Annotated in this window: 179 protein-coding genes and 1 pseudogene (2 of these 180 only partly in view); 91 read left to right on the forward strand and 89 right to left on the reverse strand. The window is 61.2% G+C overall.

Features of this window, described 5'->3' with window-relative positions:
* The 8 genes from AD665_RS11825 to AD665_RS11860 all read left to right on the forward strand — a co-directional run.
* Nucleotides 1-250, forward strand: the 3' end of a protein-coding gene (locus tag AD665_RS11825) for an AAA family ATPase (RefSeq protein ID WP_024779683.1). The gene continues 710 nt to the left of window position 1, outside the view; 250 of the gene's 960 nt are visible here — the last part of the coding sequence; the start codon falls outside the window, past its left edge; its stop codon occupies nucleotides 248-250.
* 10 nt (nucleotides 251-260) lie between these two features.
* Complete coding sequence (locus AD665_RS11830) at nucleotides 261-1,205, forward strand: DUF58 domain-containing protein (protein ID WP_024779684.1); 945 nt, start codon at nucleotides 261-263, stop codon at nucleotides 1,203-1,205.
* A complete protein-coding gene (locus tag AD665_RS11835; protein ID WP_024779685.1) occupies nucleotides 1,202-1,696 on the forward strand; it encodes a DUF4381 domain-containing protein in 495 nt (164 codons plus the stop codon). The genes AD665_RS11830 and AD665_RS11835 overlap by 4 nt, the downstream gene beginning before the upstream one ends.
* Nucleotides 1,689-2,768, forward strand: coding sequence for a vWA domain-containing protein (locus AD665_RS11840; RefSeq protein WP_024779686.1), 1,080 nt, complete (start codon nucleotides 1,689-1,691; stop codon nucleotides 2,766-2,768). The genes AD665_RS11835 and AD665_RS11840 overlap by 8 nt, the downstream gene beginning before the upstream one ends.
* Nucleotides 2,765-4,498, forward strand: a complete 1,734-nt coding sequence (locus AD665_RS11845) for a tetratricopeptide repeat protein (protein ID WP_024779687.1) — start codon at nucleotides 2,765-2,767, stop codon at nucleotides 4,496-4,498. Before AD665_RS11840 ends, AD665_RS11845 begins: the two co-directional genes overlap by 4 nt.
* Nucleotides 4,495-6,132 carry a BatD family protein gene (locus tag AD665_RS11850; RefSeq protein WP_024779688.1) on the forward strand — a complete coding sequence of 546 codons (1,638 nt, stop codon included), beginning with the start codon at nucleotides 4,495-4,497 and terminating at the stop codon, nucleotides 6,130-6,132. The genes AD665_RS11845 and AD665_RS11850 overlap by 4 nt, the downstream gene beginning before the upstream one ends.
* Nucleotides 6,133-6,356: 224 nt before the next feature.
* Nucleotides 6,357-7,601 carry an exonuclease SbcCD subunit D C-terminal domain-containing protein gene (locus AD665_RS11855; RefSeq protein WP_053192177.1) on the forward strand — a complete coding sequence of 415 codons (1,245 nt, stop codon included), beginning with the start codon at nucleotides 6,357-6,359 and terminating at the stop codon, nucleotides 7,599-7,601.
* Complete coding sequence (locus AD665_RS11860) at nucleotides 7,598-11,239, forward strand: AAA family ATPase (RefSeq protein WP_053192179.1); 3,642 nt, start codon at nucleotides 7,598-7,600, stop codon at nucleotides 11,237-11,239. Before AD665_RS11855 ends, AD665_RS11860 begins: the two co-directional genes overlap by 4 nt.
* A 137-nt stretch (nucleotides 11,240-11,376) precedes the next feature.
* Here the strand turns inward: AD665_RS11860 and AD665_RS28010 are convergent, their stop codons facing one another.
* The 8 genes from AD665_RS28010 to gabP form a co-directional block, all read right to left on the reverse strand.
* Nucleotides 11,377-11,502 (reverse strand): hypothetical protein, encoded by a 126-nt coding sequence (locus AD665_RS28010; RefSeq protein WP_268934871.1) that lies wholly within the window; start codon nucleotides 11,500-11,502, stop codon nucleotides 11,377-11,379.
* Between the two features lie 183 nt (nucleotides 11,503-11,685).
* Complete coding sequence (locus tag AD665_RS11865; protein WP_024779691.1) at nucleotides 11,686-11,865, reverse strand: hypothetical protein; 180 nt, start codon at nucleotides 11,863-11,865, stop codon at nucleotides 11,686-11,688.
* A gap of 156 nt (nucleotides 11,866-12,021) precedes the next feature.
* A complete protein-coding gene (locus AD665_RS11870) occupies nucleotides 12,022-13,191 on the reverse strand; it encodes a lactonase family protein (protein WP_053192494.1) in 1,170 nt (389 codons plus the stop codon).
* Nucleotides 13,184-13,477, reverse strand: coding sequence for a DUF5629 family protein (locus tag AD665_RS11875; RefSeq protein WP_024779693.1), 294 nt, complete (start codon nucleotides 13,475-13,477; stop codon nucleotides 13,184-13,186). Before AD665_RS11875 ends, AD665_RS11870 begins: the two co-directional genes overlap by 8 nt.
* Nucleotides 13,478-13,695: 218 nt before the next feature.
* Complete coding sequence (locus AD665_RS11880; RefSeq protein WP_024779694.1) at nucleotides 13,696-15,045, reverse strand: TolC family outer membrane protein; 1,350 nt, start codon at nucleotides 15,043-15,045, stop codon at nucleotides 13,696-13,698.
* Nucleotides 15,046-15,047: 2 nt separating this feature from the next.
* Entirely contained in the window at nucleotides 15,048-16,418 is a 1,371-nt protein-coding gene (locus tag AD665_RS11885) for an HlyD family type I secretion periplasmic adaptor subunit (RefSeq protein ID WP_053192181.1), read from the reverse strand.
* The gene (locus AD665_RS11890; RefSeq protein WP_053192183.1) at nucleotides 16,411-18,132 is read right to left on the reverse strand and encodes a type I secretion system permease/ATPase; all 1,722 of its coding nucleotides are present in this window, start codon (nucleotides 18,130-18,132) and stop codon (nucleotides 16,411-16,413) included. Before AD665_RS11890 ends, AD665_RS11885 begins: the two co-directional genes overlap by 8 nt.
* A gap of 418 nt (nucleotides 18,133-18,550) precedes the next feature.
* Nucleotides 18,551-19,951, reverse strand: coding sequence for a GABA permease (gene gabP, locus AD665_RS11895; protein ID WP_024779697.1), 1,401 nt, complete (start codon nucleotides 19,949-19,951; stop codon nucleotides 18,551-18,553).
* Between the two features lie 301 nt (nucleotides 19,952-20,252).
* On the opposite strand from gabP, the gene AD665_RS11900 reads away from it, so the two are divergent.
* Nucleotides 20,253-20,864 carry a TetR/AcrR family transcriptional regulator gene (locus AD665_RS11900; RefSeq protein ID WP_024779698.1) on the forward strand — a complete coding sequence of 204 codons (612 nt, stop codon included), beginning with the start codon at nucleotides 20,253-20,255 and terminating at the stop codon, nucleotides 20,862-20,864.
* Between the two features lie 202 nt (nucleotides 20,865-21,066).
* Here the strand turns inward: AD665_RS11900 and AD665_RS11905 are convergent, their stop codons facing one another.
* From AD665_RS11905 to AD665_RS11930, 6 genes are all read right to left on the reverse strand, one after another.
* On the reverse strand, nucleotides 21,067-22,170 hold the full coding sequence (locus AD665_RS11905) for a polyamine ABC transporter substrate-binding protein (protein WP_024779699.1): 1,104 nt from the start codon (nucleotides 22,168-22,170) through the stop codon (nucleotides 21,067-21,069).
* A gap of 38 nt (nucleotides 22,171-22,208) precedes the next feature.
* Nucleotides 22,209-23,543, reverse strand: coding sequence for an alginate export family protein (locus AD665_RS11910; protein WP_053192185.1), 1,335 nt, complete (start codon nucleotides 23,541-23,543; stop codon nucleotides 22,209-22,211).
* A 117-nt stretch (nucleotides 23,544-23,660) separates the two neighbouring features.
* Nucleotides 23,661-24,923, reverse strand: coding sequence for a serine hydrolase domain-containing protein (locus tag AD665_RS11915; RefSeq protein WP_053192187.1), 1,263 nt, complete (start codon nucleotides 24,921-24,923; stop codon nucleotides 23,661-23,663).
* A 773-nt stretch (nucleotides 24,924-25,696) separates the two neighbouring features.
* Entirely contained in the window at nucleotides 25,697-26,341 is a 645-nt protein-coding gene (locus tag AD665_RS11920) for a response regulator transcription factor (protein ID WP_024781152.1), read from the reverse strand.
* A 44-nt stretch (nucleotides 26,342-26,385) separates the two neighbouring features.
* Nucleotides 26,386-26,994 carry a lecithin retinol acyltransferase family protein gene (locus AD665_RS11925; RefSeq protein WP_024781151.1) on the reverse strand — a complete coding sequence of 203 codons (609 nt, stop codon included), beginning with the start codon at nucleotides 26,992-26,994 and terminating at the stop codon, nucleotides 26,386-26,388.
* A 126-nt stretch (nucleotides 26,995-27,120) separates the two neighbouring features.
* Nucleotides 27,121-32,592, reverse strand: coding sequence for a trifunctional serine/threonine-protein kinase/ATP-binding protein/sensor histidine kinase (locus AD665_RS11930; RefSeq protein WP_024781150.1), 5,472 nt, complete (start codon nucleotides 32,590-32,592; stop codon nucleotides 27,121-27,123).
* 273 nt (nucleotides 32,593-32,865) lie between these two features.
* Between AD665_RS11930 and AD665_RS11935 the strand changes: the two genes are divergently transcribed.
* From AD665_RS11935 to AD665_RS11950, 4 genes are all read left to right on the forward strand, one after another.
* Complete coding sequence (locus AD665_RS11935) at nucleotides 32,866-33,255, forward strand: response regulator transcription factor (protein ID WP_024781149.1); 390 nt, start codon at nucleotides 32,866-32,868, stop codon at nucleotides 33,253-33,255.
* A 144-nt stretch (nucleotides 33,256-33,399) separates the two neighbouring features.
* On the forward strand, nucleotides 33,400-34,869 hold the full coding sequence (locus AD665_RS11940) for an efflux transporter outer membrane subunit (protein WP_024781148.1): 1,470 nt from the start codon (nucleotides 33,400-33,402) through the stop codon (nucleotides 34,867-34,869).
* Nucleotides 34,866-36,419: an MFS transporter gene (locus AD665_RS11945; RefSeq protein ID WP_024781147.1), complete on the forward strand. Its 1,554-nt coding sequence runs from the start codon at nucleotides 34,866-34,868 to the stop codon at nucleotides 36,417-36,419. Before AD665_RS11940 ends, AD665_RS11945 begins: the two co-directional genes overlap by 4 nt.
* A 6-nt stretch (nucleotides 36,420-36,425) precedes the next feature.
* Nucleotides 36,426-37,460 carry an HlyD family secretion protein gene (locus AD665_RS11950; RefSeq protein ID WP_053192189.1) on the forward strand — a complete coding sequence of 345 codons (1,035 nt, stop codon included), beginning with the start codon at nucleotides 36,426-36,428 and terminating at the stop codon, nucleotides 37,458-37,460.
* Nucleotides 37,461-37,911: 451 nt separating this feature from the next.
* On the opposite strand, the gene AD665_RS11955 is transcribed toward AD665_RS11950, so the two are convergent.
* The gene (locus AD665_RS11955; protein WP_231995037.1) at nucleotides 37,912-38,607 is read right to left on the reverse strand and encodes a tRNA (adenine(22)-N(1))-methyltransferase; all 696 of its coding nucleotides are present in this window, start codon (nucleotides 38,605-38,607) and stop codon (nucleotides 37,912-37,914) included.
* A 181-nt stretch (nucleotides 38,608-38,788) separates the two neighbouring features.
* Here AD665_RS11955 and AD665_RS11960 point away from each other — a divergent pair, with 181 nt between their 5' ends.
* Nucleotides 38,789-39,073, forward strand: a complete 285-nt coding sequence (locus AD665_RS11960; protein ID WP_024781312.1) for a hypothetical protein — start codon at nucleotides 38,789-38,791, stop codon at nucleotides 39,071-39,073.
* A gap of 322 nt (nucleotides 39,074-39,395) precedes the next feature.
* Here the strand turns inward: AD665_RS11960 and AD665_RS11965 are convergent, their stop codons facing one another.
* The 4 genes from AD665_RS11965 to AD665_RS11980 are packed head-to-tail and all read right to left on the reverse strand — an operon-like array spanning nucleotide 39,396 to nucleotide 44,510.
* Complete coding sequence (locus AD665_RS11965) at nucleotides 39,396-39,605, reverse strand: formate dehydrogenase subunit delta (protein ID WP_024781313.1); 210 nt, start codon at nucleotides 39,603-39,605, stop codon at nucleotides 39,396-39,398.
* Nucleotides 39,602-42,478: a formate dehydrogenase subunit alpha gene (fdhF, locus tag AD665_RS11970; protein ID WP_024781314.1), complete on the reverse strand. Its 2,877-nt coding sequence runs from the start codon at nucleotides 42,476-42,478 to the stop codon at nucleotides 39,602-39,604. The genes AD665_RS11965 and fdhF overlap by 4 nt, the downstream gene beginning before the upstream one ends.
* A complete protein-coding gene (locus AD665_RS11975) occupies nucleotides 42,475-44,034 on the reverse strand; it encodes a formate dehydrogenase beta subunit (protein WP_053192193.1) in 1,560 nt (519 codons plus the stop codon). Before AD665_RS11975 ends, fdhF begins: the two co-directional genes overlap by 4 nt.
* Complete coding sequence (locus tag AD665_RS11980) at nucleotides 44,028-44,510, reverse strand: formate dehydrogenase subunit gamma (protein WP_024781316.1); 483 nt, start codon at nucleotides 44,508-44,510, stop codon at nucleotides 44,028-44,030. The genes AD665_RS11975 and AD665_RS11980 overlap by 7 nt, the downstream gene beginning before the upstream one ends.
* A gap of 339 nt (nucleotides 44,511-44,849) precedes the next feature.
* Here AD665_RS11980 and AD665_RS11985 point away from each other — a divergent pair, with 339 nt between their 5' ends.
* On the forward strand, nucleotides 44,850-45,770 hold the full coding sequence (locus tag AD665_RS11985) for a hypothetical protein (RefSeq protein WP_053192195.1): 921 nt from the start codon (nucleotides 44,850-44,852) through the stop codon (nucleotides 45,768-45,770).
* 132 nt (nucleotides 45,771-45,902) lie between these two features.
* On the opposite strand, the gene AD665_RS11990 is transcribed toward AD665_RS11985, so the two are convergent.
* From AD665_RS11990 to AD665_RS12030, 9 genes are all read right to left on the reverse strand, one after another.
* The gene (locus AD665_RS11990) at nucleotides 45,903-46,421 is read right to left on the reverse strand and encodes a hypothetical protein (RefSeq protein ID WP_053192197.1); all 519 of its coding nucleotides are present in this window, start codon (nucleotides 46,419-46,421) and stop codon (nucleotides 45,903-45,905) included.
* 107 nt (nucleotides 46,422-46,528) lie between these two features.
* On the reverse strand, nucleotides 46,529-47,596 hold the full coding sequence (locus AD665_RS11995) for a hypothetical protein (protein WP_053192199.1): 1,068 nt from the start codon (nucleotides 47,594-47,596) through the stop codon (nucleotides 46,529-46,531).
* 175 nt (nucleotides 47,597-47,771) lie between these two features.
* Nucleotides 47,772-48,110 carry a response regulator gene (locus AD665_RS12000; RefSeq protein WP_231995038.1) on the reverse strand — a complete coding sequence of 113 codons (339 nt, stop codon included), beginning with the start codon at nucleotides 48,108-48,110 and terminating at the stop codon, nucleotides 47,772-47,774.
* 26 nt (nucleotides 48,111-48,136) lie between these two features.
* Nucleotides 48,137-50,311: a PAS domain-containing sensor histidine kinase gene (locus AD665_RS12005; protein WP_053192204.1), complete on the reverse strand. Its 2,175-nt coding sequence runs from the start codon at nucleotides 50,309-50,311 to the stop codon at nucleotides 48,137-48,139.
* 160 nt (nucleotides 50,312-50,471) lie between these two features.
* On the reverse strand, nucleotides 50,472-51,332 hold the full coding sequence (locus AD665_RS12010) for an amidohydrolase family protein (RefSeq protein WP_053192206.1): 861 nt from the start codon (nucleotides 51,330-51,332) through the stop codon (nucleotides 50,472-50,474).
* Nucleotides 51,325-52,611 (reverse strand): MFS transporter, encoded by a 1,287-nt coding sequence (locus AD665_RS12015; protein WP_053192208.1) that lies wholly within the window; start codon nucleotides 52,609-52,611, stop codon nucleotides 51,325-51,327. Before AD665_RS12015 ends, AD665_RS12010 begins: the two co-directional genes overlap by 8 nt.
* 134 nt (nucleotides 52,612-52,745) lie before the next feature.
* Nucleotides 52,746-53,477, reverse strand: coding sequence for a GntR family transcriptional regulator (locus AD665_RS12020; protein ID WP_053192210.1), 732 nt, complete (start codon nucleotides 53,475-53,477; stop codon nucleotides 52,746-52,748).
* A gap of 219 nt (nucleotides 53,478-53,696) precedes the next feature.
* A complete protein-coding gene (gene arsJ / locus AD665_RS12025) occupies nucleotides 53,697-54,914 on the reverse strand; it encodes an organoarsenical effux MFS transporter ArsJ (RefSeq protein WP_053192212.1) in 1,218 nt (405 codons plus the stop codon).
* Nucleotides 54,911-55,921, reverse strand: coding sequence for an ArsJ-associated glyceraldehyde-3-phosphate dehydrogenase (locus AD665_RS12030; RefSeq protein WP_024781326.1), 1,011 nt, complete (start codon nucleotides 55,919-55,921; stop codon nucleotides 54,911-54,913). The genes arsJ and AD665_RS12030 overlap by 4 nt, the downstream gene beginning before the upstream one ends.
* A gap of 590 nt (nucleotides 55,922-56,511) precedes the next feature.
* On the opposite strand from AD665_RS12030, the gene AD665_RS12035 reads away from it, so the two are divergent.
* The gene (locus AD665_RS12035) at nucleotides 56,512-58,221 is read left to right on the forward strand and encodes an amidase (RefSeq protein WP_024780955.1); all 1,710 of its coding nucleotides are present in this window, start codon (nucleotides 56,512-56,514) and stop codon (nucleotides 58,219-58,221) included.
* 54 nt (nucleotides 58,222-58,275) lie between these two features.
* Here the strand turns inward: AD665_RS12035 and treA are convergent, their stop codons facing one another.
* Together treA and AD665_RS12045 are read right to left on the reverse strand one after the other, a co-directional pair.
* Nucleotides 58,276-59,901 carry an alpha,alpha-trehalase TreA gene (gene treA, locus AD665_RS12040; protein ID WP_053192214.1) on the reverse strand — a complete coding sequence of 542 codons (1,626 nt, stop codon included), beginning with the start codon at nucleotides 59,899-59,901 and terminating at the stop codon, nucleotides 58,276-58,278.
* A 119-nt stretch (nucleotides 59,902-60,020) separates the two neighbouring features.
* Nucleotides 60,021-61,940 (reverse strand): sensor domain-containing diguanylate cyclase, encoded by a 1,920-nt coding sequence (locus AD665_RS12045; RefSeq protein WP_053192216.1) that lies wholly within the window; start codon nucleotides 61,938-61,940, stop codon nucleotides 60,021-60,023.
* 243 nt (nucleotides 61,941-62,183) lie between these two features.
* Between AD665_RS12045 and AD665_RS12050 the strand changes: the two genes are divergently transcribed.
* From AD665_RS12050 to AD665_RS12085, 7 genes are all read left to right on the forward strand, one after another.
* Nucleotides 62,184-62,954 (forward strand): substrate-binding periplasmic protein, encoded by a 771-nt coding sequence (locus tag AD665_RS12050; RefSeq protein ID WP_024780951.1) that lies wholly within the window; start codon nucleotides 62,184-62,186, stop codon nucleotides 62,952-62,954.
* 1 nt (nucleotide 62,955) lies between these two features.
* A complete protein-coding gene (locus AD665_RS12055) occupies nucleotides 62,956-64,296 on the forward strand; it encodes a GGDEF domain-containing protein (protein ID WP_053192218.1) in 1,341 nt (446 codons plus the stop codon).
* A 15-nt stretch (nucleotides 64,297-64,311) separates the two neighbouring features.
* The gene (locus AD665_RS12060) at nucleotides 64,312-65,046 is read left to right on the forward strand and encodes a hypothetical protein (RefSeq protein ID WP_053192220.1); all 735 of its coding nucleotides are present in this window, start codon (nucleotides 64,312-64,314) and stop codon (nucleotides 65,044-65,046) included.
* A gap of 223 nt (nucleotides 65,047-65,269) precedes the next feature.
* The gene (locus AD665_RS12070) at nucleotides 65,270-66,976 is read left to right on the forward strand and encodes a molecular chaperone HscC (protein WP_053192223.1); all 1,707 of its coding nucleotides are present in this window, start codon (nucleotides 65,270-65,272) and stop codon (nucleotides 66,974-66,976) included.
* The gene (locus AD665_RS12075; RefSeq protein ID WP_053192225.1) at nucleotides 66,973-68,628 is read left to right on the forward strand and encodes a J domain-containing protein; all 1,656 of its coding nucleotides are present in this window, start codon (nucleotides 66,973-66,975) and stop codon (nucleotides 68,626-68,628) included. Before AD665_RS12070 ends, AD665_RS12075 begins: the two co-directional genes overlap by 4 nt.
* Nucleotides 68,625-69,575 (forward strand): DUF3829 domain-containing protein, encoded by a 951-nt coding sequence (locus AD665_RS12080; protein ID WP_024780945.1) that lies wholly within the window; start codon nucleotides 68,625-68,627, stop codon nucleotides 69,573-69,575. Before AD665_RS12075 ends, AD665_RS12080 begins: the two co-directional genes overlap by 4 nt.
* Nucleotides 69,576-69,714: 139 nt before the next feature.
* Entirely contained in the window at nucleotides 69,715-70,584 is an 870-nt protein-coding gene (locus AD665_RS12085) for an AraC family transcriptional regulator (protein ID WP_053192227.1), read from the forward strand.
* A gap of 105 nt (nucleotides 70,585-70,689) precedes the next feature.
* Here AD665_RS12085 and AD665_RS28165 read toward each other — a convergent pair whose 3' ends face one another.
* The 4 genes from AD665_RS28165 to AD665_RS12105 all read right to left on the reverse strand — a co-directional run bounded on the left by AD665_RS28165 (nucleotide 70,690) and on the right by AD665_RS12105 (nucleotide 73,406).
* Nucleotides 70,690-71,076 (reverse strand): SMI1/KNR4 family protein, encoded by a 387-nt coding sequence (locus AD665_RS28165; protein ID WP_080996584.1) that lies wholly within the window; start codon nucleotides 71,074-71,076, stop codon nucleotides 70,690-70,692.
* Between the two features lie 88 nt (nucleotides 71,077-71,164).
* The gene (locus tag AD665_RS12095; protein ID WP_053192231.1) at nucleotides 71,165-71,800 is read right to left on the reverse strand and encodes a helix-turn-helix domain-containing protein; all 636 of its coding nucleotides are present in this window, start codon (nucleotides 71,798-71,800) and stop codon (nucleotides 71,165-71,167) included.
* Nucleotides 71,797-72,129 carry a type II toxin-antitoxin system HigB family toxin gene (locus tag AD665_RS12100; RefSeq protein WP_053192232.1) on the reverse strand — a complete coding sequence of 111 codons (333 nt, stop codon included), beginning with the start codon at nucleotides 72,127-72,129 and terminating at the stop codon, nucleotides 71,797-71,799. Before AD665_RS12100 ends, AD665_RS12095 begins: the two co-directional genes overlap by 4 nt.
* A gap of 77 nt (nucleotides 72,130-72,206) precedes the next feature.
* On the reverse strand, nucleotides 72,207-73,406 hold the full coding sequence (locus AD665_RS12105; RefSeq protein WP_053192235.1) for a XylR family transcriptional regulator: 1,200 nt from the start codon (nucleotides 73,404-73,406) through the stop codon (nucleotides 72,207-72,209).
* Nucleotides 73,407-73,558: 152 nt separating this feature from the next.
* On the opposite strand from AD665_RS12105, the gene xylA reads away from it, so the two are divergent.
* The 5 genes from xylA to AD665_RS12130 all read left to right on the forward strand — a co-directional run bounded on the left by xylA (nucleotide 73,559) and on the right by AD665_RS12130 (nucleotide 81,504).
* Complete coding sequence (xylA, locus tag AD665_RS12110; RefSeq protein ID WP_024780346.1) at nucleotides 73,559-74,875, forward strand: xylose isomerase; 1,317 nt, start codon at nucleotides 73,559-73,561, stop codon at nucleotides 74,873-74,875.
* Nucleotides 74,876-75,022: 147 nt separating this feature from the next.
* A complete protein-coding gene (gene xylF, locus AD665_RS12115) occupies nucleotides 75,023-76,024 on the forward strand; it encodes a D-xylose ABC transporter substrate-binding protein (RefSeq protein WP_024780347.1) in 1,002 nt (333 codons plus the stop codon).
* A 173-nt stretch (nucleotides 76,025-76,197) separates the two neighbouring features.
* The gene (gene xylG, locus AD665_RS12120; RefSeq protein WP_053192236.1) at nucleotides 76,198-77,754 is read left to right on the forward strand and encodes a D-xylose ABC transporter ATP-binding protein; all 1,557 of its coding nucleotides are present in this window, start codon (nucleotides 76,198-76,200) and stop codon (nucleotides 77,752-77,754) included.
* Nucleotides 77,755-78,891, forward strand: a complete 1,137-nt coding sequence (locus tag AD665_RS12125; RefSeq protein WP_024780349.1) for a sugar ABC transporter permease — start codon at nucleotides 77,755-77,757, stop codon at nucleotides 78,889-78,891.
* 306 nt (nucleotides 78,892-79,197) lie between these two features.
* A complete protein-coding gene (locus AD665_RS12130; protein ID WP_170167963.1) occupies nucleotides 79,198-81,504 on the forward strand; it encodes a putative bifunctional diguanylate cyclase/phosphodiesterase in 2,307 nt (768 codons plus the stop codon).
* A 4-nt stretch (nucleotides 81,505-81,508) separates the two neighbouring features.
* Here the strand turns inward: AD665_RS12130 and AD665_RS12135 are convergent, their stop codons facing one another.
* The 3 genes from AD665_RS12135 to AD665_RS12145 form a co-directional block, all read right to left on the reverse strand.
* On the reverse strand, nucleotides 81,509-81,946 hold the full coding sequence (locus tag AD665_RS12135; protein WP_024780351.1) for a type 2 periplasmic-binding domain-containing protein: 438 nt from the start codon (nucleotides 81,944-81,946) through the stop codon (nucleotides 81,509-81,511).
* 11 nt (nucleotides 81,947-81,957) lie between these two features.
* Nucleotides 81,958-83,196: a hypothetical protein gene (locus AD665_RS12140; protein WP_053192240.1), complete on the reverse strand. Its 1,239-nt coding sequence runs from the start codon at nucleotides 83,194-83,196 to the stop codon at nucleotides 81,958-81,960.
* A 178-nt stretch (nucleotides 83,197-83,374) separates the two neighbouring features.
* Nucleotides 83,375-85,264 (reverse strand): sensor histidine kinase, encoded by a 1,890-nt coding sequence (locus tag AD665_RS12145; protein ID WP_053192242.1) that lies wholly within the window; start codon nucleotides 85,262-85,264, stop codon nucleotides 83,375-83,377.
* A gap of 516 nt (nucleotides 85,265-85,780) precedes the next feature.
* On the opposite strand from AD665_RS12145, the gene AD665_RS12150 reads away from it, so the two are divergent.
* The gene (locus AD665_RS12150) at nucleotides 85,781-86,053 is read left to right on the forward strand and encodes a hypothetical protein (RefSeq protein WP_024780354.1); all 273 of its coding nucleotides are present in this window, start codon (nucleotides 85,781-85,783) and stop codon (nucleotides 86,051-86,053) included.
* 147 nt (nucleotides 86,054-86,200) lie between these two features.
* Here the strand turns inward: AD665_RS12150 and AD665_RS12155 are convergent, their stop codons facing one another.
* Nucleotides 86,201-86,755, reverse strand: coding sequence for a hypothetical protein (locus tag AD665_RS12155; protein ID WP_053192244.1), 555 nt, complete (start codon nucleotides 86,753-86,755; stop codon nucleotides 86,201-86,203).
* Between the two features lie 157 nt (nucleotides 86,756-86,912).
* Nucleotides 86,913-88,163 (reverse strand): IS256 family transposase, encoded by a 1,251-nt coding sequence (locus AD665_RS12160; RefSeq protein WP_053192246.1) that lies wholly within the window; start codon nucleotides 88,161-88,163, stop codon nucleotides 86,913-86,915.
* An 856-nt stretch (nucleotides 88,164-89,019) separates the two neighbouring features.
* Between AD665_RS12160 and AD665_RS12165 the strand changes: the two genes are divergently transcribed.
* The gene (locus AD665_RS12165; protein ID WP_024780824.1) at nucleotides 89,020-89,394 is read left to right on the forward strand and encodes a DUF6124 family protein; all 375 of its coding nucleotides are present in this window, start codon (nucleotides 89,020-89,022) and stop codon (nucleotides 89,392-89,394) included.
* 370 nt (nucleotides 89,395-89,764) lie between these two features.
* Here the strand turns inward: AD665_RS12165 and AD665_RS26870 are convergent.
* A protein-coding gene (locus tag AD665_RS26870) for an IS3 family transposase (RefSeq protein ID WP_155514781.1) occupies nucleotides 89,765-91,317 on the reverse strand; the annotation gives its coding sequence in 2 pieces (ribosomal slippage) (nucleotides 89,765-90,855 and nucleotides 90,855-91,317; 1,554 coding nt in all).
* A 125-nt stretch (nucleotides 91,318-91,442) separates the two neighbouring features.
* Between AD665_RS26870 and AD665_RS27375 the strand changes: the two genes are divergently transcribed.
* Both AD665_RS27375 and AD665_RS12180 read left to right on the forward strand, forming a co-directional pair.
* A complete protein-coding gene (locus AD665_RS27375; RefSeq protein WP_155514782.1) occupies nucleotides 91,443-91,628 on the forward strand; it encodes a nucleoid-structuring protein H-NS in 186 nt (61 codons plus the stop codon).
* Nucleotides 91,629-92,418: 790 nt separating this feature from the next.
* Nucleotides 92,419-92,763, forward strand: a complete 345-nt coding sequence (locus AD665_RS12180; RefSeq protein ID WP_024780894.1) for a DUF6124 family protein — start codon at nucleotides 92,419-92,421, stop codon at nucleotides 92,761-92,763.
* Between the two features lie 269 nt (nucleotides 92,764-93,032).
* Here the strand turns inward: AD665_RS12180 and AD665_RS12185 are convergent, their stop codons facing one another.
* Both AD665_RS12185 and AD665_RS12190 read right to left on the reverse strand, forming a co-directional pair.
* The gene (locus AD665_RS12185; RefSeq protein ID WP_024780895.1) at nucleotides 93,033-93,539 is read right to left on the reverse strand and encodes a L,D-transpeptidase family protein; all 507 of its coding nucleotides are present in this window, start codon (nucleotides 93,537-93,539) and stop codon (nucleotides 93,033-93,035) included.
* A gap of 38 nt (nucleotides 93,540-93,577) precedes the next feature.
* Nucleotides 93,578-94,129 carry an NUDIX hydrolase gene (locus tag AD665_RS12190; protein WP_024780896.1) on the reverse strand — a complete coding sequence of 184 codons (552 nt, stop codon included), beginning with the start codon at nucleotides 94,127-94,129 and terminating at the stop codon, nucleotides 93,578-93,580.
* Nucleotides 94,130-94,274: 145 nt separating this feature from the next.
* Here AD665_RS12190 and AD665_RS12195 point away from each other — a divergent pair, with 145 nt between their 5' ends.
* Genes AD665_RS12195 through AD665_RS12205 form a run of 3 tightly spaced genes read left to right on the forward strand, consistent with a single transcriptional unit; the run spans nucleotide 94,275 to nucleotide 95,619 of the window.
* On the forward strand, nucleotides 94,275-94,874 hold the full coding sequence (locus AD665_RS12195) for a CoA pyrophosphatase (RefSeq protein ID WP_024780897.1): 600 nt from the start codon (nucleotides 94,275-94,277) through the stop codon (nucleotides 94,872-94,874).
* 14 nt (nucleotides 94,875-94,888) lie between these two features.
* Nucleotides 94,889-95,413: a gamma carbonic anhydrase family protein gene (locus tag AD665_RS12200; RefSeq protein WP_024780898.1), complete on the forward strand. Its 525-nt coding sequence runs from the start codon at nucleotides 94,889-94,891 to the stop codon at nucleotides 95,411-95,413.
* Nucleotides 95,410-95,619 (forward strand): DUF1289 domain-containing protein, encoded by a 210-nt coding sequence (locus AD665_RS12205; RefSeq protein WP_024780899.1) that lies wholly within the window; start codon nucleotides 95,410-95,412, stop codon nucleotides 95,617-95,619. Before AD665_RS12200 ends, AD665_RS12205 begins: the two co-directional genes overlap by 4 nt.
* Before the next feature lie 52 nt (nucleotides 95,620-95,671).
* Here AD665_RS12205 and AD665_RS12210 read toward each other — a convergent pair whose 3' ends face one another.
* Together AD665_RS12210 and AD665_RS12215 are read right to left on the reverse strand one after the other, a co-directional pair.
* Nucleotides 95,672-96,304 carry a Pr6Pr family membrane protein gene (locus tag AD665_RS12210; protein WP_053192251.1) on the reverse strand — a complete coding sequence of 211 codons (633 nt, stop codon included), beginning with the start codon at nucleotides 96,302-96,304 and terminating at the stop codon, nucleotides 95,672-95,674.
* A 3-nt stretch (nucleotides 96,305-96,307) separates the two neighbouring features.
* Nucleotides 96,308-96,538, reverse strand: coding sequence for a VF530 family protein (locus AD665_RS12215; protein ID WP_024780901.1), 231 nt, complete (start codon nucleotides 96,536-96,538; stop codon nucleotides 96,308-96,310).
* A 420-nt stretch (nucleotides 96,539-96,958) separates the two neighbouring features.
* On the opposite strand from AD665_RS12215, the gene AD665_RS12220 reads away from it, so the two are divergent.
* On the forward strand, nucleotides 96,959-99,373 hold the full coding sequence (locus AD665_RS12220; RefSeq protein ID WP_024780902.1) for a glucose/quinate/shikimate family membrane-bound PQQ-dependent dehydrogenase: 2,415 nt from the start codon (nucleotides 96,959-96,961) through the stop codon (nucleotides 99,371-99,373).
* A 207-nt stretch (nucleotides 99,374-99,580) separates the two neighbouring features.
* On the opposite strand, the gene purT is transcribed toward AD665_RS12220, so the two are convergent.
* The 4 genes from purT to AD665_RS12240 form a co-directional block, all read right to left on the reverse strand.
* Nucleotides 99,581-100,762 (reverse strand): formate-dependent phosphoribosylglycinamide formyltransferase, encoded by a 1,182-nt coding sequence (gene purT, locus AD665_RS12225; protein ID WP_024780903.1) that lies wholly within the window; start codon nucleotides 100,760-100,762, stop codon nucleotides 99,581-99,583.
* Nucleotides 100,763-100,864: 102 nt separating this feature from the next.
* Entirely contained in the window at nucleotides 100,865-101,332 is a 468-nt protein-coding gene (locus AD665_RS12230) for a VUT family protein (protein WP_024780904.1), read from the reverse strand.
* A 240-nt stretch (nucleotides 101,333-101,572) separates the two neighbouring features.
* Nucleotides 101,573-102,358, reverse strand: coding sequence for a siderophore-interacting protein (locus tag AD665_RS12235; protein WP_024780905.1), 786 nt, complete (start codon nucleotides 102,356-102,358; stop codon nucleotides 101,573-101,575).
* Nucleotides 102,351-102,932 (reverse strand): PadR family transcriptional regulator, encoded by a 582-nt coding sequence (locus tag AD665_RS12240; RefSeq protein ID WP_024780906.1) that lies wholly within the window; start codon nucleotides 102,930-102,932, stop codon nucleotides 102,351-102,353. The genes AD665_RS12235 and AD665_RS12240 overlap by 8 nt, the downstream gene beginning before the upstream one ends.
* 418 nt (nucleotides 102,933-103,350) lie before the next feature.
* Here AD665_RS12240 and AD665_RS12245 point away from each other — a divergent pair, with 418 nt between their 5' ends.
* From AD665_RS12245 to AD665_RS12280, 8 genes are all read left to right on the forward strand, one after another.
* Nucleotides 103,351-103,836, forward strand: coding sequence for a CS1 type fimbrial major subunit (locus tag AD665_RS12245; RefSeq protein WP_024780907.1), 486 nt, complete (start codon nucleotides 103,351-103,353; stop codon nucleotides 103,834-103,836).
* A 116-nt stretch (nucleotides 103,837-103,952) separates the two neighbouring features.
* Nucleotides 103,953-106,487: a CS1-pili formation C-terminal domain-containing protein gene (locus tag AD665_RS12250; RefSeq protein ID WP_024780908.1), complete on the forward strand. Its 2,535-nt coding sequence runs from the start codon at nucleotides 103,953-103,955 to the stop codon at nucleotides 106,485-106,487.
* 148 nt (nucleotides 106,488-106,635) lie between these two features.
* Nucleotides 106,636-107,892 carry a hypothetical protein gene (locus AD665_RS12255; protein ID WP_024780909.1) on the forward strand — a complete coding sequence of 419 codons (1,257 nt, stop codon included), beginning with the start codon at nucleotides 106,636-106,638 and terminating at the stop codon, nucleotides 107,890-107,892.
* Nucleotides 107,893-107,938: 46 nt separating this feature from the next.
* Nucleotides 107,939-109,183 carry a hypothetical protein gene (locus tag AD665_RS12260; RefSeq protein ID WP_053192254.1) on the forward strand — a complete coding sequence of 415 codons (1,245 nt, stop codon included), beginning with the start codon at nucleotides 107,939-107,941 and terminating at the stop codon, nucleotides 109,181-109,183.
* Nucleotides 109,184-109,242: 59 nt separating this feature from the next.
* Nucleotides 109,243-109,986: a pilus assembly protein gene (locus AD665_RS12265; protein WP_024780911.1), complete on the forward strand. Its 744-nt coding sequence runs from the start codon at nucleotides 109,243-109,245 to the stop codon at nucleotides 109,984-109,986.
* Between the two features lie 45 nt (nucleotides 109,987-110,031).
* Nucleotides 110,032-110,514: a CS1 type fimbrial major subunit gene (locus AD665_RS12270; RefSeq protein WP_024780912.1), complete on the forward strand. Its 483-nt coding sequence runs from the start codon at nucleotides 110,032-110,034 to the stop codon at nucleotides 110,512-110,514.
* Between the two features lie 124 nt (nucleotides 110,515-110,638).
* Nucleotides 110,639-111,133, forward strand: coding sequence for a CS1 type fimbrial major subunit (locus AD665_RS12275; protein WP_024780913.1), 495 nt, complete (start codon nucleotides 110,639-110,641; stop codon nucleotides 111,131-111,133).
* Nucleotides 111,134-111,171: 38 nt separating this feature from the next.
* Nucleotides 111,172-111,666: a CS1 type fimbrial major subunit gene (locus AD665_RS12280; protein ID WP_024780914.1), complete on the forward strand. Its 495-nt coding sequence runs from the start codon at nucleotides 111,172-111,174 to the stop codon at nucleotides 111,664-111,666.
* A gap of 2 nt (nucleotides 111,667-111,668) precedes the next feature.
* Here the strand turns inward: AD665_RS12280 and AD665_RS12285 are convergent, their stop codons facing one another.
* Both AD665_RS12285 and AD665_RS12290 read right to left on the reverse strand, forming a co-directional pair.
* Complete coding sequence (locus tag AD665_RS12285; RefSeq protein WP_024780915.1) at nucleotides 111,669-114,794, reverse strand: transglycosylase domain-containing protein; 3,126 nt, start codon at nucleotides 114,792-114,794, stop codon at nucleotides 111,669-111,671.
* Between the two features lie 155 nt (nucleotides 114,795-114,949).
* Nucleotides 114,950-115,408 carry an REP-associated tyrosine transposase gene (locus AD665_RS12290; RefSeq protein WP_053192256.1) on the reverse strand — a complete coding sequence of 153 codons (459 nt, stop codon included), beginning with the start codon at nucleotides 115,406-115,408 and terminating at the stop codon, nucleotides 114,950-114,952.
* Between the two features lie 433 nt (nucleotides 115,409-115,841).
* On the opposite strand from AD665_RS12290, the gene AD665_RS12295 reads away from it, so the two are divergent.
* Complete coding sequence (locus tag AD665_RS12295) at nucleotides 115,842-117,263, forward strand: amino acid permease (RefSeq protein WP_024780917.1); 1,422 nt, start codon at nucleotides 115,842-115,844, stop codon at nucleotides 117,261-117,263.
* A 68-nt stretch (nucleotides 117,264-117,331) separates the two neighbouring features.
* Here the strand turns inward: AD665_RS12295 and AD665_RS28170 are convergent, their stop codons facing one another.
* The 8 genes from AD665_RS28170 to AD665_RS12335 all read right to left on the reverse strand — a co-directional run bounded on the left by AD665_RS28170 (nucleotide 117,332) and on the right by AD665_RS12335 (nucleotide 129,907).
* Nucleotides 117,332-117,628 carry a fibronectin type III-like domain-contianing protein gene (locus tag AD665_RS28170; protein ID WP_080996585.1) on the reverse strand — a complete coding sequence of 99 codons (297 nt, stop codon included), beginning with the start codon at nucleotides 117,626-117,628 and terminating at the stop codon, nucleotides 117,332-117,334.
* 370 nt (nucleotides 117,629-117,998) lie between these two features.
* Nucleotides 117,999-119,624 carry an OpgD/OpgG family glucan biosynthesis protein gene (locus tag AD665_RS12305; RefSeq protein WP_053192260.1) on the reverse strand — a complete coding sequence of 542 codons (1,626 nt, stop codon included), beginning with the start codon at nucleotides 119,622-119,624 and terminating at the stop codon, nucleotides 117,999-118,001.
* A gap of 131 nt (nucleotides 119,625-119,755) precedes the next feature.
* Entirely contained in the window at nucleotides 119,756-121,375 is a 1,620-nt protein-coding gene (locus AD665_RS12310; protein WP_053192262.1) for an FMN-binding glutamate synthase family protein, read from the reverse strand.
* Nucleotides 121,376-121,546: 171 nt separating this feature from the next.
* Complete coding sequence (locus tag AD665_RS12315) at nucleotides 121,547-122,953, reverse strand: ATP-binding protein (protein ID WP_024780921.1); 1,407 nt, start codon at nucleotides 122,951-122,953, stop codon at nucleotides 121,547-121,549.
* Complete coding sequence (locus AD665_RS12320; RefSeq protein ID WP_024780922.1) at nucleotides 122,950-124,752, reverse strand: DAHL domain-containing protein; 1,803 nt, start codon at nucleotides 124,750-124,752, stop codon at nucleotides 122,950-122,952. The genes AD665_RS12315 and AD665_RS12320 overlap by 4 nt, the downstream gene beginning before the upstream one ends.
* The gene (locus AD665_RS12325) at nucleotides 124,749-125,708 is read right to left on the reverse strand and encodes a cytochrome-c peroxidase (protein WP_053192264.1); all 960 of its coding nucleotides are present in this window, start codon (nucleotides 125,706-125,708) and stop codon (nucleotides 124,749-124,751) included. Before AD665_RS12325 ends, AD665_RS12320 begins: the two co-directional genes overlap by 4 nt.
* Before the next feature lie 36 nt (nucleotides 125,709-125,744).
* Nucleotides 125,745-127,619, reverse strand: coding sequence for a GGDEF and EAL domain-containing protein (locus tag AD665_RS12330; protein ID WP_024780924.1), 1,875 nt, complete (start codon nucleotides 127,617-127,619; stop codon nucleotides 125,745-125,747).
* The gene (locus AD665_RS12335; RefSeq protein ID WP_053192266.1) at nucleotides 127,616-129,907 is read right to left on the reverse strand and encodes a GGDEF/EAL domain-containing response regulator; all 2,292 of its coding nucleotides are present in this window, start codon (nucleotides 129,905-129,907) and stop codon (nucleotides 127,616-127,618) included. The genes AD665_RS12330 and AD665_RS12335 overlap by 4 nt, the downstream gene beginning before the upstream one ends.
* Nucleotides 129,908-130,136: 229 nt before the next feature.
* Here AD665_RS12335 and nosR point away from each other — a divergent pair, with 229 nt between their 5' ends.
* The 4 genes from nosR (at nucleotide 130,137) to AD665_RS12355 (ending at nucleotide 133,283) form a co-directional block, all read left to right on the forward strand.
* Nucleotides 130,137-131,504 (forward strand): response regulator c-di-GMP phosphodiesterase, NosR family, encoded by a 1,368-nt coding sequence (nosR, locus tag AD665_RS12340; RefSeq protein WP_024780926.1) that lies wholly within the window; start codon nucleotides 130,137-130,139, stop codon nucleotides 131,502-131,504.
* Nucleotides 131,505-131,718: 214 nt separating this feature from the next.
* Complete coding sequence (locus AD665_RS12345; protein ID WP_024780927.1) at nucleotides 131,719-132,147, forward strand: NUDIX hydrolase; 429 nt, start codon at nucleotides 131,719-131,721, stop codon at nucleotides 132,145-132,147.
* 3 nt (nucleotides 132,148-132,150) lie between these two features.
* Complete coding sequence (locus AD665_RS12350; RefSeq protein WP_053192268.1) at nucleotides 132,151-132,789, forward strand: LysE family translocator; 639 nt, start codon at nucleotides 132,151-132,153, stop codon at nucleotides 132,787-132,789.
* Nucleotides 132,786-133,283, forward strand: a complete 498-nt coding sequence (locus AD665_RS12355) for a GNAT family N-acetyltransferase (protein WP_024780929.1) — start codon at nucleotides 132,786-132,788, stop codon at nucleotides 133,281-133,283. The genes AD665_RS12350 and AD665_RS12355 overlap by 4 nt, the downstream gene beginning before the upstream one ends.
* 112 nt (nucleotides 133,284-133,395) lie before the next feature.
* Here the strand turns inward: AD665_RS12355 and metR are convergent, their stop codons facing one another.
* Nucleotides 133,396-134,313 (reverse strand): transcriptional regulator MetR, encoded by a 918-nt coding sequence (gene metR / locus AD665_RS12360; protein WP_024780930.1) that lies wholly within the window; start codon nucleotides 134,311-134,313, stop codon nucleotides 133,396-133,398.
* A 109-nt stretch (nucleotides 134,314-134,422) separates the two neighbouring features.
* Between metR and metE the strand changes: the two genes are divergently transcribed.
* Together metE and AD665_RS12370 are read left to right on the forward strand one after the other, a co-directional pair.
* The gene (gene metE, locus AD665_RS12365; RefSeq protein WP_024780931.1) at nucleotides 134,423-136,735 is read left to right on the forward strand and encodes a 5-methyltetrahydropteroyltriglutamate--homocysteine S-methyltransferase; all 2,313 of its coding nucleotides are present in this window, start codon (nucleotides 134,423-134,425) and stop codon (nucleotides 136,733-136,735) included.
* 260 nt (nucleotides 136,736-136,995) lie between these two features.
* The gene (locus AD665_RS12370; protein WP_024780932.1) at nucleotides 136,996-138,015 is read left to right on the forward strand and encodes an alpha/beta fold hydrolase; all 1,020 of its coding nucleotides are present in this window, start codon (nucleotides 136,996-136,998) and stop codon (nucleotides 138,013-138,015) included.
* A gap of 78 nt (nucleotides 138,016-138,093) precedes the next feature.
* On the opposite strand, the gene AD665_RS12375 is transcribed toward AD665_RS12370, so the two are convergent.
* Complete coding sequence (locus AD665_RS12375) at nucleotides 138,094-138,975, reverse strand: LysR substrate-binding domain-containing protein (protein WP_053192496.1); 882 nt, start codon at nucleotides 138,973-138,975, stop codon at nucleotides 138,094-138,096.
* A gap of 115 nt (nucleotides 138,976-139,090) precedes the next feature.
* Here AD665_RS12375 and AD665_RS12380 point away from each other — a divergent pair, with 115 nt between their 5' ends.
* From AD665_RS12380 to AD665_RS12405, 6 genes are all read left to right on the forward strand, one after another.
* On the forward strand, nucleotides 139,091-140,728 hold the full coding sequence (locus AD665_RS12380) for a 5-guanidino-2-oxopentanoate decarboxylase (protein ID WP_053192270.1): 1,638 nt from the start codon (nucleotides 139,091-139,093) through the stop codon (nucleotides 140,726-140,728).
* Nucleotides 140,725-142,173 carry an aldehyde dehydrogenase family protein gene (locus tag AD665_RS12385; RefSeq protein WP_053192272.1) on the forward strand — a complete coding sequence of 483 codons (1,449 nt, stop codon included), beginning with the start codon at nucleotides 140,725-140,727 and terminating at the stop codon, nucleotides 142,171-142,173. Before AD665_RS12380 ends, AD665_RS12385 begins: the two co-directional genes overlap by 4 nt.
* A 216-nt stretch (nucleotides 142,174-142,389) precedes the next feature.
* Nucleotides 142,390-143,493, forward strand: a complete 1,104-nt coding sequence (locus AD665_RS12390) for an extracellular solute-binding protein (protein ID WP_053192274.1) — start codon at nucleotides 142,390-142,392, stop codon at nucleotides 143,491-143,493.
* Nucleotides 143,494-144,063: 570 nt separating this feature from the next.
* A complete protein-coding gene (locus tag AD665_RS12395) occupies nucleotides 144,064-144,972 on the forward strand; it encodes an ABC transporter permease (protein ID WP_024780937.1) in 909 nt (302 codons plus the stop codon).
* On the forward strand, nucleotides 144,969-145,817 hold the full coding sequence (locus AD665_RS12400; protein ID WP_024780938.1) for an ABC transporter permease: 849 nt from the start codon (nucleotides 144,969-144,971) through the stop codon (nucleotides 145,815-145,817). Before AD665_RS12395 ends, AD665_RS12400 begins: the two co-directional genes overlap by 4 nt.
* A gap of 15 nt (nucleotides 145,818-145,832) precedes the next feature.
* A complete protein-coding gene (locus AD665_RS12405) occupies nucleotides 145,833-146,888 on the forward strand; it encodes an ABC transporter ATP-binding protein (RefSeq protein ID WP_053192275.1) in 1,056 nt (351 codons plus the stop codon).
* Between the two features lie 122 nt (nucleotides 146,889-147,010).
* On the opposite strand, the gene AD665_RS12410 is transcribed toward AD665_RS12405, so the two are convergent.
* Entirely contained in the window at nucleotides 147,011-147,940 is a 930-nt protein-coding gene (locus AD665_RS12410) for an AraC family transcriptional regulator (RefSeq protein ID WP_024780940.1), read from the reverse strand.
* Between the two features lie 324 nt (nucleotides 147,941-148,264).
* On the opposite strand from AD665_RS12410, the gene AD665_RS12415 reads away from it, so the two are divergent.
* Both AD665_RS12415 and AD665_RS12420 read left to right on the forward strand, forming a co-directional pair.
* A complete protein-coding gene (locus AD665_RS12415) occupies nucleotides 148,265-148,609 on the forward strand; it encodes a putative quinol monooxygenase (RefSeq protein ID WP_024780941.1) in 345 nt (114 codons plus the stop codon).
* Between the two features lie 46 nt (nucleotides 148,610-148,655).
* On the forward strand, nucleotides 148,656-148,889 hold the full coding sequence (locus tag AD665_RS12420) for a hypothetical protein (protein ID WP_024780942.1): 234 nt from the start codon (nucleotides 148,656-148,658) through the stop codon (nucleotides 148,887-148,889).
* A gap of 72 nt (nucleotides 148,890-148,961) precedes the next feature.
* On the opposite strand, the gene AD665_RS12425 is transcribed toward AD665_RS12420, so the two are convergent.
* Nucleotides 148,962-149,582 carry a flavin reductase family protein gene (locus AD665_RS12425; RefSeq protein ID WP_024780943.1) on the reverse strand — a complete coding sequence of 207 codons (621 nt, stop codon included), beginning with the start codon at nucleotides 149,580-149,582 and terminating at the stop codon, nucleotides 148,962-148,964.
* 173 nt (nucleotides 149,583-149,755) lie between these two features.
* Nucleotides 149,756-150,166: a hypothetical protein gene (locus tag AD665_RS12430; protein WP_053192278.1), complete on the reverse strand. Its 411-nt coding sequence runs from the start codon at nucleotides 150,164-150,166 to the stop codon at nucleotides 149,756-149,758.
* A 325-nt stretch (nucleotides 150,167-150,491) separates the two neighbouring features.
* On the opposite strand from AD665_RS12430, the pseudogene AD665_RS12435 reads away from it, so the two are divergent.
* Nucleotides 150,492-150,821, forward strand: a pseudogene (locus tag AD665_RS12435) (COG4705 family protein); the annotation flags it as partial.
* 121 nt (nucleotides 150,822-150,942) lie between these two features.
* Here the strand turns inward: AD665_RS12435 and AD665_RS12440 are convergent.
* The 7 genes from AD665_RS12440 to AD665_RS12470 all read right to left on the reverse strand — a co-directional run bounded on the left by AD665_RS12440 (nucleotide 150,943) and on the right by AD665_RS12470 (nucleotide 167,746).
* Nucleotides 150,943-152,262 (reverse strand): MFS transporter, encoded by a 1,320-nt coding sequence (locus AD665_RS12440; RefSeq protein ID WP_024781033.1) that lies wholly within the window; start codon nucleotides 152,260-152,262, stop codon nucleotides 150,943-150,945.
* Between the two features lie 445 nt (nucleotides 152,263-152,707).
* Nucleotides 152,708-154,042: a sigma-54-dependent transcriptional regulator gene (locus tag AD665_RS12445; protein WP_053192280.1), complete on the reverse strand. Its 1,335-nt coding sequence runs from the start codon at nucleotides 154,040-154,042 to the stop codon at nucleotides 152,708-152,710.
* Entirely contained in the window at nucleotides 154,035-155,801 is a 1,767-nt protein-coding gene (locus tag AD665_RS12450; protein ID WP_053192282.1) for a sensor histidine kinase, read from the reverse strand. The genes AD665_RS12445 and AD665_RS12450 overlap by 8 nt, the downstream gene beginning before the upstream one ends.
* 74 nt (nucleotides 155,802-155,875) lie before the next feature.
* On the reverse strand, nucleotides 155,876-158,695 hold the full coding sequence (locus AD665_RS12455; RefSeq protein ID WP_053192284.1) for an RHS repeat-associated core domain-containing protein: 2,820 nt from the start codon (nucleotides 158,693-158,695) through the stop codon (nucleotides 155,876-155,878).
* A 135-nt stretch (nucleotides 158,696-158,830) separates the two neighbouring features.
* Nucleotides 158,831-161,554 carry an RHS repeat domain-containing protein gene (locus AD665_RS12460; RefSeq protein WP_053192286.1) on the reverse strand — a complete coding sequence of 908 codons (2,724 nt, stop codon included), beginning with the start codon at nucleotides 161,552-161,554 and terminating at the stop codon, nucleotides 158,831-158,833.
* Between the two features lie 23 nt (nucleotides 161,555-161,577).
* A complete protein-coding gene (locus AD665_RS12465; RefSeq protein ID WP_053192288.1) occupies nucleotides 161,578-166,029 on the reverse strand; it encodes a SpvB/TcaC N-terminal domain-containing protein in 4,452 nt (1,483 codons plus the stop codon).
* Nucleotides 166,030-166,222: 193 nt separating this feature from the next.
* Nucleotides 166,223-167,746 (reverse strand): fumarate hydratase, encoded by a 1,524-nt coding sequence (locus AD665_RS12470; protein WP_053192290.1) that lies wholly within the window; start codon nucleotides 167,744-167,746, stop codon nucleotides 166,223-166,225.
* 483 nt (nucleotides 167,747-168,229) lie between these two features.
* Between AD665_RS12470 and AD665_RS12475 the strand changes: the two genes are divergently transcribed.
* A complete protein-coding gene (locus tag AD665_RS12475; RefSeq protein WP_024781026.1) occupies nucleotides 168,230-169,336 on the forward strand; it encodes a GGDEF domain-containing protein in 1,107 nt (368 codons plus the stop codon).
* On the forward strand, nucleotides 169,329-170,276 hold the full coding sequence (locus AD665_RS12480) for an iron-sulfur-binding ferredoxin reductase (RefSeq protein WP_053192292.1): 948 nt from the start codon (nucleotides 169,329-169,331) through the stop codon (nucleotides 170,274-170,276). Before AD665_RS12475 ends, AD665_RS12480 begins: the two co-directional genes overlap by 8 nt.
* Before the next feature lie 173 nt (nucleotides 170,277-170,449).
* On the opposite strand, the gene pyk is transcribed toward AD665_RS12480, so the two are convergent.
* On the reverse strand, nucleotides 170,450-171,901 hold the full coding sequence (gene pyk, locus AD665_RS12485) for a pyruvate kinase (RefSeq protein WP_024781024.1): 1,452 nt from the start codon (nucleotides 171,899-171,901) through the stop codon (nucleotides 170,450-170,452).
* A gap of 373 nt (nucleotides 171,902-172,274) precedes the next feature.
* Between pyk and AD665_RS12490 the strand changes: the two genes are divergently transcribed.
* Both AD665_RS12490 and AD665_RS12495 read left to right on the forward strand, forming a co-directional pair.
* Complete coding sequence (locus tag AD665_RS12490) at nucleotides 172,275-172,649, forward strand: tetratricopeptide repeat protein (protein WP_024781023.1); 375 nt, start codon at nucleotides 172,275-172,277, stop codon at nucleotides 172,647-172,649.
* Nucleotides 172,650-172,918: 269 nt separating this feature from the next.
* On the forward strand, nucleotides 172,919-173,281 hold the full coding sequence (locus tag AD665_RS12495; protein WP_053192293.1) for a PilZ domain-containing protein: 363 nt from the start codon (nucleotides 172,919-172,921) through the stop codon (nucleotides 173,279-173,281).
* A 224-nt stretch (nucleotides 173,282-173,505) separates the two neighbouring features.
* Here the strand turns inward: AD665_RS12495 and AD665_RS12500 are convergent, their stop codons facing one another.
* Complete coding sequence (locus AD665_RS12500; RefSeq protein WP_053192295.1) at nucleotides 173,506-173,874, reverse strand: DUF6124 family protein; 369 nt, start codon at nucleotides 173,872-173,874, stop codon at nucleotides 173,506-173,508.
* A gap of 455 nt (nucleotides 173,875-174,329) precedes the next feature.
* Here AD665_RS12500 and AD665_RS12505 point away from each other — a divergent pair, with 455 nt between their 5' ends.
* The 4 genes from AD665_RS12505 (at nucleotide 174,330) to AD665_RS12520 (ending at nucleotide 189,352) form a co-directional block, all read left to right on the forward strand.
* Nucleotides 174,330-177,476, forward strand: coding sequence for an Ig-like domain-containing protein (locus AD665_RS12505; protein WP_147460402.1), 3,147 nt, complete (start codon nucleotides 174,330-174,332; stop codon nucleotides 177,474-177,476).
* A 36-nt stretch (nucleotides 177,477-177,512) separates the two neighbouring features.
* A complete protein-coding gene (locus AD665_RS12510) occupies nucleotides 177,513-181,088 on the forward strand; it encodes a Tc toxin subunit A (protein WP_053192300.1) in 3,576 nt (1,191 codons plus the stop codon).
* Nucleotides 181,089-181,157: 69 nt separating this feature from the next.
* Complete coding sequence (locus tag AD665_RS12515; protein WP_053192302.1) at nucleotides 181,158-185,297, forward strand: Tc toxin subunit A-related protein; 4,140 nt, start codon at nucleotides 181,158-181,160, stop codon at nucleotides 185,295-185,297.
* Nucleotides 185,294-189,352, forward strand: coding sequence for a transthyretin-like family protein (locus AD665_RS12520; protein ID WP_147460403.1), 4,059 nt, complete (start codon nucleotides 185,294-185,296; stop codon nucleotides 189,350-189,352). Before AD665_RS12515 ends, AD665_RS12520 begins: the two co-directional genes overlap by 4 nt.
* Nucleotide 189,353: 1 nt before the next feature.
* On the opposite strand, the gene AD665_RS12525 is transcribed toward AD665_RS12520, so the two are convergent.
* The 6 genes from AD665_RS12525 to AD665_RS12550 all read right to left on the reverse strand — a co-directional run bounded on the left by AD665_RS12525 (nucleotide 189,354) and on the right by AD665_RS12550 (nucleotide 196,234).
* The gene (locus tag AD665_RS12525; protein ID WP_053192306.1) at nucleotides 189,354-190,685 is read right to left on the reverse strand and encodes a DUF58 domain-containing protein; all 1,332 of its coding nucleotides are present in this window, start codon (nucleotides 190,683-190,685) and stop codon (nucleotides 189,354-189,356) included.
* A 163-nt stretch (nucleotides 190,686-190,848) separates the two neighbouring features.
* On the reverse strand, nucleotides 190,849-191,853 hold the full coding sequence (locus AD665_RS12530; protein WP_041022935.1) for an AAA family ATPase: 1,005 nt from the start codon (nucleotides 191,851-191,853) through the stop codon (nucleotides 190,849-190,851).
* A complete protein-coding gene (locus AD665_RS12535) occupies nucleotides 191,850-193,016 on the reverse strand; it encodes a DUF4350 domain-containing protein (RefSeq protein WP_053192308.1) in 1,167 nt (388 codons plus the stop codon). The genes AD665_RS12530 and AD665_RS12535 overlap by 4 nt, the downstream gene beginning before the upstream one ends.
* Nucleotides 193,013-194,551: a DUF4129 domain-containing protein gene (locus tag AD665_RS12540; RefSeq protein WP_053192310.1), complete on the reverse strand. Its 1,539-nt coding sequence runs from the start codon at nucleotides 194,549-194,551 to the stop codon at nucleotides 193,013-193,015. Before AD665_RS12540 ends, AD665_RS12535 begins: the two co-directional genes overlap by 4 nt.
* Nucleotides 194,538-195,512 (reverse strand): stage II sporulation protein M, encoded by a 975-nt coding sequence (locus AD665_RS12545; RefSeq protein ID WP_024776495.1) that lies wholly within the window; start codon nucleotides 195,510-195,512, stop codon nucleotides 194,538-194,540. Before AD665_RS12545 ends, AD665_RS12540 begins: the two co-directional genes overlap by 14 nt.
* Complete coding sequence (locus AD665_RS12550) at nucleotides 195,509-196,234, reverse strand: RDD family protein (protein WP_053192312.1); 726 nt, start codon at nucleotides 196,232-196,234, stop codon at nucleotides 195,509-195,511. Before AD665_RS12550 ends, AD665_RS12545 begins: the two co-directional genes overlap by 4 nt.
* A 186-nt stretch (nucleotides 196,235-196,420) precedes the next feature.
* On the opposite strand from AD665_RS12550, the gene sbcB reads away from it, so the two are divergent.
* Nucleotides 196,421-197,848: an exodeoxyribonuclease I gene (gene sbcB / locus AD665_RS12555; protein ID WP_053192315.1), complete on the forward strand. Its 1,428-nt coding sequence runs from the start codon at nucleotides 196,421-196,423 to the stop codon at nucleotides 197,846-197,848.
* Nucleotides 197,849-197,940: 92 nt separating this feature from the next.
* Here the strand turns inward: sbcB and mvaT are convergent, their stop codons facing one another.
* The gene (gene mvaT / locus AD665_RS12560; protein ID WP_024776498.1) at nucleotides 197,941-198,321 is read right to left on the reverse strand and encodes a histone-like nucleoid-structuring protein MvaT; all 381 of its coding nucleotides are present in this window, start codon (nucleotides 198,319-198,321) and stop codon (nucleotides 197,941-197,943) included.
* Between the two features lie 294 nt (nucleotides 198,322-198,615).
* On the opposite strand from mvaT, the gene purU reads away from it, so the two are divergent.
* Together purU and AD665_RS27585 are read left to right on the forward strand one after the other, a co-directional pair.
* Nucleotides 198,616-199,464, forward strand: a complete 849-nt coding sequence (purU, locus tag AD665_RS12565) for a formyltetrahydrofolate deformylase (protein ID WP_024776499.1) — start codon at nucleotides 198,616-198,618, stop codon at nucleotides 199,462-199,464.
* Nucleotides 199,465-199,660: 196 nt separating this feature from the next.
* Nucleotides 199,661-199,825: a hypothetical protein gene (locus AD665_RS27585; protein ID WP_170167955.1), complete on the forward strand. Its 165-nt coding sequence runs from the start codon at nucleotides 199,661-199,663 to the stop codon at nucleotides 199,823-199,825.
* Nucleotides 199,826-199,837: 12 nt separating this feature from the next.
* Here AD665_RS27585 and gpgF read toward each other — a convergent pair whose 3' ends face one another.
* From gpgF to AD665_RS12585, 4 genes are all read right to left on the reverse strand, one after another.
* A complete protein-coding gene (gene gpgF / locus AD665_RS12570) occupies nucleotides 199,838-200,833 on the reverse strand; it encodes a glucosaminyl phosphatidylglycerol flippase (protein ID WP_024776500.1) in 996 nt (331 codons plus the stop codon).
* Nucleotides 200,830-201,597, reverse strand: a complete 768-nt coding sequence (gene gpgD / locus AD665_RS12575) for an N-acetylglucosaminyl phosphatidylglycerol deacetylase (RefSeq protein ID WP_053192317.1) — start codon at nucleotides 201,595-201,597, stop codon at nucleotides 200,830-200,832. The genes gpgF and gpgD overlap by 4 nt, the downstream gene beginning before the upstream one ends.
* 16 nt (nucleotides 201,598-201,613) lie before the next feature.
* Entirely contained in the window at nucleotides 201,614-202,735 is a 1,122-nt protein-coding gene (gene gpgS, locus AD665_RS12580; protein ID WP_024776502.1) for an N-acetylglucosaminyl phosphatidylglycerol synthase, read from the reverse strand.
* Between the two features lie 300 nt (nucleotides 202,736-203,035).
* Nucleotides 203,036-204,925: a methyl-accepting chemotaxis protein gene (locus AD665_RS12585; protein WP_024776503.1), complete on the reverse strand. Its 1,890-nt coding sequence runs from the start codon at nucleotides 204,923-204,925 to the stop codon at nucleotides 203,036-203,038.
* Between the two features lie 188 nt (nucleotides 204,926-205,113).
* On the opposite strand from AD665_RS12585, the gene AD665_RS12590 reads away from it, so the two are divergent.
* Nucleotides 205,114-206,601: a helicase HerA-like domain-containing protein gene (locus tag AD665_RS12590; RefSeq protein WP_024776504.1), complete on the forward strand. Its 1,488-nt coding sequence runs from the start codon at nucleotides 205,114-205,116 to the stop codon at nucleotides 206,599-206,601.
* Between the two features lie 134 nt (nucleotides 206,602-206,735).
* On the opposite strand, the gene AD665_RS12595 is transcribed toward AD665_RS12590, so the two are convergent.
* Nucleotides 206,736-207,191: a DUF721 domain-containing protein gene (locus AD665_RS12595; RefSeq protein ID WP_024776505.1), complete on the reverse strand. Its 456-nt coding sequence runs from the start codon at nucleotides 207,189-207,191 to the stop codon at nucleotides 206,736-206,738.
* Between the two features lie 307 nt (nucleotides 207,192-207,498).
* Here AD665_RS12595 and secA point away from each other — a divergent pair, with 307 nt between their 5' ends.
* The 4 genes from secA (at nucleotide 207,499) to AD665_RS12615 (ending at nucleotide 213,305) form a co-directional block, all read left to right on the forward strand.
* Nucleotides 207,499-210,240, forward strand: a complete 2,742-nt coding sequence (secA, locus tag AD665_RS12600; RefSeq protein ID WP_024776506.1) for a preprotein translocase subunit SecA — start codon at nucleotides 207,499-207,501, stop codon at nucleotides 210,238-210,240.
* Between the two features lie 100 nt (nucleotides 210,241-210,340).
* Complete coding sequence (gene argJ, locus AD665_RS12605; RefSeq protein ID WP_053192319.1) at nucleotides 210,341-211,558, forward strand: bifunctional glutamate N-acetyltransferase/amino-acid acetyltransferase ArgJ; 1,218 nt, start codon at nucleotides 210,341-210,343, stop codon at nucleotides 211,556-211,558.
* A gap of 173 nt (nucleotides 211,559-211,731) precedes the next feature.
* Nucleotides 211,732-212,364, forward strand: coding sequence for a glutathione S-transferase family protein (locus AD665_RS12610; RefSeq protein WP_024776508.1), 633 nt, complete (start codon nucleotides 211,732-211,734; stop codon nucleotides 212,362-212,364).
* The gene (locus AD665_RS12615) at nucleotides 212,361-213,305 is read left to right on the forward strand and encodes a Nudix family hydrolase (RefSeq protein WP_053192321.1); all 945 of its coding nucleotides are present in this window, start codon (nucleotides 212,361-212,363) and stop codon (nucleotides 213,303-213,305) included. Before AD665_RS12610 ends, AD665_RS12615 begins: the two co-directional genes overlap by 4 nt.
* 120 nt (nucleotides 213,306-213,425) lie before the next feature.
* On the opposite strand, the gene AD665_RS12620 is transcribed toward AD665_RS12615, so the two are convergent.
* The 3 genes from AD665_RS12620 to AD665_RS12630 are packed head-to-tail and all read right to left on the reverse strand — an operon-like array spanning nucleotide 213,426 to nucleotide 217,009.
* Nucleotides 213,426-214,007, reverse strand: a complete 582-nt coding sequence (locus AD665_RS12620; RefSeq protein WP_053192323.1) for a cob(I)yrinic acid a,c-diamide adenosyltransferase — start codon at nucleotides 214,005-214,007, stop codon at nucleotides 213,426-213,428.
* 2 nt (nucleotides 214,008-214,009) lie between these two features.
* Nucleotides 214,010-216,046 (reverse strand): sensor histidine kinase, encoded by a 2,037-nt coding sequence (locus AD665_RS12625; protein WP_053192325.1) that lies wholly within the window; start codon nucleotides 216,044-216,046, stop codon nucleotides 214,010-214,012.
* A gap of 45 nt (nucleotides 216,047-216,091) precedes the next feature.
* Nucleotides 216,092-217,009 carry a putative 2-dehydropantoate 2-reductase gene (locus AD665_RS12630; protein ID WP_053192498.1) on the reverse strand — a complete coding sequence of 306 codons (918 nt, stop codon included), beginning with the start codon at nucleotides 217,007-217,009 and terminating at the stop codon, nucleotides 216,092-216,094.
* A gap of 143 nt (nucleotides 217,010-217,152) precedes the next feature.
* Here AD665_RS12630 and AD665_RS12635 point away from each other — a divergent pair, with 143 nt between their 5' ends.
* Entirely contained in the window at nucleotides 217,153-217,638 is a 486-nt protein-coding gene (locus tag AD665_RS12635) for a YajQ family cyclic di-GMP-binding protein (RefSeq protein WP_024776466.1), read from the forward strand.
* 85 nt (nucleotides 217,639-217,723) lie between these two features.
* The gene (locus AD665_RS12640) at nucleotides 217,724-218,566 is read left to right on the forward strand and encodes a mechanosensitive ion channel family protein (RefSeq protein WP_053192327.1); all 843 of its coding nucleotides are present in this window, start codon (nucleotides 217,724-217,726) and stop codon (nucleotides 218,564-218,566) included.
* A 163-nt stretch (nucleotides 218,567-218,729) separates the two neighbouring features.
* On the opposite strand, the gene AD665_RS12645 is transcribed toward AD665_RS12640, so the two are convergent.
* Entirely contained in the window at nucleotides 218,730-219,992 is a 1,263-nt protein-coding gene (locus AD665_RS12645) for an OprD family porin (protein WP_024776468.1), read from the reverse strand.
* Between the two features lie 864 nt (nucleotides 219,993-220,856).
* On the opposite strand from AD665_RS12645, the gene AD665_RS12650 reads away from it, so the two are divergent.
* A complete protein-coding gene (locus AD665_RS12650) occupies nucleotides 220,857-221,282 on the forward strand; it encodes an HIT domain-containing protein (protein ID WP_024776469.1) in 426 nt (141 codons plus the stop codon).
* Between the two features lie 3 nt (nucleotides 221,283-221,285).
* Nucleotides 221,286-221,492: a SlyX family protein gene (locus AD665_RS12655; RefSeq protein ID WP_024776470.1), complete on the forward strand. Its 207-nt coding sequence runs from the start codon at nucleotides 221,286-221,288 to the stop codon at nucleotides 221,490-221,492.
* 71 nt (nucleotides 221,493-221,563) lie between these two features.
* Here AD665_RS12655 and AD665_RS28015 read toward each other — a convergent pair whose 3' ends face one another.
* On the reverse strand, nucleotides 221,564-222,169 hold the full coding sequence (locus AD665_RS28015; RefSeq protein ID WP_024776471.1) for a cold-shock protein: 606 nt from the start codon (nucleotides 222,167-222,169) through the stop codon (nucleotides 221,564-221,566).
* Between the two features lie 400 nt (nucleotides 222,170-222,569).
* On the opposite strand from AD665_RS28015, the gene AD665_RS12665 reads away from it, so the two are divergent.
* The 11 genes from AD665_RS12665 to tolR form a co-directional block, all read left to right on the forward strand.
* Nucleotides 222,570-223,043: a Dps family protein gene (locus AD665_RS12665; RefSeq protein WP_024776472.1), complete on the forward strand. Its 474-nt coding sequence runs from the start codon at nucleotides 222,570-222,572 to the stop codon at nucleotides 223,041-223,043.
* Between the two features lie 269 nt (nucleotides 223,044-223,312).
* Complete coding sequence (locus tag AD665_RS12670) at nucleotides 223,313-223,663, forward strand: ribbon-helix-helix domain-containing protein (RefSeq protein ID WP_024776473.1); 351 nt, start codon at nucleotides 223,313-223,315, stop codon at nucleotides 223,661-223,663.
* Between the two features lie 181 nt (nucleotides 223,664-223,844).
* The gene (locus tag AD665_RS12675; RefSeq protein WP_024776474.1) at nucleotides 223,845-224,066 is read left to right on the forward strand and encodes an FmdB family zinc ribbon protein; all 222 of its coding nucleotides are present in this window, start codon (nucleotides 223,845-223,847) and stop codon (nucleotides 224,064-224,066) included.
* A 75-nt stretch (nucleotides 224,067-224,141) separates the two neighbouring features.
* Entirely contained in the window at nucleotides 224,142-225,917 is a 1,776-nt protein-coding gene (gene aspS, locus AD665_RS12680; protein ID WP_053192329.1) for an aspartate--tRNA ligase, read from the forward strand.
* 118 nt (nucleotides 225,918-226,035) lie between these two features.
* Entirely contained in the window at nucleotides 226,036-226,782 is a 747-nt protein-coding gene (locus AD665_RS12685; RefSeq protein WP_024776476.1) for a YebC/PmpR family DNA-binding transcriptional regulator, read from the forward strand.
* A 144-nt stretch (nucleotides 226,783-226,926) separates the two neighbouring features.
* Entirely contained in the window at nucleotides 226,927-227,451 is a 525-nt protein-coding gene (gene ruvC / locus AD665_RS12690) for a crossover junction endodeoxyribonuclease RuvC (RefSeq protein ID WP_024776477.1), read from the forward strand.
* A 114-nt stretch (nucleotides 227,452-227,565) separates the two neighbouring features.
* Nucleotides 227,566-228,174, forward strand: coding sequence for a Holliday junction branch migration protein RuvA (ruvA, locus tag AD665_RS12695; RefSeq protein ID WP_024779454.1), 609 nt, complete (start codon nucleotides 227,566-227,568; stop codon nucleotides 228,172-228,174).
* On the forward strand, nucleotides 228,175-229,236 hold the full coding sequence (ruvB, locus tag AD665_RS12700; protein ID WP_053192332.1) for a Holliday junction branch migration DNA helicase RuvB: 1,062 nt from the start codon (nucleotides 228,175-228,177) through the stop codon (nucleotides 229,234-229,236).
* A gap of 125 nt (nucleotides 229,237-229,361) precedes the next feature.
* Nucleotides 229,362-229,829, forward strand: a complete 468-nt coding sequence (ybgC, locus tag AD665_RS12705) for a tol-pal system-associated acyl-CoA thioesterase (RefSeq protein WP_024779456.1) — start codon at nucleotides 229,362-229,364, stop codon at nucleotides 229,827-229,829.
* A complete protein-coding gene (gene tolQ / locus AD665_RS12710; RefSeq protein WP_024779457.1) occupies nucleotides 229,819-230,514 on the forward strand; it encodes a protein TolQ in 696 nt (231 codons plus the stop codon). The genes ybgC and tolQ overlap by 11 nt, the downstream gene beginning before the upstream one ends.
* Before the next feature lie 23 nt (nucleotides 230,515-230,537).
* Nucleotides 230,538-230,686 carry the 5' end (the start) of a protein TolR gene (gene tolR, locus AD665_RS12715; RefSeq protein ID WP_161796096.1) on the forward strand. Its footprint extends 304 nt past the window's final position, so only the first 149 of its 453 coding nucleotides appear in the window; the start codon lies at nucleotides 230,538-230,540; its stop codon lies beyond the right edge, outside the window.

The raw sequence follows: 230,686 nt of genomic DNA on the forward strand, positions 1-230,686 counted from the left end.
CAAGTTCGACCCGGAGCTGGCCGAATGGATCGCCTACGGCGCCAGCCCACGGGGTTCGATTGCCCTGGATCGCTGCGCCCGCGCCCACGCCTGGCTGGCCGGACGTGACTTCGTCAGCCCGGAAGACATCCAGGCCGTGCTGTTCGACGTGCTGCGCCATCGCATCATCCTGTCGTTCGAAGCGGAAGCCGCGGGCATCGATCAGGACCGGGTCGTGCAGCGGATCCTCGACGTCGTCGCTGTCGCTTGAGCATGAGGTCATGAATAACCCACTGGCGCCCACACCGGGCATCCGCGTCAGCCTTTCGGAGCTGATCGAGATGCGCCATCGCGTGCGCGAAGTGCAGTTGTTTTCGACACCGGGCCAGCGCAGCCCGTTGATCGGCCTGCATCACTCCAAGCTGCGCGGACGCGGGGTAGACTTTGACCAGGTGCGGGTCTACCAGGCCGGCGACGATGTACGCACCATCGACTGGCGCGTCACCGCCCGGACCCAGGAGCCCCATACCAAACTGTTCCATGAAGAACGGGAACGGCCGATCTTCATCATGATCGAACAGAGCCATCGCCTGTTCTTCGGCTCGGGGCAAGTATTCAAGTCGGTGCTTGCCGCCCAGGCCGCCAGCCTTATCGGCTGGGCAGCGCTGGGGCATAACGATCGGGTGGGTGGGCTGGTGTTCGGCAACAACACCCATTACGAGGTCAAGCCAAGGCGCAGTAAGCAGAGCCTGCTGCAACTGCTCAATCGCCTGGTGCGGGTCAACCAGTCGCTGCACACCGAAAGCGAGCCGGACCGCGATTCATTCGGCGTTGCCCTGCGCCGGGCCCGCGAGGTGCTGCGCCCCGGCAGCCTGGTCATTGTGATCTGCGACGAGCGTGCGCTGTCCGACAGCGCCGAGCAGCAACTGAGCCTGCTGTCCCGTCATTGCGACCTGTTGCTGCTGCCGCTGTCGGACCCGCTTGACCACGCCCTCCCCGCTGCCGGATTGCTGCGCTTCACCCAACGTGGCGCGCAGCTGGAACTCGATACCTTGAACCTCGAACTGCGCCAGGCCTATCGGGCGCAGGCCGAAGCACGCCAGGCACGCTGGGAGTGGCTGGCGCAGAAGCTGCGAATCCTGATGTTACCCCTCAGCACCCAGGGTGACATGGTCGAACAACTGCGCGACTACCTGAATCCCGGCCGGGCGGGGAAAAGCCGATGAGCAGCCTTGATCAGTTGCAGCCGCTGATAGCCCCCCCTCCCGTCGGTTTCTGGCCTCCAGCGCCCGGCTGGTGGCTGCTGCTGGTGCTGTTGCCGTTACTGGGGCTGGGCTTGTGGCAATTGCGCCGGTTCCTGCCCATCAAGCGCACCAGTGTCCGCGCCGAGCAACCTCTGGACCCGGTGCGCCTCGCCGCCCTGGCCGAACTCGCACTCCTGCCCAAACCCTATGACGGCGCGCCGGCCGGTGCCTGGCTGCAGCAACTCAACGGGCTGCTCAAGCGCCTGTGCCGCAACCACTACCCCTACAGCCAGAGCCACACCCTCAACGGGCGGAAGTGGCTGGCCTTCCTGGATAACCGTTGCCCGGCGGCCGGGCTGACCCGTTGGATGGTGCTGGTCGAAGGTGCGTACAAGCCCGAATGCAAGCTGGATGACAAGGCCATCGCCGGCCTGACCCAAGCCGTTGAAATCTGGATTCGCAAGCATGTTTGAATTCGCCTGGCCGTGGATCTTCGCCCTGTTGCCGCTGCCCTGGCTGATGCGCCTGGTGCTGCCGGCGGCCGACAGCGGCGAGTCGATGCTCAAGGTCAGCTTCCTGGAGGACCTGGAAGGCCTCGTCGGGCGTCGGGCCCGGGCCAGCCTGCCGAGCTGGCGTCAACAGGCGCCCTTCATCCTGCTCTGGCTGCTGTTGCTGATCGCCGCCGCCCGCCCGCAATGGTTGGGCGAGCCGCTGCCAATTGCCGCCAGCGGCCGTGACCTGCTGGTGGCGGTGGATGTCTCGGGTTCCATGGACTTTCCCGACATGCAGTGGAAGGACGAAGAAGTCAGCCGCCTGGCGCTGGTCCAGCACATGCTCGGGGACTTTCTCGAAAGCCGCGAAGGCGATCGGGTCGGCCTGATCCTGTTCGGCAGCCAGGCCTATCTGCAAGCGCCGCTGACATTCGATCGCCGCACGGTACGGCGCTGGCTCGACGAAGCGCGCGTCGGCATTGCCGGCAAGAACACCGCCATCGGCGACGCGATTGGGCTGGCCCTCAAACGCCTGCGCCAGCGCCCGGCCCACAGCCGCGTGCTGATCCTGGTCACCGACGGCGCCAACAACGGTGGCGAGATCGACCCGCTGACCGCCGCCCGGCTGGCTGCCGACGAAGGCGTGAAGATTTATCCCATCGGCATCGGTGCCGATCCGGAACAAAGCGGCACTGCGGGTTTTCTCGGCGTCAATCCGAGCCTGGACCTTGACGAGCCAACACTCAAGGACATCGCCCAAGCCACGGGCGGCCGCTACTTTCGCGCCCAGGATGGTGAGCAACTGCTTGCGATCAAGACCACCCTCGACCAGCTCGAACCGGTGGCCCAGCAACCGACCCAGGCGCGCCCCGCCCAGGCGCTCTATCAATGGCCGCTGGCCGTTGCGCTGCTGTTGAGCGTGTTGCTGGTGGCCCGGGAGCGCTGGCCGGACAACCCGTTGCAGCGCCTGTTCACCCAGCCCCTTTTCCAACCAGCGCACCCCACCGAATGGCGTCAACGCCTCAAACGCCTGCGTTTGCGGAGGCGTCGATGAGCGCTTTCTGGCCTCACTGGCTACGCCCCGCTTTCGTGTTGCTGCTGCCCCTGCTGGGCTGGTTGCTCTGGCAGCTGTGGCATCGGCAGAAACGGGTAGGCCGCTGGCAGATGATCCTGCCCCCGGCGTTCCATGCCGTGCTGCTCAGTGGCGGCAGCGGCCGGGAAAGCCGGCTGCCCTGGATCGCCTTGGGCCTGGGCTGGTTGCTGATGGTGCTGGCATTGCTGGGGCCAAGCTGGGCGCGGGTCGAGCAGACCAGCCAGAAACCCGCCGACCCGCTGGTGGTGGTGCTGGAACTGACGCCAGAGATGCTCGCCACCGACGTTCCACCTACACGCCTGGAGCAGTCCCGGCGCAAGCTGTTGGACCTGCTGCATAACCGCAGCGATGCGCAGACGGCGATCATTGTCTATGCCGGCAGTGCCCATACGCTGGTCCCACTGTCCGACGACCTGTCCACCAGCACCAACCTGCTCGAAGCACTGACACCTTCGATCATGCCGCAAAGTGGTCATCGCGCCGACCTGGCGATCAACAAGGCCATGGCCCTGCTGGAGCAGGGCGGGCTGGGCCATGGCCGGATCCTGTGGATCGGCTCATCGTTGAACGAGCAGGAACGCCAAGGCATTCACCTGGTGCTTGAAGGTTCCGCCACGCGTTTGTTGATGCTCGGCATCGGTACCCGGGAAGGCGCGCCGGTGGCCCAGGACGATGGTAGCTATCTCAAGGATGAGCAAGGTGCGATCCTGGTGCCGCGCCTGGACAGCCAGAGCCTCAAGTCCTTCGCCAGTGAGCTGGACGGTCGCTATCGCCCGGCGCGCCTGGACGACAGCGACCTGAAAGGCCTCGGCCTGCTGGCCGGCCCGCGCCATCTACGCAGCGACGGCCAGACCCTTCGGCTGGACACCTGGGCAGACCAGGGCTATTGGTTGCTCCTGCCGCTGTTGCTGCTGGCCGCCTGCGCCGGACGCCGGGGCTGGTTGTTCTGTCTGCCATTGCTATTTTCCTTGCCGCAGACCGGTCATGCCTTCGAATTCCAGGACCTGTGGTTGCGCCCCGACCAGCAAGGCCTGCATCTGCTGAAGCAGAAGCGCCCCGCCGAGGCCGCCGAGCACTTCGAGGACAGCCAATGGCAAGGGGTCGCCTTGTATGAAGCGGGCGCCTACGGCGAAGCCGCCCGACGTTTTGCCGAGGGCAGCGACGCCCGAGCGCATTACAATCGGGGCAACGCGTTGGCCAGAAGTGGCGAATTGGAGGCCGCGCTGGATGCGTATGAACAGGCCCTGGAATTGCAACCGGACCTGCGCCCGGCGCAAACCAACAAGGCCCTGGTGGAAAGCCTGTTGAAGGAGCAGGCTTCGCCGCCGGATGAACCCGAGCCTGCCGAAAGCGAGGAGTCGGGCCCCCCAGAGCAATCGCCAAGCGCCGGTGCGCCCCCCCAGTCTTCGCAGACCGAATCGACCCCTGCCGAAGCCGCCACGGCACTGGATGAAACCCAGGCGTCCCACAAGCCTGCGACGGGCGCCCAGGACGTACCGGGCAGCGAATTGCCCGATGAACAGACCACCACACCCCCGCTGCGCCCCGCCGCCGGCCAGCGCAACGAAGAAGAAGAGCATCAGGCGCTGGAGCAATGGTTGCGCCAGATCCCGGATAACCCGGGGGAACTGCTCAGGCGAAAATTCTGGTATGAACAGCAAAGCCATCAGGCCCAGGGAAAAACCCAATGATCCGCTTCACCGCCCAGTTCCTTGCCCTGCTGTTCTGGATGGGCGCCGCCCAGGCTGCACAGTTGACGGCCAGCGTGGATCGCAGCCGCCTCAACTCAGGGGAAACGGTGGAACTGACCCTGGAATCCAACGACGCCACGCTGTTCGGCAAGCCGGACCTGAGTTCGCTGCAGTCGTTATTCGATGTGCGCGGCACCCGCCAAGTCAACCAGTTGACCACCCTGGATGGCGAAAACCGCGCCACCACGCGCTGGATCGTAACCCTGCTGCCACGCCAGAGCGGCACCGTGATCATCCCCGCCGTGCATTTGGGCGAAGTGGCCAGCCAGCCGATAACGCTGCAAGTGATCGAAAGCGAAACCCGCAATGCGGCCGGGACCCTCGCACCGATATTCATCGAAGCCAGCCTCGACCAGAGCCATGTGTATGTGCAGGCCCAGGCGATCCTGACCCTGCGCATCTATCATTCGGTGTCGCTGTACGACGACAGCAGCCTGACGCCCCTGCACATTCCCGACGCACGTTCCGAACAGTTGGGTGAGTCCCGCACCTATGAGAAAGTCATCAACGATGTGCGCCACGGCGTGATCGAACTGCGTTACGGCATCTATCCACAGCGCAGTGGCGAACTGACGATCCCGGCCCAGACTTTCAGCGCCACCCTGGTCGAGCCCGTGGCCAAGGACGCCACATCGTCGGGGGCGAAACCCGGCCAGTTGATGCACGTCAGCTCGACGCCACTGCTGTTGACCGTCGATCCCAAGCCGGCCAGCTACCCGGCCGATGTGCCCTGGTTGCCGGCACGCAGCTTGTCCTTGAGCGAAAGCTGGAGTCCGGAACCGACCCATAGCCAGGTGGGTGATTCCCTGACCCGCAGCCTGACCCTTGAAGCCGAAGGTCTGGCCAGCGCCCAACTGCCACCGTTGCCGGCCACTGAAATCAGCGGTCTGCGGCGCTATCCCGATCAGCCGGTGCTGAGCAGCCGCAGCAGCGAACGCGGACTGGTGGGCAGCCGTGAAGACCGCGAGGCGCTGGTGCCAAACCGCAGCGGCACCATCGAGCTGCCGCCCGTTGAGGTGATCTGGTGGAACACCCGGGAAAATCACCTGGACCGCACCAGTCTTCCGGCGCGAACCCTGCAAGTGGCAAACAACCCGAGCCTGATGGTGGATACGCCAACGGGTACGCCCCAGATCGTGACCACCGTCGACAACGAAGCCTTGTGGTACTGGCAACTGAGCTCGTTCCTCCTGGCCTGCACGACACTGCTCGGCTTCGGCTTGTGGTGGCGCGCCCGCTCGCAGCCGGCGATCCTGCGCGCGGCCCAGGCCGGACCGAGCCCACGCACCTTGCTGGACGACCTCAAGCGTACCTGCCTGGCCAACGACCCCCATGCCACCCGTCAGGCACTCGACGCCTGGGCCCGTCAGCAGCCGGAAACCCTGGCCGACATGGCGGCGCGCTTCGTCCCCCTGTCCGACGCCCTGGATGGCCTCAACGGCGCGCTCTACAGCGAAACCGGCCAGCACTGGCAGGGCGAAGACCTGTGGCGCGCCATTCGGGCCATTCCCGCCGCGGAGCGCTCCCAGGACCCGTTGGGTGACAGTGGGTTGCCACCGCTCTACCCGAAATAATCCCCAGCCCTTGTGGCGAGGGGATTTATCCCCGCTGGGCTGCAAAGCAGCCCCAGAACAGGCGACTCAATCTGTCTGATACATCGAGGTGTCAGGTTTAGGGCCGCTTCGCAGCCCAACGGGGATAAATCCCCTCGCCACAGGATCGGTTGTTCCCAGTAAACTCAGCATCCTTTCAGCCGCCCTTTTTTCACGCGGCCATCACCTGTTTTCTGGAGTTTGCCTTGCGTCTGTTCCACACCTCCGACTGGCACCTGGGGCAAAATCTGCACGGCCAGGAGCGCGATTTCGAACACGCGTGCTTCCTCGAGTGGCTGCTGCGCCAGTTGGCCAGCGAAAAGCCCGATGTCCTGCTGATTGCCGGCGATATCTTCGATACCGTCAACCCGCCGGTCAAAGCCCAGGAGCGACTGTACGACTTCATCGTCAGCGCCCACGAACAACACCCCAACCTGACCATTGTGATGATCGCCGGCAACCACGATTCCGGCTCTCGGATCGAGCTACCCGCGCCGTTGATGCGACGGCTGCGTACCCACGCCCTCGGCCGGGTGTTGTGGCTGGACGACGGGCAACTGGACGTCGAACGCCTGCTGCTGCCGTTGCCCGATGCCAAGGGCAAGACCAGGGCCTGGTGCCTGGCCCTGCCGTTCCTGCGCCCCGCCGAAGTGACCGGCGCGCAACTGGGCGATGACTACCTGCGGGGCATCGGCCAGGTCCACGAATGGCTGATCGCCGCCGCCAACGGCAAGCGCAAGAAGGGCCAGGCATTGATCGCCATCAGCCATGCGCACATGGCCGGCGGTTCGGTGTCCGAGGACTCGGAGCGCAGCCTGATCATCGGCAACGCCGAAGCCCTGCCCGCCAGCCTCTTCGGCCCGAGCATCAGCTACGTCGCCCTCGGCCACTTGCACAAACCGCAAAAGGTCAACGGCGAAGAACGCATCCGCTACAGCGGCTCGCCGATTCCGCTGTCCTTCTCGGAAATCGGTTACAAGCATCAGATCCTCGACGTCACCCTGGACGGCGATACCCTGGTCAAGGTCGAGCCACGATTGATTCCCCGGGCCGTCAATCTGCAACGCCTGGGCCCGGCGCCACTGGCCGAGATCCTCGGGCAGCTCAAGGACCTCCCGGACATCGACCTGCTGGCCGACATCCAGCGGCAGCCCTGGTTGGAAGTGCGGGTGCGCCTCGACGAGCCACAACCGGACCTGCGCAATCAGGTGGAAGCCGCACTGCAAGGCAAAGCTGTGCGACTGGTGCGGATCGCCGCCGAATACGCGGGCCACGGCAGTGCCGGGAGTACCGATGACGACGCAGCCTTGATCGAACTGGATCAACTGAGCCCACAGGAACTGTTCAGCCGGGCCTGGCAGGACACCTATGGCAACGAAGTGGATGAGCAGACCCTCAAGGATTTTGCCCTGCTGCTGCAGGACGTTCAGATGGAGGGCGAGCAACCATGAAGATCCTCGCGATCCGCCTCAAGAACCTCGCCTCCCTGGCTGGCCCTTTCGACATCGACTTCACCGCCGAACCCCTGGCCAGCGCCGGCCTGTTCGCCATCACCGGCCCCACCGGCGCCGGCAAAAGCACCTTGCTCGATGCCCTGTGCCTGGCGTTGTTCGGTGCTGTGCCGCGCCTCAACCACACTGGGCGCGATGCCAAGGTGCCGGACGCCGACGGGGAAATCGCCACCGGGGACCCACGCACATTGTTGCGCCGCGGTACCGGCGATGGCTACGCCGAGGTGGATTTCCGCGGCATCGACGGGCGCCGTTATCGTGCCCGTTGGGAGGCCAATCGCGCTCGGGAAAAGGCCGGCGGCAAGTTGCAGGCCAGTCGCCAGAGCCTGCGGGACCTGGACAATGACCAACTGCTGGCAAGTCAGAAAGGCGAGTACAAGGCTCAGCTCGAAGCTGCCTTGGGCCTGAACTTCGAGCAGTTCACCCGTGCCGTGTTGTTGGCCCAAAGTGAGTTCAGCGCATTTCTCAAGGCCGATGACAACGACCGCAGCGAACTGCTGGAAAAACTCACCGACACTGCCCTGTACACCCGCCTCGGCCGCCGCGCATTCGACAAGGCCAAGCTGGCCAGGGAAAACCACAAGCATTTACAGGACCAGGCCACCGGCGTCACCCCGCTGTCCCCCGAGGCCCGGGCCGAGTTGGACACGCGCTTCAACGAAGCCCAGCAACAGCTCAAGACCCAACAGGCCCAACTCAAGCAGCTGGAGCTGCAACACACCTGGCTCAAGGACCTGCACCAATTGCAGGAAGCGCACGCCAGCGCCGCTGAACAACTGCAACAGGCCGAGGCCGACTGGAACACCCTGGCGCAAGAGCGCCTGAAACTGACCCGCCTGGAGCAACTGGCGCCCCAGCGCCATCAGTTCATCCGCCAGGCGGAACTGACCCGGCTCCTGGCGCCTCTAGCGATACAGATCCGGCAGCTAGGCCAGCAGCAGATCGACCTGAATGAACAACAGGCAGAACTGGAAAAAGCCCTGGCCGCAGCACAACAGGCACTGGCCTCAGCCCGTCAACAAAACACCGACAACGCGCCGTTGCTACGCAAGGCCTTTGAAGAGCAGAACACCCTCGCCCGCCTGATCACGGAAGCCAATCAGGGGGGCGAGCGCCAGGCGCAGGCGCAATTGGCCTGCACGGATGGCCAGCGTACCATCGACACCCTGCTCGAACAGCAGAACCAGGTGGCCGCGCGCCTGGCGCGCATCGCCACCGAGCTTGAGCAAAGCACCCACCTCGCGCCGCTGAGCGATGCCTGGAAGGCTTACCGTGATCGCCTCCAACAGTTGATGCTGATCGGCAACCGCTTGAACAAGGGCCAGGCCGAACTCGCTACGCTGGAACACAGCGCCACGCGCGCGGCCGAGGAGTTGGTAGCCCGTCGGCAAGAGCTCGAAGTGCTTTACAAGGAGGCCGGCGCCGAACCCGAAGCCGTGTCCGAACAGATCCAACTGCTCGGCACTCTGCTGCAAGACAATCGCAAGCAACAACGGGCCTTCGAAGACCTCACGCGGTTGTGGGCCAGCCAGCAAGAGCTGGACAAACGTGGCACCGAGCTTGAACAACGCCAGCAACAGGCGTTGCAGGAGCGCGACCGACTGGTGCGCGAAGGCGGCGAAGCCAAGGCCGAGCTGGCGGTTGCCGAACAGACCCTGACGGTGACCCGCGAACTGCTGGCGCGCCAACGACTGGCCCGCAGCGAAAGCGTCGAACACTTGCGCGCGCAGCTACAGGACGAGCAGCCTTGCCCTGTGTGCGGCAGCGTCGAGCATCCTTATCATCAGCCAGAAGCGCTGCTGCAAAGCCTCGGACGCCACGATGAAAACGAAGAGGCCAGCGCCCGCAGCGCCGTCGACCTGCTCAATGAAAAAGTCATCGACCTGCGTGCGCAGTACAGCGGTGTCATAGCCCAGCTCAAGGAGCTGAAACAACAGCAGGAACAGCTGGCAGCCCAGCAACAGGATCTGACCCCCAGCCTTGAAGCCCATCCGCTGTCCGCGCAACTACTGGCGCAAGATGCCGCCAGGCGCGACGCCTGGCTGGCCCAGCAGAACACCCAACTGCATCAGCGCATCAACCAGGACGAACAACGACAAGCAGCCCTTCTGACCCTGCAACAGGACGCCGCACGCCTGTCCCAACACCTGCGTAACGCTGAAACGGCGAGCCAACAGGCGTCACTGCACTTGAGCAATCAGCAACAGGAATTGGACCGGGATCGGCAACGCCTGGACGATGAGCTGAGTCACTTCAGCAGCCTGTTGCCAGCGCAGACCTTGCAAGCCCTGCGCACCGAGCCCGCCGCGACCTTCATGCAGCTCGACCAGCAGATTGCCCAACGCCTGGAGCAATTGGAACAGCAGCGTGACGAACTCAGCGAACAGCTCGAACGCCAGCAGACCCTGGAAAAGGAACGAGACCGTCAACAGACCCGCGTCCAGCAACTGGAGTCGGCGCAACAACAACTCAAGGGCCTGACCGAACAACAGCAGGCCTGCCACCAAACCCTCGCGCAACTGCTCGGCGAACATGGCAGCGCAGAACAGTGGCAGCAACAACTCGACCAGGCCCTGGAACAGGCGCGCACAACCGAAACAGCGGCCAATCAGCAACTGCACGAATTGCGCAACAGTCTGGTGCAACTGGCTACCGAACTCAAAGCCCGGCAGGAGCAGGCGCACGCCCTGGATTCTGAATACCAGGCCCTGGCCGCTGGCATCGCGCAATGGCGCACTTCCCATGCGGAACTGGACGACGCTTCCCTCGAAGCCCTGCTCGCTCTCGATGAGCAACAGGTCGGCCAGTTGCGCCAGCGATTGCTCAGCAGTGAAAAGGCCATTGAGCAGGCCCGCGTATTGCTGACCGAACGGGAACAGCGCCTGCAGAATCATCAGGCCCAGCACAACGGCAACCTGTTGCCCGAACAACTGGCCGAGGCCCTCGCCCAACTGCAACAGCAATTTTCCGCCAGCGAACAACGTTGCGCCGAGCTGCGTGCCGAACAGGCAGAAGACCAACGCCGACAGAACGCCAACCAGGCCCTGGCCCTGCAAATCGAGCAAGCCTATACCGAGTATCAGCGCTGGGCCCGGCTGGATGCGCTGATCGGTTCGGCCACTGGCGACCGCTTCCGCAAACTGGCCCAGGCCTACAACCTCGATTTGCTGGTGCACCACGCCAACGTCCAGTTGCGGCAACTGGTGCGCCGCTACCGGCTCAAGCGCGGCGGCAGCATGCTCGGGCTCCTGGTGCTGGATACGGAAATGGGCGATGAACTGCGTTCGGTGCATTCACTGTCGGGGGGCGAAACCTTCCTGGTCTCCCTTGCCCTGGCGCTGGGCCTGGCGTCGATGGCGTCCAGTACGCTGAGGATCGAGTCGCTGTTCATCGACGAAGGCTTTGGCAGCCTCGACCCCGAGTCCCTGCAACTGGCAATGGACGCCCTCGATGGCTTGCAGGCCCAGGGTCGCAAGGTCGCGGTGATCTCCCACGTGCAGGAAATGCACGAACGGATCCCGGTGCAGATTCGGGTCCAGCGTCAGGGGAATGGGTTGAGTACGGTGGAGGTCAAGTAGGACTGCTGAACACCTGTGGACCTTGTGGGAGCGAGCCTGCTCGCGATGGCGGTGGGTCAGCTTGCATCAAGGTTGACTGTACCGCCGCTATCGCGAGCAGGCTCGCTCCCACAGGATTTGTGGCTTGACTGCTTCGATCAGTCTTGAAGCAAACTCAGTAATCGCTCACGCGCCGCTTCCGGCTCGCCCGGCACGGGCTGGGCAGCCGAGACAATCGGGGTGGAATAGAGAAACAGCAGCATCATTGCCAGACGCATCGCCATGGTGTCGATCCTTATGGAAGAAAGGAGTCAATTTTTCAGCGTCAAATTTAAACACATGGCTATGTGATATTACAGTGGGTTTTTCAGAACACGCTGAAGCGCCTGATGAAAATGACGAAGCCTGCGATCTTTTCTCTCCCTGTCGAGACGAAAAGATCGCAGGCTTCAGTCGTTCCGGCGCGCTCAGTGCTGGGTCTTGTGATCCAGGGCTGCGTAGAAGTTGGCGCTCTGTTGCAGGTATTTCTCGGTGTAGCTCTGGGTACGATTCTTCTTGTCGCTGATCTCGATGCTGGCATTGGCCGGCAGCGCCACGGTGGCGGAGATGGCGGAAGCGGCGATAATGGAGAAGAGGTTCAGGTTCATGGCGGTATTCCTCGGATTCAGTTGGCTGTCTTGCCCGGTCGGGCCGTGAAGCAAACTTACGCGCCGAGGCGTCTCGTCTAGAAATGCTTTGCAATGCTAGCGAATATCAGTCCCGTTGATATAACCGCACAGGCCCCGAAAAACGGGGCCTGTGACCTATTGACGCTGGATGAACTTGACATCGCTCGGTGCATCCATCGGCAACTTCTGCACCGGCTTACCCAGCAGGCCGGTCTTTGGATCACGTTCGAACACCACGATCTGATTGCTCTTCTGATTGGCAACCAACAGGAATTTCCCGCTCGGATCGAGGCTGAACTCCCGCGGATGATCGCCTTCCACGGAGCGGCGTTGCAGTTCTTTCAGCGTGCCGGCAGCCGGGTCGATGGCAAATACCAGCACTTCGTTGCTGGTGCCACGGTTGCTGACATACAGGAACCTGCCATCCTTCGAGGCATGCAATGCCGCAGCCGCCCTCGCCGGCTGAGGCTTGCCCGCCGCCAGGTCAACCAGTTGGCGCTGGACCAGGCGACCGTCCTGGTAATCGAACACCGCCACTTTCGCGGTCATTTCCAGGGTCAGCCAGGCGTGCTTGCCATCGGCGCTGAACAGCAGGTGGCGCGGTCCGCTGCCGGGCGGCAGTTGCACGAACGCCGGGTCGGCAGCAGTCAGCGGCAGCTCGGGATTGGCCTTGGGGTCGTAGCGATAGATGAACACCTTGTCCGCCCCCAGGTCGTTGGCGAACACATATTTGCCGTCGGGCGACGACACGGCCGAATGCACATGGGCCGACATCTGCCGCTCGGGGTTGACCCGGCTTGGCTGGTGACTGCTCAACTGCACGACGGGCGCCAGCTTGCCATCGGCGCCCACGGGCAATACCGCAAGCGTACCGCCCGGATCCTCCACCACCGAATAGTTGCTGACCAGCAGATGCCGGCCATCGCCGCTGAGGCTGGAATGGGTCGGCTCATTGCCCACGGTCTGCACCTGGTTGATCAGGCTCAGTGCGTGGGTCGCCGGGTCGATGGCATAACTGCTGACCTTGCCCACCGGATCCTTCTGCCCCGGCCCATTCTCGTTGACCACGAACAGCCAGCTCATGTCCGGGGACAGGGTCAGCCACGACGGGTTGTCGGTCTTGATCACCTGCAACGGCTTGGCATCGAGCTGGCCGGTACGGCTGTCGAACTGCAGCCGGTAGACGCCCTGGCTCTGGCCCGCCGTGTAGGAGCCCACCAGCAATTGATAGCGCTCATCGGCGTTGGCGTACATGCCCATGGCACCCACGCTGCCGGCCATCAGCAATGGCCAGAGACTACGCATCTTCATGTTCGTCCTCCTCATCATGGCCACTGATCGCTTCCACACATTCCAGGTGGTGGTCGCCCGAATCGCTGGAAATGATCCAGTGCCTCGAAGCCGGGTCGAACGTCGCGGCCTGCATCTGCGCAGGCGTGAAACGCCAATGTGCGAGCGTGCGGCCATTCATGCACTCAACGTGCAACTGGTCCTGCTCGTCGAGGGAAAAATCGAATGCATGCAGCCCGTCGATGATCAGCATGTCGCAGGTTTCGAGGGCGTGCAGCAGAGTGTCGGTTACGGCAGTCATGGGAATCGGTCGGTCGCTGGGAAAGTGAGCATGATAGCTCAATGTCCGGGTTGGCCTTGGGCTATCAAGTCCGGAAGCGTGTTGCCCGGCAGATCGCTATCGCGAGCAGGCTCGCTCCCACAAGGGTTTCGGGGTGACCGCAGGACTCATGTCCACCGCCAATCCCCTGTGGGAGCCGGGCTTACCCGCGATGGCGGCGAACCTACCCACCCGGAACCTCAGAACAACCGCTGCACCTGCTCCAGCACCGCGCGGTTCATCTGGCCGGTATGGGTGTGCAGGCTGACATAGCTTTGCAGCATGTCGAGCTTGGTATTGAGCAGGTCCCGACGGGCCTGGAACACCCGCTGCTGGGCATCGAGGATGTCCACGGTGGAGCGCACGCCGCCCTGGAAGCCCTTCTCCGTCGACGTCAGCGCGCGCTGGTTGGACTCCACTGCGCGCTGCATCGCCTTGCTCTTGGCGAACCCCGCCACCACGCCCAGGTAATCGGTTTCGATGTTCTCGGCCAGTTGCTGGCGCTGCACGTCATAGTCCGACTGGGCACCGGCCAGTTGCGCTTCGGCCTTGGCCACCGAAGCACGCACCGAGCCGCCGCGATACAACGGGATATCCAGTTGCACGCCCACGTAATAAGTGTCTTGGCGCGGATCGAGTTCCTGGTACTGACGGGTTTCCCTACGGGTCAACTGAGTGGTCAGCGACAGACTCGGGTAGTGCCCGGCGCGCTGGCTGTCGGCCTGGGCCTCGGCCACCTTCACCGCCGCCAGACGGGCCGCCAGCTCGGGGCTGGCGTCACGGGCGATGGCCGTCCAGTAACGCAGATCCTGCTCCGGCGGAATCGGGCTGCCGAGGGGCAGTTCCTCACGCATCGGCTGGATGTCGTCGATGGGCACGCTGGCCCGGCCGGACAAGGCTCGCAACGCCGCCACCCGGCGAGCCTGGGCTTCAGCCTCCTGGGCCTCGACCAGATCGAGCCGCGCCTGGGCCTCATCGATATCGGTGATCGCGCCCTGGCCACCCTGGTAAAGCTTTTTGCTCTGGATGACCAATCCATTGATGGCCGCCTTCTGCTGGGCGATCAATTTGATTTCGTTCTCGGCCCGGGCCACATCGAAATACCCTTTGGCAACCCGGTCGTACAAGGTCTGGCCGGCAACATCGAACAGCTGGCTGCCCAGTTGCCCGCGAGCCTTGCCCTCTTGATAAGCCGCCCAGCGGCCCTTGTCGTAAAGCGCTTGTTGCGCCGCCAGAGTGACGCTGTTCGCCTGGTAGTCGTTGCTGTTGACGTAGCCCCTGTCATCGCCGCCGTCGGTACGTCCGCCGTAACCGTAGCGCGACGTCAGGGATACCTGTGGATACAGACCACCGCGGCCGATGGCCTCTTCGTTGCGCGAAGCGTCGAAAGCATGGGTGGCCGATTGCAGCGTCGGGTCATTGAGGCGTGAGGCATCGTACGCGGCGATCAGGCTCAGGCCACCTTCGGCGGCCCACGCTGAGCTGATCGCCACCCAACTGGTACACAGGCTCAACAACACGCGGGAGCGATAGAGGCGACGGTCAGTCATGCTCATTCCTCCTTGAAGGCAGCCAGCAAGCGTTCGCGCAAAGGTTTCATCAGGTAATTCATCAGGGTGCGTTCGCCGGTCACCACCGTGACATCGGCCAACATGCCCGGCCGTACCCACAGGCCGGCGGCCTGCAGCGAGGCGACGGTATCAGCGGGGATCTCGACCTTGGCGGAGAAGTACGGCTGGTGCGTCTGCTCGTTGATCAACTGATCCGCCGACACCGTACTGACCGTGCCCGTGACCGTCGGCGTGTCCACCCGCTGCAGCGCAGTGAAATGCACATGCACCGGCAGCCCCGGTCGCAGCTTGTTGGCCATCAGCGGCTCGAACCGCGCAGTGATCGCCATCGGCGCATCCAGGGGCACTACTTGCATCAGGGTCTGGCTGGCCTGGACGACGCCACCGACGGTGTGAATATTCAACTCCATGACCTGTCCGGTCGCCGGCGCGCGGATGGCACCATTGTCGACTTCGAACTGCAAGGCGCGGATCTGATCGGCGTAACCCGCCGCCTCGGCGGATACTTCGCTGAGCTGGGTTTCGGCATCGCGACGGAACTCCTGCTGCGCCTGCAAAGCCTTGAGCCGACTTTCGTTGATCGACTGGCGGGTCCTGCCGACATCACCAATCCCGGAGGCAATCTGACCGGCCAATTGGGCGGCGTTGCGCTCGGCCTCGAAGAGTTTGTTGCGCGGGACGTAGCCTTCACGCGCCAGGTCCCGCAGTCCCTCCAACTCCTGGCGCTGGAAGCGCATCTGTGCGTCGTAGTTGCGCTTGACCCCTTCGTAGCCGAGCAGTTGCTGCTCCAGCGCCGCCACTTCGTGCTCAATGATCTGCAAGCGGCTGCCCAACTCGGCGCGGCGGCTCAGGAACAACTGGCTCTGCAATGCCATGGCGGCCTTGACCCTTGGCTCGTCGGCACGGGCCAACAAGTCCTCCGGCCACTGGATATCGGCGCGTCCCAGGCGCTCGGCAATCAGGCGCGCCTCGATGCTGCGGTCGTTGAGCAACTTGCCCAGCGTCACGTCCAACTGCGCTTGTGCCTGCACGGTATTGAGCTGCACCAGCAATTGCCCCTGGCTGACGCGATCGCCATCGCTGACCAGCAGCTTTTCCACCACGCCGCCCACCAGCGACTGCACCGCCTTGCGCTCGCCCGCCACCACCACCGTGCCGCTGCCTACGACGCCCTGGTCCAGCGGCGCCAGGCAAGCCCAGAGCAACGCACCGCCCAACGCCAGCACCAGGAAACCCACGCCATAACGCGCCGCACTGCCGGCATCGGTATTGGCGCCGGGCAACGGGCTGACATTGCGCAGGCTCCTCCCCTGCTCGCTATACGCGTGTGGACTTGGAGTCAGATCATGCATCTTCACCAGCCTCCCTCACCGCAGCCGGTCGCGGCCCCGGCATCAGCGCCTTGAGTACCCGGTCCCGTGGACCGAATGCCTGTTGGGTCCCGTCCTTGAGCACAAGGATGTGATCGACCATCGCCAGCACGCTGGGCCGGTGGGTGATCAACACCACCGTGCTGCCCGCGGCCTTGAGCACGGCAATGGCCTGCACCAGGGCCTGCTCGCCGGCTTCATCGAGGTTGGAATTGGGTTCGTCGAGCACGATCAGCGCCGGACGCCCATAGAGCGCACGGGCCAGGCCAAGGCGTTGCTTCTGCCCGCCGGACAAGCCGAGCCCTCCGGGGCCCAGCGGCGTGTCATAACCCTTGGGAAACCTGAGGATCATTTCGTGGATACCGGCGTGACGGCTGGCGGTGATGATCTTGTCGGCATCCTGCTCGCCGAAGCGGGCGATGTTGTCGGCCACGCTGCCGTCGAACAACTCGATGTCCTGGGGCAGATACCCAAGGTGGGGGCCGAGGGCGTCGTGGGACCACTGGCTGATCTCGGCATTGTCCAGGCGTACCGATCCGCCCAAGGGAGGCCATACGCCGACCAGCGCCCTGGCGAGGGTGGATTTGCCACTGGCGCTGGGGCCCACCACGGCGAGCACCTCACCCTTTTCGAGATAGAAGTTGATCCCCCGCAGAATCGGCTGCGAGGCGCCGGGCGGGCCGACGTACAACTGCTCCAGGCGCACCGCGCCAGTGGGCGGCGGCAACGGCATGCGCAGGTGATCACGGGGATGCTGGGCAAGGAGCAGGCTCAGGCGCTGATAGCTCTGGCGCCCGGCATTGAATTGCTTCCACGAGCCGATGGCGATTTCCACGGGCGCCAAGGCACGCCCCAGCAGGAGCGACATGGCGATCATCATGCCCGGCGACAACTGGCCTTCCAGCACCAGCAGCGCCCCCAGCCCCAGCGACAGGGATTGACCGGAAATGCGCACGAAACGGGTCATCGAGGTGATACGGGCGCCACGGTCACTGGCATGGGCCTGGGCGGCGATGATGCGTTGCTGCAGCAGGCTCCAGCGCTGACGCAACGGCCCGAGCATACCCAGCGCCTGGATGACTTCGGCGTTGTGCAGCGTACTGTTGACGTAGACCGCCGACTGCACACCCAGGCGATTGGCTTCACCCAGGCGCGTGCGGGTCGCCAGTTCGCCCCACAGCGCCAGGCCGATCAGCACGAGGGCGAGCACCAGGGTCAGCACCCCGAACCAGTGGTGAAAAATGAATGCCACGAGCAGGAAGATCGGCAGCCACGGCGCATCGAGCAAGGCGATCAGCCCCTGCCCGGTAATCAATTGCCGCAGCGTCGCCAGGTCGCTGAGCACCTGCGCCGGGTTGGCGTTGTGCTCGCGCAGGCTGCGGGCAAAAGCGGCATCGAAAACCCGTTCGCCCAGGGCGTCGTCCAGCCCCGCGCTCATGCGAATCATCACCTCGCCGCGTACCCACTCGATCAAGGCACTGAACATGAACAGCCCCAGGGCGATCAGGGTCAGCATGAACAAAGTGGTTTCATTGCGACTGGTCAGGACACGGTCGTACACCTGCATCATGTAGAGCGACGGCACCAGCACCAGTAGATTGATGACACCGCTGAACAGCGCCAGGGACCAGAACACCCGGCGATAGCTCAATAACGCGGCATCGATGTCATGACGAGGATCGAGAAGCAGCCCCATAGAATGGCAACCCGCAAAAAAATAGTCGGTCCAGGACGCAATCCATCGCGAGTTTGTTTGCCCGAAGGCGTTTGAGAAGCCCATCGATACAGCTGACGTGACGCCGCCACGGCGCCAATTAATGACAACGCTCGAACGGGTTAGTGCCAGATCGGCAAAAAGGGTTTACAGGCAGGGTGACAGGCGGAGAGCCTGATTTCAGGAGGGTGTTTCAGAGGTGAAACAGATCGGGAATGGAACGCCTCTTGTGGCGAGGGGATTTATCCCCGCTGGGCTGCGAAGCAGCCCCAAACCAGACAATTCAAAATCGCTGGCAAATGAGTGCTCTGCATGAGGGCTGCTGCGCAGCCCAGCGGGGATAGATCCCCCCGCCACAGATTCCCCTCGCCACAAGTGTTTCATCTAGCTTTCCCTGGGGCTATCCCAGGGAAGCCGCCCTTTCCACCTGCGGCTGCTGCCGCGAGGTGACCAGACCGATAAAGGAAATGATCAACGCCAGGCCGAGGGTCGAGCTGACTTCGCTACGGTGCTCCGGCGTCACCATCATCACCGCCAGCGCCGCGCAGATGAACACGATGACCAGCCAGGTCAGCCAGGGAAACAACCACATGTGGAAAGTCAGCTCGACGTTCTGGCGACGCAGCAGTCGGCGCATCCGCAGTTGGGAGACGGCAATCGCCAGGTACACCAGCAACGCGATGGCGCCGGAACTGGCGAGCAGGAACTGGAACAGGCCGGCGGGCATGAAGTAGCTGAACAACGTGATACCTGCCCCCAACACGGTACTGGCAATCACTGCTGTGCGCGGGACGCCGTCCCCCGACGTTACCCTCAAGGCCTTCGGCGCATCGCCGCGTCGCCCCAGCGAATACAGCATGCGCGAGGCGATGTAGATCGAGGAGTTCATGCAACTGGCCACCGCAATCAGCACCACGGCATCCACCAGGAACTTGGCATGGGGAATGTTCATCAGTTCCAGGGCTCGCTGGTAGGAGCCCACCGAAGCCAGTTGCGGATCGTTCCACGGCACTACCGAAATGACCACGAAGATCGACAGCAGATAGAACACGCCAATGCGCCAGATCACTGAGCGCGTCGCCTTGGCGATGTTTTGCGCGGGGTTATCGGATTCAGCCGCCGCAATCGTCACCGCCTCTGTCCCGATGAAGCTGAACATGATGGTAATGAAGGCCCCGACCACCGCCGACAAACCGTTGGGTGCGAAGCCACCGTGTTCTTCCATCAGGCGGCTCAGGCCGCTGGCTTCCCGCTCGGGAATCCAGCCCATCAGAACGGCGAACCCCAGGGAAATGAAACCGATGATCGCCACGACCTTGGCCATCGCGAACCAGAACTCGAACTCGCCGTATTTGGACACGCTGAACAGGTTCGTCACCGCCAGGGCCACGATCGATACCGAAGCAAACAACCAGGCATCGATGGACGGAAACCACTGGTTCAACACATGGCCGGCGGCCAGCGCCTCGATGGGGATCACCAGGACCCAGAACCACCAGTAGAGCCATCCGATGGTAAAGCCGGCCCAGCGCCCGATGGCCTGGTCGGCATAGGTGGAGAACGAGCCGGTGTCCGGGCGGGCCACCGCCATCTCACCGAGCATGCGCATGACCAACACCACCAGCAGGCCGGAAGCCAGGTAAGCCAGCAATACAGCCGGGCCCGCCGCTGCAATGGCATGCCCCGACCCCACAAACAAACCTGCGCCAATGATCCCGGCAATTGACAGCATGGTGACGTGACGAGGCTTGAAGCCCTGTGCCAAGTGGCCGTTCGAATCCTTGAAACTGGGGCTGGTCATTTTCTTGTTCTCTTTTTAATCGACATTGAACGTACCGAGTAACAGACGCGGCGAAGAAACGGTGCGCCACGTTACCCGTCTCACTTGCTGACAGAATTATCTGTAAGCGCTCCTTTTGTGCCTGATCTCGTCATAAACTACGTAGCATTTGGCCATGCATCACCCATCCGAGGGCCATTGCAGAGCGTTTGCACTAAAAAGCCAGCATCTAAATAAATGCTTTAAATATTTTATCGAGTTAAGTATTTTGCATGGATCCGGGGCACTGTATGCCCTCTTTTCCAGTGACAAAGGACCTCCCGTGAGCGGACTGCGTGAACGTCAAAAAGCCGAACGACGCCAAGCCATCAGCAAGGCTGCGATCGAATTGTTCGAGCGTCAGGGCTTCCAGAACACCACCATCGAACAGATCGCCGGCCAGGCCGGGGTATCGGCCCCTACGGTGTTCAAGTATTTCGGCAACAAGCAGGAGATCATCCTTGAAATCCTCCACGAGGCCGACCAGCGTGCGCTCAAGGACACACGTCTGCAGGTCCCTGAAATAGAGGATCCGGTCGAGGCGCTGTGTTACCTGGAACGGCTGCTGACGGGTTACGCCCTGGAAGTCATGCACCCCAGTCTCTGGCGCGAACTGCTGCCCTTGATCCTGTTTGGCGGCGACGGCGGATTGCCGGACGGTTATCGCGCCATGAACGATGCGCTCAGGGCTGAAATCAGTGGCCTGATCAAGGAACTGCAGCAGGCCGGCAAGCTGCGCGACGACCTCGACGTCGAGCTGGCCGCCTTTTTGTTGAACGATTATTCACACTTGCAACTGTTCAGGCTGGTCAACCAGGAACAGCCGGATATCGAGGCACACTCTGCCCAGGTCAAGCGGATCACCGCATTGTTGTTCCAGGGCATGCGTGCCTGAAGGAAGACGCTGACAGATCGCCATCGCGAGCAGGCTCGCTCCCACAGGGGATTGGCACCGGCCGCAGAATGTGTGTCCACTGAAGAACCTGTGTGGGAGCGAGCCTGCTCGCGATGACGGTGGATCAGCCACTGCAGAGTCGACTGATAAACCGCCTTCGCGAGCAAGCCCCACAGGTTTTGTAGATGGACACTCTCCTCCATCAGCGATTGGTCTTGATGGCCGTCCAGGTACGCGTGCGGATCCGCTCGATTGCAGCCGGCATAGGCTCCAGGGCGAACAATGTCTTGCGCGCGTCATCCGGGATATACATCGCGGGGTTGTCACGGACCTCAGGGTTCACCAGCGCGGTGGCGTCCTTGTTGGGGTTGGGGTAGCCGATCTTATTGCTGATACGGGCGATGACATCGGCCCGCATGATGTAGTTGATGAACGCATGGGCCTCCTGGATATGGGGGGCGTTGGTGGGGATCATCATCACGTCCGACCACATCGGCGCACCTTCCTTGGGCAGCGCCATTGCCACTTTGACACCCTTGCCAGCGGCATCGGCCAGGCGCTTGGCGAGCGCCACGCCGCCTGACCAGCCTACGGCGATGCAGACGTCGCCATTGGCCAGGTCCATGCCGTAGCGTGACGAATTGAAGTAGGAGATGAACGGCCGGATCTTGGCCATCGCCGCCTGTGCCTGCGGGTAGTCCTCACGTTTCTGACTGTTGGGATCCAGTCCCTTGTAATGCAAGGCGATGGGCAGGATCTCGTTGGCTGCATCGAGAAAACCGACCCCGCAACTCGCCAGTTTGGCCAGATTTTCTTCCTTGAAGATGATGTCCCAGGTGTCTATCGGCACATCGGCTCCCAGAGCCTGCCGAACCTTGTCGACGTTATAGCCGATCAGTGTGGTACCCCACAGGTATGGCGCCGCATAGCGGTTGCCCGGGTCACCCACGGCTTCCAGGCCTTTCATGAACTCCGGGTCCAGTTGCTGCCAGCTTGGCAGTTGGCTGCGGTCCAGAGGCTGGACGGCGCCGGCGGCGATCAAGTGGCTGACGTTGGAACTGCCCGGGTACACCACGTCATACCCGGAGTTGCCGGTCAGTAGCTTGGACTCCAGGGTCTCGACACTGTCAAACACGTCATAGATCGGGCGGATCCCGGTCTCCTCCTGAAAGCTCTTGAGGATTTCCGGCGGCAGGTACTCGATCCAGTTATAGATTCGCACCGTCCGCTCTTCAGCCACGCATGCACCGCTGGCCAGCAACGAAACGAGAGCACCCAACACCGTGTTACGCAAAGACTTGTTCATGGCAAAACACTCCAGCGCGGCCGCGAAGGCTCGCGGCATCAATAGCGATAGGTGAACGATAATTCCAGCGCGCTGAATTTCCGGTCGTTGCCAAACACCTGCTTGGCCGCGGCCATCGGCTTGACCCAGTTATAGGACAGCGAAGAGACCAGCGCCTTCGACGGCGCCCAGTCGAGGAAGGCGACGCTCTCGTCGGCAAAACGCCGGTCACTGACCGCCGTGCCCATGTAGTTCTTTTCGTCCAGCCAGAACTGGTAGTGGATGGCCCCGAGGTTGAGGGTCTCGTTGAGGTGGGTCTTGATCGAGAACTGCTGTACGTTTTCGTTGCTGTTGAACAGCAGATAGTTGCCGACAACATCCCCTACCAGCCAGGTCCCCCAGTCGACATAGCCCTTACTGAGCGGATCCCAGGACTTCTGGCGGTTGTCCGTCAGGTTGTCATCGCCGGAAAAGCTCGCGTAGCGATAGCCCACGACCGGCGTCAGCGGCAAGGCATCGAAGGCATAGTCGGCCTGGCCATACCAGGCCTTGGCATCATACTCGACACCCTCGCCGTTGCCGCGTTCCACCGCGTATTCGGCGTTGAGGGTCAAGGCCGGCAAGCCCGGGACCTTGGCGTTGAGCGCCCGCAGGTTATACACCTGCATGCCGTCCCGGCGCAGCGGCGTGGCGCCTTTGGGGCCGAGGGCATTGACCTTCATGGCCATGGCGCCGAGAGTCACTTGATCGTCGAGGTTGTAATCGAGGTTGGCCCCGGTCATCCGGAAGTCACCCAGGTCATCGTCGGTGCGCAAGGTGAACGCCTGGGTTTTCAAGGTGCCGTGATCCCAGGCCAGCACCGCCGAATCCTTGAAAGCGCTCCTTGGTGCGAGCCAGTAGGCGCCGTCCTTGAGCTGGTCCAGATCACCGTCCATGACGATGAAGCCGGTGCCGATCATGTAGTTCTGGCGGCCGGCGGTGAACGTCCACTCCCCGGCCCGGAACCCACCGTAGAGTTCCTCGGTGGCCACCTCGCCATCGGAACTGCGGGTGAAGCCGCCGGCATCGCCATCGCCGAAGGTCGTCGCCCCGACCAGCGAGCCACCGGCCAGCAGGCTGAAGTCCGGCTGCAAGGCGTACTCAAGTTTGACGCCAGGCTTGACGTAGAACTCCTGCCAATCGATTTTGCTGCCGCCATTCTTGCGGCTGCGCATGTCGATACGGCCAGCGCCGAAGTTGACATTGCGGGTGGAAATCGCCGCAGCGCCTGCGGTGACGTTGACCTCACCCTTGAGATTGCCATCCTCGAAGGTATAGCCCGCCAGCGCGGCCTGGGCCGTCAGGGGTAGCCCGACCGCGAAGAGCGTTCGAGAGAAACGCATCGTGGAAACCATGTGAAGCTCCTGTGTGATTTATTGTTGTTACAGGGCAGTAAATGGCGGCGCAGAACGTCGCCAACACCTGGCGGGACCAGGTGAATGGAACGCGATTCTTGTAATCGGCAAACGTGGTCAGGCGCTGAGGTGCGCCGCAATGGCGCGCAGCATACGCACGCTGTCCCCGTCGAACGGGCTGACGGCCTCGTTCAGAGATGACTGCTTGACGATCACCACGCCGGATGGCTTGTCGACGAACAGGTACTGGCCATGAATGCCGCCGGCCATGAGCGCCTGGCTGTGGTCGTTGAAGACGTACCACTGGCTGCGATAGGAAGCGCCGGGGGTCCAGGCTTCAAAGTCGGGGGATGTGGCGTAGATCGCCGGATCGGCACCGGCGGCGATGCGCGCAATCGTCTCGGGCGACAGCAACTGGCGCCCGTCGTGACGGCCGTCACTGGCCAGCAGGCGACCGAAGCGCGCCATGTCGCGCAAGGTGGCGTTGAAACCGGCACCGGCTACGCTGCGACCCCATGGGTCGGCCATGAAATAGCCGTCGCGTTCACACCCCAACTGGCTCCAGATATCTTCCAACAGACGATGACAGGATTTGCCACTGGCGCGTTCCATGACCCAGGCCAGGGCTTCGGTGGTGGCCGTCACGTAGTGAAAGAAACCGCCATGATCGCCCTGCTTTCGGAGCGACGGCAGGAACTGGTACAGCGATTCGAACTGGGCGTATTGCGTGGGTGCCGGTTGGAAACCGCAGGCATAGCCGTACTGGGAGCTCTCCGAATCCGGATCCTCGTACACCTCGCTGTATTGGATGCCCACGGCCATATCAAACAACTGGCGTACGGTTGCATCGGCGTATGCACTGCCTTCAAGTTCCGGTACGTAGTGGGCCGCGGGCAGCGCCGGATCCAGCACACCGTCGCTGACCAGTTGTTCGCCGAGGGTACCGATCAGCGATTTGGTCACCGAAAACATGACATGTCGGTCCTGAGGCTCCTGGCCGTTGAAATAGCGCTCAAACAGCACGGTGCCGCCCTGCATGACCAGGAAAGCATCGGTCTGGCTGGCCACCAGGTGCTCAAGCACGCTGATGCTCAAGCCGCATTCGCTATTGAAGTGCAGTTCATCCAGTACAAGTGGAGCCTGCTTCAGCACGCTGACCGGCCCCGCCCCTGCCTGCACATCGATGGAAGGCCGCAGGCGCGCCAGATTGCGAAAGCCCCATTGATTGAAGGGCGCACGCATCCAGTTGTGCCAGGTGACACGCTGGTGAGGTTCGGCCGGAAAGCCTTGCATGAACGAAGAAGTGGAGCGTGCGTCGGAGGACGACTCATGCGTCTCGACATAAAGACTGGCCAGTGAAGGCGCGTTGTTCTGATTCATCGGGTTTCCCCTGGAGATGACTCTGCGTGACAGCAGATGCAGGGAAATAATTACCCGATGATATTTTTTAGTCAATAAAACTTTTTATTGATGTTGTGTTTTTTGCCTTGTTGGGACTCCATATTTTCCCAGGGATGACACAAAACCCAGTGGGAGCAATACCTCCGTGACAGACACCCCGCCTTCGCGAGCAAGCCCGCTCCCACATGGGATCTGGGGTGGACGCAGCTTTTGCATACACCACCCGCCCCTGTGGGAGCCGGGCTTGCCCGCGATGGCGGCGGCACAGTCAACATCTCAGTGGCGGACACTCCGCCATCGCGAGCAGGCTCGCTCCCACATGGGATTCGAGGGTGGACGCTGCTTTTGCATACACCTCCGGCCCCTGTGGGAGCCGGGCTTGCCCGCGATGGCGGCGGCACAGTCAACATCTCCGTGGCAGACACTCCGCCATCGCGAGCAGGCTCGCTCCCACATGGGATTCGAGAGTGGACGCAGCTTTTGTATACACCTCCGGCCCCTGTGGGAGCCGGGCTTGCCCGCGATGGCGGCGGCACAGTCAACATCTCCGTGGCAGACACTCCGCCATCGCGAGCAGGCTCGCTCCCACATGGGATTCGAGGTGGACGCTGCTTTTGCATACACCTCCGGCCCCTGTGGGAGCCGGGCTTGCCCGCGATGGCGGCGGCACAGTCAACATCTCCGTGGCGGACACTCCGCTTTCGCGAGCAGGCCCGCTCCCACATGGGATTCGAGGGTTATTCGGGAGGGTGTCAGGCGCTGCGGTTCAGCGACTCGGCCATCCGAACCAGGTCGGCGAACGATTTGGCGTGCATTTTCTTCATCGCATGGGCGCGATGAATTTTCACGGTGATTTCGCTCAGGTGCATCTGCCCGGCAATCTGCTTGTTCATCAGGCCCTTGACCGCAAAAGCCATCACCTCTTTCTCGCGGACGGTCAGTGTCTGGTAGTGGGCATGCAGGTCGGCAGACTGCTGCCGGATTTCGCGACGTTTGATATCTGCCTGGAGCGCGGCGGTCACGGCGTCCAGCAGATCCTGTTCACGGAATGGTTTGGCCAGGAAATCCACGGCGCCGGCTTTCATCGCCTTGACCGACATTTCGATATCGCCATGGCCGGTGATGAAGATGATGGGAATATTCGAGTCCGACTCCGCCAGCCAGCGCTGGAAGTCCAGGCCACTGCTCCCCTGAAGTCGCACATCGAGCACCAGGCAACTGGCGCAATCCGTCTTCGGCTGCTGTAGAAACTCCGCGGTGGAAGCAAACGTCTCGACGCGGATTCCGACCGAGCGCAACAAATTACTCAATGCATCGCGAATGGAGGCATCGTCATCCACCACGAACACCATGGAGTCCTTGTTGCCCGGCTCATGGGATGAGGGACTACCGTTCATGCACGATCCTCTTGGGTGGACGGAAAAAATTCTAGCACAGGACACTAGGCCACCCAGTACGGCTCCAGTGCCGAAATCAAAGCGAGCAGAGCATGGGGACGATGGAAGCAGGCATCGACCTGCGCACTGTAGCTGTTCCCGCTGACGCACCAACTGCAGAAATGCTCGCAGTTGTTGAAGAGCACCCTGTACTGAGCTTCACCCAATCTCGAGCGCGCCCGTTCAGCGATTTCCTCGCTGGAGTACTTGCAAGGTTCCTGAAGCATCCAGACCGGCTTGCCGTTGGCAAAGCGCTCAAGATCAGTCACCTCGATGGGACCCGGGCGGAGCGAGCCACTGAACCCCGAGTAATGAACAACGTCTGTCCCGCCCAGGTAGATCCCGTGATGCAGGTAGAACCGGCGCGGGCTGACCAGGTGGGCGCCTATCGGCAAGTGGGCTGCAGGTTGCTCGACATCGACGGGGCGCAATGAAACATCCATCAGGCGCGTCGGACGTGGGTGGCAGTGGCGTGGCTCGGCGAGCCTGTGGCTCTCGGCTATCGGCATGCTCAAGCGGTAGAAAGCGCTCGTCGTGATGAGCGCCATGCAAATCAGCGCTATCGAACGAAGGGATGACAGTTGCTCTGCTGCCCTGGCGGTCAAGTTACTCATGACACATTCTCCGCAGTCCTTGATGGGGAATATATCGCCGGGGTTATCGCGTTTCATTTGTACGTGGGTTGGTTCGGGTGACCGATTGATATATGCCCCCTAAACCTAAGTATTAAACCGGCGCGCTCATGAGCGGGCGATGGGCAGCGTGAACTGAACGGTGGCGCCGCGCGGAGTGTTGGCGATGGCCCTCAGGCAACCGCCATGAGCTTCGATGATCGAGCGACAGATCGACAGTCCCAACCCCAGGCCGGTGGGCTTGGTGGTGTAGAACGAGGTGAACACCAGGTCAGTGCTTTGCGAGGCGAACCCCGGACCTGTATCGCTCACACTGACGAGCACGCAATCCGCCTCGCCCAGCGTCGCGCGGATCACCAACTGCCGCTCGCCCGCACTGATGCTGCCCATGGCCTCCAGTGCATTCATGATCAGGTTGAGCAAAACCTGCTGCAGCTCTACCCGGTCGCCTTCAATCAGGGGTAAACCGTCCATGAGTTGTGTCTGTATCGAAGCACCGCTCTTGATGATCTGGCCACGGGTAAACTCGATCATCTCCTCGATGGCCGCGTTAATGTTCACCAGGCCCTTCTGTGGCGGTGCCTTGCGGATATGTCCACGGATCCGACCAAGCACATCCGCCGCTCGATTGGCATCGAGGATGAGGCGCTCCAGTACCGGCCGGACTTCTTCGATGTCCGGTGGCTGGGCGTTCAACCAGCGTAGTGCCGCATTGGCGTTGAGGATGGCGGCGGCGATCGGCTGATTGACTTCGTGGGCAATCGAAGCCACCAATTGCCCCATGGTCGCCACGCGGTTGGCATGGGCCAGTTCGGTTTGCACCTCGCGATAGCGGCGTTCGCTTTCACGGATTTTTTCTTCCGCCTGCCTGCGCTCGGTCAGGTCCAGTACAAAGGCAACCCCCTCATTGCTACCCGCTTCGAACAGAGCCAGGCCGACAATGACCGGCAAGCGACTGCCATCTTTCCTGAAATATTCCTTCTCGTAGGGCCGGGCGTGTCCGGTCAGCAACGCTTGCGCCAGCGAGCGGTCGCTGAGCTCACGAAACTCCGGCACGGTCAGGTCTCTCCAGCGCAGGCCGCCGGAGGCAAGGTCTTCTCGCTGGTAGCCCAACATGCGCAGGAACGCATCGTTGGCCTCGATGATGTGCCCGTCGGCATGCCAGACGAGAATCCCGATGATGTTGGCATCCACCAGGCGGCGGATCTTCGCTTCGCGCTCGGCGACCTCGCGGTACAAGCGGGCATTTTCCAGGGAAACGGCGGCCTGTGAGGCCACCAGCTTCAATACGGCGATCCGGCCCGGACTGAACACGTGGCCCGCCAGATTGTTTTCCAGATAGAGCGCACCGACGAGCTTGGCCTGGTTGGTCAGAGGCAGGCACAGGAGCGAACGGACCTGCTGCTGACGGATATAGGGATCCGTGGCAAACGGCGCCTCGACCAGGGCATCGCCCAGTACCACGCTCTCGCGGGTGCGCAGGACATGATAAAGAACCGACTCCGGCAACAACGCGGCGTTCACCGGTGCATTTCGCAGTTGCGTGGTGGTACCGCCAGCAGTCACTTGCGCAGCGATCCGGTGCTCACCGTCCTGCAAGAGAACCAGCAGCCCGCGTTCGGCACCGGCCTGTTCGATCGCAGTGCCCATGATCATATCGATCAGTTTTTCCAGAACGATTTCGCCCGACACGGCCTGTGAGACCTTGAGGACTGTAGCCAGGTCAAGGTGTTCGACCGGTGTCGCCATCGTTGTGGTCGGGCCGGGCGCGGGCTCTTCGCTCCTGAGCGCGGGAAACTTGTCTTCAAGCTGCCGCACCTTGCCATCGGCGCCCCAGCGCAGGTAACCGTAACGGGCATCCTGCAAATAGACCCGGGCAATCTTGCCGAACCCGCGCGCCCGGTAAAAACGCGAAGCGAGCTCATTGGCAAGCGCCTCGACATGAACAAAACCGCTGGCTTGGGCAGTTTGCAAGGCTTGCTCGTAGAGCCGCTCGGCATCGATCACCCGCCCCTCGACCCGGGCGATCTCGGCTCCGACCAGGGCGGCGCGACTGGCAAAGTTCTCCGGACATTGCCGGGCCCAGGCCTCGAGCCACTGGTGGTCGGCCGCCATGGCGATCAGGTGCTGCGCCTGTTCGCCTGCCGAGACGCTGTCACAGCGGGCGGCCCGGGCCAGCGCACTGTAGAAGTGATACTCGGCTTCCTCGCAGAACGCCTGGCAAACCCAGAGCAGTTGGTGAGCCTTGGCGGCCGCCTCAACGGCAGCCTCCGCATCGTCGGCCAGGTAACGCGCCTGTAATTTGCGGACCCAATACAGACATTCGGCCAACACCAGGTCCGGATTACCAGACAAGTGGGCTTCGGTGGCAGACTCGTTCAACTCTGCATCGTCCAAGCGACCGAAGGTCGGAGTCTGACCTCGGAGCATTCGGATCAGCGTCAGTTGCGTGACGATGAAGTCAGTCACCAACCCAAACCCCACCTTCCTTGCATACACCAGGCCCCGTTCAGACTCACCTTGTACGTCATGCAACGGCTCACCGGCGAACAGCAGGTCCGCGACGAGGTTGTTGCCGGCATAGGCACCGTAGGGCAGATCGCCGATCCGGTTCGCCGCTGCAAACGACCGACGCAGCAGATCGCGACACTCCCCCACCGGCCTCATCCAGCGCACGGCGAAGCACGAAAAACACAGGTAGGTGCTGGCCTCGAATCGCGTCAGGCCTCGCCGTTCGACAAGTGCGCAACCGAGCTGGCCGAATCGGAACCCCATTTCGTGGTCTCCAAAGCGCCGGCCGGCGACCCGGAAGAAATTGGCGTAGAGCACACAGGATGCATCGCAGTTGCCGCGCTCCAGGCTCAGATTGACCGCTTTGCAGATCAACAGATCCGCAAGGTTGCCGTCGCTCTGCAAGGCCGGTGCGAAGAGTTTGCCCAACGCGTCGAGGGTCATGAGGGACGTCGGATCTTCCATGAGCGGCAAATCGATAAGATCCTCGATGGCCCGCTCCCCGAGCAACAACCCGATGCGCTCGTACTCCTCGCGGACCTCGGCGTCGCTCGGATGAGCCGTCCATTCGATGCCCACATGGCGCAGGTAGTCCAGGCAGACCGCAACCGCGCCATCACTGCGGTCCAGAAGCAAATAGACATCCATCAGCAGACAGGCAACGCTGGCCCGTTCGATCACAGTCGTGGCGCGATCCGACAAAGCGCTCAGGCCCGCGTCCGCCAGCTCCAACTGTCCAGTCAACAGCTCGCACTCGGCCCGACTCAACGCCAAGGCAAACACCAGCCCATGTCGACGGCTCCAGCATTCCTCATCCAGCAACTGCATGCCGGAGCTGAAGTAATTAAGCGCCGAGGCATAGGCTGTCGACGCCTTGGCCCGCTGACCGGCAATCAGGTTGAATTGCGCCAATTGTTCACGCTCGTCCTGATCCGTGATCAGCGCCGCGCCGAGATTGAGTTGGCCGACGATATCGAAAATCCCCTCATCCCGTTCCCGTTCGCAGCTCTGCACGGCAAGCAGGCGTCCGATACGCAGATGGGCCTCGGCACGTGAGTCCTCGGGAATCAGCGAATAGGCCGCTTCATGGATACGGTCATGAACAAACCGATAGGCGCCGTCCAGGCGCTCGACCAGTTCCTGGCGAATCGCCTCCCACAGCGAGGCTCTGAGCTGCGTCTCGGGAGTGCCCAGGACAGTCGAAAGCGCTTTGAAGCCGGCAACGTTACCCAGGCACGCCAGTTGCTGCAGAGCCAGCTGCGTGTCCTCCGGCAGACGGACCAGCTTGCCGACCATCAGGTCCACGATGTTGTCGGTATAGCCCTTGGCGTGGATGCGATCCGGGTCCCACCACCATTGACGAGCCTCATGATCGAAGGTCAGCAGATGCTCCTCGGCGAGCGCTTGCAGAAACTGGATCACGAAGAACGGATTACCGGCGGTTTTATCCAGCACCAGTTGCGCCAGGGGCTCGATACGTGAGCGTTCGTCCTGCAGCGCTTCGGTGATCATCTGCTCGACATGCGCCTTGTCCAGCGGCGTCAACGTGATCTCGCTGACCTTGCCTCCCGCGCTGCGAATGGCCTGGAGCTTGGCGGTCAACGGGTGCGAGACGTCCACTTCATTGCTGCGGTAGGCGCCGACGAGCATAAGGTGTCGCACGTCGGAGCTGGTCAGCAAGTCCTCCAACAGGTCAAGGGTCGCCGCGTCGAGCCATTGCAAATCATCAAGAAACAACGCAAGCGGATGGGCTTCGCGAGCGAACACACCGATAAAGCGCCGGAACACCAGCAGGAAGCGGCGTTGCTCCTGCTGCGGATCAAGGGACGTGACCGGTGGCGGCTCACCGATGATCAGCTTGAGTTCAGGTATCAGGTCGGTCATCAGACGCGCGTTTACGTCCAGTGCCTCCTGCAAGGCGTCCCGCCACTGCGTCAGCTCTGCGTCACTCTTGCCCAGCAGCGTGCGCACCAGACTCTGGAACGCCTGGACCAGGGTCGAGTAGGGAATATCGCGCCGGTACTGATCGAACTTGCCACTGGCGAAGAGCCCTCGCGGCGGCACGAGCGCCTTGTGCAACTCATTGACCACCGATGACTTGCCGATGCCGGAATAACCGGTCACCAGTACCAGCTCCGGTGAGCTGCTGTTGACGATCCGCGAGAACGCGGCAATCAGGGTGTCGACCTCTTGCTCGCGGCCATAGAGTTTTTCGGGAATCAGCAACCGATCCGACGCACCGTGCTCGCCCAGCGCAAAGGCATTGATACGGCCCAGTCGCTGCCAGTCCTCCAGGCATCGCCGCAGATCATGCTCGACACTGGCAGCCGTCTGGTAGCGTTCCTCGGCGGTCTTGGCGAGCAACTTCATGACAATGAGGGACAGCATCTCGGGAACGGTTGCGACCCGTTCGCTGGGCGGCAAGGTCTTTCTAGCGATATGGCAGTGCACCCACTCGATGGGATCGGAGGCGGTGAACGGCAGCGAGCCGGTCAGCATCTGGTAGAGGGTGACGCCGAAGGAATACAGGTCGCTGCGCGAATCGATCGAGCGATTCATCCGACCGGTCTGCTCAGGCGCCATGTACGCGAGCGTGCCGGCCAGGGTCTCGGGCGCCTGTCGCTCCCGGGGCAAGCGCGAGGCGAGGCCGAATCCCGTGAGCCGGGTCTGACCGTCAGTGCAGTTCACCAGGATATGGCTGGGCTTGATGTCCTTATGAATGAGGCCCTGCTGGTGCAGCTTGCCCAGCGCCACGGCAATACCCACGGCAAGCCGCAGGAACGTGGCGGTTTCCATGGGCGCGATCAGCAGTTGCATGAGCGGCACGCCGCCCGGGTCCTCGAGCACCAGATACACCTGGGCGCCTTCGCGCAGCATCTCCAGCGGGCGCACCGACCAGGTGCTTTCCAGCTCGTCCCTCAGACCAAACTCATGAGCCAGACGGCCCAGGCAGCCAGGGCGAGGTTGCTCGCCCGCAGGTCGGGCAACCAAGACAGAATACGTGCCATCTGCGTCCGAACGCAGTTGCCGACAGAAGGTACGCTCACCATCGTCCCATAATATTTGCATGCTGTTTTCCACCGGCACGGGAACAATAAATCGTTGGTTATCCAGGGCTGTTGCAAGACGCCGTCGGGAACGGAACGAGTCGTGTCACCGGTCTGTAGATTAGCGTCCCGCGCCCCCCCTTCACAGCTATTTCCGTTGAGCAGGAGTGGACCGATTCATTGAGCGGAACGAAACGACCCTTAGGTTTTAACAGGTTATACGTAGGTATACTTCTGCGCTTTGCGAGACCGCGTATCGTGTAATTCACGACAGGCGCTGTCACGAGCGACCCCTATGGAAGACACCCAGATACGCAACACGCAAACCATTGCAGTCGTCGATGATGACGAGTCCGTTCGGGCCGCCCTCAAAAGTTTGTTGCGCTCCAGCGGCTATGACGTGCGCACCTATAGCAGCGCCCTGGACTTTCTCGACACCGCCGGCCCCGCCGGGACGAATTGCCTGGTTTCCGACATCCAGATGCCAGGCATGAGTGGCGTGGAACTGCACGAGCGACTCGGTGCGATGGGTTTCAGGATACCCACCATTTTCATCACCGCCTATCCCGGAAAAGTGTCCCGCTTGGGCGCCAACACTCCCGGGCTGGTGGCCTGCCTGCCAAAACCTTGTGAAGCCGACCGGCTGCTGGAGTGTATCGAGACCGCCCTCAACCAACGGTACTGACCACTCCCACTCATACCTTCGTATAGTCCGCCGCCACTGACGTATGGTTTTTCTGAACCGATGTAGAAGTGCGCCAGCAAGCTGCCCTCAATAACATGGACTCACGGCGGGCGACTCGCCCGTAAGTCTTGCGGGGATTTGGCTATGTCGGCATTTTTCGAGTCACCTCAACGCATCCTGAGACGGTTCAGTATTGGCGTTATCGGCATGGGGGCAATTTCCCTGGCGGGCTGCATGGTCGGTCCCGACTTCTTGAAACCGGGGAACGGCCTCGACGCCCTGCAACTGACGCCACGACCCGAGCACGCCAGTGTCACGCCGCTGTCCCATGCCGCAGTTCCACCCCAGTGGTGGCTGCTGTTCAACGACGCAACGCTCGCCCAACTGCAATCACGCGCCCAGGCCGGCAACCTCGATCTGCAGATGGCCACCGAGCGCATCGAACAGAGCCGGGCGCAATTGGGCATCACCTCATCGCAGTTGCAACCCAACGTCGGCGCCTACGCCAGTTACACCCGTGAGGCCCTCAGCGAGAACGGCAGGTTCGCCGCCCTGGGAGCGCCTACCGACGCCACCAATCTCTGGCAACTGGGCTTCGATGCCAGTTGGGAAATCGATCTATGGGGCCGGGCCCGACGCGCCCGCGAAGGCGCGGCGGCGGCCCTGGAAGCCACCGTGTATGACCGCGAAGCCGTTCGGGTGGCCTTGTCCGCCGAAGTGGCTCGAACCTATCTGCAATTACGTGGAACCCAGGCGCAGCTGACCATTGCCCGGCAAAACCTCGATATCGCCGAACGGACCCTGGCCCTGGCTGAAAGCCGCGAACGCAATGGCGTCGCCACCCACTTCGAAACTGCGACCGCTCGCGCACAACTGGCGACGATCAAGGCCCTGCTGCCCGAATTGAGCCAGCGTCGCAATGCCCAGATGAATGCACTGGCGTTGCTGCTGGGCGAACAACCCCGCACGCTCGACGCCCAGTTGGGCCCAGCGATGCCCTTGCCTTCGCTTCCCACCCGCATACCGGTCGGCGTTTCTTCCGAACTGGCCCGCCGGCGCCCCGACATCCTGCGCGCCGAAGCACGGTTGCATGCCGCGACCGCTGCCATCGGCGTTGCCAAGGCCGATTTCTACCCGCGTATCGGCCTCAAGGGACGCCTTGGCGTGGAAGCCTTCAACAGCGGCGACCTCAGCAGTTGGGATTCACGTACCTTCTCCATCGGCCCGACGGTTTACCTGCCAATCTTCCAGGGTGGTCGACTGACCCAGCGCCTGGCACTGAATGAGTCACGGCAGAAAAGCGCCGCCCTCGCCTACCGCAAGACGGTTCTGCGGGCCTGGCATGAAGTCGATAACGCCCTGGATGCCTGGGCCGCCCAACAGCGCCAGCACGACGAACTGCAGATGTCCTTCGAGCAGAACAAACAGGCACTGCATGCGGCTGAGCGCGGCTACCAACAAGGTGCCGCCGATTACCTGAGCGTGCTGACAGCACAACTCAACGTGCTTGCCAGCCAGACCCGCCTCAACACCAGCGCCACCGATGCCACGCTTACCGTGGTCAATCTCTACAAATCCCTGGGCGGTGGCTGGGATCCGGAGGGCGGACAATGAACGTCGCCGCCGCGTCGCCGGTCACCGCTGACGCTGGCGAAGCGCCCCGGGCCCGCTCCTCCGTTCGCCCGCTGGTCGGCCTTGTCGGTATTTTTCTCGCAGCCATGATGGCCGGGTTGAACACCCGGGTCGGTGCCCTGGCGCTGGCAGATGTCAGGGGCGCGCTGGGCTTGGGCTTCGATGGCGGTTCATGGCTGACCACGGTGTACAGCGCCGGAGAACTGATCGCCATGCCCTTTTCGGCCTGGTTCGCCCTGACCTTGTCGTTGCGGCGCTTCGAACTGTGGATGCTCGCTGCTTGCACCTTGCTCGCCTTGATCCTGCCGTTCATTCACAACCTGGAACTGTTGTTGATCCTGCGTTTTGCCCAGGGCATTGCCAGCGGTACGACGATACCCTTGCTGATGATGGCGGCCCTGAAATTCCTCCCGCCGGCCATACGGCTATACGGCTTGGCGCTGTATGCGATGACCGCGACGTTCGCGCCCAACCTGTCCATCTGGCTGGCCGGAAGCTGGACGGACGGGCTGCATGACTGGCGCTGGGTGTATTGGCAGATCATTCCCCTGGCCCTCATCGCCGCCTGCTTGATCGCCTGGGGACTGCCCCGGGAGCCCATCCAGACCCCGCGCTTTCGCCAGGCCAACTGGTCCGGCATGGCCTGCGGTGTACCGGCGCTGGGCCTGATCACCATTGCACTGGACCAGGGCGTGCGGCTGGACTGGTTTCAATCACCGCTGATCACGGCATCCCTGGTGATGGGCCTGACTTTGATGGCGATCTACTTGTTGACCGAGTGGTATCACCCGTCGCCGTTCATCAAGTTGCAGATCCTCGGGCGCCGCAACCTGGGCCTGGGTTGCATCCTGTTTCTGTCATTGCTGGTGGTGCTGATGTCCAGTTCATTGTTACCGGCCAGTTATCTCGGCCCGCTGCAAAACTATCGTCCGCTGCAGATGGCATCGATTGGGTTGATCGTCGCGCTGCCACAACTGGTGCTGGGGCCTGTCGTGGCGCTGTTGCTGTACCGCAAGTGGGTCGACGCGCGCATCGTGTTCGCCTCGGGCCTGGCGCTGATCGCCCTGGCGTGCCTGTGCGGTGCGCAACTGACGGGCGACTGGAATCGCGACCAGTTCATCCTGGCGCAAACGCTGCAGGCCTTCGGACAACCCATGGCGGTGGTGTCGATGCTGTTTCTGATCACCAGCGTGGTACAGCCCCCAGAAGGCCCTTATGTGTCCGGCACCATCAACACGCTGCGGGCCTTTGGTTCGCTGTTCGGCGCGGCGGTCATCGGCCAACTCATGACCGTGCGCGGCCGCTTCCATGGGGACATGCTGCTGGATCAAGCGGCCCTGGCCGGCAACGCTGTTGGCATGCCTGAGCCGTTTTCCCTGATGAACATAGTCAGCCAGCAGTCGCTGGTGCTGTCCATCGCCGATGCCTACCGCGTGCTGGGCCTGCTGGCGCTGCTGATGATTCCCCTGGTGCTGCGGCTGGCCTACATCCCGGCACCTGTTTTGACACCTCCTTCTCCCTCACACGGGTAACTCATCATGGCCTTACCGAAGAAAGCCCGGATCCTCAGTACTGCGCTGCTGCTTACCGTGGCCATCGGCAGCGTGTTCTATCTCAATCGCTCCGAATCCAGCGCATCGACCCAATCGACGGACGATGCCTACGTCCACGCCGACTTCACCACGGTGGCGCCGCAGGTATCGGGTACGGTCGAAACGGTGTTGGTCGAAGACAACCAACCAGTCAGGAAAGGGGATCTGCTGGCGGTCATCGACGACCGGGATTTCGTCGCCAACGTGAACGTGGCGAAAGCCCAGGTTGCCAGCGCCCAGGCCGGTGTCGCCGGCCTGGAAGCCCACCTGATCCAGCAGCAAACCGTCATACGCCAGGCCCAGGCCGCAGTTGCTGCCGACGCCGCCGCGCTCAAGCTGGCCAAGGTCAACCACGCCCGCTATCGCAACCTGGCCGCCGACGGTTCGGGCACGGTGCAGGCCCAACAACAGGCGGAAGCACAATTGAGCGTGCAACAGGCCGGCCTGGAAAAAAGCCAGGCGGGTCTGCAGGCGGCCCGACAACAGGTGGACATCCTCAAGGCCGACCTGGAACAAGCCAGGGCCAGCCTCGCCCACGCCCAAGCCACGCAGGCTATCGCCGAACTGAAGTTGTCCTATACCCGCATCACCGCGCCGATCAGTGGCACGATCGGGGAAAAATCCGTGCGCGTCGGCGCGTTCGTCAACGCCGGCAAACCCTTGCTGGCGATTGTCCCGCTCGATGCCGTCTACATCACTGCCAACTTCCGTGAGACACAACTGGCCCGCGTGCAAACCGGCCAAGCCGTGGACATCGAAGTGGATGCCCTGCCCGGAGAAACGCTGACAGGAACAGTGCAAAGCCTGGGGCCCGCCAGCGGCGTCAGCTACTCAGCCATAGCTCCCCACAACGCCACCGGCAACTTCACGAAAATCGTCCAACGCCTGCCCGTGCGCATCCGCATCGAGCCTGACCAACCGGCGACAGCGAAACTGCGGGTGGGGATGTCGGTTACGCCGCACATTCGTATTCGTGGCTGATCAGTGCCGGTAACGTCGAATATGCAGCCGCCATCGCGAGCAGGCTCGCTCCCACAGGGTCGGTGTCGGGCGCAACGCCTGCATACACCATAAACCCACTGTGGGAGCGGGCTTGCTCGCGAAGGCGTCGAGTCAGCTGGCATCCATGTTGAATGGGCCGCCGCCATCGCGGGCAAGCCCGGCTCCCACAGGGTCGGTGTCGTGCGCAACGCCTGCATACACCACAAACCCACCGTGGGAGCGGGCTTGCTCGCGATGGCGTCGAGTCAGCTGGCATCCGTGTTGAATGCACCACCGCTATCGCGGGCAAGCCCGGCTCCCACAGGGGCGGTGTCGGGCGCAACGCCTGCATACACCACAAACCCACTGTGTGTGCGGGCTTGCTCGCGAAGGCTTCGAGTCAGCTGGCATCCATGTTGAATGCACCACCGCTATCGCGGGCACTGCCAACTCAAGTCAGCAGCTCGGCAATCCACCGGATCTGCCGGGCGAGATCCTGCACTACCTCCTCTGGCACGGCCTGCCGCGCCCGGGCGAAGCTCATCAGGGTCTTCTGCTTCTGGCGCAACCTGCGCTGCCATTTACCCAGGAATGCAGGACTGCGCGCGCCCATCAGCAGTGGGCCGAAGTACAGCTGCTCGGCGCTATACATCACCGGCCCGGTGCGCTCGGCGACGATGATTTCGTAGTCGAAGCGGTTCTCCCGCAGCACCTCTTCACCGAGAATGCGATAGCCATTTTCCATCAACCACAGGCGCAGTGGTTGCTCGCCGCCATTAGGTTGCAGGATCAGGCGCTCATGGCCGCTCAGGCGCGACGGGTCGCGCTGGAGTATGTCGCGGATCGTCTCGCCGCCCATGCCACAAAGACTGACCGCCGTGATCCCGTCTCCCGACTCGATTGCCGCCAAGCCGTCAGCCAGGCGCACGGTGATCCACGGCTCCAGGCCATTCTCGCGCACCGTCCGTTCGGCCGCGCGAAATGGCGTCAGCGCCACCTCCCCGGCCACCGCCGCCGCAATGGCGCCACGGCGCATCAGCGCCACCGGCAAATAACCGTGATCCGAGCCAATATCAGCCAGCCGCGCGCCCACAGGCACCTGCGCCGCCACCCGCTCCAGGCGCATGGACAATGTCTGTTCGTTCACCCGCTCCCCTTCCCACTACAAGCGTCCGACAGCGTTGGCCGGATCGGGCTGCGATTCTGTCGGGCTACACGGTGCATTTCAAATTTATGTGACCAGGGACGTGGCTTTTGACAACACCGGCATCCACACCTATAACCGGTGCCGCCCGCTGCCAGATCAATAAACCCGATGAGAAGTCGCCATGAATGACCGTCAAGCAATCATCAAAGACTTGATCACAGCCGTGGTGAAAGCCCGCAAAACCGACGAAATTGTCTACCAGTCAGAGTGGCTCGGCTACATCCCGTTCGGGGTCTACCACTGGGTCGAATGCCAGGGCGAAGACGTCTCCAGCGACTTTCCGTTTGGATGGGCGCTCGAAGACCTGACAGGTCTTGAACAGGTGGGGTTCCTGGAAACGCTGGAAGCTTATGAGAACCCCGAGGACTCGTTTGATCGGGAGATCAGGTATCGCGTTTGTGGCTGAGGGTCGAGGAATCCGGGCTGTGCCGCTGTCATTGATCAAAGCTCGCTTCCCAGACGCTGCTCGATCAAGGCTGGAGCGGGGGCATGGACATGGGCGTCAGTGATGCTGCTTCTGTGTGCGAGCCTGCTCGCGATGACGGCGGGACTGTTCGTCCGAAAATCTCGTAGGAAATTACCACCAGTGGTGAGGAAGTTTGTTCCCGCTGGGTTGCGAAGCAGCCCCAAGCCAGACGCCTCAGTTCGCCAGACACATTGCATGTCCCGGTTTACAGCACCTGAGTTCGGTGCACAGCCCCGGCCGGGCTGCGCACCGAACCTGTCCGCTAAGACTCCGTCAACGCCGCCTGCACCAAAGGATGCAGGCCATCGCCAGGGTGCTCCACCCGCCACTTCATCAGCTGTTGGCGCATGACCGGCGTCCAGAAACTCTGGATATGCTGGCGCACGCCATTCACTGCCAGCGTCTTGTCCGGCTCGCTGGAGAAGTACTGGCCAATCTGGTTGGCCATCTTGATCAGGCTTTCGGTACTCATCGCCGCACCTCGGCTTTCTCGGCATGACGGCGTTCGCGCAGCAGACGCCCCTGTTCATCGCTGAAGGCCTGGTAGCGTTTCTGCCATTCCGAAGGCTGGCTGACCCGCACGATTTCCACCGCCGTCACTTTGTATTCCGGGCAGTTGGTGGCCCAGTCAGAGTTGTCGGTGGTGATCACGTTGGCACCCGATTCCGGGAAGTGGAAGGTGGTGTAGACCACCCCTGGCGCCACGCGCTCGGAGACCTTGGCACGCAGCACGGTCTGCCCGGCGCGACTGCCGATGCCGACCCAATCACCGTCGACGATACCGCGGTTCTCGGCGTCGGTCGGATGGATTTCCAAACGGTCTTCCTCGTGCCAGGCAACGTTATCGGTGCGCCGGGTCTGGGCACCCACGTTGTACTGGCTGAGGATACGCCCGGTGGTCAGCAGCAACGGATAGCGACTGTTGACCTTCTCGTCGGTCGGCACGTAGCCGGTGAGCATGAACCGCCCTTTGCCACGCACGAACTGCTCGATGTGCATGATTGGCGTGCCATCTGGAGCGTCATCGTTGCACGGCCATTGCAGGCTGCCATGGCGATCCAGCTCGGCATAGCTGACCCGGGTGAAGGTCGGCGTCAGACGGGCAATCTCATCCATGATTTCGGAAGGATTCTTGTAGTCCATTTTGTAGCCCAAGGCTTCGGAAAGAGCCATGGTGGCCTCCCAGTCAGCCTTGCCAGCCAGGGGCTCCATCACCTTGCGTACCCGGGAAATGCGGCGCTCGGCGTTGGTGAAAGTACCGTCCTTCTCGAGGAACGAACTGCCCGGCAGGAATACGTGGGCGAACTTGGCCGTCTCGTTGAGGAAGATGTCCTGTACTACCACGCACTCCAGGGCGCTCAGGGCCGCGGTCACGTGCTGGGTGTTCGGGTCGCTCTGGGCGATGTCCTCGCCTTGGCAATAAAGTGCCTTGAAGGAGCCGTCCAGCGCCGCCTCGAACATGTTCGGAATGCGCAGCCCCGGATCGGGTTGCAGGGTCACGTTCCAGGCCTGCTCGAACTGGGCGCGTACCACATCGTTGGAAACGTGGCGATAACCCGGCAGTTCGTGGGGGAACGAGCCCATGTCGCAGGAACCCTGCACGTTGTTCTGCCCGCGCAACGGGTTCACCCCGACACCCTCGCGACCGATGTTACCGGTGACCATGGCGAGGTTGGCGATGCCCATCACCGATGTACTGCCCTGGCTGTGTTCGGTAACGCCGAGGCCGTAGTAGATGGCCGCGTTGCCACCGGTGGCGTAGAGCCGTGCGGCGGCGCGGATCTGCTCGGCAGGCACGCCGCATACCGGGCCCAGGGCCTCGGGCGCGTTCTCCGGCAGGCTGACGAAGTCACGCCAGCGGGCGAAATCCGCCGCCTCACAGCGCTCGTCGACGAAAGGCTGGTTGACCAGGCCTTCGGTGACGATCACATGGGCCAGCGCATTGAGCATCGCCACGTTGGTGCCCGGGCGAAGTTGCAGATGCAGGTCGGCGCGGGCATGGGGCGAATCCACCAGGTCGATGCGCCGCGGGTCGATGACGATCAGCCGCGCGCCCTGGCGCAGACGACGCTTGAGCTGGGAGCCGAACACCGGGTGGGCGTCGGTGGGGTTGGCGCCCATCACCAGGATCACGTCGGCCAGCATCACCGAGTCGAAGGTCTGAGTGCCGGCGGACTCGCCGAGCGTCTGTTTGAGGCCATAACCGGTAGGCGAATGGCAGACCCGGGCGCAGGTATCGACGTTGTTGTTGCCGAAGGCGGCACGCACCAGCTTCTGCACCAGGTAGGTTTCTTCGTTGGTGCAGCGGCTGGAGGTGATGCCGCCGATGGAGTCGCGTCCATATTTCAGCTGGATGCGGCGGAACTCACTGGCCGCGTAGTCGACGGCTTCGTCCCAGCTGACTTCCTGCCACGGATCGCTGATGTGCTTGCGGATCATCGGCTTGGTGATGCGATCCGGGTGGGTGGCGTAGCCCCAGGCGAAACGACCCTTGACGCAGGAATGGCCATGGTTGGCCTGGCCGTTCTTGTCCGGCACCATGCGCACCAGTTGATCGCCTTTCATTTCAGCGCGGAAGGAGCATCCGACGCCGCAGTAGGCGCACGTGGTGATGACGCTGCGCTCAGGCTGGCCGAGTTCCACCACGCTTTTTTCCATCAGCGTGGCCGTCGGGCAGGCCTGCACACAGGCGCCGCAGGACACGCATTCGGAGTCGAGGAAGTTGTCACCGCCCGCGGCCGCCACCCGCGAATCGAAGCCGCGTCCGGTGATGGTCAGCGCGAAGGTGCCCTGGGTTTCCTCGCAGGCCCGCACGCAGCGGTTGCAGACGATGCATTTGCTCGGGTCGTAGTCGAAATAAGGGTTGGACACGTCCTTCGTCTCGGCCAGGTGGTTATCACCCTCGTAGCCGTAGCGCACTTCACGCAGGCCGACCTGACCCGCCACCGTCTGCAATTCGCAGTTGCCGTTGGCCGAGCACGTCAGGCAGTCCAGCGGATGGTCGGAGATGTACAGTTCCATCACGTTACGCCGCAGGCCGGCGAGTCGGGAGGTCTGGGTGCGTACCACCATGCCTTCGGTGACCGGCGTGGTGCACGAGGCCGGATAGCCGCGCATACCGTCGATCTCCACCAGGCACATGCGGCAGGAGCCGAACGGCTCCAGGCTGTCGGTGGCGCAGAGCTTGGGGATGGTGGTGCCGAGCAATGCCGCGGCGCGCATCACCGAAGTCCCGGAAGGAACGGTGATTTCGCGGCCGTCGATGTTCAGGCTGACCTGCACCTCGCTTTCGCGTTCCGGGGTGCCCAGGTCGATATCACTGGCGGGATCGAAAATGTTGATCATTGGTCGGCCTCCGTGGTCGCCAGACCGAAGTCGGCAGGGAAATGCTTGAGGGCGCTGGCGACAGGATAGGAGGTCATCCCACCCAAGGCACAGAGCGAACCGTATTGCAGGGTGTCGCAGAGATCCTGGAGCAACAGGACCTGCTCCTGACGGGCACCGGCATCGGTGCTGGCGAGCAGTCGGTCCACCACTTCCACCCCACGGGTGGAGCCGATCCGGCACGGCGTGCATTTGCCGCAGGATTCTTCGGCGCAGAACTGCAGGGCGAAACGGGCCATGTGGGCCATGTCCAGGCTGTCATCGGCCACCACCACACCGCCGTGGCCAAGCATCGCGCCCATGGCGGCAAACGCCTCGTAGTCCAGCGGCGTGTCAAATTGCGAAGGCGGTACCCAGGCACCCAGCGGCCCACCCACCTGGGCGGCCTTCAACGGCCGGCCGCTGGCGGTACCACCACCATACTCTTGCACCAGTTCGCGCAGGGTCAGGCCGAAGGCGCGCTCAACCAGGCCGCCATGACGGATGTTGCCGGCCAGTTGGAATGGCATCGTGCCCAGGGAACGGCCCATGCCAAAGTCACGGTAGAACTGTGCCCCCTTCTCCAGGATGATCGGCACCGAGGTCAGGGTCAGCACGTTGTGGACCAGGGTCGGCAACCCGAACAGGCCCTGCAACGCAGGCAACGGAGGCTTGGCGCGAACCGTGCCACGCTTGCCTTCAAGGGACTCCAGCAGAGCGGTTTCTTCACCGCAGATGTAAGCACCAGCCCCCACCCGGACTTCAAGTTCGAAAGCGCGACCACTGCCCGCCACGTCGGCGCCCAGGTAGCCGGCCTCGCGGGCGATGCACAGGGCGTCGTTCAACGTCGCGACAGCGTCCGGATATTCCGAGCGCACATAGATGTAGCCCATGGTGGCGCCTACCGCGATACCCGCAATGATCATGCCTTCGATCAGCAGGAACGGATCGCCTTCCATCAGCATGCGGTCGGCGAATGTGCCCGAATCACCTTCGTCGGCGTTGCACACCACATATTTCTGCGTACCCGGCGCATCGCGCACGGTGCGCCACTTGATACCTGCCGGGAAAGCTGCTCCGCCCCGGCCGCGCAGGCCCGAGTCGAGCACGCTGGCAACCACTTGCGCGCCATCCTGCTGGATGGCGCGAGCCAGCCCCTGGAAGCCGCCATGAGCGCGGTAGTCATCCAGGGACAGTGGCCGGGTAATACCGGCGCGAGCGAACAGCAGCCGCTGTTGGCTCTTGAGATAGGGAATGTCTTCCACCGGCCCCAGGGCCAGTGGATGGTTGCCGGGATCGCCTGCCAGGGCATCGAGCAGCCCAGGCACGTCCGCCGGAGTGACGGGGCCGAAACCGAGCCGGCCGCTGGCGGTTTCCAGCTCCAGCAGCGGCTCCAGCCAGTAGAGGCCACGGGAACTGGTGCGTTGCACCTCCAGCGGCAACTGCCGACGCTCGGCCTCGCGCATCAGTGCAGCGGCCACCGTGTCCGCGCCGACCGCACGGGCTACCGAATCGCGGGGAATGCAGAGCTTCAGCATGTGCCTTCCTCCAGACAGCCATTGACCAACTCACGCAGGCGCTCAGGCGTCAGCCGTGCGTGCAACTGGCCGTCCAGCTCCAGGGCCGGCGAGCAGACACAGGCACCCAGGCAATAGACCGGCCGCAGGCTGATGCTGCCGTCAGCGCTGGTGCCATGATCGTCAAGCGACAGCTGTTCGCGCAATTGGGCGGCCAGCTGTTCGGCCCCCATGCTCTGGCAGGACTCCGCCCGGCATAGGCGCAAGGTATGGCGCGCGGGCGGCGCGGTGCGGAAGTCGTGATAGAAACTGATCACCCCGCGCACTTCAGCCTGACTGAGGTTGAGGGCATGAGCGATCTCCGGGACGGCCGCGTCGGGAACGTACCCGCAGCCCTCCTGGATGGCATGAAGAATCGGCAGCAAGGCACCGGGGGTGTCCTTTTCGCGCTCCAATACACGTTGAATCAGAGGCAGGTGAAGCGTCTCATCGGGCATAAACTTACCTCGGCATCTCGAACGACACTGCCCAATGAAGGCAGTCGTCCGGAGTCTTGGCTGCAGCGTCCGGCCACGTCACGGAAGCGTGGTTATCCGGTCGCCCTCCTCGCTCTCCGGTCAGGCATCTTGGTGCGCCTGATCCGGGGCATCCTTACAGCTTGCCATTCCCGGGAACTGGCAATTGCACATGGACGACAAAACGCGTTCTGAAAGCGACTCGAGGTCAAAGTCACCCGCGCTCCACGGGAACTGGATTTATAACCCATTACCATCGACTTGCACATTGGCGAAAACGGCTCTAAACCCAATCATTCATATCGCTCATGGAAACGCAGGATGCGGGAAGCAACGAGTGAACTTGAAAAGCAACTTGATCTGGCAACGAAGCTGCTTTCCCTGGCGGCAAAAGTTGGCCTGCTCACCGGTGGAACATGCATCGTCAGCTACCTGCTCGGCAATGGCCATTACCCGCAAGGCCTCTCCATCGGAGATAGCCTGCTGTTTTTGGTCGCGGCGTTTTGTTTCGGGGTCATCTGCCTTTACTTTTCGGCGTCCGTTACGGCTGCGGGTGTGCTGCTTGCGCCACTGTTCGTACCGGTGCTGAGATTTCTCATCTGGCTTACAACAATATTCCGCACTGAAAAGTCCAAACCTGAACTGAAACTGCAAAAAATAACGTTGCTGACGGTGTTGTTTGGCATTTGTGGCGTGGTGACCATTTATTTTCTTGCTCGCAAGAATCCCATTGAGCATATCCCCCTCATTCTATTGCCGATTTTTCAATACATCGTTTATTCGGCCTTCCTGAATCAGAACAGAAAAATAAATACCGCCTACCAACCGACCCCGGAGATAGCTGGCACCGAGCCTTTCGACAAAGCCCCCCGCGTCGATGTGAAACCCATGAAAAGACTCAGGGCGATGATCGCGGGACTGATCATCCTGACCCCCATTCTCATGGGCGGGGTCACCTCGGACTTGCTGCAAACCGCCATGAGCCTTGCAAAGATACGCATCGAACGGGCAACGATTCTGGTGAAACCGCCTTATGCCAACTTACTGCCCGATCCCAAGGACTCACCCTTGCAGGACTATAAGGTCTTTGAAAATGCGACCGTGGTATTCCGCGGAGTGGGCAACTCGACACTGATTGAAATGCGTACCGCGGATACAGCTATCCGGCTGGAAATCCCCAATGATTCGATCATCATCGAACGCAAGACGAGACTCATCACTCAACCCAAACCGAAGACCTGAACCCAACATAGCCTGTGGGAGCCTGCTCGCGATGGCGGTGGGTCGGCTTGCCTAGAGGCTGAATATACAACCGTCAGGACGAGCAAGCTCGGCACCCACATTTTCGTAGCGCTTCCAGAAGTGAAAACCGCCCTACTTCAGTTCCACCAACCGAAGCGACTGCGCTCCATCCAGCGACAGGTGAATGGTGGCCGCCCGGCTAGGAAAATTCGGCGCATCGTCGTCGGTATTTTCCATAACCGGAAGATCGATCAAGGTCTGCTCACCCGTCGGATCACTGACCAGCCTGGCATCCAGCTTATCGATCGAACGCCAGCTGTCACCACCGATGCGAATCACATCCAGCAAGTTGTAACGCTGCTGGCCTTCTTCGTTTTCTTCAGGGGTAAAAGCCGCCAGGTATTGGCTGTAATTGTTGCCCATACCGAAACCTTCAATGGTGAACACCGCAAGCGTTACTTCGCTGTCCTCCCCAGTATCCAGCGTCTGCACCAGCGTCGCTTCAGGGTAACCGGTGGCGTAGCTGTCTTTAAGGAGTGCCACCAGATGCCCGATCTGCTCCTCCAACGATTTTGGAACGGACTTCGGCTCGGCAGCGTGAGTCAGGGTACAGGCAAGGAACAGACTGGCAGCAAGCAAGTGCAATTTCATGAAAGAGAACGTCCGAGGTACGGGAGGTGAGCTCGGATATTAGCGCATCGACAGCACGGTTGATTAGCGACCATTACCACAAGAGACTATTCCCCAAGGAGGGTCATTCAACTCGTCGACGCCGGCACAAACACCGTTTCACGCCCTTTGCGGCCATCGGTCACGATGCGATTCACCAGTTCATCCTGGATATGAGCATACTCAGATAAAGAAAGTCGCAGGCGAGCTGCGTTGATCACCTGCGAGAAGATTCGCGTGCCGTTCAGCAACACTTCCATGGTAATCAGGGTGCTGATCAATGTTCCGGGGAGGCAGTCTGCCTTGACACTGTAGGTCAGGGGCCGCTTGCCATCGAATTGCTGGAGCACCATTTCGATGGCTGCCATTTCACTGTTGGCTCCATGACTGCCCGCGACCAGATTACTGGGCTCTTCCCTGCCACCGAGACCATGGCCGCGCAGATGAAGCCATTCCTGATCGTCACGGGCGGCATAGCGCGATGCCGACAGCGACCCACTTTCGATCAATTCCACTGCCCTCCTTGCGTCGCCAACAGTGACACTGCTCAAGGGGGGCAGCAGGCCGAACGCCGTACCGTTAGCGACGGCAATGAAAAACTTCGCCATGACGCTGCCTTGAGACTTGCGCTTATCGGCATTGCGGCCGGTGCCCACCAGCGCTTGTTCCAGCGACATATTGCTGTAGCCCGACTCATCAACCGCCCATTGGCGATGGTTCCAGTCGGCGGCGATCTGGTGCATCGAAGGCTGTTCTCGCTCAAGCCGCATCGTCATGTGGAAGCCGCCACCTTTGCGCTTGGCCCTGAAGATTTTGCGCCAATGGTAAAGACTGGAGTGAGGTCGATTCCTCATCAAATACCAACCACGCCCCTTTGAATCAACAAGCCGGCCGAGTGCACCGGTTCCACCAGGTGTCGGATTGAAATTGAACGGCGGGGTCACCCCTTCCGGCGGATCCATCTCGCCCAGCCCTTCGATTCGAACCTTACCGATGGCGATTTTCGGCGTGACGCGTGCGACATGTTTGATCGTTGCACTGCTCGGTGGAGAGGCGCTCGGTAGAGAGGCTGAATCGTCGTCCAGTAACGTATTGCAATAAGGGCAATACATGAACAGGTCGCTGACCGAGTAGTGGCACTTCTTGCAATTGGACACGGCGCTCTCCTCCTTGGATGCGCTGAAAAGGCTAGCACCAGAGTCGAGTCCCGACACATCAACCGGAAGAAAATAACGGCCTTGTCCAAATGCGCTCAGCGGGCGACGCGCTCTTCACTGAAGGGAGGCTGCCCGGGAGGCGCCGGGTCATTGCGCAGGAGTCTCACGCCGACGCTCAACGCCTCAACGCCTGGGTCATCCGCTGCAGCAACTCGTTTTCCGAAAATGGCTTATGCAAAACTGGGCACCCGGCGAATTCGACCGGCACGCCGCTGGCGCCGTATCCGGTGCTGAACAAGAACGCAATGCCGCGATCGCGCAAGATCTCGGCCACCGGGAAAACCCGTTCGCCGGCCAGGTTGACGTCCAGAATGGCCAGATCGATGTGCGCCGCGCTTGCCTCGTCCCGCGCCGTCGCGAGCCGGGCCACCGAGGCCACGACTTCGCAGCCGAAATCCTCCAGCATTTCCTCGATCAACATGGCAATCGCGCCTTCGTCCTCGACGACGAGCACCCTGACTCCAGCGAATGGAGGCATGCCTAGGCTCCGATCAGAAAGGAGAAGCGGCAGTAAACGCCCTCCGGGGCGAAGGTCAGGTCGAACTGGCCGCCCAAATCGCGCTCGATGCAGCGTTTCATCAGGCGAGAGCCCAGCCCTTCCCGCTCCGGCCGGGCCACGGGCGGTCCGCCCTGCTCCCGCCAATCCAGGGTGAACAAGGTGCCGTTTGGTTGGGGTTGCAGGTCCCAGGTCACCGAAAGCGAGCCTGTCTCGACGGACATCGAGCCATATTTCAGCGCGTTGATCGCCAGTTCATTGAGGGTCATCGTGAAGTTGAGCGCCACCCGTGTGCCGACGTCGATCGTCGCACCCTTGATCGTGATGCGATCGAGCTCGAGCCCGAAGACCGGCATCAGCACCTCATGGGCCAGGGAGTCCAATGGGGTGTCTTCCCAGTGCCGCTTAGTCAGCAGGTCATGAGCCCGCGACAGCGCCAGCAGCCGGGCTTCGAACCGCCGGTAGCCGTCTTTTGCGTCCTGCGCGTTGCGCGCCGTCTGGGCGGCCAGGGATTGCACCGTGGCCAAGGTATTCTTGACCCGATGATTGAGCTCGTCGATCAACGTTTTCTGCCGGTTTTCCGCCTGCTTGCGCTCGGTAATGTCCACCAGCATGTTGATCGCGCCCACGAGGTTGCCCTCGGCATCATGCAGGGGCGTGGGATAGGGATTGAACGGCACACGGGTTCCATCCGGGCGCTGGGCAACAGCCTCGACACCTCGAATCGCGCGGTTTTCCTTCAACGCCACGGCCATGGGACATTGGTCGTGGGGCAGCGGACTTCCATCGGTGTTGAACAGTTTCCAGGTCACGCACCACATGTCGCCCAACTGAGGCGTGCGCCCGGACAATTCGACAGCCGCACGGTTATAGAACGTGATACGACCTTCGGCGTCGGTGGTATAGACCGCTGCGGGCAGTGCTTCGAGCACATTGCGCATATGCCGTTCGCTCTCGCGAACCTGGTTTTCCATTCGCTGCGCGAGGGTGACGTCCTGCAGCACCCGCACGCCATAGCGGAACTCGCCGCCTGCATCGCGTACCGACGAACTGTGGATGTCGAGGTAGACGATCTCGCCATCCGGCTTGAGGGCGCGCTTGCGCAGCACATAATTATCCAGTTCGCCGGCAACCTGGCGTGCATACAGGGCCGCGTCCTGCCCGACACTCTCCGGGTGGGTATAGTCCAGGAACGTCATCGCCAGCAACTGTTCGCGAGTGCGGCCCAACATGCGGCAGAGGGCATCGTTAACCCGGAGCAGACGACCGTCGATGTCGGCCTCGGCAATCCCTATAGTCGCTGCCTCGTAGGTGGCTGCAAGCCTGTCGTCGCTCTCCTGGCGCGCCGCCTCGGCTGCATGAATGCAAGACACGTCGATGGTGAAACACCGGGTGTTGAAGAGTCTCCCGTCCTCGAACCGCCCATTGGACGTGATTGAGACATGCTTGATGGAACCGTCCTTGGCCCGCAAGCGCGCAGGGTAGCTCTCCAGGCAATCACCGCTGCTCAGTTTATTGAGAATATCGCCAATGACCGGCTTATCGACATGAAACTCGGTGATATGACGGCCGATGTACTCTTCTTCCGCATAACCCAGCAGGGTCAGTTCGGCCTTGTTGGCGCGCAGGATGATGCCCTCGCCACTGACGATATGCAGACCCACGGCGCTGTTTTCGAAGAAGTCCTCGAGGTCGGTGCTCTTACGGCGAAGCTCCTCGGCCATGGCGTGGTGTGCAGAGATGTCCTGGAAGCAATTGATCGCCCCTTGGATGACACCTCGCCGGTCTTTCAGGACACGGATGTTCATGAGTGCCACGAACCGCACCCCGTCCGGGCGCTGGATGACGATTTCCCGGTTGCGCGCCACGACGCCTGTGGCGAGCGCCGTGGCCGTCGGGCAATTCTCAAACGCCAGCGGCGTGCCGTCGGTCAAGAACAATCGATGGGAACCACAGAAGCGATCACCGTTCACTCCGAGTTCCGGGCTGCGTCCCCAGAGTTCAGCCGCCTCACTGTTGTACCTGACGAGCCAACCCTCGCGGTCGCACAAATACACCGCACCGGGAATAGCCTCGAGCGCGTTTGTGCCAATCGAAACAAGGCTTTCGTATTCACTCGGCGCCAGCGTTTCCCTGGGAAGTTCTTCAACGTTTGACATCAGTAATCCTCGATTCACCTGGCTAACCAGGCAAGGCGCCATGACGAGTCGTAGCCCCGCTACGGCGAGGAATGGCAACGCAGGCTGGCAAGTCCTGGCGCCGAAGTTGAGTAAACGAATCAGCCACACAGGCTACTAGATCCCTATTCGTCGTACGAGTTCAGGTCAACTTGGTACCACAGTCCTTGTCCGGAAAGCCAAACAATGCTTGAGGCGCTTGCACCATCAGCGCCCGCATCAACGACTGCGAACATCCCAACGCGTGCAACTGCCCCATTACCGTGTCGAAGCTAACGGTTTGCTCATGCTGGGTATGCGGCCAGTCACTGCCCCATACCAGCCGCCGTTGGCCGAAGCTCTGCTCCAGCAAGGCCAACGAGGCTCGGGCGAAGTCGAGATTCTGTTGATCGGTCCCGGCCAGTCGGTAGATACCGGACACTTTCATCCACACTCGTCCGCTCAAACCCAGCTCCAACAACTCGGGGAAACCCGGTTGCTCGAGGCCCAGGCGCGAATCCGGGCGACCGAAGTGATCGACCACCAGTTTGATGCCAAACGGCAGCAGTTGGTGAATCAGCCCTGGCAGGTCCGCTACGCTGCGGTGCAGTTCGACATGCCAGTCCAGCTCAGCCATGTGGCCGAAAAAGCCCTGCCACGCAGCGTCGCGAAAATCAGGCAGGTCCTTGCCCATCAGATTCAGGCGAACACCAACCACCCCCAGTCGGGCCATGTTTTCCATATCGGTACGGCTGGCGTCTCGCTCCAGTACCACGACTCCGCGTAATTGCTGCGGAGCCTGCTGGAGCGCGGCCAGCAGATAGCTGTTATCCGTGCCAAGAAAGCTTGGCTGCACCAGCACGCCATGGCTCAGGCCATGGGCTTTCAAGTGGTGCAGGTATTGGCCAAGCGTCGCGTCATAGTCAACCGTGTAGCGCCGTTCGACGGTCAACTCCAGCCCACGATCGAACACGTGGGCATGGGAATCGATACCGATGATCGGCATGGAGAACGTGTCAGGCATGGGCACGCTCGTTACCTTCGACCTTGGCGTTTGCCGGTGCGGCGGCTTCAAGGTTCCGCCCGCGGGTTTCCGGAAGACACAGCGCCGCGAGCACCGCCACTCCGTAGGCAATTCCTGCGTCAATGCCAATGGCTGAGCCCAACGACATTGAATCGCTCATGTGGCCGACCAGGAAGGGGAACACCGCCGAAAGTACCCGGCCGAAGTTATAGCAGAACCCCACGCCGGCACCACGCACATCCGCCGGGTACAACTCGTTGAACAGTGCCCCGAGGCTCGCCGGAATGCCGGCGGCAAAGAAGCCGAGCGGGAACCCGAGGAACAGCATCTGAGTGTTGGTCAGCGGCAGGAACACATAGCACTGCACAGTCACGACACAGCACAAGGCGAACAGCACAATGTTCTTGCGACGGCCGATGCGATCAATCAACAAGCCGCTGACCACGCAGCCACACCAGAAGGCAAAGATGATGACGGCCAGGTAACCGCCGGAATTGAGTACCGACAGGTTGCGTTCGGTCTTGAGAAAGGTGGGCAGCCAGGTCATTACCGCGTGATAACCGCCATGGGCGCCCAGTCCCAGCAGTCCACCGAACAGCGTCACGCGGATCAACTCAGGGCGAAAGATGCCAGCCAAGGACTTGAGGAACCCCTTGGGTATGGCCTGTTCTTTTTGCAAGCGCTGGAAACTGTCGGGTTCTTCGACGTTACGCCGGACCCAGATGATCAGGAACGACGGCAGCAGACCGACGATGAACATCACCCGCCAGGCCATATCCTGGGGCACGAACGAGTAGATCAGGGTGAAGACCCCGACCGCCAGCCCCCAGCCCACTGCCCAGGCACTTTGTACAGTGCCCATGACCTTGCCCCGGTACTTGGGGTTGATGGTTTCGGCCATCAGTACCGCACCGGCGGCCCACTCGCCACCAATGCCGAAACCTTGCAATGCCTTGACGACCAACAATGAGTGGAAACCGGTGACGAACGCGGACAGAAAGGTGAAGAACGAGAACCACAGAATCATCCATTGCAGCGTGCGCACCCGACCGTAGCGGTCCGACAACGTGCCGCCGACCCAGCCGCCGATGGCCGAGGTGATCAACGTCACGCCACTGACCAGCCCCGCATCGCCCTTGGACAAGGCAAACGCTGCAATCAGCGCCGGTATTGCCAGGCCGAACATCTGCACTTCCAGCGCATCGAGTGACCATCCGCCGAAACAGGCCCAAAATGTTTTGCGCTCCCGCGCAGTGACTTGGCGATACCAACTGAACATGATTTTTATCCTTATAAGCAGAACGAGAGGCAGCCGAGAGCGAACCGCGCCGCTACAGGGCCAGTGATGGCAAGCACAACAGTAAAAGCCGCGGCGAATGACTCGCCGTCGGGTGACCCGCTAATCCGGCACGGTCAACGAATTTCCACGCTGTAGCGGAAATGCTCGGCATGGCCGCGAGAGCGTCGCCACTCCAGCGGGTTGCCGGCGTAGTCCCGCGCCAGACGCTCGATCACCACGACCGGGCTGTTGACCGGCACATGCAGCAAGCGCGCATGAACGTCATTCACCGATTCAGCAGTGAGGGTTTCTTCGGCATAGGCAACTACCTGACCGCAGGTTTCCTCGTAGATGGGATAAAGCAGTGGCCCCTTCTGGCTCAGGTCGATGTCGAGCAGCGGCTGAAAGCGGCTGCGCGGCAACCAGATTTCTTCGGCGAGCACCGGTTCGACCTCCAGCAGACGTACACGTACGATGCGGATCACCGGCGCGTCGACGGGCAATCCCAGCGCCTGTGCCACCGCCGACGGCGCAGCCACCGGCTCGATGGACAAGATGCGGCTCTCCGGGACCCGACGTTCGCCCGACGCGCTTTGAAACCGGAAGAAGCGGAACAACGAAGACTGGAACTGAGGGCGACGAATGAAGGTACCGCGCCCCTGCTGACGCTCCAGAATGCCCTCGATGACCAACGCATCGATCGCCTTGCGCACGGTACCGGTAGACAGCTGATACTCCGCCGAGAGGGCTGCCTCAGTGGGAATTGCTTCTCCCGGACGCCAGCGATTGTTGGCAATCTGTTCAGCCAACTGGTCTCGCAGGCGTTGATAAAGCGGCAGGCGAACATCACTGGGGAGGGCTTTCATCGACTTTATTCACCTTGTTATCTAGTCATATATATGAATATGCACCGAGTATTTGCCCAGGCAGCGAGGTTGTCAAGAATGGCCTCGGCATATGGCTGACGAATGGCGTGCTTCGAGTTGCCCGGATCCCGGGGCGGAGAAGCTGGATGAGCGGCGAGTGACTGAACTTCACACCTTGGCCATGCTGCCGGGCGTGGCCGTGTTTTCTGTGCTGGATGATCAATATCCCGCGTGACGAGGCAATGCCATGGAAATGAGGGCGGCGAGGAGGACAAAGCCGCTGGAAATCCACAGACATGCTTCCAGTCCATGAGTTTGATAGACCCAACCGGAAAGCAGTGTGCCGATCAATCGGCCCATGGCGTTGGACATGTAATAGAAACCCACGTCCAGTGATACGCCGTCCTCCTTGGCATAGGACACGATCAGATAGCTGTGCAGGGAGGAATTCACCGCGAACAGTGCACCAAACACTGCCAGTCCGCCGAGCAGCACCATCTGTTGCGACAGCCCGGTGCCCAGGCCCAGCGCAATAGCCATCGGCAGGCCAGCCAACGCCAGCGCCCAGAGGAACGCGCCACGGCCGTCCGGTACATGCCCCCGTTCTTTGCCGGTGATGTAGGGCGCCAACGATTGCACGAGGCCGTAGCCGATCACCCAGGCGGCGAGGAAACCACCGACCTTCCAGAAGTCCCAGGCAAAGACGCTGCTCAGGTAGACCGGCAGGGCCACCACGAACCAGACGTCGCGAGCGCCGAACAGAAACATCCGCGCCGCCGACAGAATATTGATCGCACGACTCTTGGACAGCAGGTCGCGAAACCTGGGTTTGGCTTTCGCCTTGCCCAGGTCCCTCTTCAGCAGGATCAGGCTACCGATCCAGATCAGCGCCAATGCACTGGCCATCGCCAGCAACGCCCCCCTGAACCCCATCGAAGCCAGTAAGGCGCCACCGAGGAAAAAACCCACGCCCTTGAGGGCATTTTTCGAGCCGGTGAGCATCGCCACCCACTTGTAGAGCATTCCCTGTTGCTCGTCGGGAACGAGAAGCTTGAGGGTGCTTTTTGCACTCATCTTGTTCAGGTCCTTGGCGATCCCGGACAAAGCCTGGGCTGCCATGACCCAGGGAACGGTCAGCCACACTGCCGGCACCGTCAACATGAGCAATGCCACGACCTGCAGGCCCAGGCCGATATTCATGGTGCGGTTCAAACCCAGCCGGGCTCCCAGATAACCTCCCACCAGGTTGGTAATGACGCCGAAGAGTTCGTAAAACAGGAACAACGCAGCGATTTGCAGCGGGCTGTAGCCCAACGCGTGAAAGTGCAGCACCACCAACATGCGCAAGGCGCCGTCGGTGAGGGTGAACGTCCAGTAGTTACCCGTGACGAGCAGGTATTGCCGCACTTCTGGAGTCAGAGCTGCCAGTGTTTTCATGGGTGCCCGGCCAGACCGACCATCCGCGCCAGCTCGACGGTACGGTTGGCATAGCCCCACTCATTGTCGTACCAGGCATAGAGCTTGACCTGGGTACCGTTGATAACCAGGGTCGACAACGCGTCGATGATGGATGAGCGTGGGTCGGTCCGGTAGTCGATGGACACCAGGGGGCGCTCTTCGAAACCGAGGATGTCTTTCAATTCGTTTTCGGAGGCGTCCTTGAGCCATTGATTCACTTCTTCGACAGTGGTGGCTCGCTCGACCTCGAAGACGCAATCGGTCAGCGAAGCATTGGCCAGTGGCACGCGCACGGCGTGGCCGTTGAGGCGACCACGCAACTCGGGGAAGATTTCCGCAATGGCGGTGGCCGAGCCCGTGCTGGTGGGGATCAGGCTCAGGCCCGAGGCACGGGCACGGCGCAGGTCCTTGTGGGGTTGATCGAGGAGGCTCTGAGTATTGGTCAGGTCATGGATGGTAGTGATCGAGCCGTGGCGGATGCCGAGTTTTTCGTGGATGACCTTGACCACCGGGGCCAGGCAGTTGGTGGTGCAGGACGCGGCGGTGACAATGGGATGTTCAGCGGGCTTGAACAGCTGGTGATTGACGCCCATGACGATGTTCAGCGCCCCCTTTTCCTTCACCGGGGCGCTGACCACTACGCGCTTCACGCCTTGATCGAGGTAAGCCTGAAGCACCGCGACGGTCTTCATCTTGCCACTGGCCTCGATCACCAGATCGCAGGCTGACCAGTCGGTGTCGGCAATGGTCTTGTTGGCCGTCACTTTGATTCGCTGGCCTTCGATGACGATGTCGTCGCCGTCTGCATCGGCCTGGTGGCTCCAGCGGCCGTGCACGGAGTCGAAATTCAACAGGTGCGCATGGGTGGCCGCGTCACCGGCCGGGTCGTTGACCTGCACAAACTCGAACTCGGGCCAATGCCAGGCGGCCCGCATCGCGAGACGACCGATTCGGCCAAAACCATTGATGCCCACTTTGATCGTCATGTTGCCTGCCCCATATATGAAAATCCGAATATATGTTTTCCCGTATGTAATGGGAAGCCCCCCGGTACCGGTATTGCGGGGGCAAATTGGAAGAGCGGTGGATCAGGTCGTTCAATGTTGGATGTGCCGCCGCCATCGCGAGCAGGCTCGCTCCCACAGGGACCTGTGTTGCGCGAAAGTAATGCATACACCGCAGCTCCAATGTGGGAGCGAGCCTGCTCGCGATGGCGGTGGTTCGGCTTGCATCCATGTCGAATGTACCACCGCCTTCGCGGGCAAGCCCGGCTCCCACAGGGGCCTGCGTCGCGCGAAAGTAATGCACACACCGCAGCTCCAATGTGGGAGCGAGCCTGCTCGCGATGGCGGTGGTTCGGCTTGCATCCATGTCGAATGTACCACCGCCTTCGCGGGCAAGCCCGGCTCCCACAGGGGCCTGTGTCGTACATAAGCAATGCATGCACCGCCGATCCAATGTGGGAGCGAGCTTGCTCGCGATGGCGGTGGTAAAGTGCACAGCAATCGAATGAGAATCCACTTTGAGAGGCCCGGGGTGTCCAACCCCATCTCTCGTCATCCGCAGCGATAACAGCATGATCGAAGTCACTGAAGTTTCCATTGCCCAATTGCGCGCCGCACTCGAGTCTGGCCAGACGACAGCAGTTGAGCTGGTCCAGGCCTACCTCGCCAGGATCGAGGCCTACGACGGCCCTAATACGTCCACCGCCCTGAACGCGGTCGTGGTACGAAACCCAGAGGCACTGAACGAGGCACAGGCGTCCGATGCCCGCCGCGTCCAGGGCAAGACGCTGGGGCCGCTCGATGGCATTCCCTACACCGCCAAGGACAGCTATCTGGTGAAGGGCCTCACCGCGGCCTCCGGAAGTCCGGCCTTCAAGGACCTGATTGCCTACCGCGATGCCTTCACCATCGAGCGGCTGCGCGGTGCCGGGGCGATCTGCCTGGGCAAGACCAATATGCCGCCCATGGCCAACGGCGGCATGCAGCGCGGCGTGTACGGCCGTGCCGAGAGCCCGTACAACGGCGACTATCTCACCGCACCGTTTGCATCGGGCTCTTCCAACGGCGCCGGCACTGCAACGGCGGCCAGTTTCGCGGCATTCGGTCTCGCCGAAGAAACCTGGTCCAGCGGACGTGGCCCGGCCTCGAACAATGGCTTGTGTGCCTACACGCCTTCGCGTGGCGTGATCTCGGTGCGCGGCAACTGGCCGCTGACGCCAACGATGGACGTGGTTGTGCCTTACGCCCGAACCATGGCCGATCTGCTGGAAGTGCTGGATGTGGTGGTCGCACAGGACCCGGACACCCGGGGCGACCTGTGGCGCCTGCAACCCTGGGTGCCCATCCCGAGCGTCGACACCGTGCGGCCCGCCTCCTATCCCTCGCTCGCCGCCACTTCCGAGGCGTTGGCAGGTATCCGCTTCGGCGTTCCGCGCATGTACATCAATGCCGATCCCGACGCCGGCACGGCCGAAGCCCCGGGCATCGGCGGTCCGACCGGGCAACGTATCATCACCCGAGCGTCGGTGATCGCCCTGTGGGATGAGGCACGCAAGACCCTCCAAGCCTGTGGCGCCGAAGTGGTAGAAGTGGATTTCCCGCTGGTGTCCAACTGCGAGGGCGACCGCCCCGGCGCACCGACGGTGTTTACCCGTGGCCTGGTCTCCAAGGAATTCCTCCATCACGAACTGTGGGACCTGTCCGCCTGGGCGTTCGACGACTTCCTGCGGGCCAACGGTGATCCGAAACTCAATCGCCTGGCCGACGTGAACGGCCCGCTGATCTTCCCCCACGACCCAGGCACCCTGCCCAACCGCGAGGACGATCTGGCCGCAGGCATGGACGAATACGTGAAGATGGCCGAGCGTGGCATCACACCCTGGGACCAGATCCCCACCCTGCCGGACGGCCTGCGGGGGCTGGAAAAGACCCGTCAGATCGACCTTGAAGACTGGATGAAGCAACTTGGACTCGATGCGGTGATCTTCCCCACCGTCGCCGACGTCGGGCCGACAGACGCCGACGTCAACCCGGCCTCCGCGGACATCGCCTGGAGCAACGGCGTCTGGGTCGCCAACGGCAACCTCGCCATCCGCCATCTGGGCGTGCCTACCGTCACGGTGCCGATGGGCGTCATGGCGGACATCGGTATGCCTGTCGGGTTGACGTTCGCCGGTCGTGCCTATGACGACTCGAAGCTGCTGCGCCTGGCCTCGGCATTCGAATCGACCGGGTCGAAGCGACGAGTACCGGCGCGTACGCCGCCGTTGTCGACTCGCTGAGATCACAGGGTGGCGGAGCTTTCACCGCCACCCTGGCATCCCGGGACGACGCCATCAATAACCGGCGGTTCCGGCACTTGCGCCATATTTCTCCAACAACTTCAGCGTGACACCATTGGTCCAGCCGAAGCCATCCTGCAATTCATATTCGCCCCCGCCGCCACCCTGCCCCGCGCCGGACACATCGTATTTCTCCACCAGCTTGTCTTCGTCGCGATAGAGATTCTGCACCTGTGCCAGGAAGCGCGTGCCGATCTGCTCTGCCAGCGCGGTTTGCCCATAACGGTTCAAACCTTCCACCGCCACCCATTGCAGCGGCGCCCAGCCATTGGGCTCATCCCACTGCTGACCGTTGCTGACTTGGGTAGTCGCGATACCACCCGGACGCAGCAAGCCCGAACGTACCGCCTCGGCAGTACGACCCGCACGCTCGGCCGAGGCCAGACCGGTGTATAGCGGAAACAGCGTCGCAGCGGTCAGGTTGGGGCGTTGCTGCTTCAGTTGCCAATCGTAGTCCACGTAATAGCCGCCATCGGCCTTCCACAAATGCTGCTCGATGGCACGCTGGCGCAGGTCGGCGCGGTGGCCGTAGGTCTGGACACAGGGCACGTTCTGGACGGTTGCGCAGGCCTTGGCGATGGTACGTTCCAGGTGATACATCAGGCTGTTCAGGTCCACCGGCACGATAGACGTGGTACGTATCGTCGTCAGGTCCTTGTTGTCGCCCAGCCAGCGGGAGCTGAAGTCCCAGCCACTTTCGGCGCCGGCACGCAGGTCGCGCCAGACCTGCGGTTTCGCCCTGTCCGTCGTCTGTTCGGCAGTCTTGACGTCCTGCAACCATGACTCCTGCCGCGGCGTCGGGCTGGCGTCCCAGTAGCGATTGAGCACGCTGCCATCAGCCAGTTTGACCACGTGTTGGGCAGCCGCGCCGGGCTTGAGCGCCTGCGCGCCAGCCATCCAGTAGGCATATTCCTTCTGCAGTTGTGGCAAGTACCGACTGTAGGCCTGGTCACCCTCGATGTGCGCCTGCAACTCCACCATATAGGCAAAGAACGGCGGCTGGGAGCGGCTCAGGTAGTACGTGCGGTTGCCGTTGGGGATGTGGCCGTAGGTGTCGATCATGTAGGCGAAGTTGTCGACCATCTGTCGCACCCGGGCCTTGTCGCCGCTTTGCTCAAGACCGAGCATGGTGAAATAGGAGTCCCAGTAATACATCTCGCGAAAACGCCCACCCGGGACCACATAGGGTTGGGGCAAGGGCAACAGGCTGCTGTACTGAGGCACATCCCTGTAGGTTCGGCTCAGCACCGGCCAGAGATTGTCGATGTGCTCCCGAATCGGCGCGCCGGGCTTGGGTGCCGGGCTTTCGGCTTGACCGGACTCGGTGAAATTGGCCTTCACGAAAGCCTTGAGATCGAAGCCGGGGCTGTCACGGCGGGCCAGGTAATCGGCACGGATCTGCGCCGGGTCGCGGTTCGGCAGTGCGTCCACGAAGTGTTTCTGGTCGGTAAACACCTGGCCGCGTTGCACCGCTTCGAAGAGTTCCGGGTAGGCCTGGTCAGGTGGCGAGTTGGCCCGTCCCTGGGCATCGGCGTAGCTCCATGTTGCCGGCGGTTGACTGGAACAGGCCGCGCAAAGCACGACGGCGAAGGACAGGCTGGTGAAATGCAAAGGTCGCATCAGTGGACTCCCTGTTGTCGTTCCTGGACAAACGAGTGACATGAGGGAGTGACACTGGGTTCATTTAAATCGCCGGATCGATGGAGTTTGGCCTTTGTGCGGTGACGTCAGGCCCAGGATCACGAAGCATTCGCCAGCCTGGTCTGATTGCGGCCCCGGGCCTTGGCCATGTAGAGCGCCTGGTCCGCTTGCTTGAGCAGGTCTTGTGCCGTCACCTCCTCCATGAGCACCATGACTGCCAGGCCAATGCTCACCGTCACGAAGCCGAACGGCGACCTGGCATGGGGCCGCGCCATGGCTTCCACGGCTTCGCCCAGAGCCTGGGCATGCCGTAGCGCGCTCTCGATATTGGGGGCCGTGGTGATAAGGACAAACTCTTCGCCCCCATAGCGCGCCACCAGATCACCGGCTCGCTGGGCATGGACCTTCAGTGTATTGGCAATGCTTCGCAGACAGTCGTCGCCAGCCTGATGCCCATAATGGTCGTTATAGCTCTTGAACAAGTCCACATCGATCAGCATCAGCGACAGCAGGCTTCCCGTACGCACCGAGCGTCGCCATTCATTAACCAGGACTTCATCGAAATGACGGCGGTTGGCAATTCCCGTCAGGCCATCAGTGGTGCTCAGCACAACCAACTGACGATTGGCCTCCTCAAGCGCCGCAGTCCGGTCCTTGACCTTGAGTTCCAATTGCTCCTGGGCGTCCTGGATCCGATCCGCCATCGAGGCAAAGTCTCGGGCCAGTTCGCCAATTTCGTCGGCGGAGCGGATCGGCAGCATGTCGTGGCTCAGGCGTTCCCTGGACAAACCAAGCGAACGTGTCGCCTGCATCAGGCGAAACAGTGGAATGGCCACTTGTTTCTGCAGAATGGAACGCAGGATGAAGATTTCCACCAGCAGGGTCAGCAGTCCCAGGGCAACCACGATCAGCAGGTTGTCGACAATTGCCGGCACCATCTGCGCCCGGGGAAAGTGCACGGCGAGCGCCCAAGGCGTACCGGGCACGATGCCCATCGCGACAATGTCGTCGCGTGTCTGCACCACCACTGCCTGGCCGGGCGCCAGCGAGGGCACTGTATCAAGAAGCGGATAGTCGCCGCCCAGCCCGAGCGAACGGATGGAGGCCTTGCCTTCGCTGGCTTCGACCTGATCCATCTTGCCCGGGTAGTAGATCAGCGTGCCGTCGCCATCGGCGATGAACATGGTGCTGTATGCACCGTCCACGAAGGGTTTGGCCGTGCGCTTCATGAGTTCATCGAGCAGCACATCGACACAGGCCAGGATCTGGTGCTTGCCGGAGGCGTCGGCCACGTCGGGCGTGGCGACCGTGGTCATCCAGGCGTTGTTGGAGGCATCCCAGTACATCCGGGTGAACAGCGTTTCGCTGCCGGGGCTCGCAAAGCCCCGCGCATAGAACTCATAGGTCTCCAGCTTCAGGGCATCCGCCCCCGAATAGGTAAAGACCTTGGCGATGTCGGCCTGCTGGTAGATGGGAAAGCCCTTCTCCGGCACCACGCCATAGAAATTGAACAGCCGCCCCTTAGCACTGGAACCGTATTTGTACGAGAGGATATACGACAGGGCAAACCGCGCCTTGATGTCATCGTTGGGTGGAATGTCGGGCGCGTAAGTGGCTGACATTCCGGCGAAGCGACGGCCATCCGGCAGCGGGTCGCCTTCGAACAGCATTGGTCGCTGGGTATAGGAACCGTCTTCGTGCCGGTAGAAGATCCGGTCGAAGTCCTGCACCAGTGCAGCCCGGCTTTCCGGATTGGCCAGGATACTCTTGAACTCGCTGAGGAAATTGCGCTGCAGGTCCTTTATTTCGTTGAATGGCAGAGATTCGCGTTGCAAGGTCTGCTCGGTGGAGAGCAACAATTGCGTGGTAATCGCTTTTTCCAGCGAGGACAGGTTCACATAATAGGAAATCGCACCGGCACACAATGAAACCAGGCCGATCCGCAGGACTGCCAGGCGCAGCGCACGGGCTGTGAGTGAGCGTTTGCTGGAGGTGAAACCTGAGTCTTCTTGCACCATCGCTTGCTCTCCGATCCAACATCTCGCCAACGCCAATGCGCCTATGAGCTATATCGGCTCGACCGCCCAAGGCTGGAGTTTTCCAGACGACTTTCACGCCAATCCGCCTGACGAGCCTTCCATCCCACCAGGTGACGAACGACGACAGGCGCGACTCAAGCCTGAGTCAACCCAGCCGATAACTATCGAGGAGAGGCTTCTTTGGCCCCACCGTGTCCTGCCGGTTTCTTAGGGTAATTTTCGATGGTCCTGTCGCTTGACCGTTTGCTGGTGCTTGGCGTTCTGATGCTCATGGCTGCAAGCGGATTCTCGCCGAATGCCGCGGCAGAGCCCGCGCTGCGCATCGTTACGGAGGAACTGCCGCCCTATAACATGACGCAGGACGGGCGGATGACCGGCATGAGCACCGAGGTGGTCCAGGCCGTGCTCAAGGAGGTCGGTATGCAGGCTCCGATCCAGTCCATGCCCTGGGCGCGTGCCTATCAAACAGCGCTCGATGACAATAACGTGCTGATCTACTCCATCGCCCGCACCCCTGAACGCGAATCGCTTTTCCAATGGGTCGGCGCCATCGCGCCGACCCGCTGGTATCTGTATTCGCTGGCTGACCGTCCCGTAAAGCTCAACTCGCTGGACGATGCCCGCGGTCACCAGATCGCCACCGTCAACCAGGACGTGGGCGAGCAATACCTGGTTTCGAAGGGTTTTCGTATCGGCGAGGAACTGCAGTCGAGCACCAAGTACGAGCACAACTACCGCAAGCTCAAAGTCGACCATGTGGAGATGTGGATTTCCAACGAACTCAACGCGCAATACCTGGTTCGCCAGAACGGTGAAAATCCGGCCGAGGTGCTGGTACGTTCGCTGCCGATTCCCGATTTAAGCAGCGATGCAGGCCTGAGCATGGCGTTCAGCCGAAAGACGCCGACCGAGATCGTAGAGAAATTCCGCGCCGGCCTGGAAGCCATCCACCGCAATGGCGTCTACGACGCCATCCTGCACAAATGGCTATGAGATGGCGCGTAACTCCGAGACTCCTTCAGCCCAGCCACAGGTCAAGGCGTTCAGCTCGCTAGGGCGTCGCCTGGTACTCGCGACACTGTTGTTCTGCCTCCTTTTTACCCTGGCAATGGTCACGTTGCGCACCTGGCTCGCCTGGGAAAACAACCTGACGGAAATGAACTCGGAGCTGGTTCTGATCGATCAGGTGTTCCAGAACACCTTGTCCCACGCCATCTGGGAACTGGACCGTGAATCCCTGGGCAAGCAACTCTCCAGCGTCGCCAAGGCCGCGCCGGTGGGTCGCGTGGTGCTCAAGATCCTGCGGCCCGGTCAATCGCCCGAGATCATCGAACTCAATCGATACGCCGTCGTCATGTCCGGCCCGGCGCCCGTGCTGCAACATGAACTCATCGCGCAACCCTACGAAGGCGCCAGCGAAAAGGTCGGTGAGCTGACCATCGAAGGCGATAACAACCTGCTCTGGGAACGGCTCTGGAGTGAAGTGCGCAGTATCGTCATCACCCAGGTGATCCAATCGCTGCTGCTGGCCGGGTTGGTCATGACCGTATTCAATCGCCTGGTGACCGTGCATGTCATCCACATTGCCCGGCACCTGGGCCAACTGACGCCACAGACCCTCAGGCAGCACTTCAAGCTGCAGCGTTCGGTGCGCCGCCAGGACGAACTGAGCCTGCTCGAATCCCAGCTCAACGAACTCCAGGACAACCTTCATACTCACTTGGAACGCCAGCGCCTGGATGAACGGGCCATGGAGGCCAGCCGGGATCAACTGGCCGAGCTGGTCGAGGCGCGTACTGCAGAACTCAAGGCGGCCAACCAGGCGCTCGAAGCCCTGTCACGCCAGGATCCGTTGACCGGGCTGCCCAACCGTCGTTATTTCGATGAACTGAAGGAAGTCGAATTTCGTCGTGCGCTTCGCCATAAGACCCCACTGTCGGTGCTCATGTGCGACGTCGATTTTTTCAAGCTCTACAACGACACCTACGGCCATATACAGGGTGACCAGTGCCTGCAGCAAATTGCCGAAACCCTTCGCGGCGTCTTCGGACGCTCGGGCGAGCTGACCGCACGGATGGGTGGCGAGGAGTTCGTCGTGATGCTGCCCAACTTCAACGCAGAACAGGCCTACGACGCGGCCCAACGGGTCCGTGCCAGCCTGGCCAAGCGCGAACTGCCCCATAGCGCCTCAGCAGTATCCCCCTTTGTCACCCTGAGCATCGGCGTCGCCGAGCTTGACCCTCAGACCATGGATCACTTCGACCTGTTGCTGCAACGTGCCGACCAGGCTTTGTATCGGGCGAAACATCAAGGACGTAATTGCGTTGCCTTCTAAACCAGTGAGGCCTTTATGCACTATCGACTGACGCTCTGCTTATGTTTGCTCTTGGCCTTGACCAGCCTGCACAGTCACGCCGAGGGGATCGAAGTCGTCACCGAAGACTCGCTGTACGCGTATCTGCGCGACGGCAAACTCGTCGGGCCGGGCACCCGCGTCGTCGAGCAAACCCTGGATAAAGCCGGGCTGACCGACCACCATATCCTGCTGTACCCCTGGGCCCGGGCTTACGATAAGGCCCTGCATGAGCCCAATGTACTGATCTATCCCATGGACCGCACGGTGTTGCGGGAGCCGTTGTTCAAGTGGGTGGGCGAACTGGAGCGGGTGACCATCAAACTCTACAAGCTGCGCGAGCGCCACGACATTACCCTGAGCAATCTCGAGGATGCCAAGCTCTACACCGTGGGCGTGGTACGCAACGATTCCAAGCAGTTGCTCATGCAACAACAGGGATTTACCCGGTTGGTGGTATCGGCGGATCGTCGCGATAACTTCCAGAAACTGCTCCACCGTCAGGTCCAGCTCTTGCCAATGCCGGAGAACGCGGCACGGATCATCTGCGACGAAGAGCATGTGGCGTTCGCCGACCTGGAGGAGGTCTACTCCTTCGATGAACGCCCTGCCAGGGTCTTCATGGCCTTCAGTCTGAGCACGCCGGATGAGATCGTCGCCCGGGCGCAGCGCGCTTTCGAGCAGCTCGAGGCTTCGGGCGAAGTGGCGCGGATCATGCGGGAAGAGCGTTAAAGCATTGTGGGAAGCCTGCGCGCGAAAGCGATGGGGCTGCTGACCTCGATACTGAGTGTTCCGCCGTTATCGCGAGCAGGCTCCCACAGGCACTTGGCTTGGCTGACATCAGGCAAGCCTGGCATGGCAAAGGTTTCCACCCTTTCGCCGATACAGGTCTGATAGGCTAGCCGGCTCGCACGCAACGCCATCGAGAATCAACGACTAAGGAGAGTTGACGGACATGATTGTCGGCATTGACCTGGGCACCACCCATAGCCTGATCGCGGCATGGCGCGATGGCGCCGCGCAGCTGGTACCCAATGCACTTGGCGAGTGGCTGACCCCCAGCGTGGCGGGCCTGGACGACGAAGGTCGGATGATGGTCGGGCGCGCGGCGCTGGAACGTCTGCAAACCCATCCACAGCTCACGACTTCGCTATTCAAACGCTACATGGGCAGCGCCCGACTTACCACGCTCGGCAACCGCCAGTTCCGCGCCGAGGAACTGTCGGCCATGGTCCTGCGCAGTCTGCGCGAGGATGCCGAACGACATTTCGGCGAGCCGGTCGAGGAAGCCGTCATCAGCGTTCCGGCCTATTTCAACGATGCCCAGCGCAAAGCCACGCGTATCGCCGGTGAGCTGGCCGGGCTCAAGGTCGAACGACTCATCAACGAACCCACGGCCGCCGCTCTCGCCTATGGGTTGCACCAGCGCGACAACGCCAGCACGTTTCTGGTGTTCGACCTCGGCGGCGGGACCTTCGACGTGTCCATACTGGAGCTGTTCGAAGGTGTGATGGAGGTACGGGCCAGTGCCGGCGACAACTACCTTGGCGGGGAAGACTTCGACACACTGCTGCTCCAGGCTTTCGTGGCCGCCCAGGCTGGCTCCGCCGCAGGCCCGTTGCCCCTGGACGACACACAGCTGTTCGGCCGCTTGCGCCGTGAAGCCGAACGCGTGCGCAAAGCCCTCGGGAATGAGCCGAGCGCCACGTTCTCGGCACGCCAGGGCGAGGACGAATGGCGTCACGAATACACCCAGGCGGCAATGGCTGAACTTTACGCCCCGCTGCTCACCCGACTTCGCGCCCCCATCGAAACGGCCCTGCGCGATGCACGTATCCGCGCCAGTGAGCTGGACGAAGTCTTGTTGGTGGGAGGCACCACCCGCATGCCTCTGATTCGCAAACTGACGGCCGGCCTGTTCGGGCGTTTCCCATCGATCCAGCTCAACCCCGACGAAGCAGTGGCGTTGGGCGCCGCCGTGCAGGCTGGACTGAAAAGCCGTGATGCGGCGCTCGAAGAAGTGGTGCTCACGGATGTCTGCCCGTATTCGATGGGTATCGAGATTTCGGTCGAGTACGGCAACAAACTCGAAACCGGCCACTACCTGCCAATCATCGAGCGCAATTGCGTGGTACCGGTGAGCAAGGTCAAGCGCGTGGTGACCTTGCGTGACCAGCAGAAAGTGGTCCTGTTGAAGGTCTATCAGGGCGAAAGCCGCCAGGTCAGCGAAAACATTCTCCTCGGTGAACTGGAAATACCCGTGCCGCCCATGCCAGCGGGGGAAGTGAGTATCGACGTGCGCTTCACTTATGACACCAACGGCCTGCTGGAAGCCGATGCGCTGACCGTCCAGACCGGAGAACGGCGCAATCTGGTGATCGCCAACAACGCCGGCGTACTCGACGAGGAAGAGATCGCCCAGCGCCTCAAGACCCTCGAATCACTGAAGATCCATCCCCGTGACGAGCAGCCCAACACCTTGTTGATCGCCCGGCTGGAACGTCTTTACCAGGAAAGCCGTGGCGAATTGCGCCATCGGGTCGATGACCTGGCCACGCGTTTTGCGCAGATGCTCGACACCCAGGAACTGCACGACATCCGCGCGCTACGGATGCAGATCACCGAGCAGCTCGAAGCGTTGGAGCAGGATGTCTGGCGATGAGCTGTTGGGAAGTATTGGGTCTGCCAGCGGATGCCGACAAGCGCAGCGTCAAGCGCCAGTATGCAAGCCTGCTCAAACGCCATCGGCCTGACGAAGACCCCGAGGGCTTCCAGCGGCTGCGTGAGGCTTACGAACAGGCGCTGGAGTGGAGCGAATGGCGGCAGCAAGAGGACGTGGTAGTCGAGCCGCTGCCTGCGCCCATTGACCTGTTCCTTGCGCAGCCGCTTGAATCACAAGCCCCCTCCCCAGCCCAGCGCTTGGCTGTTCAATGCCTGGAAGCGATCACGGCGAACAACCTCGCCGATCGCCTGGCCCAGGCTCGCCTTTACGGATGCGCGCGAGAATTCGAACACGGCCTGCTGCACCATTGCCTGATCGACGAGGACAATTACGCTCTCGCCGAGGCCGCCATTGAACAGCTGCACTGGCTGACGCCTTGGCAACACGAGGACCTGCCTCGTGCAACCCTCGAGCAACTGCGCGGCAAACTCATGGAGCTGGCCGAGGCTCGCCTGAATGCAGCTTGCGCTGACACCGGACGCTTCCTCGAACTGGCCCGGGAACTGGCTGCCAGCCCGTGGCTGCAAGGGTTGGATGCGCGCCAATGGTTGAATCAGAGCCTGGCCATCGCACTCCTGCAAGCACCAGGCTGGTCGGAACAATTGTTCGACGCCATCTGTGCGCAGCAGGGCTGGAAGCAGACCGGCCACCACAGCCTCTGCCCCGAGCCGTGGTGGAGTCAACTTCTGGCTCGCAGCCATTGCCACACGTTTGTCCAGCAACAGAACCGTCTCACTCAACTATTCGACAGCAGTGAGTCTCAAGCAGCGCGCATGCTGTTTGGAGCCTTCGACGAGGACGCCCGGATACGCTTGAGCCTGACGTTCAGCGATGCCGATTGGGAGGCTTGCGAAGCGTTATATCGCACTATTGAGCTTCGCTACCCACAATTGCTGTACCAGATGCCGCAACTGGCACCGGACAACTGGCGACCGCGGCGTCGGCGACCACCGGTCCTGGCCGTGCCGCTGGCGATCCTCAGCGCGTCCGCTTGTATGAGCTGGTTCCTGGAATATCGCCTGGGTGGCTCGTTCTATACCAGCGTGGTCGACATGCTCCTTCGCGCGCTGTCGCTCGGCATCATCGCCTGGGGACTCCATGCCGTCTGCAAACCGCTGAGCCGTATCGCCTGGCGTCTGGACCAAAAGCTTCATGCACGCCTGGGGCACTGGCTGAGCCTGCGACGCCCTGCCCCGCTACCGATCCGCGAGAGCCTATGGGTCGCGCTGCTGGGCGGAGTCATTTACCTGGCCGGAGGTATTCTCGGGGCAGTAACGTATTTCAACAGCCTCGCCGTATTGGCGGTCCTGAGCGGGAAAGCGTTCTCCGAACGCTGCGCGTCCCTTCTCTCCCGCGTTTATGAGCGCGTGCCCGGGGACATACTTGTCGGTTTCCTCCTCGGCATCCTGGTCCCCCTTGTTCTGCTGGGCAACGTCCTGGCCGGCAATGCATCCCTCGCCGCGAATGAAGGCCTGCAGGCCTGGCCGCAGCGAACCTGCGCCGCCCGCCAGCAAACGGCCTCCCCCTGCCCATCCCAACTGTCCGCCGACCAGTGGCATGTGCCCAACGCGACCAAGGCAGGCCAGCCATGATCAGCGGCCGCGCGTTCGCAACCGCCGTGCTCGTGTTGTTGGGCTTGAGCTGGCTGGTCCAACAGATAGACCCGGTGCGTATCGACTATGGGACCCGCTTGCGCTGGCAGGAGGTAGAGCAGATAAACACCTGCCTGGTAGAAGGCGCAGACCTGCTGGAACAGCGCTATACCGACTACCGCAACCTCGTTGCCCAGTCCCAGGAAACGAATGGGCGCTGGAGGAGCTTTGCCGGTTTCGGCATGGGCTCGGGCGACGTTATTACCCCCAAGGGAGCGCAACCATCGCCATGCTATCGGTGGTTCGGCGGTGGCGAACCGGGCAGCTTGCAATACCTTGCCAAGAACTACCTCGGGGCATATGACTACCTGCGCCCGAACGCCGAGGCTGCCGAACGATGGCTTGCGACTCGGGCACAAGACAGGCCTCCCTTCGAGCCCATCGGACGGGCCCTGGCGCTGCATTTGCAGGACGCACGCGACCAGGCGATACCTTTGCGCCAAGCCCTGGAGCAACCGCAGATACTGATTCGCGAAGAGCAATTGGCATCCATCGAAGAGCGCCTGGGACATGACCAGCATTGGTACACGCTGCGCTTCATGATCAGCGCACGCCAAACCATCAATGCCCTCGACGCAATGAGCAACGGCGCCTCACTGACGCCTCAACAGTTGCTGAACCTGCATCAATCCCTGGCAACCCGTTGGGCGGATGCAGATAACTTCGTACGGGCGCTTCCCCGTTTACGCTCTGCTGATGGCGGCCCGCCGGTGTGGAGCAAGATCAGTCTGACGGGCGAGGAATGGCTCGCCTCTCTCAATCGCCTGCAACAACACTGGGCTTCTGGAGCCGACGCGGCGGAGCTGAATCAGGACCTGGCGGCGGCCCGGGCCGGTTACGACGAGTTGCAGTCGCGGTACAACTTGGCGGTAGCGAAGCAGTATTGATTGACGGGTCTGGCTATCCGGTGCGTAGCAGTCCTGTGTTTTCAGGGCGGCTATACAGCCTTGAGCAAATACGGCTAGGCGAGCACCTATCGGCATAACCGATCCTGTCGTCCAACGTCCTTCCAGGAGCCTGTACCCGGTGCCCGCCAAATCGACCAATGCTGCCTACATAAAGCGCTTCAACAGCGTACTCGCCTACATCGACGCCAACCTCGAAGGCGACCTGTCGGTGAATACGCTGAGCCAAGTGGCGAACTTCTCGGCGTTTCACTTCCACCGGCAGTTCACCGCATACATGGGTTTGCCTGTCGCACGGTACGTGCAACTGATGCGTCTGCGGCAGGCGGCCAATCGCCTGGCGTCGCGTGCAGATTATGCGGTACTGGAGGCAGCCCTCGATGCCGGTTTCGAAAGCCCCGAAGCGTTCAGCAGGGCCTTCAGGCGGGCCTTCGGCGTGGCGCCGAGTACGTTTCGGCAGCAACCGAGCTGGCAGGTCTGGAATGCGGCGTTTGAAATTCCCCACTTTTCCAGGAGCGTCATCATGCAACTTCAGATCGTGGATTTTCCCGAAGTCAGGGTCGCCACACTCGAGCATCGCGGCCCGGCACAGCATCTGGATGAAAGCGTGCGTCATTTCATCCAGTGGCGCATGCAAAGCGGACAATCGCCGGTGGCAACGAGTCGCACCTTCGGCATCCCCTTCAATAACCCCGATACCACACCGCCAGAGGCGTTTCGCTTCGCCATTTGCGGTGAGATACACCAGGCTGTCACACCTAACACCTTCGGCGTACGGGAATCCCTCATCGCCGGCGGCCGCTGCGCCGTGGTGCGACACGTGGGCTCGACAGACCTCATCAGCGAAAGCATCTACCCGATCTACCGCGACTGGCTTCCGAACAGCGCAGAAGAGCTTCGTGACCAGCCGCTGTTCTTCCACTACCTGAGCGTGTACCCAGAGACACCGAAGGACCAGTGGCAGACGGATATTTATGTGCCGTTGCAGTAGGTTTTTTTGGGATGTAACGATTGGTTTTCGGCCTGTCGGCAAACAGCCCGGTGGTGAGTCGCGTTCTGCATGTCACATTCAAAATAGATGCAGGTTGAACCACCGCTATCGCGAGCGGGCTCGCTCCCACAGTGGATTCGGGGTGTACGCAGCCTTTTGCAAGTGCCACCAACCCCTGTGGGAGCCGGGCTTGCCCGCGATGGCGGTGGCACAGTCAACATCTGCGTGACAGACACTCCGCTTTCGCGAGCAAGCCCGCTCCCACACTGGATTTGGGGTTGTACTCTGCCTTTGCAAACGCCACCAGCCCCTGTGGGAGCTGGGCTTGCCCGCGATAACATCGTATTCCACGCTGGCGCCGTTGCAGATCTTGAGAAACTGCCGGTAGTCTTCCGGCAGGCGGGCACCAAGGCTGGTTTCCAGTTGCGCGATGGCAAGGTCCGTGGCGCCGGCACGGGTTCGTTCGAGGATCAATCCATGATATTCAATCATTGGGTTTCACAAGCGCATGACGTGGAGGCTGTACTCGACCAGTAGCCTCTACGGCTAATTTGAGTGAACGAATCAGCCACGCAGGCCACTAGCCCTTGACCGGGTCCTTACCGGTCGGTTTACGCTTCCTGGGAGCCGCCACCTTGTATTCACTGGTACCGGCCTCCGTTGCCAGATGCGCGACCAGAGGCTCGTTGTGAAGACTGTACTTCACGGGCTTCCTGGTCGCAGGGCGAGCGGTTTCAATAGGAGTCGCCTTCGCCGGGGCTGCCACCAGGAAAGCACCCGGTTCCATCGCAAACCGCTGCGCCAGCGCATACGCCATCTTGTGACTGATGGGCCGATCCCCGCTCAATACCTTGGACACCGCCGTCTTGTCGCCAATCTCGGGGAGGTCCGAGCCCGTGAGCCCGAGCGTCTCCATCAGGTCCCTGATCAATTGCACCGGCGTGCATGTCGCTTCAAAAGCAGCAGTGGCTTCGCGAAACTGGTCGGAGTCACGCTGGTAGGCCAGTATTTCGTCTTCGAGTTCGACGAGGATTTTCTCCTCGACCTTGCTCAGCTCACGACCGTCGGTGAGTTCGTCAAGCAGGCCGGTCGCACGCTCATAGTCGGCGGGCGTCTTGATGCCATGCACGAACTCACCGCGCAGACGCTCCAGCACCGCGTGTAGCTCGCCAAGCGTTGCGATCACGGTCTGAAAGTCATTCCTGACTGCGCTCATCGTTTTACTCCTTTGTTTCTTGCATACCAGACGTTGGCAACGTCGTAATCGGCATGTGTGCAGATGTGTTTGACGTAGAATTTCTGTCGGATGTAGTGGACACCCCCTATCACCCTGAGATTGTTGCCACCTACGTCAATCACGACCCAATTCGCCGTGGCCCTCGGCTTGAACAGATCGATACCGTGGGTACCGAACAGTTTTTGCAGGTCCGCGAATGCTGTCGGACGGGCCATCTTCAACATGCGTTGGCATCGATCGAGCCCGGCCTTGTCGTTCGGGTACAGAATGGCAGCGGCGTCAAAACGTGATGGCTTGAGTATGTCCATAGGCTTCCCTGTCCCTGAGTCGGATGCTACTCCAGTTGTGTTTTTTCACAACCGGAATTTTTCGGCAATGGTGACGTTCAAAGAGCGCTCCCTGGAGAACGGTCGCGTTCGTGCTGCTGATACTGCCTGGGTGTGCACCCAAACTCCCGACGAAATACTGTGTGCAGATATTGCGCCGACTTGAAGCCGCAATTGCGGGCAATGTCTGCGATTGCCAAATCCGTCCTCTCCAACCCGCTGGCAGCCGCAGCCAACCTGAACCGCAAGATCTCATCATGCACGCTGCACCCCCGCTCCTTGCGGAAATGCGCTTCCAGCGACGACCGCGACACCCCGACATACCCCGCCACCTGCGCGGTCTTGATGCCCTGGCAAGCGTACTGGCGGATGAACAGCAGCGCCTGCATGACGTAGGGGTTACCCAATGGTTGATGCAGGCTGGAGGCCTGCACGTTGATTGCCTCGGGAGGTATCAATATCTGCGTGCCCGTGGACGGCATTCCGTGCAGCATCTGGTGAAGCAGGCGTGCGGCCGTGCGGCCCATGGTTTCAGTGCCTTGGATCACTGAGCTCAGGGGTACTCGGGTCAGGCTGCGGGTCAGTGGGTCGTTGTCGATGCCGATCAGCGCCACCTGCTCCGGCACCGCGATGCCCGCGGTCAGGCAGGCTTGCAGCAGTTGTCGGGCACGGGCATCGCTGACGGCGATGATGCCGATGGGTTTGGGCAGGCTTTGCAGCCAGGCGATCTGCTGTTCGACGGCACTGTCCCAAAGTGGCGCGCTGGTGCCCATGCCGCGATAGATCTCCGCCGGCACGCCATCTCGCTGCACCAGTGAACGGAAGGCTTTCTCCCGCTCCTGAGCCCAACGATTGGCTTGTGCTTCGGGCAGGCTGAAGCAGGCAAAGCGCGTGAGGCCGGCTTCGATCAAGTGCTCGTAGGCCAACTTCATCAGCGCGAAATTGTCGGTGGCGACATAGGGAATGCCCTTGGGATAGGCACGCTCATCCTGGTAGGAACCGCCCACCGCCACCACCGGCAAACGGATCCCGGCCAGCGCCTCGCCAATCAGCGGATCATCGAAGTCGGCGATGATCCCATCACCCTGCCAGCGTTCGATCCCTTTCAGCCGACACAGGAAATCCTCCTCGAGAAAGAGGTCCCAGGACGCGCGGGTGCTGCTCAGGTAATTGCCGATGCCGCTGATGATGCCGCGGTCGTAGATCTTGCTGCCATTGAACAACAGCGCAATGCGGTGGACGGGGGGGACGGTTTTCATTGTTTTCACCCTGGGCCGGTGAACACAGACTAGGCGCGCGCCCCTCGAAGCTCAATACAAAATCGAACTACCTGCTGGTGATTTTCATAATCATCACCCACAGGGCCGGCGTTAGTATCGAGACACCGCCAAGAATAAAAAGGATATCGCCCATGCCGTACTTTCCCGGTGTCGACAAGATTCGCTACGAAGGCCCCGCCAGCGATTCGCCTCTCGCTTTCCGTCACTACGACGCTGACAGACTCGTCCTGGGCAAACCCATGCGCGAACACCTGCGCATGGCGGTGTGCTATTGGCACACCTTCGTCTGGCCGGGGTCCGATGTGTTCGGTGCCGGCACGTTCAAGCGCCCCTGGCAACACGCCGGGGGTCCGATGGAACTGGCCATCGGCAAGGCCGAGGCAGCCTTCGAGTTTTTCTCCAAACTGGGCGTTGACTATTACTGCTTCCATGACACCGATGTCGCCCCGGAAGGCGGCTCGCTGAAGGAATACCGTAACCACTTCGCATTGATGATCGACCACCTGGAACGCCACCAGGAACAGACCGGGATCAAGCTGCTGTGGGGCACCGCCAACTGCTTCAGCAATCCGCGCTTCGCCGCCGGTGCCGCCACCAACCCGGACCCGGAAGTCTTCGCCTGTGCCGCCGCCCAGGTGTTCAGCGCCATGAATGCGACCCTGCGCCTCAAAGGCGCCAACTACGTCTTGTGGGGTGGTCGTGAAGGCTACGAGACCCTGCTCAATACCGACCTTAAGCGCGAGCGCGAGCAGTTGGGCCGTTTCATGAGCATGGTGGTCGAACACAAGCACAAGATCGGCTTCAAGGGCGACCTGCTGATCGAGCCCAAGCCCCAGGAGCCGACCAAGCACCAATACGATTACGACAGCGCCACGGTCTTCGGCTTCTTGCAGCAGTTCGGCCTGGAAAACGAGATCAAGGTCAACATCGAGGCCAACCACGCAACCCTGGCCGGGCACAGTTTCCATCACGAGATCGCCACCGCCACCTCGCTGGGGATCTTCGGCAGCATCGACGCCAACCGTGGCGATCCGCAGAACGGCTGGGACACCGACCAGTTCCCCAACAGCGTCGAGGAGATGACCCTCGCCACCTACGAGATCCTCAAGGCCGGCGGTTTCAAGAATGGTGGGTTCAACTTTGACGCCAAGGTCCGTCGCCAGAGCGTGGACGAACTCGACCTGTTCCACGGTCATGTCGCAGCGATGGACGTCCTCGCCCTGGCCCTGGAGCGTGCAGCGGCCATGGTGCAGAACGACCGGCTCCAGCATTTCAAGGATCAACGCTACGCCGGCTGGCAGCAGCCGTTCGGTCAGGCGGTGCTGGCGGGCAAGTTCAGCCTCGCTTCGCTGGCCGAGCATGCCTTCGTCAACGAACTGAATCCGCAGGCGGTCAGCGGCCGGCAGGAGATGCTCGAAGGCGTCGTCAATCGGTTCATCTACCCCTGACTCAGTAGCGTTCGCTGGCACAGCGAGGCTGTTACATTCTCGCGACAATTCTCTGCCCGCAGCGCAGCGCGACTCTCTACAGTTCTACCGGCATCACGCTCATCGTCAGGCAGTGTCTTTCAAACAAAAATAAAAGGACGCACCACCATGAAAACGTTAAAACGTACGTTAATCGCCAGCGCCCTGGCCCTGCTGTCGCTTCCGGTCATGGCCGATGCGGCACACCCGAAGATCGGCTTTTCCATCGACGACCTGCGCCTGGAACGCTGGTCCCGGGACCGTGACTACTTCGTCGCGGCGGCGGAAAAAATGGACGCCAAGGTCTTCGTGCAATCAGCCGATGCCAACGAGCAAAAGCAGATTTCGCAAATTGAAAACCTTATCTCCCGTGGCGTCGATGTAATCGTCATCGTGCCGTTCAACGCCACCGTGCTGACCAACGCCGTCGCCGAAGCGAAGAAGGCCGGAATCAAGGTAGTGTCCTATGACCGGCTGATCCTGAACGCCGATATCGACGCCTACATTTCCTTCGATAACGAAAAGGTCGGCGAGATGCAGGCCAGCGGCGTGCTGAAAGCCGCCCCCAAGGGCAACTACTTCCTGCTGGGCGGCGCTCCTACCGACAACAACGCCAAGGTCCTGCGCGAAGGCCAGATGAAGGTATTGCAACCGGCCATCGACAAGGGCGATATCAAGATCGTTGGCCAACAGTGGGTAAAGGAATGGAACCCCACCGAAGCCTTGAGCATTGTTGAGAACGCCCTGACGCGGAACAACAACAAGATCGACGGCATCGTCGCCTCCAACGACGCCACCGCAGGCGGCGCCATCCAGGCCCTGGCCGCGCAGAAAATGGCCGGCAAGGTGCCGATTTCGGGCCAGGACGCCGACCTGGCAGCTGTCAAGCGGGTGCTCGATGGCACCCAGACCATGACCGTCTACAAGCCCCTGAAGCTGATCGCTTCCGAAGCCGCCAAGCTCTCGGTACAACTGGCGCGTAACGAGAAGCCGTCTTTCAGTTCGCAGTACGACAACGGCAGCAAGAAAGTCGACACCATCCTGCTCACCCCGACGCCGTTGACCAAGGACAACATCGACCTGCTGGAGAAAGACGGTTTCTACACCAAGGCACAGATCGCCGGACAGTAAGTTAGACACCACCGGTCAGTGAAGCACAGTCCCTGTGGGAGCGAGCCTGCTCGCGATAGCGGTAGCACATTCAATATTGATGCAAGCTGAACCACCGCTATCGCGAGCAGGCTCGCTCCCACAGGGAATTGACCGGCAGGTTTATGTGTAAGACCTTCCCACGAGTCCTTGCCATGTCCGATTACCTGCTGCAAATGAACGGCATCGTCAAAACCTTCGACGGTGTCAAAGCCCTGAATGGCATCGACATCAAGGTTCGGCCAGGGGAATGCGTCGGCCTGTGCGGCGAGAACGGCGCCGGCAAATCCACCTTGATGAAAGTCCTTTCGGCGGTCTATCCCCACGGCACCTGGGACGGTGAAATCCTCTGGGACGGCCAGCCGCTCAAGGCGCAATCCATCAGCGAAACCGAAGCCGCCGGGATCGTCATCATTCACCAGGAGCTGACCCTGGTACCCGACCTGTCGGTGGCCGAGAACATCTTCATGGGCCACGAGCTGACCCTGCCCGGCGGGCGCATGAACTACCCGGCGATGATCCACCGCGCCGAAGCCCTGATGCGTGAGCTCAAGGTACCGGACATGAACGTCTCGCTCCCGGTGTCGCAGTACGGCGGTGGCTACCAGCAACTGGTGGAAATCGCCAAGGCGCTGAACAAACAGGCGCGCCTGCTGATCCTCGACGAGCCGTCGTCGGCCCTGACCCGTTCGGAAATCGAGGTGCTGCTGGATATCATCCGTGACCTCAAGGCCAAGGGCGTAGCCTGCGTCTACATCTCCCACAAGCTCGACGAAGTGGCGGCTGTATGCGACACCATTTCGGTGATTCGCGACGGTAAGCACATCGCGACCACCGCCATGGCCGACATGGACATCCCACAGATCATCACCCAGATGGTCGGACGGGAAATGAGCAACCTCTACCCCAGCGAACCCCATGACATCGGCGAGGTGATTTTCGAAGCGCGCCACATCACCTGCTACGACGTCGATAATCCCCGGCGCAAACGGGTCGACGATATCTCTTTCGTGCTCAAGCGCGGGGAGATCCTCGGCATCGCCGGGCTCGTCGGCGCCGGTCGCACGGAACTGGTGTCGGCGCTGTTCGGTGCCTACCCCGGCCGTCATGAGGGAGAAGTCTGGCTGGATGGCCAACCGATCGACACCCGCACGCCCCTCAAGTCGATCCGCGCCGGCCTGTGCATGGTCCCCGAAGACCGCAAGCGCCAAGGGATCATTCCGGACCTGGGCGTCGGTCAAAACATCACCCTCGCCGTGCTGGAGAATTTCTCGAAGCTGACCCGCATCGATGCCGAAGCCGAACTGGGCAGCATCGAAAAGGAAATCTCGCGCATGCACCTGAAGACCGCGAGCCCGTTCCTGCCTATCACCAGCCTCTCAGGCGGCAACCAGCAAAAAGCCGTGCTGGCGAAAATGCTTCTGACCAAACCCCGCGTACTGATCCTCGATGAGCCGACCCGAGGCGTGGACGTCGGCGCCAAGTACGAGATCTACAAACTGATGGGCGCGCTGGCGGCCCAGGGTGTGTCGATCATCATGGTTTCCTCGGAACTGGCCGAAGTGCTGGGGGTTTCCGACCGCGTGCTGGTGATCGGCGAAGGCCAGTTGCGCGGTGACTTCGTCAACCAGGAGCTTACCCAGGAACAAGTGCTCGCTGCTGCGCTCAGCCATCCCGATGGCCATAACAATAACGATCGGAAGTCCGCGTAGATGAATCAGGTCAAACAACTCTTCACCCGTTACAAAATGCTCGCACTGGTGATCGCCGTGGCGGTCATCTGGCTGTTCTTCAGCTGGCAGACCGAAGGCGGTTTCCTGACCCCGCGCAACCTGTCCAACCTGCTGCGGCAGATGTCCATCACCGGAATCCTTGCCTGCGGCATGGTGCTGGTAATCATCAGCGGTGAAATTGATCTGTCGGTGGGTTCACTGCTCGGGCTGCTGGGTGGCCTGGCGGCGATTCTCGACGTGGTCTATCACATACCGCTGCTGGCCAACCTCAGCCTGGTGGCCCTGTGTGGCTTGATGATCGGCCTGGCCAACGGCTTCATGACCGCCTACCTGCGCATTCCGTCGTTCATCGTGGGGCTGGGCGGCATGCTGGCGTTTCGCGGGATCCTGCTGGGTATTACCGGCGGCACCACCATCGCCCCGGTCTCGCCGCAGCTGGTCTACGTCGGTCAGGGTTACTTGCCGCAAACCGTGGGTATCGCATTGGGCGTACTGCTGTTCGCCCTCACGGCTTTCCTGACCTGGAAACAGCGCCGCAACCGCGCTCTCCATGGCCTGGCGGCACACTCTCTGGCGCGTGACGTGTTGCGTGTGGTGGCGATTGGCGCGGTGCTGGCCGGGTTCGTCCATACCCTCAACAGCTACGACGGCATTCCGGTTCCAGTGCTGCTCCTGTTGATCCTGCTGGGGGTATTCAGCTACGTCACCAGCCAGACCGTGTTCGGACGACGTATCTACTCAGTGGGCAGCAACATGGAGGCCACGCGCCTGTCCGGCATCAATGTGCAGGCGGTGAAGCTGTGGATCTTCGGCATCATGGGTGTGATGTGCGCTCTCGCCGGCCTGGTCAACACCGCACGCCTGGCAGCAGGCTCACCCTCGGCCGGCAACATGGGCGAACTCGACGCCATCGCCGCCTGCTTCATCGGCGGCACCTCCATGCGCGGCGGCTCCGGCACCGTCTACGGCGCTCTTCTTGGCGCGCTGGTCATCACCAGCCTGGACAACGGCATGTCGATGCTCGACGTCGACAGTTACTGGCAGATGATCGTCAAGGGCAGCATTCTGGTGCTGGCGGTTTGGGTGGATGTGAGTACGCGCGTGGGGCGGCGTTGATGGGGCCGGGGCTTTCTGAAAATCTCGTAGGAATTATCCACCCGTGGCGAGGGGATTATCCCCGCTGGGGCGCGAAGCGCCCCCAAAACCTGAGCATGCGGTATGTCAGACAGGTTGACGGGGACTGCTTCGCACCGCCCCGCTGGCTCGTGCGGAACAAGGGGAATATCTGGTCTATAGTTTCCCTCTAATTAATTGATGTTTTTTCGCTCGGACGCGCTGCTGTCATTCAGGGAGCACATCATGTCGATCCAACGGACAAGTGGACTGAGACTGGTTCCCGGTATCACGGCATCCGAAGACACCATGTCCAAAAGCCCGAGCCATTTCCGAGATGGGCTCGGTCATCTCAGGGAAGCCTATATCCTGCTTCCGCTCTTGTCCGCCCTGCTCTTGCTCGCCCTCTGGTCCGCCACCCTCTACCTCATCAAGGTCGAACAGAGCCGTGCCCAGCGCAACGCAGCCACGGTCAGCCAGGAAATCGGCGCGATCTACGAAGCGCAGATACTGCGTGCGGTTCGTGAGATCGATCAAACCCTCAAGCTCGTCAAATACACCTACGAGGCCGAGGGCGAGCGCAACCCGTTGCCGCAGCTCAAGGAGCGGGCGTTGTTGCCGCCGGCCCTGTTGTTTGATGTCAGTGTGGTCAGCGCCGACGCAAAGCTGTTGGCCAGTACCCGGGCGGAGGAAACGGGAGCCGCCAGTGCCCGGGATGAACTGCGAACATTGCGCAACAACGATACGCTGCTGATCAGCCGCCCCTGGAAGGATCCCCTGACCAAAGAGTGGCGCTTGCGCTTCAGTCGTCGCCTCAACGCGCCGGATGGCACGTTCTCGGGCATCGCCAGGGTCGAGGTCGACGCGGCCTATTTCGCCAGCAGCTATGACGCCTCGAAACTCGGTGAGCGGGGTGTGCTCGGGTTGTTGGGCACCGACGGTGTGTTCCGGGTACGGCGTACCGGGGAGTCGATCCAGGCCGGCGATACGGTCGACTATGACGCTTTGGTACCGGATACCGAAGACCTCCAGACATCATTGTTGACCAGCAGCTGGGACGGGGTGCGGCGCTACACCAGTGCCCGTCAGCTCTATGACCTTCCCCTTGCGGTGATTGTCGGTTTATCCGAAGAAGAACAATTGGTTGCCGTGAATCGGCAAGCCCAGACCTATTTGCGGCGTGCGGCGGGGGCCAGCCTTCTGCTGGCGCTGTTCGCCGGCTTGCTGAGCCGCATGAGCTGGCAGCTTGCGCAAAGCCGGCTACAGGCCGCCGAGGCCAAGGTGGCCTACGCCGAGCGCGTCGAATACCTTGCCTACCACGATGCCCTCACGGCGCTGCCCAATCGCAGCCTGTTCAGCAAGCTGTTGATTCAGCACATCCACGAGGCCCATCGTTATCAGCGACAGATGGCCGTGCTGTTCCTTGACTTGGATCGCTTCAAGCAAATCAACGACACCCTCGGCCACGATGCCGGCGACCAGTTGCTGCAAGAAGTCGCGAACCGCCTCAAGGGTTGTCTGCGCGAAAGCGATATCGTCGCCCGATTGGGCGGTGACGAATTTGTGGTGTTGCTGCCACAACTGTCTGATGAACAGTATGTGGCGGGCACCGCCCAGAAAATCCTCGCCGCGATCGCCCGGCCCTTCCACCTCAGAGAGCAAGAGTTTCGGGTCACCGCGAGTATCGGGATCAGTCTCTTTGCCCGGGATGGCCAGGACGAACAGACCCTGAAGAAAAACGCCGATATCGCGATGTACCAGGCCAAGCAACAGGGGAAAAACACCTTCCAGTTCTACTCCGAGAAGCTGAACGCAGAGTCGCTGGAACGGCAGACGCTGGAGTTCGGCCTGCGTCATGCACTTGAACGTAACGAGTTCCGGCTGCACTACCAGGCCAAGCGGGATATTCGCAGCGGCCGGATCACCGGCATGGAAGCCCTCCTGCGCTGGGCGCATCCTGACCTGGGGCTGGTGGCTCCCATGCAGTTCATTCCGGTGGCCGAAGAGACCGGCCTGATCCTCCCCATCGGCAAGTGGGTGCTTCGCACCGTCTGCGAGCAAAACGTGGCCTGGCAACAACAGGGCCTGCCGCATCTGTGCATCGCCGTGAACCTGACGGCCCGTCAGTTTGTCGATGAGCATCTCCTGACCGACCTTGCGACGATACTGCGCGACACCGGTATGGATGCCTGTTTGCTGGAGCTGGAGATCACCGAAAGCCTGCTCATGCAGGATGTCAGGAAAACCCTGCAGGTGTTGACCGGACTCAAGGAGATGAATATCCGGATCGCGATCGATGACTTCGGTATCGGTTACTCTTCGCTCTCGGCGCTCAAGCAGTTCCCGCTCGACTCGATCAAGATCGATCGCTCGTTCATCCGCGACGTCACCAGCCTGGCAGAAGACAGAGCCTTGACCGAGGCCATCATCACCATGGGCAGGAGCCTCAGCCTGACCGTGGTTGCCCAGGGTGTGGAAACCAAGGAGCAAGCCGATTTCCTGCGGGACAACGCGTGCGACGAATTCCAGGGGTTCTACTTCAACAAACCGGTACCCGCCGATCAGTTCAAGGTATTGCTGCAAGCACAGACAGCGCGTACTGACACAAACGTGTAGTTACTCATTGGGGATCGGACGACACGACCCTGACGCTGCCATCCACTTCGCGCGCGTCGATATAACCGATGGCACCAGGCTTGCTGGCGACATATTTCTTGACTTCCGCACCGTTTGAAACCGTCTCCGGAGGCTGGCCCCGGCCGGTAAAAATGATTTTTGACCAGTGCGTCTTGAGTTGCGCGGCGGATTTGCCGGTGTACCGGGTGTAGAACTCATCGCGGGCAGCAGAGCCTTCGGCCTGGTCGATTGGGGTGGCCTGCTCGCCCCCGGGGAAGCGACTGGCCTTGCCCAGGAAAATATTCGCCACCTGGCTACTCGCCAGCGCTTTCACCGGGCTGGCCGTCGAGACGACGACCACTACATCAGCCATGACCAGCGTACTGCCTGCGTACAAGGTGATTCCTGCCAGGGCGCATCCGGCGCGCTTGAGAAACCCCATGATCGGCCTCATCAGAAGACAAAATCGACAGCGAGGCTGAGCACGCTGAACGAGCCGCCCGGTTTGAAACCCGGCTGGAAGTTGGTCAACGGGCCCGTCGTGATGTCATCCATCCGGGTGTGGTCGTATTGCAACTTGGCATCCATGTTCTTCGTGAAATCCCAGCGCACACCCAGCGACAGGGTCTGCTGGCGGCTGCCGGCGCCCAGGATGGCATTGAGCGTTCCGTTGAGTTCCGCTGCGGCATCGGCCAGGGCCGGCGGCAACGTCGAGGTGTCCAACCCTTCGGTGGACGTTTCGCTCAGCGTCTTTGAACGCGCATAGGTGACATAAGGCGTGAACGACTCGATCCGGTATCCACCACTGACATACCAGGCACTCATCTGACCAAACACCGCATGGCTGTCGAAATGTCCCCATTCGCCCATGACAAACCAGTCGCCGGGATCATAGATAGCCCCGACGCCGACGAAGTTGAAGGCCTTGCCCTTGGTGTCATAGCGGTCGGCTATGTCGTTGCCTTCCTCGCCGAACTGCCGGAAACCATCGAAGAGCGGATTGAACGGCTCGTAGGTCAAGCGCGTGTGCTGATAGGTGATGCGCGTGGTCAAGGCACCGTATTCGGTCAGGTTGGAAATACCCCACGAACCTCTGGCCCGAGTCTCGCCCGTATTGTTGGGCATCCGGACCGTGCTCTGGCCGACGTTGCCTTGCACGGTATTGATGACATCGCCCAGGTGCAGCCTGTAGCTGAGGTCCATGCCATCGGTCGCGGTGACGGGGATCATGCTGTAGACCTCCCCCGGAGGGCGCACCCAGGGAAGCGTATAGCCAACCTTGCGGCTGTCGGAGAACAGGAAGGCCGGCTGCACCGTGCGGCCGATGCGCAAACTGAAATCGGGTGTGACCTGATACTTGAAATTCGCCCATTCGACGTAGGGTCGATAGCTGTTGTCGTAACGCTGCTCCGAGATCACCTGCACCACCGCCGAGAGTTCCGGGGTGAAGCGTGCCGTCACTTGCGCACCGATCAGGCTGTCGACATCGGCACTCCAACTGCGCGAGTGTCCGGTGCCGTTGGGCTTGTAGATGCTGGAGGTGAAGTCGGCTTTCTTCTCGCTGGAATGAACCATGCCGACCGTGCCGAAACTGCTCACGGAAAACGTCGGCCCATTGGGGTCGGCGGCATTTGCCGTGCAGACGTAGAGGGTCAGCACGGTCAGGGTCAAGGGATTGAGTCGGGAAGCCATGGAATCAGTGCAGCCTCGACAGGAGAGCGACCCCGTTCGGGCAGGCTATCGCTGAGGGAATCTGTTCGAGATTGACTGACGGGTTGCCTGAAGGAGTTGCCACCATTCGTTCCAATCCTTATGACGTTGGCTCGATACCACGACCGAATTGTAGACGACAAAATTCTGCGTGCCCTGATCATGCAAGCGTTGCCTGGTTCAGGGCCTTGATGGGCAGTTCCAGAGTGAACGTGGCGCCCTGCCCCGGCCCGTCGCTTTGAGCCCTCAGCACACCGCCCATTTCCATCGCGGCCAGGACGCAACTGTGCAAACCGAAACCATGGCCCTCTTTGCGAGTGGTAAAGCCATGGGCAAAAATTCGCGTCAGGTTCTCCTCGGCGATCCCTTCGCCATTGTCGATCACCTGGATGATCAACTTCTGTTCCGGCGTCAGCTCGGTATGAAGCGTGACCAGCGGCGGTCGGTCCGACATATTGACCATCGCACCGCCGGCATTCTTGATCAGGTTGACGAGAATCATCAGCACCCGATGCTTGTCCAGTTGCACAGCTGGCATTGCCGAAAAATCCTTCAGCACTGTGACCTGACGGGCCTTGATAATGCCAGCGTTCATGCGCAGCGCGTCCTCCAGCAAGTGCTCGACCTCGACGCTCTCACAGAGACTGGATGCGCCCGAGTAGGACTGCTGGGCCGCGACGACTTCCTTGATGTGATCGATGCTCTTGGCCAGTTGCTCAAGCTCATCGAACATGCTTTTTTGTTCGGCCGCCAACGCTTCCGTCACCTGATTCAGATACCCCGGAAGCAGCTTGCCCTTCTCGTCTTCAACCAGGAAATGCCCCAGGTCCGTGGCGTGCTGGTTCATCAACTGCATCGCTTTGCTGAGCCCCAAGGCTTTGCTGGTGCGCAGCTTTTGCGCCAGGACCTCGGCGGAAACATTCACGCTGTTGAGCACGTTCCCCACGTTGTGCAGGACGTTGGTGGCGATCTCGGCCATGCCGGCCTGACGGGCGACTGCGACCAGTTGGGTCTGGGCTTCCGCAGTGCGCAAACGGCTTTGTGCAAGCTGCCAGCTCGTCCGGCTGAGCAAGACGACCAGCAACACCAGCAACAGACTGCCTCCCGCGGCCCGCCACAGATAGGTGTGGGCTTGCTCGGTTACGGCGGCCAGTTGTTCCTCTTCGGATAATCCGACAATCACCGCCAGGGGAAGGTCATAGAGTTGACGGGCACTGGTGTAGCGCAGCACCCCGTCCCAACTGTTGGTCAACAGCTGCGCCTGAGTGTCTTCGCTGTCCGGGACCAGTTCCGCATAATCCACCGCATCGCCGGCCTGGATCGACTCCCCGGTGCGCCGCACCCGGAAGACCCCATCGGTCCCCAGCAGCCCGAGCACACCCCGCTCACCGAGTTTCGAGGTGTCATAGCTGCTGGCGAAATAGGCCGCGTCGACCTCGACCCTGGCAACACCCGAGAACGAGCCATCCGGCGCGTCGAGGCGGCGACTGAAGCGCAGACGCCACTCATCCGTCGAAGGGTCTTTCCAGGGGCGGCTGATCAGCAGCGTGTCATTGCTGCGCAGGGTCCGCAGCTCATCCGGGTCGCTGACCGCTACCGTTTCGTTGGCCCGGGTGCTGGCTACAAGCTTTGCGTCGGCATTGACCACACTTACATCAAACAACAGGGCCGGCGGTAACAACGCCCGCTCCTTGAGCCGGGGCAGCGGATTACGCTTACCCTCGGCCTCATAGGTGTATTTGACGAGCTTGAGGGTTTGATCGATCTCGTGAACCGCACGCAACATCTGCGCTTCGTAGGTGGCGCTGATTTCCTGGCTGACCATGGTTGCGTTGTACCGGGCACGGGCCAGCTCGCTGTTGATAAGGTAGAAGGTCGTCATCCAGATGGCCAGCAATAGCAGGACGGCGAGCAGCGGAAACAGAACGTAGGCTTCCTTGACATGAGCCAGCCCACGTCGAAGCCCCCGCCCCACGCCCCCCGAGGCTGCGTCCGTCGACGGGGTGATGCCGGTGACCAACCTCAATCCATGGGGCCGTTGAAACTGCATGCTGTGCTCCCTGCGTTGTATCAGCACTTCAAGTTAGCGGGGCACCCGGGCTCGGACTCAAAGAAATACCAGGAGTCGCTTGCGGCTTCCGTGCGAGGCAGATTGCCGATGGGTTTGCTGGAAACTATAGATCACAAACTGCGGGGGCGAGCCCGAAGCTGCTGGGATATCGCTATCGCGAGCAGGCTCGCCCCCACCCTGGTCGTGGACTGATCACAACATCGGCTACGACGCCAATCCCTGTGGGAGCGAGCCTGCTCGCGATGGCGGCAGCACATTCAACATCCATGCAAGACGGCTGCTCCCCCTCGGCTGCACAGCAGTCGTGTGCTTTGCAGGGTCCGACGCAATCTCAACCGACATCAACGCAATCGGGGCGAATTCCTACAGGAAGGCGGGAAAGTGGTGGCTTGTGTTGCTTTGGCGGGGAGGCCTATATTTCTCCTCGTCGCCCCAATGGCGGCCAGGTTTGGCGACCTGCATTACAGAGAGTCATCCATTCACTGAGGCTCTTATATGACTAGATACATGCCCATCACCGGTATCGATTGCACACCCGCAACCCTGCTCATCGACACCGAAGCACCGCTCGATGTCCTCTTCGAAACTGCCGACTACCGTATTCGTAGCGTGACCCAGGTGTTGGAGAATATTGCGTTTCGTTCGGAGATCGGCTCGGATACGGTGGTGCTTTCTGATTTTTGTAAAATGCTGACTATAGCGCTGCGTGATGGGTGTGATGTGATGGATGTGATTGGGAGGCGGCTGCGGGAGCTGGCTGCCGAATAATCAAAGCGGGCGACTGAAGGTCGCCCGCTTCACTCTCAGGCAGTATGTAATGGCGGTTCGTCAATATTCCAACTTCTTGATTTTGCGTAAGAACAGTCGGGCAGCCCTCAGGGACAGGTTTGCCTGTCCCTGTTTTTCCCGTTTCGATTACCTAGGAACAACGACAGGAATAATCATCGGCGAAGGCGGTGCGGGTGGGCTGATCATGCCTTGGCTTTCCACTACCGGCACGCCTTTGCGCTTGATGCTTTCGAAAAGATTTTCCGTGGCCGCTCCATCGATATATCCCCCCTCGTCAATGGATGCACTGAGTGCCAATTGACGGCGCTCCTCGGTCAGCTGGAGCTGCTTGGTACGCAGGAAGGTATACAACGAAATGTCCTTCAGCGCCGCTAGATCCACATGGGCGATTTCGACATATTTCAGCGCCTTGGGGTCCCATCCCTGCATGTAAAGCCCCTTGGAGGTCAGCGCATAGGTGCAGAAATAGTAGGTGCCCGTATTCGAGCCCGGCGTTGAAACGACTAGAGAACAACGACCGTGCTGGAGAATGGGGTCGGTCAGCTCTGGATAATCTTTGACAAGTTGCGAAGGGAACTGAGTGCGATCGTAGTAGATCGTGGCTTTGTCGTAGGGTGTTGTATTGCAAGCGGATAGGAGCATTGTTGTTGACAGGAGGAGAGACGAGTAGAAATGACGCATTGGTTATCCTTAGGTGATTAATTTAGAGCGTGTGGAGGCTAAGACGAAGATGCCCTGTGTGTGTGTGTGTGTGTGTGTGTGTGTGCGCCGTTCTACGGGACTGTCAGATTTTTTGTGTTCGGGCCGGTAGCGGCCTGCCGCCAGGCAGGCCTTGATTTCACCAGGTCGGCCTGATGAACCGATCTCCGTACAGAATCGCAAATTGATTCATCGCGATTTTCCAATCATGCGCCGCCGAGCCCCAATTTGCTGTGATATTGCGCAGCCCCAGCCAGATCAGTTTGGTCGCGGCGTCGTCGCTCGGAAAGTGGCCACGGGTCTTGATGATCTTGCGTAACTGAGCGTTGATGCTCTCGATGGCATTGGTGGTGTAGATCACCTTGCGGATCGCGGGCGGGAAAACAAAAAATGGAATCACTCGATCCCACGACCGTCGCCAGGCCGCCACAACCGTTGGATATTGCTTGCCCCAGGGCCCGCGCTCAAACTCATCCAGAGCCTGTTCCGCCGCTTGTGCATTGATGGCCTGATAGATCGGTTTGAGGGCCTTGGCCAGTTCTCGACGCTTGTCCCAGGCCGCATAATCAAGGCTGTTGCGGATCAGATGCACGATGCAGGTCTGCAATGTTGTTTCCGGAAACACCGCGCTGAGGGCCTCTGGCATGCCTTTTAGGCCATCGGTTACGGCAATCAGCACGTCCTCGACGCCGCGTGTCTTAAGGTCGTTGAATACCTTCATCCAGAACTTTGCCCCTTCGGTGTTCTCGATCCAGATACCCAGGATGTCGCGTGTCCCGTCGGGTAAAACGCCCAGCGCCAAGTAAATCGCCTTGTTGCGAACCAGACCTTCTTCGCGAATTTTGACCCGCAGAGCATCAAAGAAAATGACCGGATACATCGGCTCTAGGGGACGCTGTTGCCAAGCGCCAATCTCTTCCATCACCTCGTCGGTCACGGAGCTGATGAAGTCAGGCGAAACATCCGTCCCGTACTGCTCGGAAAGAAACGCCCGGATCTCTCTGACCGTCATCCCACGGGCATACATGGCGATGATCTTGTCGTCGAAACCGGTGTAACGGCGCTCATGCTTGGGAATAAGAATGGGCGAAAAACTGCCCTCTCGATCACGCGGGATATCCAGCCGGAGCGGGCCATCACCGGTCAGCACCGTCTTACCGCTCTTGCCATTGCGCTGGTTGGTTTCATCCTCTGGACGCTGCGCGCCCGGAGGATAGCCCAGGTGATGGCCCAGCTCAGCGCTCAGGGCACGCTCGATCAGCGCCTTCTTGAACGCCTCAGAGGCCTCTTCGATGGCCTCCGCGGTCATCAGCGGGGCGGCGGAAAACTGCTCAAGAAGCTCTTTCGGGACTTTCGGTAATTCTCGAAGCGGTTTCTTTTTGGTTGGCATACATGCACCTCTTACTCATGTTATGCCCGAACACAAAATTTCTGACACCCTCCCGTTGCTGCGGTAACGGCTACTTAGGGTTCCGCCCTTACGGCGGGTTACTTTTGGCAAACGCCCCAAAAGTAACCAAAAGGTCTTGGCCCCACCACTCGGCACCTCGCCAAGGCGAGGTGTTCCCTCACTCCGGCATTGCTCCGTGGGCCCGCCGCGAAGGGCCATCCATGGCCCAGCGCGGCTAACCCGGCATCCATGCCGGGTTGCCCACTACGCAATGCCTGCGTTCGGCCGTCGTGGTTAACGGGGCCCAAAGATCAAAAGCAAAGCAAAGCAAAGCAAAGCAAAGCAAAGCAAAGCAAAAGCAACGGCGAGGCGGCCTTGTGGCCGGCCTGTTCTTGCGGCTGACCTTGGTCCCCTGTGGGAGCGGGCTTGCCCGCGAAGGCGTTCTGAAGGCCGACCTGTCTCTTAGGCTACACCTCGTCCCCCTGTGGGAGCGAGCCTGCTCGCGATGGCGGCTTTATTACCGACCTAAATCTGTGGGAATGGTCGGACGTCCAGGCAGATTTTTCCGACGAGCTCTGGCGGTTGCCGGGTGGGAAGGGGACTCGCTAACCTTTTTCGGTCGCTGCAATTCAGCGACCGGGCCTGGAAACCCGATAAGTGAGGATGCAACAGCGCGCCACATGAGATACTGCATCGCTTTTTTGCGTGTGCAGTTCTGCTTCATGGCGGCTGTGCGCGGGAGACTTTCGAGTCTGCCGGGTTTGCTCCGCACTCCGGTTTTCCAGCCCGCGCATAGCTGCCACCCTCTCGCCTGGAAACGGGAAATGGCGGTTCCACTACATAAGGGAGCCTCATCATGTTCAAAGTAACCCCTAATCCCCCCGAAACCGATTCCACCTCGGCTCACACCGGCCTCGACGCCAAGAAACTCGACGAAGCCGCCGAACGCGCCCTCAACTTCTACCTCGCCCCAGAACCCCAGGCCAAAAAGAGACCATTTCCCGGCCAGCTATTCACCGTCGTCGAAGACCTGGACAGCGAAACCCTCCTGGCCAACCTCAGCGAAACCCTGGCCTCGGCAAATGCGATGCTCAACGACCTGGCCTTCAACCTGGAAGGCTCCAACCGGCATATAGCCTTCGGCGTCCAGCAGATGGTCGAACTCAGTGAGTTGCTGGCAAACCGAGCGCTGGACGTCGTCGATCCCCCGATAAGTCAGCGGCCCCTGTGACGAGAATTTAGCGAAACGTCGCTTTTTGCTTTTGCTTTTGCTTTTGCTTTTGCTTTTGATTTTGATCTTGAACGCCCCATTAACCACGCTGGCCGAACGCAGGTATTGCGTAGTGGGTAACCCGGCATGGATGCCGGGTTAGCCGCGCTGGGCCATGGATGGCCCTTCGCGGCGGCCCACGGAGCAATGCCGGAGTGAGGGCACACCGAGCGTAGGCGAGGTGCCGAGTGGTGGGGCACAGACCTTTGGTTACTTTGGGGCGTTTGCCAAAGTAACCCGCTGTAAGAGCGGAACCATAGGTAGCCGTTACCGCAGCAATGGATATGTACCCAACGGCGTTTTTCAAGGTAGTTGTCGCGTCACCGTCTAACTATGCTGCTCTTTTCTCGGCCTGCTGCTCTCGATCCGGATTCAGCAGCACCGTGCCTATCGGCTCCCAGTTCCGTGTTCGTCCAGACCAGCGTTCCGGGCTTTTCTTTCGGGCTTGCTCGTACAGTTCATGACGCTGAGCCAGGATCTGTTGATCCTGCCCTTGATGCCGCTCCGCCGGGGTCACGAAGCGGATCCGGCTATGCCGGTGTTCGTGGTTGTACCAACGCATGAAATCCCTGACCCAGATGCGTGCGGCGTCCAGGCTGGCAAAGCCATCTGCCGGCCATTGCGGGCAGTATTTCAACGTTCTAAACAGCGATTCCGAGTATGGATTGTCATTGCTCACACGCGGTCGGCCACGTGACGGTGTGATGCCCAGGTCATGCATCTTGCTCAACAGCGTCAGTGATTTCATCGGGGCACCATTGTCCGAGTGCAGTACCAGCGGTTCATGCAAACATTGCTCGCCGATCACGCTACGCTGCAGCAACGCAGCCGCCTTCTCACCGCTTTCCTCTTCGTAAACCTCCCAGCCCACGGCCTTGCGGCTGTAAATGTCCTCGATCAGGTACAAGTAGTAATACTTGCCACGCACCGGCGACGGCAGGTAGGTGATGTCCCACGACCACACCTGATTCGCCCCCTTGGCCGTGTGGGTCGTCGGTGCCGCATGCCGTCGCGGGCGCTGGCTACGACCTCGATGCTGTTGTTGACCCGCAGCCCGCAGCACCCGATAAAACGTGGCTTCCGATGCCAGATAGCGCTGTTGATCGGCCAGTCTCGGCACGATCTGACTCGGCGGCAGGTCGGCGTACGCCGGGCTGTTGCACAGCGTCAGGATTGCCTGTCGCTCGATCTCGCTCAACGCATTACGCGGCGTGGGTCGTAGTGTGGTCGTTCGGGCGTCAGCCTGAATAGCCTCGGTTTCAGTCCAGCGCTGCAAGGTTCTGAGCGAGAGGCCGACTTCCTGGCAGGCCCTGATTTTCCGGGCTCCGGCCATTTGCGCTTCATTCAACCAGGTTACGAGTAACTGCCGCTCTGGCAAAGCCGTTAGCTGTCCTCGTTGTCGATCCCCCAGTAATCGTTGAGCTTTTTTCGCAGCACCAACAACGCGGCGGTTTCAGCCAGCGCCTTGTCTTTGCGGCGCAGTTCACGCTCAAGTTCCTGGATGCGTTTCTTGTCCTTACGGGCTTGTTCGCGATCGTCTTTTTGCTGGGCTTTTTCCGTCTTCTGGCCACTGATGAAGGCTTGCCTCCAGGCGCTGATTTGCTCGGGATACAGGCCTTTACGGCGGCAGTACTCACCCAGTTCAATCTCGGACAGGCCGGCGGCTTCAAGGACGACAGCAAACTTGATTTCGGCTGTCCAGTTCTGGGTCGATGAGGTGTTATCGGGCACTGCGTTTCCTTCAGAACYGACCTGCTTGCGCCAGTTCGACAAAGACATTTCGCTGACCCCTTCGCGCCGGGAAACCTCGGCCATCGACAGGTTGAGCGGAGGAAGCAGCATCTTGAGCAATGCGGCTTTGCGTTCAGGTGAATAGTACGGCACGAACAGTCTCTTTCCGCCCCCGATCTGCTTTTTCAGGAAAATTTGGAGAGGCGACAACTATCCTGACACCGGGGGTTACAGCGGGTTACTTTTGGCAAACGCCCGGAATGCCGGCCCAGCCAAAAGTGACCAAAAGGTCTGTGCCCCACCACTCGGCACCTCGCCAAGGCGAGGTGTTCCCTCACTCCGGCATTGCTCCGTGGGCCCGCCGCGAAGGGCCATCCATGGCCCAGCGCGGCTACCCCGGCATCCATGCCGGGGTACCCACTACGCAATACCTGCGTTCGGCCAGCGTGGTTAACGGGGCCTGAAGATCAAAAGCAAGAGCAAAGCAAAAGCAAGGCGGCCTTGCCGCCGACCTGCTTTTTGAGCGTACGCGTTCCCCTGTGGGAGCGAGCCTGCTCGCGATGGCGTCGGTTCATGCAGCACTTTTCAAACTGACCCACCGCTATCGCGAGCAGGCTCGCTCCCACAATTGATCGGGGGCAGCGGAAAAAGATAGGTCGCCTTCGCGAGCAAGCTTTGCTCCCACAAGTGGATTCAGGTACAGCCGGAAAAGTCAGGCCGGCCACTAGGCCGCCTCGCTTTGGTCTTTGGCTTTGGCTTTTGATCCTAGACGCCCCGTTAACCACAAGGGCCGAACGCAGGCGTTACGTAGTGGGCAACCCGGCATGGAAGCCGGGTTAGTCGCGCTGGGCCATGGATGGCCGTTCGCGGCGGGCCCACGGAGCAATGCCGGAGTGAGGGAACACCGAGCGTAAGCGAGGTGCCCAGTGGTGGGGGCAAAGGGCTTTTGGTTACTTTTGGCGCTCTTCCAAAAGTGACCCGCCGTAAGGGCGGAACCGCCAGTGGCCGTTACGGAAGAAACGGATACACACCTACTGGCATTTGCAGGCGATTGAAATCATCAGCGATCTATCGCGCCGTCTGTCAGACGCACCGAAGTTTCCGACAAGTTTTTCAGGTTGTCCCTCGGAAGCGGTGGCTCTAGCCTGTGGGTGTCGCTGCCAATTCAGCGACCGGGTTTGACCGTCCGAAGAATCACAGGGCACAGGCCCGGACGATTTGTCCTGGGCTCCATTAATTCAAGGAGTTTCCCCTTTGAAAAATGACAAACCCGCATCCAATTTCCCCTACGGCGACTACGCCCCCGAAAAGCTGCAAGAAGCCGCTGATCGTGCGCTGGACCATTACCTCAAACCCGAGGACAACTCGTCAGAACCCAAGCCCTCCCTGCAGTTGTTCACCGTGACCGATGCTGTCGACACCGAAGTCCTGCTAGCCAACCTCAGCGAAACCCTGGCTTCGGCCAATGCCATGCTCAGCGACCTGGCCTTCGACCTCGACGGCTCGCGGCGGCATGTGGCGCTGGGGGTGGCGCAGATGATTGAGTTGGGCGCGCTGTTGGCGGACAAGGCGCTGGATCGGGTGGAGCTACGGGTTTGATGGCGTAAGTGCCGGCGCCATCGCGAGCAGGCTCGCTCCCACAGGGGGGTGTTCACAGATGTGTGGACCCCCTGTGGCGAGGGGATTTATCCCCGCTGGGGCGCGCAGCGGCCCGAAAGCAAGCGACTCAATCTGCCTGACGCACCGGGTTGTTTGGCTTTAGGGCCGCTGCGCAGCCCAGCGGGGATGAATCCCCTCGCCACAAAAGCTTTCATGTCGCAACAAGGCTTCCATGCCTCAACAAGCGCTTGCCGCATAAGAGACAGACGCTACGGCCGGATCTCGATCATCGTGCCATCCGGCACCAGGTTCCAGACTTCGCGCATGTCGACGTTGCGCATGGCAATGCAGCCATTGGTCCAGTCCAGGGTGTGGAACAGCTGTTCAGGGGTTTCTTCGGAATCAGGCGTGCCGTGGATCATGATCATGCTCCCAGGCTCCACGCCTTCGCGTCGGGCGCGAGCGGCGTCGCTGATGTTGGGGTAGGAAATGTGCATCGACAGGTTGAAACGATCGCTGACCTTGCGCCAGTCAATCCAGTAGAAACCTTCAGGGGTGCGTTTGTCGCCCTCGATCAGCTTGGGGCCTTTCTTGGCGCCCCTGCCGAGAGAGATACGGTAGGTCTTGAGCGGCTTGCCGTCGCTGATCAATTGCAACTGATGGGCGGATTTGAGCACCAGCACTTTTTCGATGGGCTTGCCGTCGTAGGTTCCCACCGCAGAAGCCTGGGACGCAGCAGCGAACGACAAGCAGAACAGCACAAACAACCAGCGCATTGAAATATCCCTAGAAGTGTCGTGACGATATGGTTTTTTCAGGTCTTGGCAGGCTGAGCCAGTGGCGGGATCGATTCGGATCGCACCGGGTAATGCTCGGTTCGTCGGTCAGCATAAAAATATTCCAGGGTACGGCCCACTGTGCGAAAAGCCAGTTCGTCCCATGGAATGTCCGCTTCTTCGAACAGCTTCACTTCCAGGCTCTCGGGGCCGGCGGAGAAATCCTCGTCCACCAGCTCGGCGCGGAAGAATACATGGACCTGGCTGATGTGCGGTACGTCGATCAACGTATAGATGCTTAAATTTCGCACCCGGGCGCAGGCTTCCTCGGCGGTTTCGCGCTCGGCGGCCTGCTCGACGGTTTCCCCGTTTTCCATGAAGCCCGCCGGCAGGGTCCAATAACCGCGTCGCGGCTCGATGGCGCGTCGGCACAGCAGGACTTTGCTGCCCCAGGTCGGTATGCAACCGGCCACGATATTGGGGTTCTGGTAGTGGATGGTGTGGCAGGTGTCGCAGACAAAGCGCAGGCGCGAGTCGCCTTCGGGTATGCGCTGGGTCACCGGGTTACCGCACTGGCTGCAGAATTTCATGCTTGGGTTCCTGAATGCTGCGCCTATCTTGGCGTGCGAGGCGGGTGTCGGCAAGTTGTCGTTTCGCGACACGACGCGGTCCGGGGGTTGGGCCGCTTCAACGATTGGTGCATGATGCAAGGTAGCGAATAAATCGAGAAGTCTCATGCTGGACGAGCTACTGCATCGAGTAAGCAACCATACCCCGCGTGACCTGCAGGCCGACCGACGTTTCCCTGAAGCCGCGGTGCTGGTGCCGATCACTCGCAGTGGCGAGCCGGAGCTGGTACTGACCTTGCGCGCCAGCGGGCTTTCGACCCATGGTGGCGAAGTGGCCTTTCCCGGCGGGCGACGCGACCCGGAGGACCCGGATCTGATCTTCACCGCCCTGCGCGAAGCCGAAGAGGAAATCGGCCTGCCCCCCGGCCTGGTGGAAGTGATCGGTCCCCTCAGCCCGTTGATTTCGCTGCATGGCATCAAGGTCACGCCTTATGTCGGAGTGATTCCGGATTTCGTCGAGTATCAGGCCAACGATGCCGAGATCGCCGCGGTATTCAATGTGCCGTTGGAATTTTTCCGCAGGGATCCCCGCGAACACACCCATCGCATCGACTACCAGGGCTGCAGTTGGTACGTGCCCAGCTACCGTTTTGGCGAGTACAAGATATGGGGCCTGACGGCGATCATGATTGTCGAGTTGGTGAACCTGCTGTTCGACGCCGGCATTGATCTGCACAAACCACCCAGAAGCTTCATCAATACCTGAGCCCGAGGATCTTCATGAAATACCGCTTGGGCGATGCCCGTGTCGAAACCCACCCACAGAGCTGGGTTGCGCCCAACGCCACGCTGGTGGGCAAGGTCCGCCTCGAAGAAGGCGCCAGTGTCTGGTTCAACGCCGTGCTGCGCGGCGATAATGAGTTGATCCTGATCGGCAAGGACAGCAACGTGCAGGACGGCACGGTGATGCACACCGACATGGGCTTTCCACTGACCATAGGTACCGGCGTGACCATTGGCCATAACGCCATGCTACACGGCTGCACCGTGGGGGATTACAGCCTCATCGGCATCAATGCGGTGATTCTCAACGGCGCGAAGATCGGCAAGAACTGCATCATTGGCGCCAACGCGTTGATCGGCGAAAACAAGGAAATCCCTGACGGTTCGCTGGTGATGGGCTCACCTGGCAAGGTCGTGCGGGAATTGACCGAGGCTCAGAAGAAAATGCTCGAGGCCAGCGCGGCGCATTACGTCCACAACGCACAGCGCTACGCCCGCGACCTGGCAGAGCAGGAATCATGAACACCTCCGAACGTCCGGTGCCTTCGCCCTGCGTGAATATCTGCTCGCTGGACGATGACGACGTCTGCACCGGCTGCCAGCGCACCGTGTCCGAGATCACTCGTTGGCGCAGCATGGACAACGATGAACGGCGTAGCGTATTGGCCTTATGTCACGAGCGGGCAAAGGCCAGTGGGTTGGTGTGGATGTTGTCGGGAAGGTCTTGAGTACAAGTCCTCTGTGGCGAGGGGATAAATCCCCTCGCCACGTGGCAGTCTTCTAATACCGTTGCCCCATCCACCGATCCAATCCCACCACCCCCAGCGCGATCCCGATAAACCCCAGCAATATCTCCCCGGCATTGATGAACACCTGTGGATAACCCAGCGTTGCCACGTCGATGAAAGGGTAGGGGTACGCTCCCAGAAAACTCCCCCGCAACAGGACATGGGCGAAATACACCATGGGGTAAATCACCCAAAGCCCGATGTGCCAGAGATGCAGGGTGCCTTTGGGCACGCACCGCCACCAATAGGTGATGAACAGCAGCGGCATTACGTCGTGCAATAACTCATCGGCTAGGAACTGCCAGCCTTCGGGTTGCCATAGATGACGCAGCAACAGGTTATAGGCCAGGCAGACCAGGGCGATGCTCACGGCGATACCGCTGCTGACGGCGGGCCGCAGGAACCAGCGTCGTGCGGCCGATTCGCGTCGGGTCACTTCGCACGTCAATACCACGGCCACCAGGGTGTTGGTCAGCACCGTGAAGAAACTGAAGGCATTCATCAGGCCGCCCAGCAGGCTCGTGCCCAGTTCCCAGCGCCCCAACAGAATCAGATACAGCTGGATGCTCAATCCCGCCCAGCCCAGCAGCGCTGCCACCGATACGAAGCGCTGTCGAATGCTCATGATTCAGACCGGCCGCTTGGTACGCATCAACTTGATATACAACCGCTCGACTTTCTCCCGTGCCCATGGCGTCTTGCGCAGGAAGGTCAGGCTCGACTTGATGCTCGGGTCGCTCTTGAAACAACGGATATCGATGCGCTCGGCCAGGCCCGACCATTCGTAGTGCTGCACCAGGGCGTTGAGGATCTGCTCCAGCGTCACGCCGTGCAGGGGGTTGTTGTGCTGTTCGGTCATGGAGGTATTTGCGTGAAAGGAATATGCCGCGCACCTTATCCGAGGCGCCCATGGGTTGGAAGTCTAGTGGTAACACTGTTACCGGATTCGAAAAGATTCATGTCGGTAAAAGCGCTTTCTCTATTGGTAGCAGGCCATTATTCTTGCGCCCCCCTTGCTGAAACGGTTCTCCTGACGTATCAGGATTTTAAAAGATAGCGCTGTCTTGCCCTGCAACCTCATGTGGGAGCGAGCCTGCTCGCGATTGCGGCGTCACATTCAACAGGCGTGTTGGGTGATCCACCGCAATCGCGAGCAGGCTCGCTCCCACAAGAGGCTGCTGATAGCGGGTCAGCTTTTTACTGAACCATGCCTCCGCAAGATCGTCATCTAAAGTGACTACTTGCGCGGGACTCCTTAAATATCACGGAGAATCACACTATGAGCACTGAAGGTGCTTTGAATCGAGGCCGTCTGCTACCGAGCCTGCTCGGCATTCTGCTTCTATTGATGGGCCTGGCCCTGTTGGCCGGCGGGGTCAAGCTGAGCACGCTTGGCGGTTCGTGGTACTACCTGCTGGCCGGTATCGGCCTGGCACTGACCGGTGTGCTGCTGATCATGGCCCGCCGTGCGGCCCTGGGCCTGTACGCGCTGGTGCTATTCGCCAGTACGGTATGGGCACTGTGGGAAGTGGGCCTGGATTGGTGGCAACTGGTGCCGCGCCTGGCAATGTTGTTCGCCCTGGGCATCGTCATGTTGTTGCCGTGGTTCCGCCGTCCGCTGCTGACCGCCGACGCGTCCCCCATGGGCACCCGCGCATTGGGTGCCGCTGTGGTTATCGCCGGTGTCGCGGCGCTTGCCAGCCAGTTCACCAATCCGGGTGAAATCAAGGGGCAGTTGGATCGCGACAACGTAGCGGGCATGGCCAACACCGCACCGGCAATGGCCGACGGCGACTGGAACTCCTATGGCCGTAGCGCCCATGGCGACCGTTATTCGCCGTTGGCGCAAATCACGCCGCAGAACGTCAGCAAGCTGGTGCCGGCCTGGACCTATCGTACTGGCGACTTGCCGGGGCCGAACGACCCGGGCGAGACCACCGCTGAAAACACTCCGCTGAAAGTCAACGGCATGCTCTACGTGTGCACCCCCCACAGCCAGGTGATTGCCCTGGAGCCTGAAACCGGTAAGGAAATCTGGCGTTTCGATCCGAAGCTTTCCACGCAGAAGGCGGAAAACTTCAAGGGTTGGGCACATATGACCTGCCGTGGCGTGAGCTATCACGATGACGCCGTGTACGCCTCTGCCGAGCAGAGCCCCACCGGTACTGCCAGTACCACGCCGGTCAGCACGGTATGCCCGCGCCGGATTTTCCTGCCGACTGCCGACACCCGCCTGATCGCCCTCAATGCCGACACCGGCAAGATGTGCGAAGACTTCGGTGACAAAGGCCAGGTCGACCTGAGCGCCAACATCGGTGGCTTCACCGCGGGTGGTTACTACTCCACCTCGCCTCCGGCAGTCACCCAGAACCTGGTGGTGATCGGCGGCCACGTCACCGACAACGTTTCCACTGATGAGCCCAGTGGCGTTATCCGCGCCTACGACGTGCACACCGGCAAGCTGGTGTGGAACTGGGACAGCGGCAAGCCGGACGACACCACGCCGATTGCCGAGGGCCAGACCTACACCCGCAATTCGCCGAACATGTGGTCCATGTTCAGCGTCGACGAAAAACTCGGCATGCTCTACCTGCCGATGGGCAACCAGACCCCCGACCAGTTCGGTGGCCTGCGTACCCCGGAATCGGAAAAATACTCTGCCGGCCTGACCGCGCTGGACATCGCCACCGGCAAGGTGCGCTGGTACTTCCAGTTCACTCATCACGACCTGTGGGACATGGACGTCGGCGGTCAACCGACCCTGATGGACATGAAGACCGCTGACGGCGTGAAACCGGCGGTACTGGCCTCGACCAAGCAGGGCAGCATCTACGTGCTGGACCGCAGCAACGGTCAGCCGATCATTCCTATCAAGGAGATCCCGGTGCCGCAAGGCGCAGTGGAAGGTGACCACACCTCGCCGACCCAGCCGATGTCCGACCTGAACTTCGTGCCGCCGGTCCTCAAGGAACGCGACATGTGGGGCGTGACCCCGTTTGACCAGATGCTCTGCCGGATCGACTTCAAGTCGCTGCGCTACGACGGCATGTACACGCCGCCGTCGCTGCAGGGTTCCATCGTTTACCCGGGTAACTTCGGCGTGTTCGACTGGGGCGGTATCTCGGTTGACCCGGTGCGCCAGATCGCTTTCGTCAACCCGAGCTACATGGCGTTCAAGTCGAAGCTGGTACCGGCGGCCGAAGTGGCCGGTGGCCCGGGACGCAAGAGCGAAACCGAAGGCGTGCAGCCGAACAAGGGCGCGCCCTATGGCGTGATCCTCGAAGCGCTGCTCTCGCCTATGGGCCTGCCCTGCCAGGCTCCGGCCTGGGGTTATGTGGCCGCTGTCGACCTGACCAACAACAAAACCCTGTGGAAACACAAGAACGGCACCGTGCGTGACAGCTCGCCAGTGCCGATTCCGCTGAGCATGGGCGTACCGAGCCTGGGCGGCACGTTCACCACCGCCGGTGGCGTGGCGTTCCTGAGCGGTACCCTGGACCAGTACCTGCGTGCCTATGACGTGAAAAACGGCAAGCAACTGTGGGAAGGTCGCCTGCCCGCCGGCGCCCAGACCACGCCGATGACCTACACCGGCAAGGACGGCAAGCAATATGTGCTGGTGGTTGCTGGCGGTCATGGTTCCCTGGGTACCAAGCAGGGTGACTATGTCATCGCGTACAAACTGCCGGATTAAGCCCAACCTGCGCTCATGAAAAAGGCGACACCCTTGCGGGTGTCGCCTTTTTATTTAACCGGCACTGTAGAAGAAAAGCTTCCTATGGGAGCAAAGCCTGTGGGAGCAAAGCTTGCTCGCGATACAGACAACTGGGTTTCAAGAAGACCGCATCGCCTTCATCGCGGGCAAGCCTTGCTCCCACAGGGCACAGCGCCAGTCAGGATTTTAGAGTTCGATCTTCACCGCCTGGGAAGCCCGGGTCGCCTTGGCACGAGCGGCTTCGATGGACTCGTCGCGGGCCAGGGCAACGCCCAGGCGGCGTTGGCCGTTGACTTCCGGTTTGCCAAACAGACGCAGCGCGGTGTCCGGTTCGCTCAGGGCCACGCCAAGGTTGGCGAAAGCGGTCTGGGTCGACTGGCCTTCCACCAGGATCACAGCCGACGCCGATGGACCGAACTGACGGATCAGCGGGATCGGCAGGCCGAGAATCGCGCGAGCGTGCAGAGCGAACTGCGACAGGTCCTGGGAAATCAATGTCACCAGTCCGGTGTCGTGAGGGCGCGGAGAAACCTCGCTGAACCACACCTGATCGCCCTTGATGAACAGCTCGACGCCGAACATTCCACGGCCTCCCAGGGCTTCGGTCACCGCCCTGGCGACGCGCTCGGATTCGGCCAGCGCTGCCGGGCTCATGGCCTGGGGCTGCCAGGATTCCTGATAATCGCCTTTTTCCTGGCGGTGACCGACCGGCGCACAGAAGGTGGTACCGCCGACATGACGCACGGTCAGCAAGGTGATTTCGTAGTCGAAGTCGATAAAGCCTTCAATGATGACCCGGCCCTTGCCAGCGCGGCCGCCTTCCTGGGCGTAGTCCCAGGCTTTCTGTACGTCATCGCTGCTGCGCAGCAGGCTCTGGCCCTTGCCCGACGAGCTCATCACCGGCTTGACCACACACGGGAAGCCCAGGCTTTCAACGGCCTTGCGGTAATCTTCCACGGTGTCGGCGAAGAAGTACGGCGAGGTCGGCAGGCCCAGCTCTTCGGCGGCCAGGCGACGGATGCCTTCGCGGTTCATGGTCAGTTGCGCGGCACGGGCGGTGGGGATCACGGTGAAGCCTTCGGCTTCCAGTTCCACCAGGGTGGCGGTAGCGATGGCTTCGATTTCCGGCACGATGAAATGCGGCTTCTCGGCCTCGATTACCGCACGCAGGGCGGCACCGTCGAGCATATTGATCACATGGCTACGATGGGCTACTTGCATGGCCGGTGCATTGGCGTAGCGATCCACGGCGATCACTTCCACGCCCAGGCGCTGCAATTCGATTACCACTTCCTTGCCCAGCTCACCGCTGCCACACAACAAAACGCGGGTCGCGCTGGGCGACAAGGGAGTTCCGATACGGGTCATCTGAAGGTCCTCAAACAGGAGCGGATCATCGAGGGTCGCGCGCCGGGCGAGCTTCCCATAGGGAGAAAGCGCGGCATTTTACATGAACCACGGGGTTTGGCTTCAGCCGACGACGGCCTGTTTGCGCAAACGCCAGGCCATGATCAGCCAGACAGCGGTGACCCCGGCGAATTTCGAGGCCAGTGCGGTGATCACCACCGGTGGGGTCAGGGCATCGATCAGGCCGAAGAAGATGAAGGTATCGAGGGGAATGCTCAGCGCCGAGCTGATCCACAACCGATCATGCAACGGACGCTTGGTGACCGTGAACACCAGCCAGTCGATGCACTCGGATACCGCGAACGCCGTGGCGCTGGCCAGGGCGATGGTCGGGTCCGAGGTGACATAGGACAACACCAGCGCCGCCAGCATTGCCGCGATGGCGCCATGGCCGAACCGGGTCTGCACCATGTCCCGCAGGATGAATACCAGGCCACCCCAGGCCGACCAGATGATGTCCAGGTGCGGTGCGGCGGAAAAGGCGTAATTGATCAGCACGACGCTGGCGATGTAGGCGATCAGGAAAAGCATGGGGCGGGGCACCTGTTTAACAAATTTCTCAAGGGCGACTAGGAACTGTGGCGAGGGGATTTATCCCCGTTGGGTTGCGTAGCGGCCCCCATCACTGAAGTCTCAATCTACCTGACACCCCGAGTTGACTGGGTTTAGGGCTGCTTCGCAGCCCAGCGGGGATAAATCCCCTCGCCACAGATAAATCCCCTCGGCACAGATAAATCTGCCTTGCTGCGGCAGGCCGGGTTTGTCAGAGGATTATTCCTCCTCGCTACCATCCGCCTTCCAATAACCCACCGCTTTTACGAAGTTCTGGTCCAACCCTTTCTCCTCCAGCAACACCTTGCGAATCTGCCGAGACACCTTGCTTTCGGTGGCGACCCAGGCGTACAGCTTGCCGCCAGGTACTTCCAGTTGACGGACGGTGGTCAGCAGGCTGTCGTGGCGACCTTCGCGCAGCACCCAGATCACGTGGACCTGCGCGGAGCTATGCAGCACTTGTTGTTCGGCACCGTTTTCCACTTCCACGACCACCAACGCACGCCGGTTGGGTGCCAGGCCCTCGAGGCGACGAGCGATGGCGGGCAGGGCGGTTTCGTCACCGATCAGCAGGTAACTGTCGAAAATGTCCGGCACGATCATCGAGCCCCTTGGCCCACCGATGTTGAGGTACTGCCCAGGCTCAGCCTGGGCCGCCCAGGTCGAGGCGGGGCCGTCGCCATGGAGCACGAAATCGAGATCCAGCTCCAGGGTCTCCAGGTCATAGCGGCGTGGGGTGTAGTCGCGCATTTCCGGCAGTGTGCCCTGGGCCTTGCCGGCGCTGGGATCGAAAGTTTCCAGGGCGGCCCGTTCCCCGGCGTTCTGGGGGAAAAACAGTTTCACATGATCATCCGTGCCCAGGCTGACAAACCCGGCCAGTTCCGGCCCACCGACGGTGATGCGGCGCATGCGCGGTGTCAGGTCCACCACCCGCAGTACTTGCAGGCGACGACGCTTGATCTCGTGGCTGACACGGTGAATGGTGTTTGGATCGATTTCAGTCATCGCTTGACTCCGAGACAGGGGGACGGGCGGGGCCGTCAATGATGGCTTTGGCGGTGTCGTTGAGCAGGTCGCGTATCCGCAGGATTTCTTCCGGACTCCAGCGATCCTGGTGTCTCTGCAGGGCACGCCGCAGATTACCCACCGCTTCGTGGATTTCAGCCGGTCGATCCTGCTCGCGCAGGATGCGCTTGCTGGCTTCAACGCGCATCCGCACACCCTCCAGTGCCTCGGCCTGGTCGTGAAGGAATAGACGTCCGACGTCGGTTGCGCTGTAACATTTTTTCCCGCCCTCGGCGTCTCCGCTGACCATCTTACTCATTTCCAGGTGGGTCAGGGTGGGATAGATCACGCCGGGACTCGGGGTGTAGGCGCCGTCGAACATGGCCTCGATCTGGCGAATCAGCTCATAGCCGTGACAAGGCTTTTCGGCGATCAGTGCCAACAGCAGCAACTTCAGGTCGCCGGCAGCGAACACCCGAGGACCGCGCCCACCGCGCTCACGACTGGGCGGGCGTCGTTCGAAGCCATCGCAATGGTCTTGTTCGCGAGTGGGGGGGCAATAAGGAACTGTCATCTATCTGCTCTCTGTTCTGCATAAATAGAACCGAGATATATCTTTGACTGTAGATATATCTTCGACTATAGATATATCTTTGTTAAAAGATATATCTCAGCTGCGTCATACTTGAAGTGAAACAAGACCTTACCTGAATCCCTTATGGATGCGGGACGAAACCGGATGGGCGTTGGGAGGTTTTAACCGCAACTAGTGAGAGTGTCGGAAAGCTCTTACATTCGAAGTCACGCCTTATCAAGAAATGCGTATTTTTCTTTGTTTTGCGTGTGCGATTTACTACATGAAGCTGCGAACTTTCCTGCTTATTTTTAATTAAAGAGCGACGATCATGCACCGGCGTTGAAGGGGCACGCCAAGCTGTATTGATGTGCAACTTCGGCCCTTCTCTCTTTATTGCTATGAACAGGTGTTAACAATGCTCATGAAAATCGTAACCGTCGCTTCTCTGACCGCCGCGGCCCTGAGTTCTTCGCTGGCCTTCGCTGCCGATGACGCACGTTCGTCCATCCACATCACCGCGAATATCCCGACCATGCAGTTTCATGTGCAGCCACGTGACGGGAACTGGGGTAAGGACGAAACCATGTCCTACAACACGGTCAGCGGTACCCTGACTTCGCTGCGTCAGACCTATGACGTGAAGAACACCGACGGTTCCGTCAATGCCTATATCGAAGGCGGCCCGGCTTCGCTGTACAACGGCAGCGATGCCATCGCCCTGACCACGACCTTCAATGGCGTCACCCTGACCGCCCTGTCCCAGGAAGTGGTCGATGACGCAACTTCCACCCCGGGTACCCAGGCCGAGATGACCATCGTTCCGGCCAAGCCGCTCGCTACCCAGAACGGCCTGTACACCGCCGACATGACCGTCATCTTCGACGCCGTGCCGCGCCCGTAAGGCCATTCGTTGCCCGGTGAGCCTCTCCTCGCCGGCAGCAGGCCGGCCGGTTCTCCCCAGCCGGTCGGCCTGAACCTGAAACACACCGAAAGCTCGCTGATTATGAGAGTCCGTTGATGTTACCGATGACACCCATCGCGGGTGCGCTCGCGCTGTTGTTGTGCGCGAGTGCATTGGCCGCGCCGACTGCCCCCGGTACGACACCGACAAGCCTGCTGTCCCAGGCCAAGGGCCTGCCGGCGGAGTTTGAAGCCCACTTCTTTGACGTGCCATTGGCTGTTCGTATTGAGCTCAATCAACAGTATCTCGGTGAAGCCATGGTGGTCTTGACGCGGGATGATCGCATTACCCTGCTTGAATTCACCGACACCCACGACAGCACGATCAAAGCCGCCGAGCGGGACCAATGGGAGCAGACACTCAAACAGGGACAACTGTTAGGTGCCTGTGAAAAGAACTGCACCGCCGGGCTGCTGGCGGTGCACTACAGTCTTGAAAATTCACTGGTGTCGATCCTCACCCGGGATGTCGAGCGCAGTACCGAAGCACTGCGCTATCACGACCAGCCCCAAGGCGGCAGCCTTGGCCTGATCTTCAATAACCAACTCAATATCAATGGTGGCCAGGAACAGGAAACCGGTGGCCGCTATGGCATCAACGCCAGTTCCAGCGTGGGTAACTGGAGCCAGTCCCTGGACCTCCAGCTTTCCCGCCTGGGTGGGCCGGACGACAAGATCTACCACGCCGTCCATGAGCTCTTTACCCAACGTGAGTTGGAAGGCCATTTTTTTCGACTGGGTTATTTCACCCCCAGCTCCGATGGCTTGAACCGTCAGATCCGTTCGTTCGGTGCCAACCCTGACACCGCATTGGGCGTGATGTACGGCAGCTCCGACAGCCTGGTGGTCGAAAACCCCAAGCCCAGCGTCTACCCCATTTACGTCACCGCGAGCCGCCAGGCTTCGGTAGAGATTTATCGCAGCGGCCTGCTGATCAATACCCAGGCCGTCAGCGCAGGCTTGCAGAGCCTGGACACTCGCCCGTTGCCCGGCGGTATCTATGAAGTGGAAGTGCGGCTGATCGAGGATGGGCAAACCACCGCCACCAGCCAGGAACTGGTCTACAAACCAAACAATTGGAACAGCACCGAGGAGCGCTGGCGCTACAACCTGTTCGCCGGTCGCGAAACCCGGCTCTGGAGCAACTGGGAAGAACAGCCGTCGGGGTTCACCACCGCGGGATTTGGCGTCAACTACCTGCTGCACCCGCGGGTCATCGTCGGTGGTTCCGCCCGCCAGGTGCAGGACAAGCTGCAGGTCGGCACGTCGATAGACTGGACGCTGGCCTCTCACACCAGCCTGTACGCCAACGTCTACCAGACCGAACAGTACGGCAACGGCATGGACGTACAGGCCCTGTACAGCTATGGCCAAGGCAGCCTCGTCGCCAGTCATAACCGCAGTTGGCTGGACACCCGCAACACTTACGAAACCCTGCCGGACGGCACTCGCATTCGGCAACGCAATGTGTTCGTCGGCCAGACCAGCAACTCATCGCTGTCGGTCAACCACCGTTTGAGCAACAAATCTTCCGTCAGCGGACGGCTGGCCTATAGCGAAGGCAATGTCCAGGGCGCGGGCCTGGACCTGGGCTGGACCCAGCGCGGCAAGTTGCGTGGCAGCGATGCCAACTGGCGGTTGTCGGTGTTCGATCGTCCCGGCACCTCGAGCACCAGCGACCGTCGCAATCGCGGCGTGGACCTGAGCTTCAGCGTGGCACTGGGCGGGCCGGGCGAGTATTGGTCGGGCAGCATCGGCACCCGCACCTCCCGCGAGGGGGACCGGGACAACAACGCGTCGCTGACCTATCGCCGTGACCTCCAGGATCATGTGCTGCAGAGCGTCTCCGGCACGGCGCTGACCGACACCTATGGCGTGGGCCTGTCCGGCATCGCCAGTTTCAGCACCGAATCGCTCTATGGCGACGGTTTCCTCCAGCGTTCGTCCTATAACGACAATCTCACGGGCGGCCTGAACCTGAGCAGCACCGTGGCCGTCGGCGGCCAGAAAGCCGTCTTCACCGGTGTGCCCCAGGGCCGTGGCGCGGGGATGATCGTCGACGTGGAAACCGACCTGGACAACATCATCCTGCGCGCCGACGACTTGACCGGCGGCAGCACCACATTGCACCCGGGCCGTAACTTCGTGCCGATCACCGCCTACCGCAACAGCATGGTGACCTTCGACTTCGAGGGCGTGCATCCACCGGCGGCGAGCATCGAGCCGGCACGCACCCGTTATCACCTGAACAAGGGCGGCGTGGACTACCGCAAGGTCAGCGTGCTGAAAACCGTGACCGTGCTCGGCCGACTGCTGGACGAACAGGGGCAACCGCTCAGGGGCCATCACGTGATCAATCACGCCAGCCGCGGTGTCAGCGAAGCGGACGGATTCTTCTCCATGGAGATGAATGCCGCATCCCCGACCCTGGAAGTGCGCTACGACAACCAGCTGTTCTGCCGCTTCCGTCTCGACCCGGAAAACGCCAGTAACGAAGGCGATGTATTGATGATCGGCGACCTGCGTTGCACGCCGGACAGCCTGGCTGATAGCTCACTGGCCGCGGCCGACCCGGCGAAGCAGCGTTCATGAGTTGTGGGAGCAAGGCTTGCCCGCGATGAACGATAACGCCGTTCGCGTGAAGACCGAGGCGCCTGCATCGCGGGCAAGCCTTGCTCCCACTGTGAAATTTTCTCCCAAAAACTTGCAGGGATTTGCTTTGACGTATGAGGTTGTATAAATGAAATTCTTATCGGTAGCCGTGAGCAGCGTGGTCTCGATGCTGTTGCTTGCCTGCGTGCCTGCTGCCAATGCCGTGAACCAGAATATCAGCGCGATATTCAGGCCCGATGCTTCGAAGCCAAACCTGAATCAATTTACCAATACCACCCCGGTCAGTGGCTATTGCACCTTCTATCCGGCGGATTGCGCGGCCACCAAGATATTCAGTATTCAGTTGCCTATCCGCTTCAATTCGGTCGGCCCTATTCAGGCGAATCACACTGACTACCGGCAAGGGGCGACGTTCAAGGTGCCCGCCAACTGGCGTACCGCCCAGGTGACTCATGCCGGCACGGGTGAAATTGAAACCGTTGAAGTGCGCTTTTCGGGAATCGGTTCGAGATACCGTCTTCCGATGAACGTGCTCGAACTGATAGGTAATCCAAGCATAGACCTTACGCTGGCACACAACCGGTTATGGGGCGGTTATGGGCACAGTTGGGTGAACCCCCCTTCACCTTGCGGATACACCGGTCACGGAGGTCTGAACGCGACGACTTACCGGTTTTTCTGGAAGACCCGAGTCGAAGCGGCTTGCTCCAAAAAGAGTAGTTTTCTGATCCCCAGCCTGGTTTACGACTATCTGGACTTTGCCTACGAACTGCGCACTCCGAACCCCTTGAAAATGTCGAGTGGTTTGTACACGGGTTCTTTGACCTACAGCATTGGGCCGGGCCAGGATCTGGACATGGGCGATATCATGATCCCCTCCGATCCGATACTCACGTTCGATTTCAAGCTGACTGTCGAGCACACCCTCAAGGTCGAAGTTCCTCCCGGTGGCAATCGCGTGGAGTTGGTGCCTCAGGAAGGCTGGCAAGCCTGGCTCAACAGCGGACGCAAGCCAACGCGCCTGTTCCGTGACCAGCGCTTCCATATCTCCGCCTCATCCCGTTTCAAGATGGCGCTCGAATGCCAATACATCAGCGGCAACACCTGTGCGATTGCCGAAACCGATACCGGCCACACGGTGCAGGTGAACGTCGGCGTGACCCTGCCCGATGGCGTGACGGACGGCGCGGGGCAACCGGTCAACCGACGCCGGTTGTTGCGCGATGGCAGTGGCACCGAGTTGTTCCAGCCCGGCTTATACGTCGATCGCCGGCTCGGGATGCTGCATTTCGAAGTGGACCGCAGCAGTGTCGAAGCGATGCTCGATACCGGCGCCACGCATTACGCCGGCGATGTCACGGTGATCTGGGATTCGGAAGTTTAAAGGGCCTGGATTGGCCAGCCTGAGGCGAAAGGAAGGTGACGGATTGATGAAAGGTCTACCAGTAGCAGTGCGTAGTGTGGTTTCGGTGATGTTATTGGCCGGCGCATCGACGGCCCATGCCGTGAGCAAGGAGATCACCGCAGTCTTCAGGCCCGATCCTTCGAAGCCCCACGAGAATAGCTTTCGAAATACCACGCCGGTCTCAGGGTACTGCGCCTTTTACCCGGCAGACTGTGACAGGGAGAGCATGTACAGCCTTCAGTGGAACATCAACTCGTATTCCAATGCGCCCATCCAGGCCAATCATGCGGATCTGCGGCAAGGGGCGATATTCCATGTGCCTGCCAATTGGCGTCTGGCGCAGGTCACTCATACCGGCACAGGCGAGACTGAAATCGTCCAGGTGCGCGTCGCCGGCATTGGCTCGATGTATTTCCTGCCGGTCAGCGTGATCGACCTGGTCGGAGGGGGAGTGGACATGGGGACCGCTCATGCGATGTTGTGGGGCTCCACCTGGAAGTATGCCCCTGCACCTTGTCGGTCCAGCAGCCAATCGAGCTTGAACGACCGTGCCTATTCCTTCTTCTGGAAAACACCGGTCGAAGGGAGCTGTGCCAAAAGGGCCCGTTACCTGATCCCAGGCATGGAGTACACCTCCATGAACTTCGCCTACGAACTGCGCACCCCCAACCCGTTGAAGATGTCGTCCGGCCAATACACCGGCTCTCTGGTCTATGGCATCGGTCCGGGGCAGGACTTCGACTTCGGTGACCTGATGATCCCCAATGAATCGGTGATCACTCTCAATTTCAAACTCGATGTCGAGCACACCCTCAAGGTCGAGATACCCCCCGGCGGCAACCGTGTGGAACTGGTGCCCCAGGAGGGCTGGCAAGCCTGGTTGAACAGCGGGAGCAAACCGACGCGGCTGTTTCGCGACCAGCGCTTCCATATCTCGGCCTCGTCTCGTTTCAAGATGAGGCTCGAATGCCAGCACGTCAGCGGCAATACCTGCGCGATCTCGGAAACCGGCACCGGCCATGCCGTGCCGGTGGACATCAAGGTGACGCTGCCCGAAGGCCTGACCGACGCCGGCGGGCAACCGGTCGACCAACGTCCGCTGCGGCTTGACGGCAGCGGCACCGAGCTGTTCCAGCCGGGTTTTTACGTCGATCGCAGGCTGGGAATGCTGCACTTCGAAGTCGCCCGGGGCAGCGTCGAGGAGATGCTGGACAGTGGCGCCAAGGCCTACACCGGCAGCGTCACGGTGATCTGGGATTCGGAAGTCTAGTGGCCTGCTGGCCAGAATATTTCAGTGAGTTGCGTTCAATGCATGAGGTTAAGCAAGTGATGAAACATCTATGGGCATGGGTTGGCTTTTCCCTGTTCTGCGGCGTGGCCGAGGCCGGTCCGCAGATCGGTGTCGGGGTGGTCTACGACTACCTGGACGGCAACAAGACCACGTACATGAAGCGGGTGTTCAACGGCGGGACGTCGACGGCTTTCGTCAAGGTGAACATCCTGGAAATCATCTACAACGAGGACGGCACCTACAGTGAGGTGCCCTTGCAGAACCAGGCCAGTGCCCAGGCCAGGGATGGCCTGATGGCCAGCCCGGCGCGCCTGATCGTGCCGGCCAACGGTGTGCAGGGCACGCGGTTGCTGTTCATGGGCAACCGCGACAAGGAGCGCTACTTCCGTGTGCGCTTCGTACCGGTGGTGCCGGAAGCGGAAGACGAATTCGCCGTCAGCGCGGAAGAGCGCGAAGCCTATAAAAAAGAGCGCGTGGGGGCCGGGGTCAAAGTACTGGCGGGTTACGGCACGGTGTTCTTCGTGCGGCCCAAGGACACGCGCTTCGACACTGTGATCGATAACAACACCAATCGCTACGTGCTGCGCAACAACGGCAACAGCGTGGTGGTGATCGATGAGTTCAAGGACTGCGAAGCAAAGAAAGAGAACGAATGCCGCCCGACCACCAAGCATCACGTCATGACCGGCCGGACGTTTTCGTTCGACAAGGAAGCGGGGCGTGAATATCGCTTCACCCTGATCGAAGGCAGCAAGACCCGGAACGTCGAGATCAAGAGCTGACGGAGACCGTCGCTGAACCGTCATTGACGCAAGAGGTAAATCAAAATGATCAAGACACGGCTACGGCCCCTCGCATTGATGGCCTTGCTGATGCCCTGGACTTCGGCCTGGGGGGCTGTCGAGAGGGAAACCTTCGAACTCTACGTGACCATCCCGACGGCCGACTTTTATGTGTTGCCCCTCGACCCGCAGTTGGTCCAGCGGGAACAGCGCCTGCCGTTCAGCACCATCACCTCGGACCTGAGCCCGTTGCGGGCCATTTACGAGGTGAAGAACAGCAACGGCTCCATTGGCGCGCGCCTCGGGGAGGAGGCTTATCTGTCCAATGGCCTTGATCGCATCGACTTGCGCGTGCGCTTCAACGGCGTCGAACTGACCCTGGATTCCGCCCAGGTGGTCTCGGCCACCGAGGCACGGCCGGGCCGACAGGTGCCGCTGGAAATCGCCGCCATCAAGCCCGATGACGACTACAAGCCTGGCGACTACTACGGCACGGTACACATGGTGTTCGACGCCACGGCGCCGTAGGGCGAACGGAACACATTGAGTCAGTAGAGAACCTTTGCGGTGAGGGAACAGGCTCCCTCGCCACGGGTTAGCAGTAGTGGCATGGACGCTTCTTTAACAATAACGATGAAAAAAGGTAGCAAGCATGTTCAAGCAATTTGTCTCCGTCATGGCCCTGGGCGCCGCGACCCTGAGTTCTTCGCTGGCGTTCGGGGCCGATGATGCGCGGTCCGCCATTCATATCAAGGCGAACATTCCAACCCAGCAGTTTCATGTCCAGCCACGGGATCCAGAGTTCGGCAAGCACGAGGTCATGCATTACAACCCGCTGAACGACGACCTGGGCATTTTGCGCCAGATCTTCGACGTGAAGCACACTGAAGGTTCGATCCACGCCTACATCGAGGGCGGCGCGGCGTTCCTGTCCAACGGCAATACCAGAATCCCGTTGAGGGTCCGGTTCAACAAAGTCCGTCTGGATGGCTTGCCTCGGGAAGTCGTGGACGATGCGTCCTCCACGCCCGGTACCCAGGTCGAGATGACGATCCGTGCCGATGCCATGCCGGTCCAGCGCCGGCCAGGCTTCTACACCGGCGACTTCACCGTGATCTATGACGCGGTACCGCGGATCTCTGCTTGACCCATCTCTGTTGCTCACAGCTAAAAAAGGTATTTGGCATGTTCAATAAAAAGGTAGCTGCAATGGCCCTGGGCGCCGTTGCCCTGAGTGCTTCGCCGGCGCAGGCGGCGGATGATGCACGCTCGTCGATTCACATCACGGCGAACATTCCGACCCAGCAGTTCCATGTGCAGCCCAGGGATCCGGAGTTCGGCAAGGATGAGGTCATGTATTGGGACCCGGTGAAGAGTCAACTGACCCCGGTACGCCAGACCTTCGACGTGAAGAACACCGACGGTTCGGTGCATGCCTATCTCCCGGCTGGTCAGCCGGCGCTGACCAACGGTAGCAGCGCCATTCCTCTGCTTGTCCGGTTCAACAACGTCACCCTGACTTCCACGCCCCAAGAGGTGGTGGATGACCCCACGTCCACCCCAGGTACGCAGGCAGAGATGGTCATCTATGCCTCGACCATACCGCTCCCCGACCAGACAGGCCTGTTCAACGCCGACTTCACGGTGATCTTCGACGCGGTACCGCGGGTGATCCGGTAGTTCTACCCTGGCGACGAGGCTCCCTGGCGCGCCACCAACGGCGTGCACTGGGTATGGCTGCCCGGCTGCAAGTAGGGCGTGAGAAACGGCGCCATCCCTTTGAGCACCTGCACCGGCAAGGCTGAGGTGAACTTGAAATTCTGCGCCGAGGCCCCGGGTACATAGGCGGTGAGGGTGCCGAAATGGCTGTCGCCGATGTAGAACACGAAGGTGGCCGTGCGGTTGATCGCCTTGGAGCTGATCACTCGTCCACCGGCGCCGATGGCTTCGATGCGGTTGTCGCCGGTGCCGGTCTTGCCGCCCATGGCCAGCGGCGTACCGTCGGCCAGTTTGAAACTGCCGGCCACCCGTTTCGCGGTGCCGGCATCCACCACCTGGGACAACGCACCGCGCAGGGCGAGGGCCACTTCAGCCGGCATCACGCGCTTGCCTTTATCCGGATCATTGACCAGTTGGGTTTCGTAGGGGGTATCGACGGCAAAGTGCAGGCTGTCGACCCGTAGTGCCGGTTGGCGGATGCCGTCGTTGAGAATGGTGCCCACCAGCTCCGCCAGTGCGGCAGGGCGGTCGCCGGAGCTGCCGATAGCCGTGGCCAGCGAGGGCACGAGATGGTCGAACGGATAGCCGACTTTCTGCCAGCGCTGGTGGATATCCAGGAACGCTTCGATCTCGAGCATAGTGCGTATTCGACTGTCGCGGGCGCTCTTGTGCCGACTCTTGAACAACCAACTGTAGACTTCCTGGCGTTCGAACTCACTCGCCTTGACGATCTGGCTGAACTTGGCGTCGGGGTTGTTCAGCAGGTACCCCATCAACCATAGATCGAGCGGGTGGACCTTGGCGATAAAGCCCTGGTCCGGCAGGTCGTAGGCGCCGGGACCGTAGCTCTGGTAGAGCCGTTCCAGGCGTTCATCGGTGAGCTTTTCGTTGCTCTTGACCGATTTGAGGTGCGAGCGCACGAAGCGGTTGAAACTGTCCTGGCTGTCGTTGGGGAAGAAATAGCGATGCACGGCGGCCAGGCGGATCGCGGTAGGGTGCATGCTGTCGAGAAAGGTTTCGAGGCGCTGGCTGGTGTCCTTCTTCTGATACTTCTTCCAGAACCTGAGCAGGAACGAGGTGCCTTCGCGGTCAGCGAATTGGGCCAGGTATTCCTGGCGCCGCGGGTTACTGTCGTCCTTGAGCAATTCGGCGCTGTTGTTGGGGCCAGCATACGTGGCGTAGCGCACCAGATCGCGCATCAGGCGGATGAAGGGCAGGTTGATCGACTCCCGCAACGCATCACGCAAGCTGGGGTTGCGGCCATTGTCTTCGCTGCGGAAGTTGTGGAAGGTGTGCAGCCCGCCGCCGGTAAAAAATGCCTCGCCAGGGCTGGCGGAATACGTACGATCCAACGCCGCCTCAAGCATCTTCGACAGGCTGCGGTCGCTGTTCTGGATCAGGTAGTCGACAGCCCAGCGGGACAGGCGATCCTGTTCGGCGACATCGACTTTTTTCAGAGTCGCCGGGGTTTCAGCGCCATAGCGGTCGTGCAACTCGGCAATGATCTGCAAATAGGTGGTGAGCACCCGCAGCTTGGCGGTGGAACCGAGTTCGAGTTTGCTGCCTTCGTTGATGTCGAAAGGCTGGTCGGTGCTGTCGGTCTGCACCCGCACGCGTGAACCGTCCGGGGTCAGTTCCAGCAGGGTAAAGCTGTAGCGCACCTGGGTGGTGCTGGTGGGGGTGAGCAGGCGTTCTCCCATCAGACCGATCTCGGTCGCGAAAGCCGGGTCGGCCAGGCGCTTGAGGTACTCGGTGGCTTGGGTCTGCAGGTCGTTCTGCAAGGTGCTGGTGGCGGACAGGTCCAGGCGATCGAGGTCGTACAAGGGACGGTTGAGCAACGTGGCGAGCCGACCGCGGGCGGCGCTGATGCCTTTGTTGGTTTCGTTGGGCTGGATCGTCGGTTGTTGCACCCAGTCGCGATAACTGACTTTGCTTGCCAGGGCGGCATCGGCCAGGGCGCCGTCGATCACACCATTCTGGGTCAGCAGCCGGATGTGGCTGTCCGTCAGGCTTGCCAGTTCGTCATGGCCCCTGGACAAGTAGTGGGACGGGCGGCGCTGAGCGATCATCAACGACAGCATCTCCCTCAGCGCCAGCCCCTTTTCCGCCAGGCTCCGCGGATCGGTGGCGGTGCTGAACAACTGCTCATTGGCCCGGTTGAAGTCGGCGCCGTACCAGACCCGCAGACCTTCAGCCATGCCGTGGACCTCTCCATGCCCTGGTACGGCGGAAAGCGGCACGCTGTTGAGGTAGTCACGCACGATCCGTTGCCGCGCCTCGAGGGTCTGCGGACCGGCCCGATAGGCGCGCACGCTGGCGGAAATCATCTGGCGGATTTTTTCTCCCCCCGAGACGGTCAGGCCATCGGGAGAGTGGCGGTACTTTTCCAGTTGCGTCGCCAGGGTGCTGCCCCCGGCCGACTGTCCCGGCAGGTTCAACAGCTTGGCCACCTGCGACCACGCCGCCATGCCGAAGCGCGGCCAGTCCACCGCCGGGTTGGCCTGGGGCTGGCGGGGATCGAGCAGGAAGCGGTTCTCGATGAACAGCAAGCTCTGCACGACCACGGGGGGGATGACGTCGAAACTGGCATACAGCTGTTGTGGGTACTTGAACTGATACAGCGGCGCGGCGCGGCAATCGGTGATGGTCAGGCCGGCCTGGATCTTTTCCGGGTAGGGCACGAACAGGCCTTTTCCGACGTAGTCCATCAAGGCCGGCGAAAACCGTGTCTGGGCCTGGATCACGTAGTTGCGCTTGAGCAGTCGCGGCAGGAACTCCCCCAGCGAGCTGTAGCCCAACCGTCGGTCGAATGGGCCGGCACCGGGGTAGACGATGGCATCGCTGGGCCCCGGTTGCAGCGAATAGCTCAGGGAGGCAGCGTATTTGCTGATCTCCCTGGCCTGGAACCTGGAGGTACGCATTTCCTTGGCCGCCGCGAGCCCGACCACCACGACAATAATCAGCAGTAGTAACCAGAACGCCCGCCAGCCATGCCGCGCGCGGCGTTTTTTTTGGGGTATAGGCGCTTCTTCCATACGTTCAGTCGGGACCACAGGTTTGTTCGAATCGGTTTGCCATAGAGCGCCCATAGTCGACTGATCCATTCACGCAGATTGATCGGACTTGCTTGAAGCTTAGACGGTGGTTTGCGTGGGGGAGGGAAATTGTGGGCAGGCCGGCACCCTGAAATCCTGTAGGCACCATGCAACCCTGTGGCGAGGGGATAAATCCCCTCGCCACAGCTTCAGAACCAGATGGCATCCCAGAGCGGGTAATCGCCAATTCGGCTTACCAGCCCCGCACGAAGCGGATTGGCAATGATGTAGCGGGTGACGGGCTGCAAGTCTTTGTTGTCGCGGATTGCGCGGTCGTGGAAGCCGCTTTGCCAGAGCGGACCCGAAGCTCCAGTCGTACGGTTGACGCTATGTGTGCATCGGGCCTTGACCGCGCCGACGACGTGACTCAGATGAGCATCCTTGATTTGCAATAGCCAGTGGAAATGATCCGGCATCACCACCCAGGCCAAGGAGTTAACCAGGCCCGAGTCATGGGCGCGTTTAAATTCAGCTACTAACAATCTTCCGACTTTGCAGTCAGCGAATATTGGACGTCGTCGATGAATGACAGCAGTTACCAGGTAGCCGCGCCCTTGCTCCGAACAGCGACCTCGGCGCAAGCGATGGGAATTGGGGCGTGGATGCATTCCTTGCTTCCTTTGAAGAGGGTGTCAATGCAGCCTAGCCATGTAGGTATTTCCGAGACGCTGAGACGTGTGAGCGAAGATTCCGATGACTGTGTAGTACCTCTGTGGCGAGGGGGTTTATCCCCGCTGGGCTGCGAAGCGGCCCTAAAACCAGACTACTCGGTGTATCAGGCAGAATTGAGTCTGCTGCTTTGGGGCTGCTGTGCAGCCCAGCGGGGATAAATCCCCTCGCCACAGAGGGCGGTGCTCTTAAATCCCCTGTAATTCCGGTCAATGCATCTCCAAAAACCCAACTTTTGCTGTGGCTTATCCCTGAATTTCCAAGGTTTTACAGTGAAACTCTCTATCCTCGGCTTTTTATACTGCACGGCCCATCGGCCTGTGGCCTTGGAACCCGGTGGCTAATCCAATAACAAAACGGAGTTGTATCCCTATGCCTGTCGGCAATCCTCTGCCCCCTGGCGAGACCGCTCAGGGCGGTCCGCTCAAACGTGAACTCGGTGAACGGCATATCCGCTTGATGGCGCTTGGCGCCTGCATCGGTGTCGGGTTGTTCCTCGGTTCGGCCAAGGCCATCGAAATGGCCGGCCCTGCGATCATGCTGTCCTACATCATCGGTGGCCTGGCGATCCTGGTGATCATGCGCGCCCTCGGCGAGATGGCTGTGCACAATCCGGTGGCCGGTTCGTTCAGCCGTTATGCCCAGGATTACCTCGGCCCGCTGGCCGGTTTCCTGACCGGCTGGAACTATTGGTTCCTGTGGCTGGTGACCTGCGTGGCGGAAATCACCGCGGTGGCGGTGTACATGGGCATCTGGTTCCCCGATGTGCCCCGCTGGATCTGGGCCCTGGCCGCACTGCTCAGCATGGGTACGATCAACCTGATCGCGGTCAAGGCCTTCGGGGAGTTTGAATTCTGGTTTGCCCTGATCAAGATCGTGACCATCATCGCCATGGTCATTGGCGGCGTGGGCATTATTGCCTTCGGGTTCGGCAATGATGGCGTGGCGCTGGGCATTTCCAATCTCTGGACCCACGACGGGTTCCTGCCCAATGGGGTACAGGGTGTACTGATGTCTCTGCAGATGGTGATGTTCGCCTACCTGGGCGTGGAGATGATCGGCCTGACCGCCGGTGAGGCGAAGAACCCGCAGAAAACCATTCCCAACGCCATCGGTTCGGTGTTCTGGCGGATCCTGCTGTTCTATGTCGGCGCGTTGTTCGTGATCCTGTCGATCTATCCTTGGAACGAGATCGGCACCCAGGGCAGCCCCTTTGTGATGACGTTCGAGCGCCTGGGCATCAAGACCGCCGCCGGCATCATCAACTTCGTGGTGATCACCGCTGCGCTGTCGTCCTGCAACGGCGGCATCTTCAGCACCGGGCGGATGCTCTACAGCCTGGCGCAGAACGGCCAGGCCCCGGCCGGTTTCGCCACCACCTCGGCCAACGGAGTACCGCGCCGCGCATTGCTGTTGTCCATTGCCGCGTTGCTGCTGGGCGTGTTGCTCAATTACCTGGTGCCGGAAAAAGTCTTCGTCTGGGTAACCTCCATCGCCACCTTCGGTGCTATCTGGACCTGGGTGATGATCCTGCTGGCCCAGCTCAAGTTCCGCAAAGGCCTGAGCGCTTCCGAGCGTGCCGCCCTGAAGTACCGCATGTGGCTGTATCCGGTCAGCTCGTACCTGGCCCTGGCCTTTCTGGTGCTGGTGGTGGGACTGATGGCGTACTTCCCGGATACACGGGTGGCGCTGTATGTAGGACCGGCGTTTCTGGTGCTGCTGACGGTGCTGTTCCACACTTTCAAGTTGCAGCCTACGGGTGAGGCTCAAGGTTCGGTGAGTTCGGTCCAGTGATGCGATAGATCTGGCGAGGCCATTGTCAGACTTGACGGTAGCCTCGCTCGATTTCGAATGATCGAGCGCTAACGCAATGACGTCTCGCGCAACAACCGTGGAATGGCCGAGCGTTGTTTGTTCAGGCTTGCCCCTGACGTCACTTCGAAACTGGCCTGGTTATCAGTGGCGGAGCTACCTCCGACGTAAACCGTGAATGTCCCGGATTCGACAACCGGTAGAAAATCGGTATCGAGTGACGCGAAGTCGTCCTGATCGAGCGTGAACCCTACGGTTCCTGTTTCCCCTGGAGCGAGCTTGACCTTGGAGAAACCACGTAGCCGATGCCTCAGCCAGCGGCACGGGAAAGACGGTGCGAAACCCATGGATCACGTCGAAGGAAAACAACAAGGGAATATGCAGGCGCGAGCCTTGCACAGCCTGCTGCTGTACTTTGCGGGTGTTTTCCGCCCCATACACTCCGAGCACTGAGCCAACCGCCGCGACGTCAGGGGCGTGTTGGGCTTTGGTGTCGATCATCGGGCCAGTGGCCGTGAGTTGCATGCCCAGTTGGGTCAGTTGACCGGCTTTTTCTTCGAGCGTCATTGCCTGATCAATTGTTCGATAAAGACCCTCTCATTTCTATCCAGGTCGTTATCGCTGCCTGTGAGTTCAAGTCCGATCATGGCAAACAGTGTACCAACCAGGGTGGCAGTAAAAAGATGGTTCATGGTGTCGGACCCTTCGCAGGCTACGTCAGGTGGGCACCGGATACGTCTTCTTCGCGGCTGATGGAAGCTCGGCCGTGTGGTACTGGTAAAGCCAGGTTTCGGTAAGCGTCTCGCCTTTGAGGCTCAGATACAGGCGCATTTCGACCGGCTCGCCAGGCTCGACACTTAAATCGAATTGCGCGTACCAGCGATCGGCTTGTCCGTCTGGGACTATTCCCGAGAAAATATTCGAAAACGTCCCTCTGGAGGCCCAGAGCACGGCTTCGGGCTTCTCGCTTGGGGCGAGTTTTTCCAGCGGAGCGCCTGAGAATTCGACGAAGAACTTGCGTACGCCCTTGGGGCGCGGCCGGCCTGCCAGGCCCCCATTGCCCAGGCGCGTAGCCACGCAGCGTGCGAGGCTGGAGGGATAGGGTTCTTCGGACAGCCAATGCAGCCGATATTTGAAACGGTATTGATTACCGGCCTCGGCGGGCTCTTTGGGGACCCACATTGCGACGATGTTGTCGTGGATCTCATCGTCGGTGGGGATTTCCACCAACTGTACGCTGCCGTTGCCCCAGTCCCCCAATGGCTCGACCCACAAGCTGGGACGGCGTTCATAGTGCACCCCGTCCAAGTAATGGTCGAAAGAGCGGTCTCGCTGGAGCAGCCCGAAACCTCGGGGATTATTATCGGAAAATGCGCAGGCCATGGTGCGTGAGGGGTTGTTAAGCGGTCGCCAGATATGTTCACCCGCTCCTGTCCATAGCGCCAATCCGTCAGAGTCGTGTACTTCAGGACGCCAGTCGAGAGCGGCGGCCTTGGTCGCTTCGCCGAACCAATACATTGAAGTCAACGGCGCGATGCCGAAGCGGTCGATATTCTGGCGTAGAAACAGCGCGGCCTCGACGTCCATCAGCACACCCTTGGCGCGGCTCAACACAAAGCGATAGGCGCCACACAGACTGGGCCCTTCAAGCAACCCATACAGCGTCATGTTGGCTTGTCGGTCGTCGGTGGGTGTCTCGATCCAGAATTGGGTAAAGCCAGGGAATTCTTCGGCCATGCCCGCCTGCGCGACATTCAGTGCTATTCCCCGCGCTGAAAGGCCGTATTGGTACTGCTCTCCAATGGCCCGAAAATAGGAGGCTCCGACGAACGCCGCCCAATCGTTCTGCTTCCAATCAAGATCCTTTTGCTTGTCCAAACGGCTTTCCTGAAGACGCAAGCCGGCAAATCCTATATTGGAGGCCAGCGCCTGGGCCGGGCTGTCGGCGGGCATCTCGAAGAGCGATTTGTCGTAAGGGATTTCATGGGCGACGCCGTCGGCGACGACATGCATTTTGACCGGAATACGAAAGAACTCTCCCAGATGGAAGAAGGTGATTGGGTACAGGCCGGGCCCGTGGGCAAAAAGCGCACGTGTGCTGTCGAATCGAATCTTCTCCAGCGCCTCGTAATCAATGTTCGACAGCAACTGCTCGGGGATGGCGGTGGACTTGACATAGGGTTTGAGCGCCATTGCTTCGGCGAGCAGGATCAATGTGTCAAAGCTGAAGGGAGCCGGGGCGTCGGACTTCACGTCGCGGGCAAACGCAGGGATAGGCGTGGGCAACGAGGCCAATGCTGCACAGAGCGAGGTGAAGCTCACGAGATCGCGGCGCGTCAACATAGGATCTTCCCTGCAATTGAACGTCTGAGGGAATGTTCAATTGCAGGGGCGTGGCCGTCTACTGTCAGAGTTGACAGGTGAAGAGAGCCAGAACCTCGGCTGATCGGGGCTCTTGCGCCCTTCGTTAACGGTTACGCAACCTCCGTTTCCAAAGGCTCGAAACTGTCCGCCCGCGCCATCTGCCACATTCGCGAATAAAACGCGCCATTGACCTCGCCCGTCAGCAACTCCCCCGGCTTGAGAAACACATGCAGTTGGGAGAACAGCTTGATCTCGGTCGCGGACATCCGCCGGACCAAGTGCTTGGGTTGCAACTGCGATGGGTGTTCGAGGCCCGCGGCGGCGAGCATTTCCGCCAAGGCCTTGAGGGTGTTGCGGTGGAAGCTGTAGACCCGCTGGGCCTTGTCCGGGACGACCAGGGCGCGCTGGCGCAAAGTGTCCTGGGTGGCGACGCCGGTGGGGCATTTGTTGGTGTGGCAGCTTTGCGATTGGATGCAGCCGATGGCGAACATGAAGCCCCGTGCAGAGTTGGCCCAGTCGGCACCGATGGCCAGTACGCTGGCGATGTCGAAGGCGCTGACGATCTTGCCACTGGCACCGAGCTTGATCTTGTCCCGCAGGTTCAGGCCCACCAGGGTGTTATGAACGAACAGCAGGCCCTCGCGCAACGGCGCGCCGATGTGATCGGTGAACTCGACTGGTGCGGCGCCCGTACCGCCTTCCTTGCCGTCCACTACGATGAAATCGGGCAGGATGCCGGTTTCCAGCATGGCCTTGGCGATTCCCATGAATTCCCATGGATGACCCAGGCAGAACTTGAAGCCTACCGGTTTTCCACCGGACAACTCACGCAACTGCTGTACGAACTGCATCAACTCGATGGGCGTGGAAAATGCGCTGTGGGATGACGGCGATACGCAATCCTCGCCCATGCGGATGCCGCGGGTTTCGGCGATTTCCCGGGTGACCTTGTGCTTGGGCAGAATCCCGCCGTGGCCGGGTTTGGCGCCCTGGCTCATCTTGATTTCAATCATCCGCACCTGTGGGTTCCGGGCCTGGGTGGCGAAACGCTCCGGGTCGAAGTGGCCGTCCAGGGTGCGACAGCCGAAGTAGCCGCTACCCAGTTCCCAGGTCAGGTCGCCGCCGTGTTCACGGTGATAGGGGCTGATGCTGCCTTCACCGGTATCGTGAGCGAAGTTGCCGAGCTTCGCCCCCTGGTTCAACGCCCGGATAGCATTGGCACTCAGGGAACCGAAGCTCATGGCGGAAATGTTGAACACCGAGGCGGAGTAAGGCTGGGTGCATTGCGGGCCACCGACCGTTACGCGAAAACTGCCGGGGTCGCTCAACGGGGCCGGGCGCATGGAGTGGCCGATGAATTCGAAACCGGCCTGGTAAACGTCGATCAAGGTACCGAAGGGTTTATCGGCGCTTTCGTTCTTGGCCCGGGAATACACCAGTGAGCGCTGGGCGCGGGAGAAGGGCAGGGCATCGCTGTCGGATTCGAGCAGGTACTGGCGGATCTCCGGGCGAATGCCTTCGACCAGGTAGCGGATATTGCCCAGGATCGGATAGTTGCGCCGCACGGCATGGCGGCTTTGCAGCAGGTCGAACAGCCCCAGCAGGCTCAGCAGGCCTGTCACCAGTGCGATCGGCCAGAGCCAGTCATGCGCGAGGAACGGCAGGCTGGCGAGGGTGAACAGTACACAGCCGGCAAAGAAGGCGTAACGGCTCAGTAGCGACAGGCTCATGCGGTTTCCTTGGGGTAGGGGCGAAGGGCCATTCTGCGCTGGTGGCGAAACGCTGGGCAACCGGTGATGAGAGGATTTCATGTGCTCAGGGATTTATCTGTGGCGAGGGGATTCATGTGGCGCGGGGATGAATCCCCTCGCCACAGGGGCTCTTTCACAGATAAATCTGGGTCACCCCGCCAACTTCATCTGCCGCACCGGCAACTCGACCCGGAACGTCGTCCCCACCCCCACTTCGCTGCGCACGGTGATCTCGCCGTTGTGCTTCTTCACGATGCCATAGGACAACGACAGTCCAAGCCCCGTGCCCTGGCCGATGGGTTTGGTGGTAAAGAACGGGTCGAAGATTTTTTGCAGGGTTTCCGGTTCGATGCCCGAGCCGTTGTCGGCGACTTCGATCCACACGGTGTCGCCGTCGACGCCGTTGCGCAAGGTGATGGTGCCGCGTTCGGGACCGATGGCCTGGGCGGCGTTGACGATCAGGTTCATGATCACCTGATTGATTTGCGACGGCAGGCATTCGACTTCTGGCAGTGGGCTGTACTCCTTGATCACGTCGGCCTTGTACTTGATTTCGTTGGCCACGATGTTCAGCGTCGAATCCAAGCCCTGCTGCAGGTTCGCCATCTGCCATTCCTGGTTGGAGTCCACGCGGGAGAAGTCCTTCAGGTCCTTGACGATCTGTCCGACCCGGGCGATGCCATCCTTGGACTCCTTGATCAGCAGTGGAATGTCCTCGACAAGGAAATCCAGCTCCACTTGCTCGCGCAGCTTGGTCAAGTACATCACCAGCTCCGGCGAAGCGATGGCTTCTTCGGCATTGCCATAGGCCAGGAGCATTTCCTCCAGCTTGCTGAAGTAGCCGTCCAGCGCGCCCAGGTTGGAGGAAATGAAACCGATGGGGTTGTTGATTTCGTGGGCCACCCCGGCTGCCAACTGACCCAGTGAGGCGAGCTTTTCCGATTGCACCAACTGGGTTTCCAGCATCTTGCGCTCGTCGATTTCCATCTGCAGCAAGGTGCTGGCTTGTTTGAAGGCCTGGGTGCGTTGCTGCACCAGTTCTTCGAGTTTGTTCATTTTCAGTTGCGCGCGGGAGGTCATCTCCCACTTGGTGGTCAGGGTGTTGGCCATCTGCAGGACTTCGATGTTGTCGAAGGGCTTTTTCAGGATCAGCAGGCGGTCGTGGCCGTTCAGGCGGTCGAGCAGTTCATCCCAGGAATAATCCGAATAGGCCGTGCAGACCACCACCTGCAACTGCGGATCGCGCTTCCACAGTTCTTCTATGGTCTTGGCGCCGTCCCAGCCCTCGGGCATGCGCATGTCGACGAAAGCCAGGGCATACGGACGGCTCTTTGCAAGCGCCTCCTGCAGTTTGCTCAGGCCTTCCTGGCCGCCGTAAGCCGAGTCGAGCTCGAACACTGTGCCGGCCGGTTTCGGTGCCTCGCCGAACAGCGCGCTTTCCATGTCCTGCAGGTCGGCGTTGCTGTCGTCTTCGGGGGTGAGAATTTTGCGAAAATCCTCATGAATGGCGGGCGTATCGTCGATCAACAGGATGCGCCGGTTACTTAAACTGTTCATGAATCGTCTTCCGCGAGTTTCAGGGGCACGTGCAGTACAAACGTCGCCCCCTTGCCGGGTCCCTCACTGTGGGCGGTGAGGCGGCCGTTCATTTCGATGGCGGCCGTTGCACAGCTGTGCAGGCCGAACCCGTGGCCTTCCTTGCGCGTGGTAAAACCGTGGGCAAAGATTCGTGTCATGTTTTCTTCCGGGATACCTTCGCCCTCGTCCTTGACACTGATCTGCAACATCTCGTCATTTACGACCGCCGCACTCAATGTCATGTTCCGCGCATGATTCGAGACTCCGGCCATGGCGTATTTGGCGTTGCTGATCAGGTTGATCAGGATCAGCAGCAGCCGGTGCTTGTCGCCCATGATCCGAGGCACGTTACCGTATTCCTTGATCACCGTCACATGGTGTCGGGTCAGGGCACCGGAGTTCATGCGCAGGGCATCTTCAAGCAGTTCGCTGATCACCAGCGGTTCCATCACGCTGTTGGCCCCGGCGTAGGATTGCTGCGTGGAGACGATGTCCTTGATGTGGTCCACGCTCTTGCTCAACTGGGCCAACTCATCGATCAGGCTCTGCTGCTCGACTGCCATGGCGTCCACCAGCTGATTGAGATAACCGGGCAGCAGCTTGCCTTTCTCGTCCTCGGTGAGGAAATGCCCCAGGTCATGGGGATGCTCGTTGATCAGGCTCATCGCCTTGCCCAGTCCCTGGGCCTTGCTGCCGCGCAACTTGCGGCTGACCAGGTCGGCGGAGATGTTCACGCTGTTGAGCACGTTACCGACGTTATGCAACACATTGGTGGCGATTTCCGCCATGCCGGCCTGGCGGGCGGTGTCCATCAATTCGCTCTGGGTATCCTTGAGCTGGCGGGTGCGCTCTTCGACCCGTTGTTCCAGTTCGTCGTTGGCGGTTTGCAGGGCGTTGTTGACGCGCTTGATCTCGGCAACGCTGCGTATCAGCCGGATGGCCAGCCAGATCAATATCAATACCAGGAGAGTGGCGAACACCAGCAGGTACACATGATTGCGTTGGTACGTGTCGGCGGCCACTTCCTGGGCCTCATCGATCATGCGGGTAATGGTGTCCAGATGGTCGGAGACAGGAACGGCGTCGATGCCCTCCAGCAACTCATTGACCCGTGGTTGTTCGCGCAGGATCAGGGCGATGTGCCGGCTCAAGATATCGATAGAGTCATGCAGGCCCACCGGCAGGCGCTCCTTGTTGACATCCAGACGGTTCAGGCCAAGCAGTACCTCGGCGGCAATTTCACGGGTGGTGAGCTGAGAGAACTCCATGCTGCTGAGCAACAGGTCGTAGGTGTCGATGGCAACACTTTGCAGCTGCAGTTTGTCCTCGTCGGACAGCCGGGCGAACTCGGCCTGGATATCGTCTTCGGCGGTGGGCAGGAACGCCAGGGAATTGCGCAGCACCGCGTTGTGGGACTTGAACTGTTCCACCAGGCGGGTCTTTTCCTTGATGGCCTTGAGGTATTCGTCGCGCTGGGTCTCCCAGAGCGAGGGCGCACGGCGACCCGGCTCCGACTCAATGGCATCGAGGCGTTGCCACAGGCGCGTCATTTCGTGCAGCGGGGAAACCAGCGGGTCGTAGTTGTGGCTCAAGGCGATCCGGGATTTGAGTACCTCGTTGTCCCAGATCGCGTCCTGCTGCTTGAGCAGGCGGATCAGGTCCCGGGACTCAATGTACGAGGCCGCCTGCTGCGCACTCGAATTGACGTACATGAACAGCAGGACCGAGGCGAGCAGCGCGCCGATGAAGAACAGGCCGAAGCGACGAAGGGCAGTCATAACGGCTTGCCCTCGTATTCTCCGGTCAGGGTCTTGAGGAATTCGACGATCAGCTCCGTGTCGTTCTTCAAGGGTTCACGACCCAACTGGTACTTGAACATCACCTCCACCGCACGCTCGAGGGTCGGTGCGGAACCGTCGTGGAAATACGGTGCGGTAACGGCCACGTTACGCAGGCTGGGAACCTTGAAGACCTGACGGTCGTCTTCTTCGCCGGTGATGTTGAAACGACCCTCATCGACCCGGGTGAGGTTGCCCCGATCTCCGATGTAGTCACCCATGACGCCGAACTTCTGGAACATGTTGCCGCCGATGTTCACGCCTTGGTGGCAAGCGATGCAGCCGTATTCCTTGAAACGTTGGTAGCCGAACTTTTCCCGGGGGGTGAGGATATCGGTGTTGCCCAGCAGATACTGGTCGAAGCGCGAGTTGGGCGTCAGCAGCGTGCGCTCGAAATCCGCCAGCGCGCCCTGGATATTCGGTTCGGTGACGCCGTCGGGATAGGCGTTGGCGAAGTCCTTGGCATAACCCGGGTCATCGGCGATGCGCTTGACCACCGCTTCCCAGGTATTGCCCATTTCCGTGGGGCTGGTCACCACGGCGTGCACCTGGTCTTCCAGGGTATCGACACGGCCATCCCAGAACTGGTGGAAGTTCAGGCTGGCATTGAACACGGTAGGGGTATTGACCTCCACCGGCTTGCCATCAAAACCAATGGAAAGCCGTTTGTCGTCGGCCCCGCCCTTGTCCAGGCGATGGCAACTGGCGCAGGACAGGGTGTTGTTGACCGACAGCCGGGGATCAAAGAACAGCCGTTGGCCCAACTGGACGCGCTTGGGGTCCAGGGCCGGAACGGGGGGCAGCGGTTTGAGTGGCTCGTCCAGTGGTGCGGCGTGAGCAGCCACGCCCAAGCCCACGAGCAGGCCGAGAGCGATTAACAGTCCAGATGACGCCATCGGATGCTTCCTTGAATCTCTTGGTTGAGGGGTATTTCACGAAAACGGATTCGGATGTCGTTCCCACTCGACCATCCACTGGACAAAGGCTTGCGGCTCGACCGCCTTGCTGAAGTAGTACCCCTGGGCCTCCTCGCACTGGTGGACCTTGAGGAACTCCAGTTGCGCGCGGGTTTCTACGCCTTCGGCGATGATGTGCAGGTTCAGGCCCTTGCCAAGGTTGATGATGGTGCTCACCAGCTTGGCGTCATTGCTGTCGATGCTCAGGTCACCGACGAACGATTGGTCGATCTTCAGCACATCCACCGGAAATTTCTGCAGGTAGCTCAAGCTCGAATAGCCAGTGCCGAAGTCGTCGATGGCCAGCCGGATCCCCTGTTGCTTGATGGCCTTGAGGATGGCGACGGTGGTATCGATGTTCTGCATCAGCACGCTTTCGGTGATCTCCAGTTCTAACTGTGTCGGATCCAGTCCCGTTTCCTTGAGGGTGCGGGCGATACCTTCGACGAAACCGCGTTGACGAAAATCGATGGCCGAGACGTTGACCGACAGGTACAGCGGCCGCATGCCCTGGGCCTGCCAGGCGCAGGCCTGCTGGCAGGCTTCCTGGAGTACCCATTGGCTTAGCGGCACGATCAGCCCGCTGTCCTCGGCCACCGGGATGAAGTCCGATGGTGGAACCAGCCCGTGACCCGGCCGGTTCCAGCGCACCAGTGCCTCGACGCCGACTACTTTGCCGCTGCGCAAGTCCAGCTTGGGCTGGTAGTGCAGCACGAACTCCTTGCGTTGCAAGGCCAGCCGCAAACCGGATTCGATGGTCTGTTGCTGTCGGGCCCGGCGGTTCATGTCTTCGGTGAAAAAACGGTAGTCGTTGGGGCCGGTTTCCTTGACGTTGCGCATCGCCGTCTCGGCTTTCTTGATCAGCGCCACGGCGTCGAAACCGTCGGCCGGGTACACGCTCACACCCAGGCTCGCGGTGACGGTCAGGTCATGGCCATCGATGGGTTGGGGCGAGTTGATGGCCGCCAGCAGTTTTTCCGCCACGCCCTTAATCTGTTGCGGGTCGGTGATGTCTCCCAGCACCACCACGAATTCATCGGAACCGTAGCGAAACACCGAGTCGGATTCACGCACCACCGTCGCCAGCGTGCGGGCCACGCGTTTGAGCATCTCGTCGCCCACCGGATGACCGAGGGCATTGTTGATGCGCTTGAAGCGATCCAGGCCGATGAACATCACTGCCAGTTGCCGGTCATGGCGCCGGCACTGGGCCATGGCCTGGGTCAGGCGATCACCCAGCAGCATGCTGTTGGGCAGCTCGGTGAGCACGTCGTATTGCAGCAAGTGGGACACCTTGAGCAATTCCTGGACCCGCTCCTCGATCGTGCGCTCCAGGCTGCGCATTTTTCTCGCCGCATCCTGGGCCAGCTGCCATTTCCAGGTCATGGCACTGGCCATCTGGCGGATCTCCAGAGTGTCGAAGGGTTTTTTCAGGATCAGCAGTTGATCGTCGAACTCGATGCGTTCGGACATGGTTTCCCAGGTGTAATCCGAGAAGGCTGTGCACAAGGCGATTTGCAGCCGCGGGTCGGCTTGCCACAAACGCTCGATGGTCTGCAGGCCGTCCCAGCCCGGCGGCATGCGCATGTCGGCGAACACCAGCGCATAGGGCTGGCCTTCGGCCTGGGCGCGCTTGACCAGCTCCAGGGCTTCTTCGCCCTGATAGGCCGAGTCGATCTGGAATTGCAGTCGGTTGACCTGGGGCGTTCCGAACAACAGGCTCTCGGTATCGTCCAGCGAATCATCGCTGCCGCTGCCGGGGCTGAGGATCTTGCGGAAGTCCTGATGGATGGCCGGTGTATCGTCCACCACCAGGATCCGCCGGTTGGCAGGTACCGACATGGGGTTCATGGGTTGCTCTCCGATAGCTGGCTCGCCGGCCGGGTCCAGTGATCCTCCACGGGAATGATGGTGCCGGCCTTGAGCAGCGCGGCGGCCTGGCCGCTGTCCACCACCGTGCTGAAGTAGTGCCCCTGGGCTTGCATCTCTCCGCCGGTGGACATCAGTGTGGTGCGCTGTTCCTGGGTCTCGACGCCCTCGGCGATGATGCCGATGCCCACGTCCCGGGCAAAGTTGATGATCGCGCGCAAGGTCATGGCGTTGTCAGGGTCGTCGTTGGCGCTGTCGAGCAGGCGCTGGGCGAGCTTGAGGTGATTGACCCGATAGGTCTTGAGGTAATCGAATGAGGAATATTCGGTGCCGAAATCATCGATGGCCACCTGTACCCCCAGTTCACACAGGCGCGGCAGTACGTCGTTGTGGGTCCACTTGGTCTGGGCGAGGGTGGCTTCGGTGACATCGAAACGCAGGTCCCAGGGGGCCAGCTCCCAGCGGGCCGTGGTACGCAGGACATCGTAGATCAGCTCCGGCCCGGTCTTGAGCTGGGCCAGGGACAGGTCGATGGCAATCACCGGGGGCGCCATGCCCTGGTCGCGCCACTGGCGCATCTGTTGGCAGGCCTGATCCAGTACCCAATGCCCGAGGGCAATGATGAGCCCGGTTTTTTCGGCCGCCGGCATGAACACCGACGGCTCCAGCCAGCCGCGCTCGGGGTGCTTCCAGCGTACCTGCACACCCATGCCCAGGATTTTTCCGGTGCCGAGGTCGACTTCCGGCAGGTAATGCAGGTGCAATTCGTGGTTCTCGATGGCCTGACGCAGGTCGTTGGTCAGGGTGACCCGGTCCGTCACCTCCTGGTTGATCTCCTCGTTATGGAAGTGGTACTGGTTGCGGCCTTTTTCCTTGGAGCGATACAGGGCCATATCGGACTGGGCCATCAGGCTGTCGGCACTCTGGCTCTGGGGGGTGTACAGCGCGATGCCGATGCTTACGGAGATCCGCACATCGTTGCCGTCCAGGGAGTAGGGCGCCATCAAGGTATCGCGGATCTTGGCGGCCAGAGCGGCGCACTGGGTCGGTTCGTGGACATCCAGTTGCAGGATTGCGAACTCGTCACCGCCCAGGCGCGCGACCACGTCGTTTTCCCGGGTACAGCCCTTGATGCGCGTGGAGACCTCCTGCAACAGCAGGTCGCCGATGGGATGGCCCAGGGTGTCGTTGATCCGCTTGAAATGGTCCAGGTCCAGGTAGAACATCGCAAACGGTGCTGCCCCCCGGCGAGCCGCGGCGAAGGCCTGGTGCAGGCGCTCGATCACCGTGGCGCGGTTGGCCAGCCCGGTGAGGCCGTCGGTACGGGCCAGCAGGGCGATTTTTTCCTCGGCCACCTTGCGCTCGGTGATGTCGAGGATGATGCCCTCCACCTCCAGCAGTTGGCCCTGCTCGTTGCGTACCGGGATATAGCGGTTCTCCACCCAGCGGAACGCGCCGTCGCCGGTGAGCATGCGGAACTCGATGGAAGCCCCCGCCGTATCGCGATCCAGCACGCGAACCATGGCCTGGTCGATCTTGGCCTGGTCGTCGGGGTGGATCAGCGCTTGCGCCCATTCCGGTGAGTTGACCAGTTGCGCCGCGACATGGCCGAACTTGGTGATGTTGTGAGAAATGTACATCAACGGGAAGGGCGGTTCGCCGCGCAGGCGATAAAGGATGGTCGGGCTGTTCTGCACAATGATGTTGGCGTCGGCCAGTTCCCGGGTGCGCTTCTCCACCGCCTGTTCGAGCATGTCCATCTTCAGCGCCGCGTCTTCGGTCATCTGCCATTTGACGGTCAGGGTGCTGGCCATCTGGCGAATCTCGATGGCGTCGAAGGGCTTTTTCAGGATGAGCAGGCGGTCGCCCAGCTCCAGGCGCTCAGCGATGTCTTCCCAGGAGTAATCCGAGTAAGCGGTGCACAGCGCGACTTGCAGCTTGGGGTCGGCGCGCCACAGCCTTTCGATGGTTTCCAGGCCGTCCCAGCCAGGGGGCATGCGCATGTCGATGAAGGCCATGGCATAGGGCTGCCCCTGGGCCAGCGCTGTCTCGACCTTGTTCAGGGCTTCCATGCCCTGGAACGCCGAGTCGAGCACGAAACTCTGAGTGGTGACCGCAACCGGCGCGCCGAACAGGGCCTCTTCGGCACTGCTCAGATAGTCTTCGGCGAGTGCCTGGGGACTGAGGATCTTTCGAAAATCTTCATGGATCGTCAGGGTGTCGTCGACGATCAGGATCCGCCGATTGGCTCTCTCCAGGGGCAGGCTCATGGCCGTGCACCGAGGTGATGCTGACTACAGAACCGTGGGTACATCTGATATCCCTTTCGCTGGCATGAGTATTCTGGCCGGTACTTGGCCCTTCATGGGGTACAGCATAGTCGTCTGATCGGGATGCGCTCGGTCAGTAGTGGCAAATCGTGCTGAAATTCATGCAATCTACTAGCCTGTCATGTGGGGGTAAGGTAGAACGGTTTTCGTCTTATAGGAGGGGGTAATGATGGAAGATCAGTCGCCGGGCGTTCCGGTTACGAAGCCGACGGTGCTGTTGGTCGATGACGAAGAGTCGATTCTCAACAGCCTGCGTCGGTTGTTGCGTAGCCAACCCTATGAAATCCTGCTGGCCGATAGCGGTGCCAAGGCCTTGGAAATCCTCAAGGAGCGGCCGGTCGACCTGGTGATGACCGACGCGCGCATGCCCAATATGGACGGTGCGACGCTGCTGGCACAAATCCGCAAGCTCTATCCATCGACCCTGCGTATCCTGCTCACCGGCTATGCCGACGTGGACATGATGACCAAGGCCATCAACGAGGGGCAGCTCTACCGCTACCTCAGCAAGCCCTGGAACGATGACGAGCTGGTGCAGGCCCTGCGCCAGGCCTTGGCCCACCAGCATTCCGAAAGCGAACGCCAGCGCCTCGAAGCGCTGAACCGCGAGCAGAACCAGCAACTCAAGACCCTCAACGCCACCCTGGAAAAGCGCGTGGCGTCACGTACCGCCGAGCTGCAGCAGACCGCCGACATGCTCGATCTGGCCTATGAGGAGCTCAAGCGCAGCTATGTGACCGGCACCGAGGTGTTCTCGCTGATTGCCAACCTGCGCCTGCCCAAGGCCAAACAGACCAACCGGCAGATCATCGAGCTGATCCGGGTCTACAGTCGGCTGCACTTTCTCGACGAGTCCACCGACCGCGACCTGACCATGGCCGCCGCGCTCTACAATATCGGCAAGCTGAGCTGGACCGATAACATGATGACCACGCCGGCAGACATGCTGCACCATCACGAACTCGAGCTGTACCGGGCCTATCCGAAGCAGAGCGAATCGTTGTTGATGACCCTGGATCCGATGAAAGACGCGGCGCGCATCATTCTTCATCACCAGGAGCGCTGGGACGGCAGCGGCTTCCCGGATCACCTCAAGGGCGAGGCGATCCCCTTCGGCTCGCGGCTGTTGAAACTGGCGGTGGATTTCATCGAACTGCAACGCGGGCTGATCCTCGAGCGGCAGATGAATAGCGACGAGGCGTTGGTCTACATCCGCAATTATGCCGGCAAGCTGTACGATCCCGGGATGGTGGAGGACTTCATCAAGGCCTGTGCCGAATACCTGGAGGACGTGACCCTGTCCGACCCGACGGTGAAGGTCATGTCCACCCGTGAACTGGCGGCCGGCATGCTCCTGGCCCGTAACCTAAACGCCGACAATGGCATGCTGTTGCTAAATGCCGGCAAAGTGTTGAGCGGCCCGTTGGTGGAGAAACTCATCGCCTTCGAAGCGATGGAAGGAGCCCGGTACAGTGTATTCGTCAAGATCCCCGAGGAAGAATTGGATCCTTCGGCGCCGAAGCCGATGTTGGGGTGATCCAAGCCTGACTGGCGACTCGAATCCCCCTGTGGGAGCGAGCCTGCTCGCGAAAGCGGCGTATCAGCTGTTGAGCAGTTGACTGACACACCGCCTTCGCGAGCAGGCTCGCTCCCACAGGGATTGGTGTTGCCTGTGCAAGTGGGGCAGGCTTTGCTCCAGCCTCTGTGGTCTGTAATCTCCCCCGGCATTTTTCCGCCAAGGCCGATCATCCATGACCACTCCCCTCATCCACATCGCCGCCGCCCTGCTGATCGGGCCGGACGGTCGAACCCTGCTGGTGCGCAAGCGCGGTACGCGGGCCTTCATGCAGCCGGGCGGCAAGATCGAGCCCCATGAGCAACCGGTCCAGGCCCTGGCCCGGGAGCTGGAAGAAGAGCTGGGGCTGACAATCGATCCGGCACAGGCTCGCTACCTGGGCCCGTTCAGCGCGCCGGCCGCCAACGAGCCGGGCTTTGTTGTCCAGGCTGAGGTGTTTCTGTTGACCATCGACACCGCGGTTCTCCCCGCTGCCGAAATTGAAGAGGTTCGCTGGATCGACCCGGCCGGTGACGGCGGGTTGCCGCTGGCTCCGTTGACAGGTGAGGTGATTCTGCCGTTTTATCGGACTACAGACCTTTCGAACCCAAGCCTCAAGGATTGACACATGATTCCCTTGCCGGACCTGCTGGTTTTTGCCGCTGCCGCGTTACTGATGGTCCTCACGCCCGGCCCGAACATGATCTATCTGATTTCCCGTTCGATCTGCCAGGGCCGTAAGGCCGGCGTGATTTCCTTGCTGGGGGTGGTGGCGGGGTTCTTTGTGCACGTGTTGGCGGCCGCGGCGGGGCTGACAGCGGTTTTCCTGGCCGTGCCCATGGCCTATGAAGTCCTGAAGTGGGTCGGTGCGCTGTACCTGTTGTGGCTGGCCTGGCAGGCCGTAAAACCAGGTGCGCGTTCGCCGTTCCAGGCACAGTCGTTGCCCGCGGACTCGACGCGCAAGCTGATCACCATGGGCTTTCTCACCAGTGCCCTGAATCCGAAGATCGCGGTGTTCTACCTGTCGGTATTTCCCCAGTTCATCAGCCCGGAGCATGGGTCGCTGTTCACCCAGAGCCTGATCCTCGGGCTGACCCAGATCAGCGTCAGTTTCAGCGTCAACCTGCTGATTGCACTGTTCGCTGCCGGCATTGCTTCGTGGTTCGTTCATAACCCCACCTGGCTGGCGCTGCAGCGTTATTTCATGGGTTTTGTGCTGGGCGCGCTGGCGCTGCGGCTGATGCTTGAGCAACGGCGGGCCGCATGAGCATCCGGCGGCTGCGGGCCGGCGATGCACCGGCTTATCGCGAGCTGATGCTCCAGGCCTATGGGTTGCATCCGCAGGCTTTCACCTCCAGCGTCAGCGAGCGGGCGACGATGCCCATGAACTGGTGGGAGTCTCGCCTGACCAGCCGGTTCGATGTGGTGCTGGGGGCATTCGTCGAGGATGAACTGGCCGGTATCGTCGGCCTGGCCCTCGAACCCCGGCAGAAAGCCCGACACAAGGCGACGTTGTTTGGCATGTACGTCGTCGATGCCCATCGTCACCATGGGCTTGGCCAGCAACTGCTGGAGGCCGCGCTTGACGAAGCCCGTCGCCATACCTTCCTGCGCCTGGTGCAATTGACCGTCACCGCGGGTAACGATCCGGCGCTCAAGCTCTACCAACGCTGCGGTTTCGTGCTCTACGGCCTGGAGCCGATGGCGATACGGGTGGATGACGAGTATTTCGACAAGATCCATATGTGGCGCGAGCTCTGAGGCGCCATCGCGAGCAGGCTCGCTCCCACATTTGGATGTGTGTGCATACAGACAGTGAGGCCAACGCAGCCCCTGTGGGAGCGAGCCTGCTCGCGATAGCGGCGCCCCGGTATCACCGAACGGCACTGACCCCATCCAACGTGGAAAACGAAGTGTCCTTGGCCGTCAAGAGGAAGTCGCGCATGTATGGTGCATCGAGCATGTCGGTGCGAACCGCCGCGTACAGCGTGGCGAACAGGCCTTTCTCCCCCAGCCGCTTGGCCTTCACGTAACCCCGTGAACTGTATTCATGCAGAGCCCAGTGGGGCATGCCGCAGACGCCACGGCCGCTGGCCACCAGTTGCATCATCATCACCGTCAGCTCGGACGTGCGGACCTGGGCTGGTTCGATGTCGGCCGGCTCGAGGAAGCGGGTGAAGATGTCCAGTCGATCCCGTTCCACTGGGTAGGTGATCAGGGTTTCGCTGAGCAGGTCTTCGGGCACGATATACGGTTTGCCCGCCAGCCGATGCTGGTTGGCCACGGCGAGCATTGCTTCGTAAGTGAACAGCGGCACGTAGGTGATACCCGCCAGTTCCAGTGGGTCGGACGTCACCACCAGATCCAGGTCGCCACGGGCCAGGGCCGGCAGCGGGGCGAAAGCAAAGCCCGAGGCCAGGTCCAGTTCGACTTCCGGCCAGGCATCGCGGAACTGGTCGATGGTGGGCATCAGCCACTGGAAACAGCTGTGGCATTCGATGGCCATGTGCAAACGGCCGGCGGTGCCACCGGCCAGCCGGGCAATGTCTCGCTCGGCGCTGCGCAGCAATGGCAGGGTGGCGTCGGCCAGTTGCAACAAGCGCAGGCCGGCGCTGGTGAACCGCACCGGTTTGGTCTTGCGCACGAATAACTGCATCCCCAGGCGTTCCTCCAGTTCTTTGAACTGGTGGGAAAGAGCGGACTGGGTCAGGTGCAGGCGTTCGGCTGCTTCTACCAGGCTGTCGGCTTCGCGCAGGGCGTGCAGGGTCTTGAGGTGGCGGAGTTCAAGCACCGGAATTGCTCCATGAGTAAAACTTGTGATCAACACGAAAAAGTTGAGTTTGTCTCATGTAGGGTCGACTGTCGACAATGGCGTCATCTTTTACAGGAGGACTCTTACCATGGCCCTGGCCCACACCCTCGGTTTTCCCCGCATCGGCGCCGACCGCGAACTGAAAAAAGCCCTCGAAGCCTATTGGAAAGGCGACCTGGCACCGGCTGCGTTGCAGAGCGTCGGCCGTGAACTGCGGGCCCGGCACTGGCAATTGCAGAAAGACGCCGGGATCGACCTGCTGCCGGTGGGGGATTTCGCCTGGTACGACCAGGTACTCGGCCACACGCTGACCCTGGGCGCGGTTCCAGCGCGATTTCACAACACGCTGAACCCTCAGGGCCGGCCGACCCTGGACACCCTGTTCGCCATGGCCCGTGGCGCCACGCCGGCCTGCTGCGATGCCCACCACGGTCAGACGCAACATGCCCAGGAGCTGACCAAGTGGTTCGACACCAACTACCACTACCTGGTCCCGGAGTTTTCCGTCGACCAGACCTTCGCCTTGAGCTGGGAACAACTGTTCGATGAAGTGGACGAGGCCCATGCCTTGGGGCACCGGGTCAAACCGGTGATCATCGGTCCGCTGACTTATCTGTGGCTGGGCAAGGCCAAGGGACAGGATTTCGACAAGCTTGACCTGCTGGAACGCCTGCTGCCGGTCTATGGTGAAATCCTCAATCGCTTGAAGGCCCAAGGCGTGGAATGGGTGCAGATCGACGAGCCGATCCTCACCCTTGACCTGCCTGTGGCCTGGCGCAGTGCCTTCGAGCGGGCCTATCACATCCTCCAGTATTCGCCGCTGAAGAAGTTGGTAGCGACTTATTTCAGTGGCCTGCAAGACAATCTCGGCCTGGCCGTGAGCCTGCCGGTGGACGGCTTGCACATCGATGCAGTGCGTGCGCCGGAGCAACTGGGCCAGGTCTTGGACCGCCTCCCGACCTACAAGATTCTCTCGGTGGGCCTGGTCAATGGCCGTAACGTCTGGCGCTGCGAACTGGAACAGGCCCTGGCGCAGTTGCGGCCGGCCCAGGAGCGTTTTGGTGACAACCTCTGGGTCAGCACGTCATGCTCGTTGCTGCACAGTCCGGTGGACCTGGAGCGTGAAGACCGACTGGACCCGGAGCTCAAGAGCTGGTTGGCCTTCGCGGTGCAGAAGTGCGGCGAAGTGGCGGTGTTGCGTGACGCATTGAACGATCCGCAAGCCCCCGGTGTGCAACAGGCGTTGGCCACCAGCCGTGAGATGCAGGCGAGCCGCGCCGCCTCGACGCGTATCCACAAGCCCGAGGTCCAGGCGCGTCTGGCGGCCATCAAGCCGCAGGACAGCCAACGACGTTCGCCGTTTGCCCTGCGCATCGAACAGCAGCGGGCACGCCTGAAATTGCCGGCGTTTCCAACGACCACCATCGGCTCTTTCCCGCAAACCCCGGCGATTCGTCTGGCGCGTCAGGCCTACAAGCAGGGCAAACTATCGGCCAACGACTATCAGGACGCCATGCACACCGAAATCCGCCACGCCGTGCAGATCCAGGAGCGCCTCGGTCTGGATGTGCTGGTCCATGGAGAAGCCGAGCGCAACGACATGGTGGAGTATTTCGCCGAGCAACTGGACGGCTACGCCTTCACCCGTTTCGGCTGGGTGCAGAGCTACGGTTCGCGATGTGTGAAACCGGCGATCATCTACGGCGACATCAGCCGGCCGAAAGCCATGACCGTCGACTGGATCCGCTACGCGCAAAGCCTGACCGACAAGGTCATGAAGGGCATGCTCACCGGCCCCGTGACCATGCTGATGTGGTCGTTTCCCCGCGAGGACGTGCCGCGTCGGGTCCAGGCACAGCAACTGGCCCTGGCCCTGCGTGACGAGGTGGTGGATCTGGAAGCGGCCGGGATCAGCATCGTGCAGATCGACGAGGCCGCGTTCCGCGAAGGTCTGCCGTTGCGGCGCGGGCAATGGCAGGAATACCTGGATTGGGCGGTGGAAGCCTTCCGCTTGAGCGCATCGGGTGTGCGTGACGAAACCCAGATCCATACCCACATGTGCTACAGCGAATTCAATGACGTGATCCAGGCCATCGCTGCCATGGACGCCGACGTCATCACTATTGAAACCTCGCGTTCGGACATGGAATTGCTGGAGGCTTTCGAAGCGTTCGACTACCCGAACGATATCGGCCCGGGCATCTACGACATCCACTCGCCGCGGGTGCCGGACACCGCCGAGATGGTCGGCTTGATGAACAAGGCCGTGAAGCGGATTCCCGCCGGGCACCTGTGGATCAACCCCGACTGCGGCCTGAAGACCCGGGCGTGGCCGGAAACCGAAGCGGCGCTGGTGAACATGGTGGCGGCGGCGCGACAGTTGCGGGGGCAGCTAGCCTGAGTAACTGCGGAGCTTGGCTGTACCTGTGAGCGCTGAGGAAACTTGTGGGAGCAAAGCTTGCTCGCGATGGCGGCGGACCAGCCAGTATCATTGTTGGCTGACTTGGCCCCATCGCGAGCAAGCTTTGCTCCCACAGAAAACTCACACCGCAGGAACCACTCGGTAATCTTCATCAAACTGTCACGCAACTGTGGCAGCGCGCTTGAACAAACTTCATCAGACTCACGCTCTACTGGGGCTCTGCGTTTTGGTGTTTCTTCATGCGTGTGTTTATTTTCCTGGCCGTCCTGTTGTTCGGCCTGCCGTCGATTGCGGCGTCTCGCTGTGAGGTCAACGTTCCGACCCAACGGGTCGATCTGGATCAGGTGAGCCTGGCCTACCAGAGCATTGGCCGTGCCTCCGATCCTGCTTTGTTGCTGGTGATGGGGCTGGGTGGGCAGTTGATCCATTGGCCGGATGAAGTGGTGGTTGCCCTGTGCGAACAGGGCTTTCGGGTGATCCGCTACGACAACCGGGACGTGGGCTTGTCCACCTGGCGGCAGGCGCCGGGCAGCGCCAACCTGACTTTCGAAGCGCTTCGCTACAAACTGGGCTTGACGGTTGACGCGCCTTACTCCCTCACAGACATGGCCAATGATGGCCTGGGGCTGATGGACGCGTTGCACGTGCAGAATTTTCATCTGCTGGGGGCGAGCATGGGGGGCATGATCGCCCAACACATGGCCGCGATGGCGCCGCAGCGGGTCGATAGCCTGACCCTGATCATGACCAGCTCCAGTGCCGCCGGCTTGCCGGCGCCTAGCGAAACGCTGGTGCGCTTGCTGTCCCGACGCAGTGCGCCGAATCGTGAGGTAGCGCTGGAGCAACAGGCTGACCTGCTGGCCGCCCTGGGTAGCCCCATGGTGATCGATGATCGCCAGGCGCTGCTGCATCAGGCTGCTGTCGCCTATGATCGGGCGTTCAACCCCGAAGGTGTGCAACGCCAGATCATGGCGATCATGGCCGAGCCGAGCCGGGTCGAGCTGCTCAATCAATTGCGGGTGCCGACCCTGGTGGTTCATGGCACCGCCGACCCGTTATTGCCGGTGATGCACGGCGTCCATCTGGCGGCGCATATCCGCGGCAGTCAGTTGAAGTTGATCCCGGGCCTGGCCCATCGTTTCCAGGAGGCTTTCAAGGAGCCGCTGCTGGGAGCGGTGTTGCCCTATCTGCAAGAGCATCGCGAAGACACCTCGCACTGGGCGCAGGTCGAACCGGTACAGGCGCCGAATCTGCTCTGATAGAGGATTCGAACGTTGTAGCGATCTCCTGTGGCGAGGGGATAAATCCCTTCGCCACAAAGGAGTATCTGCAGGATTTCACCGCGACCGGGCCTGCTCCACCAACCACCCCATCAACTCCTGCAACGGCTCCGACGCCTGGGCCTTGCGCGGGAGCACCAGGTAATAACCCAACCCGGTCCTGACCTTCAGCTCGAACGGCATCACCAGCCGCCCGGCGCTCAGGTCATCGCCGATCAGCGACCAGTCGCCTATCGCCACACCCGTGCCCTGTGAGGCCATGGACATCGCCAGATCCAGGGTTTCGAAATGCTGGCCCTTGCTGACATTGCTCACGTGAATCTCGGCGGCATCCAGCCAGGCAGTCCAGTCGCGCGCATCGCGGGTGGGATGCAACAGCAGGTGTTGCTGCAGGTCGGCGGGTTCATGCAGCGGCACGGGGCCGTCCAGTACCGATCGGGAGCAAACCGGCGTCAGCTGTTCATCGAACAGATGCAGACACGCCAATGAGGTGTCGGGTGGCGGGCCGTAGACCACGGCTGCGTCGAAGGCCTCGCGCTGGAAGTCCACGCCATGCCTGACCGTGGTGGTCAGCTCCACCGGCACATCCGGCCGTTCCTTCTGCCATTGCAATAAGCGCGGCAGCAGCCAGCGCATCACACAGGTCGGCGCCTTGAGTTGCAGGGTCTGGCGCTTCTCACCGATCTGCTCCACCGCGTCGCCGATCAAGCGGAACACCTGCTGCACCTGTGGCAACCACGCCGTCCCTTCAGGTGTGAGGGTCAGGCCGCGGGCCTGGCGCTGGAACAGCGCGTAGCCCAGATGATCCTCCAATCCGGCGATCTGCCGACTCACCGCGCCCTGGGTAATGTGCAACTGTTCGGCGGCCCGGGTGAAGTTGCAGCATTGGGCCGTGATCAGAAACGTGTGCAGCGCTGGAAGCGGAGGGAGTCGTTTCATTTGGATCCAAGCCATGACGTGAGGACATGGCTAGTATGACTTTTTATCCATTGTTGCCGCTATGGCCTGACCGTTCAATGAGCCCATTCCAAGACAAGAAAGAAGGGCAGTGGCAATGGCAACGTGCGGCGAAGTATTGGTCAAGTTACTCGAAGGCTATGGCGTGGAGCAGGTGTTCGGCATTCCCGGCGTGCACACCGTCGAGCTGTATCGCGGGCTGGCCCGGTCAAGCATTCGCCACGTGACGCCGCGCCATGAACAGGGCGCAGGCTTCATGGCCGACGGTTACGCCCGCGTCAGCGGTAAACCCGGCGTGTGTTTCATCATCACCGGCCCTGGCATGACCAATATCACCACCGCCATGGGCCAGGCCTACGCCGATTCGATCCCGATGCTGGTGATCTCCAGCGTCCAGTCGCGCAGCCAGCTGGGTGGCGGACGCGGCAAGTTGCATGAGTTGCCGAATCAGGCTGCGCTGGTGGGCGGTGTCGCGGCGTTTTCCCACACGCTGATGTCCGCGGCTGAATTGCCCAGCGTTCTGGCCCGGGCCTTCGCCGTGTTCCAGGCCGGGCGGCCGCGGCCGGTGCACATCGAAATCCCCTTGGACGTGCTGGTCGAAGACGCCGATGCCTTGCTCGCCAGCACGCCTGTGAGCATCGATCGCGCTGGCGCCGCGCCGGGTGCGGTGAAACAGATGACGGCGATGCTGGCCTCGGCCAGACGGCCACTGATCCTGGCCGGCGGTGGCGCCATCGACGCCGCCGCCGAATTGACCGAACTGGCCGAACGTCTGGGCGCACCGGTGGCGTTGACCATCAATGCCAAGGGCTTGCTGCCGTCCCGTCATCCCTTGTTGATCGGCTCTACCCAGAGCCTGATGGCCACCCGCACATTGGTGGCCGAAGCGGATGTGGTGCTGGCCATCGGCACCGAGCTGGCCGAAACCGACTACGACATCACTTTTGCCGGGGGCTTCGAGCTCCCTGGTGCGCTGCTGCGCATCGACATCGACCCGGACCAGACCGTGCGCAACTATCCGCCGCGCCTGGCGCTGGTGGCCGATGCCCGCACCGCCGCCGGGGCCTTGCTCGACGAGTTGAACCGGCAACCTTTGGCCGAGCGCAGCAACGATTGGGGCGCTGTTCGTGCTACCCGGTTGCGTGCCGAGCTGGAAGGCAGTTGGGACGCTGCGGTCCGCGCCCAGAGCGTTTTTCTCGACAGCGTTCTGCAAACGCTGCCTGAGGCGGTCTTCGTCGGCGACTCCACCCAACCGGTGTACACCGGCAACCTGACGTTCAACCCGGAGCGTCCGCGGCGCTGGTTCAACTCGTCCACCGGCTACGGGACCCTCGGCTATGCGTTGCCGGCGGCGATTGGCGCCTGGCTTGGCGGCAAGAACCAGGGCCATGGTCGCCCCCCGGTGGTGTGCCTGATCGGTGACGGTGGCCTGCAATTCACTCTGCCGGAACTGGCCAGCGCCGTGGAAGCGCGGGTGCCGGTGATTGTGCTGCTGTGGAATAACCAAGGCTACGAAGAGATCAAGAAATACATGGTCAACCGCGCCATCGAACCGGTGGGCGTGGACATCTATACCCCGGACTTCATCGGTGTCGCCAAAGCCTTGGGCTGCGCTGCCGAAACCGTCGATGATGTGGCGCAACTGCATACCGCACTGCTCGCGGCCAGCGACCGGCAAGGTCCGACGCTGATCGAAATCGATCAGGCGCGTTGGATGAGCGGGGTGTCGCAATGACTCTTCCCACAGCATTGGAAGGGCTGTACATCAACGGCCAGTGGTTTCGCGGTGAGCAGTATTTACGGGTGATCAACCCGGCGACCGAGGCATTGCTGACCACTGTTCATGGCGGTGATGAACGCGCGGTCGATCAAGCCCTGGACGCCGCGACCCAGGCCTTTGGCCCATGGTCGAAAACCACGGGGGCCGAGCGCGGCGCGATCCTGCGTCGTATCGCCGCTGGCGTGCAGGCCGGTCGCGCGCAGTTGATGCAATTGCAATCGCGCAACAACGGCAAGCCGCTGTTCGAGGCAGCCATCGATGTCGATGATGTGGTGGCGACCTTCGAATATTACGCCGAGCTGGCCGAAGGCTTGGACATCCGGCAGGACAGTTCGCTGGCCTTGCCCAGCGATGATTTCAGCGCGCGCCTGCGTCGCGAACCTTGCGGTGTGGTCGGCTTGATCGTGCCGTGGAATTTCCCGATGGTCACCACCGCCTGGAAACTCGCACCGGCCCTGGCCGCCGGCTGCTGCGTGGTGCTCAAACCCTCTGAGGTCACGCCGTTGCCGGAGCTGGAGCTGGCCTCGATCATCGCTGACTGCGGCTTGCCCGATGGGGTCTTCAACCTGATCTGTGGGACTGGCCTGGCCGTGGGGGCGCCGTTGGCCGCCGATCCGCGGGTGGCGAAGATTTCCTTCACCGGCAGCAACGCGGTGGGTGTGCAGGTGATGCAACGGGCGGCGGAAACGGTGAAGGGCGTGAGCCTGGAGCTGGGCGGCAAATCGTCTCTGCTGGTGTTGGCCGATGCTGATCTGGAACTGGCCGTGGAGTTGGCCTGTGGTGGCGGCTTCTTCAATGCCGGACAGATGTGCTCGGCCACCAGCCGGGTGCTGGTCGCTGATGAGCTGGCCGATGACTTCCTGCAGCGGCTCAAGATCCGCGCCGAGGCGATTCGCGTGGCCGATCCGTTCGATCCGGACGTGGAAATGGGCGCGTTGGTCAATCAGGCGCAATACCAACGGGTGCTGGGGCATATCGACCGGGGCGTGAGCGCGGGTGCGACGCTGGTGTGCGGCGGCCAGCGCCCGACGCATCTGTCGCGAGGCTTTTTTCTTCAGCCGACGATCTTCACCGACGTGCCCCCAGACAGTGCGCTGTGGTGCGAGGAGATTTTTGGACCGGTGCTGTGCGTGCGCCGTTTCAGCGGCGTGGAACAGGCCATTGCGCTTGCCAATGACAGCCGTTTCGGCCTGGTGGCCAGCGTGGTCAGCCGTGATCTCGACGCTGCCGGGCAGGTCGCCAACGCTTTGCAGGCGGGCCTGGTGTGGATCAACGCGCCCCAGGTGATCTTTCCCCAGGCGGCGTGGGGTGGTTACAAGCAGAGCAGTCTGGGCCGCGAGTTGGGACCCTGGGGATTGGCGGCATTCCAGGAAATCAAGCATGTGATCCGGGCGGTCTGACAGCACGTTATCGGGTCGCGCATGCCTCGAAAAAAGGCATGCGCCAGGGACATGGCTTCAATGAGTTTTTTTCGATAGTCAGGGATTTTGTGCAACCCCAGGATGGCCTTCGACAACGACAAACTCCTTGCAGCATCGGGCTTTGATCGATCTCGAACCGCTAGGGCGCAACGGTTTTCAGCCACCTCATACTTAGAAAAACAAAGGGAGTCCTCCATGGGCAAGCATGATCTGAACAGACGTCAATTCATCAAGACCGCAAGCGTAGTGTCGGTCGCGGCCGCCGCCATGAGCGTGCCTTTCATCAGCGCCCGGGCCAGCGATACACGGTTCGTCGGCAAGACCCTGCGTCTGCTGACCTGGTCCGACGACACCGGGCTGGCTGCGCTGCGTAACATCGCCGCAACCTTCGAGGCCAAGACCGGGGCCAAGGTCATCGCCGACCGCACCGGCAGCACCTCGGAAATGGTCGCCAAACTCAAGGCCGGTGGCGACCGGCCGCAGTACGACATCATCACCCTGGCCGGCGTCGGCGCCGAGGGACTGGCTGCGGCGGGTCTGTTGGAAAAGCCGGACCTGAACCGCATCCCCAATCTGGTGGACGTGCCGGAGCATTACCGCACCGGTGCCGGTGGTCATGGCATCGGTTATCTGTTGTGGTGCAACAGCCTGGTTTACAGCACCCGCACCTTGCAACAGACACCGGACAGTTACGCCGCGCTTTGGGACGCGGGCCTGGCGCCGAATATCTTCTTGCCGCCGCCGAACTGGACCGAGGCCATGGACCTGATCATCATCGCCGCCAAGCTGGCCGGCGGTGACGAACACAACATCGAACCGGGCTTCAAGAAACTCGCCGAGCTCAAGGAACGGGTGGTGACCCTGGGCGAAAACCCGAACCAGATCGCCGAACTGTTCCGTACCGGTTCCCTGGACATGGGCGGTTTATATGCGCCGGCGTTTTTCCCCAAGCAGATCCGCGACCCGGCCTATGGTCTGGGAGCAACGTTCGGTATGAAGGAAGGCTTCTACACTGACCTGATGCTCTCGGTCATGCCCAAGAACCGCCCGGGCGACACCGACCTGGCCTACGCCTTCATCGACCACTCCCTCGACCCGCTGGTGCAGGGTAAGATGGCCGAAGACATCTTCAACGGCCCGGTCAACGCCAAGGCCATCATCTCCGCCGAAGCGCGCAAGAGCCCGTACATCCTCACCCCGGAGCAAATCGCTGACAAAGCGATCATGCACGACAACGCCTTCCTGGCGACGGTGCACGACCAGTGGATCCGCCGGTACACGGAAATTTTCTCTTCCTGAACTGGATGCCGGGCCCGCTCGACATCCAAGTTTGGGAGCGAACCTGCTCGCGATAGCGGTGGGTCAGCTGAGGGAGATGGTGGCTGTGCCGGCGTCATCGCGAGCAGGCTCGCTCCCACAGGGGAATAGGGGGGATGCGGGATCTATAGGCTACCCGCGATCCAGTGTGGGAGCGAGCCTGCTCGCGATGGCGGTGGGTCAGCTGAGGGAGATGGTGGCTGTGCCGGCGTCATCGCGAGCAGGCTCGCTCCCACAGGGGAATAGGGGGATGCGGGATCTGTAGGCTACCCGCGATCCAGTGTGGGAGCGAGCCTGCTCGCGATAGCGGTGGGTCGGTTGAGGGAGATGGTGGCTGTGCCGGCGTCATCGCGAGCAGGCTCGCTCCCACAGGGGAATAGGGGGGATGCGGGATCTGTAGGCTACCCGCGATTCAGTGTGGGAGCGAGCCTGCTCGCGATAGCGGTGGGTCAGCTGAGGGAGATGCTGGCTGTGCCGGCACCTTCGCGAGCAAGCCCGCTCCCACCGAAAAGTTGTGTTTGTGCTGTCGTTTTCCACTGACGAGACCTTGCCATGGAACACCAACCGTTAACTCATCCGCAGAGCGTTGCGCCAATGCGTTCCAGCCGGAGTATTTCGCCCACGACGCGGGCGTGGTTTTTCCTGTCGCCGTCGATGCTGTTTCTGGGCGTGTTGATTGCCGCCAGTCTGTTGGTACTGCGCATGAGCGTCGGCACCAAGGGCGCGGAGTGGAGTGGGTTCAGCCTTGCCAGTTATGGGCAATTGCTGGAGCCCTATTACCTCAAGTCCCTGTTGCTGACCTTACGCCTGGCACTGATCAGCGCGGTGATCGCCGTGCTGTTGGCGATCCCTGTGGCTTACACCATGTCGCGCCTGGCCTCGCCATTGCTGCGGCGGGTGTTCCTGGCGGCGGTGCTGTTGCCGCTGCTGGTCAACCTGCTGCTGCAAAGCTACGGCTGGCTGGTGATCCTCGGCCCGGCCGGCATGCTCAACCAGGCGCTCATGGGCCTGGGCCTGATCAAGCGACCGATCATGTTGCTGTACAACCAGAACGGCGTGCTGATGGGCTTGGTCCAGACCGCATTCCCCCTGGCCGTATTGCCCATCGCCAGCGCCATGCGCGGGGTGGCCCGCAGCTATGAGGAGGCGGCCGCCACCCTCGGTGCCAGCCGCTTCCAGGTGTTTCGCCAAGTGGTGTTGCCCATGAGCCTACCCGGCATCATCACCGGCGCGACCCTGGTGTTCGCCTACAACGCCAGCAGCTTCGTCGTACCGCTGTTGTTGGGCGGGAGACGGGTGCCGATGCTGGCAGTGATGGTCCATGACCAGATTGCCCCGTTGATGAACTGGCCGGCCGCATCCGCCGCGGGGGTGGTGTTGATCGTCACCACGCTGCTGATCATGACCCTGTCCGAATATTTCACCGGCCGCCGTCGGCGGATGCTGGAGGCTTCTCAATGAGCGCGTTGAGTAAAAAACGCCAGTCGCTGTTGCCCGGTGAAACCGGTCGGATCGCGGGGCTGCTGTCGGGTCTCATTCTGTTGCTGGCGGTATTGCCGATCCTGACCATGATCGTCATGTCCTTCAGCGGCGCGGCGAACCTGGACTTCCCGCCAAGCAGCTACAGCCTGCAATGGTATCGGGCCGCCTGGCAGACCTTCGTCTCCCCGGATACCAGCGATGTACTGAGCCTGGGCCAGGCCATGGGCACCAGCTTGCTGGTGGCGTGCCTGACCATGATCTTCGCCACGCTGATCGCGGTGCCGGCGGCCTATGCACTGACCCGTTGTGAGTTCCGGGGCAAGGCCGTGGCGCTACAATTGATGTCGCTGCCGTTGGTGTTCCCCATGGTGGTGCTGGGTCTGGCTTTGCTGTTGGTGTTCGACAGCCTGCCATTTCAGATGACCACCTCAAGGCTGGTCATTGCCCACGTCATCCTTGCCTTGCCGTTCGTGGTGAAGAACTGCACCGCCGCCATGCTCGGCATCGGTAGCGAAGTCGAGGAAGCCGCGCGGATGCTCGGGGCCTCACCGCAGCGGGCCATCGTCGATGTGGTGGTGCCGTTGATGAAGTCGGGCATCCTCGCCGGAATGCTTCTGGCATTTATTGTCTCGTTCAACGAATTCACCGTGACCTATTTTCTCTACACCGTCGACGTCATGACAGTGCCGATCTGGATGTACAGCCGCACCGTGTCGTCGCTTGACCCCACCGTTTTTTCGTTTGCCGTGCTCATCGTGCTGATCGACTTCGTGCTGATCTGGGCCTTGGAGAAGCTGGTGGGCGAGGGCGGCGTTTCCTTTTGATTTCGAGGTGAAGACATGACTGGACTGATACTGGAAAACGTCGAGAAACATTACGGCTCGGCTTGCGCGGTAAAGGATGTGAACCTGCATTTGCCGGAAGGCAAGCTGGTCTGTTTTCTCGGGCCTTCGGGCTGCGGCAAGACCACGCTGCTGCGGATGATCGCCGGCCTGGAAAGCCTTAGCGGCGGTGAGAACCGCCTGGATGGCGATGACATCGGTCATACCCCGGCGCACCTGCGCAACTTCGGCATGGTCTTTCAATCGCTGGCGTTGTTTCCCCACATGACCGTCGGCGAGAACATCGCCTATCCACTGAAACTGCGCGGCGTGGGCAAGGCCGAGCAGCAGGCGCGGGTGGTGGAGCTGCTGGAGCTGATTCAGCTCCAGGCCATGATCGACCGGCCCGTGGCGAAACTGTCTGGTGGCCAGCGTCAGCGCGTGGCAATTGCCCGGGCGATTGCCGCACGGCCAAAAATCCTGCTGTTGGACGAACCGCTGTCTGCCCTCGACGCCAAGCTGCGTGAGTCGATGCAGGTGGAAATCCGCCAACTGCAACAGCGGCTGAACATCACCACCATCCTGGTGACCCACGACCAGCGCGAGGCCATGACCATGGCCGATATCGTGGTGGTGCTGGGCGAGCACCGGGTGCAGCAGGTGGGGACGCCGATCGAGATCTACCGGCATCCAGCCAATGAGTTCGTCGCCGACTTCATCGGCTCGGGTAATATTTTTCCTGCGACCACGCTGGGCAGCGGGCGTGTCGGCCTGCCGGGCGGGGATGTGCTGGACGTACCGGCCAGCCGTAGCCCGATTGTTGGCGAGAAGATCAAGTTGCTGGTGCGCCCGGAAGACGTGCAGCTGTCTACTCCCCAGGCCACGGCGGGTAACCGCTTGCTGGGCAAGGTGACATTCGTGCGTGACATTGGCGCGACCATCGAGACCACGGTGGAGTGTTCCGGGGTTTCATTCACTGCGCTGAGTACGCCTTGCCAGGGAATGGACCTGGGCATCGGGCACGCGGTGTCGGTGACCCTGCCGGCAGATGCGTGTCGGTTGCTGGAGGCTTGATCTGGAAAAGTGGGGGCTTGGTCTGGCCCCATCGCTAGCAGGCTCCCCACATTGGAATGCGTCCCCCCTGTGGGAGCGAGCCTGCTCGCGATGAAGCCGGCACAGCCAATGCAAAAGCCCAATCAAACCGTCAACCGCAACCGCGCCAGATCCCGCAACGGCGGTGCGCCAAACAGTCGGCTGTACTCGCGGCTGAACTGCGAAGGGCTTTCATAACCCACTCGATACCCTGCCGCCGAAGCTTCCAGCCCCTCGGCCAGCATCAGCCGCCGGGCTTCCTGCAGGCGCAACTGTTTCTGATATTGCAGCGGGCTCATGGCGGTCATGGCTTTGAAGCGATGATGAAGAGTAGAGACGCTGAGGTTCACTTCCCGGGCCAGTTCGTCGATGCGCAGCGGCTGTTCGAAGTGACCGTTGAGCCATTTGATCGCCTGGCCGATGCGATGGCTCTGGCTGTTGGCAATGGCGATTTCGTACAGCCGGTAGCCCTGTGGACTGCGCAGCAGTCGGTACAGGATTTCCCGTCGCACCAGGGGCGCGAGCATGGTGATGTCCTTGGGGTGGTCCAGCAGGCGCACCAGACGCAGCACTGCGTCTAGCATCGACGTGTCCAGGCGTTCGACATACAGGCCACGACCGGCTGGGCGGGTCGGCACGCCCAGCGGGCCGGCATCGGCGATCAGCGCGGTAATTTCCGCCGGGTCGATGTCCAGGCGCACAGCCAGGATCGGGTGTTCAGGCGAAACGTCGGCGATGCATCCGCTCAACGGCATCGAAACCGAGACCACCAGGTAATGAAGCGGGTCGTAATTGAACAGTTCGTCCGCCAGTCGTACCTGTTTGCTGCCCTGGGCCATGATGCACAACGCCGGCTGCGCCAGCACCGGTGCAAATTTATGGGGCTTGCTGTGGCGAGACAGATTCAATGAGCCGATGGCGGTAGCGTAGCTGCCGTCTTCACGGGTATTGCGGTCGATGATCGACGCCAGTTCGGCGCGCTGTTGTTCCAGATGCGGGTCCAGGGGGACGTGGGCGTGGTCGAGCGGCGACATGCCAGGATCCTCGGATAATAGAAGCGATGGGCAAAGCTTATGTTTGTGCAAGGCGTCGTGGTAGTCACATCCTGTTGAAAGCTTGCCTGATCCTGCCTGGCCATCGCGCCGGATTGTTGCAACGCTGCCGAAACTTGCTTGAAATCTTTCGTTTCAAAATGTCCGGTTCCTGTCGGGGCGCTTCGGCTTTGCAAACTACTTTTACGCAGGATTGTGCAAGGCGTCGGCAGAAATCGACTAACGAACCTGGCATCGCGGCGCTTAACCTTCAATCCTGTCGCAGCTGTTCCCGGCTGCACAATGGATGACCTGGGAGGGTTGAACATGTCTACACAGATCCCCGTCAGTCACATGGCTTTTGTGCGGGCCCGCGCCGGAAGCTCCAACTTATTGGGCGTACGACTGAGTAAACTCATCGCGCCTTCGCGCCAAGCCCCTGGTTGCCTGCACTTTGCGTTGCAACAATCGCAATGCGACGACGATTTGTGGCTGATGTCCGGGCTTTGGGTCGATCAGCAGGCGATGGATGCGTACTTCAACTCCCCGGCCATGGGGATTTTCGCTGAGCTGGTGCAGGAGCTGGTGGTAAGCAGTCTGGATTTCCACACCTTCAGGGAAGTGTCCGCAGCCCAGGCGCCACTGGCGACGGTACACAAACTGGCTGGATGAAGGTTTAATAACTCTCCATTTCTCATCGCCAGGATGCGCAAAAAACATGGCACGTAAAGCGTTTGAAACCTTTGAAGCTGTCTCTGCGGTCGTTCCTCGGGAGGGCGGTGGCTACCATGCAGCCATTGCGACCAAAGCCATCGGTGGCTCCGGGGCTCCGCGCTTCCACAAGATACTCGAGGAGCAGACGTTCGAAACCGCTGCCAAAGCCGATGAAGCTGCCGCTGTGCATGTGACACGTCTGAAGGGCGTCGACGAAGAGGGTGGGTTGGTCTGGTGATGACCCTCTCAGCCAATAAAGCTTCTGTGGCGAAAGGATTTATCCCCTCGCCACAGAAGCTTGTGCACGTTCTTACTTTGGGCGATGCATCTTGAACAGCGCCTCAGGCCCCAACTGGAAGTAATCCGCCGGTCCGCCACCGCGCAAGATCGGTTCGGCGGCGGCTGTGTCGTAGACCCCGTCCTTCAATAGCCACTTGGCAATATGCACCGCAACCACTTCGCCGAGGATCAACCAGCTCGGCACCAACCCCTTGTCCGCTCGCTGCAACTGAATGATCTGGGTGACCTTGCATTCGAAGGACACCGGGCTTTCGGCCACCCGCGGCACCTGGATCACCTGTGATGTCGCTGGCGTCAACCCCGCCAGTTCGAATTCGTTGACCTCGGGCGCGACCATGGCGCAGCTCTGGTTCATCTGTTCGGCCAGCGGGCGTGTGGCCAGGTTCCAGGCGAATTCGCCAGTCTGTTCGATGTTGTTCAGGCTGTCTTTGCGCCCGACACTGGAAAAACCAATGATCGGCGGGACGTAATTGAAGGCATTGAAGAAACTGTAGGGTGCCAGGTTCAGGCGGCCTTCGGCGTCCTGGGAAGAGATCCAGCCGATAGGACGTGGGCCGACAATGGCGTTGAACGGATCGTGGGGCAGGCCATGGCCGTTGGCGGGTTCGTAGTAGTAGATATCGTCGGGCATGGAAGTGCTCAAATCCTGGGTTTGGGTGGGACTCGAAGAATAGTGCCGAGCCGTATCGGTTTTGTCAGTACCGCAGGGCTTTGAAGGAGGTCTTTTGCACAGAGATGGCGATTACCAGGGGCTTTAATGACTAAGCCCGGCCGAAGCCGGGCTGTGAGGACGCCTTTGGGGGATCAGCTGATGAGGGCACCACCGGTACGATCGAAGCCGTCTTCAGCAACAGTGGCGCCACCGGTACGATCGAAGCCGTCTTCAGCAACAGTGGCGCCACCGGTACGATCGAAGCCGTCTTCAGCAACAGTGGCGCCGTTGGTACGGTCGAAGCCGTCTGCAGCAACAGTGGCGCCGTTGGTACGGTCGAAGCCGTCTGCAGCAACAGTGGCGCCGTTGGTACGGTCGAAGCCGTCTGCAGCAACAGTGGCGCCGTTGGTACGGTCGAAGCCATCTGCAGCAACGGTGGCAGCACCGGTGCGCTCATAACCATCAGCGGCAACAGCTGAACCGGTACGGTTGAAACCGTCAGCGGCGAAGGTATTGGCAGCGAGTACCGACAGGGTCAGGGCAAGGATCAGTTTGGTTTTCATGGTCGTATCTCCAAATCGTTGAGGGGGTGTGTCTTGCATGGGTTTAATTCTACTCATGCAAATTTGATTAAAAAGCGCAAAATAGTGCTAAATCGAATCGATTAATTCGATATTAAGACTTGCGCATCCCATGGCTTTACAAACCTCGGCAAAGGCCGTGAACGTATCGATTCAAGTGAGATGAGGATGCCAGGCCAGCATTAATCGTCGATTAATTCGATGTCGGACGGATGCGACAGATTTTTCATGTACTCCCGACCTGTTTTTCACCGCCGCAACGCCAGCCTTGCCAGGGCCTGTAATCAAGGCCGGTCGCCTCACACTGGAGCTTTCCGACTACCTGGCGGATGATTCGGGCCTGGGGTTTGGCGGCGCTGCGTTACTGATCGGCTCGACCATTGCCCTGGTCGTGCTGCTCAAGTGCTTCACCAGAATTTCGACAATGGTGTTGTTCTGGATCGCGTTCGTGCTGACCCGTCCGTTGGGGGCAACGCTGGGTGACCTGATGACCAAATCCCATGAGCAGGGCGGCCTGGACATTGGCACCGTCGGTTCGTCGGCGGTGTTGGCGGGAATTCTGGTTGTGATGATCGCCGGGGCGGCGTATGCGCAGAGTCGCTATGGCAGGCAGGGGGCTGCTGCCGAGTCGGGTTGATACCGAGTTGCCCCTATCGCGAGCAGGCTCGCTCCCACAGCTTCAATGTAAATCCTGTGGGACCGAGCCTGCTCGCGATGAGTCCATAACAGTCACCCAAGCAGTGACTGCCGATACCCCATCAGTCCGTCACGATCCGCGAATGCTTGCGGGTGTCTTTCATGGTGATGTACACCAGCAACGAAACCGCGATGCACGCCGTCACGTACCAGTAGTAGCCCGTCTCCATGCCAATGCTCTTGAACCACAGTGCAATGTATTCAGCCGTACCGCCGAAGATCGACACGGTCAGCGCATACGGCAGACCTACACCCAAGGCGCGGATTTCGGTGGGGAACAACTCGGCTTTTACCACGGCGTTGATCGAGGTGTAGCCGCTGACGATGATCAGCGCGGCCATGATCAGGAAAAATGCTCCCCACCAGGTCTGGATGTTATGCAATGCGGTAAGGATCGGTACGGTGCACAGCGTCCCCAGAATGCCGAAGGCAATCAGGATCGGCCGGCGTCCGATCTTGTCCGACAGGCTGCCGATCACCGGTTGCAGGCACATGAACAGGAACAGCGTGGCGGCGGAAATCGTGGTGGAGTCGGAAATGCTCATGCCGACGGTGTTCACCAGGTATTTCTGCATGTAGGTGGTGTAAGTGTAGAACGCCAGGGTGCCACCCATGGTCAGGCCGACCACGGTCATCAATTCCTTCGGATGGCGCATCAAGGTGCGCATGGCGCTTTCCTTGGCCTTCTCCTTCTTGGTAAACGACTCGGTTTCTTCCATGCCACGACGCAGGTACAGCGCCACGATCGCACACAAGGCACCAATGGCAAACGGAACGCGCCAGCCCCAGGCGTACAACTGTTCGCTGGTGAGGAACTGCTGCAATACGATCAGCACGCCGAGGGCGATGAGCTGGCCGGAGATCAGGGTCACGTATTGGAAGCTGGAGAAGAAGCCGCGACGTTCCTTGGTCGCCATCTCGCTCAGGTAGGTCGCCGACGTGCCGTACTCGCCGCCCACCGACAGGCCTTGGAGCAAACGGGCGAAGACCAGCAGGATCGGTGCACCGACACCGATGGTTTCATAACCTGGGCTCAGGGCGATGATCAGCGAGCCAAAGCACATCAGGTAGACCGAGGCCATCAACGCCCGCTTGCGGCCGGCGCGGTCGGCGTAGAGTCCCATCAACCATCCGCCGATCGGACGCATCAGGAAGCCCACGGCGAAAATCGCGGCGGTGTTGAGCAATTGGGCAGTGGTGTCACCCTTGGGGAAGAAGACTTTGGCGAAGTACAACGAGAAAGCGGCGTAGACGTACCAGTCATACCACTCGACCATGTTGCCGACCGAACCGCTGAAGATCGATTTGATCCGGCTGGCGGTGGTTCTTTCACGGGCGGGCACGGCAGCCGACCCGAGGGGCAGGGCGTTGGAGTTATCCATTGAAGGATCCTTCGTTTAATTGTTTTTGTGGAGCGCGTAGGAACGCAGCCTGAATGGGCTATAGCAGGAGCTGTGCCATGTGGCGCAGGGCCGGTCTAGAGGGGTTTGACGTATGGGGTTGAGCGGAAATCCGCCTATCCTGGATGGAGGGTAAGCGGGAATCCGCTGATTCGGCGGTGCATGGACTGGCCTCTTCGCGAGCAGGCTCGCTCCCACACTGGATCTTCAGTGGACAAACAGGCTGCATGCGACCCCAATCCCCTGTGGGAGCGGGCTTGCTCGCGAAAGCGCTGGGTCAGTTCGAGTGAGGGTGAGTGCGAAGCCGCCATCGCGAGCAGGCTCGCTCCCACACTGGATCTTCAGTGGACAAACAAGCTGCATCCGGCCCTAATCCCCTGTGGGAGCGAGCCTGCTCGCGATGGGGCCAATACAGGCGGCACAACTCTCAGTTGCCCTGCAAAAACATTTCCCGACTCAACCCATGCCGCTGCATCTTTTCGTTGAAGGTGCGGCGTGGCAGTTGCAGTTCTTCGAGCACGGCTTTCACATCGCCTTTGTGTCGCATCAGGGCAGCGCGCAGGCACTGGGCTTCGAAGGCTTCTTGCTGGGCGGCGAGGGACTGGCCGGGGTCCGTCTCCAGCGTGTGGGAATGATCCAGCCCCAGCAACTGGCGCTCGGCGACGTTCGCCAGTTCGCGCACGTTGCCCGGCCAGTCGTGGCTCAGCAGATGACTCAATTGCGGGCCGCTCAACGGTGCGGCAGGGCGGCCCAGGCGTTCGGCGGCGTTGTGGGTGAAATGCTCGAATAGCAAGGGGATGTCCTCGCGCCGTTCACGCAACGGCGGCAGGCGCAGTTCGGCGATGTTCAGGCGATAAGCCAGGTCTTCGCGAAAGCGCCCGGCCCGGGCTTCGTCCAGCAGGTCGGGTTTGGTCGCGGCGATGATGCGCAGGTCCACCGCAATGCTCTGGTTGGAGCCCAGGCGTTCGAGTTTCTGCTCCTGCAAGACCCGTAGGAGCTTGACCTGCTGGGCCAGGGGCATGCTCTCGATTTCATCGAGAAACAGCGTGCCGCCATGGGCATACTCGAGCTTGCCGATGCGCTTGCCCTGGGCGCCGGTAAAGGCCCCGCTTTCATGGCCGAACAGTTCCGCCTCGAACAGCGCTTCGGGGATGGCGGCGCAATTCAATGCCACGAAGGGTTTGTCCGCCCGGGGGCCGAAGTCGTGCAGGCACCGGGCGACCAGTTCCTTGCCGCTGCCGGTTTCGCCGCGGATCAATACATTGACCGGCAGGGCCGCCAGGTCCAATACCTGGCGTCGCAGGTTTTGCAGCGCCCGGGAAACCCCTAGCAGCGTCCCGTCGAGTCGGGCCCTGGCGTCGGCCTGTTCATGCAGCCGGCGGTTCTCCAGCACCAGCGAGCGCTTGTCCAGGGCGCGGCGCAGGCTGCCCAGCAGGGCTTCGGGACTGAAGGGTTTCTCCAGGAAGTCGTAGGCCCCATCGCGCATGGCTTCCACGGCCATCGGCACGTCGCCGTGGCCGGTCAGCAGGATCACCGGCAGATCCGCGTCGCGCCGGCGCACTTCGGCCAGCAGCTCCAGGCCGCTGAGCCCGGGCATGCGCACGTCGCTGAGGATCACCCCCGGATAATGCGCCGGCAATGCCGCCAGGCATTCCTCGGCGCGGCTGAACAACTGCACCTGGAAACCCGACAGACTCAGCCATTGTTCGACGGCACTGCGGATAGTGCCTTCGTCATCGACGACCATTACAGAGTCAAGCATGCAAGCGGGTCTCCTGATCGATGGGCAACGCCACGCAGAATACGGCGCCACCTTCGTGATTGTCTGCCGTCAGTCGCCCGCCGGACTCATGGATGATGGCAAACGAAACCGCCAATCCCAGGCCCAGGCCATCGCCCACCGCCTTGGTGGTAAAGAACGGATCAAAGACCTGGGCCAGGTGTTCCTCGGCAATCCCGGTGCCGCTGTCACTGACCGTCAGGCGCCACAGTAGCTCATCGGCTTCCAGGCGTACTTCCAGCTGTTTCAGGGGTTGGCCGGCCATGGCATCGAGGGCATTGCGCAACAGGTTGATCAGTACCTGTTCGAGGCGGATCGCATCGCCACGTACCCACGCCGGACGGGTCAGGTGCAACACGGTACTGACCTGTTCGTCCCGCAGGCGAGCGTCCAGCAGTTGCAGGGCCTGATCCACCACCGCCGCCAGGTCCAGGCGTTCGCGCAGGCCGCTGGGACTCTTGCGGGCAAACGTTTTCAGGTGACCGGTGAGAGCGGCCATGCGGGTCAGCATGTCGTCCACCGGTTTGAGCGCCTTGTAGGCATCGTCGACCCGGCCGTGATCCAGCAGCAGGCGCAGGGTTGCCAATTGCATGCGCTGGGCAGTCAGCGGCTGGTTGATTTCATGGGCCAGGGCCGCCGACATCTGCCCCAGCGCCGCCAGTTTGGCCGACTGCACCAGTCCTTCCTGGGCGGTACGCAACTCCCGGGTCCGCTCCTCCACCAGGCGTTCGAGCTCTGCGCGGCTGCGTTGACGCAGCTTCGCCAGGCGCCAGCGCTGGTTGAGGAACAGCAGCAGGAACACCAGCGCCAGCCATGATCCGGCGGCGGCGAGCCCGGCGTTGCGGCGATCTTCGAAAGCGATCTGCGGGCGCCGCAGCAAATGCAGGGTCCAACCTTCGGCCGTCAGGGGCAGGGACTCCCACAGGTAGTCCGCCGGGCCATCAGGGGCATCGACCCGGGCCAACTGACTGTGGTCGTCAAAACGCCGCAACGCTTCGTAGCCCAAGGGTTGCAGAGGTTGCTTGTCGTATTGGCGGGTGGCCTTGAGCTCGGCACGGTCGCTGTCGGTCAGGGGTTGCAGATGGCGATAGCGCCAGCCTGGCCGGTTGGCGATGAACACGATGCCCCGGCCATCGCTGACCAACAGGGTGTCGCTGCCCTGGCGCCATTCACGTTCAAGCTCCGGAAATTCGAGCTTCACCACCATCGCCCCCAGAAACTCGCCGTTGTCCCCGATCACCGCGCTGGACAGGAAATAACCCGGAATGCCGCTGGTCACACCCACCGCATAGAAACGCCCGGTGCCCTGGGTCCGGGTCTGGAGGAAATAGGGCCGGAAGCCATAGTTGTGCCCGACGTAACTGCTGGGCAGGCGCCAGTTGCTGGCCGCCACGGCCAGGCCGGTGCGGTCGAGCAACTCCAAGGTCGAGGAATGCGCGGTATCGTTGATTTTCTCCAGTTTGCGATTCAGCGCGTCCTGTTGCGTCGCACTGACCGGTCCTGCCAGGGCCGACCGCAACTCCGGGTCCAGGGCCAGGACGGCGGGCAGGGCGCGATAGCGATCGATCAGGGTATGCAGGGAGTTGGCGTACAACGCCAGTTGCTGGTTCGCACGGCTGGCATCTTCCTCCAGCGCCTGGCGCTCGGCATGGCGCACGGCCAGTGTGGCGGCGCCGACGGCACCGGCGAGGATCAGCACAATGGCAACGGAAAGACGCAAGGGGCGAGGCATTGCGAGCATGTGAGCGCTTCAAGGGCGGACGGGACAGGCACCATAGCATGCCGCCCGCGTGTCGTAATGCGCCCGGTGCCGGGTTATCGAAGCGCTTTTTGTGTCTGTCTCAGTTGGCCGATGGTGGCCTCCATTTCCCTGCGCAGGCCTCGCCGTGTGATGCCGTTGGAAGGGCCGAACATCTTGCTCAATGGCCGGTAGGTATCGATCGCTTCAACCCCCGCCTCGTCGAATAAAGTATCGACATAGTCCATTTGCAGGTTCAGTACGTTGATCATGTCGTTGATGTATGTATCTGCCCGGGTCAGCTTTTCTTCGGAAAGGGTCTGGCTCGCCTTGCCGATTTCATGAATGATTTCAATCGTGCCTGCGACGGCGTTGACCACCGCTCCGATTTCGTTGGCGGCAGTATTTCCCGTGGCTTTCAGGGCTGCCTTGGTGCCTGTGACCGTCGCTTCCTTACCCAACTTCAAGACGTTTTTTTGGGTCGGGGCATACGTCGCTTCGATCAGATGCCGGGCTTTGATCTGTGCGTAGGAGGAAAAGTCCATGGTCCTGTATTCGCCTTTCCTCACGATTCGGTCAGGGTCCAGTTTGCGGGATTTGAAATTCACAGCCGAGCTCAGGCTCAGCCTTTCCAGGGCGTAGTCCAGGCCAACGCTCACGGCTTTGCTGGTCACGAACCCCAACGCGGCACCCATGATGACGCCCGGGGGACCTGCGGCACTGCCCAACGCCGCGCTCCCGATTCCCACCGCCACGCCCATGCCATAGCTGACGACCTGGGCGCCCACGTGAGCGCCGATACGTAGCGCGGCGGATTGGGCGTGGTCCGCCGCCGAGCGATGGTTGGCCAGTTGGGATTGCGCTTCGCTGGCCCTGCGTGCTGTCAGTTTCATGATGTAAATGAATTTCTCGACCTCCCTGTTCAGTCGGGAAAGAGTCTTCCAGCGCTGCAATTGAGTCGCGGCCAGGGCTTTCCTGGCATCTCGCTGGGCGGGCGTCTCCAGCATCAGTCCGCTGAAATCGGTGAAGATGATCGGGTTGTTCCCGACGAACCCATAAAGATTCAATCCATCCAGGTCTCCCGCCGGATCCGAACTGACCCAGCGTTGCAGCCACGGCGCGTAATAGCGTGCGCCGTAATAATACAGACCGCTGGCGTCCATCTCCTGACCTGAATAGCGGAGCGTCTTGTAACCGGCTTCCACCTCGGAGCGGGCGGCGTACCAGGCCGTTCCGCCGAAAGGATAGTAGTGCTCCAGGCTGATCAGTGCGGCGTTGCGGTCCAGTTCCAGCGCACTGGAACCCAGGTGGTCATCGAGGCTGTAGCGCAGTTGATCGGCTTCGATACCGCTGGGTTGACCGGTTTCCCAGTGCAGGCAACGGACCTGGCCGTGGGTCAACAGACAGGTGATTACGTGCAGTTCTTCGCCGTTGGGGGCCAGGCGGATTTCAAGGCCTGGCAGGTAGCGTGTCTCGTGGCGAGTGCCTGCGCGGGTGCGGGTCTTGCTGACCCGTTCACCCTGGCTATAGAGGTATGTTTCCTCATCGTCGGACAAACCGTTGTCGCGTTTAAGCAGTGTGACCTTACTGAGTTGGTCGCGGGCATCCCACACCAAAGGCTGTGCGCCGCGTTGTAAATGCAGCTGGTTACCATGAGCATCGAACAACGTCTCGAAAACCGGCTCAGGGTCGCCTTCGGCCCAGCGTACTCCCCGGTTGCTGTGGGGGGAAATCCGTAGCGTCTGGGTGTGATTGTTGCCTGTACGAACATGACGCAGACGGGTCAGATTGTTACCGGTGTCGTAGTCATAGAATTGGGTGTAGTTGAAGCGACGTCCAGGGTCGATGGGAATGAACGGTTGTGGGAGCCCGGGTTGCAGATGCGGTATGTCCCCCTCCAGGCCACTGGCGCTGGCCAAGCGGTAGAGCGAGTCGTAGGTGAAGTCGCGATGCCCGTCCACGCGCTGGTTGGCGCAGTACACAGTGGCAACGCTGAGGTCATCGATGCGCAACACGTTGCCCACGGGGTCGTAGAAGTAGGCAAGGTTCTGGCACAAGGCTGCGTCGGTTTTTCCAGTCTTCACGGTGCTCAGCAGATCGTTGGCCGGGTCATAGGTCCAGCGCGTGATTACCCCATTGGCAGTGTCCTGCCGCTCGACCTGGCCGGCCGCGTTGTAGTGGGCGTCCAGCAGAATCTGTTGCGCGCGAGCATGCCCCTTGAGTTGCAAGTCCACCCGTTTGAGCTGCCCGCAGATGTCCAGTTGCAGAGACTGCCGGTGGCCGCCGGCGTCGGCCCGGCCTATCGGTGTACCGAGGGCGTCGTAGGTCAGCTCGGTGATGTAGTCAGTGGCGTCGGCAAAGCGGCGTACCTGACGCAAGGACTCGCCCGACAGGCCATAACTGTCCAACAGCACGACCCCCGATGGGTCGATCTGCTCAAGTAATTCTCCGCGCCGGTTATGATCAGCGTCTGCCGTGGCGTCGGCGTAGATGAAAGTATCGGTTTCGGGCTCTGCCTGGCTGTGCTCCTCAAGGAGCAGCGGGCGCAATCGAGGGTCGTAAGTGATGCGCCAATTATTGCCGCGTTCATTCCACAGTTGCAGGATCTCACCTGCCAGGCCCGGTAATACCAGGCGCCACCCGGCATCGACGCTGTCGGAGCGTAACGAGCTGCCTATCAGGGTGTACAGGCTGGCCTGGTTGGCTTTGGGCGCCTGGTCGAAAAGACGTGGGTCCCACTGCTCCAGCAGGTGGCCGGCGGCGTTATAGCGCTGGCGGGATATCAATGCGGTGGCGGAGGTTGCAACCTCACTGCGCAAATAGACAGTCTGCCGTGCCGGCAAGCCGCGCCCGTCGATGGCAACGACGTTTGGAGTACGGTAATGGACGGAGCTCATCGGTCGACGGCCTCCAGGGATGCGTCGTTTCGATCCTTAATCGAGGTCGGGTACTGAGAGGGCAATATACCCATGAAAAGACAGCGCCGAACCTGTCAGGTCTGACAGGTCACCGGGGCAAACCGGCCCATTGCGTCATCCTTTTGTGCCCTTGGTACGGGACTGCTTCAACAGGTACTGATTGTCCGTGGTGCTCATCTCTTTGTACCAGGTCATGCCTGTTTGCGCCCGATCGATGTAGTCCAGCGTGACCTGGGTTTTTCTCTGCAGGACCGAATGGTGGATCGGTGCCAGGGCTTGCCGTGGTGTCATGTAGTTGACGTTGGGCAACAAGTCGCCTGGATAGACCACCGATTGACCCAGGGTTTTGAAAGAGGCGTCCGTCGCACGCCAACGCTGTTCCACGGTGCTTTTCCATTCAGCGAGCATGGCATCGATCTTCTGGATTTTCATGGGGGTCAGCCCCATCTTGATGTCCTCGGCTTCCTGTGCCCGAACGCCCAGTTTCAGCAGATTGATGCCGGGTACCACCGAGCCTACGACTCGATTCAGGAAAAAACTCGAAAACTCCTGGACCGAGGCGCCCATGGAGTCGTCCCGAGCGAGCCCTAACCGGCTATCGATTGCCTTGATCGACATGGTCGACGTCTGCGGGATGAGCGGCCGCAACAGGCGGGCCGTCGGGAGGCTGGTTTCGGCTGTCACCTCAGCGATATCGGCGCCTATATTTCCACCGGTGAGGCCACCGGCGTAAGGGATTTCATTGAGCAATGGAACCACTGAACCCAACCCTTCCGCTCCTACGTAGCCACCCGAAAAACCGACCACGGCACCGAGGGTTTCACCCGCCAGGTTTTTCAACATCTCCTTACCGATGTTCGTCTTGTGGATGATGTTGTCGATCTGCGCCAGCGCCGTTGCGGATTCCTTCCCGAGTTCCGAAATGAAATCCGAATAGTTCAGGATCTGCCACTGGATTCTGTTCGTTCCGCTGTCCACATAGCACAATGGGTTGTTGCCCAGGAACGCATACAGATTCAACCCATCCACATCTCCCGCCGGATCGGCGGCAATCCAGCGCTGCAGCCACGGTGCGTAGTACCGTTCGTTGTAGGCATACAAACCGCCGACGTCCATTTCGCGACCCGAATAGCGCTGGGTCTTGTACCCGACTTCCAGTGCCGATCGTGCGCTCATCCATGCCGTCGCGCCGAACGGGTAATAGCCTTCGTGGCTGATCAACCGGGCTTGCTGGTCAAGTTCCATCAGGCTCGAACCCAGATGATCCTGCAGGCTGTAGCGCAGTTGGTCGTCGGCAATCCCGACCGGCTTGCCGGTAACCCAGTGCAGGCAGCGTACGTTGACGGGCCCGGCGGCGATCAGGATGACGTGCAACTCCTCGCCTGAGTCGCGCGTGCGGATTTCCAGATCAGGCAGGTAGTGCACCGCGTGGAAATGACGGGTGGTTCCGGCGTAGGCGTCGTGGCGTTTATAGACCCGCAGCCCCTGGCTGTAGTGGTAGAGTTCTTCGTCGTCGGGGGCGGCGTCACGCTTGACCAGTGTTACGGTCGTCAGCTGGTCACGGGCGTTCCATTCCAGGTCCCGGCCGGGTTGCAGTGCCTGGAGGTTGCCATGACGGTCGTACAGCGCATCGAACGACGGCGCGGGATCACCCGGCTCCCAGCGCGTGCCCCGGTTGCTGTGCGGGTCGATGAACATCTGGCGGGTGTGGCTGGCGCCGTCGCGTGCATGGTGGAGTTTGACCAGATTGCCGCCATGATCATATTCGTAGGTTTGTACGTAGTTGCGCCGGTCATTGGGGTCGGTCGGCTGCGGGAGGGCGGGATTGTCCGATGGCGGGCCATCGTCGTACCCACTGGCGCTGAGCAGGCGATACAGCGAGTCATAGCTGAAGCCGCGATGGCCGTCGACCCGCTGGTTGGCGAAATGACTGGGCCTGAAGGCCTGATCGAGGATATGAATGATGTTACCTGCCGGGTCATACGCGTATTCGAAATCCTGCAGGGTCACCTGGTCACTCAGCGTCCATTGACGCTGCAAGCGCGCATCGGCTGGATCGTAGCGCCAGTGGCTGACCGTGCCATTGCTGATCCGCTGTTCGATAATCTGCCCTGCGGCGTTGTAGTGCGCACTCTCCAGGATCGGTAGCCATTCGGCCTGCCCCACGAGTTGCAATTGGGCCTGTGCAAGCTGTCCGGCCAGGTCGTAGCGCCATCGTTTGCGATGCAGGCCGGCGTCGGTCTGCTCCAGGACGGCGCCCAGCGGATCGTAGAGGTAGCGGCTGGTAAAGGCTTTGCCATCCTCGAACATGCGTGTTTCGCGCAGCGGTCGGCCGAGCAGGCCGTAGCTGTCCAGGTGCAGGCTGCCCGAAGGGTCGGTCTGTTCGAACAAGCGCCCGCGCAGGTTGTGACCGGCATCCGCCGTACTGTCGCCATAGGTGAAGGTATCCACATCGGCTTGGCCGTTCTCCTCCAGTACTACTAGCCGCAGTTGCCCATCGTGCCGCGTGCGCCAGTGGCTGCCGCGTTCGTCCCAGCGCTGCAGGACCTCACCCGCCAGGCCCGGTAGAACCAGGCGCCAACCCGCATCGACGCTGTCGGTGCGTAAAGGATGCCCGTTCATGGCATGGCGGGTGGCCTGGTTGGGTTTGGGCGCATTCTCGAACAGGCGTGCATCCCATTGCTCGACGAGTCGGCCGGCGGCGTCGTGGCGGCGTCGGGATATCAGTGCCCTGGCCGGGGTCGAGACCTGGTTGCGCAAATAAACGATCTGCCGCGCCGGCAGGCCACGACCATCGACGACGATCAGATCTGGTGTACGCGAGTACACAGTGCTCATGGCGTGGCTTGCCTGCGCATGTTTCAGACCCCTGGATCCGTATCGTTGTAATCGAAGTCGCATTGGTACCAGGGATGATAGACATGCCAGGCTTCGTGTCCCTTGGCGTTGATGACCTTGACCAGGCGCCCTGGCGGATCGTAGAACTGCTGGTCGTGATAACCATGTACGCGCAGCGAAGCGTCGTTGATGTAGCGCCAGGCATCGGCGAAATAGGGCCGGTAGACCCGCGTCACCAAACCCTTGTTGTCGTACTCGACCCGCTCGCTCACACGCCAGCGCCGTTCGGCCAGGTGCTGGAGCGGCTGCCCGTCCTGCAACACCAGCGAACCGTCTTCGGCCACAGCATAGGCTTGCCCGGGTTCCACCCGCTGTTTGCTTTGCAGGGCACGACCGAATCCGTCGACGGCATTGATGGTGATGCGGATCTGTTGCAACGGATCGTCCGGGTAACGATCGGCGTTCAGCATGACGCTGTGGACCGGCTCCCGGGGCGCTGCCTGTATCAGCACCCGCAGGAGTTCCTGGGCGGCGCTGCGTTCGGTCAGATGTGCCAGGCGGGTGCGCGTCGAGGCACGGATGTGGCCATCGGGCAGCAGGTAGCGCTCGCTGATCCACTCGTCACGCTGCGCGGGAAGTACCAGGGCGAGATCGAGCGACCCCATCCAACTGAGCGTGTCGATGCGTACGGCACTGGCGATCCGGCCCAGGGTGAGTTCCGGATGGTCGATGGCATGACCAGGTGTCAGGTCTGCGGGCGGTTGGTAGGTGACAATATCGTCGAAGCCTGCCGGAGCGCCGCTCTCGGTGCCATGAAAGGTCACGCCCAGCGGAGCGCCCGCCGGACCGTGGAGGGCCTGCTGGATATTGTCATTGGCATCGACGATCTTGCGCGGCAATAACGCGTGGTAATCGTACTCGACCCGGGTCGTACAACCGTCCGGCAAGATCACGGCGGTGGTCATCAAGTGGTAAGGGTCGTGTTCGACGGTGGTCACCCCGTGGCTTTGGGTTTCTTGCAGGGTCGTCAGTTGGAAAAAACCTCCGAGGGGTTCGTAGGTCGCAAACCCGACTTTCCTGGACCAGAGATTTTCGCGGTCGTCCTCATCCGGGTCGTCCGGTAGAAACAGCTTCATGGGCTCAAAGCCGATGGTTTCCAACTGCTCGCGAATGTCGAAGGGGGGAGGCAGGTCGTCATAGGCTTGCAGCGCATGCTTGTCGAATTCGGCCACCTCCAGTGGGCCGCGTAGTGCCTGGAAGGCAATGTCGTCGTGTTCGTCCAACAGGTAGTTCTGTTCCTGGAGCGCGATCAATTGCCGGGCGGCGTTCCATTGCGCTGAGTCTTGATGTTCGATGAAGCTTTCATAGCTGACCTGCCGGGGGTTGAGCCCCAACGGCAGCTCACCTTTTGAACGTTGCAACCCGTTGGCCCTGGAGCGCCATGGCAGGCCCAGCCGCTGGCGCAGCCTGTCGTCATCGATCAGGTGCAGATGCTCGGCGCGTTTCTCGACGATGTGGAATACCTGTTGCTGGTCGTCATGGGCGTCGCGCCACCAGCCGTTCTCGTCATCATCGTCGAAGGGCGGTGGGTCGAAGGCGGTGAGGCGTCGGGCGTAGTGGACGAGGAAACCGTGGATAAGCTGGCCGAACTGGTTCCACTTCAGGTTGAGGGCGTGCTGGATTTGCGGGTCGTCGATAAAGCCGTCGTATTGACAGGTGATCGTCTCCAGTTCCAGCACCAGCAGGCTCTTGTGGTGGACATGGGGATGGCGCAGCAGGTAGCGCTGTTGGGTCACGGTGTAAGGCCCGACGGTGTCTGTCGGTTCGGCGGGGTGGGTTTCGGTGCGCAGTACATGGCCGCCCAGGGCATAGGCCATTTCCCGCGCGGTATCCGGGTCGGGGCTGATGATCTCGTTGGCTTCGTCGCTTTCATGGAAACGGGTCAGCAGTGTCGGGCCCAGCGGCACCGCATCGGTGTCGCCAGCGAAACAGTCCTTGAGGGGTTGATCGACGGTGCGGCCGGTGTGAAACCAGGTCTTGACCAGCACCGGTGCGGTGAAGCCGGTTGGCGTCTGGCCTTCGGGCACTTCGCTGTCGACCTGGTACAGCCGGCCGAAGCCCCTGAACTCCCGGTGGTGGCTGTCATAGTCGCCTTCGAGGTAAGTGAAGTGTTGGGTCAGGCAATTACCGGTGATTTCGTCGAGTTGTTGTTGGTGCGCCACCAGCGGCAGGGCCAGGGGCAGATAGCACGTTGGCGGTTCCTGGTTGGCCAGGCGTTGCTGCTTTTCATCCAGCCAGTACTGCGCACTGCTGCGATAGGTCAGGGTGCTGCTGCAACCCATGTTGTTGTTCATGGCCTTGAGCAGATAGGGGCGGGCCGCGACGAAGTCATAGCGCCAGTGCCCGGGCTTCATGTCGGGCGTCATGTGCGGCTTGCTCAGGATCAGGCTGGCGCAACCCAGGCCCTGCAGGTCGGCCAGGGTAACCTGGCACAGATTGTCGTACCGCACGCCTTCGGGCCATGGCACCTGCACAGGTGCCTGTTCAAGACCATTGCCGCCGCGGTTGAGGTAGATCTCGAAGCACTCGCTCCTGAGGTAGATCAGCGCCGGTGCCCCGGACCCGTCCAGGTCGGCGATGCGGACCCGGTCGGCGTCGAACTGGCTGTAACTGAAGGGCAGGGCACTCATGACAAAGCCTTCGCCGAAACGCCCGCGGCCCAGGCTCGGCCAGCACTTGATCTCGTTGCAGCGGATGCGACACAGATCGGTACTGTCGCTGCCCAGCAAATTACCGAACATCACCACCTCGCTGTGCAGGTCGCTGAACAAGGGCAGGGCGCTGTCCGGTTCATGGGGTACATTCACCCCCGGGGCAAACCCTTCCTCGCGGAGGTTGGCGTACAGCCGCACACTCTTGGGACCGATCATGGCCAGGGAGCGCAAACCGTCACCGTTCAGATCGCCCAATTGCGCGGACGGGTGCAGGAACTCCGTCGGGAAACGCTTGAAGTCCGTGAAAGTGGACCAGCTGCGGTCCGGGTTGAGGGTGTAGAAACCGCTCATGCCGGGCTGGATGATGAGCCAATTGAGGCGCCCCCTGCCCGTCAGGTCGGTCAGCACTTGCAACACCGTCGGGTTGTCGGCGGCCACCGGCATGTTCTCCAGGCGTGACCATGGACCGTAGGTGATTTTGTCGTCGTCCTCGCCGCGTTCCGGTTCACGGTAATACCAGCCATGGGTGTAGCGACACAGGAAACCCGGAACGCCCTCGCCATACAGGTCGACACAGTGATAGTGCCTGCCGTCTTCAGCGGCGGGCATCGTCTGCAATTCACAGAACGGCTCTGGTGCCGGATTGAGCTCGAAACCGTTGTAGTGCAGTTCGACGGGGGGACGGTATTCGACCCGGCCTGCGGCGTCCCAGTCGTGATAATGGGCAGCGGTCAGCAAGTTGTAGTCCAGTGCGGTGACGCTGTACTCCAGCACCAAGCGCGTGACCAGCGCCGGTTCGGTGCCCGCTTCGGCGGGGAAGTGGTGGAACATCAGTACCTGCTGGCACAGGCGCCGCGTGCCGATTTCGAAGCCGTACCGGTAGCCGTGGATCGGGTCGCTGCGCAGTAGCCATGGGGTTCCTTCAGGAACGTGCCACGCCGGTTTCTGCGCAAGATCGAGAGTGCGCTGTCCATAGTCGAACAGCAGATGGAAGTGCCAGTGTCTGCTTGTCGGATCGTCCTCTTCGAAACAGTAGAAGCTGTCGCTGGCCGTGGCGTTGCCGTAGCACACCCGTCGCAGGTAGCGCTGGGCGCGATAGTCATGGGGCCCGTCGAACGGGCCGGGATCGGCTTCGTATTCATAGAAGATGTGCTCGCCTGACGGGCCAAGTTCTTCGAGCAACAACCATTCGGCGATGCGGGCGGGCTCTTGCGGATCGGTGTCGGCAACGGGGGCGGTGATGCGCGACACTTCGCTGTTGCCGTAGCAATACAGATGGCCGTTGCTGCCCTGGACCCGCCAGAACGGCGCCTGGCCATCGTCGGGGCTCCAGAGCTCATACACATCGAATGCGCTTTCGATTCTGGGGTAATAGCGCACCACCGAGCAGGCCCGGCTACCGGGACCTGGGAGTGTACGAATGACCGGTACGCCGTCGTTGAACTCGGGCCAGCGCTCAACCCCGTCGGCGTCGATCATCACATCGTCATCGCTATAGTGCGGAACGCCCTCGCTGGTGCGGCGAGCGATGCTGGCGAGGGACAACTGCATGCCGATGCCGAAGGTGCCGTTGCCACTCTGGCTGTTGTAGTGCAACGCCAGGGCCGGTGTCAGATGGCGGGCGCTGGAAAGAGGCAAGGGCAATTCGAAAGAGGCCGCCCCCTGCGTGCCGACAGGGCCGATCCGGCTGCCCATCGTGGCAATGGATGCGCTGTTGGCAATGGTGGGGGGCACAATCTGGAGGGGCGCTTGTTCTGCCATCGGGGGATCTTCTCGTTAGGCAATGTCAGGGAATACCCGGCTGAACATGAGGATGCCAAGAGATGACCGATGGGTAACCTGTCAGATCCGACAGGTGCGTGGGCAGGCCGATAAGTGGTAGGCGTTCCAGCACAACAAAAAAAGGCCGGTGGGCTTGTCGCCCACCGGCCTTTCTACGGTGCGAAAGTGCGCGTTACTGCACTTCTACCGCCAGGCTGTCACTGATCTTCTTCTGCCAGATGGCCGGGCCGGTGATGTGCACCGACTCGCCCTGGCTGTCGACCGCAACGGTCACCGGCATGTCCTTGACCTCGAACTCGTAGATCGCTTCCATGCCCAGTTCGGCGAATGCCAGGACCTTGGATTTACGGATCGCTTGAGCCACCAGGTACGCGGCACCGCCAACGGCCATCAGGTAGACGGCCTTGTTGTCTTTGATCGCTTCGATAGCGGTCGGGCCGCGCTCGGATTTACCGATCATGCCCAGCAGGCCGGTCTGTTCGAGGATCTGGCGGGTGAACTTGTCCATCCGCGTGGCGGTGGTCGGACCGGCTGGGCCAACCACTTCGTCGCCTACCGGGTCGACCGGGCCGACGTAATAGATGAAGCGACCCTTGAGGTCTACCGGCAGGGTTTCACCCTTGTTCAGCATCTCGACCATGCGCTTGTGCGCTGCGTCGCGACCGGTGAGCATCTTGCCGTTGAGCAGTACGGTTTCGCCCGGCTTCCAGCTCTGCACTTCTTCCGGGGTCAGGGTGTCGAGGTTCACGCGACGAGCCGACGGGCCGGCTTCCCAGACGATTTCCGGGTAGGCATCCAGCGGTGGCGCTTGCAGCTCAGCCGGGCCTGTGCCGTCCAGCACGAAGTGGGCGTGACGGGTGGCGGCGCAGTTGGGGATCATGCACACCGGCAGGGAGGCGGCGTGGGTCGGGTAATCCATGATCTTCACGTCGAGCACGGTGGTCAGGCCACCCAGGCCCTGGGCACCGATGCCCAGTTGGTTGACCTTCTCGAACAGCTCCAGGCGCATCTCTTCGATACGGTTCTGCGGACCGCGGGCCTTGAGCTCATGAATGTCGATGGATTCCATCAGCACTTCCTTGGCCATGACCGCGGCTTTCTCGGCGGTGCCGCCGATGCCGATGCCGAGCATGCCCGGTGGGCACCAGCCGGCACCCATGGTCGGAACGGTCTTGAGTACCCAGTCGACGATGGAGTCGGACGGGTTGAGCATGGCCATTTTCGACTTGTTCTCGGAGCCGCCGCCCTTGGCCGCCACATCCACTTCCACGGTGTTGCCCGGGACGATGGAGTAGTGGATGACCGCAGGGGTGTTGTCCTTGGTGTTTTTGCGTGCACCCGCCGGGTCGGCGAGGATGGAAGCGCGCAAGACGTTTTCCGGCAGATTGTAGGCGCGACGCACGCCTTCGTTGATCATGTCGTCCAGGCTCATGGTCGCACCGTCCCAGCGCACGTCCATGCCCACTCGTACGAACACGGTCACAATGCCGGTGTCCTGACAGATCGGCCGATGGCCGGTGGCGCACATGCGCGAGTTGATCAGGATCTGCGCCATGGAGTCACGGGCCGCTGGCGACTCTTCGCGCAGGTAGGCTTCGTGCATCGCCTGGATGAAGTCCACGGGGTGGTAATAGGAAATGAACTGCAGGGCGTCGGCAACGCTCTGAATCAGGTCGTCTTGCTTGATCACGGTCATGAGTCGCGCTCCTCTCTAAGACGGGAACATTCAATAAGGTACCGCTCGTTTGGGTGCATCGGTCGACGGGCGGCACCTCTTAAGACACGCCGGGCATGCTGGCGCGACGCTAAAAAGGCGCGGCAGTATATCGCAGGCGGGCATCCTGTGGGAGCAAGCAGCCCCTGTGGCGAGGGGATTTATCCCCGCTGGGCTGCGAAGCAGACCGAAAAGCTGCTGCTGCGGTGTGTCAGGTTAATGTGTACCTATCATTTAGGGCCACTTCGCGCCCCAGCGGGGATAAATCCCCTCGCCACAGATAAATCCCTCAGCACAAGGGGGGGCGTCGAGCAAGAAACACTGCGTCAATATAGGCCATTGCTTTGACGCCATTTTTCTGCTCCAGAATTGAATGGTCATTTGTCCTACACGCCACTAAAGTGGCGTCTGGCCTGTAGCGTAGGACGCCTCCTGTCAGTTTCCTTTCCCATGGTGAGTCAACGATTGACCCATAACGCCATTCAACGTCTCCTGCTCAAACGCTTCGCCCTGGCGGCCGCGACTTACGCGCTGGCGCTGGTATTGTTGTGGCTGGCATTTTTCAGTGGGCATTACCTCGACTCGTTACGCGGCGTCATCATCGGCAGCGCCTTGGTGGTGCTGTGTCAGGGTGCCTTGTTCGCAGTGTTTATCAGTGGTCGCAACCTGCGTTTTGCCGACCCCAGTCTCACCGAAGCGCAAGTCCTGATCGGCCTGGGCTGGCAGACCTGGATGATGGGACATCTGGACCAGGCCCGGGGCCTGTTCCTGGTGTTCTATGTACTGATCCTGCTGTTCGGGCTGTTCCACCTGTCCCGCCGGGCTTTTGTGCGTTGCGCGATGCTGGTGTTCTTCAGTTTCACCGGCCTCACCCTTTGGGACGCCTGGTTTTTCCGGCTTTCCGACCCCACGCTGGCCGGCTTGCAGGTGTGCGTGCTGTTTATCGTGCTGGTCTGGCTGGTGCTTTACGCCCGCTATGTCCAGACGTCGCGCCAACGCATGCGTCAACGGCGGTTTGCCTTGCAGGCGCACCAGGACACCCTGCGCGGCATGATGCGCCAGCTTGAAGACCTGGTGGCGACCGATGAACTGACCGGCCTGTTCAATCGCCGGCATTTCCTGCGCCTGGCGTCCCGTGAACTCAACACCCTCAAGCCGGACATGGCCCATGGCCTGGCCTTGATCGATCTTGACCATTTCAAGCGCATCAACGACCTGCACGGCCATGCTGCCGGCGATCAGGTGCTTCAGGCTTTCGCCAGCGTTGCCACGGCCTGCCTGCGCGAAGGCGACGTGCTGGCGCGCTATGGCGGCGAAGAATTCGTCATGCTCCTGCCCGCCTGTGACCCCGTGCGCCTGACCGCTTGTTGCGAGCGGTTGCGCCTGGCGTTTGCCGCCGTCGAGTTGACCGGTTTGCGAGTGGGAGCTCTCAGCCTGTCGGCGGGCATGACGCTGTTGGAGATGGACGATGACCTGGACAGCGCATTGCAACGTGCCGACCAGGCCTTGTACCGTGCCAAGCGAGACGGCCGTAATCGGTGTGCCGCCGCCTGGGAGAATGTCGATGCCTGAACTGACGGTCGCCGGCCGGCAATGGACGGTCGCGCCGGGCAGTAACTTGCTGGACGCGTTGAATCAGTCCGGGGTGCCTGTGCCCTACAGTTGTCGCGCCGGCAGTTGTCACGCCTGCCTGGTGCAATGCTCCGGCGGCGATGTGCGCGACGCTCGGCCCGATGCCTTGAGCCCGGCACAGCGCGATCAGGGCTGGCGGCTGGCCTGCCAATGCCAGGTGGTCGAAGATGTGCAGATCCATACGTTCGATCCGCAACGTGACGGTCAGGCTGCCCAGGTGGTGGCGGCGGACTGGTTGGGCCCCGACGTGCTGCGTTTGCGCGTCACCCCTGAACGGGCGTTGCGCTACCAGGCCGGGCAGCACCTGGTGTTGTGGCTCGGCGACGTCGCCCGGCCCTATTCCCTGGCGAGCCTGCCTGAGGAGGACCGTTTCCTGGAGTTTCACCTCGATTGCCGCCAGCCCGGGCAATTTATCGACCGGGCTCGATCCCTGAATGTGGGGGACCCGATCCGCCTGGGTGAACTGCGCGGCGGTGCGTTGCATTACGATCCCGCCTGGCACGACAGGCCGCTGTGGCTGCTGGCCGCCGGTACCGGGCTGGGTCCGTTGTTCGGCATCTTGCGCGAAGCCCTGCGCCAGCAACATCGGGGGCCGATTCATCTTGTGCATGTCGCCCATGACGCCAGCGGGCATTACCTGGGCAAACCCCTGGCGGCGCTGGCCGCCAAGTACCCCCAACTCAGCGTCCAGTTGCTGACCTCGCTGGAGGCACCTTCAGCGCTGGCGCAACTGCGGCTGGCTTCCCGACAAACCCAGGCCTTGGCCTGCGGCCATCCCGAGCGGGTCGAAGCCTTCGCCAAACGCCTCTACCTGGCCGGCTTGCCGCGCAATCAGTTGCTGGCGGATGTGTTCCTTACCCGTGAGGACGGCGGGGGCTGAGCCACCGCCATCGCGAGCAGGCTCGCTCCCACAGGGTCTGGTGGTGTATGCCAATGCGGCGTACATCGCTGATCCACTGTGGGAGCGAGCCTGCTCGCGATGGCGTCCGTCCAGGCAAAGCAAAAAAAGCCCCGCCATTCACATGGCAGGGCTTTTGTCTTTCAGCGGGGCACTCAGACCATCGGGTCGCCGACGTGCAGGATTTTCATCCCGTTGGTGCCGCCGATGGTGTGGTAGCTGTCGCCCTTGGTCAGGATGACCCAGTCACCGGTCTGCACCACGCCGCGCTTGACCAACTCGTCCACCGCCGCCTGGCTGACTTCGCCCGGTTGCAGGGCGGCCGGATCGAACGGCACGGTGTAGACGCCACGGAACATGGCGACACGGGCCTGGGTTTCGCGATGCGGGGAGAACGCGTAGATCGGCACCGAAGAACGGATGCGCGACATGATCAGCGGCGTGTAGCCACTTTCGGTCAGGGCGATGATCGCCTTTACGCCCGGGAAGTGGTTGGCGGTGTACATCGTCGCCAGGGCGATGCTCTCGTCGCAGCGCTCGAAGGTCTTGCCGATGCGATGGCTGGAGGTCTTGCCGGTCGGGTGTTTTTCCGCGCCCATGCAGATGCGTGCCATGGCCTGCACCGCTTCGAGGGGGTATTGGCCGGCGGCACTTTCGGCCGAGAGCATCACGGCGTCGGTGTAGTCGAGCACGGCGTTGGCTACGTCGGACACTTCGGCGCGGGTCGGCATCGGGTTCTGGATCATCGACTCCATCATCTGGGTCGCCACGATCACCGCCTTATTGTGGCGGCGTGCATGCAGGATGATCTTCTTCTGGATGCCCACCAGCTCGGCGTCGCCGATTTCCACGCCGAGGTCGCCACGGGCCACCATCACGGCGTCGGAGGCCTTGATCAGGCCGTCGAGGGTTTCGTCGTCGGCCACGGCTTCGGCGCGTTCGATCTTCGCCACCAGCCAGGCGGTGCCGCCGGCTTCGTCGCGCAGTTGACGGGCGTATTCCATGTCGGCGGCGTCACGGGGAAAGGACACGGCGAGGTAGTCGACTTCCATTTCCGCGGCCAGCTTGATGTCGGCCTTGTCTTTTTCAGTCAGGGCCGGTGCCGTCAGACCGCCGCCGCGACGGTTGATGCCTTTATGGTCCGACAGCGGGCCGCCGATGGTCACGGTGCAGACCAGTTCGGTGGCGGTAGCGGCGTCGACGCGCATCACCACGCGACCGTCGTCGAGCAGCAGTTCGTCGCCCACGCCGCAGTCCTTGACCAGGTCCGGGTAGTCGATGCCGACCACTTGCTGGTTGCCTTCGGTCAGCGGATGGCTGGTGGAGAAGGTGAAGGTGTCACCGATCTTCAACTCGATACGCTTGTTGGCGAATTTGGCAATACGGATCTTGGGGCCTTGCAGGTCACCCAGCAGGGCTACGAAGCGGCCGTGCTTGGCGGCGAGGTCGCGCACCAGCTTGGCACGAGCCTTGTGCTCGTCGGGGGTGCCGTGGGAAAAGTTCAGACGGGCAACGTCCAGGCCAGCCAGAATCAGCTGTTCGAGAACTTCCGGCGAATTACTGGCCGGGCCAAGGGTAGCGACGATTTTGGTGCGACGGACGGACATGCAAGACTCCTCAAGTTCAAGCGCCAGCGAAGGCTACTATGGTCTTTGGGTGTAGTCATTGTTCATATGCACTACTTATTCGTTTCTTTTTCGAAGTGAACATTCCCGAAGATTTTCACGCCTCTTTGGCCTGGATCACTCTTGTGGCCATGAGCATTCATCTGTGGCGAGGGGATTTATCCCCGCTGGGCTGCGAAGCGGCCCCAAAGCCCTGTTACTCGGTGTCTCAGGCGGATTGAGTCGCCGGTGTTGGGTCTGCTTCGCAGCCCAGCGGGGATAAATCCCCTCGCCACAAGAGCGAGCCCGGCGTCATATAGAGTTGAAGATTTCTAAGGGTAGGCCGATACAGCGCTCAAGACAGGAGAACCTTCCCATGCGATTCGTGCTTTTTATTGCCCTGGCCCTGAGCATCACGGGCTGCACCCGGTGGTCGATGAACCATCACATGAATCTGGCCTACAAGGCCTACGACCGTGGCAATTGCGACCAGGTGATGCTCGAACTGTCCCAGGTCGACCGCGCCAGCCGGGCCCGTCGCTATATGCAGCCGGAAGTCTCGATGCTGCGGGGCCAGTGCCTGGAGCGGCAGAAACTGTTCGTCGACGCGGCGCAGACCTATCAGTTCATCATCGCGCAATACCCCACCAGCGAATATGCCTTCCGCGCCCGTGCCCGGCTCGAAACCCTCGAAAGCCTGGGGCATTACCCGACCCGCAGTGCCTCGGCGATCCGCCCGACCGCGTTCTGATCGTCACCGCGGCACAGCCGCCGAGGGATATTCCCCGGCGGATGGCCGGCAACGTTGCGGACTGGCTTCCGTCCCTGCTTGAGCTATATTTGTACAACTCGTGGCTAGAGCAAGATCTCTAATGTCGAGGCAACACCTGTGACCGGCAGGAACAGGCTCAAGACGCTTGCAAGCGTCTGGCACCGGGATCGGGGAGAGCGGGCTCGCTTGGGCTCGTTCCGAAGCATTGGGTAGGCCCTTGTTGAGGGCTGGGAAAAGCGATACGAAACATGTACAAAAAACGTCGAATTGATCGGCAGGATCTGCCGTGCTTCTTGAAAGTGTTCAACGGCGTCAACGACAGGCTTATTGGTTATCTGGGAAACGTTTCTGAACATGGCCTGATGCTGATCAGCACGTTGCCGTTGATGGTCGGCGCAGACTTTGAGCTGCACCTGAAAATCCCCGCCGCTGATGAAGGGCCGCAGAGGGATATCAAGTTGAAGGCCACCTGCCTGTGGTGCCATGAAGACGTGACGCCACAGCATTTCGACGCCGGCTTCAGCCTCCATGGGACGCCGCCGGAATATGGACAACTGGTCAGCGCGCTGCAGCAATATTTCAGTTTCCACTCCTTGCCGGCTTCGGCTTGAGGCCGCCTGACTTTTTTTTGCAGGTTTACTTCAAGCCAGTGACGGGGGAGGGGCAAGATCAGGCTGAGCCCGATCCCCTGTGGGAGCGAGCCTGCTCGCGATAGCGGTCGGCCAGTCACATTAATATTGAATATGCCGCCGTCTTCGCGAGCAGGCTCGCTCCCACAGGTCCTGCATCAACCCTGTGCTTCACAGGGCATTCGAGCGTCGCGACCTCACGGTCTTCAGCGCTGGATCTTCTCTTCGCCGTCCAGCAGCCTCTCCAGCAACAACACCCCCATCTCGCCCATCTGGTGAATCGCCAGGGCCAGGTTGCGCGGGGCACCTTCCAGATCTTCCGATAAATCCAGAATCAGCGTACTGACCGAGCAGAAGGTTTCGTAGGTGTGCGCGAGCATGCCCTCGGGATCGGCGTCGGGGGCGACGATGAAGTAATCCAGGTGCTTGGCGGCTTTCGGATCGGGTTGGCCGTTGTCGGGCTTGAGGTAGTAGTCCAGGGCTCGTTGGGCGGCCTGGTCGAGCTTGGCGGGGTCGAGGGTTTCGTGGGGGGACAGTGGGTCGGTGTGCGGGGGATTGGGTGTTGGTTTGATCATGTTTCGTTATCCATTAAATGGGCTACCACCGACTCGCGACTAAACGAGGGTGGCGGCTGAACGCAGGTTAGTCGACCGGGAGGATAACGAAAGAACCGGCGCGCCCGAGGGCGCCCTGCGCACAGCCACCATTAAGCACGGGGACAGGGAACCCGACTGGATGATGCTTATGCACTTCGTTATACCTCCCGGGCGACTAAACCCGACCGCTGGATATCAGCGACGCGAATCAAGTTACGGGGCAAGGCCAAGGCACACAAGCCGGCGGATTCTGGCGGATCTGTAGTCCGTTGCGCAAGGTGCTGTAGTCAAACGGTTTATTCCTCTCCAAGCCTCGCCGCTCGTCGGGACTGTCAGAACCAACAGGTGCTGGCGTGAGCACGCCTGTCATCTACTGGTTCAAGCGCCTAGGCGATGTTGCCACCCGAAACTTTCTTATAGTTGAGCGAGTAGTCATGCAAAGTGATGACGGTGTTGAGCAGAGCGAGTCCACAGGGAAACCCGACGATAATATTGCCGATGGGTTCACCAATGTCGGTGAAACCCGCGCAGTGAGAACCTTAAGGGCCAGTAGTGGTGCGGCTTATTGGGCTGAACTGGAACTTAACGCCATATGGTCTGGGAATGGCAAAGCGTTCACTGTAGAAACCATACGGTATAGAGCAGCGGACAATGGTCGGAATAAAGGAGACATTAAGCTGGGGCTGGTTTCAGCAGATGACACCGGTTGGGGGGATCCCTTAGAGAAAAATGCGATCCAAGACGGACAATGGCACAGTTTTGTGAAAACTCGCTCCGTGGCGGGGAATGTCGATCATGCGATCATACATTTCAACTTCATATATGACAGGGGGGGCACGACCGACAAGAACATGACGGCGCAAGCCGAAGTAGAGTACGTCATTCCTAAGCCCTCTATAACCCCAATCAGAAATGTCAACGCCCGAAGGTTTTATGTTTATGGGGCGGGGGGCATATTTAACGGGGGGACGGTGTTTGTACGAACCAGTATCGACCCTGTCCACCACGTTGCACAGATAACGACGGTAAACGGAACCTGGCAAGCCCTGGTCAGCCTTTCGGCAGACGGGCGGCACATGACGCTGGACGCCTATCAGAAGATGGCCGGCAGCCTCAAAGAGTCCGAACGTGCAGCCAGTCAAGACATCTATCTGGCTTACATCACCGCACCCGCCGCCAATGCTGTTCTAGGCATTGGGGACAAGTTCAAGGGCTTTGGCGCCCCTGGAAGTAAAGTCAAAGTGGTCATGAGCGACAATCAGGGTTTTCAATTGACGCCCGAAGTGACGGTGACTGCGAACGACACTTGGGAAGCGGCTATTGATGCAGTACTCCCGGAAGGCTCTATCGCGGTAGTGGCAATCTTTGAGTTGGCGGGTTTCCCCAGCGTTATTTCCGAACCCGTGACCTACACCGTATTGCGCCCGCCGGCCATCACAGTTCCTGCCGCCAATAGTATTCAGGCACAAACCTTTAACCTCAGCGGTAACAACGCACTCAAAGGTGCAACGGTGACAGTCTATCGCGATCCGTCGGAAACCAGTGTGGGTCACACGCTGGTCACGCAGGACAATGGTAGTTGGAGTGCAGACGTGACCGTGGCGGCGGGGCCTACCTCGCTGGCTGCCTTGCAAACATTGAACGGGAAGGACTCGGGTCGTAGTTCGCCTAGAGCGTTCAAGATAAAACCGCCGAAACTGTTTGATATCCAAGTCACCTACCCCAGGCCCGGCACGGCGAGATTTTCCGGCGCCGGCCACGCCGGCGCCACGGTGGATGTTCATAAAACCGGCGTTAACGACCCGCAGGTCAGCACTGGCGTCAGTGGCGGCCAGTGGGCGGTGGAATGGTCCGATCAGCCGCCGGGAAGCTACTCGGTGGATATCCGGCAAAAACTCCCCGACGGTTCCGCCTGGATTCATTCGGATTGGAGCGACAGGCTCACGGTCACGATACCTGTGCCGACGCCGACCTTGGAGGTTCAGGTTGGCGGGGACCGCAAACCTGTGTTTTCCGGTATCGGTCACAGTTGGACGGGACAACCTGCGGCGCAGATCGAGGTGCTGCGGGTGGGCGAATCGACGCCTGCCGTGCCGACTGTCGAGGTTGCCAACAACAGGTGGTCAAGCGCTGCGACCGAAGCCTGGAATCCGGGGACTTACTCCGTCGAAGCCCGGCAGTTGTTCAATAACCTCTCTTCCGAGCCCACTTCAAAGCAATTCGTCATCCGGGCCCCGGTCCCCACCGTGGAGGTTCGCCAGGACGGCCTGACCCCACGCTTCTCCGGCACCTGCCTGAATGGTGCGCAGGTGCAGCTTCAGTTCGATGGGGACCCGAACTCCCCCTATGCCGCGCAAGTGAGCGGTGCCACTTGGAGCTTCACTCGGCAGGAGCCCTTCATGCCCGGCACTTATACCGCCAGGGTCACGCAGTCCTTCGGCGGCCAGACCTCGGATGAGGTGTCCCAACCGTTCGAGGTCGTCGTGTTGCGGCCGGTCATCACCTCACCGGTGAATGATGAAGAGGTGGATCACAACCCGATCATCCAGGGCACGGGTGGTATCCCTGGGGCTTTGATGCGCGTGTTTGATTTTGTATCAGAAACCCTTCTCGGCGAAGCCGAGGTCACCGGCAACGCATGGTCGGTGCCCATTACCGAGGATCTTGCGTTTGACGATCACAGGGTTTACGCGGTCCAGCAGTACGGCGAGTTTCCTTCCGAGGCCAGCGAGCCCGTCAGCTTCAAGGTGATCCTGTTTCCGCCCACCATCGACCATCCCCAGCCGGGCGATGCCATTGCCCGGGTTTCGGTCATTGACGGCTATGCCCGCAAAGTGTCGGGGCTGGACACGGCCACCGTCGAGTTGTGGCTCGACGGGGCGGACGAGCCGTTGGCGACGGTCCGGGCCAGAGGCAACGATGGCTACTGGTTCTATGACGCGCACCTGCCGGTGGGCACCTATACGCTGCGTGCCAAGCAGTTCTTCAAGGACAAGGACTCCGATTTCAGTCCCGACCATGCCTTCACCGCCGTGCCGGCCATCCCGGTCATCGAGTCGCCGGCACTGCAGCAGCACCTTGGTGCAACGGTGACGATTTCCGGGCATGGCTACACCGGCGACTGGGTCGAAGTGGCCTGGAGCGATGCACCCGACACGGTGTTGGGCAGGGTGCAGGTGCAGGCGAACCGGACCTGGTCGATGCCCCTGGCTATCGAGCGCCCAGCCGGTCCTCATTCATTGATCGTGCAGCAGGAGTGCGACGGGTACAGCTCCGGGTGGAGCGCGACCCATGAGGTGCTGTTGCTGTCCCGGGCACCGACGTTCACGACGCCGGAAGCGGGGCAGTGGTTCGCGGGTACGGCGTTCTTCGAAGGCACCGGTGAGAGCGGCAAGCGCGTTGAGGTGTCGCACTGGTTCGATGCCCGGCAGGTGATCGCCCCGGACCTTGCGGTGGCCGACGGCACTTGGGCAGGCTCGCCCCGGGAGCCATTGACGCCAGGCCCGCACTGGGTGAAGGCGTGGCAGGCCGGCTCGGACTGGGGAGAAAGCCCGCGTTTTGACGTGGCCCAGGAGCTGTAGCCACTTCGTCTTCAATACTTGAAACGGAGCACTGCGATGAAAGATTCTCCGGCGCAAATCGCCAGTCGTTTTTGCGAACAGCTCCTGGCGGGGCGACAGTCCGAGCCTCTGTCCGACCTTGGGCAGTATTTCGCGGCGGGTGGCTCGGTGTGTGCCCTGGCACGCAAAGGGGCATCCGGGCTGGTGAACGAGTACGGGCTGGAACCCGAAGCTGCCCAGGCGCTTACTTTGCGCCTCAACGGCTTGGCAACGTGGGTGCTGCGCGGCTTCATCGAAGATCAACTGACCCGTCAGGAGCCGCTTCCTTCTCACCTGCGCCAAGGCCTGCTGGCGTTGGTCCCGGGGCCCACCTATGAAGAGCTGTTCAAGCCCAACTTCAGTAATAAATGCCCGGCGGACGCGATCGAAGCCATCCATTCGCCCGTGGCCTATGCGGTGTGGCTCAAGCACTGGTCCGAGCGCCGCCTCATCCCTTCCGAAAACGAGAATGCTTACGCGCTCGCTCTGCGCCGCAAGGACCTGGGACTGCTGCGCGTCGACCCGGTGACGACATATCGGGTGGTGTCATCGGTCGAGGTGGTCAGCGCCGTGCTGGAAAAGTCCATCGAAGACTCCCTCAGTGAGGGCGTCGATCTGGATGAGATGCTGAGTCGCCGACGCTACCCCAACGGGCTGCCTTATCACCACCCGTGGGTCACGTTGGATGAGTGGACCCGGGATCTGAAACTGTCCATTGGCCGTGTCGTGCAGCTGTGCGATCCAGCGTTTCCCTATTTCCTGCGGGCGCTGCCCTGGGGGGGCAACAGCGGCGCAGCCCTGACCCAGGCGGCCCGGCTCAGCCCGGTGTTGCGGCAGCTCATGGTGGAAGAGTCGCTTTTCCCCGAGGGGGACACCGATGACTGGTTCAAGGAGAACTTCGGGGCGCGAGGCATTGAGCCGCAGAACCTGAACCAGACGGCGTTTTTCAACCAGCGGACCAAACTGACTCAGCGTGGACTGGAGGCCTTGCTCTCGGTCGAGTCGTTTGCCCCTTCGCTGTCCGACCATGTGCTGATACTCGATACAGTGATTACCCCCGGACATTCGGGTTCGGTGTTCGTCAACAATGGGTTGGCGGATGACTCGATGAGCATCACCTATGGCGGCGATGCCAGCACCAATAGAATCATCGGGCTCATTGAAGACGTGACCTTCAATGACAGAATCGATCGGCTCAACCGCAAGATCCGACTGGACAACGCGTTGCAATTGCCCAGCCATGAAACCGATGCACTGCTGACAGCGATCATCGCTGCCGAGCTGAATCCCGAGGCACGGGTGGGTGGCACGTCAGCCACGGAACCGCCCGATTACTGGATGACGAGCAGCACTGTTCGGGCCCTGGGACTGTTTCAGATGTTGCGGGAAGACTACCGCTGCTCGGCGGAAGAATTCGCAGCGTTCGTTGGCGACATTTCGATTTTCGGACGGGGCACCGAGCTGTCGCAATTCGATCGGGTGTTCAACCGCGACGTGCTGTCCACACCGGCATTGCGGATGGACGATGGTGCGTTCGCGCTGGTGCCGCAGACCGAGGCCGACGCATTGACTGTCGCGCAGATCTGCGGTGGCCTGAACATCGACCTGGCGACCTATTTCAACCTGGCCCCGTTGATCGCCAGCGCCCAGGGCCTGACGGCGCTCAAGCGGAGCCGGTCGGTGTTGTCCGCGTTCTACCGCATGGCCAGGCTGCCGCAGTTGTTAGGGATCGCGCCGAATGTGGCGGTGGAAATCTTCAACCGGTTGAGCGGCGAAGCCGGGCTCGCTGCGCTGCTGGGCTCGCCGGCGATCAATGCCCGCGCTGATTCGGAGTCACCGGACGCCTTGACCCAGATCCAGTGCCTGGAGGGGTGGGTGCGCTGGTGCGCCAACCATAACCTGGACGTGGCCTGGACCCTGGCGCGCGTCAAGCCCGTGCTTGCGCCCACCGAACCTGCGGAGGCACAGGCCCGGCTGTTCGATCAGATCCGTTCGCAGCTCGCGCCCGCGCTGTTTACCGAGGCCGCGTTGCGCATGGGCGGTGTTTCGCCGTTGTCCAACGACCGGCAATGGACCCAACAGTTGCTGGAGCTGGTCGATGAGCAGGGGGTGGTCATTCACCGCAGCGAATCCGCCGACCCGGCTTACGAGGATTATGCTCGGGAAGTGGTCGAGCGCGTGGTGCGGCGAGTGCTCGGTAAAGACGATCCACAGACCGTCGAACAGATCGTCGCGGTGTTGCTGAGCAGCCGTGCCGGCCAGCGTGGCGTGGTTCAGGAAAGCCTGGCGGTGTTTGGCGAACTGGCCCCGCCCCTGGCGTTGCCGGTGCTGACTTGGGCGGGCAGCACGGTGCAAGAGGTGCTGGTCTATGTGGCGGGACGCTCAACGGCGGATGTTCCGTCAAGCGCCGGTGAGGAGGATGAGCCCGGCGATCCGTTCCTCGGCATGCTCAACGGTTTTATCGGTCGCAGCGAGGTCGTGAAGACGCTGAAACTGAGTGCGGAATTCCTGACCCTTTACCTCGTCATCGGCGATGGCGTTGAAAATGCACCCGCCAGCGCTCCCTTAACGCCCAGCGCTTTGTACTACCTGACAATCTACAACCGCGCCGTCGCGCTCAGCGAGGAGCCCGAATCACAGCTGCTCGATTACCTGCAGCGGGTCAATGAACTGCCCGGTGACCTGTCCAGCGACGGCCTCCGGCTGGTACAAGCCCATGCCGCCGAGCTGCTGGCCGAACTCTTCGGCTGGAGTGCCGAGGAAGTGCTCGCCTGCGCCAAGCGTGTCAACGGCGGGCAGGGTTACATCCGCAGCCTGCAACACCTGGACCTGTTCACACGCCTGCGTGAGTTCTCGCTCCAGAGCACCCTCGATGCGTCGACCACATTGAAAATGGGCACGTTGCTACCCGACGCGTCCTTCAGCGCCTATCGGGACTTGGCCGATCAGGTCACGGCCCGGTTGGCGGACCCCGACCGGACGTCACCCTTGTACGGCCTCCACGCCGCCGGTGATCGGGTCGAGGTCCAAAGCACGGTGGGTACTACCGAACTGGTTGCCAACAGCAATGAAACCACGCAACTGACCGTCACGGTGACCCTTGGGCAGGAGCCCCAGATGTACGTCAATGTGTATTGGGGGGCGACGCTGTGCCGTGTCGAACCGCAGAAGTCCACCACCAATGAGCAGGGGCAGGCCACCGTCACGGTGCATGCCGGTCATGCTATGGGGCGCGACGTGATCAGTTACCGGCTCGACGCCCGCGAGCCGCAGCCAGCGGCGACGATCACCCTGGGCAATGATCCGTCCAGTTTCGAACTGGCGCGTCCGCAGGGCGATTTCATCATCCAGGAGGAAAAAGTCGGCGTTGACGTCACGCTGCGGGCGCTCATGTACGACAGACATGGCAACCCGGCTGCCCATGAGGCGGTGACCTGGAATCTCGACCCGCTTCTCCCCGTTGCAGGCAAGACCAATGCCGAGGGGATAACCGAGGTGACGTTCACCAGCGCGACACCGCTGGAGATTGAAGAGCCGATAGTCAGGAGGGGCAGCATCGATTTGGGCTTTCGCCCCATCAAATTCGTCCCCTGAAACACCGCCCCACCCAGCGCCACGGAGCTTGTCCGGATGGCGACGATACCCAACTCACAGGAGAGGGCAATGGCTACGCAAGACATCACCCGGGCAACCGCCCTGCGCCGCGACGCGTTGATCGAATGTGCCTTGGGTATCAAGGAAATCGAAGACCATGACGCCGGCAAGGGGTACCCACCGATCAAGACCGCCGACGATCTGCTGGAGTGGCTGCGCACCGACCCCCTGGACAACCATCAGGTCAAGACGACCTGGGTCGCCGAGGCGGTCAGTTGTTTCCAGCAGTACATCCACGCCGTCTACCAGAAGCTGGAGCCCGGCTACACCCAGCGGGAGTTCGACCGCAAGGACCTGAAAGACTGGGACATTGCCAGCCAGTATCCGCTATGGGCCGCCAGCCAGTTGCTCAAGTGCATGCCCGAAGACTACATCACCCCCTATGCGCGCATCCGCAAGACCAGCCTGTTCAGGACGCTGGAAAACAACCTCAACCAGACCCGGCTGACCACCGACTCGGTGCAGTCGGGCGTGCAGCAATACCTGCGCGCCTTTGAAGAAGTGTGCAACCTGGATGTGCTCAACGGCTATGTCGATGGGCCCGATGCCCGCCGTGCCGACTATTACCTGGTGGGCCGGGAACGGATCGCCCCCTACCGTTACTTCTGGCGCAAGGCCGATGTGCAGCTGGACGCCGACACCCAGACGATCAACCCGGCGGCATGGAGCGAGTGGCAACCGGTCGATATCCCCGCCGATGCGCAGGTGCTCGACAGCCGCCTGGTCTTTTGGGGGGGACGCTTGTGCCTGGTCTGGGCCGAATGGCGCCCGGCCTTGTTCGATGGCGACGGCGGCCTGCAGAAGCCCTACGAGCTTGAGCTGAAGGTGGCCTTCATTACGCTGGACGGGAAGTGGTCGCCGCCGATACGGCTGAATTTGTCGGCGTTCGACGAGGACGTCAGCCCGGGATGTCGGCTGGTGGCGGTGATGCTGCGCGACGACGTCGACCCGTTGTACCCCAAGGGGCGGTTGGCGGTGCACTTGACCAATGCGCGCACACCGCCGGCCTTTATAGGGACACGACCCCGGCCGGTGGAGATATACGAAACACGCGACGCGCTGTTTCGCAAGGTGGCCGACGAAAAGCCGCTCATGGACCACCTGGCCATGGTCCGCTTCTCCAAGCCCACGACCCTTCAACAGCGAGTGGCCCCCGAAGGCTTTTCCAAAATGACGGAAACGGTGTCGAGTGGCGCCGATCCCCTGGTGGAAAACTTCACCCTCAAAGTGGTTGTGAGAACGGTAGGGGGTAAGCAGCACTTGTATTACCAGGCGCACTGCGCCCTGTTGACGCCCGGCAAGACAGGCGAGCCAATGGCATTCACCCTGTCGCTGCTATACCCCTCGGGAGATGACGACCCCGACGTTGTCGAGACCCACTCGGACAACGGCGGCTGGTCCTTTGCGTGGCATGGGATCGAACGGGAAAACTTCGCCAACTTGACGGCAACGTTCATCCTCAAAGGTCCGGAGAACATTGGCGAGCCTCCTCGCGACTTTGGCCAGAAGACCTTCACCTTGGACCTGAAGGGCGTTCCCACCGACCCCAGCCTGCCCGCCGTGCACAAGACCGATTCGCGGGGGGGGCAATTCCTGCACCTCAATGACTCGGGGCTGGCGCTCAAGTACGCGCGCCTGAACACCCTGATCGGCGCTGAGCTGGTGACACGCGCCAATGTGTCGATCGATGCCGTGCTCGATTGGGACACCCAGTTTCCCGACGAGCCGCCGCTGCCCGACGATTCGAACGAACCCAACGGCCCGTTCGACGGTGCCAACGGGTTGTTCTTCTGGGAACTGTTTTTTCACCTGCCTCACCTGGTGGCGACCCGGCTCAAGGACGAGGAGCGCTTCGTCGAAGCCCAACAATGGCTGCACTTCATCTTCGATCCCCAGGCGATCGCTGACACACAGGCCGAGCGGGCGGATCCGAAGCCACGCTATTGGCGTTGCCGGCCGTTGAATGTGTCTGGTAGCGAGGGGGACGTGGGCTGCGAAGCCGACAACCCGACCGACCCTGACGCGATTGCCTATTCCACCCCCCGGCACTACCAGATGCTGATTTTTCTGGACTATGTCGCCAACCTCGTGGCCTGGGGCGACTGGTTGTACCGGCAACTGACACGGGACAGTCTGGCCGCCGCCAAGCTGCAATACCTGCGCGCCAAGAACCTGATGGGCACCACGCCGGACATGCACACCCTCAGTCAATGGACGCCTGCCACGTTGACGGAACTGGTCGAGGAACTCGAAGACAGTGCCGCGCTCAGGGCGTTCGAGCAGGATCTGCTGCTGGATCCGGGATCGCTGCCGGTCAGGAGCCATTTTTTTGAAGACCCCGGCGTTGTCGGCGTGGAGCGTTTCCGCTTGCCGGTGAGCCAGCGCGTGTTGCAGCTCTATGAGTTACCGGCCCAGCGCATGTACAACCTGCGCCATAACCTGACCATCGACGGCAAACCGCTGTCCATCGAGTTGTTCAGCACCATCAACCCTTCGGATCTGCTCAACAACCTGGCTGCCGGCGGTGTCGGCCCTGTGCGGCCCATGGGCGGGCCTTTGCGGGTTGCGGCGTTTCGCTGGCGCACGCTGTTCGATACGGCCCTGCGGGCGACCCAATATCTGCAGGAGTGCGGCAACCAGGTGATGCGCTTGCTGGAACAACAGGACCGGGGCGAGCAAGAGTTGTTGCAACAGCGCCACCTGACCGAGTTGAGTACCTTCGTCCGGACCGTGCAGGAAGAAAATCTTGAACAACTACGGGACACGCTGGCTGCGTTGAACAGCAGTCGCACCTTGACCGCGGAGCGGCAAGCCCACTACACGAAGCTGTACAGCGAGAATATTTCCAGCAGTGAATACAAGGTTATGGAGGCCCTCGACAGCGTTAAATTGTTGACGGCGCTGAGCACCTCGATGCAAGTGGCGGGCGCTGTCATCGATGCCTTTCCCAATGTGTTCGGCCTGGCCAACGGCGGCCATCAGTTCGGCAGTGCTCCGAGAGCCCTGGCTTATGGGTTCCAGGTCGGGGCAGAGGTCGTGCGCAGCGATGCCGAGAAGGACGCGACCTCCGAAAGCTATCGGCGGCGACGCGAAGATTGGGGGTTGGCGCGGGACCAGGCCACAGCGGAGCTGGCGATGATCGACGAACAGATCAACGCGCAGAAACACGCGGTGTTGGCCGCCGAGGCCAATCTGGATCAAATCGTCAAGATGAATGCCCAGGCCCAGGCACTCTATGACTTCCTGCTCACCCGAGCCACCCGCGTCGAGCTATATCGCTGGCACCTGGGGCAATGCAAGACCTTGCACTACCAGGCCTACGACCAGGTCGTCAGCCTTTGCCTGAGTGCCCAGAGCGCGCTGCAACTGGAAACCGCCGAATTCGGCCTCAGCCACATCCGCACCGATGCGTGGCTGGATAACTATTACGGCCTGACTGCCGGCGACTCGTTGCGCCTCGATCTGCTACGCATGGAGGCCGATCATTTGCTGCGGTACGAACGGCGCCTGGAAATCGTCAAGACCGTATCCCTGCGTCAATTGTTCGATGACAACAGCGACCGGCAGGCGGATTACTCCAGCTGGGACGAGGCGCGGGAAGGGTTGATCACCAACGGCACGTTGAACTTCAAACTGTCGCAACTGCTGTTCGACCGGGATTACCACGACCACTACTGCCGCCAGATCAACGCCGTGGACGTGACCCTGCCGACGTTGCTCGGCCCCTTTGAAAACGTCTGTGCGACGCTGACGCAGATTGGCAGCGAAACAGCCATCAAGGCGTCCCTTGAGTCGCTGGATTATCTGTATGGCGACAGCAGTCTGGCGCCGGCCGATGTGCTGCTCAATATCAGCAGCGGTGAACAGATGGCCATTTCCATCGGCCTGGATGATTTCGGCGTGGCGGCGTTGAGACCCGAAGAGGGCCTGCGCAATATCTTCGAGAACACCGGCGCCGTGTCTCGCTGGACGCTGTCCTTCCCCTGGTTCCAGGAGTGGGACCGCCAGAAGGACCAACTGGCGGCCTTGAACGACATCATCGTGAAGGTTCGCTACACCGCCAAGGTGGGCGCCCCGGCGTTTTCCCGGTACGTCCAGGGCAAAGTCAGAGCCGCCGAACGCGCCGCGCTCAAGGGGGTGCAAAGATGAATAGGGAACCGGTCGACACCAGGACCAATGTACTCCCCAACGGACATTTCGATCTGGGCTATAACCACTGGAACAATGCCGGCGTGCCCGGGAGGTTCGATAGGAAATCAGGCGAATGGGAGGGGCAATCCATCTACTACATGTCTCTTTACGGCGGAGGAGGGATTGCCCAGATCGTACCGGCGCCGGCACCGCAATCGGCAGGGGCGCGCTACCGTTTGAGCTTCCTGTACGACAACCGTTCCGCGGAGGCCGGGGTTTTCAGCCTGCGTCGGCGCGGCACTGAGGACAGCCTGGAAATCGTGCTGCCACCCTCGGACAACCGGGGGGCCGATCCTGAAACCCAGGCACTGAGCCTGACGCCGGTGACTGCGCCGATCGAGTTCGATATCGAGAGCGATGATCTCTTCGAGTTCGTCATCCTCAGCCCGTCTGAAGCCACCACGCGCCTGGACGTGATTGTCGCCCGGATCGATTTTCACCTCGAACTGGCTCCACTGGTCCTGGCCCAGATTGTCAATGACGGCCAGGTGTTTACCCCGACCGGGGAGCCCCTGCTTTACCTGTGCCATGGGGCAACCGGCGCGAAGAGTCACCAGCTGTCCTTCCGGCCCGCGCCGGACAGCCCCTGGACGGGAACCGAGGCGTTGCTGTGGAGTCAGGACAATCCACTGGATGCGGTGGTGATTACACCCGGATGGGGTGAAAACCAATTGCTTGAAGACACCTGGCAAGTGGACTGTCCGGTGCCGATCAGCGATGAAACGCAGCTGTTCAACCTGTCCATCTACAGCAAATACCACGCCGAGACGTATCCGATTGCAGTGTCCCTGGGGCACCATCGGTTGGTCGTCGAGAGCCATCTGAACCCGGCTCATCAACCGGTGATTGAGCATCAACAATCGGTCAAACTGGGCGTTCAGGTGAAGTCGTATTACCTCGACATGCCCATGCCTCAACGGGAAGTGTCCTGGATGCTGGGGGATACCGTGCTGTTTCGCGGTGAAACCGACAACGGCGGTTATGCCTGGTTCGACTTTCTTCCCGAGACCGCTGGCACGCTCTCAGTCAGGGCCAGCGTCGAAAGCCCTTTCCATGCCGAAGGCAACGCGCTGCACACCTTCAGTGTGACGGCTCACGCCACGGATCCGATGAACGATGTGCGAGTGGCGTTTCCGAACATGGAGGCTGCGCCTTGGGGTGAAAAAACCGGCTATCCCGATCGCGGTGCGTCGTATCAGTTGGAAGTGTTGCTTGCCGACGACAGCCCGCTGCGCAACCGGTCTGTATGGTTGGAATGGGATGGGAAAGCCCCTGAAGAGTTGGGGGTGACGGTTTCTCCGGCGCTATTGCAGCCGGTCTCGGGCAACAGTAACCCGCTGAGATGGCGGCTGGACTGCGATGACCGCATCGACGGCGATTTCGGCTTGCGATTGGGCGCCACCGGTTTGCTGAAACCTACCGTCAACAACGCCATGTCCCTGGCGCGCCACACTCTCAAGATTGGCCTGGTGCGTGAAGCCAACCGGGTCCCGGTGGTCGATGAGAACGATTATGTCTGGTGCATGGTGCAGGTGCTGAGCCAGGGGGACCAGCCTGTGACCGGCGTGCCCGTGGAGTGGGATAGCGCCCAGGGGCTCCAGCGGACCTGGTCCGGTGTGGACGGCTGGGCCAGCGTGATTGACCGACCTTCGGTGCACGGGCAATACACCCTCAATGCACGGGTCAACCCCCGTGAAACCGGGCAGGTGCCGGAGCATGACTTCATCATCCAGACACTGGCGACCAGCGCGTGGAAAACGGCGAGTTTCAAACTGGGTGACGTCGCGGTCGATCGGGTGGGGGCGGGTGTGGTGTGTCGCATGGGGCAGAATGATCAATTCCATCTCACGGTGACGACCGGCAGCCCGTTGCTCGGCAAGGAGGTTTCCCTGAGGTGGCGCGATCCGGCGAGCGCCCGTGCCATTGTCATCACCGGCATGGATACCCCGACCCCGGTTACCGCCGCCGGGGTGAGCTGGGCCGTGCAAGCGCTGGAGGCCGATTCCAGCGGTGTGTTTGATTTGCAGGTGATATCGGCTGACCTGGAACCGCTCGACCTGGCATTCCGATTGCTGCCCCAGGACCTGGCCCCGACGATGACGCTGATGTTCGACCAGGCACCAAGAACCTGGGCCGCCGCCATCGATCTGTACCCCTGCATCGGTGCCATCCACGACCTGACCCTCCAGCCTGTGGATGACCTGAGCGGGTTGCATGGGTTGTTGTTTGAAACCACTGTGGCGCCAGGCCTGCCGTCAGGGTGGAACATCACCCCGCCTTTGACTGAGTCGGCGCCGATGACGGCGGGGGGCATTCGCTACCAGTGTGATTTCAGCGCTGGCACCGAAGTCGCCGCCCGTAGCTGGGCCGCTGAAGTCCTGGGCGTTGGTGCCTTCACTCAGCCGCCGCCCTTTGGGCTTAATCTGGCCCACAACAAAGTGGTGATCGGCACGCCTTACGAGGTCGCGACGGACCCGGTCCTGAGCAAGAACGAAAGCGCACGACTGGCCCTGCGGTATGTGTCGGCCTTCACGGGCAGGCCGGCCAACGATGTTTTGGTGGAGTGGCACGATGGTGAAACCTCCGAGAGTGGCGCCGACGGTATCGCCCAACGCGATTACCGGCCGACGGTAGCCGGTGGCAGTGAGGTCCAGGCATTGGTCAGCAATCCCTATGACGCGAGCGAAGTCGAGCACACGTTCACCGTGCACGCGTATGCAGAGGATCCTTGGCTTGACCTGAACGTACAGGGTGGTCCGGGGGCCGCGCAGCGTTGGGGCGAACAGACCTTCTTCCCTCGACGGTCGGAGAGGCTCGACTTGACGCTTTCGGTCGCAGAGGGTAGCCCGTTGCTCGATCAGATGCTGACGCTGGGGATCCGCGGTGCTCATGAACTGGATACGGCCATGAATTTCGGACCGGTAGGGTTAGGGTTTCCCCGGCCATTGACCGTCGATGGCCTGCCGGTGAGTCTTTCGGCCGGTGACCGGACCGATGCGGCGTTCTATTTACAACTGTCGGCCTCGCGGCTGCTGGCGCGCTCGCCGCTGAATGCTTTTTCCCTCGGCAGCCATATTCCGGTGGATGTCCTGGCGGCCACGCATCAGGACCCGACGGTGGTCGACTGGGGCGAAACATTGTCCTTTGAAATCACCCTGACCAACGCACTGACCGGTCAACCGGCCCGACATGTACAGGTGTCCTGGCGCGGCACGGACGCGGCCATGGAGGACACGATCACGTTCACCAACTTCTATGGTGTCGCACGCTTCAGTTTCGTGGCGACGGTTGACGGGCCGGGCACCGTGACGGCCAGCGCAGTCGGCGGGACCGAGGTTGTATCGTTTGAGTATCTCGTCCATGAGGCTTGCGTGATTCAAAGCCTGACCGGTGCTGACCTCGAGGGGCTTGCGGGGGACGAAGTCAGCGCCGAGGCCACGGTGGTCAGTGCGGCCAGCGGTGAGCCGGTTCAAGGCGTGCGGGTGCACTGGTTCTACAAGGGCGTTGTGCTGGAGCCGGTCGTTACCGATGCGAATGGCAAGGCGCGGATTACCTTTGAGTTACCGCCGAGGATAGGGCGATATTCATTGAGTGCGTCCGTGCGGGGGGCACTGGGGTGGGAGGCGGAGTGGTTGGAGTCCAGGATATCGGCAACGGAAGATACCTGGGTGCAGGAATTTACGCTTCGGCTAGACGAACGTCCGATCAACATGGACGACCTGGCCAATTGGAGAATGGTGATCAAGGATACAAGTACCAGCATTCTGGAGTTGAGGGTCAGAAAAGATAGCAACTTGATCAACGAGACGAGTGTCACTTTGTATGGGGTTCCACCGGAGGCTCTGGGGTTACGGTTCGATCCAGCGCTGTTCGAACAACTGCCGGTGACGGGCGCTCCCTTGTCCTGGTCCATTATCCCCAAGACAGCGGCTTACGGTGAGTTTGAGTTGGAGTTCCGCAGCCTCGACTCCTATTTGCCACCACGGTGGTTGCCTTTCAAGGTGGAACATTAATTTACAGATTCCCCGCTTTTTTCCACCCCAGGTACAGCGTCACCAGCTCGGCCCCCAGCTCCCCGGGCCGGGCTTGCAGTACCGAAATACCATGGGCGCTCATCCGCTCATGCAGCTCGGCCCGCGCATTCAAATACTCCACCGTCCCGCAATAGGCCAGCGCCTCTGGCAAGGTCTGCACCGGTGTCTGGCGCAGCCGATCGAGCGCTTCTTCGCGCAGGCTCGCCACCAGTACCCGATGTTGCTGGCCCAGCCGTTTGACCGCCGTCAGCAGGTCTTCGTCATCCTCATCCCGCAGATTGGTCACCAACACCACCAGGGCCCGGCGTTTCTGGCGGGTCAGCAGCTCGTTGACGGCGGCCTGGTAATCGGCGGGACGTTGGCTGCTGTCGAGGTCGTACACGGTGTTGAGCAACACGTTGAGTTGGCCCTGGCCTTTGGCCGGGGCGAGGTAGCGGGGTGGATCGCTGGCGAAGGTGCTCAGGCCCACGGCGTCACCCTGGCGCAACGCGGTGTAGCTGAGCAGCAGGCAGGCGTTGAGGGCGTGATCGAAATGCGACAGCTCATCGTCCTGGCTGCGCATGCGCCGGCCGCAATCGAGCATGAAGATGATCTGCTGGTCGCGCTCGTCCTCGTATTCCCGGGCGATCGGTGCGCGGTGGCGGGCGGTGGCCTTCCAGTCGATCTGGCGCAGGCTGTCGCCCTCGCGGAATTCGCGCAGTTGATGGAACTCCATCCCCTGGCCCCGCCGTTGGCGCTGGCGCACGCCGAGCTGGTTGAGCCAGTTGTCCACCACCAGCAACTGACCGTCGTAGAGCCTGGCGAAATCGGGATAGACGCGGATCTCATCGACCGCCTCCAGCAGGCGTTTGCCCGTCCACAGCCCCAATGGGCTGGGTAGACTGATTTCGCAGTGTTCGAAGATGAAATGGCCGCGCTTGAGGGGGCGCAGGCGGTAGCCGACCTGGCTGCGCTGGCCGGGTTGAAGCTCGACCGACAACGGCAGGTATTCGAAATCCAGGCCATTGGGTATGTGATCGAAGACCTGGACGTTCAGCGGCTGATGAAAGTCGTGAGTGATTGCCAGGTGAACGTCGCTCCAGCGACCCAGCGCCAGGCTTGCGGGCATTTGCCGCTGCACCCGGGGCGACGGCAAGCGCTTGAGGCGCACGGCGTCGAGGATCGCCAGGGCCAGCAGGGCCAGTTGCAACCCCCAGTTGATCGACATGAGCACCGATGGCACCACGATGCCCAACGCTTGCAACGTGCCCAGCACCACGCCCAGGACCAGCAGGACTGCCAGCCAGATCAGCAGCAGGCGGGAGGGCTTCATGGGTGCATGCTCTTGAGCAGGTCCATTGTGGCGAGGGGATTTATCCCCGCTGGCTGCGAAGCAGACCCTTGCGGTGTACCAGGCAGAACCAGGGGGCTGCTGTGCAGCCCAGCGGGGATAAATCCCCTCGCCACAGAATGCGGCGTCATCAGGAGATCCATCATCACAAACGCGGCGCCGGTACTTGGTCCAGCAGTTGTCCCAAGACCTGGTCCACCGAGAGCCCTTCGATGTCCAGCTCGGGCGCCAAGCGTACCCGGTGACGCAACACGGCCAGGGCGCAGCCCTTGATGTCATCCGGCACCACGAACTCGCCGCCACGCAGTAACGCCCGTGCCCGGGCGCAACGCACCAGCGCGATCGAGGCCCGTGGCCCGGCACCCAGGCTCAGCCCCGGCCAGCTGCGGGTGGTGCGAGCCAATCTCACCGCATAGTCGAGCACCTGGTCGTCCATCGGCAGGTCGCTGGCGATGCGTTGCAGCGCTTGCACGTCCTTGGCCTGCAACACCGTCCGCAAGGGTTGGACATCGAGCATGTCGGCGCGGGTCGAGCGGCTGACCTGGCGCACCATGTTCATCTCCTGTTCGGCATCGGGGTAGTCCATGCGTACCTTGAGCATGAAACGGTCGAGCTCGGCTTCCGGCAGCGGGTAGGTGCCTTCCTGTTCGATGGGGTTCTGGGTGGCCAGCACCATGAAAGGCTGGGCGATGGGCAAGGCACGGCCTTCGAGGGTCACCTGGCGTTCCTGCATGGCTTCGAGCAACGCGGCCTGGGTCTTGGCCGGCGCGCGGTTGATCTCGTCCGCCAACAGAAGGTTGGTAAACACCGGCCCCTTGCGCAAGTTGAACTGCTCGGTCTGCAAGTCGTACACCGCATGTCCGGTGACATCGCTGGGCATCAGGTCGGGAGTGAACTGGATGCGCGCGAACTCGCCGCTGAAGCAGCGGGCCAGGGCACGCACCAGCAATGTCTTGCCCAACCCCGGAACTCCTTCGAGCAGTACGTGACCACCGGCGATCAACGCCGTGAGCACATCGTCAATCACCGCAGCCTGGCCGACCACTGCCTTGTGCAACTCGGTGCGGATGGCCTGGGCCAACTGACTGGCGCGCTGGCGCTGTTGGGCGGCATGGGCCTGGCTGCCGGCAGGTTCGTTCTGTTCAGTCATAAGGCATTCCTGAGGGTTTGCAGATGGGCGACCTGGCGGCAGAACTCGGCGCTGGACATGCGCTGTTTCGGCCGGGGGCTCAAGGCCTGGCTGATGGCCCGCGTGGATTGGCGGCTGAGCCGTGCGAGCACTTGCCACTGTTCGGCGACGGCCAGTTGTTCGAAGCCGGGATGACGATGCCGCGCCCGACGCAGCACGTCCTGTTGCAAGGTTTGCAGCAGATGCTGCCGGCCGTTGTGCCGCAGCTGGAACCCGGCGCTGGCCTGCACATGTTCTTCCAGCTGGCGCCGGGCCTTGGAGGCCGGTTGTTGCAGCGGGCCGTGGCGGATCGCCGAGCGCCAGAGCCAAAGGGCAATCAGGGCCGCCAGCGCCACCAGTGCCTGGGGAAAGTAACGCAGCAGCAGGGTCAGCAGGCTGTCGTGGTCGATATTGAACAGCAACGTGACGGTGCTATCGGCGCTCAGGTACCAGAGCAGCCAGGCGTTGTCGTACTGTTCGATCTGATCGTTCTTCCACAGCTCGGCGTCGGTGATCACCGTGATCGAGCCCTGGCCGTGGTTCAGTTGCATCATGTGGGTCGACAGCGCGCTATTGGCCCAGGCCTGGGCGAGGTTCTTCGGGTCTTCGAGATGAAAGTCGGTGTCGAAGCCGACGTAGGCGGGTGCCTCTTCGTCTTCCAGGTACAACTTGGTCAGCTTGGGGTAGGGCTCCTTGATCAGCTCTGGGGGGGGCTCCTTGAGGTCCTTGCTCAAGATCTGGCGCAGTTGCACGCGGTCCAGCAGCAGGTCGCCGCTGCTTGCGGTGCTGTCATCCCACAAGGCTTCGGCAACAAACAGCAGGCGGCCACCGGCACGGGTCCAGTTCATCAACTGGTCGACCTGCCGGGGCGTCATGTTCGTCCGTTCGCCCAGCAGCAACAGGGTGTGCTGATGAGGTTCGAGGTCAGGCAGGACGTCCAGGTTGTTGGCGTGCTCGACCTCCAGGCCCTGCTGGCGCAGGAAATGTTCGGCTGCCAGGTAGGGGTTGGCCTGGGCCTCGGGGGAGGGGCCGTAATCGACAGTTTCCTGATAGGGCACCGCGCTCCGGTAGAGGTACATGACCAGTGCCCCCACCAGCGCGACGACAATCAGTATCGCGGCCAGCCATCCTGCGCGGCGGTTCATCGGGAGGCTCCCGTCTCGAACAAGCCGCGCCAGCCGTCGCACAATTGCTGTTGCAGATCCGGGGGCGGAGTGCGATGCCCGTAGGCAACGCTCTGCCAGTGCAGGGTCAGGTTCCTGCTGAACGCCAGCAGGTCTTCGTGCCGGAGCTGTTCGACGCGCTGCAGCACCTGGCCTTCGGTATCGGCCGGTTTCAAGGCGACGCCGAACTGATGATGCAGCCGGCTGAGCAACGCCCGATACAGCAGCCCCAGGGCGTCACGGGGATCAGTGCTCCATAACTGCTCGACGCGGGTCGCCACATCGTCTGGCAGGCTCTCTTCGCGAATATCCAGGCCGAACATCCGGGGCGGTGCCGGTCGTTCCACGGCCGGCCGTTTTATCGGTTGGCGTCGACCCAGGGCCTGGAAGTTTTCACGATAGCGCCAGACCAGCCAGGCAATCGCCCCTGCCAGAGCGGCCCAGAGCAGGACCTGGATCAGTGCGGCGGCCGCTTCGTAGTGCTGGCGACCCAACCATTGGAGCAAGGCCTTGAACCAGCCCGGCGTTTCCTTGGCTTCGGTGGGTTCGGTGGTGTCCTCGCCGAAACGATAGCGGGTGACCGTTTGCGGGTTCTTGAACGGTGGGGCTTCGAGGATCGCCTTGATGCTGTCTCTGGAGGCCTCGCTGGTGAGGGGCTGGTTGAGCAACCGCGGGCTGTCGGGGGCGATGCTGTCTTCGTCGGCCCAGGCCGGGGGCGCCGGCGGCAGCAGGAGCAGCGCCAGCAGCATCAGCACAGGGACTGCGCTGCTCAGGCGCTGGCGCAGTCTCCGGAACACCAGTTCGATGTCCCAGGCCTCGAGGATCGTGCGCCGGTTCAGGTAGAGGCTGAAACCGCAGGCGACGTACACCGGCTCCCAGACGATCAGCAGCAGGGGATACAGGACGTTGACCAGGTGCTCGAACCACAACCAGTCGTGCTCGGTCGTCGTGACCAGCTTCTGCCAATCCCAGTCCAGTTCGACCTGTTGCGGTACGAACAGATAGAACAGGGCCATCAGGCCGAACCACAGGACGGTTTCCAGGTGCATGCCGATCACGGTCAGCCACCGCGCCGCGCGTCCGTTGCGTTGCTGTAGTACTTGCAGGCGCAGCGCTCGCGCATTCCCGGCGAGTCCTTCGAGTTGCACCACCGGCATCAGGAAGCTGCGACTCAGGCTCAGTCGCCGCCAGGTCAGGCTGGCGAACAACTGCGGCTTGAGCAATGCCGGCCACTGGCGCAGGGCCTGCTTCAGGGTTGGCGTTTCGCCAAACAGCGCCTTGGACAGAATGTGCAGTGGTAAGCGGTCGAAGGCCGGTTTCAACCACCAGAACACCAACAAGACCAGGGATGGTGAGTCCCATAACAGCAGGCACAGCAGCGTGTAGATCGGCAGGGTGATAATGGCCCAGCTGGTCATCAGCAACCGTCGGTGCTGCTGGCTCATCAACACGCCCAGGTCCATGGCTTCCCAGGCGGTACGCGGACGGATGACGACGGAGGCATCACTCAGCCGCATGGCGTATCCGTCCGGCAAACAGCAGGTAACTGAACACCAGCAGCCACAGCAATGCGCCGACCGTATATTTGACGACGGGTGTCACGGTGCTGGAGGACCAATACGCTTCGATGAACGCGGCGAGAAACAGGAGCAGCATGACCCCGCCGATCATCGACACGCTTTTGCCCGCGGCGAGCCGCAGGGCTTCGCCCCGGGTGAGGCGTCCCGGCGCGATCAATGCCCAACCCAGTTGCAGGCCTGCGGCACCGGCGAGGGTGATCGCGGTGAGTTCGAAGGCGCCATGCCCGATCACGAACGACCAGAACGTGCCTCCGGAACCGATCTGGGTCAGGTGCCCGGCGACCGCGCCGATGGTCAGGCCGTTGAAAAAAAGGAAGAACGCGCTGCCCAGGCCAAACATCATGCCGCTGGCAAACGTCTGAAAAGCGATGCCGATGTTGTGCATGATGTAGTAGCCGAACATGGCCCAGTCTTCGCTGGCCGCCCGTTCGATCGAGCGTCCCAGATGGCCGGCGCTCGGGTCGTACATGCTGCGGATCTGGCTGATCTCTTCGGCATCCAGCACGCTGTAGACGAGGTCCGGAAACAGATAGACCAGCAACCCGATGCCGGCCAGGCTCCCCAGGAACATCAGGCTGGCAGCCAGCACGAACCGCCATTGTTCACGGACCAGCCGGGGAAAACCGGCCAGGATGAACGCTGAAAGGCTGGCCGATGGCCGGCTGCGGTCACGGTAGAGCTGCTGGTGACCGCGCAGCGCAAGCTGTTGCAGGGCGTCGACCAGCAGGCTGCTGTAGCCCCGCGCCTGGGCCAATGCCAGATGCTGGCAGAGCCGACGGTAGGCCTGGGGAAAATCGCTGCACTGGGGCACATTGCGGCTGCGCTCCAGCTGATCGAGCTGCCGGGACAGCTGTTCCCATTCCCCTTGGTGACGGCTCTCGAACAGGCTTTGCTTCATGTCGGCCCCAGCAGGCCGCGGGCGATGCCATTGAGCTCGGCCACGGCTCGCGGTGGCTGGACGTTCAGTGGTGCCGCCAGGATGGCCGCCAGTTCGTTGACCCTGGCCTGGGAAAGTTCGGCCTGACGCTCAGCGAAACCCAGCACCGCGCGTTGCTCGTTCAGGCTCAGGGCAAAGGGCGGGCGTACCGGCAGTGCCGATGGCAAGGCAGGGCGCTTGACCGGTTGCTCGCGATACACCACCAGCGTGCCGGCCGCCAGGTCGCCCAGGCGTTTGAACGCCGGATGCTGCAGACAACTGATCGCCCCGAAGGTGTAGCCGAAGGGCAGCATGTCGACGAAACGCAGCAGGTTGCGGATCAGCGAAGCGGACCAGCCGATGGGACGGCCGTCGTCCTGGACCACCCGCAATCCCATCATTTGCTTGCCGGGAGAGCACCCCTGGTGCAGTACCTCGAACAGCACCATGTACCACCAGCTGACGACGAACAGCAGGATGGAACCGAGGCCGATACCCAGGTCACCGAAAAATGCGAGGATGCCGAACAGAAAGCCCAGGATCAGCCCCCGTATCCCCAGGTCGATGGCAAAAGCCAGAGCGCGGGGCATCAACCCCGCCGGGCGCAGTGGCAGGTCGATGCCTTCGGGCGTCTCGACCTGATACCGCGTGTCCAGTGGCGGGGGCAGCGTCGCGGTCCTTTGCAGTGCTGGTGTCTCGAGCATGGGCAACCTGAGTGATGGGCCGGTTCGAACATTCAATCCCGGCAGATGCTAGCAGCCTTCGTGCGGGCAAACGATACAACTGTGTATGTCATTTTATGGATCGTGACGTGATTCAATCCGTCGACCCCTGGCCGAAGTCGGGTGGGACCCCCTAGACTTCGTCAGTCTTTTGCTCAGGAACAGCCCGTGACCTCCATCTTCTGGTACGACTACGAAACCACCGGCATCGATCCCCGTTGCGACCGGCCCTTGCAGGTGGCGGGCATCCGTACCGATTTCGAGCTCAATGAAATCGACGAACCGGTGAACCTGTATTGCCGGCCGAGCGATGACATCCTGCCCCATCCTGCGGCTTGTGCGATTACAGGCATTACCCCGACCTGCCTGGCTGAAAAAGGCCTGAGCGAAGCCGATTTCATGACCCGCGTCCACCTGCAACTGGCCGCGCCCGGTACCTGCGGCGCCGGGTACAACACCCTGCGTTTCGACGATGAAATGACCCGCTACAGCCTTTATCGGAATTTTTTCGACCCGTATGCGCGGGAATGGCAGGGTGGCAACAGCCGCTGGGACTTGATCGACCTGGTCCGTGCGGCTTACGCGCTGCGCCCCGATGGTATTGCCTGGCCGCAAGAGGATGGCCGGGTCACTCTCAAGCTCGAGCGCCTGACCGCCGCCAATGGCATCGACCATGGTCAGGCTCACGATGCGTTGTCGGACGTGCGCGCTACGATTGCCCTGGCACGCCTCATCCGCCAGAAGCAGCCCAGGCTCTACGACTGGCTGTTCCAGTTGCGCAGCAAGCAGAAAGTGATGGACCAGATCCGTCTGTTGCAGCCAATGGTGCATGTGTCCGGGCGTTTCTCGGCAGCTCGAAACTACATTGGCGTGGTTTTGCCACTGGCCTGGCATCCGAAGAACCGCAATGCGCTGATTGTCTGCGACCTGCACCTCGATCACCAGGGGTTGCTGGACCATGACGCGGACATCTTGCGGCAACGTCTGTATACCCGCCGCGACGAACTGCTCGAGGGAGAGTTGCCCGTGCCTCTCAAACTCATTCATATCAACAAATGTCCGGTGGTCGCGCCGCTATCGGTGCTGCGTGCCGAGGATCGGCAGCGGCTGCAATTGGACATGGATGGACTGCAGCAACGGGCGTTGCAGCTAAGTAATGCCCAGCAAGTTTGGCAGGATAAACTTCAGGCTATTTATGGTCGCGAGGATTTCACTGCCAGCGAGGACCCCGAGCAACAGTTATACACAGGCTTCCTCGGTGATCGCGATCGCCGTTTATGTGAACAAGTGCGCATGGCGGACCCGGCTGATTTGGCGCAAGAGCACTGGCCTTTCGATGATGAACGTTTGCCGGAATTATTGTTCCGATATCGCGCACGTAACTTCCCAGACACCTTGAATCCCGAAGAGCAGGGGCGCTGGAGGCTGTTCTGTCAGCAACGCCTGTCATCACCGCAATGGGGGGCGCCCAATACCCTGGAAAGTTTTGATGAGGCAATGGGCGAATGGCTGGCGCTTTCCACGCCATTGCAGCGGGAGGTGCTCACGCAGTGGCAAGGTTACAGCCAGCAACTGCGCAAACGTTTAAGCCTTTGAGCGGCGGTGAATGAAGAAACCGCAGGCATGAAAAACGCCAGCATATAGCTGGCGTTTTTTTGTGCGTAGAGAACGCTGAAACCCGACGAGGCTTAGCCCAGCAGGGTTGCCCAGCCTTCAACGACGTCGCCGCCCCACTTGGCTTTCCACTCTTTGAGAGTCTTGTGGTTGCCACCTTTGGTTTCGATGACTTCGCCGTTGTGCGGGTTTTTGTATTGCTTAACTTTGCGAGCGCGTTTGGTGCCGGTAGTTTTCACGGCGCCACCACGAGGTGCTTTACCCGATTTGGCTTCTGGATCCAGCAGGGCAGTGATATCGCGCAGGGATTTGGAGTATTCACCCATCAGAGTGCGCAGTTTGCCTTCGAATTCCAATTCTTTTTGCAGTTTATCGTCTTTGGACAGGTCGGCCAGACGCTGTTGCAGTTCTTCAATGGCTTGTTTTGTAGCGTTGTATTCAGTGATCAAGGACATGGGGACTACCTTATGTAGGGCACTGCGGACAAGGAGACAGTGTGGCAATAGTAATCAGACAGTTTCATCAAGTAAACATTTAAGCAGGCTTTTATTTAATTACTTAGTGTCAGGCCACAAAAAATGGCCTTGCAGTTAAATACCCTTACGGGCTTTCACATCCGTTCACAATATAAGCCCTGTCCCCGGACCCGCCCCGCTCGCTGTCCGTAGGGGCTCGTCCTGTCATCAATACTGCAGTTTTGCTGCGCAATGGCTAGAATGGCCGCCTTTGCGAAGTTCTGGAGTTCTCTAATGCGCACTTTTCGGCTGGTGATTGCTTGCCCGGACCGCGTCGGTATCGTTGCTAAAGTCAGTAACTTTCTGGCGTCCCATAACGGTTGGATCACTGAAGCAAGCCATCACTCGGACAATCAGAGCGGCTGGTTTTTCATGCGTCACGAGATCCGTGCGGACTCGCTACCCTTTGGCATCGAAGCGTTTCGCGAGGCTTTCGCGCCGATCGCCGAAGAGTTTGCGATGGACTGGCGCATCACTGATACCGCGCAGAAAAAACGCGTGGTGCTGATGGCCAGCCGTGAGTCCCATTGCCTGGCAGACCTGTTGCACCGCTGGCACAGCGATGAGCTCGACTGCGACATCGCCTGCGTGATTTCCAACCATGACGACTTGCGCAGCATGGTGGAGTGGCACGGCATTCCGTACTACCACGTACCGGTCAACCCGCAGGACAAGCAGCCGGCCTTCGCTGAAGTCTCGCGGCTGGTCAAGCAGCACGACGCCGAAGTGGTGGTCCTCGCCCGTTACATGCAGATACTGCCGCCGGCCTTGTGCAGCGAATACGCTCATAAGGTGATCAACATCCACCACAGCTTCCTGCCGTCGTTCGTCGGTGCCAAGCCATACCACCAGGCTTCGATGCGGGGTGTGAAGCTGATCGGCGCCACTTGCCACTACGTGACTGAAGAGCTTGACGCCGGCCCGATCATCGAACAGGACGTGGTACGCGTCAGCCACAGCGACAGCATCGAAGACATGGTGCGTTTCGGCCGTGACGTGGAGAAAATGGTGCTGGCTCGAGGCTTGCGTTATCACCTCGAAGACCGTGTGCTGGTGCACGGCAACAAGACTGTGGTGTTCTGACCTCCGGGCCTGCCGGGCAACCGGCTGGAATATGTCACAACCCGGTGGGAGCCGAGCTTGCTCGCGATGGTGGTATGTCAGTCGACCAAGATGTTGCTGGTCCGCCGCCATCGCGAGCAAGCTCGGCTCCCACAGTGGATGCCGCTTGATCTTTAACTGACGGGCATTAGCCTGTCGGGCTCTTATGAGGCACGCCATGACCGATCCACTGGACAAAGCCACCTCCAAAGCCCCAGCCACCCTCGGTGAGGGCTGTCTGAGCCGCTACGATCCCGAAGAACTGGGCCCGGAGGACGGCACAGAGTTTCCCGACGCCGCCGAACTGTGGAAACAGACCCATCCCCAGGACGATCCCGATTAGGCTTCGACCGCTTCAAGCCTGTCTCGGCTTCATCAGCTTCCTGATCAACGGACGCCCGACCATCAGGAAGAATACCGGCCCGCCAGCTACCAGATAAAAGTAATAGGTCACCGCCCGCCAGATCAGAATCGCCGCCGCTGCGGTGGACTTGCCAACCATAGGCGCCAACAATGCGGCCGAGGTCACCTCAGCCGCCCCGGCGCCGCCGGGCAGAAGACTGAATTGTCCCGCGCTGAGGGACAGCATCTGGACCAGGAAACTCCAGGCCCATTGCAGATCCGCTCCCAGTCCTTTCAGCGCCAGGTACAGCACGCTATAACGCAGGGCCCAATGCAGGCACGTCAGGCCGAAGACCTGGAAGAGTGTCTGTCGTGGCAGCTTCAGCGTCGTGGTAAACGCCGCCAGAAAATTCAGAATCTTGCGCCCCCAGCGGCGCCGGGTAGTGGCTTTCACGCGCAGGTGTCGCAGCAGCCTGGCGCCCAGCAGGATCAGCCGGCGATGGTAGCGAGCCACCAGGGCACAGCCGATCAGCCCGCCAAACAGCGATAACGCGCTCAGTGCCAGCATCCATTCCATGCGCTGGCTGAGATTCTGGAACAGCGCATACAGCAGGATGCCCACCAGGGCGCAGAGGAAGAACAGCAGGTCGCTCAACTGATCCATGGCGAACACCGCGCTGGCGTGGGCCGGGCGCACGCCGTTGCGGGCCAGCAGGGCCATCAGCGTCAACGGCCCGCCGCTGCCGCCGGGTGTGGCGCACATGGCGAACTCGGTGGACATCACCACGCCGATGCTCTTGAGTCCGCCGATGCATCCACGTTGCTCCCCCAGCAGCAGGCGCAGGCGCACGGAGTTCAGCGCCCAGCACAGCCCGATCATGCCCAGCATGCTCAATAGCAGAGTCATGGGGAAGCGCTGTACCCGTGACCACATTTCCCCGCCACCTACCAGCAGCGGCACCAACAACGCCGTGAGCAGCGCCGCAGCCAACCAGAGCGCCCGTTTCATGCGGCGCGGCTGAGCCGCAGGCCCTGGCCGGCCAGCCACCCGGACTTGGTCATCGGTGCGCGGCCGTCGTCGAGCAGGCGCTCAAGGGTCCGCAACCAATAGTCCCGGGAAAACCGATGGCGCATGTCTACCGGATGCAAGCCCAGACGAATCACCTGTTCCTTTCGCCAGCGTTGTTCGCGTTGATCGTTGATGACCTTCGACAAGCCACGGCGCCAGGCGCTGCGGGCGCTCCAGACCAGCCCCGGGGCGTCGATGGGGGCGAAATCCGGCAGGCGATAAAGGTGCTGGGTATCGCTGGTATAGCTCAAGGGCAACTGGCACAAGGCCCGGCGGGTACCTTCGCTCATCAGCCAGGCCGGGGCTACGAAGCCTTCCAGCGGCCACTGGTAACGTTCAAAGATTTCGATACCGGCGCGCAGGCGGGCGAGAGCAGCATCTTCGGTCAACTGGTAGAACTCGCCTTCATGGGTGTAGACCCGGCGCATGAACCAATCCCGGGGATGGAGGGGAGGGGGGGCGTCGTCACAATGGTAATAGCCGTGGAGCACCAACTCGTCGCCGCGCTCGACCCGGCTGTCGAGCAGGCGCCGGAAGCCGGGGTGATCGTCCAGCGCGTTGGTGTGATGGAAGTCCGGCACTACCAGCCAGGTCATCGGTACATGACCGAGGGCGTCGACGGCTTCGACGAAGGGCTGGTAGTCGGGCCAGGTTTGCGGTGCCACGTCGTGCAGCACCAGTAAAACGCTGGGCGAGTGATTCATTGGCACGCACCTCGTCTCAAGCATTGGCCTGTAGCGGCATCTGTTCACCTAGCACGGCGTAATAATGCCCCAGCAGGCTGTTGACCACCGAGTCCCAGGCATACTGGCGCTCCACATGACGACGGGCCAGCAGGCCGCGGCGCTGGCAACCTTCAGAGAAGAGCTGTCGCACGGCATTGGCCATGGCCTGTGGATTGTTCGGCGTGCACAACAGACCGCAGTCTTCGTGGACGATCTCGGTGAACGCGCCGGCCGCGACCGCCACTACCGGAATGCCGCTGGCCATCGCTTCGAGGATCACCAGGCCGAAGGTTTCCTGATCGCCCGCATGCAGCAAGGCGTCGGCGCTGGCCATCAAGCGGGCGACTTGCGGCGCCGGGCGGAACGCATCGATCACGGTGACATTGTCCGGCACGATGGCGGGCATTGACGAGCCCACCAGCAGCAGGTGGTAGCGCTCGCCCAAGCGCTTCATGCATTTGAGCAACACCGGCAGATTCTTTTCCTTGGAACCACGTCCGGCGAAGATCAACAGGCGTGTGTTTTCAGCAATGCCAAGCTCGGCGCGCAATTCCGGGTCGCGGGCACCGGGGTTGAACATCTGCAGGTCCACGCCCAAAGGCTGCACATGGACGTTGCGCACACCCAATCCGGCCAGCTTGTCGGCCATGACCTGGCTCGGTGCCAGGACCCGGTCGAAGTTGCCGTACAACTTGCTGACGTAGGCTTCGATGTTGGGGGTGAACCAATTGCCCATACGATTGCTCACCAGCAAGGGCAGGTCGGAGTGATAGAACCCGATCACGGGTACGTCCAGCTGGCGCCGGGCGTCCAGTGCGGCCCAGGCGGTGAGGTAGGGATCGCCGACTTCTATCAGATCCGGTTGCAGATCGCGCAGGGCGTTGCGCCAGGGTGCGAGGCGAAGTGGGAAGCGGTAGCCCTTGCCGAAGGGCAGAGCAGGGGCAGGCACCTTGTAGATCCCGTCCTGCTCGCTCAAATGCGCTCCGGGAATCAGCAGACTGTGACGGATACCGGGCCGATCCCCCAGACGACGGTGCTTGGCATCCAGATAAGTGCGCACGCCTCCGCTGGCAGGGGCGTAGAACATGGTTATGTCCGCTATATGCACGATGAACATCCCTCCGGTCTGTGTTCTCCTGAGTTGACCTTCCTGAAGAATAGATGTTCGGTTGGGTTGTGGTGGGGTGGAGGCAGTGGAATATTACTTGCCTGATCGGCCTTCAACGCGGGCAGGCCCGCTCCCACAGGGGATTGGGGCGGGCCGGAGCGTGTGTGTCCACGGCAGATCCAGGGTGGGAGCGAGCCTGCTCGCGATGGCGGCTTCGCATCCGGCATCACTTCAAACTGACCCACCGCTTTCGCGAGCAAGCCCGCTCCCTCAGGGGATTGGGGGCGGCCGCAGCAGCCTTTTAGTGCGTTAGATACGGAAACTGCCTACCAACTGTTTGAGCCGCGCCGCCTGCCGCTCAAGATCGGAGCATGCGCGCAAGGTGGATTGCAGGTTTTCCACGCCTTCCTGGTTCAAGGTGTTGATCTCGGTGATGTCCACGTTGATCGACTCCACCACGGCCGTTTGTTCCTCCGTGGCCGTGGCCACCGACTGGTTCATGCCGTCGATTTCACCTATGCGCTGGGTCACGCTGTTCAGCCGTTCTCCGGCCTGGTTGGCGATCTCCACGCTCTCCTGACTGTGACGCTGGCTGTCATTCATGGTCGTGACCGACGCCCTCGCGCCGACCTGCAATTCCTCGATCATGGTCTGCACCTGTTGCGCCGATTCCTGGGTGCGATGGGCCAGGTTGCGCACCTCATCGGCCACTACGGCAAATCCGCGCCCGGCCTCACCTGCCCGGGCTGCTTCGATCGCGGCGTTGAGGGCCAGCAGGTTGGTTTGCTGGGAAATGCTGGTGATCACTTCCAGGATCTGGCCGATGTTCACGGTTTTGCTGTTCAGCGATTCGATGTTGCTGCTTGAGGTACTCAGCAGATCGGACAGCCGGTTCATTGCGGCAATGCTGCGGTCCACCACTTGCTGGCCGTCTTCCGCCAGGCCTCGGGCATCGCTGGCTTGATGGGAGGCCTGGGCCGCATTGCGGGCGATTTCCTGGGCTGCGGCACCCAATTGGTTGATGGCTGCGGCGACGCTGTTGGTTCGGCTGGACTGTTCGTCGGAGTTGACCATCGACGAGTTCGAAGCGCTCACCACGCGCAAGGCGACTTCGTTGACATGCTCGGTGGCGGAAGACACTTCCCGGATCGATCCATGGATCCGCTCTACGAAGCGATTGAATGCGGTGCCCAGGATGCCGAATTCGTCCTGGTTCTGGATCGTCAGGCGTTTGGTCAGGTCGCCCTCGCCGTCGGCGATGTCCTCCATGGCCCGGGTCATGACATGCAATGGCTGGATCAGGAGACGAATCAGCATGCTCAGCAGCGCGATGATGAAGACCACGGCAATGACGGTGGCGATCACCGCCGAGGTTCGGAAATTGCTGAGCATCGAGTAGGCCTGATCCTTGTCGACCGACACACCAACGTACCAATTCACCGAGGGCAAGCCCTTGATCGGGGTAAAGGTGACGATGCGCGTATGGCCGTCGACCTCGACTTCGCTGATCTGGTCGCTGATCTTCGGCGTGTTGTGTGGATAGGCATCGTTCAGGGTCTTCATGACCAGGGCTTTGTCGGGGTGTACCAGGATCTTGCCGTCGGCGCTGACCAGGTAGGCGTAGCCCATGCCGTCGAAATCCACGGTCTTGAGGTTATCGATGATGGTTTGCAGGCTAAGGTCGCCACCTACCACGCCGACACTTTGCCCATTGTTTCTGGATGCGCTGGCGATGGATATGATCAGTCCGCCGCTGGCGGCATCGATGTAGGGTTCGGTCAGGGTAGCGGTGCCGCTGCTTTCGGCGCCTTTGTACCAGGGACGTACCCGGGGATCGAAGCCATCGGGCATCTTCGCGTCGGGGCGTATGATGAAGCTGCCCTTGGCATCGCCCAGGTAGGATGCCATGAAGGTGGAGGTCAGAGCTTTCTGTTCCAGCAGACGGGTGACGCTGGCCTGATCTGGAGTGGCGGCGATGTTCTGGGCCAGGTTTTCGATCAGCAGAATACGGCCGCTCAGCCAGGTCTGAATGTTGCTCGCCGTGACGTCGCTCATTTCATGCAGGTAGCTGTCCAGGTCGTCGCGAATGGCGTTGCGTTGCAGGTAATCGTTGTAGGCGGTGAATGAAGCGAAGGCTGCTATGACAATCAGAGCGGCGGCAATCAGGATTTTGTGGCTGAAACGCAGGTTTTTGTTCATGGTTCGGGGTTCCGCGGAGTCTTATAGCTCTGGGCGTGCTTTTATATGAAAAGTTCGAAAAAAGGCGCCGTATTGAAAGTTCTGATATTTCCTTCCCTCCCTGGGGAATTATCCGACCGTGTTTTCAGTGAAGTCTGTTGCTTTTTATATCGGCCATACTCGATCAAAAATTAATCACAGGTGACCACATGCCTGACTCTCTGCAACTCGTTATCGGGGCCGACCTCGCCGGCCAGCCCATTGAGCAGGCCATGCGCCTGGCGAACCGTCATGGCCTGATAGCAGGCGCCACGGGAACCGGCAAGACCGTCACTCTGCAGCGCCTGGCCGAAGCCTTCAGCGATGCCGGCGTGGCGGTGTTCGCGGCGGACATCAAGGGCGACCTGTGTGGACTCGGCGCCGCCGGAAACCCCCAGGGCAAAGTCGCCGAGCGTATTGCCGGCATGCCTTGGCTCAAGCATGAGCCTCGGGCCTATCCGGTGACCCTGTGGGACGTTCACGGCCAGTCCGGTCATCCGTTGCGCACCACCCTGAGCGAGATGGGGCCGTTGCTGCTCGGCAGCCTGCTGGAGCTGACTGACAGCCAGCAGGCGGCGCTATACGCCGCGTTCAAGGTGGCGGATCGGGAAGGCCTGCTATTGCTGGATCTCAAGGATCTGAAGGCCCTGCTCAACCACCTCAAGGACAACCCGGCGCTATTGGGGGACGATGCGGCCCTGATGACCACCGGTTCCAGCCAGGCGCTGTTGCGGCGCTTGTCCACCCTGGAACAGCAGGGGGGCGATGCTTTGTTCGGCGAACCGGCCTTGCAGCTCGAAGACATCCTGCAGCCGGACAGCGACGGTCGCGGCCGCATTCACTTGCTGGACGCCAGTCGTCTGGTCCACGAATCGCCCAAGGTCTACGCGACGTTCCTGCTGTGGCTGCTGGCCGAGCTGTTCGAGCAATTGCCCGAACGTGGTGATGCGGACAAACCGTTGCTGGCGCTGTTCTTCGATGAGGCGCATCTGCTGTTCGCCGGTACGCCGAAGGCGTTGCAGGAGCGGTTGGAGCAAGTGGTGCGCCTGATCCGCTCCAAAGGCGTCGGGGTCTACTTTGTCACGCAATCGCCGGGCGACTTGCCAGACGACGTCCTGGCACAGTTGGGATTGCGCATCCAGCATGGCCTGCGGGCCTTTACCACCAAGGAGCAGAAGTCCCTGCGGGCGGTGGCGGACGGCTTCCGTCCGAACCCGCAGTTCGATGCCTTGACGGTGCTTACCGAGCTGGGCATCGGCGAGGCCCTGGTGGGCACCTTGCAGGAAAAAGGTACGCCGGAGATGGTCCGGCGCGTGTTGGTGGCGCCACCGCAATCGCGTATCGGGCCGCTGACCGAGGCCGAGCGCGCCGGATTGATCGCCCGTTCGCCGTTGCAGGGGCGCTACGATAAACCCATAGATCGCGAATCGGCCTATGAAGTGCTGATGGGACGCAAGGGCCTGGAGCCGCAGACCGAGGTGGTGTCAGGCAAACCGGCGGCCGGGGAGCCGAGCTTTACCGAAAAGGCCGGGGAGTTTCTCGGCACGGCGGCGGGCCAGGCATTGAAATCGGCGATGCGCCAGGCGGCCAATCAATTGGGGCGGCAGTTGGTGCGGGGGTTGATGGGGTCGTTGCTGGGAGGCAACAAGCGGCGGTAGCTCAAGAACCGAGTCGCTTCCTTCGCGAGCAAGCCCGCTCCCACAATGACCGCATTCTTCCTGACGAAACTCGGTAAGTTGTGGGAGCGGGCTTGCTCGCGAAGAGGGCCTTATATCCAACAGAGATACTCAGGTCAGGGCTTGGCCCTGGCATGGGCCGCCAACCGCTCCAGCGCTGCCCGCAGGCTCGGGTCGCTGATGCCGTCCGCGGTGGCCTGGATGGTTTCGGCGGCGTCGGTGGACAGGTCCAGGGTATGCCCCTTGGCCCCGACCTGTACGGTGGGTGGCTGTACCTTGAAGAGAATCCGCGTCAGGCTGGCAAACTCTTCGAACGCCTGCAATTGACGCAACAGGCGCTTCTGCTGGTAGCGCAGGCGCGTGGCCCAATGGCCATCCGTAACGATCAACAGCAAGCTGCCTTCGCGCCAGGACGCCACGTGGCAGTGTTCGCGCGCGGCGGGTTGCAACTGGCTGTCCAGCAGGCGTTGCAGATGACCCAGGCGCTTGGCGTGGCCGAAGATGGCTTTCAGCGGTTTGGCTTCGCGCAACAGAACGGCTGGAGCCTTGGCTGGGAGGGGGCGGAAGGCCATGAACGAATACCGCGAGTGACAGAGGCGCCATGGTAGCAGAAAGCGCCGGGTAAGCCTCGACCCTGCCGGTCGATAGCCGTTTGCTGACACAAACAGAGGGAACTTATGCGCTTTGTGGGTTGATCTTCGCGTAAAAGCCCTTATTTTAGGAAGGCCCCGTCACAGCGCTGTGCCAGCATCGTGGAATAACGCCACTTTCCTCACCATCGTTTCCGGGTAGAATGCTCGTTCGCATGCGGCCATGAGGGCTGCACGGGCGACTCACGGGGCCGCCCTCCATCCCTTTAGTGTGGAAGATCCTGCCGATATGTTTGCGCCTTTGTTAAAGAAACTCTTTGGAAGCAAGAACGAGCGTGAAGTCAAGCGCATGCTCAAGACGGTACAGATCGTCAATGCCTTCGAAGAGCAAATGGTGGCCCTTTCGGACGATCAGTTACGCGCCAAGACTGCCGAATTCAAGGACCGCATCGCCAAGGGGGAAACCCTCGACCAGCTCCTGCCCGAAGCCTTTGCGGTGGCCCGCGAAGCCGGCAAGCGGGTCATGGGCATGCGCCACTTCGACGTCCAGTTGATCGGCGGCATGACCTTGCACGAAGGCAAGATTGCCGAAATGCGCACTGGTGAAGGCAAGACCCTGGTGGCGACCCTGGGCGTCTACCTCAACGCGCTGTCCGGCAAGGGCGTGCACGTGGTGACGGTCAACGACTACCTGGCCCGCCGCGACGCCAACTGGATGCGCCCGCTGTATGAATTCCTCGGGCTGACCGTCGGCGTGGTCACGCCGTTCCAGCCGCCGGAAGAGAAGCGTGCCGCCTATGCTGCCGACATCACCTACGGCACCAACAACGAATTCGGTTTCGACTACCTGCGCGACAACATGGCATTCAGCCTGGAAGAAAAATTCCAGCGTGAGCTCAATTTCGCGGTCATCGACGAAGTCGACTCCATCCTCATCGACGAAGCCCGTACCCCGCTGATCATTTCCGGTCAGGCCGAGGACAGCTCCAAGCTGTACATGGAGATCAACAAACTGATCCCGCAGCTTAAGCTGCACGTCGAGGAAGTCGAAGGCGAAGTGACCCAGGAGGGTCACTTCACCGTTGACGAGAAGACCCGTCAGGTCGAACTCAACGAAGCCGGCCACCAATACATCGAGGAAGTGCTGACCCGCGTCGGCCTGCTGGCCGAAGGCGAAAGCCTGTATTCGGCTCATAACCTGGGCCTGCTGACCCACGTCTATGCCGGTCTGCGTGCCCATAAGCTCTTCCATCGCAACGTCGAATACATTGTGCAGGACGGCCAGGTCGTGCTGGTCGACGAGCACACCGGTCGTACCATGCCGGGCCGTCGCCTGTCCGAAGGCCTGCACCAGGCCATCGAAGCCAAGGAAGGCCTGAACATCCAGGCCGAGAGCCAGACACTGGCCTCGACCACCTTCCAGAACTACTTCCGCCTGTACAACAAGCTGTCCGGCATGACCGGTACCGCCGACACCGAAGCGTTCGAGTTCCACCAGATCTATGGTCTGCAAGTGGTGGTGATCCCGACGAACAAGCCGCTGGCGCGTAAAGACTACAACGACCTGGTGTTCCTGACCGCCGAAGAGAAGTACGCGGCGATCATCAACGACATCAAGGACGGCATGGCCCAGGGGCGTCCGATCCTGGTGGGTACCGCCACCATCGAAACCTCCGAGCACATGTCCGCATTGCTCAACAAGGAAGGTATCGAGCACAAGGTTCTCAACGCCAAGTTCCACGAGAAGGAAGCCGAGATCATCGCCCAGGCCGGTCGCCCGGGGGCGCTGACCATCGCCACCAACATGGCCGGGCGTGGTACCGACATCCTGCTGGGCGGCAACTGGGAAGTGGAAGTTGCTTCCCTGGACAACCCGACACCTGAGCAGATCGCGCAGATCAAGGCCGACTGGCAGAAGCGTCACCAGCAGGTGCTTGAGTCCGGTGGTCTGCAGGTGATCGCTTCCGAGCGTCATGAGTCGCGCCGTATCGACAACCAGTTGCGTGGCCGTGCCGGTCGCCAGGGTGACGCCGGTTCCAGCCGCTTCTACCTGTCCCTGGAAGACAGCCTGATGCGTATCTTCGCCTCTGACCGGGTGAAAAACTTCATGAAGGCCCTGGGCATGCAGCCAGGCGAAGCAATCGAACACCGCATGGTGACGAACGCCATCGAGAAGGCCCAGCGCAAGGTCGAGGGGCGCAACTTCGATATCCGCAAGCAATTGCTCGAGTTCGACGACGTCAACAACGAACAGCGTAAAGTGATCTATCACATGCGTAACAGTTTGTTGGCTGCCGACAACATCGGCGACACCATCGCCGACTTCCGCCAGGAAGTGCTCGATGCAACCGTCAGCTCCCATATTCCACCGCAGTCGCTGCCGGAGCAGTGGGACATCGCGGGCCTGGAAGCTGCATTGCGCAGCGACTTTGGCGTGTCGTTGCCGATCCAGCAATGGCTCGACGAAGACGACCACCTGTACGAAGAAACCCTGCGCGAGAAACTGCTGGCCGAACTGATTGCCGCGTACAACGAGAAGGAAGATCAGGCCGGTGCCGAAGCGCTGCGCTCCTTCGAGAAGCAGATCGTGCTGCGGGTACTGGACGACCTGTGGAAAGACCACCTGTCGACCATGGATCACCTGCGTCACGGTATCCATTTGCGCGGTTACGCCCAGAAGAACCCGAAGCAGGAATACAAGCGTGAGTCCTTCACCTTGTTCTCCGAGCTGCTGGATTCGATCAAGCGCGACTCGATCCGCGTGCTGTCCCACGTTCAGGTTCGTCGCGAAGACCCGGCCGAAGAGGAAGCCCGACTGCGTCAGGAAGCCGAGGCCCTGGCCGCACGCATGCAGTTCGAACACGCCGAGGCCCCAGGCCTGGAAGTGTCCCAGGCCCAGGAAGAAGGGAGCGATGTGGATGTCGCCCTGGCGACCGCGCCGGTGCGCAACGAGCAGAAGCTGGGCCGTAATGAGCTGTGTTATTGCGGTTCGGGCAAGAAATACAAGCATTGCCACGGGCAGATCCAGTAACGCCCGTCTCAAACGCTGAACGACCCGCGCCGCGACAGGCCACCTCTGTCGCGGCGTTTTGCCATTTGATTCAGACATACATTTATTGAGGAGCGCATTCATGGCTGTTGGTCTTGGTCCGTTGCCAACGTTGCACCCGGTTGCCGGTTTTGAACTCGGTATCGCCTCGGCGGGCATCAAGCGCCCCGGGCGCAAGGACGTGGTGGTCATGCGTTGTGCCGAAGGTTCGACGGTTGCCGGCGTGTTCACCCTCAACGCCTTTTGCGCAGCACCGGTCATCCTGGCCAAGCAACGTGTCCAGGGGGCGGTGCGCTACCTGTTGACCAACACTGGCAATGCCAACGCTGGCACCGGAGCTCCGGGCCTGGCCGCCGCCGAGCGCACCTGCGCCAAGCTGGCCGAGTTGACCGGTGTCGATGCCGCCCAGGTGCTGCCGTACTCCACAGGGGTGATCGGTGAGCCGCTGCCGGTCGAGAAGATCGAAGGGGCGCTGCAGGCCGCCCTCGATGATCTGTCGGAAAACAACTGGGCCGCCGCCGCCACCGGCATCATGACCACCGACACCCTGCCCAAGGGCGCGAGCCGTCAGTTCCAGCACGACGGCGTGACGGTCACTGTCACCGGCATCAGCAAGGGCGCCGGCATGATCCGGCCGAACATGGCGACCATGCTCGGCTACATCGCGACTGACGCCAAAGTTTCCCGCCAGGTGCTGCAGGACCTGATGCTCGACGGCGCCAACAAATCGTTCAACCGCATCACCATCGACGGCGATACGTCGACCAACGACTGCTGCATGCTGATCGCCACCGGCAAGGCCAACCTGCCGGAAATCACCGAAGCCAGCGGCCCGCTCTTTGCGGCGCTGAAGCAGGCGGTGTTCGAGGTGTGCATGGAAGTGGCCCAGGCCATCGTCCGTGACGGCGAAGGTGCGACCAAGTTCGTGACCGTGCAGGTCAACGGTGGTGGCAATCATCAGGAGTGCCTGGATGTCGGCTACACCGTGGCGCACTCGCCGCTGATCAAGACCGCGCTGTTCGCCTCGGACCCGAACTGGGGCCGGATCCTCGCTGCCGTCGGCCGTGCCGGCGTGCCGGACCTGGACGTGAGCAAGATCGACGTGTTTCTCGGCGAAGTCTGCATCGCAAGCAAAGGCGCCCGCGCCGCAACCTATACCGAAGCCCAAGGGGCGGCGGTGATGCAACAGGAAGAAATCACCATCCGCATCGAACTGGGGCGTGGTGATTGCAGCGAGACGATCTGGACCACCGACCTGTCCCATGAGTATGTGAAGATCAACGCCGAGTACCGGACTTAACAAGGCTTGGGGCCGAGTTGCGCTGTCGCGAGCAGGCTCGCTCCCACAGGGGATTTGTGCTGGAAACAGGCTTATGCCAGCCTGCAGATATCCTTGTGGGAGCGAGCCTGCTCGCGATGGCGTCGGAACAGACCTGTACTATTTCTGAATAACCACAAGAAAGGACTCCAGACATGAGCCTGCACCTGATCATCGGCGACAAGAGAATATCCTCCTGGTCCCTGCGCGCCGCGCTGGCCCTGGACTTGACCGGTGCGAAGTACACCGAAGAGCTGGTCAGGCTCTTTCAACCCGACACCCGGGAGAAACTGCTCAAGTATTCGGCCACCGCCAAGGTCCCGCTGCTCCAGACCGAAAAGGGGGTCATCGCCGACTCCCTGGCGATTGCCGAGTACCTGGCCGAACAGTTTCCCGACGCCGGCCTTTGGCCCAAGGATGTGTTCGCCCGGGCACAGGCGCGTTCGGCTTGTGCGCAAATGCACAGTGGTTTCTTTGCACTGCGCAGCAACATGCCATTTGACCTGGCCCATGACGCGCCGCTGTCGCCCGTGCCGGCTGATGTCCAGTTGGAAGTCGAGCGGATGGTGGCGTTGTGGGCTGAGTGCCGTGCCGTGGCGACTGAAGCCGGTCCGTACCTGTTTGGCTCCCTGAGCCTGGCGGACGCGTTTTTTGCGCCGGTCGCCGTGCGCCTGCGTACCTATCAGGTGGAACTGCCAGAGGTCGATGCGGCCTATGTTGAAACCCTTTACCAATGGCCGGCGTTCAAGGCGTGGCAACAGGCCGGTCTGGAGGAAACAGCGCGGTGAAACGAGTACACGTAGCGGCGGCGGTCATTCGTGACGCCGCCGGCAAGATCCTCATCGCCCGGCGTGCCGATACCCAGCACCAGGGTGGCCTTTGGGAATTTCCCGGTGGCAAGGTTGAAGCTGGCGAGTCCGTCGAGACGGCTCTTGCCCGGGAGCTTCATGAGGAGCTGGGGATTATGGTCGACGCCGCTCGGCCGTTGATCAAGGTGCGTCACGATTACCCGGACAAGCAGGTCTTGCTGGATGTCTGGGAAGTCTCGGCGTTCTCCGGCGAACCCCATGGTGCCGAAGGGCAACCGCTGGCCTGGGTCACGGCACGCGATCTTGCCAATCATGAGTTTCCGGCAGCCAACCAGCCGATCGTTGCCGCGGCTCGTTTGCCCGGCGACTACCTGATCACCCCGGAAGGCCTTGAAACACCGGCCCTGTTACGGGGCATGCAAAAGGCTATCGCGGGCGGAATCAAGCTGGTCCAGTTGCGGGCGCCCAATGGCTACGATCCGCAGTACCGTGATCTGGCGGTAGATGCGGTGGGTTTGTGTGCCGGCAAGGCTCAGTTGATGCTCAAGGGACCGTTCGAATGGCTGGGGGACTTTCCTTCCGCCGGTTGGCACGTCACCGCCGCGCAACTGCGCAAGCATGCGGCGGCCGGTCGCCCGTTTGGCAAGGACCGCTGGCTGGCGGCATCCTGCCACAGCGCCGAGGAGCTCTCCCTGGCGCAGCAGATGGATGTGGACTTCGTGACGCTTTCGCCCGTGCAACCAACCCAGACTCACCCCGAGGCCCAGCCATTGGGTTGGGCGGAGGCTGTGCGGCTGATCGAGGGCTTCAACCGGCCGGTGTATCTGTTGGGCGGGGTGGGGCCTGCCGAACGGCAGAAGGCCTGGGAGGCGGGAGCGCAAGGTGTGGCGGGGATTCGGGCGTTCTGGCCAGAGGCTTGATTCTGTGGTGTAAACGCTGACGCCATCGCGAGCAGGCTCGCTCCCACAGGGGATCGCATTCAACCTGCGATCAGCTATGGGAGCGAGCCTGCTCGCGATGGCGTCCTCACAGACGACGGATCACTCCCCAGGCTTGGCCGCCGCCACCCAAAGCACCTCCGCCACCCCCTGGTGCCGGGCAATCAGCCGTGCCGCCACGAACAACAGATCCGATAACCGATTGATATAGGCCAATCCTGGCCCGGCCAGCGGCTCGACGGCGTTCAATTGCTGGCAACGGCGTTCGGCGCCACGGGCCAGGCTACGGCAGACGTGGGCCTGGGCCACCAGAATCGAGCCGCCGGGCAGGATGAAGTTCTCCAGCGGCCCCAGCTCCTCATTCCACAGATCGATCGCCGCTTCCAGTCGCTCGACTTCCTCTGTGGTCAGTGCCTGATAGGCCGGCATCGCCAGTTCTCCGCCGAGGTCGAACAATCGATGCTGACAGGGCGCCAACACTTCGATGATCTCCCTTAGCGCCGGGTATCGGCTCGCCTCATCGGCGAGCCCCGCCAGCAGCAATCCCAGTTGGCTGTTCAGGCTATCGACTTCGCCGATGGCCTCGACCCGCGGGTGGTCCTTAGCCACACGACGACCATCGCCCAACCCGGTTTCACCCTTGTCGCCGGTGCGGGTGTAAATCTTCGACAGGCGAAAGCCCATGCTCAGCGCTCCAGTTGCTTGTGTTCTTGGGGCATCATCGAAATGCCCGCCAGGGGCAGGCGCAAGGTAAAGCAGGTGCCTTGGCCCGGCGCCGACTGCACTTCCATCTGGCCCTTGTGATTGTTGGTGATGATGAAATACGACACCGACAGCCCCAGGCCCGTGCCCTGGCCGATTTCCTTGGTAGTGAAGAAGGGCTCGAAGGTGCGTTTGCGCACGTTCTCGCTCATGCCGATGCCGTTGTCCTCGACCTGGATTTCCGCCCACGGTGGGTTCAGTCGCGTACGCAGGATAATCCGGCCGGGCTCGCTGTCGTCCTGGCGTTGATGGATGGCCTGGGCAGCATTCTTGAGCAGGTTGAGCAGCACCTGCTCCAATTCGTTTGCTGTGCCGGGTACCGGGCCCAGGTTCGGGTCGAACTGACGGATGATCGCCTGGCCCTTGAAATCGAAGCCGATCGCCAGGTCGAAGTCGTTGCCGGCGATCTCCACCGCCTGGTCGATCAGGGCCGGCAGGTCGCAGGGCGCCATTTGTCGGGTGCTGCGACGGCTGAAACTGAGCATGTGGGTAACGATTTTTGCCGCCCGGGTGCCGGCCTGCTGGATGCCATCGAGCAACCGCGGGATGTCCCGGCCCTGGAGGTATTGATTGACCACCTGCAGCTCGATGCCAAGCTGCTCGGCCTGTTCCAGGTTCTTGGGCAGTTCCGGTGACAGGCGTCGACGGATGTTCTGCACGTTGTGCAGGATCGCTCCCAGTGGATTGTTGATCTCATGGGCCATGCCCGCCGCGAGGCCGCCGACCGAGAGCATTTTTTCCGACTGCACCATCATTTCTTCCAGCGACAGGCGCTGGGTGATGTCATCGATCCTGATCACCACCCCGCGCCCGGCGCCCCCCATCAGCGGGTAGAAGGTCAGGGCGTAGTGCCGCGCTTCATCGTCCTTGGTCCAGGTGACGCGTTCGATCTTGGCCACCGTGTGCTGCTCGACCGTTTGCTTGAGCTGCGGCAGGTACGGCTTGAGGGGTTCGAACGCAAGGAAGATCGGCTGGTTCAGGGCCTCGTCCAACCGGGTGCCGGAAAGGGCGCTGGCCTCCTGGTTCCATTGGGTGACGTAGAGCTGCTCGTCGAGGGCGATCAGGGCCGACGGCATGGAGTCGATGATACTGTTGAGATAGTTCTGGAAGCCGGTGAGCTTTTTCTCGATCTTGCTGCGCACCTGGACTTCGAGCTCCAGTTTGCGGTTGGTGTGCCGGGTCTCTTCCGCCAGGCCCTGAGCCTGATCATAGGCCGCCTGGGAGTCGTCCCGGGCACGCTTGAGCTGCTGCTCTCGGGCCTCGATCCGTGACAGCATGGTGTTGAAGGCCTCGGCCAGGCTGCCGATTTCGTCGTGGTTGCCGCGGGCGGCGCGCAGGGAATAATTTTCCTCACGGGTGACCTGGCGTGACAGTTCTTCCAGTTGATGAATCGGCCGGGTGATCAGGCGTTTGATCTGCTGGGCAATGACCAGCCACAGCAGCACGCTGAAAATCAGGATGCCGAGGCTGGCGGTCAGGGTGCCGGTGTAGAACGCCGCTGGAAGTTCACTGCTGGCGACCAGTAGCAGGTGGCCTGGCGCCGTACCGGGGCGGGGAAGGGTAATGACCTGGTTACTGCGAAACTCACCGGCCTGCCAGGCCTGCACGCTACTGAAGTGATCCGGCAGCTTGAGCTTCGCACCCTGTTGCAGTTGCGCCAGGCGCTCGCCCTCGCCGTCATACAGCGCCGCCGCCCGCAGCGGGGCGTAGCTGTTGAGTTCGTCGAGCAGGCGCTTGGCGCTTTGCGGCGATTGCAGGGCATCGGAGATCAGGCTCGGATTGGCGATCAGCCGACCGATGGTCTGCAGGGCCTGGGGGGCCATGCTTTCCTGGGAAATGTAATAGGCGGCGCTGATAAAGGTCAGGTTGGCGACCAGTAACACGGTGGTCAACAACACCAGCAGGGCGGCCAATAGTTTCTGGCCGACTGGCAGGTTTTCAAGGCGCTGGCGCAATGGCATCAGATTCGTCGCTGAAAAGGAACACGAGGCCAGCGTAGCCGCTGCTCAGTCGCTGGGCAATCCGAGGTTGTTCAAGTGACCGATCAGCCGCTGGCGCAGTTGCTCCAGGTGCGGTACCGCCAGCTCGTGCCGCCGGGCGACCTTGCAGGCGTGGCCGAGCAGGTAGCTGATTTCGGTGCGACGCTTGTTGGCGACATCCTGGTGCATCGAGGAATAGTTGGCCGCCGTGGCCTGGATTACCCGTTCGACTTCCGGCTGCAAGTCTTCAGCCGCAGCGGGCTGGCCGCAGCGTTCGAGCAGATCGGTGAGTTCCGCGCACAGCGTTGCCACTTCGCAGCGATGCTCCTGCAAGCCGCCATTCTTGCAGTGATAAAGCACGGTCAGCGGGTTGATCGCGCAGTTGAGCGCCAGTTTTCGCCAGAGCCGGGTGAGGATGTCCGCGCTCCATTCGTGGGGGATGCCGGCGGCGCTCAGGTCGTCCAACCAGAACGGCGCCACGGGATGGGCGGGGTCACCCAGCCAGGTGTAGCCGTGACCGGCGAACACCACGCGCCAGTCACCGTCGCGGAACGCACCTTCGGTGCTGGAGGCGCTGATGCATCGGGCCTGGGGCGCGCGGTTCGCCACCGCGTCCTGGCTGCCGAGGCCATTTTGCAACAGGATCAGTTCCGAGTCGGCGTCCAGGCGATGGGCCACGGAGGCCACCGCCGCTTCCGCGTCATAGGCCTTGCAGGCCAGCAGCAGGCGCCTGATCGGCTCGGGAGCGTCAGCTGTTTCGCCCGGTACCGGGTAGCACTGCGGCTGGCCCTGTTCCACCAATGTCAGGCCTCCGGCGCTCCGATAGTCCTGCAACCGGCCTTCATCGCGCAGCACCAGCCGCACCGGCAGACCGGCCCGAGCCAGGCGCGCGGCCCATAATGTGCCGAGACTGCCGGCCCCCAGGACATGCCAGGTGGTAGGCATCAGCTTTTTACTCGGTTTGGTGCGGGCATCTTGGGGGCTCACAGTATCGGCTGGAAAAGACTCGTTATAATGAGCGCGATTTTAACCACAAGCCAAGCGCGCGCCTTTATCACGGGGGCGCCTTTTTTATTGGAGAACTCTACATGCCTTCATTCGACGTGGTATCCGAACTGGACAAGCACGAAGCCACCAACGCGGTTGAAAACGCCATCAAGGAACTCGACCGTCGTTATGACCTCAAGGGCAAGGGCAGCTTCGAGTTCAAGGAGAAGGACCTGACCGTCAACCTGACCGCCGAAGCCGAGTTCCAGCTCGAGGCGATGATCGAAATCCTCAAGCTTGCGTTGGTCAAGCGCAAGATCGATGTGCAATGCCTTGAGATCAAGGATGCCTATGCCTCGGGCAAGGTGATGAAACAGGAAGCGGTGCTCAAGGAAGGCATCGACAAGGAGCTGGCAAAGAAGATTGTCGCTCATATCAAGGATGCCAAGCTCAAGGTACAGGCTGCCATCCAGGGCGAGCAGGTGCGGGTTACCGGCAAGAAGCGCGACGACCTGCAGGAAGCCATCGCGGCACTGCGCGCCAAGGAATTCGGTATGCCGCTACAGTTCAATAACTTCCGCGACTGACAGGACGTCAGGCTGTTCAGGAATAAGGTGGTGAGGGGGCAGGCTCCCTCGCCACATTCGTGCTTATGGTAATAAGGAGAGTCGAATGGACTTGAATGCAGAAGTGGATCATTTGATCAAAACCTCCCAGGCCGCGATACCAATGGTCATGGAGTACGGCAGCCGAGTGCTGCTGGCGGTCATCACCCTGGCCATCGGCTGGTGGTTGATCAACAAGGTCACGAAAAAACTGGGTGCGCTGCTGGCCCTGCGTAATGCTGACCTGGCGCTGCAAGGGTTTATCAGTACCCTGGTCAATGTCATCCTGAAGATACTGTTGGCGATTAGCGTTGCCTCGATGATCGGCGTGGAAACCACCTCGTTCGTCGCCGCCATCGGTGCGGCGAGCTTGGCAATCGGCTTGGCATTGCAGGGCAGCCTGGCAAACTTCGCCGGCGGCGTGCTGATCCTGCTGTTCCGTCCCTTCCGTATCGGTGACTGGATCGAAGCCCAAGGTGTCGCCGGCACGGTAGACAGTATCCAGATCTTCCATACCGTGCTGCGCACCGGTGACAACAAGACGGTGATCGTGCCTAACGGCAACCTGTCGAACGGCATCATCACCAACACCAATCGTCAGCCGACCCGCAAAGTGGTGTTCGATGTGGGGGTGGATTACCAGGCAGATCTGCAAGAAGCCCGGCAGGTGTTGCTGGATCTGGCGAAGGATGAGCGGGTGCTTAGCGACCCGGCTCCTCAAGCTGTGATTTCCACACTCGGTGACAGTTCGATCACGGTGTCTTTGCGGGTATGGGTCAAGACGGCGGACTACTGGGATGTAATGTTCATGTTCAACGAACAATCCCGTGACCGGTTGAAAGCGGCGGGTATTGATATTCCGTTTCCGCAGCGGGTGATTCGGGTTGTTCAGGAAGAGACGGCGCGATAACGAGCTCGGATATAACCTGTCGCTGGGGTCAAGCTGTATTTAGTTAGCTTGCTATTTATGAGGTTGCGTTGCCTGTTTTTATCGGGCGCATAAAAAAACCGCTCACCTGGATCAGGTGAGCGGTTTTTGTTTATTGCGGTGTAGCTATCAACTCAGCACTGAATTACAAGATGCTCAGTGGATATTCGACAATAACGCGGAAGTCGTTGTTGTCGTTGCCATTGATACCGTTGTAAGAAGTGTTGGCACGATAGAACGCACTACGCAGACGGAAAGACAGGTCTTTCGCTGGTCCGCTTTGCATAACGTACTTGGTTTCGAAATCCAGCTCGTGCTCTTTACCTTCGTCGGCACCAGTGGAAATGTTGTCACCCTTGACGTAACGGGTCATGAAGCTCAGGCCAGGAACGCCATAGGTTTTCATGTTCAGGTCGTAGCGAGCCTGCCAGGAACGCTCGTCTTCGCCGTTGAAGTCGGAGTACTGGATGGAGTTGGCGAGGAAAATGGTGCCGTTACCGTCAGCGCCATAGACATAACCGCTGGAACCGGTGGAGCGCTGGTGAGCCAGGGTAAATTTATGAGCACCAATGCTATAAGCTGCTGCGAGCGACCAAATACGGTTATCAACGTCACCGCTGAGTTTCTGACCTTGGTCTTTGCTGTCGTAGCCGTTGAAGTCGAAGTTAAGGGACTGATCTTCGTTGATCGGCAGAGTGTAGTTCAGGTTGAGGTATTTCTTCTTGTAGTTGTCTTCAACGTCGGAAGCCGCTACACCTGCTACAAAATTGTCAGTGAACTGGTAGGTTGCGCCAGCAATGTCAGCGGACTTCAGGCCGGTGCCATTGATGCTGTCGTGACCCATGTGGTTCTGCCCGCTGATCGCGGTGAAGTGACCAGCGCTCAGTTCCAGACCTTTGATTTCCTTACTGGTGATCAAAGTGCCAGTAGCAACTTCTGGCAGCAAGCGGCTGTCGTCAGTGGAGAGGACAGGGCTGGCAACGTACTGGCTACCATATTTCAGGACAGTGTCGGACAGACGGAACTTGACCGCGCCGCCAGCGATGGATTGGGTGTCTTCCGGACGGCCGTCGCTATCGGAACCGAACATGCCATTACCGGTGCGGCCACGGCCGCTGTCCAGTTTGACCATGCCATTGGCCAGAGCGTCTATACCGAAACCAACAGTACCTTGGGTGAAGCCGGACTCGTAAGTCGCGCGAGCGGCAAGACCGCTCTCTTCACGATAGCTTTGAGCGGTACTGGGGTTGTTCTTGAAGTCACGGTTCATGTACAGGGCACGGGTCAGAACTTTCAGGCTCTGATCTTCAAAAAAGCCCTTGGACTCGTCCTGGGAAGACGCCACTGCGAACTGCGAAACGCTGGCCGATACAGCCAGTGCGATCATGCTCCACTTCATCACGCGCATCGTGATTTGCTCCTTTGGTTTTTAGAAGAGTACTGCCGTCCCACCTGTTTTTTATCTGGGCGGCTCTTTCTTTTTGTGCCGGCGCAAACTTATATCACGCCGACCCTATTGGCGATACTTGCCCATCCAACCTTTCAGCTTCTTTACGACCATGTCGCCAATGGCTCGATCCATGTCGTAATGGGGCTGCTCCGACGCAATCGGGTTTCGCAACTTGAATGTTGCTTGTCTTTCTTCGGCGTCGGCGTAAAGAGTCCTTCGTTACTGCGCTTGAAGCTCCTGAGGGCAACCTTGCCACTTTATTCTTAAGCCAGCAGGTTTTCGTTCCGACGATTCCCTGAAGGCGATGTCCGGGAGGAATGCAACAAGCATGCACAAACCCGAATTTTGTTCACATTTTTTTCACACTCTTCTGTTTGACGCGGTGAAACCTCATGAAACCGGGGCCCAAAGGCCTTGTTTTAAATAGGGTTGACTGCTGTACCGCTATCGTGTTTGAAACCTGTAAACAGCCCGCGACAACAAAAAACGTTACCGGTTCACCCTGTCGGTGGGTAAATCCCGGATGCTTCGTGCATTTAGCGTAGACGCTTTGTGCAGTTTTGGTGCAAAAAAAACTTCGTCAATCGCCCGAGGCTGGTGTTTCGAAGAATTCCGAGGCTGCTGCTCGCGGATTCCGGGGCGGCCGGTGCGCCAAATGGGTGCGCCAACCGCCCGCCCTCAAGAAGATCGGTCCCGAAAACAGGCATGGCAGTCAAGCCTGGAAGGGTATGCAGTGAACGTTCGCCTATTCGCGGGTATGCTGCGAATACCTGATAAGCGCCCAAGCCGGGCAGCCCCCATAACGAGCCAGGAGTACCGGCAGTGTTTGTTTTAGATCCACGACTGCAACAGGACACACTGCCCATTGGCGATTTCCCGCTGTGCCGGTTGCTGTTGTCCAATGATTCGAATTACCCGTGGTTCATTCTTGTACCAAGACGGGAAGATATCAGTGAGTTGTTTCAGCTCGATGACGTTGATCAACGCCAGCTGTGGAAAGAGACCACCGCGCTGGCCGAAATTCTCAAGGACTCCTTTGACGCCGACAAATTGAACGTTGCGGCGTTGGGTAACGTCGTCAGCCAGTTACACATGCATGTCATCGTGCGCAGGCATGAGGATGCGGCCTGGCCGTCGCCGGTCTGGGGCAGGCACCCGGCCCGGCCTTATAATGAACAGCAGGTGACAGCCATTCGCGAGCGGTTACGGATGGCCCTGACCGATGATTTCAAGTTTATGGAGGGTTGAACCGTGGATCTTGAGGCGCGTGTTACCGATCTGGAAACTCGCCTGGCATTTCAGGATGACACCATCCAGGCGTTGAATGATGTGTTGGTGGAGCAGCAGCGAGTCGTCGAGCGTTTGCAGCTGCAGATGACGGCATTGCTCAAGCGGCAGGAGGAAATGGCTGGGCAGTTTGAATCCGTCGAGGAAGAGGCGCCGCCCCCACATTACTGATCAGCCTGCGACAAGTCATAAAAAAAACCGCGATGCAGCCTGGCTGCTCGCGGTTCTTTTCATGCCTGGGATCAGCGTCGCGGCAGTGCGGCGATGACGTCTTCGGCTTGCAGGCCTTTGTCGCGGTGCATCACGGAAAACTCCACGCGCTGGCCTTCGACCAGTACGCGATGACCTTCGCCGCGGATGGCCCGGAAATGCACGAAAATGTCATCGCCGGAGTCGCGGGAGATAAAGCCGAAGCCCTTGGAGGTGTTGAACCACTTCACAGTGCCGGTATCGCGGTTGGACATGTCGTAGTTCTGGGGCGCGGCAGACGGCGACGACTTCTTGTAGAAGCTGACGGCCAGGTGCAGTGCCACGGCCAGCAGCGCCGCTGTGAGACTGAACAGGACGGCCGGTTGACCGCCGATTTCCGGCATCGGAGCCAGCAGGCTCAGGGTTTGCAGGGCGACGGCCAGCACCAGCAGTACGCTGACCAGGTTTTGCAGTTGATGACGAGGTCCTTTGTGCCAGTAAGGAATGACAGGTGCGAGGGTCAGGTTGAGCAGGCCGAAGAAGGCCAGGTAAAGCGCATCGGGATGTTGCAGGTAAGGTGTTGCTTCGGAACCCAGGCTAGGGATGAAGGACAGCAGCAGGGCAGCTGCGCCCATTAGCAAGTGGACGATTTTCAACATTTTGATTGGCTCACGGTTAAGACGGATCACAAGGAAGAGCTGGTCGGGGACGGTTCGCTTCAGAACAATGAGAGGCGCTGGACACGTACCCGAATCAGCCTATGCGCCACACCCGGGAAAATAGGCGTAGCGACACACTGCCTATTTAACAGCAAAGCCCAGGCCTTCTCAAACTCGTAACAGGTGCGTGCCGCGCTGTTCGTCGGCCGGAGAGCTGCACGCCTGATCGCGATGGCGGCGGATCAGCAATACCTTCAGCAACTGACAGACCGCCATCGCGAGCGGGCTCGCTTGTATGGTAGGACTTGAAGGGAGGAGGAGGGCTGGCGATTTGTCGCAGGCTACTGGCGACAACACCCGCTACGCTGTGGAATTCATCACCGTCAGGAGATCAACCAACATGGCAATTGATATCGGAATCAGTGAAGAAGATCGCAAGTCCATCGTCGACGGGCTTTCACGTCTGTTGTCGGACACTTACGTGCTGTATCTCAAGACCCACAACTTTCACTGGAACGTCACAGGGCCGATGTTTCGGACCCTGCACCTGATGTTCGAGGAGCAATACAATGAACTGGCGCTGGCGGTGGATCTGATTGCCGAGCGCATTCGTGCGCTCGGCTTTCCCGCGCCAGGTGCTTATTCGGTGTATGCACGCTTGTCTTCCATCAAGGAAGAGGAGGGTGTGCCCAGTGCCGAAGACATGATCCGGCAACTGGTCGACGGTCAGGAAGCGGTGACGCGTACGGCTCGTGGCATCTTCCCCCTGCTGGACAAGGTCAGCGATGAACCGACCGCCGACCTGCTGACTCAGCGCATGCAGGTTCACGAAAAGACCGCGTGGATGCTGCGCTCTCTGCTGGACGAACGGTAAGCCTCTGGCGGGCGATGGTGGGGGCTGTGACCGTCATCGCCCGTATGTCGCAGTCGTTGGTTCCTTGTATCGGGCTTTCCGATGAGTAGTGCGCCTGCTGTTGGTGTAACCCATCGTGTGTAGGACGGAGTAATTCATCGTCCGTCTGCTGTTGGCTTGTCCTACGTTGCCGGTCAAGAAGTCATCTGGATCTGGCAACTCCGTTGAGCTTCCATAGGGCACCAGTTGTCCTGACTGAGAGGTTCGTATGGCAAAGGAGTGTCGACGGTATGATTCAAGGAAAAGAACCGAGGGAGGGGGCGCAGTCCATCGCTATCGACCCGTTCGTCAGTGGGTTCGATATGCAGCTGGCCCGGCCCTTGTCCCGATCCATCCGTTTGAACGGGTTCGCCACCTGTCTTCGGCTGGAACGGGTCTATTGGGAAATTCTCGGTGACATGGCCCAGCTCAACAACTGTTCCATCAACACGCTGTTGTCCCATGTCGACAGGGAGGTGCACTTGCGCCATGGCGGGGTCCGCAATTTCAGCGGTCTGGTGCGTGTTGTCTGCGTGGTGCACAGTTTGAAAGAGGCCGGTATGGAGGTCGTGCAGCGTCACTGGCGTGAGACCCCGCAGTGACTCGGCGGGGCCGCTAGGTGTCTTGGGCAGCCTTGGGGGCTTCCAGATTCGTTTCCCCATTACATGGGAAACGAATGGAGAACGCCCCTACGGCTGCACAGGCTGCATTTAATGGATATAATCCCGCTCTTTGCCGCAAAGCCCAGCTTTTGCGCGATTAACCTGATCGCCGAGACAATCCATGCCGATGTACGACTATCAATGTGCTTCCTGTGGTCATCAGATGGAAGCCATCCAAAAGATCAGCGAAGCACCGCTGGTCGACTGCCCTGCCTGCCAGGCGCCGGAACTGAAAAAAATGCTGTCCATGCCGGGCTTCCGCCTCGGCGGTACGGGCTGGTATGAAACCGACTTCAAGACCGGCGCCAAGAAGAACCTCGCCGGTGGCGACAAAGCTGACTGAGATGAATACGTGCGGGTTCTTGCATGGGCAGGGCCTCCAACCGAATGTCGAATTACGAGAAGTGAAACCACTACCATGATGCGCAGCCATTATTGCGGCCAACTGAACGAAAGCCTGGAAGGTCAGGAAGTTACTCTTTGCGGATGGGTCCATCGTCGCCGTGACCATGGCGGGGTGATTTTCCTCGATATCCGTGATCGTGAAGGCCTGGCCCAGGTGGTGTTCGATCCGGACCGTGCTGAAACCTTCGCCACCGCCGACCGCGTGCGCAGCGAATACGTGGTCAAGATCACCGGCAAGGTGCGCCTGCGTCCGGCCGGTGCCGGCAATGCCAACATGGCGTCCGGCATGATCGAAGTGCTGGGCCATGAGCTGGAAGTGCTCAACGAAGCGGAAACCCCGCCGTTCCCGCTCAACGAGTTTTCCGACGTGGGCGAAGAAACCCGCCTGCGCTATCGCTTCATCGACCTGCGTCGTCCGGAAATGGCCGAGAAGCTGCGCCTGCGTTCGCGCATGACCACCAGCATCCGTCGCTACCTGGACGAGAACGGCTTCCTCGACGTCGAGACGCCGATCCTGACCCGCGCCACGCCGGAAGGCGCCCGCGACTACCTGGTGCCGAGCCGTACCCACCCCGGCAGCTTCTTCGCCCTGCCGCAATCGCCGCAGTTGTTCAAGCAACTGCTGATGGTGGCCGGCTTCGACCGTTACTACCAGATCGCCAAGTGCTTCCGCGACGAAGACCTGCGTGCCGACCGTCAGCCTGAGTTCACTCAGATCGACATCGAGACCAGCTTCCTCGACGAAAAAGACATCATGGGCCTGACCGAAGGCATGATCCGCAACCTGTTCAAGGAAGTGCTGGGTCTGGAATTCGGTGATTTCCCGCACATGACCTGGGACGAGGCCATGCGCCGCTACGGTTCCGACAAGCCGGACCTGCGTATCCCGCTGGAACTGGTGGACGTGGCCGACCAGCTCAAGGACGTCGAATTCAAGGTTTTCAGCGGTCCGGCCAACGATCCGAAATGCCGCGTAGCCGCCTTGCGTGTGCCGGGTGCGGCGAGCATGCCGCGCAGCAAGATCGACGACTACACCAAGTTTGTCGGCATCTACGGTGCCAAGGGCCTGGCGTACATCAAGGTCAACGAGCGCGCCAAAGGCGTCGAAGGCCTGCAATCGCCAATCGTCAAGAATATCCCTGAGGCCAACCTGAATGTGATCCTCGATCGCGTCGGCGCGGTCGATGGCGACATCGTGTTCTTCGGCGCCGACAAGGCCAAGATCGTCAGCGAAGCCCTGGGTGCGTTGCGGATCAAGGTCGGTCACGATCTCGAGCTGCTGACTTGCGAATGGGCGCCGTTGTGGGTCGTTGACTTCCCGATGTTCGAAGAGAACGAGGATGGCAGCTTCACCGCGTTGCATCACCCGTTCACCGCGCCGAAGTGCACGCCGCAAGAGCTGGAAGCCAACCCGGCTACCGCTTTGTCGCGGGCCTACGACATGGTCCTGAACGGCACCGAGCTGGGTGGCGGTTCGATCCGTATCCACCGCAAGGACATGCAACAGGCGGTGTTCCGCCTGCTGGGCATCGACGAAGCGGAACAGGAAGAGAAATTCGGCTTCCTGCTCGACGCCCTGAAGTTCGGTGCACCACCCCACGGTGGCCTGGCCTTCGGTCTGGATCGCCTGGTGATGCTGATGACCGGCGCCCAGTCGATTCGTGAGGTGATCGCATTCCCGAAAACCCAGAGCGCGGCCGATGTCATGACCCAGGCTCCGGGGGCGGTGGATGCCAAGGCGCTGCGCGAGCTGCATATCCGTCTGCGTGAACAGCCAAAGGCTGAGTAAGGCTGACACCTGAAGGCGCATCTTCGGATGCGCCTTTTCGTTGGTGTCGATATTTCTGCTTGTCTGCCACTGCGCGAGCGCAGGGCGGGCAACGTTTCAAGAAGAACCGGAGCGAGTTATGGCAGGTCATTCCAAGTGGGCGAACATCAAGCACCGCAAAGAACGTCAGGATGCCAAGAGGGGCAAGATCTTTACCAAGTGGATCCGTGAACTGACGGTCGCGGCCCGCCAGGGTGGCGGCGATCCGGGGTCCAACCCGCGTCTGCGCCTGGCTCTGGACAAGGCGCTCGGCGCCAACATGAGCCGCGACATCATTGACCGGGCCATTGCCCGTGGCGCTGGTGCGACCGAGGCCGACAACGTTGAAGAGCTGACCTACGAAGGGTATGGCCCGGGTGGCGTGGCGGTGATGGTCGAATGCATGACCGACAACCGTAACCGCACCGCGGCGGCCGTGCGTCACGCCTTCAGCAAATGCGGTGGCAACCTCGGCACCGACGGTTCGGTGGCTTATCTGTTCGAGCGCAAGGGGCAGATCAGCTTCGCGCCGGGCCTCGACGAAGACGCTCTGACGGAAGCCGCTCTGGAAGCCGACGCCGATGACGTGGTCAGTCATGAAGACGGCTCCTTCGACGTGTTCACGTCGTTCGCCAGCTTCTATTCGGTGCGCAACGCCATGGAGGCCGCAGGTTTCAAGCCGGCCGACGCGGAAATCGTCATGCAGCCGACCACCAGCGCCGAACTGGATCTTGAAGGCGCCGAGAAAGTGCTCAAGCTGATCGACATGCTCGAGGACCTGGATGACGTGCAAAACGTCTATTCCAATGCCGATATTCCGGAGTCAGTGGCTGAACAGCTGGGCTGACTCGTCGTCGCCGTTCTGAATGTGGGAGCGAGCCTGCTCGCGATAGCGGTCGTCCAGTTTGCAAAAAAGTTGCAGGAGGATCGCCATCGCGAGCAGGCTCGCTCCCACAGGTTCAAATAATTCCATCTTCAAGCCGCAGGCGTTATGACTTTAATCCTTGGCATCGACCCCGGTTCGCGCATTACCGGCTACGGCGTGGTTCGCGACACCGGACGCGGCTGTGTGTATGTCGCGTCCGGCTGCATCCGCACCGGGGCAGGTGAGTTGCATGAGCGCCTGCAGATCGTTTATCGCGGCGTGCGCGAAGTCATCCAGACCTACGGTCCGGTCACCATGGGCATCGAAAAGGTGTTCATGGCGCGCAACGCCGATTCTGCCTTGAAGCTGGGACAGGCCCGTGGCGCGGCGATTGTTGCCGGTGCCGAGGAAAGCCTGGAGATCGCCGAGTACACCGCGACCCAGGTCAAGCAGGCGGTCGTCGGAACGGGGGCGGCAAACAAGGAACAGGTGCAAATGATGGTGATGCACCTGTTGAAGCTGGTCAGCAAGCCGCAGATTGACGCCTCCGACGCCTTGGCCATTGCCATTTGCCATGCCCATACCCGCTCAAGCCTGTTGCCTCACGGCCTGGGAACCGCACGCAGTCGTGGCGGGCGCCTGCGTCTCTGATAGCATCAGCGCACTCATTCATCAGCCCGAGTCTGTAGCGCCTGTGTCGCCGGCCTTCATGCCCGGGCTCTTATTCGCCAGCCAGCGGCTGGCCAACGCCCAAGGATCTGAAACGTGATTGGACGCTTGCGCGGCACTCTGGCGGAAAAACAGCCGCCGCATCTGATTCTGGATGTAAATGGTCTTGGCTATGAGCTGGAAGTGCCCATGACTACGCTGTATCGCTTGCCGTCGGTCGGTGAGCCGCTGACGTTGCACACCCATTTGGTCGTGCGCGAGGATGCGCAGTTACTCTATGGCTTTGTCGGCAAGCGTGAGCGGGATTTCTTCCGTGAGTTGATCCGCCTCAATGGCGTCGGCCCGAAACTGGCCCTGGCCTTGATGTCGAGCCTGGAAGTCGACGAACTGGTGCGTTGCGTGCAATCCCAGGACACCTCGGCCCTGACCAAGGTGCCAGGTGTCGGCAAGAAAACCGCCGAACGCCTGCTGGTGGAACTCAAGGACCGCTTCAAGGCCTGGGAAGCGGTGCCAGCCATGTTCGCGCTGGTGCCGAACCAGCCGGATGCGCCGGTGCCGGCGGCCAGTGCCGAGAACGACGCGGTCACTGCGCTGATTTCCCTGGGCTACAAGCCGCAGGAAGCCAGCAAGGCGATTTCCGCCATCAAGGAAAAAGGCTTGAGTACTGAAGACATGATTCGTCGTGCCCTGAAGGGAATGATCTAAGTGATTGAAGCTGACCGTCTGATCGCCGCCACGGGTGCGCCCCGTGACCGCGAGGAAGTCCAGGACCGTGCGATTCGCCCCGTCAGCCTGGCCGATTACATCGGCCAGCCGACCGTGCGCGAGCAGATGGAGTTGTTCATCCAGGCGGCCCGGGGGCGTAGCGAGTCGCTGGACCACACCTTGATCTTCGGCCCGCCGGGCCTGGGCAAGACCACCCTGGCCAACATCATTGCCCAGGAAATGGGCGTGTCGATCAAGAGTACATCCGGTCCGGTCCTTGAGCGTCCGGGCGACCTGGCGGCATTGTTGACCAATCTCGAACCCCATGACGTGCTGTTCATCGACGAAATCCATCGGCTGTCGCCGATTGTCGAGGAAGTGCTGTATCCGGCCATGGAAGATTTCCAGCTCGACATCATGATTGGCGAAGGTCCGGCGGCGCGTTCCATCAAGCTGGATCTGCCGCCCTTCACCCTAGTGGGCGCCACCACCCGTGCCGGCATGCTCACCAACCCGCTGCGCGACCGTTTCGGTATCGTCCAGCGCCTGGAGTTCTACAGCAACGCGGACCTGGCCACGATCGTCAGCCGTTCGGCGGGCATCCTCGGATTGCCGCTGGACCCGGATGGCGCGTTTGAAGTGGCGCGTCGGGCCCGGGGTACGCCGCGGATCGCCAACCGCTTGCTGCGCCGGGTCCGGGATTTTGCCGAGGTCCGGGCCAAGGGTCACATCACCAAGCCGATTGCCGACCTGGCGTTGAACCTGTTGGATATCGACGAGCGTGGCTTCGACCACCAGGACCGGCGCCTGCTGCTGACCATGATCGAGAAGTTCGACGGTGGCCCGGTGGGCGTGGACAGCCTGGCCGCGGCCATCAGCGAAGAGCGCCACACTATCGAGGATGTACTGGAGCCGTATCTGATCCAGCAGGGCTACATCATGCGCACCCCTCGCGGACGGGTGGTGACGCGCCATGCTTACCTGCACTTCGGCTTAAACATCCCGACACGAATGGGCGAGATGCCGGTGGTAGACGAATTCATCGATGCCGTGGACGATTGAACGACTTCTGTGCGGCGACTTTTTTCCGGATTGTGCTGTCCCAGACGACGTCCGGAGCGTCTATGCACTCGAGAATGAAAAAACCGTTGCCGCCGATTGGCAACCCGAGGAGTAAGCACTAGAGTATGCGCGCGCAAAACGGGCTGGAGTCGTTCGCACATCGCTGTCGCGTTTATTACGAGGACACCGATGCTGGCGGCATCGTTTACTACGTCAATTACCTCAAGTTTATGGAACGGGCTCGAACCGAACGGCTGCGGGAACTGGGTTTCGCCCAATCCGCGCTGGCAGGGGAGGACCTGTTATTCGTCGTGCATTCCAGCGAAGCGCGCTACCACGCGCCGGCGCGACTGGACGACGAGCTTCTGGTAAGTGCCGATGTCATTGAATTGAACCGTGTCAGCCTGCGTTTCAAGCAGCAGGTCAGGCGGGCTACGGATAATGCGCTGCTCTGTGAAGGGCAGTTTTTGGTGGCCTGTGTGCGCACCCATAGTTTGAAACCCCGGGCCATTCCCGAAGCTCTACGCACGGCCTTTGCCGGCGTGAGCGGCGCGGGTACACACTCAGAGCAGGAGATAAAGCGTGGAAGCTAACGTCGTCGACCATACCTCCATGTGGAGCCTGGTCAGCAATGCCAGCGTCGTGGTGCAACTGGTAATGCTGACCCTGGTAGCCGCATCGGTGACCTCATGGATCATGATTTTTCAGCGCAGCAACCTGCTGCGCGCCGGTCGCCGTGCCCTGGAGAGCTTTGAAGAGCGCTTCTGGTCGGGTATCGACCTGTCCAAGCTTTACCGCCAGGCGGGCAGCAACCCGGATCCGGATTCGGGGGTGGAGCAGATCTTCCGTGCCGGTTTCAAGGAGTTTTCCCGTTTGCGCCAGCAGCCGGGCGTCGACCCTGAAGCAGTGATGGAAGGTGTGGCACGTGCCATGCGCGTGGCCATTTCCCGCGAGGAAGAAAAGCTCGAGCAGAGCCTGCCGTTCCTGGCCACCGTCGGTTCGGTCAGCCCGTACATCGGCCTGTTCGGTACCGTATGGGGGATCATGAACTCCTTCCGTGGGCTGGCCTCCGCCCAGCAGGCCACCCTGGCCACCGTAGCCCCGGGTATCGCCGAGGCCCTGGTCGCCACCGCCATTGGCCTGTTCGCGGCCATCCCGGCCGTTATCGCCTACAACCGCTTCGCTGCCCGCAGCGAGACGCTGATCAGCCGTTACTACACCTTCGCCGATGAATTCCAGGCGATCCTGCACCGCAAAGTGCACACCAGCGAAGAATAAGCAGGTATTTCCCGATGGCTTTAATCGCTCGAGCCCGAAACAAGCGCAAGCCGGTTGCCGAGATGAACGTGGTGCCCTACATCGACGTGATGCTGGTACTGCTGGTCATCTTCATGGTAACCGCGCCGATGCTCAATCAGGGCGTGAAGGTGGATCTGCCCAAGGTTTCCAG

It is taken from the genome of Pseudomonas corrugata (genome assembly GCF_001269905.1).
GTDB classification, from domain to species: Bacteria; Pseudomonadota; Gammaproteobacteria; order Pseudomonadales; family Pseudomonadaceae; genus Aquipseudomonas; species Aquipseudomonas corrugata.

Bases quoted from the DNA above. Each gene is read 5' to 3' on its own strand.
- AD665_RS11830 (WP_024779684.1), top strand. From the start codon at position 261: ATGAATAACCCACTGGCGCCCACACCGGGCATCCGCGTCAGCCTTTCG.
- AD665_RS11835 (WP_024779685.1), top strand. From the start codon at position 1,202: ATGAGCAGCCTTGATCAGTTGCAGCCGCTGATAGCCCCCCCTCCCGTC.
- AD665_RS11840 (WP_024779686.1), top strand. From the start codon at position 1,689: ATGTTTGAATTCGCCTGGCCGTGGATCTTCGCCCTGTTGCCGCTGCCC.
- AD665_RS11845 (WP_024779687.1), top strand. From the start codon at position 2,765: ATGAGCGCTTTCTGGCCTCACTGGCTACGCCCCGCTTTCGTGTTGCTG.
- AD665_RS11850 (WP_024779688.1), top strand. From the start codon at position 4,495: ATGATCCGCTTCACCGCCCAGTTCCTTGCCCTGCTGTTCTGGATGGGC.
- AD665_RS11860 (WP_053192179.1), top strand. From the start codon at position 7,598: ATGAAGATCCTCGCGATCCGCCTCAAGAACCTCGCCTCCCTGGCTGGC.
- AD665_RS28010 (WP_268934871.1), bottom strand. From the start codon at position 11,502: ATGGCGATGCGTCTGGCAATGATGCTGCTGTTTCTCTATTCCACCCCG.
- AD665_RS11865 (WP_024779691.1), bottom strand. From the start codon at position 11,865: ATGAACCTGAACCTCTTCTCCATTATCGCCGCTTCCGCCATCTCCGCC.
- AD665_RS11870 (WP_053192494.1), bottom strand. From the start codon at position 13,191: ATGCGTAGTCTCTGGCCATTGCTGATGGCCGGCAGCGTGGGTGCCATG.
- AD665_RS11875 (WP_024779693.1), bottom strand. From the start codon at position 13,477: ATGACTGCCGTAACCGACACTCTGCTGCACGCCCTCGAAACCTGCGAC.
- AD665_RS11880 (WP_024779694.1), bottom strand. From the start codon at position 15,045: ATGACTGACCGTCGCCTCTATCGCTCCCGCGTGTTGTTGAGCCTGTGT.
- AD665_RS11885 (WP_053192181.1), bottom strand. From the start codon at position 16,418: ATGCATGATCTGACTCCAAGTCCACACGCGTATAGCGAGCAGGGGAGG.
- AD665_RS11890 (WP_053192183.1), bottom strand. From the start codon at position 18,132: ATGGGGCTGCTTCTCGATCCTCGTCATGACATCGATGCCGCGTTATTG.
- gabP (WP_024779697.1), bottom strand. From the start codon at position 19,951: ATGACCAGCCCCAGTTTCAAGGATTCGAACGGCCACTTGGCACAGGGC.
- AD665_RS11905 (WP_024779699.1), bottom strand. From the start codon at position 22,170: ATGAACAAGTCTTTGCGTAACACGGTGTTGGGTGCTCTCGTTTCGTTG.
- AD665_RS11910 (WP_053192185.1), bottom strand. From the start codon at position 23,543: ATGGTTTCCACGATGCGTTTCTCTCGAACGCTCTTCGCGGTCGGGCTA.
- AD665_RS11915 (WP_053192187.1), bottom strand. From the start codon at position 24,923: ATGAATCAGAACAACGCGCCTTCACTGGCCAGTCTTTATGTCGAGACG.
- AD665_RS11920 (WP_024781152.1), bottom strand. From the start codon at position 26,341: ATGAACGGTAGTCCCTCATCCCATGAGCCGGGCAACAAGGACTCCATG.
- AD665_RS11925 (WP_024781151.1), bottom strand. From the start codon at position 26,994: ATGAGTAACTTGACCGCCAGGGCAGCAGAGCAACTGTCATCCCTTCGT.
- AD665_RS11930 (WP_024781150.1), bottom strand. From the start codon at position 32,592: ATGCAAATATTATGGGACGATGGTGAGCGTACCTTCTGTCGGCAACTG.
- AD665_RS11935 (WP_024781149.1), top strand. From the start codon at position 32,866: ATGGAAGACACCCAGATACGCAACACGCAAACCATTGCAGTCGTCGAT.
- AD665_RS11940 (WP_024781148.1), top strand. From the start codon at position 33,400: ATGTCGGCATTTTTCGAGTCACCTCAACGCATCCTGAGACGGTTCAGT.
- AD665_RS11945 (WP_024781147.1), top strand. From the start codon at position 34,866: ATGAACGTCGCCGCCGCGTCGCCGGTCACCGCTGACGCTGGCGAAGCG.
- AD665_RS11950 (WP_053192189.1), top strand. From the start codon at position 36,426: ATGGCCTTACCGAAGAAAGCCCGGATCCTCAGTACTGCGCTGCTGCTT.
- AD665_RS11960 (WP_024781312.1), top strand. From the start codon at position 38,789: ATGAATGACCGTCAAGCAATCATCAAAGACTTGATCACAGCCGTGGTG.
- AD665_RS11965 (WP_024781313.1), bottom strand. From the start codon at position 39,605: ATGAGTACCGAAAGCCTGATCAAGATGGCCAACCAGATTGGCCAGTAC.
- fdhF (WP_024781314.1), bottom strand. From the start codon at position 42,478: ATGATCAACATTTTCGATCCCGCCAGTGATATCGACCTGGGCACCCCG.
- AD665_RS11975 (WP_053192193.1), bottom strand. From the start codon at position 44,034: ATGCTGAAGCTCTGCATTCCCCGCGATTCGGTAGCCCGTGCGGTCGGC.
- AD665_RS11980 (WP_024781316.1), bottom strand. From the start codon at position 44,510: ATGCCCGATGAGACGCTTCACCTGCCTCTGATTCAACGTGTATTGGAG.
- AD665_RS11985 (WP_053192195.1), top strand. From the start codon at position 44,850: ATGCGGGAAGCAACGAGTGAACTTGAAAAGCAACTTGATCTGGCAACG.
- AD665_RS11990 (WP_053192197.1), bottom strand. From the start codon at position 46,421: ATGAAATTGCACTTGCTTGCTGCCAGTCTGTTCCTTGCCTGTACCCTG.
- AD665_RS12005 (WP_053192204.1), bottom strand. From the start codon at position 50,311: ATGTCAAACGTTGAAGAACTTCCCAGGGAAACGCTGGCGCCGAGTGAA.
- AD665_RS12010 (WP_053192206.1), bottom strand. From the start codon at position 51,332: ATGCCTGACACGTTCTCCATGCCGATCATCGGTATCGATTCCCATGCC.
- AD665_RS12015 (WP_053192208.1), bottom strand. From the start codon at position 52,611: ATGTTCAGTTGGTATCGCCAAGTCACTGCGCGGGAGCGCAAAACATTT.
- AD665_RS12020 (WP_053192210.1), bottom strand. From the start codon at position 53,477: ATGAAAGCCCTCCCCAGTGATGTTCGCCTGCCGCTTTATCAACGCCTG.
- arsJ (WP_053192212.1), bottom strand. From the start codon at position 54,914: ATGAAAACACTGGCAGCTCTGACTCCAGAAGTGCGGCAATACCTGCTC.
- AD665_RS12030 (WP_024781326.1), bottom strand. From the start codon at position 55,921: ATGACGATCAAAGTGGGCATCAATGGTTTTGGCCGAATCGGTCGTCTC.
- AD665_RS12035 (WP_024780955.1), top strand. From the start codon at position 56,512: ATGATCGAAGTCACTGAAGTTTCCATTGCCCAATTGCGCGCCGCACTC.
- treA (WP_053192214.1), bottom strand. From the start codon at position 59,901: ATGCGACCTTTGCATTTCACCAGCCTGTCCTTCGCCGTCGTGCTTTGC.
- AD665_RS12045 (WP_053192216.1), bottom strand. From the start codon at position 61,940: ATGGTGCAAGAAGACTCAGGTTTCACCTCCAGCAAACGCTCACTCACA.
- AD665_RS12050 (WP_024780951.1), top strand. From the start codon at position 62,184: ATGGTCCTGTCGCTTGACCGTTTGCTGGTGCTTGGCGTTCTGATGCTC.
- AD665_RS12055 (WP_053192218.1), top strand. From the start codon at position 62,956: ATGGCGCGTAACTCCGAGACTCCTTCAGCCCAGCCACAGGTCAAGGCG.
- AD665_RS12060 (WP_053192220.1), top strand. From the start codon at position 64,312: ATGCACTATCGACTGACGCTCTGCTTATGTTTGCTCTTGGCCTTGACC.
- AD665_RS12070 (WP_053192223.1), top strand. From the start codon at position 65,270: ATGATTGTCGGCATTGACCTGGGCACCACCCATAGCCTGATCGCGGCA.
- AD665_RS12075 (WP_053192225.1), top strand. From the start codon at position 66,973: ATGAGCTGTTGGGAAGTATTGGGTCTGCCAGCGGATGCCGACAAGCGC.
- AD665_RS12080 (WP_024780945.1), top strand. From the start codon at position 68,625: ATGATCAGCGGCCGCGCGTTCGCAACCGCCGTGCTCGTGTTGTTGGGC.
- AD665_RS28165 (WP_080996584.1), bottom strand. From the start codon at position 71,076: ATGATTGAATATCATGGATTGATCCTCGAACGAACCCGTGCCGGCGCC.
- AD665_RS12095 (WP_053192231.1), bottom strand. From the start codon at position 71,800: ATGAGCGCAGTCAGGAATGACTTTCAGACCGTGATCGCAACGCTTGGC.
- AD665_RS12100 (WP_053192232.1), bottom strand. From the start codon at position 72,129: ATGGACATACTCAAGCCATCACGTTTTGACGCCGCTGCCATTCTGTAC.
- AD665_RS12105 (WP_053192235.1), bottom strand. From the start codon at position 73,406: ATGAAAACCGTCCCCCCCGTCCACCGCATTGCGCTGTTGTTCAATGGC.
- xylA (WP_024780346.1), top strand. From the start codon at position 73,559: ATGCCGTACTTTCCCGGTGTCGACAAGATTCGCTACGAAGGCCCCGCC.
- xylF (WP_024780347.1), top strand. From the start codon at position 75,023: ATGAAAACGTTAAAACGTACGTTAATCGCCAGCGCCCTGGCCCTGCTG.
- xylG (WP_053192236.1), top strand. From the start codon at position 76,198: ATGTCCGATTACCTGCTGCAAATGAACGGCATCGTCAAAACCTTCGAC.
- AD665_RS12125 (WP_024780349.1), top strand. From the start codon at position 77,755: ATGAATCAGGTCAAACAACTCTTCACCCGTTACAAAATGCTCGCACTG.
- AD665_RS12130 (WP_170167963.1), top strand. From the start codon at position 79,198: ATGTCCAAAAGCCCGAGCCATTTCCGAGATGGGCTCGGTCATCTCAGG.
- AD665_RS12135 (WP_024780351.1), bottom strand. From the start codon at position 81,946: ATGGGGTTTCTCAAGCGCGCCGGATGCGCCCTGGCAGGAATCACCTTG.
- AD665_RS12140 (WP_053192240.1), bottom strand. From the start codon at position 83,196: ATGGCTTCCCGACTCAATCCCTTGACCCTGACCGTGCTGACCCTCTAC.
- AD665_RS12145 (WP_053192242.1), bottom strand. From the start codon at position 85,264: ATGCAGTTTCAACGGCCCCATGGATTGAGGTTGGTCACCGGCATCACC.
- AD665_RS12150 (WP_024780354.1), top strand. From the start codon at position 85,781: ATGACTAGATACATGCCCATCACCGGTATCGATTGCACACCCGCAACC.
- AD665_RS12155 (WP_053192244.1), bottom strand. From the start codon at position 86,755: ATGCGTCATTTCTACTCGTCTCTCCTCCTGTCAACAACAATGCTCCTA.
- AD665_RS12160 (WP_053192246.1), bottom strand. From the start codon at position 88,163: ATGCCAACCAAAAAGAAACCGCTTCGAGAATTACCGAAAGTCCCGAAA.
- AD665_RS12165 (WP_024780824.1), top strand. From the start codon at position 89,020: ATGTTCAAAGTAACCCCTAATCCCCCCGAAACCGATTCCACCTCGGCT.
- AD665_RS12185 (WP_024780895.1), bottom strand. From the start codon at position 93,539: ATGCGCTGGTTGTTTGTGCTGTTCTGCTTGTCGTTCGCTGCTGCGTCC.
- AD665_RS12190 (WP_024780896.1), bottom strand. From the start codon at position 94,129: ATGAAATTCTGCAGCCAGTGCGGTAACCCGGTGACCCAGCGCATACCC.
- AD665_RS12195 (WP_024780897.1), top strand. From the start codon at position 94,275: ATGCTGGACGAGCTACTGCATCGAGTAAGCAACCATACCCCGCGTGAC.
- AD665_RS12200 (WP_024780898.1), top strand. From the start codon at position 94,889: ATGAAATACCGCTTGGGCGATGCCCGTGTCGAAACCCACCCACAGAGC.
- AD665_RS12205 (WP_024780899.1), top strand. From the start codon at position 95,410: ATGAACACCTCCGAACGTCCGGTGCCTTCGCCCTGCGTGAATATCTGC.
- AD665_RS12210 (WP_053192251.1), bottom strand. From the start codon at position 96,304: ATGAGCATTCGACAGCGCTTCGTATCGGTGGCAGCGCTGCTGGGCTGG.
- AD665_RS12215 (WP_024780901.1), bottom strand. From the start codon at position 96,538: ATGACCGAACAGCACAACAACCCCCTGCACGGCGTGACGCTGGAGCAG.
- AD665_RS12220 (WP_024780902.1), top strand. From the start codon at position 96,959: ATGAGCACTGAAGGTGCTTTGAATCGAGGCCGTCTGCTACCGAGCCTG.
- purT (WP_024780903.1), bottom strand. From the start codon at position 100,762: ATGACCCGTATCGGAACTCCCTTGTCGCCCAGCGCGACCCGCGTTTTG.
- AD665_RS12230 (WP_024780904.1), bottom strand. From the start codon at position 101,332: ATGCTTTTCCTGATCGCCTACATCGCCAGCGTCGTGCTGATCAATTAC.
- AD665_RS12235 (WP_024780905.1), bottom strand. From the start codon at position 102,358: ATGACTGAAATCGATCCAAACACCATTCACCGTGTCAGCCACGAGATC.
- AD665_RS12240 (WP_024780906.1), bottom strand. From the start codon at position 102,932: ATGACAGTTCCTTATTGCCCCCCCACTCGCGAACAAGACCATTGCGAT.
- AD665_RS12245 (WP_024780907.1), top strand. From the start codon at position 103,351: ATGCTCATGAAAATCGTAACCGTCGCTTCTCTGACCGCCGCGGCCCTG.
- AD665_RS12250 (WP_024780908.1), top strand. From the start codon at position 103,953: ATGTTACCGATGACACCCATCGCGGGTGCGCTCGCGCTGTTGTTGTGC.
- AD665_RS12255 (WP_024780909.1), top strand. From the start codon at position 106,636: ATGAAATTCTTATCGGTAGCCGTGAGCAGCGTGGTCTCGATGCTGTTG.
- AD665_RS12260 (WP_053192254.1), top strand. From the start codon at position 107,939: ATGAAAGGTCTACCAGTAGCAGTGCGTAGTGTGGTTTCGGTGATGTTA.
- AD665_RS12265 (WP_024780911.1), top strand. From the start codon at position 109,243: ATGAAACATCTATGGGCATGGGTTGGCTTTTCCCTGTTCTGCGGCGTG.
- AD665_RS12270 (WP_024780912.1), top strand. From the start codon at position 110,032: ATGATCAAGACACGGCTACGGCCCCTCGCATTGATGGCCTTGCTGATG.
- AD665_RS12275 (WP_024780913.1), top strand. From the start codon at position 110,639: ATGTTCAAGCAATTTGTCTCCGTCATGGCCCTGGGCGCCGCGACCCTG.
- AD665_RS12280 (WP_024780914.1), top strand. From the start codon at position 111,172: ATGTTCAATAAAAAGGTAGCTGCAATGGCCCTGGGCGCCGTTGCCCTG.
- AD665_RS12285 (WP_024780915.1), bottom strand. From the start codon at position 114,794: ATGGGCGCTCTATGGCAAACCGATTCGAACAAACCTGTGGTCCCGACT.
- AD665_RS12290 (WP_053192256.1), bottom strand. From the start codon at position 115,408: ATGCATCCACGCCCCAATTCCCATCGCTTGCGCCGAGGTCGCTGTTCG.
- AD665_RS12295 (WP_024780917.1), top strand. From the start codon at position 115,842: ATGCCTGTCGGCAATCCTCTGCCCCCTGGCGAGACCGCTCAGGGCGGT.
- AD665_RS28170 (WP_080996585.1), bottom strand. From the start codon at position 117,628: ATGGGTTTCGCACCGTCTTTCCCGTGCCGCTGGCTGAGGCATCGGCTA.
- AD665_RS12305 (WP_053192260.1), bottom strand. From the start codon at position 119,624: ATGTTGACGCGCCGCGATCTCGTGAGCTTCACCTCGCTCTGTGCAGCA.
- AD665_RS12310 (WP_053192262.1), bottom strand. From the start codon at position 121,375: ATGAGCCTGTCGCTACTGAGCCGTTACGCCTTCTTTGCCGGCTGTGTA.
- AD665_RS12315 (WP_024780921.1), bottom strand. From the start codon at position 122,953: ATGAACAGTTTAAGTAACCGGCGCATCCTGTTGATCGACGATACGCCC.
- AD665_RS12320 (WP_024780922.1), bottom strand. From the start codon at position 124,752: ATGACTGCCCTTCGTCGCTTCGGCCTGTTCTTCATCGGCGCGCTGCTC.
- AD665_RS12325 (WP_053192264.1), bottom strand. From the start codon at position 125,708: ATGGCGTCATCTGGACTGTTAATCGCTCTCGGCCTGCTCGTGGGCTTG.
- AD665_RS12330 (WP_024780924.1), bottom strand. From the start codon at position 127,619: ATGAACCCCATGTCGGTACCTGCCAACCGGCGGATCCTGGTGGTGGAC.
- AD665_RS12335 (WP_053192266.1), bottom strand. From the start codon at position 129,907: ATGAGCCTGCCCCTGGAGAGAGCCAATCGGCGGATCCTGATCGTCGAC.
- nosR (WP_024780926.1), top strand. From the start codon at position 130,137: ATGGAAGATCAGTCGCCGGGCGTTCCGGTTACGAAGCCGACGGTGCTG.
- AD665_RS12345 (WP_024780927.1), top strand. From the start codon at position 131,719: ATGACCACTCCCCTCATCCACATCGCCGCCGCCCTGCTGATCGGGCCG.
- AD665_RS12350 (WP_053192268.1), top strand. From the start codon at position 132,151: ATGATTCCCTTGCCGGACCTGCTGGTTTTTGCCGCTGCCGCGTTACTG.
- AD665_RS12355 (WP_024780929.1), top strand. From the start codon at position 132,786: ATGAGCATCCGGCGGCTGCGGGCCGGCGATGCACCGGCTTATCGCGAG.
- metE (WP_024780931.1), top strand. From the start codon at position 134,423: ATGGCCCTGGCCCACACCCTCGGTTTTCCCCGCATCGGCGCCGACCGC.
- AD665_RS12370 (WP_024780932.1), top strand. From the start codon at position 136,996: ATGCGTGTGTTTATTTTCCTGGCCGTCCTGTTGTTCGGCCTGCCGTCG.
- AD665_RS12375 (WP_053192496.1), bottom strand. From the start codon at position 138,975: ATGAAACGACTCCCTCCGCTTCCAGCGCTGCACACGTTTCTGATCACG.
- AD665_RS12380 (WP_053192270.1), top strand. From the start codon at position 139,091: ATGGCAACGTGCGGCGAAGTATTGGTCAAGTTACTCGAAGGCTATGGC.
- AD665_RS12385 (WP_053192272.1), top strand. From the start codon at position 140,725: ATGACTCTTCCCACAGCATTGGAAGGGCTGTACATCAACGGCCAGTGG.
- AD665_RS12390 (WP_053192274.1), top strand. From the start codon at position 142,390: ATGGGCAAGCATGATCTGAACAGACGTCAATTCATCAAGACCGCAAGC.
- AD665_RS12395 (WP_024780937.1), top strand. From the start codon at position 144,064: ATGGAACACCAACCGTTAACTCATCCGCAGAGCGTTGCGCCAATGCGT.
- AD665_RS12400 (WP_024780938.1), top strand. From the start codon at position 144,969: ATGAGCGCGTTGAGTAAAAAACGCCAGTCGCTGTTGCCCGGTGAAACC.
- AD665_RS12405 (WP_053192275.1), top strand. From the start codon at position 145,833: ATGACTGGACTGATACTGGAAAACGTCGAGAAACATTACGGCTCGGCT.
- AD665_RS12410 (WP_024780940.1), bottom strand. From the start codon at position 147,940: ATGTCGCCGCTCGACCACGCCCACGTCCCCCTGGACCCGCATCTGGAA.
- AD665_RS12415 (WP_024780941.1), top strand. From the start codon at position 148,265: ATGTCTACACAGATCCCCGTCAGTCACATGGCTTTTGTGCGGGCCCGC.
- AD665_RS12420 (WP_024780942.1), top strand. From the start codon at position 148,656: ATGGCACGTAAAGCGTTTGAAACCTTTGAAGCTGTCTCTGCGGTCGTT.
- AD665_RS12425 (WP_024780943.1), bottom strand. From the start codon at position 149,582: ATGCCCGACGATATCTACTACTACGAACCCGCCAACGGCCATGGCCTG.
- AD665_RS12430 (WP_053192278.1), bottom strand. From the start codon at position 150,166: ATGAAAACCAAACTGATCCTTGCCCTGACCCTGTCGGTACTCGCTGCC.
- AD665_RS12440 (WP_024781033.1), bottom strand. From the start codon at position 152,262: ATGGATAACTCCAACGCCCTGCCCCTCGGGTCGGCTGCCGTGCCCGCC.
- AD665_RS12445 (WP_053192280.1), bottom strand. From the start codon at position 154,042: ATGCTTGACTCTGTAATGGTCGTCGATGACGAAGGCACTATCCGCAGT.
- AD665_RS12450 (WP_053192282.1), bottom strand. From the start codon at position 155,801: ATGCTCGCAATGCCTCGCCCCTTGCGTCTTTCCGTTGCCATTGTGCTG.
- AD665_RS12455 (WP_053192284.1), bottom strand. From the start codon at position 158,695: ATGAGCTCCGTCCATTACCGTACTCCAAACGTCGTTGCCATCGACGGG.
- AD665_RS12460 (WP_053192286.1), bottom strand. From the start codon at position 161,554: ATGAGCACTGTGTACTCGCGTACACCAGATCTGATCGTCGTCGATGGT.
- AD665_RS12465 (WP_053192288.1), bottom strand. From the start codon at position 166,029: ATGGCAGAACAAGCGCCCCTCCAGATTGTGCCCCCCACCATTGCCAAC.
- AD665_RS12470 (WP_053192290.1), bottom strand. From the start codon at position 167,746: ATGACCGTGATCAAGCAAGACGACCTGATTCAGAGCGTTGCCGACGCC.
- AD665_RS12480 (WP_053192292.1), top strand. From the start codon at position 169,329: ATGCCTGAACTGACGGTCGCCGGCCGGCAATGGACGGTCGCGCCGGGC.
- pyk (WP_024781024.1), bottom strand. From the start codon at position 171,901: ATGTCCGTCCGTCGCACCAAAATCGTCGCTACCCTTGGCCCGGCCAGT.
- AD665_RS12490 (WP_024781023.1), top strand. From the start codon at position 172,275: ATGCGATTCGTGCTTTTTATTGCCCTGGCCCTGAGCATCACGGGCTGC.
- AD665_RS12495 (WP_053192293.1), top strand. From the start codon at position 172,919: ATGTACAAAAAACGTCGAATTGATCGGCAGGATCTGCCGTGCTTCTTG.
- AD665_RS12500 (WP_053192295.1), bottom strand. From the start codon at position 173,874: ATGATCAAACCAACACCCAATCCCCCGCACACCGACCCACTGTCCCCC.
- AD665_RS12505 (WP_147460402.1), top strand. From the start codon at position 174,330: ATGCAAAGTGATGACGGTGTTGAGCAGAGCGAGTCCACAGGGAAACCC.
- AD665_RS12510 (WP_053192300.1), top strand. From the start codon at position 177,513: ATGAAAGATTCTCCGGCGCAAATCGCCAGTCGTTTTTGCGAACAGCTC.
- AD665_RS12515 (WP_053192302.1), top strand. From the start codon at position 181,158: ATGGCTACGCAAGACATCACCCGGGCAACCGCCCTGCGCCGCGACGCG.
- AD665_RS12520 (WP_147460403.1), top strand. From the start codon at position 185,294: ATGAATAGGGAACCGGTCGACACCAGGACCAATGTACTCCCCAACGGA.
- AD665_RS12525 (WP_053192306.1), bottom strand. From the start codon at position 190,685: ATGAAGCCCTCCCGCCTGCTGCTGATCTGGCTGGCAGTCCTGCTGGTC.
- AD665_RS12530 (WP_041022935.1), bottom strand. From the start codon at position 191,853: ATGACTGAACAGAACGAACCTGCCGGCAGCCAGGCCCATGCCGCCCAA.
- AD665_RS12535 (WP_053192308.1), bottom strand. From the start codon at position 193,016: ATGAACCGCCGCGCAGGATGGCTGGCCGCGATACTGATTGTCGTCGCG.
- AD665_RS12540 (WP_053192310.1), bottom strand. From the start codon at position 194,551: ATGCGGCTGAGTGATGCCTCCGTCGTCATCCGTCCGCGTACCGCCTGG.
- AD665_RS12545 (WP_024776495.1), bottom strand. From the start codon at position 195,512: ATGAAGCAAAGCCTGTTCGAGAGCCGTCACCAAGGGGAATGGGAACAG.
- AD665_RS12550 (WP_053192312.1), bottom strand. From the start codon at position 196,234: ATGCTCGAGACACCAGCACTGCAAAGGACCGCGACGCTGCCCCCGCCA.
- mvaT (WP_024776498.1), bottom strand. From the start codon at position 198,321: ATGTCCTTGATCACTGAATACAACGCTACAAAACAAGCCATTGAAGAA.
- purU (WP_024776499.1), top strand. From the start codon at position 198,616: ATGCGCACTTTTCGGCTGGTGATTGCTTGCCCGGACCGCGTCGGTATC.
- AD665_RS27585 (WP_170167955.1), top strand. From the start codon at position 199,661: ATGACCGATCCACTGGACAAAGCCACCTCCAAAGCCCCAGCCACCCTC.
- gpgF (WP_024776500.1), bottom strand. From the start codon at position 200,833: ATGAAACGGGCGCTCTGGTTGGCTGCGGCGCTGCTCACGGCGTTGTTG.
- gpgD (WP_053192317.1), bottom strand. From the start codon at position 201,597: ATGAATCACTCGCCCAGCGTTTTACTGGTGCTGCACGACGTGGCACCG.
- gpgS (WP_024776502.1), bottom strand. From the start codon at position 202,735: ATGTTCATCGTGCATATAGCGGACATAACCATGTTCTACGCCCCTGCC.
- AD665_RS12585 (WP_024776503.1), bottom strand. From the start codon at position 204,925: ATGAACAAAAACCTGCGTTTCAGCCACAAAATCCTGATTGCCGCCGCT.
- AD665_RS12590 (WP_024776504.1), top strand. From the start codon at position 205,114: ATGCCTGACTCTCTGCAACTCGTTATCGGGGCCGACCTCGCCGGCCAG.
- AD665_RS12595 (WP_024776505.1), bottom strand. From the start codon at position 207,191: ATGGCCTTCCGCCCCCTCCCAGCCAAGGCTCCAGCCGTTCTGTTGCGC.
- secA (WP_024776506.1), top strand. From the start codon at position 207,499: ATGTTTGCGCCTTTGTTAAAGAAACTCTTTGGAAGCAAGAACGAGCGT.
- argJ (WP_053192319.1), top strand. From the start codon at position 210,341: ATGGCTGTTGGTCTTGGTCCGTTGCCAACGTTGCACCCGGTTGCCGGT.
- AD665_RS12610 (WP_024776508.1), top strand. From the start codon at position 211,732: ATGAGCCTGCACCTGATCATCGGCGACAAGAGAATATCCTCCTGGTCC.
- AD665_RS12620 (WP_053192323.1), bottom strand. From the start codon at position 214,007: ATGGGCTTTCGCCTGTCGAAGATTTACACCCGCACCGGCGACAAGGGT.
- AD665_RS12625 (WP_053192325.1), bottom strand. From the start codon at position 216,046: ATGCCATTGCGCCAGCGCCTTGAAAACCTGCCAGTCGGCCAGAAACTA.
- AD665_RS12630 (WP_053192498.1), bottom strand. From the start codon at position 217,009: ATGCCTACCACCTGGCATGTCCTGGGGGCCGGCAGTCTCGGCACATTA.
- AD665_RS12635 (WP_024776466.1), top strand. From the start codon at position 217,153: ATGCCTTCATTCGACGTGGTATCCGAACTGGACAAGCACGAAGCCACC.
- AD665_RS12640 (WP_053192327.1), top strand. From the start codon at position 217,724: ATGGACTTGAATGCAGAAGTGGATCATTTGATCAAAACCTCCCAGGCC.
- AD665_RS12645 (WP_024776468.1), bottom strand. From the start codon at position 219,992: ATGCGCGTGATGAAGTGGAGCATGATCGCACTGGCTGTATCGGCCAGC.
- AD665_RS28015 (WP_024776471.1), bottom strand. From the start codon at position 222,169: ATGTTGAAAATCGTCCACTTGCTAATGGGCGCAGCTGCCCTGCTGCTG.
- AD665_RS12665 (WP_024776472.1), top strand. From the start codon at position 222,570: ATGGCAATTGATATCGGAATCAGTGAAGAAGATCGCAAGTCCATCGTC.
- AD665_RS12670 (WP_024776473.1), top strand. From the start codon at position 223,313: ATGATTCAAGGAAAAGAACCGAGGGAGGGGGCGCAGTCCATCGCTATC.
- AD665_RS12675 (WP_024776474.1), top strand. From the start codon at position 223,845: ATGCCGATGTACGACTATCAATGTGCTTCCTGTGGTCATCAGATGGAA.
- aspS (WP_053192329.1), top strand. From the start codon at position 224,142: ATGATGCGCAGCCATTATTGCGGCCAACTGAACGAAAGCCTGGAAGGT.
- AD665_RS12685 (WP_024776476.1), top strand. From the start codon at position 226,036: ATGGCAGGTCATTCCAAGTGGGCGAACATCAAGCACCGCAAAGAACGT.
- ruvC (WP_024776477.1), top strand. From the start codon at position 226,927: ATGACTTTAATCCTTGGCATCGACCCCGGTTCGCGCATTACCGGCTAC.
- ybgC (WP_024779456.1), top strand. From the start codon at position 229,362: ATGCGCGCGCAAAACGGGCTGGAGTCGTTCGCACATCGCTGTCGCGTT.